Origin of the sequence: Prauserella isguenensis, from assembly GCF_014191605.1 — a bacterium.
Classification (GTDB): domain Bacteria; phylum Actinomycetota; class Actinomycetes; order Mycobacteriales; family Pseudonocardiaceae; genus Prauserella; species Prauserella isguenensis.
Window position 1 is genome coordinate 1429791 of sequence record NZ_JACHWU010000001.1, and the last position, 229464, is coordinate 1659254.

The following is a 229464-nucleotide window of genomic DNA, read 5'->3' on the forward strand; positions in this document are numbered from 1 at the left end:
CGATAGGGTTGCCCTGCTGGTCGACGCCGTAGGCGGCGCCGATCTGCTGCACCTCGATCACGGCGACGCGGTCCTGCGGCGTCGGCGGCGTGGCGGTGTAGGCGTGCTGCGAGCCGTCGGTGAACGCCTGCTGCTCGACCGATTCCTTGCCGGTCTCGGTGTTGAGGTACTGGACGATGATCACCCACGGGGTGTCTGCGACGCTGCCCGGCACCGACACCTGCACGGGCATGCCGGGCCGGACGTCGAGGTTCACGGGACGATGCTCGTCGCCGCACTTCTTCAGGACCTCATCGCAGTAGATCAGGGGAGCGGCGACGGTCGCGTCGCCGTCGCCGTAGAACGTGACCTCCGGGTCGGGTGCCGCCGAGCAGCCCGTCACGAACAATGCCGCGCAGGCCAGCAAGGCTCCTACCGCTCGTCGCATGCGGTTCAGGTTACGGCTCGCGTGCGGGTTCGGCGGCTGTGGGTCCTCCGGCAGACCCTCCTGCGCCTGCGGACGGGCCGTCCGCGCCGCCGGTGCCCGAGCCGCCGCCCGGACCGCTCGCGCCGCCGTGGGACCTGCCGGTCCGGGAGCCTCGTGTGCCGCCCTTCGCCGGCCCGGTCGAGGCCGTTCGCGTGGCCGGTGAGCCGGCCTTGCGGCTCGTCGCGGACCGCAGCTTCCGGCCGACGTTCGCCGCTCCGACCTTCGGCACCAGGGACTTGCCGCCGCGGGCGAACCAGGTCTGCGTCAGGCCCAGTGCCAGCAGCACGGACACCACGAGGAAGCCGATCCAGTACGTGGGCGGCAGCAGCAGGCCGACGGCACCGCCGAACACCCACGCCAGCTGCAGCACGGTCTCCGACCGGCCGAACGCCGACGCTCGAGACTCCTCCGGCATGTCCTGCTGGATCACGGCGTCGAGGGAGTTCTTCGCAAGCGCGCTCGCGGTGGCGCCGGCGAGCCCGACGATCGCCGCGGTGATCAGGCCCGCGGCGACGGCGGCGAGGACCGTCGAGGCCAGCGCCGAGGCCACGCACACCAGGATGACCTGGTCGGGCTTGCCGAAGTGCATGCGCGAGCCGATCGCGTTACCGATGAACCCGCCCGCACCCGCGGCGGCACCGATCACACCGAGCATGATCAGCTGCATGAACGGGCTGTAGTCGCCCGCTTCCGTCTGCTCCTTCACGGCGAACGCCGCGAACATCATCAGGAACCCGGTGAGAAGGCGGATCGACCCGTTGCCCCACAGCGCCACCGTCGTGTGGTGGCTCATGGGCGTGCGTTTCGGTCTCGCCTGCTTGTCGGCTCCGGTGGGGTGGTGGTCGGTCAGCGACGCCGGGACCTCGCCCTCGGTGACCTCGACCCACGACGGGATGCGCATCGCCTGGAACGCCCCGACGCCGCAGATGACGGCCGTGTACCAGAGCGCGGCCGACGAGCCCAGCAACGAGTTCAGCCCTGCCGCCACCGCGCCGAACGCACCGCCCGCGGCCAGGCCGAACACGGTCAGCCGCGCGTTGGTCTTGGACAGAGTTATCTCCGGTGGCAGGACTCTCGGGGTGACCGCCGCCTTGAGCACCATGAACGACTTCGACAGCACCATCTTCCCCAGTGCCGCCGGGTAGAGGATCCAGCTGTCGAAGTTGAGCGCCATCAGCACGCACATCAGCAACTGGCCCGCGCTGGCGATACACATGGCGAGCCTGCGACCGCGCTGGATGCGGTCCAGTGCGGGCCCGATCACGGGCGCGACCAGCGCGAAGGGCGCGATGGTGATGAGCAGGTAGAGCGCGACCTTGCCGCGGCTCTCGCCGCTGCTGGCCGCGAAGAACAGCGTGTTGGCCAGCGCGACGGCCATCGCCGCGTCGCTGGCGTAGTTCAGCATGACCGCGTACGTGAGCGAGGTCAGCCCGGACTTCTCCGCGCCGTCGGCCTTCGCGGCCCGCTGGAACGCGCCGACGGCCTTGCCCGACAGCTCCCTGCTGCGCAGCGCGGCCACGCGGGTGACGGTCAGCTTGCGCGGCGTCTTCTGGCCCGCGTCGAGGCCGTGCTCGGCATCGTCCGGATGCTGCGGACCCTGCGGCCCGCCCGGAGGCTCCGCGGGACCACCGGGACGTTCCGGTGCGGGGCCGTCGGCAGGTGGGTAGCCGCCCGTGTCGTAGTAGTCGCCGAAGTCACCCCGGGCCCCGGGCGGTTGCGGCGCCTGTTCCCACGGTCGCGGCGGGTAGGGCCGCGACCCGCGGGGCGGCGTGGGGATCGCGCCGGTCGGGGCGTTGTCGGCCGTCACGCTCGGCGGCTGGGGTGGTTGTGGAGGCCGGGGCGGCTGCTGCGGGGGCGGCGGTGACTGCGGGTGTTGGTGTTGCTGCGGGTGTTGGCGCGCCTGCGGCTGTTGCGGAGGTGGTTGCGGCCGCCCGCGGCGATCCTGAGGGGCCGGGCCTCGGTCCTGCGGCCTGCGGGCGTCCCGGGTAGGGGTGTTCTCCGCGGGCGGTTGCGGTGCACCCGGTTCGGGTGTCCACCTCCGCTTGCCCCGCTTGTTCGACCCCATGCGCTCAATCCTGCCGTACTCGTCCTCGGCCCGTCCGGGTGATGCGTCACTCGGCCCGCGCGGGCTGTGCTCGGACCCGCTGCGACTGCCCTGCTGTGCCCCGCGCGCGGCGACTGCCCCCGCTGCGACCGGCCCGGGGACCGCTCAGTCCGCCGGAACGAACGCCACCCTGAACATTTTCGGCCACAGCTTGCCCGTGATCAAAAAGCGGTCCGACCCGGGATAGGCGGCGATGCCGTTGAGCACGGCCTCCGGTGACGTGACCTCACCCTCGTCGAGCAGTCCGGAGGCGTCGATGCGTGCGGTGACGCGCCCACTGCCGGGGTCGATCCGCACGATGTCCTCGGTCTGCCACACGTTGGCGTAGACGTCGCCGCCGACGCATTCGAGCTCATTGAGGTTCTCGACCGGCTGCCCGGCCTCGGTGACGTCGATCGACCCCTGCGGCTCGAACGTCCCGGGGTCGCGGAACGTCAGCGTCGCCGAACCGTCGCTCATCACCAGCCGGTCGTCCTGGTCGCAGAGGCCCCAGCCCTCGCCGTCGTAGGACACGCGGCGGCGCTCGGCGAGCGTGTCCGGATCGCGCTCGATGGCGACGCCGCTCGTCCACGTGAGCTGCCACACGCCGGAGTCGGTGACGGTGATGCCCTCGCCGAAGAACTCCTCCGGCAGGGAGACACTGCGCTCCGGCGGTCCGCCTGCGGGGCCGGCCGTCAGTTTCGACTGGCCGTTGCGTCCCGTGCCCTCGTAGAGCGTGTCGCCCGAGAACTCGAGGCCCTGCGTGAACGCGGTCTCGTCGTGCGGCAGCTCCTGCTCGACCTGCACGCGCAGCCGTTCGACTCCCTGTCCCGAGCCCGTCCGCGCGCCCTGGCCGTGCTCGGCGTCGCCGGGAGCGCACGCGGTGACGACCGCGGCGGCCACGAGGAGGGTCGATGCGTGTTTCACGCCGTCGAGCCTCGCACAGGCGGGCTCCCGCCGTCCGTTCGCCGTGGTCGTGGTCGCCGTTTCGGCGGCCGCCCCAGCGAGGGACGGCCCGTGCGGCACAATGGCGACCATGACGTTGCCTCTCACCCTCGACGACGGTGCGAACCGGCAGAAGCTGGTCGACGCGGTGGAGACGGCGCGCGAAGCGGCCGTCCTCGACGCGGGCGAGGAGCGTGTGGGTGCGCACGTGGGCGTCGAGCACGAGGACGCCGTGTCCGTCAGCCACCTGTTCGACGCCCTGCTGCCCGGATACCGGGGCTGGCGCTGGTCGGTGACCGTGGCCGTCGCCGACGCGGATGCCGATGCGCCGGTGACGGTGAGCGAGGTCGTGCTGCGGCCCGGCCCGGACGCGCTCGTCGCGCCGAGCTGGGTGCCGTGGGAGCGGCGGGTGCGGCCTGGCGACCTCGGCGTGGGCGATCTCTTCCCGCCCGAGGCCGGTGACGACCGCCTGGTGCCCGCGTACCTGGACGTCGACGAACCCGAGGTGGCCGACACCGCCCACGAGCTCGGTCTCGGCAGGCAGCGGGTGATGTCGCGCGCGGGTCGCGAGGACTCGGCCAGGCGCTGGAAGGGCGGCGAGTTCGGCCCGCGCGCCGACATGGCCCGCAGCGCCCCCGCGACGTGCGGCACCTGCGGTTTCTACCTGCAGCTCGGCGGTGCGCTGAAGGCGGCGTTCGGTGTGTGTGGCAACGAGTACGCGCCCGCCGACGGGCACGTCGTGCACGCCGAGTACGGCTGCGGTGCGCACTCGGAGATCACGGTCGAGACGGCGCCGTCGGTGCCGGTCGCCGAGCTGGTCTACGACGACTCGCTGCTCGACACGGAGTCCGCGACGGGTGAGCGGCCTGCCTGACGCCTTCGGTCTCGACCGGCTGCGCGCCGCCGTACTGCGCGCGTGGCGGGACTCGCCGACCAGGCTGACCGAGGACACCAACGCCGAACGTGATCTGCGCGCGGGCGGCTACCGCGACCGGCTGCTGGTCGAACTGGCCCAGAACGCCGCCGACGCCGCCGCGCTGGCCGGCCAGCCGGGCCACCTGCGCGTCACGGTGACCGGCGGTGAACTGCGCGTGGCCAACACCGGCGCGCCGCTCGACGAGGCGGGCGTCGCCGCACTGGCGTCGCTGCGGGCGTCGGCCAAACCGGCAGGCACGGTCGGCCGGTTCGGGGTCGGCTTCGCCGCGGTGCTGGCCGTGACGTCGGAGCCGCGCATCGTGTCGCGCACGGGCGGCGTGGTGTTCTCGGAACAGCGCACGAAGGACGAGGCCGGCGCCGCCGACGTGCCGGTGTTGCGGCTGCCGTGGGAGCCCGGTGACGACGAGCCGCCGGTGCCCGACGGTTTCGATACCGAGGTGCGACTTCCGTTGGCCGTGCCCGCGGGCGACGTGCTGGACACGATCGCGGCCGAGGTGCCGGACCTGCTGCTGGCGCTGCCGTGGCTGGCGCGGGTGGACGTCGAGGGCCGCACCTGGTCGCGTGCGGCGGACTCCGGCACCGGCGTCGTCACACTGACCATGCCGGAGGGGACGGCCAGGTGGTCGACCCACGTCGACGACGGCGTGGTGTGGGCGCTGCCGGTCGACGACGGTGGGACGCCGCTGCCGTTGACCGAGGATGTGCTGCACACGCCGACGCCGACGGACGAGCGGTTGTCGCTGCCCGCACGGCTGTTCGCACCCGTTCCCGTCGAACCCTCGCGCAGGCGCGTGCTGACCGGCGAGGCGGCTCGTCCCGTGCTCGCCGCGGCGGCCAGGGCGTATCCGGGCCTGGCGCGGAGCCTCGCGTCCGACGACCGTCGGGTACTCGTACCGTCGGCGCGGTTCCCGTTGTCCGAAGTGGACTCGGAGCTGCGCGATCTCGTGGCCGCCGAACTGTCCGAACAGGACTGGATTCCCGCGGTGGCGGGCGGCGACCTCGCGGGGAACGCGGCCCGGGTGCTGCCGGTGGACGCGCCGGAGCTGGTTCGCCTGCTCGCCGACGTGGTTCCCGGCCTGGCTACCGCGTGCGGACACGGCCCTGCTCGGCTGCTCGAGACCGTGGGTGCGCGCGCGATCGGCGTGGCCGACGTCGTCGAGGCGCTCACCGGGATCGACCGGGAACCGGTGTGGTGGCACGGGCTCTACGACACGCTGCTGGCGGCACTCGATGCGCGGCAGCTCGACGCCGCCGAGCTCGGTGCGCTCCCGGTGCCGCTCGCCGACGGCCGCACCGTGCCCGGTCCGCGGGGAGCGCTGTTACCGGAGTCCGCACCGGAGGAGTCCGGTCTGCTGGAGCTCGCCGGACTCGACGTGGTGGGTCTGCACCTGGTGCACCCCGACGCGGCGCATCCGCTGCTCGAACGGCTCGGCGCGCACCGTGCGGGCCCCGCGGAGTTGCTGAAGGCGCCTGCGCTGCGTGAGGCCGTGGAGCGCAGCGTCGAGGACGCCGTGTCCGGAGTGGACGTCCGACCGCTCGTCGACGCGGTGCTGCGGCTGGCCCGCGACAGCGACGCGAGCGGCCTGAGCGCCCTCGCGCTGCCCGCGCGGTCCGGGTGGCGCAGGGCCGACGAGCTGGTGCTGCCCGGCGCGCCGGTGCTCGACGTGTTCGACCCGGAGGCCGTCGGCGAGGACGGCGCGCTCGACGTGCTCGACGACGCGTTCGCCGAATCCCACGACCCGGCCGTGCTGACCGCACTCGGCGTGCTGGACTCGTTCGCGCTCATCGTCGACGACGAACCCGCCGATGCCGATCACGAGTTGCCCGATGAAACAGCGTGGTGGGAAGCGGCCGCGCCGGCGCGGGTGTATGCGGTGCGTGACCTCGACCTGATCGCCGACGACGCGTGGCCCGCGGCGATCCGGCTGTTGGCGCAGCGGCCGGAGACGTGGCGCGCGCTGATCGAACCCGGCGGCCACACGTCGTGGTGGCTCGCCCGGTTCGCACTCCTCGACGGCCGCGCCCCTGCGGACTGGCGGATGCCCGCCGCCCGTGACCTCGCCGGGCTGTTCGACCCGGTGCCGGACGTCGGACTGTCGCCGGAGCAGCTCACGGCGGTGGGCGTCCGCACCGCGCTGCCGGATGCGGCCACTGTGGACACCGACGACGCCGCGGAACTGTGCGACCGGCTGGCTGATCCCGAGCGGGAGGTGCCGCTCGGTCTGACGCTGCGGGTGCATCGACTGCTGGCCGAGCATCAGCGAGCGGCCACGGGCCACGTCGATCCGCCGGACAGCGTGCGCGCGCTCGACGGGACCGTCGCCGACGCGGGCGACGTCGTCGTGCTCGACGGGCCGTGGCTGCTCGGCGCGCTTCCGTCCGCGCGGTTCGTGGCCTGCGAGGGCACTGCGCCCGATCGCGGGCCGGGAGGGTCCGCGATGCCCGGGTCCGCTGCCGGGGGCGCTGCGACCGGGGGAACAGCCACGGCGGCTGCACTGGCCGAGGCGTTCGACCTGCCGCTCGCCGGTGCCGTGGTCGATGCCGAGGTGAGCAGCGACGGGGAGTTCGCTCCCTGGACGGAGCTGCCCGCGGTCGCCGAGGTGGCCGAACTGCTGGGCGTGGCGCTGCCCGACGGCGGCGTCGTCGTGCACGAGCGGCTGACGGTCGCGGGTGCCGACGTCGGCGGGGCCGACGTCGACGTGCCGTGGTGGTGCAGCGTCGATCCGTACGGCGACGACCGTCACGAGGCAGGTCAGGGAGGTGTCGGGCCGGCCGGGGTCGACGCGGGAGGCGTCGACGTGGGCGGGGTGCTGCACGCATCCGACACGTCCGACGGGCTGGCCAGGGCTTTCGCGTGGGCTGGAGGGCTGTGGGCACGCCGGTGGGAGATCGCCGCGCTGCTCGACGAACCGGACCCGCGCACGCTCCTCGGCTGAGTCCGCTTGCCGCCCGGGATCGGCGCCGGTGCGCCCGCTGCCGGAATCCGGTGACCCGGTGGAGGGGCGGGCCCCGAACGAGGGGGAGGTGTGCGGGGCCCGCCACTCCCAGACTACGGAGTGATCGGCGGTCTGTCCCGTGGTCTAGAGCAGGAGTTGTGGACTCGCGTGTTCCGCCCGGTCGACGGGGCGGATCCGTCGGTCGACCGGCTCACCTCGGACGAGCCGTTGGGGTCTCGGGGTTCGGCGGACGGTGCGTATCCGGCGCGGCGCACGCGCGTCACGCGGGCTGTGGTGGGACGGTCGTCAGAGGTCGCGCTGGGCGCCGCGGGAGCCGTGGCGCGACGCCGTGGTCTGCCATGCAATGATTCCGAAGCCGACGCACCCGAGTCCCCCACCGGCCAGCGCCGTCCAGGTCCACGTGCTGTCGGCGCCGGTGACGAGCAGGACGACCAGGGCGACCAGCCATGCAGTCGTTCCCACGATGGCCGGCGCCCACAGTCCGACGACGGGTTTGGGCAGGGCGGGAACCGGTCGAAACGGTCCTGTAACTCGTCGGGTATTGCCGGGTGTGTCCACGTGGGACAGGCTACCGCTGCCGTGTGTGAAGCGAGGTGGGTGACAGTGGCTCAGGAGAGCACCGAAGAGGGCAGGGGGAGCCCGAAGGGCGGGTTCGACCGCTTCTTCAAGGTCAGCGAGCGAGGCTCGTCGGTCGGCCGCGAGGTGCGTGGCGGGCTCGTCACCTTCGTCGCGATGGCCTACATCATCGTGCTGAACCCGCTGATCCTCGGCAGTTTCTCGCCGGACGATCCGGCGGCGAAGACCGACGCGACGGGCGCGATCCTGGGCGTGCCGCAGGTCGCGGCCGTCACGGCGCTGGTCGCGGGCGTGATGACGATCCTGATGGGGTTGGTGGCGAACTTCCCGTTCGCGCTGGCCGCGGGCCTGGGCATCAACGCCCTCGTCGCCTACACGATCGCCCCGCAGATGAGCTGGGGCGCCGCGATGGGCCTGGTGGTCGTCAACGGCATCATCGTGCTGATCCTGGTGCTCACGGGTGTACGCACGATCATCTTCAAGGCGGTGCCGCCCGCATTGAAGGCGGCGATCGCCGTCGGCATCGGGCTGTTCATCTCGCTGATCGGCCTGGTCGACGCCGGGTTCGTCACCCCGGGCGACGGCACGCCGGTGCAGCTGGGCGTCGGCGGTTCGATCGCGACGTGGCCGACCGCGGTGTTCGTCGCGACGCTGATCGTCATGGCGATCCTCGTCGCGCGGGGGATCAAGGGCGGCATTCTGATCGGTGTCGTGATCGGCACCGTGCTGGCGCTCGTGGTCGAGGCGATCGCCGGTGCGGGCCCGTCCGGGCCGGACAATCCGAACGGCTGGGCGTACGGCTATCCGGCTTTGCCCGACAGCGTGCTCGGCGTGCCCGATCTATCCCTGTTGGGCAGTTTCAACTTCGACGCGTGGGTCCAGATCCCGGCGATCTCGGCGGCGCTGCTGGTGTTCAGCCTCGTGCTGACGGACTTCTTCGACACCATCGGCACGATGACCGGCCTCGGTAGGCAGGCGGGTCTCGAGAAGGACGGCAAGCTGCCGAACACGAGCAGGGCGCTGTTCGTCGACTCGGTCGGCGCCGTCGCCGGTGGTGCGGGTTCGGCCAGCTCGAACACGGTGTACGTCGAGTCGGCGGCCGGTATCGCGGAGGGTGCACGCACGGGCCTGGCGAACATCGTCACGGGCGGGCTGTTCCTCATCGCGATGTTCTTCACCCCGCTCTACGAGATCGTCCCGATCGAGGCGGCGGCGCCCGCGCTGGTCATCGTGGGTGCGCTGATGATCAGGCAGGTCGCCGACATCGACTTCTCGGACCTCACGGTCGCGCTGCCCGCCTTCCTGACGATCGTGGTCATGCCGTTCACGTACTCGATCACCAACGGCATCGGTGCGGGCTTCGTCAGCTACGTCGTGCTGCAGGCCGCCACGGGCAAGGCCCGTAACGTGCACCCGCTCATGTGGGTCGTCGCCGTCGCGTTCGTCATCTACTTCGGGATCGGCCCGATCCAGTCACTGTTCGCCTGATTCGCCGATTCGTCCCCCTCGTGCGCTGTGGGCGTCACCGGTTCGGGTGTCGCCCACAGCACCATCTGTGCAGGTCGCAGAGATCGTGAGCTAAACTAATCAAGTGTCCGAGCCTGTAGACGGCCTGACCGCCTCGGTTCCATCCGAACCCGGCGGCCGGTCCGAGAACCCTTCGCTGGCGAGCCGGTTGCGGCTCTCGGTGGTGCGGCTCAACCGCAGGCTCCGGGCACAACGGACCGACACCGACCTGTCGTTGACTCAGGTGGCCGCGCTGTCGACGCTCCACAAGCACGGCGCGATGACACCGGGGCGGCTCGCCGCGCACGAGGGTGTTCAACCGCCGTCGATGACGCGGGTGATCGCTGCACTCGAACTGGTCGGCTATGTCGAGCGGGCTCCGCATCCGACCGATGGCAGGCAGGCCATCGTGGAGATCACGGAGTCGGGCACGGCTTACGTCCACGAGAGCATCTCGGTTCGTGAGGCGTGGCTGGACGAACGGTTGCAGGAACTGAGCGGCGATGAGCGCGAAGTGCTCTCCAGGGCCGCCACGATCATCGAACGCATGGCGGGACATAGCTGAGTTAGCTGAGGCCCGCCTGCCAGGAGGCGACAACCCGGCGTGGCACTGACGGATAGCGACACCCAGGCTCGACCGACCGCTGACGCTATTCCGGGAACCCGCCGAAAGGGCCCACCTGGCATGTTCGCATCACTGCGCGTGCGCAATTACCGCCTGTTCTTCGCGGGACAGGTCGTGTCCAACATCGGCACGTGGATGCAGCGCACCGCCCAGGACTGGCTGGTGTTCACCCTCAGTGGCAACGATCCTGTGGCGCTCGGTGTCGCCGTGGCACTGCAGTTCCTGCCCACGTTGCTGCTGTCGTTGTGGGCGGGCGTGCTGGCCGACCGGGTCGACAAGCGCAAGCTGCTGTTCGCGATCCAGGTGTGCATACTCGCGCAGGCCGCCGTGCTCGGAGGGCTCGCCGTGAGCGGCGCGGTCGAGTTGTGGCACGTCTACCTGCTGTGTTTCATCCTCGGCACGTTGTCGGCGCTGGAGGTCCCGACGCGGCAGTCGTTCGTCGCCGAGCTGGTCGGCAAGGATCAGGTGGCGAACGCCGTCGCGCTCAACTCGTCGGTCTTCAACATGGCGCGCATCGTCGGGCCCGCGATCGCCGGGTTGGCCATCGTCGCGGTCGGTGAGGGGTGGCTGTTCCTCGGCAACGCCGTGTCGACGCTCGCGGTGCTGGCCGGTCTCGCGGCGATGCGTCCGGGTGAGCTGTACCGGGGGAAGGCCGTCGCACGCGGTAAGGGGCAGTTGCGCGAGGGGCTGCGGTATGTGCGCGGCAGGCCGGATCTGATGGCGATCATGCTGCTGATGTTGTTCGTCAGCACGTTCGCGATCACGTTCTTCACCTCGCTCGCGGTGGTCGCGGGCAACGTGTTCGGCACGGAGGCCGACGGTTACGGCATGCTCTCGACGTTGCTGGCGGTGGGCACGTTCGGGGGCGCGCTGTTGTCGGCGCGGCGGGGGAGTAAGGGCAAGCCGTCGATGCGGTTGCTGCTGGGGGCGGCGATGGCGCTCGGCGTGCTGGAGTTGGCGACGTCGTTCATGCCGACTTACCTGGCGTTCGGCCTGGCGCTCGTGCCGCTGGGGCTGGCGACGATCACGTTCCTCAACACGGCGAACGCGCTGGTGCAGACGTCGGTCAGCCCGCAGATGCGCGGGCGTGTGATGGGGCTGTACGTGCTCATGGTGATGGGTGGCAATCCGATCGGCGGGCTGCTCACCGGATGGATGGCCGAGACGTTCGGCGGGCGGTCGCCGTTCTATATCGGCGGTACCGTGGCGATGCTCGCGGCGGTGATCTGTGCAGCCGCCATGGCGAAGGCGCGCGGCGACCACTTGCGCGACTTGCTGAGGTTAGGCTAACCTCAGAGACGTCGCTTCGTGGTGGGAGCGGCAGTCAGTTCGGGAACGGACGAGGCCCTGGCCGCTGGAACCGGCCAGGGCCTCGTTCCCGTAAGGCCCACACTACCGCCGACGGGTGCGAGCGCCGGGAGTACCTCGAGGAGCCGCCTCGACCCCGTCAGCCTCGCGGGACGTTGGGCTCAGCAGCCTCTACGAGTGAGTTTGCGATTTGGCATGCTTGGTCGGCCGTCTCGGTTCCGCTCACCACTACGTCGACGCGAGAAGCGGTCGTGACGCCGATAGCGATTACGCAGCCACCGGGCCCGGGTGATCGTGCATATTTGCGCCCGTCCTCCTCGGTGTGTTGCACCCCCGAGCCCTTATCGTTCACGTCCTGGACGCCTGCATTCTGCCGGATGGCGACAGATGTGGTCGGTACCAGCGCGGCACTGTCGCCAGCATCCCCCGGCCACGTACACACGGTCGCAGTTCCAACAGTCTTATTTTCTGGAGCGCCTTCCTGGACAGCACCGTGCTTTTCGACTTCGGCCGTGGTCAGGAGGGAGCAGGGATCGATTCCCGCCAGCGGGGACGTGTCATTGGGGGCGCTTACGTCGGTCGACGGGGGCCCCGCCGCGGGTGGAGTCGAACTAGGCGACATGCCGTTGGCTTCGGGTGTTCCACTCTCACGCTCGGAACAGGCCGAGGCTGTGACGACAGCAAGGGTGACGAGCGGTAGCAGGACCGCACGTGCGGAACGCACTAGTAGCTCCTACTGTTTGAAGGTGTTTTTCTGTTGGTCTTCAGCTTCACGATAATTGTCCATGGCGACCTTTAGCGCTTCCTCTGACTGGCTGATGACCTTTCGAAGCTGTTCGAGCATGGGAATTACGCCCTGATCCCCATCGCCGCTCTGGCGTACGTGTTGAGCCACTTGTTGCGCGTAGGGGCCGCTTCCGAGCTTCGGCTCCTCTGACAGCACCCACGCTTCGTCCATGATCGAAGCGAGGTCCTGCTGGGCTTCAGTCAGCGCGTCTCGGATGGGTTGGGCCGCGTTCTCGCTGACGCGGAAGCCGCCGCCTTTCGCCGAGTCGAGCAGTGCGCCGGACTGTGCCTGAGCGTCACCGACCTGTTTGGCGAGCGCGCCGGCCGCGCCGGCGCCGATGCGCATGCCGGCGGCCGAGCCGACACCACCGCCGGTGGGCTCAGGGACTTCACCGAAATCAGGCATGTTGTCTGTACCCCTCGTGCGTTCGTTCGCGTGTGCAGGTAGCCGTTATTCCCCGATGACGGGTGGTGCGGTGCGTTCGTCGGTGCCGAAGAGGCTGTCGGGGTCGGCTTCGACGAGCCAGGAGGGACGCTGGTGTTCTTCCTCGTCGCCACCCTGTTGACCTTTGCCGGCCCCGGCGCCGCCCATCATTCCCGAGCCGCCCCGGGCACCCGACCCGCCGGCTGCGGCGGCCGCGCCGGGCGCCGCACCCGTACCACCGGTCATGCCCTTCGCCGCACCCGAAGCGGCCCCGGCGCCCGCGGCCCCACCCGCGCCCGCCGCGCCCTTCGCAGCACCGGCGGCCGAGCCACCACCGGTCGGACCGAACCCGGCCGACGCGGCCCGGCCACCGAGCTTGCTGTTGTACGGCGTCGCACGGCCCGCCTGGCCACCGCCGCTCATCGGCCCGACCGGCGCCGGACCCATACCGCCGAAGCCCGGACCCGCGCCCGTGGTCGGCACCCGCGGCCCGACCGGACCATTACCCTGCGGACCCGTGCCCGGCACCTGCCCCGCACCCGTCGACGGGCCGCGACCGGCCACCGGCGTCGGCACAGCACCCGGGCTGTTGTTGCCTGACGGGCCGTTGTACCCGCCACCACCGGTCGGGCCACCACCCGTCACCGGAGCACCACCCGTCTGGCCACCGGTGTAACCGGACGCGCTCGTCGCATCCCCACCCGAGATGTCGATGACATCGCTGCTGCGGCCGAGGCCGGCCTTGTCGCCGGAGCCCGCGGTGAACGTGGGCGGCTCGGAGAACGCGGGCTGCTTCGAAGCGGCCTGGTACAGGTTCTGGTCGTAATCGGTCATGACCTGCACGGCCTCTTGGTGCGCGGCGTCGGCCTTCTCCCGCGTCTCCATGGCCTTGTTGAACGCGCCGATCGGGTCCAACGGGTTGTCCTTGACGGCGGACCCGAAGTCCTTCATCAGCCCGCCCGTCTCGACCGGCTCCGGCATCGTGTTCTTCGCCGTCTCGGCCGCGCCCGACTGCGCATACGTCGCTTCCGACGCCAGCTGCGCGTTGGTGGCGTTCGAATCCGCCCACGTCGACATCTGGTTGAAGTAGCCGAAGGCGCTCTCGGCGGCGTCGCCCTCCCACTCGTGACGCGCCTTGCCCACGCTCTCGTTCGTCCGCTGCGACAGCCGGTCCAGAACGCCCTTGATCTTGCTGAACGTCTCGGACATCTGGTTGACCTGGGCGGGGTCCAGGTTCGTGGTCACGAAGCCCTTCATCTCGGCATGCTGCCGGCCCTGGTAATTCTGGTCGGACCCGTTGAGCCCCTCGAGTACCTCCGCATCCTGCGCGAGCTTCTCGATCTGCTTGTCGTTCATGCCCGCGGCGCGTGCCTCCGCGACGAACTGGCCCAACGGCATGCCGAACGGACCGTCCATTCCCGCAGCCTGGGCCTGATACATGGCCTCGCGCTGCTGCGGCGACAGGTCCGCACCATCGCTGCCGGTCATGGTGCCTACCGGGCCGACGGCGTTGCCGTCGCCGTTGCCGGGCTGCGACATAGCTACTTCCCCCACCTGGTCATCGGGTCGTCAACGGGCGCACACTTACGGTGACAGTAGTTGGACGTGTCGAACAGTGTCAGTGGTTCCCACGAAATCACACAACCGACGTCGGCCGTCCACACCTCGGCGCACGTCCTGCTCAGCCGTGGTTCCGCGCCGCTTCCACCGCCACGAAGCTCCGCCCGCGAGGTCCCGTCCACGACAGGGCTCCTCGCACGACAGGGCCCTGCGACACGACGAAGGCCCCGCGCCGGAACGTGTCCGATGCGGGGCCTTCGCGTGGTGCGCCCGAGTCGACCTCGGCGGGCGTGAAACCTCAGGCCTGCAGCAGGCCGTTGCGGCCGGCCTTGGCGTCCTCGAAGCGCTTGCCGATCTCGGCCCAGTCGAAGACGTTCCACAGGGCGTTGATGTAGTCCGGCTTCACGTTCTTGTACTGCAGGTAGAACGCGTGCTCCCACACGTCGACCAGCAGGATCGGAACCGTCGGCAGGACCAGGTTGTTGTGGTGGTCGCGCAGCTGCTGGGTGATCAGCGTCTTGCCGATCGGGTCCCAGGACAGCGCGCCCCAGCCGTTGCCCTGGATCGTGGTGCAGACCGCCGTGAACTGCGCCTTGAACTTGTCGAAGGAGCCGAACGCGTCGTCGATCGCGGCCGCGAGCTCGCCGGTCGGCTTGTCGCCACCGTTCGGGGACAGGATCTTCCACCACACGACGTGGTTCGCGTGGCCGGCGAGGTTGAACGCCAGCGTGGTCTCGAGTCCGACGATCGAGCCGAAGTCGTTCGCGTCCCGCGCGGCGGCGAGCTTCTCCAACGTCTGGTTCGCACCGTTGACGTAGGTCTGGTGGTGCTTGCTGTGGTGGAGCTCGTTGATCTCACCCGAGATGTGCGGCTCGAGCGCGCCGTAGTCGTAGTCGAGGTCGGGAAGCTCGTACGTGGGCATGAGCCCTCCTTCGTCGTTGAGGTCGCTTGCGCAGTTCGTCTCGTGTGCCAACCTAGTCGCCGTCACGGCTGCTTGCTAACCGGGTAGGCGTGAGTTGACCTTGCTCCCTCGACCTCACTGGAGGTCAACGACCTGTCAGATGGGTCACGCCACGGAGTCGTCCCTCGAACCGGTGATCTCGCGGTGGTGCCGGCCGGGACTCACCGGTCCGCACCGCCCGTGCGGACCGGTTGCTCACGCCGCGCGGTGCGTCTCGGCGGCGTCGGCGAGATCGTCGAGCACGGCGATGTTGAGCTCGAACGCGTGCTGAGTCTCGGCCATGATCCGCTCGTGTTCGGCCTCGTCCCACGGCGCCGCGTCGAGCAGCGCCCGATATCGCGTACGGAACGCGGACGGGCTGCCGAGCGCCGCGAAGTCGTAGAACCGCGCGCCAGGACCGGTGACGCCGTACGTCCGCTCCAGCAACTTGCCGACCACCTGGCCGCCCGCGAGATCGCCGAGATAACGCGTGTAGTGGTGTGCGACGAACCCGCCCGCCCAGTCGTAGGCGACCTCGCGCAGCCGCTCGACGTAGGACCGCGTGGCAGGCGTCGGCGTGATGCGGTCGCGCCAGCCCGGCCCCGCGAGCCGCTCGAGATCCACGACGAGGGCCTGCGTGCGGTGCAGCTCCGGAACGACGAACGGTGCGCCGACCTCGTCGGAGGTCATCGCGTCGGCGGCGTCCTCGAGAGTCGAGTAGATGAAGTAGTACTGCTCCGCCAGTTTCGTGTAGCCCTCGAGCGTCAGCCGGCCGTCCAGCAGCGCGTTCATGTAGCGGGAGTGGTGCGCGCGGTCGTGCACCTCGCGTGTCGAGTGCCGGAGTACCTGCGAGAACGGGGTTTGCGGGAGCGGCTGTCCCGGCGCCTGCGACTCGGTCTCGGGCCGTCCGGGGTGCACTGCCTGGTCGGTCACGACGCCTCCCGCGCTTTCTGACAACGTGTCAGAAACGAGCCTAGCCGTGAGCGGGCGCCCCCGGCGATGCTTCGCGCGGAATTACTCCGACCGCGCGCGACACGAACGCCACCGCGAGCTCGATCGCCTGCGGCAGTTCCTCCGGCGGGACATCGACGACCTGGCGGGCACCGAGCGCGGCGCTGACCATCGGCGCGAGCACCGCGACGTCCTGCCGCGGCCAGCGGCCGCGGCTCATGCCCTTCTCGAGGATGTCGGTGAGCATGCGGCCGATCGGGTCGGCGTGCGCGGCGATGCGGCGGTACGACGACGGCGCGAGCGCCGAGGCGAGCGTCGCGCCGGGCGGCAGGTGGTAGTCGGCGAGCGTCTCCAGCTGCAGGCGCGCGAACACGGCGAGCTTGTCGGCCGGGTCGTCGACCGCTTCGACGGCGTCGGTCAGCCGTGTGACGTAACGGGCGACCTCGTCCTCCACGAACTCGACCAGCAGGTGCTCGCGGTCGGGGAAGTGGTTGTAGATCGCGGTGCGGCCCACGCCCGCCTCCGCGGCGACCCCGGACAGCGTGATCGCGTCGAACCCGCGCTCGTACAGCTGGTTCCGGAGGGCGTCGAACACCTTCTCGCGCACCTGCCTGCGGTGCTCGTCCAGCGAGCTTCCGATGATCTTCGGCATCGCCGCGCCTTTCGTCGCCGGGCCGGAGTGGTCGCCGGGCCGGAGTATCAGCCTACCGGCCAGTCGTGCACCGGCCTGCCCTCACGCGCCAGTTCGAGGTAGTCGCCGAGCATCACGGCCAGCGCGGACTCCCGGTTCAGTCCACGGTCCTGCGCGGCGGCGACGGCCTCCCGCTGCCACACGCTGCCGTTGCGCTTGGTGACGCAGCGGCGCTCGATGATCCCGAGGTAGCGGTCGATCACGGTCGCCGACACCCCGGAACTGCGCAGTCCCTCGTGCGCCAGCGGCAACAGCACCCGCAGTGCGAGCTCGTCGGGCGGGATCGAGCCGATGTCGGGCCAGTAGAACTGTGCGTCGAAGCCGTGCCGGGCGCCGGCGTGCAGGTTCTGCTCGGCGGCCTGGAACGACATGCGCGTCCACACGGGCCGTTCCTCCTCGGTCAATGCACGCTGGGCGCCGTAGAACAGGGCCGCGTTGGCCATCATGTCCACGACCGTCGGGCCTGCGGGCAGCACCCGGTTCTCCACCCGCAGGTGCGGCGAGCCGTCCACGACGTCGTACACCGGCCGGTTCCACCGCCACACCGTCCCGTTGTGCAGCCGCAGTTCGGTCAATCGCGGCACTCTGCCGTCGGCGAGGGCGTCCATCGGGTCCTCGTCGTCCGTCTCCGGCAGCAGGCCGGGGAAGTAGCGCAGGTTCTCCTCGAACAGGTCGAAGATCGAGGTGATCCACCGTTCGCCGAACCACACGCGCGGGCGCACGCCCTGGTTCTTGAGCTCGTCCGGGCGGGTGTCGGTGGCCTGCAGGAACAGCGGGATCCGGGTCTCGGCCCACAGCGACTTGCCGAGCAGGAACGGCGAGTTCGCCCCGAGCGCCACCTGCGGACCCGCCAGGCACTGCGCGGCGTTCCAGTGAGGGGCGAAGTCGTCGGGCGCCACCTGCAGGTGCAGCTGCACCGAGGTGCACGCCGCTTCGGGCAGGATCGACTCGGCGTAGGTGTGCAGGTCCTCGGCCTGCCCGCCCGGCAGGCCCGCGCCCTCCAGAGACAGCAGCGGGCATTCGCCGCGGGTGGCGAGGATGCGGTCGTTGAGCAGGGCGTAGCGCGGGTTGTCGGTCAGCCACTTCTGGTCGAAGTGCTCGTTGCCGAGCGTCGGCAGGATGCCGATCATGGCCACCTGTGCGCCGTTGCCGTCCGCCTTGGCCTCCGCGCGGCCGAGGTGCGCGTTCAGGTCGCCTTCGAGCTGCAACGCCGACTCGCCGTCCAGCGGGCGCGGAGGGACGTTCAGTTCGATGTTGTGCTGGGAGAGTTCGGTGGTGAACAGTTCGTCGTCGATCGAGGCCAGCACGGCCGCGTTCGACATCGACGGGCGCATCGCCTGGTCGACGAGATTCAGCTCCACTTCGAGGCCGATGTGTTTGCGGGGGAACGTGAAGTGTTCCCCGGCGAGCATGCGGGCGAACGTGTCGAGGCAGCGTTGCATCTTGTCGCGGTACCGGCCTCGTTCGTGTGGGGGACGGCTTCTCGGAGCGACGTCCTGACCCATCGGCACTTTCCTCCCGAGTAACCGCGACGCCTCCCGCCGCGGTGTTTCCGCGGCAGCAAGCGACGTTGGCACATGCCTCACGTGTCCGACCAGCGGCCAAACCGGTGCACTGCGGGGTGTTCACCTCACACTCTGCGAGGGGCCTTCGTTCGCACGAACGGCGTACCCGGCGTTCGGAGCACCGATGCCCGCGCAACAGGTGCAATGGGACACTCTGCGGGTGGCCTGCCGATTGCAGTTGATCTACACCGAGGACGTCGGGGACCCCCGGCTCGACGAGTTCCGCGACCTCACGACCGCCGACCGCAGGCCGGACCGGCCGGGTGGGCGCGGGCTCGTGATCGCGGAGGGAACCGTCGTGGTGCGCAGGCTCGTCGAGTCGCCGTATCCGGTGCGGGCGCTGCTCGGCGTGGAGCGGCGGATCGAGGAGCTGGAACCCGACCTCGCCGGCCTCGACGTGCCCGCGTACGTCACGTCGGCCGACGTGATGGCGGGGGTCGTGGGCTTCCACCTCAACCGGGGCGTGCTCGCCACCGCGGACAAGGCGCCGCAGCCGTCGGTCGCCGACCTCGTCCGCGACGCGCGGGTGATCGCCGTGCTCGAAGGCGTCGGCGACCACGAGAACCTCGGCGCGCTGTTCCGCAACGCCGCCGCGCTCGGCGTCGACAGTGTGCTGCTCGGCCCGGGCTGTTCCGACCCGCTGTACCGCCGCAGCGTGCGCGTCTCGATGGGGCACGTGCTGCGGGTGCCGTTCGCCGTCGCGAGCGGGCCTGCCGAGTGGAAGGCCGCCCTGGACGTCGTGCGGGAGGCCGGGTTCCGGCTGGCCGCGCTGACGCCGCGGCCCGGTTCCGTGCCGCTGTGGGAGGCCGCGGGGGACGAGAAGGTGGCGCTCATGCTGGGATCGGAGGGACACGGCCTCTCCGACGAGGCGCTCGCCGCGGCCGACGTCGCCGTGTCGGTACCGATGGCCGACGGGGTCGACTCACTCAACGTCGCGACGACCGGCGCGGTGGCGTTCTACGAACTCACCCGGCGCAGAGAAGGGGCCGCGGGCTGGGAAGGAGCGGTCGCGGATGCACGGCGCTGAGCTGCAACTCGACGTACGCGGCGATCGCGCCGTGCTGACGGGCACGGGCGGCCGCGAGGCCGATCCCGCCGCGTTCTCCCTCGGTGACGAGCTGACCGACGCGCTGCACGAGTGGGCGCGCGTGTCCGCAGTGGTGGGCGTGGGCGGTTCCCGCGCCGTCGACCCGGGCGGCGTTGACGCGGGTGCCGTTGAACCGGGCGGCGTTAGACCGGGCGGTGTTGACCCGGACGGTGTCGACCCGGGCGCCGTAGAACCGGGCGGCGTTGACCCGGGCCGCAGGGGTGAGGGTGACGCCGGCGGCGCGGCGGTCGTCGCGCACCGTGGCAGGCAGCTCGCGGGACGTGTCGCGGCGGCTCTCGGGGTGACGGTGAGCTACCGCGACCCGGTCGCGGCCCGGACGTTCGTCGCTGTGCCGCCCGCCGACGAGGGCGAACCCGACTCCGGCGCGGCCGAGGCCGTGGCGGGCTCGGGCCGTGAGCACGGCCGGTTCGACGCGCTCGCCGAGTGGTGGCGGGTGCAGGCGGAGCGGAACCCGGGCCCGGTCCCCTGGGGAACCGGCGTACTGGTCGCGGTGTTCTTCGCCGTCGTGATGATCGCGGCGATGCTCGCGTTGGCCGGTGCGCTGGCCTCGGCGACGCACGGGCTCGTGGCGGTCGTGGCGGCGCTCGTGGTGAGCGCGGGCCTCGCGCCGTCGTTGTGGCTGGGCAGGCACGTCCCCGTGGTGCGCTGGATCGTCGGCGGGGTGGCGACCGGCATCGCGCTCTCGTGGATCGGCGTCCTCGTCAACGTCCTCTGAGAGCGCATCCCCGCTGCCTACTTGAGTGTGAAACCTGTCACGAACATGGCCGGTGAGAACGGACATTCGCGCCAGTGTGGACAGTGCGCAGGCGCAGGTCAGTGGGCCGAGCTCCGGGTCCGCGGCAGCTCACGAGTCGATAACGACCAGGTCGGAGTCTTGCCGAGGGGGTCCGGCGCGGGTATTGGGGCGGTCGGCGCGGGGGACCGTTCGGGGGACCGGTACTTTACGCCCCATGGCTTCGTCGAATCCTCAAGACGTGTGCAACGTCGTCGTCACCGGTGGCAGCGGTTTCATCGGACGCGCGGTCGTCGCGAAGTTCCGCGAACGCGGCGCGCGGGTCACGGTCATCGACAGGGAACCGTCCCCGTACCCCGACGACGAGGGTGTCGTCCACGTCCAGGGTGACCTGAAGGACGCCGCCGTGCGCGAGCGGGCGATCAAGCCCGGTGTCGACGGCATCATCCACCTCGCCGCGATCACGTCGGTGCTCAAGTCGGTCGAGATGCCGGCGGAGACGTACGCCGAGAACGTCGCGATCACCCACGAGCTGCTCGAACTCGCCCGGATCAACGAGGTGCCGAGGTTCATCCTCGCCTCGACGAACGCCGTCGTCGGCGACGTCGGCACGGCCACGATCAACCCGGACCTGCCGCTCGCCCCGCTCACGCCGTACGGCGCGACGAAGGCCGCCTGCGAGATGCTCATGTCGGGCTACGCGGGTGCCTACGGAGTCACGACGACGGCGCTGCGGTTCACCAACGTCTACGGCCCGGGCATGTCGCACAAGGACAGCTTCATCCCGCGCCTGATGCGTGCCGCCCTGGCGGGTGAGGGTGTGAAGGTCTACGGCGACGGTCAGCAGAAGCGTGACCTCGTCTTCCTCGACGACATCGTCTCCGGCATCACGGGTGCGTGGGACACGCAGTACGTCGGACGTGCGATCCTCGGCGGCGGCAGGTCGGTGTCGGTGCTGGACATGATCGACGGCGTGCGGGCGGTGACGGGTGCCGAGCTCCCGGTCGAACACGTGCCGGCACCGGGCGGTGAGATGCCGGCCGTGATCGTCGACATCTCGGGTAGCGCTGACACGATCGGGTACACCCCGTCGTACGACCTCAAGTCCGGGCTCGCCGCGACCTGGGAGTACTTCCAGAAGGCCGCAGCCACGGGCTGAGCCGCCACCCGCCGAGTCGACCGACGAGAGAGACCGCCGAGAGTGTCCACCTTTCTCCGCCGTCACTGGTTGCTGCTGTTGCTACTGGCCGGCGGCGTGGCCCTGCGTGTCGTGACCTGGCTGGCGTACCAGCCGGCACTGCTCTACATCGACACGTTCCGCTACCTGGGCAACCTGGAGGAACTGCGGCCGACGGATCTCAACCCGCTCGGGTACACACTCCTGCTCAAGTTCTTGCTCGAGTTCGGCGGGTTCGCGTGGGTGCAGGCCGCCCAGCACGCCATGGGCATCCTGCTGGCACTGGTGCTGTACCGGTTGGCGATGCGCTACACCGAGCGCGGCTGGCTCGCGGCGATCGTGGCCGCACCGGTGCTGCTGGACGCCTACCAGCTGCAGATCGAAGCGAATCTCATGTCCGAGATCCTCTTCCAGGCGCTGCTGGTGGGCATGCTCTGGGCCCTGCTCTCGCGCGGTGAGCTGACGTGGAAGCGGGCCGCGCTCGCAGGCGCGCTGCTCGCGGGCGCGGTGCTCACCCGCACGATCGGTCTCGTCGTCGCGGTGCCGTTCGGGCTGTTCCTGCTGTTCGCGTTCGGCGGGCTGAAGACGTGGAAGACGCGTGCCGGTCGTAGGCATGTGGCGGGCAGGACGCTAGCGGGCCTGGCCGGGCTGGTGCTCGTGATGTTCGGGTACATGTCCTACTACGCGGTCCACGCCGGCCAGTTCGGGCTCACGGGCGCCACGAACAACGTGTTGTACGGCCGCACGGCCACGTTCGCCGACTGCAGCAAGCTGTCCGACGAGGGCCTGCGGCTGATGTGCCCGGAGGAGCCCCTCGGCGAGCGCAAGTCGGTCGACTACTACACGCACTTCCAGTACGGCTCGTCGGCCTGGCCGGAGGAGCCGCTCCCGGACGAACGCGACAAGGCGACCCTGGCGCGGCAGTTCTCCTACACGGTCATCATGAACCAGCCGCTGGATCTGCTCGGCGAGGTGCTCTACGACTTCGGCAAGAACTTCGTCCCGGTCAAGGAGACGTTCCACAACGACGTCCCCGCGGAACGATGGCATTTCCAGTCGCACTACCCGTACCACGATGTGGGGACGGAGACGCCTCAGGTGTACCAGGCGTGGACGCTCGCTTATGATGACGAGTTGCCGCACGCCGATCGGGCGCTCGCGTCCTTTATGCGTGATTATCAACAGAACGGCGGCTACACCTGGGGCCCGCTTCTCGCGGTGTTCCTGTTGTTGGGCATCCTGGGTGCGGTCGGAGTAGGAAAGGCACGCAGATCGCCGCTGAGATCCGGTGCGTTTCTCGGCACCGGCAGCGCGCTCATCATCCTGGCGGGTTCATCCGCGTTCGAGTTCTCCTGGAGGTATCAGTTGCCTGCGCTCGTCCTGCTGCCGATCGGCGGCGTGTTGGGTCTGGCCGCGATGTTCGGAATGGGGAAGAAGCCCGCCGGAGGCGGCCGTCGTCCCAAGATGGACGACTATCCCGACGACGTCGACACCGCGGCCGTGTCCGAGTTCCGTAGCCGGTACGGCGAAGCACCGCTCAGCCCGCTCGTGGTGGTCATCGCGGCCTACAACGAGGCCAAGGGCATCAAGCCGGTGCTGCAGAACATGCCCACCCACTGCGGTGACATCCCGGTCTCGACGCTGGTGGTCGTCGACGGTGCGACCGACGGCACGGCCGAGATCGCGCGAGAGGCGGGCGCGTACGTCTGCGAGGCCCCGAAGAACCGCGGTCAGGGCGGCGCGCTGCGGCTGGGCTACCACCTCGCCGCCGAGTGCGGGGCCGACTGGGTCGTCACGACCGACGCCGACGGCCAGTACGACAACAACGAGCTGCCGATGCTCATGAAGCCGCTGCTCGACGGCACCGCGGACTTCGTGACGGGCTCGCGCCGCCTCGGCTCCGGCAAGTACGACAGCAGTGTCCGCTGGCTGGGCGTGCGGGTGTTCGCGTGGCTGGCGTCGATCCTGACGATGCAGAAGATCACCGACACGTCGTTCGGCTTCCGCGCGATGCCTGCCGACCTGGGGGCGTCCGTGACGCTGCGCGAGCCGCAGTACCAGGCCTCGGAGCTGCTGCTCGGGGTCATGGCGAAGGGTGCGCGGGTGCTCGAGGTGCCGATGACCATGGAGCTGCGGAACAACGGCGCCAGCAAGAAGGGCGGGAGCATCAAGTACGGCGCGAACTACTCGCGCGTGATGCTTGGGACCTGGCTGCGGGAGTACGTCCTCCGCGGCGGTAAGCGCAGGCCCTACGTGCGCAGGACCGCACCGCAGACCGACGAGCGCAAACCGGCCTGAACGGCCTCTAGAGGCGACGAGAACGACGAGCGGCCCCTGGGACCCGGCGACGGGCCCAGGGGCCGCTCGCTGTCTTCTGGGGCCGCGTTTCCGGTTCGGCGCCGTTCGGGGACACGCAAGATGCCTACTCGGGCGTCGGGTGTCGTCGAGACAGCGGTCGCTGCGGGACCGGCCGTCGCGGACCGGTCGCTGCCGAACGGTCATCGCGGCACCGGTCGTGGCTGCATCGGGCGTCGCCGCAGCGGGCGTTGCGGCGACGCCTGGACCAGCTCGCCGGATTGCGGCCCGTCAGTGAAAATCGGATGAAATGCCGCGGTTCGCATGGCAAAAAAGCGATGTCGATCATCGGTTTCTCTTCCCGGGCGCACGCAAATCGGCCGGTGAATTGTCCACATTTTCCGGTGGGACGGACAGCGCGGGTGAATTACGAAGCGAGTCGTTTTACCGGCGTGCGAAGACAACCCGTCCGGGGGAGGCCTGCCCCAGTAGCCCCACGGAGCGGAGCCGGCGCCGAGGAGGATTCACACAGAGTGAGGGCCCGGCCACCGGGTGCGGTGGCCGGGCCCTCACATGCTGGTCCCTCGAGGTTCTCGTCAGGCGAGTTCCGTCGGTCGGGCCTGCTCCTTGGCCGGTTCCACCGGTTCGGCCGCTTCAGCCTGTTCGACCTGTTCCGCCTGTTCGACCTGTTCGGCCTTCGCGGCCTCCGGGGCGATGAGCTTGCTGAAGACGAAGCGGTCGAGCAGCGCGAACTTGATGAGAAAGACCAGCGCATAGCTGCTCAGGAAGGCCACGTCGAGCACGATGACGCGCACGAAGCCTTCGATCCGGAGCGGCTCGGTGATCCAGCCGGCAATCGTCGTGAGGGTCATCGAGGCGATGCCACCCAGGGCGATCACGAACAGGTAGGGCAGCAGCTCACGCTTGACGTCCGGCTTGCCTCGGCGGTTCCACGCCCAGCGACGGGCGACGAAGTAGTTGGGGACCGCCCCCGCCACGAACGCGATGGCGCTCGCGGACGTGGGGTTCATGTCCATCGTGAGCAGCACGATCAGTGTCACCTGGCTCGTGCAGGTGGCCAGGCCCGAGCTCATCAGCGCGCGGACCAGACGTGCGACGAACTTCGGCTGGCCCGGGCGTTGATCCGGGTCGTCAGTCGAGTCCTGCTGGTCGGCGGTGTTCTGCCCTGCGGAAACAGTCGTCACGCCCCCTATTGTGCCAACCGCCTTTCTCATCCGTGCGGCGACATCCCTATTCTTGCTTCGTGGGTTGAGATCAGCCCGTTACTAAGACAATGTGAACCGGCTGGTTCGGGTGCAGTGCCGGGCCGTGTGGCTCAGGCGACAGGAGGAACGAAAACACATGCGAGTACTGGTTCTTGGCGGCGACGGCTTCTGCGGATGGCCGACCTCCCTGCACCTGTCTGCGCAGGGGCACGAGGTCGCCATTGTCGACAACCTCTCGCGGAGGAAGATCGACATCGAGCTCGAGGCCGAGTCGCTGACGCCGATCCGCCCGATGGGCGAGCGTCTGAAGGCCTGGAAGGAGGCCACGGGCAAGGACATCGCGTTCCACAACCTCGATGTCTCGCAGAACTACCAGCGCTTGCTCGACCTGATCCTCGAGTTCCGCCCGGACGCCATCGTGCACTTCGCCGAGCAGCGTGCCGCGCCGTACTCGATGAAGAGCAGCTGGCACAAGCGCTACACCGTGGACAACAACATGGGTGCCACGAACAACGTGTTGGCCGCGGTGGTCGAGAGCGGGCTCGACATCCACATCGCGCACCTCGGCACGATGGGTGTCTACGGCTACGGCACGGCCGGGATGAAGATCCCGGAGGGCTACCTCAAGGTCAAGATCGACACCGGTAACGGTGAGCTGGTCGACCAGGAGATCCTGTACCCGGCCAACCCGGGCAGCATCTACCACATGACGAAGACGCAGGACCAGCTGCTCTTCTACTTCTACAACAAGAACGACAAGATCCGGGTCACGGACCTGCACCAGGGCATCGTGTGGGGCACGCAGACCAACGACACGCAGCTGGACGAGCGCCTGATCAACCGCTTCGACTACGACGGCGACTACGGCACGGTGCTCAACCGGTTCCTGATGCAGGCGGGCGTCGACTACCCGCTGACCGTGCACGGCACGGGCGGCCAGACGCGCGCGTTCATCCACATCCAGGACACGGTCAAGTGCATCGAGCTGGCGATCTCCAACCCGCCCGAGAAGGGTGAGCGGGTGCAGATCCTGAACCAGATGACCGAGACCCACCGGGTCCGGGACCTGGCTCAGATGATCGCCGACAAGACCGGCGCGAGGGTCGAGAACGTCGAGAACCCGCGTAACGAGGCCGACGAGAACGACCTCCACGTGGTCAACGACCGCTTCCTGCACCTGGGCCTCAACCCGATCACCCTCAACGAGGGCCTGATGACCGAGGTCACCGACATCACGAAGAAGTACGCCGAGCGCTGCGACACCTCGCGCATCCCGTGTGTGTCGACGTGGACCGGCGACAAGTCGGACCGGGTCGGTACGCCGAAGAGCGTCTGACCCGCATCGGCGGAACGCGACACAGTGAGGGCGGCCCACCCGACCAGGTGGGCCGCCCTTCGTGTGTCGACCGGCGGTGCGGTGCCGAGCGTCCGGCGCCCTCGGGGTGGACGCTCAGCCGCGTTGGCTGCGGACGCCCAGCAGGACGTCCTCCCAGGCGGGCACGGGTGTGTGGCCGCCCCGGCGTTTCGGCCTCGGCTTGCCGGGGCCCGAACCCGCGTCGGAACCGGGGGCGGCCTGGCCCGCCGCGGGAGCAGGGCGGGCGTCCTCGTCGTCGGTTCCGCGGCCGTCGATCCCGTTCCTGCCGGTGTCGGACGCCGTGTCGTCCGCCTGCGGTTCGTCGACGGGCAGCGGTGCCTCGATGACATTGCTCGCCGTTTCGCCCTGCCCGTCGGGCTCGTCGAACTCCGGGCAGTCGAACAGCACGGGTTCGAGCTCCTCCGCGGGGACCCCGGGGCGCTCGTGCTCCGTGTGCTCCTCGGCGGCTGCTCGCTCGGTGAGGTCGGTGACGGCACGGGGCGTGCGGAACGACGTCGGGTCGAGGAGCGAGGCGGCAAGGTCGTCGATCGCGGTCACGGTGCCGCCGTGCATGCCGGGGGTGAACGTCCAGTGGGCACGGTTGGACGAACGGCCCGCCGACCAGCGCAGGCAGACGACCCAGTTGCCGTCGTCACCGCGCCAGGCGTCCCATTCGGCCTGGGAGAAGTCGTGGCCGCGCACGCCGAAGGCGTGGGCGACGACCTCGGAGAGGGTCTGCACGTCCGGACCGTCGTCGCGCACGGGGTGCGCCTGTTGGGCCAGGTCGGCGTGCCGGGAGCGTTCGAGCAGCACGGGGTAGGCGAACCGCTCGACGCGGTCGGTCGGGACTCCCGAGGCGGTCGCGACCTGCTCGACCGTCTCGCCCGCGCGGATCCGGGCTTGGATTTCGCGTGGTCGCATCTGGGCCTCCAGCTCGATCTCGATCTGGCCGAGGCGGGTGAGATCCCCGCGGGCGGCCGCGCGCAGCCGCTCGTCCGCGGGCAGGACGAACCGCTCACGGCGCTCGGGGTCCTCGCACACGATGGACTCGCCGTCCTCGTGTAACCCGACCACCCGTAGCGTTCGCATTCCGCCTCCCATGCGCGTTCACGTTCCTTGCCGGCCAACGTTAGAGCGGCGCGTCGACTTGACGACGCAGGCGCGCCGAGTCACGGCGAGATCACGCCCACGTCCGACCCTTGCGCACCGGAAGGCCGGCATGTTCGATGATCACTCGGTCGGACTAGTACAACTCGGAGACGAGGGCCGGCGCCCCATTGGTGCCGGTCGCTGGGGGAAGAAACGGATACGCGAGATGAGCGAGACACGAGTCAGCAGGCGCCGGTTCTTCAGAGGTGCGGGCGTCGCAGGCACCGTCGCTGCGGTTCCCCTGATCAGCGGGTACGTCGGTTACCGGATTCCGGCAGTCGAAGCCCGAGCCGGAGGTGCTGCCTCCGCCCAAGGCGGAGGAGGTGCACACCTTCTACTCGCGGCCCGATCTGCGTCCGCCGAAGATCAAGATGTCGGACGCCGACCCGGACACGGCGCCGCAGGCCAGTCCGCGGCATCTGTTCCTCGGGGTGAAGGACTACCAGGGTGAGGGTGCCGGTCAGGCGGGCATGCTCATCGTCAACCGCCGCGGTGAGCCCGTGTGGTTCGCAGTACGCGACAGGGACGACCAGAAGCCGATGGACTTCCGGATGCAGACCTACCGCGGCCGGCCCGTCCTGACGACCTGGCAGGGCGTGGCACCCATCGGGTTCGGCAAGGGCAAGTGCCTGGTCTTCGACCAGAGCTACCGGCAGATCGCCGAGGTCGACACCGGAGACGGGGTCGCGGACGCGGACCTGCACGAGTTCCTCATCACCGACCGCGACACCGCGTTGATCATGGCCTACAACCCGGTGCAGCGGGACCTGAGCGCCGTCGGCGGACCGTCGGACGGCTGGGTGTCGGACGGCGTGATCCAGGAGATCGACATCGAGACCGGCGAGGTGCTGTTCGACTGGCACAGCCTCGACCACGTCGACCTGGCCGAGTCGCAGCTTCCCGTGGAGGGACAGGGCATGAAGGAGCACCCGTACGACTACATCCACCTGAACTCGATCGGACTGGACGACGACGGCGACCTGCTCGTCTCCGCGCGCAACACGTGGGCGATCTACAAGATCGCGAAATCCGACGGCTCCGTGCGATGGACGCTGGGCGGCAAGAACACCGACTTCCGCCTCGGCAAGGGCGTCGAGTTCGCCTGGCAGCACGACGCGCGCAGGCAGCCCGACGGCACCCTGTCGCTGTTCGACAACGCCTCGTCGCCCCCGCAGGCCAACCGTTCGCGCGGCTTGGTCCTCCAGCTCGACGAGGACGCGATGACCGCGACCGTCGACCGGGAGTACGTGCACCCGGCCGGCCTGCTCTGCGACAACCAGGGCAACCTGCAGCTTCTCGACGACGGGCGCGCGATCGTCGGCTGGGGATGTCAGCCCTACACCTCGGAGTTCGACGCCGACGGCGAGTGGCTCACCGACTGGCGCTCCCCGGAGTTCGTCCAGTCCTACCGGGCCTACCTGGGCGACTGGGTCGGCAGGCCGGACGACAAGCCGGCGCTGGCGGTGCGGAAGAACGCCGCCCGCGGCGTGCTGGTCTACGCGAGCTGGAACGGTGCGACCGAGGTCAAGCGCTGGCGCGTGCTCGCGGGCAAGCGTGCCGACGACCTCTCGGAGGCGGTCACCGTGCCGCGGGGCGGATTCGAGACGGCGATCTCGTGCGACGCGGCGGGCCCGTTCTTCGCCGTCGAGGCCCTGGACAAGCAGGGCAACGAGCTCGGCAGGTCCGAACCGGTCCGCGGCCGCTGAGCTCCTCGGGGCACAGGACGGATCCGGCACACGAACGCTCCGGCACACACGAATGCTCCGGACAGACGGCGGCCCGGCACACCTCGCGTGTGCCGGGCCGCCCGTCGTGTCCGGTGCTCGCCGCGGCCCGGGGGAGTCACCCGCCGGGCAGGCGGTTCACTTGCCGAGCCGCTCCACGACGTACTCGATGCACTTCGTCAGCGCGGTGACGTCGTCCGGCTCGATCGCCGGGAACATGCCGACCCGCAGCTGGTTGCGGCCCAGCTTCCGGTACGGCTCCGTGTCGAGGACGCCGTTGGCGCGCAGCACCTTCGCGATGGCGGCGGCGTCGATGTCGTCGTCGAAGTCGACCGTGCCGACAACCTGCGAACGCAGCGACGGGTCCGTCACGTACGGCCTGGTGTACGAGGTCTGCTCGGCCCACTCGTAGAGGCGGCTCGAGGAGTCCTTCGTCCGAGCGGTCGTCCAGTCGAGGCCACCGCCGGCGTTCATCCAGTCGATCTGGTCGGCCAGCGTCAGCAGCGTCGCGACGGCGGGCGTGTTGTACGTCTGGTCCTTGCGGGAGTTGTCCAGCGCCGTCGGCAGGGACAGGAATTCCGGCACCCACCGGTCGCCCGCGCCGAGCTCCTCGACGCGCTGCACCGCCTTGGGCGACATGAGCGCGATCCACAGGCCGCCGTCGGAGGCGAAACACTTCTGCGGTGCGAAGTAGTAGACGTCGAAGTCCTCGGCCTTCACCGGCAGGCCGCCCGCACCGGAGGTGGCGTCGATCGCCACGAGCGCGTCGTCACTGCCCGCCGGGCGCTGCACGGGCACCGCGACACCGGTCGAGGTCTCGTTGTGTGCCCAGCCCACGAGGTCGCAGCCCGCCTGGTACGAGATCTCGGGGGCGCTGCCCGGCTCGCCCTCGACGATGACGGACTTGTCCAGGAACGGAGCCTTGTCCGTGACCTTCGCGAACTTCGACGAGAACTCGCCGTAGGTGAAGTGCTGCGCCCGCTCGCGTACCAGGCCGAACGCGGCCGCGTCCCAGAACGCCGTCGTACCGCCGTTGCCGAGTACCACCTCGTAGCCGTCGGGCAGGCCGAACAGGTCGGTCAGGCCGGAGCGGACGCGGCCCACGAGGGACTTCACCGGCTTCTGGCGGTGCGACGTGCCGAGCACGTTCGCGCCCTCCCTGGCGAGGTTGGCCAACTGTTCCGGCCGAACCTTGGAGGGGCCGCACCCGAACCGGCCGTCGGAGGGCTTGAGTTCTGCAGGGATCGTCAAGTCAGCGGCTTCGGTCATGTCGGCAGTGTTTCACGCTCGCCAACCCTCGGGGTCCACTCCGCCGGGTACCGGGGCCTTCGGATCGTAGGGAGTGCGGGTGAAAACAAAGGTCGCAAGGTCGAGGTACGCCGGTGTGCCATCGCTCACTCTTCCCACGGTGAGGGTTTCTCCGGCGTAGTAGCCGTCAAGTCCGAGCCACCGGTCGTCGCCGATCGGACGGAAGCGGGAGGCCCGCCCCGCGCCGTCGGCGGGCGTGAGGTTCAACCAGCCGTCCGGCAGCGCGTACAGGTGATACGGCTTCGGGCCCCAGTGCCACAGGCCGGTGAGTTCCAGCAGCCGCGGCTCGACCGGCGACGGCGTCCACTCGGCGGGCAGCGGGGGTTCGTGGTCGTCGGCGATGGAGATCAGATCGGCGGTCAGGCCCGCGATGCCGACGCCCGACGTCGTATTGGCGAACGTGACCGCGCCCGTCTGCGTCGCCGGGTCGATCAGTGTGCAGGCGAGGAACCCCGGCATCGACCCGGTGTGCCCGCACAGGCGCTTGCCGCCGGCCTGGATGAGCTGGAAACCCAGGCCGTAGCCCGCCGTCCACGGGCCGCCGGAGTCGTCGACCGTGGCCGCCTCGCGCATCTCGGCGACGGTTCCCGGGTCGAGTACGTCGCCGGTGCGGCCGCCGGTGAACGCCGTCCACCGCACCAGGTCGTCGAGCGTCGACCACAGCTGACCGGCGGGAGCCATCGCGCCCGCGTTGTGAGCCGGTTCGGGCAGCAGGACGTCGGCGAACGGGTGGACGGCGTAGCCCGTGGCGGCGACGAGGCCGTGCTCGCCGGGCAGGGGCGTGGTGTGACGCATGCCGAGCGGTTCGAGGATCTCGGCGCGCACCACGTCGAGCCAGTCCGTCCCGCGGACGGCGGTGACGAGCCGGCCCAGGACGCCGTAACCGACGTTGGAGTAGTGGAACCGGCGGCCGGGGCGGTGCTTCGTCGCGTCGGCCGTCAGCCTCGCCGACAGGTCGGTCCAGCCGCCGCCGGGACTGCGTTCCCACCACGCGCCCGGCGACTCCGACGTCAGCCCGCTCGTGTGCGACAGCAGCTGAGCGATCGTCGAGCTGCCGAAGGTCGTGCCCGGCACGTGCTTGTCCAGCGGGTCGCCCAGATCGAGCAGACCTTCGTCGCGCAGGCGCAGCACCGCCGCGGCGACGATCGACTTCGTGATGGAGCCGATGCGGTACTGGGTCGTCCGCTCCGGACGGGCACCGTCGACCGTGCCGCGCGATCCCCACCACGTGATCTCGCCGTCGCGCACGACCGCGGCCGCCAGGGACGGCGCACGGCCCTCGGCCTGTTCGGTCGCGACACGGCGGTTCAGCACGAGCTCGGTCGTAGGCAGCATGGCCGAGATCGTAGACAGCTGCGGCCCCGGTGGTGTGCCTACGTCACGAACCGCATCGGCCGGGGTGCCGGCACGGGCTAGGGTGCCGGGCATGGCGACGCAGCGGGTGCGGGTTGACGACGGGGTCGAGCTGGCGGTGCGGATGTTCGAGCCGTCGGGGGACGCGAAGGCCGCCGACGGCCGGATCGACGTACCGGTGCCGACGGTGGTGTGTGTGCACGGCTATCCGGACAACGCCTCGCTGTGGGACGGCGTCGCCGCCGAGCTGGCGGGCCGGTTCCGCGTCGTCACCTACGACGTCCGCGGCGCGGGTGCGTCGACTCGTCCGCGCAGCCGGGACGCCTATCTTCTCGACCGGCTCGCCGCCGACCTGGCCGCCGTCGTCGACGCCGTGAGCCCGGACGGTCCCGTCCACCTGCTCGCCCACGACTGGGGCGCGATCCAGACGTGGCACGCCGTCACCGGTGAGTGGTTGCGCGGCCGGGTCGCCTCGTTCACGTCGATCTCCGGACCCTGTCTGGACCACGCGGGGCACTGGTTCCGCGACAATCTCCGCAGGCCGTCGGCCTGGCGCGATCTCGTCCGGCAGGCCGTGCACTCGGCCTACATCGGCTTCTTCCAGCTCCCGGTCGTGCCCGAACTGGCGATCCGCAGCGGTGTGCTGGCACGCGTGTTGCGCCGCACCGATCCCGACGAACCCGCACCCGTGAAGGCCGACGCCGTCCACGGGCTGAACCTGTACCGCGCGAACATGCTGCGCAGACTCGGCGGACCGGGCGAGCGCCGGGCCGACGTGCCCGTGCAGGTCGTGGCGCCGACCGGGGACGCCTACGTGACGGCTCCGCTGCAGTCGGGCATCGAACGCTGGGTCGACGACCTGCGCGTGCGCCGGATCTCGGGCGGCCACTGGGTCGCGCGCGCCGAACCGCGGCGGATCGCACGCGCTGCGGCCGAACTGATCGACCACGTCGAGGGCGGCGCCGAGGCCCGGTCGCTGCGCCGCAGCCGGGTCCGCCCCCGGCCCGCCGGCAGGTTCGCGGGTCACCTCGTCCTGGTGACGGGCGCGGCGAGCGGCATCGGCAGGGCGACGGCGCTGGCGTTCGCCGACGAGGGCGCCGACGTCGTACTCGCCGACATCGCGCCGCCCGCGGAGGTGGCCGACGAGGTGCGGTCCCGCGGTGGCGAGGCGTTCCCCCGCTCCGTCGACGTCTCGGACGCGGAGGCGATGGCCGAGTTCGCCACGTCGGTGGTGGCCGAGGTCGGCGTGCCGGACGTCGTGGTGAACAACGCGGGCGTGGGCGTCGCGGGGTCGGTGCTGGACACGTCGGTGGCCGACTGGACGCACGTCGTCGACGTCAACCTGTGGGGCGTGATCCACGGCAGCAGGCTGTTCGGCAGGCGGCTCGCGGAGCGGGGCGAGGGCGGCCACGTCGTGAACGTCGCGTCGATGGCGGCGTGGTTGCCGAACGCCGTGCTGCCCGCGTACTCGACGACGAAGGCCGCGGTGCTGCAGCTGACCGAGTGTCTGCGCGCGGAGCTGGCCGCTCACGGTGTCGGGGCGAGTGCGGTGTGTCCCGGGATCGTGCGGACGTCGATCGCCGCCACGACCCGGTTCGCCGGGGTCGACGAGGCCGAACAGGAGGGCCGCAGGACGCGTTCGGACCGGCTGTTCGCGCGCCGGAACTTCGCGCCGGAGAAGGTGGCGGCCGAGATTCTCCGCGCGGTGGAACGGGACCGGCCGGTGGTGGCGCCGACCGCGGAGGCGAAGGTCACGAACGTGCTGTCGAGGTTCACCCCGGGACTGCTGCGGACGGCGGCCAGGCGGCCACCCGTGTGACGCACGGTGACGCGATGCGGACGGCGTAGCGACGTTCCTCTTCGAACCAGAAATATCGGACAAGCTGTCGACGTCCGACGGCAATCTGCCGAAGTTGGCCCCGAGTCCGCGGGCTCATGATTACGATACGTGCATCCGTGTCCGAGACATTGCCCTGTAGGAGTGATCCATGAGCGGGTACGACGTCGACCCGGAGGAGCTGCGGAGCGCGGCACGCTCGATCGACACCGCGGTGGGTAAGGCGGACGACCTGAAACTCGAGGGCCTCGTCGGCAACAAGGAGGCCTTCGGTCACGGCGGCGTCGCGACGGCCCTCACCGAGTTCTGCACGACCTGGCAGCTCGCGGTCGGCCTGCTGCAGGAGAGCGGACGCGGAGCCGGACAGTCACTCGACGGCGCCGCGAGCGGCTACGAACAGGCCGACGAGCAGAACACGATGCGATCGGTACCCGGCCCCGGGCCGCAGGTACCGCCGATGTGACCGGAGCGGGCTGACATGGCTGAACTGGGGTCGACCGAGGACCCGAAGGAACTCATCCCCGGCAACGCGGAGACCGTCAACGGTGCCGCGACCACGCTGCGGGAGCAGGCGAAGAAGTTCTCCGACGTGGCCTCCGACCTGGGCAACGTGCGGATCGACAACTGGTACGGCGCGGCGAGCAGCCGGTTCTGGGACACCTTCTCCGGCGAGAAGCCGAAGTGGCAGAAGGGCGAGGACGCGCTGAACGCGGCCGCGCAGGCGCTGGAGAACCACGCGCGGAGCATCTCGCGGGCCCAGTCCGAGGCGGAACAGGCGATCGCCAAGTACAAGGAGGGCGTGCAGGCCACCTCGACCGCGCAGCAGGGCTACATGGACGAGCACGGTGTCTCGCCCAACGCGCCCGGTGCCACCGCCACGTTCGACGACCCCGGCGAGGCCAAACGGCAGGCGGCCAGGGAGATGCTGGAGCGTGCCAGGGAACAGCTCAGGACCGCGGGCGACGAGAACGCGAAGGCCGTCAAGGAGAAGGGCGGGCACTCGCCGGACGCTCCGGGCTGGCTGACCGGCCCCGCGGACTTCGCCTCGAAGTCGCCGCAGATCAAGGGCAACGTCAACACCGACTCCATGGCGTCGAAGACGCTCATGGACCAGGCGCGTGAGGACGGCGGGCGCTGGAACGACCGCTTCGACCGGTACAACCAGTACGGCCACCAGTTCGACACGCCGGAACGGCGCGGTCCGAACGTCGACGTGACCGTCGCGCAGTCGACGGCGTCCTACGACCTGTGGAAGGCGCAGGCGGCCGGGGCGACCGAGCTCGCGGGTGGCGGCACCGCGTCGGGGTCGGCGAGCGCGAAACTCGGTGCGGACGCGAGCGCGGGCGTCGGCTTCACGCGCGACGGGCTGAAGGGCACGGCCAAGGCCTCGGTCGGTGCGACCGCGGAGGCCAAGGGGCAGGTCAACTACGGCGTCGCCGAGGTCGGCGGTTCCGGTAAGGCGTTCGCCGGCGCGGAGGCGCAGGGCACCGTCGAGGTGGGCGCCGACGGGCTGAAGGCGGGCGCCAACGCGTTCGCCGGCGCCCGGGCCGAAGGCGAGGTCCACGCCGACGTCGGCGGTGTCGGCGCCGGTGTGAAGGGCGAGGCGTGGGCCGGGATCGGCGCCGAGGCCGACGTGCAGGTCGGCATGGACGACGGCAAGTTCGTCGTCGGCGGCGAGGTTGGTGCCGCGCTCGGCGTGGGTGGCAAGCTGGGCGGCGAAATCACCATCGACCCGGGCAAGGTCACCGACACCGTCGGGCAGGCCGGCGACGCCATCGGAGACTTCGCAGGCGGCGTTGGCGGCAAGGCCCGCGACATTGGTGGCGCGCTCAACCCGTTCGACTAGCCCGTACGCCGAAACCCGCGGCCGCGCGCTGCGTGGGAAGGAGAACGAATGGCCACGCAACTTCCGGTGCCGCTGGAGCTCGAGCTCCCGGAAGGGTGGACGTCGGCGCCGCCGGACGAGGTGGACGCACCGGGTGCGGCGTTCGTCGCGCTGCACCTGCCGTCGGCCGACGGTTTCACGGCCAACATCACCGTCTCCGGGAGCATGCGCACCGGTGACAACGTGTTGGAGGAGACGGCCGAGGAATCGCTCGAGCGGCTGGCGAGCGCGACCGCGGGTGCGGCGGAACTGCGGCAGCGGCAGGGGCTCGGTTCGGACGAGGCGCCCGGACTGATGCAGCTGGTCGACCTCACCACGACGGTCGAGAACCAGCCGTTGAAGCTGATCCAGTTCCAGGTCTATCTGCTGCTGCGGGACGTCTCGGACCCGGAGAAGCAGGTCGTCGTCGAGGTCATGCTCACCTGTAAGGAATCGCAGTTCGACACCGTGCTGCCCGACTTCCAGACCTTCGTGTCCAACATCCGCCCGGCCTGACCCCGCGCACACCCGGTGCCGGTGCGGGTCAGGGGACCGTGGGCCTGCCGAGGTCGGCGGGAAGCAGACCGGCCACCTCGGTCAGGTACGCCAGTCCGGCATCCACATCGGACTGTCCGAACGGGCCCTTCTGCTCGTACCACGTCAGCAGCACGTCGCCCTCGAACCGCACGGGCAGCCCCTGGGCGTGGACGGCCGCGCGCAGCGTCGGGTTCAGCACGGTCGCGGCGAAGTCCTCGTCACCGCGCGGCCGGACGTCCTTCTTCGTGGGTGTCACCTGCAGGGTCGGAACCTCGCGTGCGAGCCGCACCACGAACACGCGGTAGTAGCGCGAATACGTCTTTCGCTCGCCGACCGTCAGCGGCGTGGGCGTGTACGCCAGGCACGTGAACTCGCGGCCCGAGGCCACACCGTGGAGCAGGTCTCGGGAGATCCTGTTGCGGGCCGTCTGCGAGAACGGAAAGCCGGTGAACCTGTCGGCGTAGCCGGTTTCCTCCGCCTGGTAGGTCCAGCCGCGCTGCCGGGCCAGTTCGGCCAGTTCGGGGCCGGAGTCGTGGCGGTACGAGTCGTCACGCTTCCGGTTGCGCAGCATCAGGGCGACGACCACCGCGACGATGGCGGCGAGCACGACGACGAACAGGATCGGCGCGAGGACATCCATGCCGGCTCCAACATCTCGGTAGGGGGACACCGCGCACCTTGCCATCCGCCGAGGCCGGTGGATACGGCCCGCGCCGCAGGCGGCACCCTGCGGCGCCCGATCAGGGTGGAATGCCCGGAGGCTCGACTCGGTCCAGGTCCACGTCCAGGTCCAGGTCGACTCCCGGATGCAGCCGAGTGCGTCACGGTGCCCGATCCGATCGTCCAGCAGGCGCCACACACGCCGGGTGACCGGCGGCACGCGGGAGCCCGCAGCTGCTCGCGTGATCGTGTGGCCGTGGCGGTGGTCACCGGTCGGACGGTTTCGCGCGGGTGGCTCCAGGCTCTAACGTCACTTCTCACGGTGCGGTTCGCCCACGTTCGGGGCACCTTCGAAGGACACGGTCTGCGATCGCGGGAGGTTGGCATGGCGGAGCTGGACGACATCGGTGGTGCGGCGGTGCGGTTGCCGGACATGCGGGTCTCGTACGAGGCGGAGACGCTCGACGAGGACTCGCTCGCGCCGACCTGGCACGAACAGCTGCAGCGGTGGCTGGACGTCGCCGTCGACGCGGGACTGCCGGAACCGAACGCGATGGTCCTCGCGACCGCCGACGCCGACGGGATGCCGTCGTCGCGGACGGTGCTGTGCAAGGGTCTGGACGAGCGCGGCATCGTGTTCTACACGAACTACACCTCGGCCAAGAGCCACGACCTGACGTCGACGCGCTTCGCGTCGGTCACCTTCCCCTGGTACCCGCTGCAGCGGCAGGTGACCGTGCGCGGCGAGGTGGAGAAGGTCAGCGCCGAGGAGACGGCGGAGTACTGGCGCGGCAGGCCGCGTGGGTCGCAGCTCGGGGCGTGGGCCTCTCCCCAGTCGACGCGGGTCGAGAGCAGGGAGTCGCTGGACAACCACCTCACGGCGGTGGAGCGGCGGTTCGCCGACGTCGAGGAGATCCCCGTGCCGCCGCACTGGGGTGGCTGGCGGGTACGCCCGGTGAGCGCCGAGTTCTGGCAGGGCCGCAAGGACCGCCTCCACGACCGTCTGCGCTTCGTGCGCACCGACGACGACTGGCGCGTCCAGCGCGTCGCCCCCTGACGCTCCGGCGCCCCTGAGGCGATTCGGCCGCCCGGAGTCGGCGGTTACGGTGCCGAGGGCGTTCGACCGGGAGGGTGATCACTGATGGAGGCGCTGCCCGCGGTCGTCGTGCTGATCCTGAGCGTGCTGGGTTGCGGCGTGGCGATCTACAAATCGACCGACGCGGCTGCGAGTGGTGAACTGCCCAACAACGGAAGCGTGGGCATCCGCACCCGTGCGACGCGGGAATCGCTCGAGGCCTGGCGCGCGGGACACGAGGCGGCACTGCCCGCAGCGAGGAAGGCGTTGCAGGTCGGCTACCTCGGGGCGGGATTCGGCGTGCTCGGGCTGGTGGTGTTGCTCGCCACCGACCTGCCGATCCTGCTCGGGATCATCGCGCCCGGAGTCTGCCAGCTCGTCCAGCTCGGTTACTGCGGCTACGCCGTCTCCTTCGCCAACCGTGCCGCCCGTGCAGTCACGGCCTCGGCGGCTGATGCGGGTACCGATTCCGCGACCGGCGACGCCTGAGCAGTCCGCCGCACCCGCTCGGAGGCTCGTGCCGTGGCGGAGGGAGCATCCGTCTCGACGTGAGCGGCACCATCGGCCACAACCAGTTAGTTGTCGTACGCTAACGAGTTGTGAGTGATCGGACCGACGACAAACCTCCGGCGGCAAGGAAGCGCCTCGGTTCGATCGTCATCGACAGGCGTCCGCTGAAGATCCCGGCGTTCCGCAGGCTGTGGATCTCGTCGCTGGTGACGGCCATCGGCAGTCAGCTGACGGCGGTCGCCGTGCCGAAGCAGGTCTTCGACATCACCGGGTCGTCGGCCTACGTCGGCCTGACCGGCGTGTTCGGCCTCGTCCCGCTGCTGATCTTCGGTATCTGGGGCGGCGCGATTGCCGACACCGTCGACCGCCGCAAACTCCTGGTCGTCACCAACACGGGCATCGCCGTGACGGCGTGCCTGCTGTGGGCGCAGGCCTACTTCGACGTCGGCTCCGTGTGGGTCGTGCTCAGCCTGCTCGCCGTCAACCAGGCGTTCTTCGCCGTCAACATGCCCACCCGCAACGCCGTCGTGGCACGTCTCGTGCCGACGGAGCTGCTGCCGTCCGCGTCGGCGCTCACCGGCACGATGACCACGTTCGGTGCCGTGTTCGGTCCGCTCGCCGCGGGGGCGCTGCTGCCGATCGTCGGGTTGTCCGTCCTGTACCTCGTCGACTCGGTGGCGTTGCTCGTCGTCGTGTGGGCGGTGTGGCGACTGCCGGCGCTGCCGCCGCAGGACGGACGGGTGCGCCGCGCCGGGCTGCGGGACATCAGCGACGGTTTCCGCTACCTGGGGGCGCAGAAGATCCTGCTCGCCTCGTTCGTCGTCGACATCGTCGCGATGGTCGCCGGCATGCCGCGGGCCCTGTTCCCGGAGATGGCGGAGCGCACGTTCGGCGACCCCGCGGGCGGCGGTCTCGCGCTGGGCTGGCTGTATGCGGCGATCCCGCTCGGCGCGATGCTGTTGTCGCTCATGTCCGGCTGGGCGAGCCGGGTGAGCAGGCACGGTGTGGTGGTCGTGGTGGCGATCGCCGTGTGGGGCCTCGCCATCGCCGGATTCGGCCTGTCGCAGGCGTTGTGGCTGTCGATCCTGTTCCTCGTGGTCGCGGGTGCGGCCGACATGGCGAGTGCGATCTTCCGCATGGCGATCCTGCAGACCGCGGCGACCGACGAGATGCGCGGCCGGACACAGGGTGTGTTCACGGTCGTCGTCGCCGGCGGGCCGCGCGTGGCCGACCTGACGCACGGCTGGGCCGCCGCCGGGGTGGGCACCGGGGCGGCGGCGACGGGCGGCGGCCTGCTCGTCCTCGTCGGCCTGCTCGTCGCGGTACTGTTGATCCCGGCGTTCTGGCGTTATCGCGCGCCTGTGACCAGCGGGAACGTATCGGACGATTCGTAACCGAACCGAGACCTGCCGCGTGGGGGTCGGTGGGCGTGCGGCACACTTTCCCGCATGTCGAACGCGGGCGTGACGGACGAGTCCTCGCCGACCGGGCAGCCCCCGCTGAAACGGGTCCTCGGGTCGAAACTGCTGCTTTTCTTCGTGGTCGGCGACATCGTCGGCACCGGCATCTACGCCCTCACGGGGCAGGTCGCCGGACGGGTCGGCGGCGCGCTGTGGCTGCCGTTCCTGTTGGCGTTCACCGTCGCCTTCATGACGGCGTTCTCGTACCTGGAGCTCGTGGGCAAGTATCCGCGGGCGGCGGGCGCGGCGCTGTACACGCACAAGGCGTTCAACGTCCGGATGCTGACGTTCCTCGTGGCGTTCGCGGTGATGTGCTCGGGCATCACGTCGGCGTCCTCGGCGGCCGTGGCCTTCGGCGACACGTACCTGGCCGAGTTCGTCGACCTGCCGATGCCGCTGATGGCCATCGCGTTCGTCGTGGTCCTCGCTCTGATCAACTTCCGCGGCGTGCGCGAATCGGTCACCACGAACGTCGTGCTCACGTGCATCGAGATCGCCGGGCTGCTGATCATCATCGGCGTGGGCGTCTGGGCCGTGCTGGGCGGCAACGGCGACGCGAGCAGGCTCACCGAGTTCAACACGCAGGACCAGACCATGCTCGTGGCGATCACGTCCGCGACCTCGCTCGCGTTCTTCTCCATGGTCGGCTTCGAGGACTCGGTGAACATGGCCGAGGAGACGAAGGATCCGGCGCGGGTGTTCCCGAAGGCGATGCTGTGGGGCATGGTCATCGCCGCGACGATCTACATCCTCGTGTCCGTGACGTCGTCGCTGCTGGTGCCCGCCGAAGGGCTCGAGGCGGCCGAGAGCGGCGCGCTGCTGAAGGTGATCGACATCGGCGCGCCGGGAATGCCGCGCGAGATCTTCTCGGCGATCGGCCTGTTCGCCGTCGTCAATTCGGCGCTGATCAACATGCTCATGGCCAGCAGGCTCGTGTACGGCATGGCGAACGAACGGATCATCCCGAAGGTGTTCGGCGCGGTGCACCCCGCACGCCGCAGCCCGTGGGTGGCGATCGTGTTCACGAGCGCCCTCGCGATCGCGCTGGTGTCCGCTGTGGACATCGACGTGCTCGGTGGCACGACGGCCTTGCTGTTGCTAGTGGTGTTCGCCGTCGTCAACGTGGCCGTGCTGGTGCTGCGGCGGGATCCGGTGCCGCACAAGCATTTCCGCGCGCCGACGGTCGTCCCGGTACTGGCGGCCGTGTTCTGCCTGTACCTGGCGAGTCCGCTGTCCGGCCGTCCGCCGCGGGACTACGTGGTCGCCGCGGTCCTGCTGGCGGTCGGCCTCGTGCTGTGGGCCGTCAACCACTTCGCGATGCGCACGCTCCAGCAGAGGCGGCACACCGGCTCGTCGCGGTAGGCAACCTCGGCGGAGGCTCGCCAGCTCCACCCGATCGTGCACGAGAACACCGTCACCTGACCGGAACGGGCACCCTCGCCGAGTCGGCGCTGGTTGGTGACCCGCGCCGCGCGGTCGGCTTGCAGGGCGCGTTCGAACCACGACAGGCCGGGCGGGCAGTGCGGCTCGGCCGCGAGCTGGCCGTCATGGCTCGGTTCGCGTGGTCATGGCGTTCCTGATCTCGTGCTTGAGTACCTTGCCGATCTTCGAGCGTGGCAGGTCCGACCAGATCTCCACGTGTTTCGGAGCCTTCACGCCACCCAGTCGGTCCTTCACGAACGCGGTCAGTTCGTCGCTCGTCGCCCGCCGCGAAGGGCGCAGCTGAACGACCGCCGTGACTCGTTCGCCCCATTTCTCATCGGGGAGTCCCAGCACGGCACAGTCCTGCACGGCGGCGTGCTCCGTCAGTGCCTGCTCGACCTCGATCGCGTAGACGTTGAAGCCGCCGGTGATGATCATGTCTTTGGCGCGGTCGACGATGAAGAGAAAGTTGTCCTGGTCTAGGTAGCCGATGTCGCCCGTGTGATGCCAACAGTGCTCGCTCACCTTCTCCGTGGCCGCCGGATCTTCGTGGTAGCCGGCCATCACCAGCGGGCCACGTACGACGATCTCTCCGTGTCGGCCTCGGGGAAGGAGCGTGCCCGTCTTGTCCATCACGGCGACCTGGACCAGCGGGGACGGCCGGCCGGCCGAGCCGAGCCGTTCGGTCGCCACCGAGCCGTCGGCGCGGAAATGGTCGGCGGGTGCCATGGTGGAGATCATGTTCGGTGCCTCGGTCTGGCCGAACAGCTGACCCATCACCGGGCCGATCCGGACCAGCGCCTCCTGCAAACGCGTCACCGACATCGGCGCGGCGCCGTACCAGAGGCAGCGCAGTGAGCTCAGTTCCGTCGAGTCGAGGTCCGGATGATCGAGCAAGCCGTAGACGACGGTCGGAGGCAGGAACGCATGCGTGATTTCGTGCCGTTCGATCAAGCGTAGGAACTCGCCGAGATCAGGCTCGGGCATGATCACGATCTCACCTCCGCGACAGAGGATCGGGAACGTGAGCACTCCCGCGGAATGTGTGAGTGGCGCGAGGGCGAGATAGCGCGGCCGGTCGCCGAACGGGTAGCACATGAGCGTCGACGCGGTCGCTGTCGCCATGTTCTCCTCGGTCAGCCTCACGCCCTTCGGTCGCCCCGTGGTTCCGCCCGTCCCGGCGAGCATGCACAACTGATCCCCTGAGGGATGTACCTCCTCAGGTTCACGGTCGCCGAGCGCCAGCCACTGGGCGAAGGTGACCGCGCCCTCAACCTCTCCGTCGAGACACACCAGAGTCGTCAGCTCGGGCAGGTCCTCGCGGATTCTGGCTACCAACGGCGCGAATCGTTCCTGAAAGAACAAGCAGCGGCAGCCGAACAGGTCGAGCAGTTGCCGATTCTCCCCGGCCTCGTTGCGGGGGTTGACCGGACACCACACCGCGCCGGCGCGCGAGATAGCGAAGACACACGTCAGCGCCGTCGGGTCGTTCGCCGAAAGCACAGCTACCCGGTCGCCACGACGGATCCCTGAGTGCTGTAACGCACCGGCGATCCGTCGCGACCGGTCCACCACTTCGGAATATGTGAGTGTTTCGCCCTTCATCGTCAGGCAGGGCGATTCCCCTCCGAGAGAGGCACCTTTGTCCAAATAGTCGACCAGTCGCACTGCTCACCTCCTACGAGAGCTGAAGCCCGCGCCGACCGCCGAAACCGGCGGCCGGCGCGGGAGATCACCGATGGACTTCGAGAATGGGCTCGAGCACGAGTCCGAACGCACGGAGAGTGCCGAGCAGCTCGCGGTGCCCGAACGCCTGGCAGCTCGAGGCGAATCCCGTCCGCCTCGGCCGATCCTGAAGCAGGTGGGAGGTTGCGTGTGCGTTCAGTAACGCTGTCTGCTTGTAATTGCAGTTGCCGTGAATGACACAGTGTGCCCGCCCCAACGGCCCCGAGGCATGCACTGAATCCAGTGAAGTGTTGATCCGCGGGTTCTCGCGCGGTGGCATCTCGCTACGCACGGCTGCCGACTGATCGTCGATGATCTGGTACTTCTCCTCGGTCGACTTGCCTTCCATGAGTTCCAGCGCGCCCGTGACGATCTGGGGCACACCCTGCATCAGGGCCCTGTCGAAGACGCCACCGAGCGCACGCGCATTGGCCACCCGGGGATCGTTCTTGAACCACAGCGGGTGTGAGGTCCCGCCCCACGGCAGCGCAAGGCAGAGCTCGTGGCGCCCGGGCACGACCACTTCGTAGACGCCGGCGTCGGCGGGCCATTCCACGTACTCGTTCTGTTCGAGGTAGTAGGCCTTGGCGAACGCGGCGTTGGTGAGGATGGTGTTCGTCGAGGCAACCGTCGGATAGCCCTTCCAGAACACCTCGATATCCAGGGTGTCCAGACCAGGGTTCTCCAGACAGAGGTTCGCCGCGATCTCGCCGATGGTGTACATCTGCGCGAGTCCCGGTGTGAGCACCAGCTGCTGGGCCGCGAACTCCGTCCCGTAGCGCTCCTCGGCGTCGATCATCCAGTTCTGCTCGCCGTTGGTGTCGGTGTAGTGCGCACCAATTCGCAGGCAGGCCTGCACGACCTCGTGTCCCCACCGAGCGAACGGCCCGACAGTGTTCAGTACGACCTTTGCGCCGCGGAATGCCTCGGTCAGTGCTTCTGTGCTGTGCTCGACTTCGATCACTTCGTGCTCGACCGTGTCGATCCCGGGAACCGCCGAGACCGCCTCGTTCACGCGTTTGAAGTCTCGACCGGCCGCGAGGAACGGGATGCCGTACTCACGCAGGTACTCGCAGATGAGCCGTCCGGTGTAGCCGGAGGCGCCGTAGACTACTACGGGCTTGTCGGTAGCCACGAATTGTTTCCTTTCGTACGAAGAAGAACGGTCACATGCCCATGCCGCCGTCGACCGGCAGTCCCGCGCCGGTGATGAACTTGGCGTCGTCGGAGGCGAGGAACACGACGGCGTCGGCCATGTCGTCGACCTGCCCGAGGCGGCCGCTCGGGGTCTGTTCGATGACGGCCCGAACGGCTTCGTCGGCCGAGCCGAACAACCCGATCTCCGCGCAGTCCATGGCGAGTTGATTGCCCATGGCAGTAGGCGTCAGCCCCGGGTAGACGCAGTTGACCCTGACGCCGTAGCCGAGCTTGCCCGATTCCGCGGCCGCGACTCTGGTGAGGCGGTCGATGGCGGATTTCGTCGCCGAGTATCCCGCGATGCCTGGGAATGCGATCGTCGCCGCGACCGAGGAGATGTTGACCACCGCGCCACCGGAGCCCGCCGTGCCGCCCGGGCGCATCGCGCGAAAGGCGTGTTTCACCCCCAGGGCCGTTCCGAGCACGTTCACATCGAGCATCCGCCGTAGCTCGGCGGCCTCGATGTCGACGAGCAGGCTCGTGACCTCGAGGCCCGCGTTGTTCACGACCAGATCCAGCCCGCCGAGTGTGTTGACGATGTTCGGTATCGCCTCGGTCCACGCGGCGTCGTCGGTCACGTCGAGCTCGACGAACTCGGCCGTAGCACCCTCATCGCGCAGCGACTGGACTGTCTCCTTGGCCGAGTCCGCCAGCACGTCGGCGACGGCGACGGCCGCGCCCGCCCGTGTCAACGCCGCAGCCATTCCGGCTCCCAGTCCCCTCGCGCCGCCCGTGACCAGCGCTTTCCGCCCAGCCAGGCTGTGACTCGTCATGCAAACCTCCTCATTGAGATGCGTCGCAAGTCACAGTAGCAACTATTGGACGGTCGTCAAGATTTTATTGGACAGATGTCAAAGTAGTTCCAGTGGGAGAGCACTAGACTGCGCTGTCGGTACCGTGGGTGTCGGAACCCGAACAGCTGGCGGAGGAGTCGTGACCGAGGTCGCCGAGACGAAGCAGGATCGGATCGCCCGCCGTCAGGTCGACAAGTTCGACGCGCGGCGGACCGAACTCGCCATCGCAACGCTTCACACGCTCGCCGAGTTGGGATATGCCCGCACGACTCTGCGGGAGATCGCGCAGAAGTCGGAGTTCTCGCACGGCGTTCTGCACTACTACTTCGCGGACAAGCGTGACCTGCTCACCGAGGCTGTCCGGCAGTACGAGGCGCTGTGTGTGACGCGCTACGACGACGTTGTGGCACAAGCCGTCACCGCGGAGCAGTTGTGCCGGGAATTCACCGACATGTTTGTAGCGACGCTGCGGGACGACGCTCCGCTGCATCGCCTCTGGTACGACCTGCGGAACCAAAGCCTGTTCGACGAGTCTTTCCGCAAGGACGTGCTCGAGATCGACGAGCGCCGGGAGGAGATGATCTGGCGCGTAATCGCGCGGTACGCAGAGCTGCGGAACCGTGAGCCGGCAATCTCTCGAGCAACGGCCTACTCGGTACTCGACGGCCTTTTTCAGCGAGCTCTACTGGGCGAGTTCGCCGGAGCGGGCGAGCCGGCGAGGGCATTGAAGAGGGAACTACCGCGGGTGCTCGAATTGCTGGTGACCGGTCGGCCGGAGCTCGGCTGAGGTCATCGAGCCGCCGCTCTCCGGGCAGACCCCGGTATCGAGGGCAGCGTCATGACGGTAGCCGGCCGTACCCGACTACGGTGGCGCTCATGGCCAATCCGACCGGGGAACAGTTCGAACTCCTGCGCGGCAACGCGCGCGCCGTCATCACCGAGATCGGTGCGGGACTGCGATCGCTGACGATCGGCGGGGTGCCGTACGTCGAGACGTTCGCCGAGGATGAGCAGCCGCCGAAGGGCGCGGGCCAGGTGCTCGTGCCGTGGCCGAACCGCACCGCCGGTGCGCGGTGGACGTTCGACGGCGTGGAGCAGGAACTCGAGGTCACCGAGCCCGCTCGCGGCAACGCCATCCACGGCCTGGTGCGGCATCAGGAGTGGGAACTGGTCGAGCACGCCGAGTCGTCGATCACGTTCGGCTGCGACATCGGCGCTGCGAAGGGCTGGCCGGTTCCGCTGCGCACCGGCGTCGTCTACGACCTCGCACCGCGCGGGCTGACCGTCACCCACACCGTGAGCAACGAGGGTGACAAACCGGTCGGTTTCGGCGTGGGGACACACCCGTACTTCCGTATCGGCGAGGTGCCCACCGACGAGCTCACCCTGACGCTCTCCGCCACGCGCGTGCGGCCGTTCGACGACTCCGTGAACCCGCCGTTCGCCGAGGAACAGGACGTCGAGGGCACCGCCTACGACCTGCGAGGCGGCCGCATCGTCGGTGGACTGGACCTCGACACGGCGTTCACCGGGCTGGAACGCGGCGAGGACGGGCTGCACCACGTGTGGTTGAGTCACCACGACGGTGTGCTGGACATCTGGTCCGAACCGGACTTCCGCTGGGCGCAGGTCTTCACGCCGCCGGACTTCCCCGGGCGCGGGCGGGCGATCGCGATCGAGCCGATGACGTGTCCCGCGGACGCGCTCAACTCGGGCACGGATCTCATCACGGTCGCACCGGGAGAGACGTGGCGCGGTTCGTGGGGCATCCAGACCACAGATTCGTTAGCCTAACGAACTATGACTACCGCAATCACGAACGGATACGTGGTCCCCGTCGACGGTGACCCGATCGACGGCGGCACGGTGTTGATGGACGGCGGCACGATCGTCGCCGTGGGAACCGACGTCGACGTGCCCGTCGACGCCCAGGTCGTCGACGCCGCGGGCCAGTGGGTGCTGCCCGGGTTCATCGACGCGCACGCCCACCTCGGTGTGCACGAGGACGGCGAAGGCTGGTCCGGCGACGACACCAACGAGATGACCGACCCGAACGGTGCCCGCTTCCGCGCCCTCGACGGGATCGACCCGTACGAACCCGGGTTCGACGACGCGCTGTCGGGCGGTGTCACGAGCGTGGTCATCAAGCCCGGCTCCGGCAACCCGATCGGTGGGCGCACCGTCGGAGTGAAGACGTGGGGCCGCACCGTCCTCGACATGACGTTCGCCGAGGACGTCAGCGTCAAGAGCGCGCTCGGCGAGAACCCGAAGCGCGTGTACGGCGAGAAGGACAGGACGCCGTCGACCAGGCTCGGGGTCGCTGCCACCCTGCGCGAGGCGTTCACCAAGGCGCGCAACTACGTCGCCCAGCGCGACCATGCGGCCGCCGAGGGCAAGCCGTTCGACGTCGACCTGACCATGGAGACGCTGGCCGCGGTGCTCGACGGCGACCTGTACTGGGACCAGCACACCCACCGCGCCGACGACATCGTCACGGCCGTGCGGCTGGCCGAGGAGTTCGGCTACAAGCTCGTGGTCAACCACGGCACCGAAGGCCACCTGATCGCCGACTTCCTCGCCGAACACGAGGTCCCGGTGATTCTCGGGCCGCTGTTCACGTCGAGGGCCAAGGTCGAACTGCGGAACCGGTCGATGCGCGCCGCCGGGATCATGGCCCGCGCGGGTGTGAAGCTGGCGATCACGACCGACCACCCCGTGGTGCCGATCCACTTTCTCGTCTACCAGGCGGCATTGGCGGTGAAGGACGGCCTGGACCGCGAGACGGCGTTGCGCGCGCTCACGGTGCACCCGGCGGAGATGCTCGGCCTCGGCGATCGCATCGGTGCGCTCAAGCCCGGCATGGACGCCGACGTGGCCGTGTGGTCCGGCGATCCGCTCGACGTCATGAACCGCGCGCGGCGCGTGTTCGTCCGCGGTCGCGACGTGTACGAGTTCGACGGGTCCACGGGCGAAGGCGTGGTCGCCGACCGCCGCTATCGCGAATAACGCCGACGCACGCGCCGGCTGCAGCTCCCGCGTGTCCTGCCTTCGTGCCGTCGTGTTGCGTCCTCCGGGGCCCGTGTTGCGGTTTCCGGGGGCCGTGTTGTCGATTCGGGTCGAGAACACGGGCGCGTGGCCACATCGCGTTCCGCTGGCTCGAGGGGCGTCCTTCGGGGACGGCGGGTCCCGCAGGGGCACGGCGGTGCGGCATGGGCATGGCCGCTTTTCCGGTCTTGCTCGAAGGCCTGAGTCCAGGACACGCTCCCGTGAACCTGCAACACGGGCCCCGGAACCTGCAACACGGGCCCCGGAACCTGCAACACGGGCCCCGGAACCTGCAACGCGGGCCCCGGAATCCGCAACACGGGTCCCGGAACCTGCAACACGGCGTTGCCGGGCACGCGGGGGTTACGCCTCCTTCAGGTGGCGGGCGATGACCATGCGCTGGATCTGGTTCGTGCCCTCGAAAATCTGCGGCACCTTGGCCTCGCGCATGTACCGCTCGACGGGGAAGTCCCGGGTGTAGCCCGCCCCGCCCAGGACCTGCACGGCGTCGGTCGTCACCTTCATCGCCGAATCCGTCGCGACGAGCTTGGCCACCGACGCCTGCCGCTGGAACGGCATCCCGCGGTCACGGCGCCGGGCCGCGTCGAGGTACATGGCGCGGGACGTCTCGACGGCGGCCGCCATGTCGGCGAGCAGGAACTCCAGCCCCTGGTTCTCGATGATGGGCTTGCCGAACTGCTGCCGCGCCTTGGAGTATTCGACGGCCTCGTCGAGCGCCGCCTGTGCCAGGCCGACCGAGCACGCTGCGATGCCGAGCCGGCCGGACGCGAGGGAGTCGAGCGCGATCTTCAGCCCCGCGCCTTCGCCGCCGATCAGCCGTGTCGTGGGCACGCGCGCGTCGGAGAAGATCATCTGCGCCGTCGTCGACCCGGTCAGGCCCATCTTGCGTTCGGGTGCGGCCGCTTCGAGCCCGGGCGTCGACGCGTCGACGAGCAGACAGCTGATGCCTTTGGCGCCGTCGTCGGAGGTCCGGACCATCGTCGTGTAGAAATCGGCCTGGCCGCCGGCGGTGATCCACGCCTTGGTGCCGTTGACGACGTAGTCCTCCCCGTCGCGGCGGGCGCGGGTGGACAGTGCCGCGGCGTCGGACCCGGCGTGGGTCTCGGACAGCGCGTAGGCGCCGAGCAGCTCGCCGCCCAGCATCGCGGGCAGCCACTCGTCACGTTGCTCGTCGGTGCCGTAGTGCGCCAGCGAGAAGCAGGACATCGTGTGCACCGACAGTCCGACGCCGACGGACATCCACGCGCTCGCGATCTCCTCGAGCGCCTGCAAGTAGGTCTCGTACGGCACGTCGCCGCCGCCCCAGTGTTCGGAGTACGGCAGTCCGAGCAGGCCGGATTTGCCGAGCAGGCGGAACTGCTCCCTGGGGAAGCGCTCGGCCTCCTCGTACTCGGCGGCGACGGGCGCCAGTTCGTCCCGGGCGATCTCGCGGGCGAGCGCGACCAGGTCGGCGGACTCGGCGTCGGGAAGGAGGCGTTCGGCGGGCATGGGTGGCTCCTCGGCTGGCTGTGTTCGCCCCGAAGGCGCCCTTGGGGCAAAAATTTAGTACTGAGAACAGTACTGGGGTGGCGTTCTCAGTACCATTCTAAGCTCGACGTATGCCTCAGAACCAGACCCGGCGGCGAACTCGCCCGGCCACTGCCCGACAGCAGGCGTTGCTCGCGGAGGTGGAGGAGCTGTTCCTCGCCGACGGGTTCCTCGGTTACACACTCGACGACCTGGCGGGACGCCTCCGCTGTTCGAAGTCGACGCTGTATGCCCTCGCCTCCAGCAAGGAGCAGCTCGCCGTCACGGTCGTCACCCACTTCTTCCGCGGGGCCGCCGAGCGCATCGAGGCGCGCGTGGCCGGGGCCCCGGACGCGCGGGCGAGGATCCAGGAGTACCTGGCGGGTGTCGCCGACGAGCTGGGGCGCGCGTCGGAGGCGTTCATCGCCGACGTCGACACGTTCGAACCCACGCGCGCCACCTACGAGTTCAACTCGCACGCGGCCGCGGAACGCATCCGCGCGTTCATCGCCGAGGGCACGGCCGACGGCCTGTTCCGCGACGTCCACGGCCCGCTGGTCGCCGAGTTCGCGGAGCTGCTGATCGAGCAGATCCAGAGCGGCACCGTCCGTGCACGCACCGGATACTCGGACGCCGACGCCTTCGCCGCACTGTCCGATCTGCTGCTGGGAGGATTGCAGCGTGACGGTCGGCACCCCGGAGACGGCGACTCCGCCGGATCCACGGGTGCCGCCGTGCGGGCTCGGGCGGCCGAGCGGGACGGCGACACCGCAACGGCGGCAGGCGGCCACGGGTGATCAGGCAACGGCCACGGGAAGTCGTGGCGACGAAAGGAGTGCGCCGATGATCGTGTCCGGCGGCGAGGCGCTGGTGGATCTGGTGCCCGCGGAGTCCGATCCGGACCTGCTGGCTCCGAGGCTCGGTGGCGGGCCGTACAACGTCGCGCTGGCTGCGGGCAGGCTGGGTGTGCCGACGGCGTTGTTGTCGCGCCTGTCGACGGATCGCTTCGGCGACGCGCTCGTCGCGAGGCTTGCCGCGTCCGGTGTGGACACGTCGTTGCTCCAACGCGGCCCGGAGCCGACGACGCTCGCCGTCGTCGCACTGGACGAGTCGGGCGCGGCGCGCTACAGCTTCTACACCGAGGGCACGGCCGACCGGCTCGTCGCCGACCCCGGCCTGCTGCCTGCGGGCACCAGGATTCTGTCGCTGGGCACGCTCGGCATGGTGCTGGAGCCGGGCGCGAGCGCGTACGAAGCGGTCCTGCACCGCGAGGCCGCCCGCGGCGTACTCACCGCGCTGGACCCGAACATCCGCGCCGACATGATCCGTGACGGCGACGCGTACCGGCAGCGGTTCGCGTCGTGGTTGCCGAGCGTGCGGCTGCTGAAGGTGTCCGACGACGACGCCGAGTGGCTCGCCGGTGGCGAATCCGCCGTGGCGGCGGAGACTTGGCTCGATGCCGGGGTCGACGCCGTCGTGTTGACGCGCGGCGGCGACGGCCTGTCGGTGTTCACGGTCGACGGTGAGGTCGCGCGTGTTCCGGCGGCCGACGTTCCGGTCGCGGACACGATCGGCGCGGGCGACACAGTGCACGGGGCGCTGCTGGCCTGGCTGGCGGATCGAGGGGTGACGAATCTCGCCGCGATGACGCCGGACGCATGGACGCAAGCGCTTGCGTACGCCTCGCGGGCGGCCGGCGTGACGGTGTCCCGCCACGGCGCCGAACCGCCTACCTCGGACGAGTTAACCGAGGGCCAAAACACCAGCGTGTGAACCTTGTCGCAACGGGTCGCTGTGGGTAACGCCACGGCTGCGAAAAGGCCCTTATCTGGACTAGCGTAAGGGAGCATTCGTACCCCAGCGGGGCGGTGCGACGAGGCTGAAGGGCCTGTCGCGTACACGCGGTGACCAGCAGAACATGCGGTCGCCACCGGCCGGCCCGTGTGACCGTGAGAGGCATGTGCATGTCCGACGCGACTGCGGCGCAGTCCGAGGGCGAGAAGGCCGTGCTCCGCTTGCCCGATGGCGAGCACGACTTCAACGTTGTCCGCCCTGTTGACGGCGCCCCCGGCATCCAGCTCGGGAAGCTGCTGGCCCAGACCGGCTACATCACCTACGACCCGGGTTTCGTCAACACCGGGGCCGCGTCTTCCGCCATCACCTATATCGACGGTGACGCGGGGATCCTGCGCTATCGGGGTTATCCCATTGAACAGCTGGCCGAACGCTCGACGTTCGTCGAGGTGTCCTACCTGCTGATTCACGGCGAACTGCCGAACAAGCAGCAGCTGGAGGACTTCACCTCGAAGATCAACCGGCACACGCTGCTGCACGAGGACCTGAAGCGCTTCTTCGACGGTTTCCCGCGGGACGCGCACCCGATGCCGGTGCTCTCGAGCGCCGTCTCGGCTCTGTCGACCTTCTACCAGGACGCGCTCGACCCGTTCGACAAGTCCAACGTCGACCTGTCGACCGTCCGGCTGCTGGCGAAGGTCCCCACGATCGCGGCCTACGCCTACAAGAAGTCGATCGGCCAGCCGTTCCTGTACCCGGACAACTCGCTGGGTCTCGTGGAGAACTTCCTCCGCATGACGTTCGGCCTGCCCGCCGAGCCGTACGAGATCGACCCGGTGATGGCGAAGGCCCTCGACCAGCTGTTCATCCTGCACGCCGACCACGAGCAGAACTGCTCCACGTCGACCGTGCGTCTCGTGGGCTCGTCCGAGGCCAACCTGTTCGCCAGCATCTCGGCCGGTGTCATGGCCCTGTTCGGCCCGCTCCACGGCGGCGCGAACAGTGCCGTGCTCGACATGCTCGAGGGCATCAAGGCCGACGGCGGCAACGTCGACAGGTTCGTCGAGCGGGTCAAGAACAAGGAGCCCGGCGTCCGCCTGATGGGCTTCGGGCACCGGGTCTACAAGAATTACGACCCGCGCGCGAAGATCATCAAGAAGACGGCCGACGAGATCCTGTCGAAGATCGGCGGCAACGACGAGCTGCTCGACATCGCCAAGCGGCTCGAGGAGCGTGCGCTCTCGGACGACTACTTCGTCGAGCGCAAGCTCTACCCGAACGTCGACTTCTACACGGGCCTGATCTACCGGGCCATGGGCTTCCCGACGCAGTTCTTCACGGTGCTGTTCGCCCTGGGCCGGCTGCCGGGATGGATCGCGCACTGGCGCGAGATGATCGAGGACCCGGAGACGAAGATCGGCCGTCCGCGGCAGATCTACACGGGTGCGAAGGAGCGCGACTACAAGCCGCTCTCCGAGCGCTGAGTACGACAGCGCTGACTCGCGGATCGCACACGAGGGCCGCCGCCGGTGAACCTGGACGGCGGCCTTCGTCGTGTCCGAGGTGGGGGCGCACCGCCCCCACGGGCCCCGCGGGGGCACTCGGGGCACGGTCAGGCGAGGGTGCGGAGGCCCTCGGTGGTGCGGGCGACCAGGTCGGCGACGCGGGGGCGGGCTGCCTCGGCCTCGGCGGGCACGAGGCCGAGGCGGGTTCGCCGGTGCAGCACGTCGTCGGCGTCGAGCGCGCCCTCGTGCCGCGCGGCCCACACGACCTCGGCGCCGGTCACGTCGGTGCCCGCGAGAATCGGTTCGCCGAGCTCCGGGTCGACCTCGCCGAGGGCGGCCACGCGCGGCGCTTCGGTGCCGTACTTGGCGACCAGTCGTGGCGGTGCGTCCACAGCGGACAGCTGTTGCCGGCTCGCCGCACCGAACAGCGGCAGCCTGCTCGTCCTCGACCGGCCGACGGACAGGCCCGCCGCGCGCACGGCCGCGTCGACGGCGTCCTCGGCCATCCTGCGGTACGTCGTCAACTTGCCGCCGACCACGGTCAGCACGCCCGTGTCGGGGTCGGTGAGCACGGCGTGGTTCCGGGACAGATCCGCTGTCGCGCCGCCCGCCTCCAGCAGCGGCCGCAGGCCCGCGAACGCCCCCAGTACGTCGTCGCGCGTGAGGTTCCGTGCCAGCACCGACGACGCGACCCCGAGCAGGAAGTCCACATCGGACTGCGGAACCGTCGGGACGTCCTCGGGTCCACTGTCGAGCGGCTCGTCGGTCAGGCCCAGGTACACGCGCCCGTCGGGCTGGGGGAGCAGGAGTACGAAGCGATTCAGTTCTCCGGGCACCGGCACCATCACAGACGCCTCGCCCAGGCCGGTCCGCTCGGCATCGAGCACCAGGTGAGTGCCGCGCGACGGCCGCAGTCGCACCGAGGGTGCCAGTGAACCGGCCCAGACACCGGTGGCGTTGACGACCTGTTTCGCCCGCAGTTCCACAGTGGATCCGGTGAGCCGGTCGCGTGCGACCGCGCGGTCGGCGTGTAGTTCCGTGGCGGAGATCCGGGTGAGTACGCGCGCGCCGTGCGCGGCCGCCGTGCGGGCGATCGCCACGACGAGGCGCGCGTCGTCGGTGAGTGCTCCGTCGAACGACAGCAGGCCGCCCCGCAGGCCGGCGCTCCGGAGGCCCGGCGCGAGAGCGAGCGTCTCGGCCGACGGCACGGCCCGTGGCCGGGGCAGGAGGGACGACGGCGTGCGGGCGGCCCTGCGCAGCGCGTCGCCCGCGTGCAGCCCGGCTCGGGTGAGCAGATGTCCGGTCGTCGCGCCGTAGTCGGGGAACACCTGTGCCATCGGCCGGGTCAGGTGCGGCGCGGTGCGGGTCATCAGCACGCCGCGTTCGACCGCGCTCTCGTGGGCGAGACCGAACTCGCCGTGGGCCAGGTAGCGCAACCCGCCGTGCACGAGCTTGCTCGACCAGCGTGAGGTGCCGAACGCCAGGTCGTCGGCCTCCACGAGCGCGACCGACAGGCCGCGGGACGCCGCGTCGAGGGCGCAGCCCGCCCCGGTCACGCCGCCGCCGACGACGAGGACGTCCACCTGCCGGCCGGAGGCGAGTTCGTCGAGTTCCCGCGCGCGGCGGCGGGCTGTCAGTGAGGCGGTGATCATGGTTTGAGGGCTCCTTCGAGGAGGTGGGCGAGTTCGGTGAGCAGGGCAGCCGGCGCCACGCCGCCGTCACCCGCGGTCGCAGGGCGGCGGGAGAGCACGAACGACTGCAGTAGCAGCAACAGGGCGCGGGACTGTGCGGCCGCGTCGCCGGGCCGCACGGAGCCGTCGGCGTGGCCCTCGGTGACGAACGTGCGCAGGCCCTCCTCGGCGAGGCGCTGTGTCGCGCCGAGGCGTTCGGTGACGTACGGCAGCAGCAGCTCGGCGTCCAGGTCCAGCACGGTGCGCAGCAGCGGATCGGTGCCGAGTCTGCCGACGCCGGCGACGGCGTGCTCGACGAGGCGTGCCCGCGCGGTGCCGTCCTCCGGAATCTCCCCGGCCACACCCTGCAGCAGTGCGGTGAACTCCCGGGTCATGAGCGCGGCGAGGATGCTGCCGACGTCGGGGTAGCGTCGGTAGACGGTCATGCGCGACACGCCGGCGGCCTGGGCGATACCGGTGAGCGTGGTGCGCCGGACACCGTCGGCGAGCACGCATTCCTTCGCCGCGTCGAGCAGAGTGTCGTCGGAGACACGGCCACCGATACGGGTGTGACATTCCGGCTTCATGTGTCACACTCTAGTCGTGACCGACAGCATTGACCACCGCCTGCGCGGTGCCTGGACGCCCGACGGTGCCGACGCCGCCCATCTCACGGCCAAGGAGCTCCGCTGGCTGCGGAGCCGGATCGGCGACACCACGCCCAGCGACCCGGTGGCCCCCGATTCCGCCATCGCGACGCCCGCGTCGCAGCTGCCGGGGAAGGCCCGGTCGGCGCTCGCCGGCATCGTCGGCGCCGGCAACGTCCTCGAGGAGTCCCGCGAACGGCTGGAACGCAGTGGCGGACTGTCGTATCTGGACCTGCTCCGGCGCAGGCAGCCCACCTCGGGCATCCCGACGCCCGACGCGGTCGTGTTGCCCGGGAGTCCGCAACAGGTGCAGCAGGTGCTGGACGTGTGCGTCGAGAACGACGTCGGTGTCGTTCCGTTCGGTGGCGGCACGTCCGTCGTCGGTGGTGTCACGGCGTTCAAGGGCGACAAGCAGGCCGTGGTCGTGCTGGACCTCGAGCGCCTGAACCGGCTCGTGTCGGTCGACCCGATCTCGCGTACCGCCGTGCTGCAGGCCGGTGTGCGGGCGCCGGACGCCGAACGCATGCTGTCCGCGCACGGGTTCACCCTCGGTCACGTCCCGCAGTCGTTCGAACGCGCCACGATCGGCGGGTTCGCGGCCACGCGTTCGGCCGGGCAGGCCTCGTCCGGATACGGGCGCTTCGAGGACATGGTCACCGGTGTGCGGCTGGCGACGCCGCGCGGCGAGTGGGAACTCGGCGTGGCGCCCGCGTCGGCAGCGGGCCCTGATCTGCGACAGCTCGCGATCGGCAGTGAGGGCGCGCTCGGTGTCATCACCGAGGTCGCGCTTCGTGTGCGGCCGCTGCCCGAGAACGAGCACTTCGAGGCGTTCGCCGTCGACGGCTGGGAACGGGGCAGCGGACTCGTGCGGCAGTTGGCGCAACGGGGGCTGCTGGCCGACATCACGCGGTTGTCCGATGTGGACGAGACACAGGTGCAGCTGCAGATGGCGGGCACGTGGAAGACGAGCGTGCTGCGTCGCTACCTGGGCGCCCGCAGCGTCGACGAACCGTGCCTGTTGGTGCTGAGCTGGCACGGCGACTCGGCGGAGCGTCGCAAGAGCGCGATGCGCCTGTTGCGCTCCGGTGGCGCGGTGTGGCTCACGTCGGCGCCCGCGCGGGCGTGGCTGCGGGGGCGGTTCGGCGGGCCACGGCAGCGGGATGCGTTGTTGGACGCGGGCGTCTGCGTGGAAACGCTCGAAACCGCCACGCACTGGTCCAAGCTCGGCACGCTCTACGACCGGGTCCGCACTGCGCTGCGCAGGGAACTCGGCCACCCGCTGATCATGTGCCACGTGTCGCACGCGTACGAGACGGGTGCCTCGCTGTACTTCAGCGTGCTGACGCCCCGCGATCCGGATGACCCGATCGGTCAGTGGGAGCGGGCGAAAGCCGCGGCCTGCGAGGCGATCTCCGCCGACCGGGTGGGTACGATCTCGCACCACCACGCCGTCGGCATGGACCACGCGCCGTACCTGGCGGGGGAGATCGGCGAACTCGGCCGCGACGTCCTCGCGGCAGCGAAGCGGGCCGTCGACCCGAGCGGGATCCTCAACCCCGGCAAGCTCATCGGCTGAGGGGCATACCCTCCGGGATGACGGTCACGTCGAGTCCGTGCGTCCCGGCCGCCTCGCCGCTCAGCCGGGCGGCCCCGTACTGGTCGAGGTGCGCCGTGCGCACGGGCTCACCGTCGATCAACAACGGCATGTTGCCACCGTCGAGGCCGACGTAGGCGTACACATCGTCCAGCACGGACCCGTCCTCGAGCGTGATCCGTCCACTGTGGATACGCGCGAGCTCGTAGGCCTTGCCCCGCGCCTCGCAGACGTCGAGTGCTTCGACCTGACCCTGCGTCGCGAACCACACGGCGTGCCACTCCGTGACACCCGGTGCGAACGCCAGCGTCGCCGGCCGCTGGTCGTCCCGCGGGCGCAGAGCCGCCGCCCACACGGCGGCCAGGTCGCGACACTCCGCGTGGGCGGCGATCACCGGACCGGACAGCCCCAGCGTCTCCCGCAGCCATGTGATCTTCGAAGGGCACACGTTCGAGCCGTACGCCAGGACCGGGATGCGTTCGGGGTCCGCACGCGCTGCCGCGAGCGCCTCGGACGACAGCGTGTATCCCGCGCCGTCGTGGTGGACGTACGACCGTGACGGCCGGGCACCCGGATACGGGTCCTCCGGGTACGCGTCGTCGTGGAAGATCGGTTCTCCGGAAACCAGCATCGCCTCAGCCCTCGATGATGTACGCGACGCCGCCGCTGCCGCTCGCGACCTCGCCATCGGCGTCGTAACGCTTGGTGCGCTGCCAGATCGTTTCGAACTGCTCCCGATCGTAGACGCGGCGCACCTCGTCGTTGGACTCCGACGCCGGGTCGTTCGCGATCACGTCGCCGTCGCCGGTGAACCCGACGACCACCATGAGGTGCCCCGCCGTGCCGTAGCCCGCACCGTCGAGTTCGGATTCCAGGAACGACTGCGATGTGATCACCGGGACGCCACGCGCGATGTAGCCCTCCAGCTCGGCCAGCGAATGCAGCCGCGTGATGTGCCCCTCGAGCCCGTACTGCGAGGCGTAGGCGGTGTTGAACGGCCAGTTGCCGGTGCCCTCGTACGCGTAGTCGTACGTGTGGCGCGCCGCGTGCGCGACGCTCTTGTCCGGGTAGTCGGCGGGCAGCCACGACAACTGTTCGTCGGTCGGCTTCGCGCCCCAGTACTCGGCGACCATCGTCGTCGACGTCGGGCTGCACCACGCCTGGCCGCCACCGCCGTACTCGGGGTAGTTGCCGCGGTGGACGTTCTGCGCGTACGTGGGTACGTCCAGCTCGATGCCTGCGGCCTCGCCCGGCTCCGTCAGCTGCGGCTCGAATCGGTCCGGCACGTCGGAGGTCATGGCGCCGGCCTGCGCGACGACCGGCGAGGCGCCGGAGCCCTCGGCGCGGTACAGGGTGACGCGCAGTCGGTAGGCGCGGAAGGCCACGCCGTCGGCGGCCGACAACGTGTCCGTGTAGACGGCGGCGTGCTCGTCCGACTGCCCGGTGACGCTGGTGCGTTCGATGTCGCCGTCGCCGTAGGCCCACGTGCCGAGCGTGTACCAGGACGTCTCGGCACCGCCCGCGGTACGCGCCTGCGCCTGCACCTTCAGCCACGTGCCCTGCGGAGTCCGCGCGTTCCAGGACGCGATCAGCTCCGTGGCGTCGAATCCCGGTTCGTACAGCGGCGATGTCCAAGTGCCGTACTCGTAACCGTTCTCGGTGCCCACGGGCTCGCTGATGCGCAGGCCCTCGGCGTCGGGGCGGACACCGCCGCGCTCACCCGCGGCGAAGTCGCGGGCGCCGTTCCAGCGGTGGAAGTCGATGGCTTCGTCCTTGGAGGAAGGGTGCGTGGCCTGCGCCCCGCCGAGCGACAGGGCGGGTGCCGAGGCGGTGGCCGTGGGCTGCAGGATCACCGACGCGGTGAGAGCCGCCATCAGCACCGTGGAGAGTCGTCCGCGCATGGCGCGTCATTGTTATGGGCGGACAGCGGCCTGTAAACCGCGCGTGGGCCGTTCGGCCCACGTCGTGAGTCCTCCCCTCGCCCTCCGTGCGCGGCTCGGTTCCGTGGGGTGCCCCGCCGGGCACCTCAGTGGCGCTCAGTGCCCCCGAGGTGCCCTGCGGGGCATCAAGCCCTGGGTCGGGTGGTGCACGCTCAGAAGTGGGTGATGTCGAGCTTGCCCTCGGCGTGGGCGGCGCGAATGCGCTTCTTGTCGAACTTGCCGACGCTCGTCTTCGGCACCTCGGGCACGAACGTCCAGTGCTCGGGCAGCTGCCACTTCGCCACCTTGCCGCGCAGGAACTCCCGCAGCTCGTCGGCGGTGACGGTGTGGCCCTCCCTGACGACGACAGCCACGAGCGGACGCTCGTCCCACTTCTCGTCCGGCACGCCCACGACCGCGGCCTCGGCGACGGCCTCGTGCGCCATGACGTCGTTCTCCAGGTCGACCGACGAGATCCACTCACCGCCCGACTTGATGACGTCCTTCGACCGGTCGGTCAGTGTCAGGTAGCCGTTCGGGGTGATCTTGCCGACGTCGCCGGTGCGCAGCCAGCCGTCGCGGAACTTCTCGGGGTCGGAGCCCTTGTGGTACGCGCCGGCGATCCACGGGCCCGCCACTTCGAGTTCGCCGACGCTCTCACCGTCCCACGGCACCTCGTTGCCGTCGTCGTCGATGAGCCGAGCCTGCACGGAGGCGGGGAACCGGCCCTGCGTGTAGCGGTAGCGCCATGCCTCCTCACCGGACGTCCCTCGCGGCGGCCGGGCCACGCTGCCCAGCGGCGACGTCTCGGTCATGCCCCAGGCGTGCAGCACCGGCACGTCGTAGCGCTCCTCGAACGCGTGCATCATCGACGGCGGCGCGGCCGACCCGCCCACCACGACCTCGCGCAGGTGGGAGATGTCCTGCGGGTTGGCGTCGAGGTGCTGGAGCAGGCCCTGCCAGATCGTCGGCACGGCCGCGGCCTGCGTCGGCTGCTCGGCCGCCATGATCTCGGCGATCGGCCCGGGCTGGAGGAACCGGTCGGGCATGACCATCGAGGCGCCGACCATGAACGCCGCGTACGGCACGCCCCACGACATCGCGTGGAACTGCGGCACGATGACCAGGGTCTTGTCCGTGTCGGACAGCCGCATGCTGTCCGACATGCACACCTGCATCGAGTGCAGCCAGATCGAGCGGTGCGAATAGACCACGCCCTTGGGCTCACCGGTCGTGCCGGACGTATAGCACATCGCGGCCGCCGAACGCTCGTCGATCTCGGGCCAGTCGAACTCGGTGGGCTGGGCGGCGAGCAGCTGCTCGTAGTCGTGAACCTGAACGCCCTCGGGCGCCTCGACGGCCGCCGTGTCACCGCCCGAGACGACGACGTGACGCACCGTCTTCATCTGGGCGAGGGGCTTGTTCAGCAGCGGAACCAGCGTGCCGTCGACGATGATGACGTGGTCCTCGGCGTGGTCGGCGACGTACACCAACTGCTCGGGGAACAGGCGGATGTTCAGGGTGTGCAGCACCGCGCCCATCGCGGGGATCGCCAGGTAGGCCTCGAGGTGCTCGGCGTTGTTCCACATGAAGGTGCCGACGCGCTGGTCGCCCGTCACGCCGAGGCCGCGGAGGGCGCCCGCCAGCTGCGCGGCACGGTCGCCCACCTCGGCGTAGCTCCGTCGGCGCGTATCCGATCCGGTCCACGTGACCACTTCGCTCGTGCCGTGCAAGGTGCTGCCGTGCTTCAACAGGGTCGCGATCGAAAGGGGGGCGTCCTGCATCGTGCTCAACATTGAGACTCCCGTGGTTCTTGCGGTGAACTCGGATTCAGCGCGAGCCTATCCGTAAGCTGCGAGGTGCAGCAGGTGCTGCGGCATAACAGTTGCGCGTAGCGGTAGACCACGGCCCGGACGTTTCGGCCCGCATGCCTCGGACGGGGGTTCATCGCGTGTCGATTTCGCGGAAGAAGGGGTCTTGGCGTTTACTGGGCCCGTGGTAAGAGACGGCCTGGCCAGCGCTTGCTCGGGCAAGCACCTGGGGATCCGGGTTGTCGCCGCTGCACAAGCGGCACCCGAGAAGAAAGGAAAGGTACGTTGGCTCTGCCTACGTTGACTCCGGAACAGCGGCAGGAAGCCCTGGCCAAGGCGGCCGAGGCTCGCAAGGCGCGCTCGGAGCTGCTTGCGTCGATCAAGGACGGTTCGGAAAGCATCGAGAAGGTGCTGAACCGCGCCAAGGACGACAAGACGGTTGGGAAGACCAAGGTCACCCAGCTGCTGAAGGCTGTTCCCGGGCTCGGCGCCGTGAAGGTCGCCGCGCTCCTGGAGCAGGCGGGCATCGACCCTGACCGCCGGGCCGCAGGCCTCGGCGACCGTCAGCGCGAAGCTCTCATCAGCGCTCTCAAGTGACGCCTCGCGTCCGTGGGTGGCCCGCCGTGACGGTGTGCCGCCCACGGACCGTCGCGGATTTTCGGGTCTGAATTTTCCGAACCGGTTCGTTTCCGGTTCGCACATTCATCGACGGTGTTTTCCGCCTCGATGTTCGCCGCCGTTTCGCGGCGGCCCGATGTCCCTTTCGTGTGTTCGGGACTGCTACCGGAGTCGTCGTGTGCCCGGAGTGGCCGCCTGCCCCTGCCGTGTGCGCGCCGGGGTTCCCCGCTGTTCGCTCACGCCCTGAGGCGTCAGCGCGTGAGCGTGCCGGTGTCGAGTCCCATCGCGCGGGCCAACGTGGCGAACTTCGCCGACGTCTCGTCCAGTTCGGCCTGCGGGTCCGAGTCGGCGACGATCCCGCCTCCCGCGTACATCCGCAGCGACGTCGCGCCCGCGTCCGCGCAGCGGATCGACACGGTCCATTCGCCGTCGCCGTCGGCGTCGACCCAGCCGGTGGCTCCGGCGTAGTAGCGGCGGTCGAACGGCTCCAGTTCGCCGATCAGCCGCCGCGCGGAGTCGACGGGCGTGCCGCAGATCGCCGGCGTCGGATGGAGCGCCGACGCCAGGTGCAGTGCGGTGGTCGCAGGATCGGCCAGCTCTCCGGTGATGCGCGTGCCGAGGTGCCACATCGCTGGGGTGCGTTCCAGTGCGGGTTCGGCGGGCACGTCGAGGTCGCGGCAGAACGGGCGGAGCGCTTCCGCGACGGCCTCGGTGAGGATCGCGTGTTCGAGCCGGTCCTTCTTCGAGGTGAGCAGGGCTTCGGCGTTCGCAGCGTCGGCGACGGCGTCCGCCGAGCGGGGCATGGATCCCGCGTACGGATGCGCCACGACGCGGTTGCCGCGACGGGACACGAGCAGTTCCGGGCTCGCGCCGAGCAGCGTCCGCCCACCGGGCAGACCCGCGCCGAACACGTAGCCGTGCCGGTGGTCGAGTACCAGGTTGCGCACGATCGACGCGACCGGTACCTCGTCGGCGAACTCGACGTCGAGCGCCCGCGCCAGCACTACTTTCCGCAGGTCACGGACGGCCAGTTCGGTGACGGCCGTGCGCACAGCGTCGGCGTGGATCGGCGGTTCCGGCACGGCTCGCACCGCGGTCGGAGCGCCGATGCGCTGCCGGGCGAGTCTGCGGACGTCGGGGTGGGCCGGGCCCGCGGTGTGAGTCGTCCGTGGGACGACGAGCCGCGCAGGTGTGCCGGTTGCGGCGTCGTACGGCAGGACACCGGCCGCGATGCCGCCGCCGCGGTCGGCGAGCGCCGTGGCCACGCGGTCCGCGAGCGCGTCCTCATCGGTTCCGGTGATCTCGTCGTCGGTGCCGCGGGCGAGGATCGTGCGCCGAGCGGTGGCGAACAGGAAGTCGCCGCGCCGGTACTGCTCGACCAGGCGCGCGGCGTCCATACCGTCAGTGTCCCAGCATGGCCGGCCGCGGGCTCCACCAGTGCTCTGTGACCTCAAGCTCGTCGGGGGTGAGGACGGCCACCGCGGCGTCGTATCCGTCGCCGGGCTGTAACGAGGCGAGCCTGGCGGTGGCGGGGTCCAGGGCGGGTGCTTCGGACGACACGAGACGTACCTGCTCACCGGGGGCCGACAGGGTGAGGCTCGTCAGCGGAATACGCAGACCTTTGCCGGTCGCCTTCATCAGGGCTTCCTTGCCGGTCCAATAGCGGAAGAACGCACGCGTGCGGTCGTCGTCGGTCAGCTCGGCCACGGCGGCGCGTTCGGCCTCGGACAGCGCGTAGTCGAGGAGCCCGTCGGCGGCCCGGCGCGTGGTGGACTCGACGTCGAGGCCCAGCTCGGCACCGTCGGCGAGGGCGAGGCCCACGCGGTCGCCGGCATGTGAGATCGACAGCCGGAGTGTGCTGCCGGGGATGCGCGGCGGGCCGTGCTGCTTGTCGCAGTCGTCGCAGGTCGCGTCGAACACGACGTCGGCCGTGGGGATGCCGAGGCGCTGCGCGACCTGGGTCTTCGCGAGAACCCGTCCGGTGAGGAACCGCCGACGGTCTTCGGGTGTGCGGTAGGCCGAATACCGGTCCAGTTCGACGTCGGTCAGCAGCTCCCGGTGGTCGGCGGTGTCGTGCACCGGAACCGCCCACCAGACGGAACACGTGATCATGCCGTAAGACTAGCGGCGCGAAGCGCCTCCGTGGGGGGTTGGTGGTTGGGCGACGGGCGGGCTAGCGGCGCGGAGCGTCTCCGTGGGGGGTTGGTGGTTGGGCGACGGGCGGGCTAGCGGCGCGGAGCGACGCTGCTGTCCGGCGATCCCTGCACACAGTTTGCGGTTCTCGCAAGAATATTTGCCGATTTCGTGAGGTGGGCGCAGTGTGGGAGCCGGAGGTGGTCGGACATGACACAGGAACGGACACAGGCCACGGCGGATACGGGGCGGTACGACGTCGTGGTGGTCGGAGGCGGTGCTGCGGGGCTCAACGCGGCGCTGATGCTGGCCCGTGCGCGGCGCAGCGTGCTCGTGCTGGATGCCGGGGAGCCGCGCAATGCCCCCGCCGACGCGGTGCACGGGCTGCTGGGCAGGGAGGGCACACCACCCGCCGAGCTGCTGGCGCGCGGCCGGGAGGAGGTGCGCGAGTACGGCGGCGAGGTCGTGACGGCGAGGGTCGACGACGTGTCGCGCGCCGGGGCGGGCGGGTTCACCGTCACCACGGCGGAGGGTCGGGTCGTCGAAGCGCGCCGTGTGCTCGTCACGACGGGACTCGTCGACGAACTGCCGGACGTCCCGGGCGTGCGGGAGCAGTGGGGCCACGGTGTCGTCCACTGCCCGTACTGCCACGGGTGGGAGGTGCGCGACCGTGCGATCGGGGTGCTCGCGGGCGGGCCCATGTCGGTACACCAGGCGTTGCTGTTCCGGCAGTGGAGCGACGACGTGGTGTTCTTCGCGCGGGGCACGACGCTGTCCGACGACGACCGGGAACGGCTTCTCGCCCGGGGTATCCGCATCGTCGAGGGCGAGGTCGCCGCGGTGGACGTCGACGGCGCCCGGATCACGGGCGTGCGATCGGCGGACGGGTCGACGACGACGCGGGACGTGGTCGTGGCCGGGCCGCGGATGACCGTGCGTGCGGGATTCCTGGCGGGCGTCGGGCTGTACCCGGGTGAGCACCCGTCGGGCGCCGGAGATCACCTGGCCGTCGACGGGCGCGGGGAGACCGACGTCGCCGGCGTGTGGGCGGCGGGCAATGTCACGGATCCGTCGGCGCAGGTCGGTGGTGCCGCTGCGGCCGGAGCGTTCACGGCCGCGCAGCTCAACGGTGACCTTGTGCAGGAGGAGACCCGGCTCGCGGTCGCGGCCTACCGCGAGTCGGCCGACCGTGACTCCGCTCCCTCCGACTCCGCTCCCTCCGACTCCGCCGTCGCGACGGCCGGCTGACGAGCGGGGCCGGACTCAGTGCGGCAACGCCCCGGGCGCAACGGCCTCCGGGGCGTTGCCGCACTGCGACTCCCTGCAGTGTTGAGGTCCACAGCGTTGATGGTGCGTTCCACGGCGGTTCGGACCTCGCTGACGGGACTGCCGTGGTGATGCGTACGTGCCTGTCGCAGGTTGCTGCCGGCTCCCCTGCGACGTGGAGAGGCCCGGCCTTGGGCCGGGCGCGGCGTCAGCTGCCGGCGGTCAGGATCGGCTGCCCTGCTTGATCGCGAGGGGAACGCCCGCAAGATCCTCCTCGTTGCAGAGGATCTTCAGGTTGTAGTACGGGTATCCGTCGCGATCGTCGTAATCGAGGTGGATGGCGATGACGTCGGCGGGTTCGCCTAGCCACTGCTGCGCCTTGCGGAGCCAGGCCGCGCCGCGCTCCAGAGCGGCGGGAAGATCGTCGTCACGGAACTCGACGGGACGGTAGGGCACATCGTGGATGTGGTCCTGCGGATCGGTGGGCGTGGGAAGCCCGGGGGCGACGCCCTCGTCGTTGAGTTCCAGGTGGATAGTCTGTTCACTCACCCCACGAGCGTCCCCCAGTGGCGGCGTCGGGGCAAGCGCCACCCCCTTCGCGCTGGGCCGATGCCCCCTCATCGGGGTGGTCGAGGCGGTGCTCCGACGAGGCGCCGTGCGAGGTCGGCGTAGTGCTCGGCGAGGTCGTTTCTGCCCAGCTCGCCGCCGGGGGAGAACCACCGGGCGACGCCGTTGCACATGTCGAGCAGGGCCAGTCGAGTCGTCGCGGGGCGGGTGGTGGTGAACACACCGCTGCGCAGCCCGTCGTCGAGGGCGTCCGACCACAGCTTTTCGTAGGCGTCGCGGATGCCGACGACGTCCCGGCGGGACGCGGGCGTGAGCGCGTCGACCTCGTTGTCCACCACGCGCGTGCGCATCGGTTCGCGGGCGTGCCGGGTCACGTGCAGCACCACGAGCCGGTCGAGCCGTTCGACGGGGTCGTCGAGGCCGTCGAGCTCGGCGAGTGCCGCGTCGAGCAGACTCTGCAACGACGAGCGCATGATGTCCGCGAGCAGCCGTTCCTTCGTCGGCATGTAGTGGTACAGGCTCGCCGACGAGAGGTTGGCGGCCTTGGCGAGGTCGCGGATGCCCGTGCCGTGGAATCCTTTCGTGGCGAACAGCCGCACCGCCGCACGGTGCACGCGTTCGCGGGCCGGTGTGCCGCCGGGGCCCGTCACAGCCACGTGCCCGCCTTCCGGTCGTACGCGCCGGTGCGCTGGTCGCCTTCCCGCAGCTTTCCCTTCGCGACGCGCTCCGACGGAGTCATCGGCAGTTCGTCCACAACGGACCAGAACCGCGGCACCTTGAACCGTGCGAGTTTCGTCTCGCAGAACTCCGCCAGTGCCTCGGGATCGGGTTCGTCGGCCCCGGCGTTCCCGGCGAGCACGACGTACGCCTTGACCTCCTCTCCGCGCAGCTCGTCAGGGACGGCGACGACCGCTGCGCCTGCGACGCCGGAATGCAGCAGCAGGGCGCGTTCCACCTCGTCCGCGGCGATGTTCTCGCCGCTGCGGCGGATCATGTCCTTGGTGCGGCCGACGAAGAACACGCGCCCCTCGTCGTCCATGCGAGCGATGTCGCCGGTGTGGAACCAGCCGCCGCGGAACGCCGTCGCGGTCGCCTCGGGGTCGTCGTGGTAGCGGTGCATCAGTCCGGTCCCGCGGATCAGCAGCTCACCCTCGGTCCCACGCGGCACCGGAGCGGCGTCGGAGTCGGCGACGATCACCTCGCGATGCGCCGCGGGACGGCCGATGCATCCGGTGCCGACCAGTTCGTCGTGGTCCCGCGGATACATGCGGATGTCGCCACCGGTCTCGGTCATGCCGAACGCCTCGTACCACGGCACGCCCCAGCGGGCCTCCAACTCGGCGTGCAGTTCCGGTGGGACGGCCGAGGCCGTGATCGCGCGCACGCGGTGGTCGCGGTCCTCCGCCTGCTCGGGCATGCGCAGCAGCAGCGTCGGCATCAGGCCGAGGCAGTAGAACCACGTGACGCCGTGTTCGCGCACCTTCTGCCAGAACGTCGAGGGGTGGAACCGGTCCAGCACCACGAGCGTCGCGCCGGACCGCAGTCCCAACGCGACGTTCCACTGTGGATCGATGTAGTGGAACGGCTGTGCGGTCAGCATGATGTCGTCGGAGGAGATCGCGGGAAACGCCGTCGCCAGGTCGTCGGCGAGCGTCGTCCAGTAGCGGTGCGGCAGGACGCAGCCCTTCGGCGCACCGGTCGTGCCGGACGTGTACTGGATGTTGGTGGGCGTCTCCGGGGTCGGCGTGAAGTCGGGAGCCGGGCCGGTCGTGGTGAGCCGGTCGGTCGTCAAGACCTCGCGGATCCCGGTGCCCGGCGCGACGGTCCGGAGCAGGTCGGCGAACTCGCCGGACGTCACGGCCAGCGTCGCGCCCGAGTGGGCGATCACGTGACCGCCGTCGAGTTCCCGGTACCCGGTGTTGACGGGCACCATCGCCGCGCCGAGGCGGGCCAGCGCCAGCCACAGCAGGGGGAACTCGGGCCGGTTGGGCAGCATCACGGCCACGCGGTCACCCGCCGTCACCCCGCGCTCGGCCAGCGCGGCGGCGAGTCCTCGGGTGCGCTGGTCGACGTCGGCGAACGTGAGCGTCTCGCGGGTGTCGGCCGCGGCGTCGTCGAAGACCCACGCGGGCTTGTCGGGCCAGGTCCTGGCGGCCGTGGTGACGAGTTCGACGAGGTGTGCGCTCATCGCGACCGGAACTCCTCGGCGCTCTTCTCCATCTCGGGGGTGTGTTCGGTGAGCAGGGCGTGGGTGACCTCGAGTTCCAGCACGGTCTCGACCGCGGTGTCGATGCCGTGGTCCAGTGCACGCTTGGCGAGCGTCACCGAGCGGGCCGGTTTGCCCGCCAGCTCCGCGGTCAGTTCGGTGACGTGTGCGTCGAGCTCGTCGCGCGGCACGACGCGGTTGACCAGGCCCAGCTCGGCGGCGGCCGCGGCATCGACACGCTCGCCCAGCAGCATCAGCTCCTTGGCCTTCAGCGGTCCGACCAGCAGCGGCAGCAGCCGGGACGCGGCGCCGGTGACGCTGAGGCCCAGGCCCGCTTCCGGGAACGCGAACACCGCGTCGTCGGCGGCCACCACGAGATCGCAGCCCAGTGCGAACTCGGCGCCCGCCCCGATCGCGTAGCCGTGCACGGCCGCGACGACCGGCTGCGGCAGGCCGCGGAGCCTGCGCGTGACGTCCTGCAGCCGCTCCAGCCGCGGGCGGGAATCACCTTCGGGGAGGGGTTCCTTGAGGTCGTGCCCTGCGCAGAACGCCCGTCCGCCGCCGGTCAGTACGACGACGCGGATGTCGGTACGGGCGGCGACGGCGTCGAGCGCGGCGAGCAGGTCGTCGACGAGCTCAGCGGTCACGGCGTTGAGCCGCTCGGGCCGGTCGAGGCGCACGACGGCCACGCCGTCGGCACCGGATGTGTCGAGCTGGACGGTCGGCATGCCGCAACCCTAGCGGCCCGATCAATCGATCGATAGACCAGAAGGGTGGCATCACGGCCGTGACCTGTGCTGAACTGCACCTCATGCCGGTACGTGACGCGACACCCGAGGACGTCGAGGACATCTGCCTGCTCATCGAGGAGCACGCCCGGTACGAGGGCAAGGACGACCTCGTGCTCGACCGTGGCGACATGGCGAAACACCTCTTCGGCCCCGAACCGAAGGCCTGGGTGGTGATCGCCGAGGCAGAGCCCGACGGTGCGGCCGGCGAACGGGTGACGGCGGGTATGGCACTGTGCGCTTGGACGTTCCCCAGCTGGGACGCCAAGCCCGGCGTGTTCCTCGACGACCTGTTCGTCAAGCCCGAGTTCCGCAGGTACGGGCTCGGCAGGGAGCTCATGGCCGAGCTGGGCAGGCGCACCGGCGGCCGGGTCGAATGGGACATGCAGGTCGGCAACGCCAAGGCCGAGGCCTTCTACGCCTCGCTCGGCGGCAAGCCCGTGGAAGGCTGGGTCAAGTACCGTTGGGTTCCCGACCAGGGGTGAGGCGCGGTAGCCGGTTCCGTCGGGAGGAGGCCGTATCTTGGAAGGCATGGGAGACGGCTCGAATCGGCGTTCGTCCTCGATCGAGGACTACATGCGCGCGATCTACGGCCTCGCCGAGCGTGGTGAGGCCGTGACGAACACGTCCCTGGCGGGCAGGCTCGAGGTGAGCCCGTCGTCGGCGTCGGGCATGGTCACCAAGCTGGCCCAGCAGGGGCTCGTCGAGCACGTGCCGTACCGCGGCATCGAGCTCACCGCCGAGGGGTTGCAGCTCGCCAGGTCGGTGCTGCGCAGGCATCGGCTCATCGAGACCTATCTCGTCTCCGAACTGGGCTACACGTGGGACGAGGTGCACACCGAGGCCGACCTCCTCGAACACGTCATGTCCGAACGTCTCGTCGAGCGCATCGCGGCCAAGCTGGGCGACCCGGTGCGCGACCCGCACGGCGACCCGATCCCCGCGCCGGACGGCAGCGTCGAGGAGATGTCCACGGCGCTGCTCGACGAACTGCCCGCCGGGGCGGTCGGGGAGATCGCCCGCGTGTGGGACACCGACCCCGAGCTGCTGCGCTTCCTCGCGGAGCGGTCGATCACGATCGGCGACCGCGTGGAGGTGGTCGAACGGCAGCCGTTCGGCGGCCCGGTCGTCGTCAAGATCGGCCCGGCCCCCGAGGCCGCCACCCACGCCCTCGGCACCACGATCGCCCAGGCACTCTCGGTCACCGTCCGCTGAGACTCCCCGGCGCGTGTTCTGCTTGCGTGTCCTGCGCTCAGACGCGCGTGTTCTGCGCCCGGGTCGCCCGTAGCGCCCGCGCGTCACGTGAAGTGCCCCACGGCTCCCACGGCGAGCACCAGAAACACGGCCGGGAACGCGATGTTGTGGAGCACCCGTGCGCGGACGTGCACGGCGACGGCGATCACGAAGAACGCGACGAGGCCGATGGCAGCCGCCGTACCGATCAGTGGAACTCCCGCGAACCCGAGCAGCAGCCCCACGACACCGGCACCCTCGACGATCGCGAGATGTGGGACCCACCGGGTGTCGAGGCCCACCTCGGCGCAGTTGTCGAGCACGAACCGCGCACGCATCGCCTTGGCGACCACTTCGACGGTGTTGAGTACCGCGCAGCCGATCGCGGCGGCCAACAGCGTGACGTCGAGCGCTCCGCTCATGGTCGTCTCCCTCGGGGTGTCCGTTGGTTCTCACCCCTTCCGACGCCACCGGTGCACGACGTGTGACAGCCGCGGGCGACACCAGGGTGTGGGGCACCTGCGCGCGAGGTCGGTTACGTGCGCACGCCCGCCGGCGACACGCCCTCCGCGGAGCGGCAGCCTGCGTGACGGCTACGTGCGCCCGCCGACCGTCGCCAGGTCGGCGAACCGGCGGCGGACGTCGCCCTCGGTCAGGCCGAAGTCGGCGAGCGAGTAGCGGTGCGCAGGTCGTGCGGTACCCGTCGTGCTCGCAGTGTGCAGCCGCCGCATCGCCTCGCGCGCCTCGTCGCTGAGCGGCAGGTCGAAGTGTCGGTACACGGTCTGCACCGTGCCGATCGGGTCGGCCACGAAGTCGTCGTAGTCGACGTCGAAGAACCGCCCCTGGTCGTGCCGGTCGCGGGCCTGTGTGAACGTCTCCAGTCCGCGGGCCCACAGTTCGAGTTGGTCGTGGCCGACGCGGTCGCCGGTGAACGTCTCCGACCAGCCCGCGCTCGCCTGCGCGTTGAGGCTGCACACCGACGCGATCGCGGTCTCGGGTGCACGGTGCGTCTGAATCACCAGCGCGTCGGGGTACACGTCCAGCAGCTCGTCGAGCGCGAACAGGTGGCTCGGGTTCTTCAACACCCAGCGTCGGCCGGCGTCGGGCAGTCCGATCAGCTGCAGGTTGCCGCGGTGCCGCCGGTAGGCGGCGGTCCAGTCCTGTTCGGACAGCCACTCCGAGTACGACGGCACGTGCGCCAGGCATTCGTACGACACCGAACGCAGCGACTGCCGCAGCAGCTGCCAGCATTCCTCGACCTGGTCGGCCGACATCGCGTGTACGCCCATGAACTCGGGGTTGTCGACGTGGTACTGCTCGTAGCCGGCCTGGATCCGCTGGAAGACCGGGTTGTCGGGCCACGTGTCCGGGTGCGGGCGCGGCTGTGGCACCTCCGTCAGCCACACTTCGAGGCCCTGGCTGGCGGGGTCGGCGGTCAGCAACCGGTGCAGTGCCGTCGTTCCCGTGCGCGGCAGGCCGGTGACGAAGATCGGCCGCTCGATCGCGACGTCGGCGTGCTCGGGATGCCGTTTCCACGCCGCCTCGCTGAGCAGCCTCGCCATCAATGCGCCGCGAAGGAACGCGCGTTTGACCTTGCGCCCCAACGGGGTCAGCGACGCCTCCCGTTCGTAGGCATCGAGCAGCACGGCGAGTCCGTCGGTGTAGTCGTCGGTGCCGAAGTCGTCGAGCCCGGTGATGCGGCTCGCGGACTCGTGCAGCTCGTCGATGGTGGCGACCATGGCACCGCCTTCCTCAGTGGTGGAACTCGCCAGCGTTGACGTCGAGGCACTGACCGGTGATCGCCCGCGCCATGGGGGAGGCGAGGAACACGACGGCGTCGGCGATCTCGTCGGGTTCGGGCAGCCTGCGCAGGTCCGTGGTCGCGGCGGTGTCGTCGTAGATCTGCTGCGGGTCGACGCCGCGTTCGCCGGCGAGGTGGGCGAAGTACGCCTGCAGCATGTCGGCCCAGATGTAGCCCGGCGCCACCGAGTTCACGCGTACGCCCGCCGGCCCGAGTTCCGAGGCGAGGCTCTGCGACACCGACAGCAGCGCGGACTTCGCCATCTTGTACGCGCCGTAGAGCTGCCGGGAATGCCGCAGCACCGCGGAGTTGATCATCACGACGGAGCCGTCCGGTGCGAGCCGCGGGGCGAAGAGCCGGGTGAGCCGCAGTGCAGCGAACACGTTGACGTCGAGGCCCGCGCGGAGCCTGTCGATCCGCACGTCGGTCAGGTCGGCCATCGGCGGCATCGTGAAGGCGTTGTTGACCAGGGCGTCGACGCGGCCGAATTCGGCGACCGTCGAGTCGACGATCCGGGCACACGCATCGTCGTCGGTGATGTCGGCGGGCACGGTGAGCGCGCGCCCGCCGAGTTCGCGCACCTCGGCCGCCACCTTCGCGAGCCTGTCCTCGTCCCGCGCGACGAGCGCCACGTCGGCGCCCGCGTGCGCGCTCCGCACGGCGATCGCCCTGCCCAGTCCGGGGCCCGCACCGGACACGACGACGACCTTGCCGGCGAGGATCGTCATCCGAGCATCCTCGTTGCGAACTCCGCCTGTCTGCGAGCGATCCGGGCCGACCACTGCTCCGGCGTGACGCTCGCGTGGTCGTGGAACGGCAGCCGTGCGGGCAGCTCGTCGACGTCGACGACCTCGACCGTGGGCCCGTCGGCGGCACCGAGGTCGCGGGAGAGCCGTTGCCAGCGCAGTTGCACGTATCCGCGGTCGTGCCCCAGTCGTTCCAACCAGTTCGCGACGCCGGGATCGCGTTCACTGATGACGAAGCGGAACATCCCATCAGGGTCCACAGTTGCCTGATCGGCGGTGAGGCTCGTCTGGTGATTGACGTAGTCGAGGGAGATGTACCACATGCTCCCGAGTTGAATGCCCTGATACGGCGCGTCCGACCGCGGCACCGTCACGATCATCGCCTTGTCGTCGGGCAGGTCGTAGTGCCCGACGGACGAGAACTGCGTCGCGAGGCCGCCCGGCGTACGACGCGGTTCGGTGAGCGTGTTCACCGGCAGCTTCAGGTAGAACCACTCGGGGAAGGCGAGGAACGTGCGCAGCCTGCCGAGCAACATCTTTCCCGCGACGCCGTAGCGCTTGGCCACCGCGTCGCGGTCGAGTGGCGGTGGCGCGGTGCCCGCCGTGTCGTCGCGGTGGATGCGGATCGTGCCACGGCGCTCGGTCCAGTCGCTGTAGACCTCGCGCACGACGAGCATCGCCGCGCCCTCGGGGAGTGCGAAGTAGCCGCGGCCCTCCCTGTCGCGGCCCGGGCCGAAGCGGATCTCGAACGTACCGTCGGATGCGACGTCGAGCTCACGGTCGTCGAACGCCGTGAGGCTGTCCGGTACCTCGACCGGGGTGTAGTCGCCGGCGAGGACCTGGAAGCTGAGGTCGCTGGTCGTGCCGCGCGTGCCGGTGACGACGTACTCGGCGTCGTCGCGGATGTAGGAGTGGAAGTACAGCGCGTCCGGATTGTCGAGGCCCATCTTCGTGTACGGACCGGTCGACTGGACGAAGAACGGGTGGTCGCGTTGGTAGGCCCTGGCCAGGTGGAGGCAGGCCTGGATGCCGCCCGCGAGGTAGTCGTATCCCTCGGCGAGATCCGCTTCGCCGCGGACGTGCGGTGCGTCGGCGATGACCTTCTCTGCTTCGGCGATGGCGTCGGCCAGCGGCTGCGTGATCACGCCCACACGATAGAACGTGTTCTACATACTGGTCAACGGTGCGACCGGACGCTCACGCCGTCTCGGCCCAGAGGTTGGCCGTCAGCCGCAGGCTCGGCACGTCCTTCGTCGACATCATCATCTCGTAGAGGCGCAGGTATCCGGTGTGGGCGATACGCCACGTGCCGTCGTCGCCGCGCCGGTAGCGGTCCCGGTAGAACGCGGCGCCCTTGATCAGGACGTCGTGTTCCGGTGCGATGACCGTGTCCTCGAACGACCAGGTGCCGGTCGCCGTATCGCCGTCGATGTCTATCTCCGGCTGGCCCGCGGAATGCGTGGTGATGATGGTGCCGCCGAGGTTCGTGCGCAGGAAGTCGAGGATCGCGTCGCGGCCGGTGAAGCTCAGCGCCTCGCCGAGTGCGGGACTGCCGTAGTCGGCCGTGGCGTCGGCGGTCAGCACGTCGGCCAGCTCGTCCCAGCGCTTGAGGTCGACGCACCGCAGGTAGCGGTACTTGGTCTGCTTGATCTCTTCCAGGGTGGCGAGGTCCATGTCGTTCAGCTTCGCGGTTCGTCAGCCACATGGCAAGAACATGTTCTTGTTCCGACCCCGTTGGCGATCACGGCGGCGGGCTTGCTTTGCTGGGTGAATGACCACAGACGCAGAACTCGCCGGGCAGCTGGCGGTCGAAGCCGGGAAACTGCTGCTCGACGTGCGTGCCGGCGGTGCGGACCTGGAGCCGAAGGAGCTGGGCGGGCGCGGCGACGCGCGCTCGAACGCGCTCCTGCTCGAGCGCCTCGCCGCCGCCCGTCCGGGAGACGCCGTGCTGTCCGAGGAGTCGGCCGACAGCAGTGCCCGGTTGTCGGCCGACCGGGTGTGGATCATCGACCCGCTCGACGGCACGCGCGAGTTCTCGCGGCCCGGCCGCGACGACTGGGCCGTGCACGTCGCGTTGTGGCAGCAGGGCAAGGGCATCACCGATGCGGCGGTGGCCCAGCCCGATCGCGACACGGTCTACGTGACCGGGGATGTGACACTGGCGCCGCGCGCGGGTGAGGGCAGGATCCTCGTGAGCGCGAGCAGGCCGCCGGAGTTCGCCGCCGGTGTCGCAGCCGACCTCGGGGCCGAACTGGTTCCGATGGGGTCGGCCGGAGCCAAGGCGATGGCCGTGCTGCGCGGTGAGGCCGACGCCTACCTGCATGCGGGCGGCCAGTGGGAGTGGGACTCGGCCGCGCCCGCAGGCGTCGTCCAGGCGGCCGGGTTGTTCGCGTCCCGTGTGGACGGTTCGCCGCTCGAGTACAACGCACCGCACCCGTACCTGCCGGATCTGGTCGTCTGCAGGCCCGAGCTGGCAGGTGACATCCTCGCCTCGATCGCGAAGCACTCCGCCTGACGAGACCGGCTTTCGGGAACCGGATCAGTCGGCGAGGGCCGCCAGGATCTGTTCCCCGTACTTGTTCAGCTTGTTCTCGCCGACGCCGCCGACCCGGCCCAGTTCATCCAGAGTGGATGGATGGTCGACGGCGATCTGCCGCAACGTCGCGTCGTGGAAGATGATGTAGGCGGGAACACCCTGTTCCTTCGCGGTCGCCCCGCGCCAGTCCCGGAGGCGGTCGAACGCAGGCTTCGCCTCGTCCGGCAGCTCCGCGGGCTGGGCGGCGCGCTTGGTCTTCTCGCGCGTGGCGGTGCGTTTCGGCTCGCGGCGCAGGTGCACCTTCCTGCCCTGGTACAGCACCTCGTCGCTGGCAGGCGTCGCGACGAGTGTGCCGTACTCTCCTTCGACGGCCAGTAGGCCGGTCGCGAGCAGCTGCCGGATCACGCCGCGCCACTCGTTGTCAGCCAGGTCGGAGCCGACGCCGAACACGCTCAGCTCGTCGTGCCGGTGCTGCGTGATCTTCGTGGTGGACTTGCCGCGCAGGATGTCGATGATCTGCCCCGCGCCGAACTTCTGGTTCCGTTCGCGCTTGAGTCGCACGACGGTGGACAGCAGCTTCTGTGCGGCGACCGTGCCGTCCCACGACTCCGGCGGTGTGAGGCAGGTGTCGCAGTTGCCGCACGGCTCGCCCTCCTGACCGAAGTAGGCCAGCAGCTGTACCCGGCGGCACTCGACCGTCTCGCACAGTGCGAGCATCGCGTCGAGGTGCGTGGCCAGTTTCCGCCGGTGCGCCTGGTCGCCCTCGGACGACTCGATCAGCTTGCGCTGCTGCATCACGTCCTGCAGCCCGTAGGCGAGCCACGCGGTCGACGGCAGGCCGTCCCGGCCCGCGCGGCCCGTCTCCTGGTAGTAGCCCTCGACGGACTTCGGCAGGTCGAGGTGCGCGACGAACCGCACGTCGGGCTTGTCGATGCCCATGCCGAACGCGATCGTCGCGACGACGATCAGGCCGTCCTCGCGCAGGAACCGGGCCTGATGGCGTTCGCGGGTCGCCGCGTCGAGTCCCGCGTGGTACGGCACCGCGTCGATGCCGTTGCGGACGAGGAACTCAGCGACCTCCTCGACGGACTTGCGCGAGAGGCAGTACACGATGCCCGCGTCGCCGTCGTGCTCGGTGCGCAGCAGGTCGAGCAGCTGTTTGCGTGGTTCGTTCTTCGGCGCGATGCGGTACTGGATGTTGGGCCGGTCGAAGCTCGCGACATGGTGCAGCGCGTCGTCCAGGCCCAGCCGGGTCGCGATCTCCGCGTGCGTGGCCTGGGTCGCCGTGGCCGTCAGCGCGATGCGGGGCACGTCGGGCCACTGTTCGTGCAGCCCGGACAACGCGAGGTAGTCCGGGCGGAAGTCGTGTCCCCACTGCGACACGCAGTGCGCCTCGTCGATCGCGAACAGCGCCAGCGGCGCCCGGTCGAGCAGCCGGCGCGTCGAGTCGAGGTTCAGCCGTTCCGGAGCGAGGTACAGCAGGTCGAGTTCGCCTGCGAGCAGTTCGGACTCGGTGAGCCGCCGCTCGTCGGGATCCTGCGTCGAGTTGAGGAACCCCGCGCGCACGCCGAGTGCCCGGAGCGCGTCCACCTGGTCCTGCATCAGCGCGATGAGCGGCGAGATCACCACGCCGGTGCCCTCCCTGGCCAGCGCCGGAATCTGGTAGCACAGCGATTTGCCGCCACCGGTCGGCATGAGCACGAGCGCGTCGCCGCCCGCCGTGACGTGGTCGACGATCTTCTGCTGTCCGGGGCGGAACTCGTCATAGCCGAACACCCGGTTCAGCACGTCGAGCGGGTCGCGGGAAGTCACCCGCGCGATCCTACGATGCTGCCCCGGCACGACGTTGCCGGCGGGAGTGCCGTCCCGGGTTCGCCTCAGTCGAACCGGGCGAGCGCGCCGGACTCCTGCGCCACCCAGATCGCGTCGTCCGGGCCGGACGCCAGGCCATGGGGTTCCGTGCCCGGCAGGTCGTGATGGGTGAACCGGCCGTGAGGGTCGACATGCCCGAGCCGGTTCGACGCCCACTCGGTGAACCAGCAGCCACCGTCGTCGGCGGTGATCACGGCGTGGGGGCGTGCCGTGGGGTCGGGGAGGGGGAACTCGGCGATCGCGCCGTCGGTGGTGATCCGGCCGACCGCACCCGCTCCGATCTCGACGAACCACAGCGCATCCGGTGCACCGGCGATACCGACGGGTGCCGCGCCGCGGGTCGGCAGCGCGTGCACGGTGACCTGGCCCGTCGGCGTGACCCGGGCGATCGCGTCGGCCTGGTTGAGCGTGCACCACAGTGCGCCGTCGGGCCCGGTGGTCACGTAACCCGGCATGGCGTTCGGCACGCCCAGCGGGAACTCCGTCACGACGCCGTCGGTGTCGATCCGTGCGAGCGCTCCGACGGTCATCTCCGAGAACCACAGCGCCTCGTCGGGTCCGCGGGTGATGCCGTACGGCATCACCTCACCGAGCGGGAACCGCGTGAGCACACCGCCGGTGGTGATGCGCCCGATCGCGTGCGCCCGCCCGAGGGTGAACCACAGCGCGCCGTCGGGTCCGGTCGTGATGCTGGTCGGCTGGGCGGAATCGTCACCGAGTGGGAACGTGCGCTGTTCGCCCGTGGTCGACATCCGGCCGACCGCGCCCGAGCCGGCCATCGTGAACCACACGGCGCCGTCCGGCCCGGTCGTCACGCCGTACGGCCCCGAACCCGGATCGTCGACGGGGAACTCGGTGATCGACATGCCTCAACGTTAGGGCACTGCCGCAACCGGTTTTTCCCTCACTCCAGCCGTGCGATCGGGGTGCCCTGTTTGACGACGTCGCCCTCGCCGACCAACAGCCGCACGACGCCCGAGGCCGGAGCCGGTACCTCGACGTCCACCTTGTCGACGGCCACCTCGGCCAGCAGGTCACCTTCGGAGACCCGCTGGCCGTCGGACGCGAACCAGGTGGCGAGCACGCCCTCGGCGTCCGGGTCGGACTGCGACACCGTGGGAAACGGCACCTCCTGCCGCGACGTGGTCACCGCTCACCTCCCCATGACGCCGAACACGGCGTTGCGGATCCGTTCGCTCGTCGGCAGCACGGCGTCCTCGAGTCCACGGGCGTACGGGATCGGCACGTCGGGCACGGCCACGCGCACCGGCGGGGCCGCCAGCATGCCGGGGTCGCGTTCGGCCACCCTGGCGATGATCTCGCCGGACACACCGAAAGACCGGTAGTCCTCGTCGACGACGAGCAGCCTGCCCGTGCGGCCGACGGACTCGAGGATCGTGTCGGTGTCGAGCGGCACGAGACTGCGCAGGTCGACGACCTCGCAGTCGATGTCGTCGCCCGCCAGTTCGTCGGCGACGTCGAGCGCGTGGTGTACCGACAGCGACAGCGTGGCGATCGTGACGTCCGTTCCGGGACGGGCGATCGCGGCCTTGCCGATCGGCACCTCGTAGTCCTCCTCGGGAACCGGGCCGACCGAACGTGGGTTCTTCGCCATCCACGGCAGGCCCATGATGCCCTTGTGGAACATGTAGACGACCGGGTTGTCATCGCGGATCGCCGAGGTCATCAGCCCCTTGGCGTCGGCGGGGTTGCTCGGCGCCACGACCTTCATGCCCGGAAGGTGTGCGAACGTCCCCCACAGGCACTGCGAGTGCTGCGCGCCGTCGGAGTAGCCGCCGCCGACCGCGGTCGTCAGCACCATCGGCACGCGCACGTTGCCGCCCGACTCGTAGTGGATCTTCGCCATGTGGTTGTAGATCTGGTCCATGCAGACGCCGAAGAAGTCGACGAACATCAACTCGGCGATCGGACGCATGCCCTCGACGGCGGCCCCGATCGCGGCGCCGATGAATGCGCTCTCGGAGATCGGGGTGTCGACGACCCGCTGCGGGCCGAACCTGTCGACCAGGCCGGTCGTCGAGCTGAAAATCCCGCCGTAGGCGCCGACGTCCTCGCCCATGACGAACACGTCCTGATCGCGGTCCATCTCCGCGGCGACGGCCTCCACCATCGCCTTCGACGTGCTGAGTTTGCGGGTTGTGGCCGGTGCCGAGGTGTGGGAGGCATCGGCGGCATCGGTGAGCGACATTGCTCCTCCTCGAGATCCGATTCGTGGCGAGTGGGTGCGCGCGGTCACGGCCCCGGGCGATGTCGGTGCGAGCTGTGTTCGCCCGGGCGTGCGCCTCAGGCGAACACGAGGCCGAGCGCTTCTTTCGGGTCCGGCAGCGGGCTGCGTCGGGCGAACGCGATCGCGTCCTCGACCCGCTCGCTCGCGTCGGCGGCGACGGACTTCACTGCTGCCTCGTCGAGGACGCCCTCGTCGCGCAGCGTCTGCTCGTAGGTGGGCAGCGGATCGCGACCGGGCACGCCGTCGAGGTCGTGTCGGTAGGCCTGCGGATCACCTTCGAAATGGCCCCAGAGTCGCAGGGTGTGCACCTCGAGCAGGCTCGGTCCGTCGCCCGCGCGTGCCCGCGCCACCGCCTCCGACGCCGCACGATGCACACCCTCGACCGAGTTGTCCTCGACGCGGGTGCCCGGGATGCCGTACCCGGCGGCACGGTCGGCGTTGGAGGTGACGCACGTCGAGGCGCTGCGGGGAACCGAGATGCCCCACTCGTTGTCCTCGATCACGAACACCACCGGCAGTTTCCACAAGGCGGCCAGGTTCAGCGACTCGTGGAACGCGCCCTGGTTGGCGGCACCCTCGCCGGTGACTGCCACGGCCACGGCGTCGGTGCCGCGCCGCTGGAACGCCATCGCCTGGCCCAGTGCGGGCGGGTAGCCCTCGGCGATGATGCCCGAGCACGAGAAGTGCACGTCGGGGTCGAACAGGTGCATGTGGCCGCCGCGACCCTTGCCGAGCCCGTCGACCCGACCGAAGATCTCCGCGGTCATGCGGTGCATGTCCACCCCGTGGGCGATCGCGAAGTGGTGCGGACGGTGCGTGGCCGTGACCGCGTCCGATGACGTCAGGTGGGCGCAGACACCCGCGGCGACGGGTTCCTGTCCGGCCGACAGGTGCATCTCACCGGGGATCGCGCCGGCGCCGATGTCGAACACCGGCTTCTTGTCGGCGTGGTACTCGCGCAGGATCGCTTCTTCGTAGGTGCGGATCAGCACCATCGTGCGGTACAGGTCCAGCCTCGTTGCCGTGTCCATGCCCGTCCTCCGCGGTTTTCTCGTTGGCGCAGTGTCGTCGTCGACGGCGAGTGGGTTCGTCAGCAACTCTTCTCGCCTGCGCGGACCTCGGGCAACGGCGTCGATTTCAGATGCTGATACGGCGGCCGCCTACCGGGTGACGGCGTCGGCGGCCGCGGCACGGCTGACCCGGTGGGCGGCGCGCTGTATCACCCGTGCCGCCGCCCGCGTGGCGCGATATCTACGGGCGGGCAGCGACACGGCCACGGCGCCGAGCATGCCGGGTCCGTGGACGACGCCGCCGAGACATGCCGTGCCGAGGAGATACTCCTGCCGATCGTCGAACACCTCGCCACCGGACGACAGCGTGTGTTCGAGCGTGCGTGCGTCGGTGATCGTGTTCGGCGTGAGGTCGGCCAGCCGGTGTCTGGCGAGGTAGTCGGCACGCTCGTCGGGCGTGAGCGTGGCGAGGATGCACTTGCCGAACGCCGTGGCGTGTCCCGCTTCGTGGGCGCCCACCCACAGGTCGGCGGGCGGCGTGCGCGGGCTGTCGACGATGTCGACCAGTTCGATCTCGCCGTCGTTGTAGAGCGCGAGATAGGCAGCGCCGTGGAGCTCGTCCCGCAATGCTCGCAGGATCGGACGGACGTGGGTGAGCAGCCGCTGCGAGGCGTGTTCCGGTGCCGCGGGGCGGAGCCGCGCGCCGAGAACGTAACCGTCCTCCAGTTTGCGCAGGTAGCCCTCGTGGACGAGGGTCCGCAGCAGGTGGTAAGTGGTAGGCAGCGGAACCCCGACGGCGCGCGCCAGGTGTTTCGCCGTGACGGGTCTGCTGCTCGAGCCGACGGCGTCGAGCAGGTGCAGAGCGCGCTGCACCGAACCGATGAGCGTGGGCCCGTTCGACACGAGTGCCACCTCCGCCACGTCGTCGTAGCCGCCGGCCGTATCGAGCGCCGAGGTGTCCAGGATGTCCCGAGTTCGGTGTGGGCGGCAAGTTCGGCTGTGGGGCAAACCCGCGGCGGATGTCGGTAGCGGTGGCGACGGTGCTCGGTCCAACGATCGCCGACGAGCGACGCCGACGAGCGACGCCGACGAGCGACGATGGGGAGTCGGACATGGGTTCGAACAGCGCGCCCTGCTGGCCGCAGCGGCGGTGACCGGGCCCTCGGGCAGCGGCGAACGCCACCCGAGGGCCCTTGCATCGAATCTATGGACAGGTGTGTCCACGAACTGCTAGCGTGGACCGCACGGCGTTACGGTGCCGGTGAGCGGTTCCATGAGGGGAGGTTCGCCATCCCGGCCGGGTCCGATCCCGGGGCCACACCCAGTTCGTGTGGCCTGGCGCAGCGCGGCAGGACATCGCAGCAGTAGAGCGAAGCAGTAGAAGCGAGACGCAGCAGTAGGAGCATCCGGGAAAGCAGCATGGCTCGACCACGTAAGCCGTTGGATCCGGCGCGCCGCGAGGCGTTGCTGCGGCACGCCCGCCGTCACTTCGCCTCAAATGGTTACGAAGCGGCCTCCGTGAGTAAGATCAACCAGGCGGCCGATTTCCCCCGGAGTTCGTTCTATTACTTCTTCGGCGAGAAGGACGCGTTGTTCGAGGCGGCGTTCTCGGACGGATTGGAGAAGCTGTCGGGCAGGGTCGCGGTTCCTCATCCGTCCACACTGGATGCGGATTCGTTCTGGCCAACCGTTTTCGGCCTGATCGATTCGATCTCGGAGGCGCAGCACGACGAGGACCTCGCGTGCATCCCTGTGCTGTTCCACCTGCCGGATGCGCCGCCGAGTCCATCGCTCGACAAGTTCCGGGACGCCGCGAGGGAGTGGTGTGGCGCGGTCGTTCGCGTGGGACGAGGCCTCGGCCTGCTCGACCAGGAGATCCCGGACGACCTGCATCAGGACTTGGTGTGGAACATCGCCTCCACGGTAGACGGGTGGGTGGCACGGAACCACGAGAACGCGCACCGGGCCGAGGCGCTCACGCGCAAGCTCGTCGTACGCGTGCTCGGTGGCCAGTAAACGGAGCGGCCGGTCATCGGCACGGTTCCTGCGCGCGGAACCACGCTCACTGAACGAACAACGGTATACACAGGAGTGGACTAGACATGGCCAAGACGCTCGTCACCGGTGCCACCGGGTACCTGGGACGCTATCTGGTCGCGGAGCTGCATCGCCGCGGCCACACCGTGCGCGCTGTCGCCCGGGACCGCTCGCGCGCGGAGCAGCCGGGAAGCTGGGGCGCCCCGTCTCTGTCGGGCCTCGTCGACGAGTGGGCGATCGGCGAGGTCACCGACCCCACGTTCGTCGCCGATGTGGCCAAGGGTGTCGACTCCGTTGTGTCGTCGCTGGGGGTGACGACACAGAAGGCCGACCCGTGGGACATCGACTACGACGCCAATCGCGCGATCCTCAAGTCCGCGGAACAGCACGGCGTCGGATCGTTCTGCTTTGTCAACGTCATCGGCGGCGACCGCTGCACCGCGGAACTCACCAAGGCGAAGACGGCGTTCGTCGAAGAGCTGACGAAGTCGTCGGTGCCGAGCCAGGTGATCGACCCGCCCGGCTACTTCTCCGACATGATGCAGATCTTCGCCATGGCTCAACGTGGCCGGGCGTACCTCTTCGACCCGGAACGGAAGATCAACCCGATCCACGGTGCCGACCTCGCCGCCGCCTGCGTCGACCGACTCGAAGCCGGTGAGCAGGGCAGGTGGGAAGTCGGCGGTCCGGACATCTTCACGTGGGAGCAGCTCGCGGAGTGCGCGTTCGACGCTCTAGGCAAGAACCGCCGGATCACGAGGATCCCCCCGGGGGTCCTGCCCCCGGTCCTCGGTATCACTTCGCTGTTCAGTAAGCGGAAGGCCGACACACTGCGGTTCGTCACCTTCGGGATGTTGAACGACAGTGTCGGCACTCCCACCGGCACCCACCACCTGGCGGAGTTCTTCGCTGCCCATGCCGCCACGTCGAGTGCCGGCAGCTCGTGATCGGTCGGTGAGGTGCGGTTGGTAAGGGACCAGACTCACAACAGCAGGTGAGCTGTCGCGATCCGGAATGGACACGCGGCGGAAGAACGAGCGGGAGCGCAGAGTCGATCGGAGGTACAGACCGGCCGGGGGCAACAGGAGCAGTGGTTCTCACTGCGGGTGGGGACGTAACGTCCGGTTCTCCGTGCTCGAGGTCCTTCTCTTCGGGCCTGCCGGATCGTAACCCGACAGTCTGTTGTCGACCCGGTCCTTTGCGTCGGTCAGGATGTCGAAGTACAAATCCCTGACCCGTTGACTCGGCGCCATTCCCATCTCGCGGTCCATCGTGTCGGAAAATCTGTTCAACTCCGCCAATGCCGAAGCCGACTGGCCCAGGTAGTACAGCGCAATCATGCGGAGCTCGCGATAGTTCTCGTTCAACGGACGCTCGACGGTCAATTGTCCGATCTCGTGCGCCGCGCCAGCATAGTCCCGATTCTTGATTCGTTGTATCGCCAGTCGCTCGGACACCTGTCGCCGCAGTTCTTCGAGAAGTGTCGCTTCGCTGAGGCAACGTCCGCCGTCGTTGATTCCCATCAATGCGGGTCCGCTCCACATGTCGAGGACTTCGATACAGCGTTGGATGTCGACATCCGGATCCCGCAGGATTTCTTCAGCCGCACTACGGAAAGCCAGCGCATCGACCTGACCTCGTTCCACGTCGAGCAGGTATCCACCGGGGACGGTCTTCAGATGTTCCGGTGACCAGTCGCTTTGCTTCATGAACGAGCGGCTGCGCGTGACCGCGGCGTGCAGTGCGTTTTTGGGCTCCCGTGGCTGATTGTCTCCCCACAGTTCGCCCATGAGGGTGGAACTACGTACCGGTTTCCCGGCTTCGAGGGCGAGCAAGGCCAGGCAGCCTTGTACGAGCTTGGAGCGAACATGCCGGTTCTCGACGCCGCTGCGCACCGCAATATTTCCAAGCAACTGCAACTTTATTTCGTTTTTCATCGTCCGCTACCCCCAGGTCAGCCTGCATTTCTGCTCGGGTGGTCGCAGTTGCACCGTCGACGGTCGCTGACGACGCTCTGGTCCCGCTGAGCACTGTTGTCACCCTATCGCGTGGCGCCAGCTGGCAGTCCTGAAACCGACTACTCCGCAGTGCAAGGTGGTTCATACCTCACCGGTGCACTACGGACACGATGTCAATAGTCGAAAGTCCTAATTGTTGCAATAAGGTGTTTCGCGGAGAAGAGGTCTCGGGTTCGAGTGGAGCCGGCGAGGCTCAACTGTGTCCCTGTTCCGGTGGTCGTGCGCGGTGTGTGACTACCCAGTGGGGCCGGCTGGCTGTCCTGATTCCGTTCGCCCAGCTCAGTTCGCAGCGGACGTACCAGCGGTGGGTGTCGAGAGCACGGCGAGCGGATCGCGCCGCGGCGCTGATGTTCCGACACGTCCGGGAAGCCGATGGCCGATCCTGGCGGCGAAGAAGGCCCTGCCTGACAGGCCGAGGCGCTGTTCGAGCACCGTTCGCGAATCATCATGTTGAAGCAGGACGGACACGGGGTGCAGTCCCAGGTTCACCCGGCTCGCCGCGAGCCACATGCGGTGCATGTCCGCTCCCGCCCATATCCAGTCCGACGACGAGCGGACCGTGTTCGGAGCCGTCAGCACGAGGAATCCCGGTCCCGTCTCGACCGCCGACGCGAGGCCGCGGGCGAGCTTGTCGGCGAGTCCGGCCCGACCGATGAAGGGCATAAGGGCCGGTGATGTCAGGGCTACGACCAGGTGGTCGATCGGCCAGGGCCGTCGCCCGAAGATCTGGCCGTAACTGAACCCGTCGGACGCGGATGCCGCCACCGCGTCCCGGTGAAGATAGTGGACGGTCTCCTTCCATGCCTTACGGTGCAGGAAATCGCGCGGCGCGAACTGGCGGGTCAATTCGGCGACCTCGGCAAGCTCGTCGCTGCCCGTCAGTAGTTGCACGTTCGGAAGCGGTGTCGCCGGCGCCCATTCCGGCCGTGTCCGTGCCGCATCGGCGAGCGCGTCCCGGATGTCGGAACGGATCGGGGTCTCGGCATACGCTCCGCGATCGGTACGACGCTCGGTGATCAACGCAGCGTCGTTCTTCGAATCCGGGGACACCTCCGCTGGGACCATCCGACCGCGTATGGTCGCCCGGCCGGATGCCGCCGGTTCGGCGTCGCAGTCGAGGGCCCACCCGCGTGCTCGCAGCGCAACCGCGAGACCGTACCAGTACGCACCGAGACTGAGCAGCATCTCGTACCGGTGGCCCGGAAGCGCGGTCAGTTCCCGGTTCCGGTCGATGCCGAGTTCCAGCACCGTGCCGTCGTCGTTGTCGGTGACCTTCAGCTCCCACGCCTGGGAATTATGCGATGAAGGACTGTGAACGGCGACGCTGAGCGCCTCTCGAAGAGCATTGTGTTGCTGCATTCGGACCTCTCCTCGGTTGAGTTCGTGATCACGTCCGATGGCCGCGCATCGGGTTGGCGGCGTTCGGCCCGGCCCCTTCGACCCTGCCGATTCGCTCCGGCCGATCACGACGCCGGGCGGGCCGCAGGCGCCGACAACGGTCGGAGCGAAGACAGCGATGGGGCGAAGACAGCGATCGGGGCGAGGATGTCGGTCAACAGAGCCGAAAGTTCCGCCGGCGGCAGCGCACGGCCGTATCGTACGGACACGCGTTTTGTAGTCTAACGCAGACTTCCGGAAGCTGTTCGTTGTTCGGCAGTTCCCGAACTGTTCGCTTCACCGCCATGCCGAGTGCGGAAACCGTGGCTGTGAGGCGAAATAACTGGTCAGCATGCGTGCACGGGTCGTCGTGGTCGTACCTGTCAGCGTGTTGTCAGGCCGTTTCGCGCGGGTTGTCATGATCATCTGGGTACCGTCCGTCGTGTGCTGACCGACGTCTCAGAGAGTCATTCGCGCCGAAGTGCCGTTACCCCGGAACGGAAGGAGGCGGCAGCGTGAGTTCGATTGAGTCGAGCCTCGTCGAGTATGTCTCGGGCAACCTGTTGGAAGGAAGCGTCGAGGGGCTCGACGCGGACACACCGCTACTCGAGCTGAACATCCTGGACTCCGTCGAAGTCCTGACCATCGTGCAGTTCATGCAGTCCGAGTTCGGGGTCGCGGTTCCGGTGGGGCGAGTCGTTCCCGAGAACTTCGGGTCGGTGCGTGCGATGTGCGGACTCGTGGCCGAACTGAAACAGGAGGCGAACGGCGTATGACCACCCCCGCCGACGAAACTCGGACCAAAACCGTCCTCGGTGTGATTGCGGAACACACCGGCTACTCCCTGGAGGAGCTCGGCGAGGACGCCGTTCTTGAGGACGAACTCGGCATCGACTCGCTGATGCGCGAATGGGTCCTCGCCGACCTGGAGACGAGGTTCCAGCTACCGAAGTCGCTGGACCGCGAGGCCGCCACGGTCGGGGACATCGTGGCCGGTGTCAGTGCATTGGTAGCCACAATGGACGGTATACCACCTGCAACGATGCCGGACCTCCCGGCCGCCGAGGGCCACGCCGTCGGCGCAGCGTCGGGCGTCTGCGCAGCGTCGGGCGACGGTGAGACGACGAGCGACGGTGACACGACGAAGCCGGGCGAAACGATGAAGGACTTCGGCCCGGACGGCGACGCCGACCTCTTCGCGAAGGCGGCACGGTTCGCCGACCACCGTCGGCGCCGGGAGACAGATCAACTCTACTGGTACGGAATGCCGTCCTCGGGACGGTTGACCGGACGCGGCGTCTACCACGACATGCAGGTCGGGCGCAGCGCCGAGTACCTCGTCTTCGCCTCGAACAACTACCTCGGCCTGGCCAACGATCCGCGCGTCGCGGACGCCATTGCGGATGCCGCGCGGTCGTTCGGTGCCACCAACACCGGCAGCCGGATCATCGGCGGCACGACCGAGCTTCATCTCGAGCTCGAACGGCGACTCGCGGAGTTCAAGGGCCGCGACGCCTGCATCGTCTTCCCCGGTGGCTACTCGGCGAACCTGGGCACGATCTCCGCGCTGGCCGGTCCCGCCGATCACGTGCTCAGCGACAGCCTCAATCATATGTCCCTTGTGGATGGAGCACAGCTGGCGGGTGCGCGCCGGTTGTCCTTCGCTCACAACAACATGCAGGCCCTGGAACAGCGGCTCCAGCAGGTCGCCGAGCGGCCTGGCGGAACGCTCGTGGCCGTCGACGGTGTCTTCAGCATGCACGGCGACGTCTGCCCGCTGCCCGAACTCGTGGAACTGACCCGCCGCTACGGCGCGCGGCTGCTCGTCGACGATGCCCATTCGACGGGTGTGCTGGGTAGCACCGGTTCGGGTACGGCCGAGCACTTCGGAATGAAGGGCGAGGTCGACCTCGAGGTCGGCACGATGAGCAAGGCACTCGCGGGCGTGGGCGGCTTCGTGGTCGGCGAGGCCGAAGTCATCAACTACCTGCGCTACTACGCGCACTCCTACGTCTTCGCCGCGACGACACCGGCGCCGATGGTCGCGGGTCTGATCGCCTCGCTGGAGATCCTCCAGAAGGAGCCCGCGCTGCTCGAAGGGCTGTGGCGCAACATCCGCCGGCTCCGCGATCGGCTGCGGGCGGACGGATTCGATCTGGAGAACTCGGAGAGCGCGATCCTGCCGGTCGTGGTCGGTGACGAGGACGTTGCGCTGCGGTTCGGCCGCGAGGTGCGCGCACGTGGGATGTTCTGCCAGACGGTCGTCTATCCCGGTGTCCCGATCGGACAGGCTCGGCTGCGTATCAGCGTCGGGGTGGAACACACCGACGCCGACCTCGACGCGGCCGCGGACATCGTGCGCGACTCGGCGGACGCGATCGGCTTCGACCGCAGCGGCGTGGCGGCATGACCGGGATCGTGAGTGGCCTGCACCGCGAGGTCGTCGAGCTGTCGGCGCCCGAAGCCGGGGTCAGCGGGTCGATCGCGCTGGCGGGCGAGACGCCGTGCTCCTACGGCGAGCTCTGGTCGCGGGTCGAGGCCGTGGCGGGTGCGCTCGCCGACGCCGGCGCCGGCCCTGGCGAACGGGTCGCGATCTGGCTACCGAAGGGTGCCGACTATGTCGCCGCGATCCTCGCGACGCTGCGGCTCGGCGGGTGTTACGTCCCCCTCGACGCGGCCCAGCCCGCGGCCCGTGCCCACGTGGTGCTGAACGACGCGGACCCGGCGGTACTCGTCACGTCGTCCGACCTCGTCGCCGGGTTCGCCGCCGACGAGCTTCCCCGGATCGTCGACCCGGCCGGCCTCCAGGCTCGGAACGTCCCGGCGTCGCCGGGCAACCCCACGCCCGAGGACGATGCGGCGCTGCTCTACACGTCGGGTTCGACGGGCAAGCCCAAGGGCGTGCGGTTGACGCACCGTAACGTCGCCGCGTTCGTTCGCTGGTGCCTCGAGGACTTCCCGACGAGCGACGAAGACCTCGTCGTCAACCACGCTCCGTTCACTTTCGACATCAGCCTGCACGGACTGTTCGTGCCGCTCGCGGTCGGTGCCTCACTGCTGGTGCTGTCCGATGAGGACCGGACCAATCCGAAGGCGATGGCCGCGGCGATCGAACGGGAACGCCCGACCATGTGGTACTCGGTGCCGTTCGCGCTCGACCTCATCGTCAGGGAGGTGCCCGACGCGCTCGGTCCTGACACCTCGCTGCGCACCGTGCTCTACGCCGGGGAGGAATACCCATCCGCACGGCTGGCCGAGCTCTCGCGCCGGCTCCCCGCGGAAACGGTCATCGGCAATCTCTACGGGCCGACGGAAACCAACGTCTGCATCGCGCACGTCGTCGACAGGGACGAGCTGGACGGCACGACGCCGGTGCCGCTCGGCAGTCCGGTCGCGGGCGCCGAGATCTCCCTCATCGATGACGACGGGGCGCGGATCACCGAAGCCGGCGACCTCGGCGAGATCGTCGTCACGGGGTCGTGTGTCTCCCCCGGTTATCGAGGCAGGGACCCGCGTCCCGCGATCGACGACCGGGGAACACGGCAGTACCACACCGGTGACCTCGGCTTCTACGACGAACGGGGCCGGCTGTGTTTCCAGGGGCGCGCCGACCGGCAGGTGAAACTCGGCGGCTATCGCGTGGAACTCGGTGAGGTCGAGGCCGCACTCGCGCAGCTGCCCGGTGTCCACGAGGTCGCGGTCGAACGGGTGGTGACGCAGGAGCGTGCCCAGCTCGTCGCCTTCCTCACCGCCGACGAGCCGGCTCCCGGTCTCATCGACGTCAAACAGCACTGCGCGAGGCTCGTGCCTCGCTACATGATTCCCCACCGTGTAAGGAAATTGGACTCCATGCCACGCAATGCCAACGGCAAGGTCGACCACGGCCGCCTCGCCGAACTGTATGCCGAGACCGAGGGTGAGTGAGGTGGACGTGACCACGGCCAGAAGCGGTTCGCTCGACATCGACACCCGCCTGTCGGGCACGGTCAACCAGCTCCTCGACCTTTTCGCCTCGACGGCTCCCGACGAGCTGGCGGTGCGCTTCTTCGAGTCGGATGCGAGCTACGAGGACGTCACGGCGCAGCAGCTGCGCCATCGCGCCTGGGGAATCGCGGAGCTGCTGCGCCGGCACGCGCCTGAGGGCAGCAGGGTGCTCTTCCTTCTCCCGCCCGGGATCGACTACATCGCCTCCTTCTTCGGGTGCCTCGACGCGGGCATGATCGCCGTGCCCGCGTATCCGCTCGACGCGAAGAACGTCAGGGCGTCGCTCTCCCGGTTGTCGGGAATGGCGCGTGATTGCGAACCGGCCATCGCGCTTACGGCGACGTCGGACGGGGTCGACACCTCGAATCTGCCGCTGGCGGAGACGGGGTTGGCCGACGTGTGCTGGATCGACGTGGAACATGCTATTCCGACGTCGACGCTGACGCTGGAGGCCACGCAGGATCCGGACCGGACGGCGCTGCTGCAGTACACGTCGGGTTCCACGGGTAATCCACGCGGCGTCATGGTGACGCACCGGAACCTGCTGGAGAACCTCACGGCGATGTACGTCGCCTACGGTCACAATCCGGGCGACGCGCTCGCCTCCTGGCTGCCGCCGTACCACGACATGGGTCTGATCGCCGGCATCCTGCTCCCGATCTACGGCACGGCGACCGGTTACCACATGGCGCCGCGTACCTTCGTCCGGAATCCGGAGCTCTGGCTCAAGTCCATTTCGGATGGTGCGGTGACGACGACGTTCGCCCCCAACTTCGCCTTCGACCACATCGTTTCCCGCGTTCCGAGGGAGAACCTCGAAGGCCTGGACCTGTCGAGCTGGCGGCGTGCCATCAACGGTGCCGAACCGGTGCGGCCGGACACCTTGCGCCGCTTCGCGCAGCACCTGGAGCCGACGGGGTTTCGGCCCGAGTGCATGGCGCCGAGCTACGGGCTCGCCGAGTCGACGCTCGTGGCCACGGCCACCCCGCTCGGCCAGGAGCCCCTCATCGCCTCGCTGGATCGGGATCTGCTCGCGATGGGCGAAGCGGTGCACGCTGACGACGACGACCCCGCCGCGGTGCGGATGGTCGGGTGTGGCGTGCCGCTGCAGAAGACCGAGATCCGGATCGTCGACCCCGACACTCGGCGCGAGCTGCCGGACGGCCAGGTCGGTGAGGTGTGGATCGGCAGCCCGGGCGTGGCCGAGGGGTACTGGGGTCAGCGGGACGAGTCGGCGGAGAAGTTCAGGGCCGAGACCGTCGACGGTGGCTCGCCGTCCCTACGGACCGGTGACCTGGGCTTCCTGTTCGACGGCGAGCTCTTCATTTCCGGCCGGCGCAAGGACATCCTCATCGTGGACGGGCGCAACGTGTACCCGCCCGACGTGGAGGCGACGCTCGAGAGCGAGCATCCGGAGCTGCGCCGGGGTGCCGGTGCCGTGATGCCCATCGAGTTCGGGGGCAATGAGCACATCGTGGTCTGCTACGAGCCTGCCGCCGATGACGTGGCTGGTCTGGCCGAGCTGCCGGCGCGGATGCGCGCCACGCTGGGAAGTGCGTTCGACGTGACGCCGCTGGTCGTGGCCGTGGTCGGCCGTGGCAGCACGCCCAGGACGACGAGCGGGAAGATCCAGCGCGCGCAGTACGCGAACCTGTTCGGGCAGCTGCACCTCGACGTGCTGGCGGCCTCCTATTCCCCGGGCGCGATGGCGGCGCGGCCGTCGTCCGACGAGGGGCGGCGCGTCCTCGATGCGATTCCCGCGGACGTCACCGACGAGACCTTGCTGCGCGATGTCGGCGTCACCGTCGCCGACGTGATTCTGGCCGCCGAGGGGCGATCGGACGTCAACGTCGCGGACGTGCTCACCTGTCCGATGGTCGGCATGCTCGGGCTGGAGCGCCCGGCGGCCGGGGCCGCCACTGCCGCCACCGCCACCGAGTCGTCGGCCGGCCGTGAGGAGAACCCCGCCGCGCCGGTGGTTGCGGCGACCGTCGCCGGCGTGCTCGGCGTGAAGGAGGACACGCTGCGGTTCGACGTGCCGTTCCGCGACCTCGGCGTCGACTCGCGCAGCACCACGATGATCTGCGAGCGGCTCTCCGAGCAGTGGGGGACGCCGATCGCGCCCGAGCTCATCTTCGACAACCCGACGATCACCGCGTTGGCCGGTGCCCTCGGCGCCGCTCCGGCGGAGGACAAGCCGTCGGCAGCCGATGAACGGGTGGCGACCTCCGGGGCTCGTTCCGAGGGGTCGGCGACCGCCACGGTCGCGATCACCGGGATGGCCTGCCGGTTGCCGGGTGCCGCCGATCTCGACGGCTACCGGCAGCTGCTCACCGCCGACAGCCCGGTGATCACGCCGTCGACGGATGCCGAGATGCAGGGCCGCTACGCCGGCTGGCTGGACTCGCCCGCGGTGGGCGACGGGAAGGCGTTCGGCATCTCCGCGGTCGAGACGGCGGCGATGGACCCGCAGCAGTGGCTCGTGCTCACCGCCTGCCAGCACGCCATCGAGGACGCCGGGCACAGGCCGGAGGAGCTGGCAGGCCGCGAGGTGGGGGTGTTCATCGGCATCGGCTCGTCCGATCACGCACTGCAGCGGGTCGACGGTCACGCCGAACCGTCCATCTACGAGGCCACCGGTACGAGCCACGCGCTGTGCGCCAACCGCGTGTCCTACGAGCTCGACCTGCGCGGGCCGAGCGTGGGCATCGACACCGCCTGCTCGTCGTCGCTGGTCGCGCTGCACGAGGCGTGGCGGGCGCTGCGGGCGGGCGAGTGTGAAGCGGCGTTGGTCGCGGGGGTCAACCTGCTGGCGGCGCCGCGGCAGTTCGAGGCGCTCGAAGACGGCGGGGTGCTGGCCACCGACGGGCTGGCGCGTGCCTTTGACGACGAGGCGCACGGCTACGTCCGCGGCGAGGGCGTCGGTGCGGTGCTGCTCCGGACCGTGGAGGCGGCCGAGCGGGACAACGACCGGATCTATGCGGTGCTCGCCGGCAGCGCGGTCGGCCATTCCGGTCGCAGCAACGGCATCACGGCGCCGTCGTCTCGCGCACAGGAGGACGTCATTCGGGCGGCGCTGGCCGAGGCGCAACTCGATCCGCGCTCGGTGGCCTTCATCGAGTCGCACGGCACCGGCACGCAGCTCGGGGACCCGGTGGAACTGTCCGCGCTCGCTCGCGTGTACGGCGGTGCGGACCGGGCCGGTGCTCCGTGCCACGTCGGCACCGTGAAGAACACGGTGGGGCACCTCGAAGCGGCCGCCGGCATCGCCGGCGTGCTGAAGGCAGCCTTGGCACTGAGCACGGGCCGCCTGCCCGCGACGCTCGGCATCACCCGGCCGACCAGCAGGTTCGACTGGGCGGCGAGTGGACTTGCCCCGGCCACCGCGCCCGTCGACCTGCCGCCGGACGGCACCGTGCACGCCGGGGTGAGCTCCTTCGGATTCGGGGGTGCGAACGCACACGTCGTCCTGAGCGCGGCCCCGGAACACCGCGCGGGCCACCGACAGCGGCGGAACCATGCGATCACGCTCGCCGGCGAGACCGCGGCGGAGCTGGAACGCGAGGCGGGCAGGCTCCGCGCCGTCGCCGAGAGCACGAGCGACCTCCGTGCGCTCGTCCGTGCGCAGGACGGTGACCCCGCTGCGCCGCAGCGGGCCGTCGTGGTCGGAGCGGACACCGGCCGGATGGCGGAAGCGCTCACGGCCGTTCAGGACGGCGCTCCGCACCCGGCCGGCATCCGCTGGCAGGCCGGAGACGCGCAGTCGCGCGAGGTGGTGTTCGTACTGCCCGGTCAGGGCAGTGTCGGGCCGGGGGCGGTGCACGACCTGTTCGCGGAGAGCGCGCCGTTCGCCCGTGCCCTCGAAGAGAAGGCCGCACGACTCGGTGAGCTCGGCATCCCCGATGCGCTCGAACTGCTGACCGACCGGGCTGCCTTGCCCGAACGGCTGCAGCGGACCGACGTGCAGCAGCCGCTGTTGGTCGCCCTCCAGCTCGCACTGGCGTCGGTGTTGCGGCGGTTCGGCGTCGACGCGGACTCGGTCGTCGGCCACAGCGTCGGCGAGCTCTCCGCTGCGGCGCTGGCCGGGGTCCTCTCCGAGGACGACGCGCTCGAACTGGCCGTGCGGCGGGGCGAGGCGATGGGCCGGGCTCCGGAAGGCGCGATGGTCGCGTGTCTCGGTGATCCCGAGCCGATCAGGGAACTGGTCGGCCGGTACCCGGGCTGGGCGGTCGCCGCTGAGAACGGTCTCCGCCACCTGACGGTCGCCGGCCCCCGCGACCACGTCGAGGACCTGCTGCGCGGGCTCACCGAGATCGGGGCCGTGGGGCGCAGGCTGTCGGTGGACCATGCGTTCCACACCGAGGCGATGGCTTCGGCAGCGGCGGCCGTCGACGAGTGGGCCGCCGGGCTGCGGACCTCGCCGACGTCGCGGCGGTGGATCTCCACGCTCGATGCCGCGCCGATGACCGAGCTGCGTCCCGGCTACTGGGGCGAGCAGATGCTCGCTCCGGTCAGGTTCGCCGATGCGCTGCGTAGTGCCGCGGCCGCCGGGCCGACGGCCGTCATCGAGTTGGGCGCGGTGCCGTCGCTCGTCGGCCGGGATCGTGACCTGCTCCCACCGGAGCACTGTGCGGTGACGGCGACGGCCAAGCGCGACGGCGCGGCTGCCTTCCTGCGGAGCCTGGCCGAACTGGCGGGCAGTGGTGTTCCGGTGGACTTCTCCGCGCAGGAGGCGTTCTTGACGCGCCAGCCCCTTCCTCTGACCGATTTCGACCCGCAGCCGGAGTCCGCGACGACCTCGCGGCACGCAGGCCGGCAACCGGAGAGCGCCATGGCCACGACAAGCAACGGCTCGATGGAAGCCTCAACCGTACTGGAGGAGATCGCCGCGGTCAGCGGATTCCCCGTGGCACGCATTCGGCAGGACGACCGGTTGCACTCCGCGCTGGGGCTCGACTCGCTCATGCTGACGGCGCTGGCACGCAAGCTCGGCGCGGCCGGCGGGCCCGACCCGGATGAGCTGGCTCCTCGCCTCGTGCAGGACCCTGCGGTGTCGGAGGTCGTCGCCCTGATCACGGGCGAGGAACCGACCTCGCCTGCACTGCCGGCGGACCCGGCACCGACCGGTCCCGCACGGACCGACTCGTCCTCGGTCACCGGTCTTCCCGCAGCTCCGAAGCCGGCGGCCCGCGACGACGGGCAGCCAGCCGCGGGCGGCGAGCCGCACGAGGATCCGCGTGATCCGTCGACCTGGAGCGAGGTTCGCGACGCGGTCGGCCGGTTCACCAACGCGATCGGCGGTTCGGACAACCCGTACGCCCGGATCCACCAGGGGTTCAACGGCGCCCGGATCGACGTGCAGGGCCAGGAGCTGGTGAACTTCTCGGCCTTCGACTACCTGGGCCTCTCGCATCACCCGAGGGTGCGCAGGGCCGCCGTCGACGCCGTCGAACGGTTCGGCACGTCGGCGGCCGCGACTCCGTTGCTGTACGGCGAGACCCCGGTGCACAAGGAGCTGGAGGCGGCCATCGCCGACATGCTCGGCACCGAGAGCGCGATCGTCTTCTCCGGTGGTCACGCGACGAACGTGGGCGTGATCTCGGCGCTGCTCGGCGAGAGCGACCTGATCGTCCACGACGAGTGGTCGCACGACAGCAGTGTCAGGGGAGCGCTCCTGTCTCGCGCGACGCGACGGTCGTTCCCGCACAACGACCTGGCCAGTCTGGACCGCATCCTGTCCGGCCTGCGTGACTCGTACCGCCGTTCGCTCGTGTGCGTCGAAGGTGCCTACAGCCAGGACGGTGACCTGCCCGACCTTCCGGGACTGGTCGAGGTCGCGCGGCGGACCGGTTCGCTGCTCATGGTGGATGAGGCGCATTCCATCGGTGTGCTCGGCCGCACCGGTCGTGGCATCGGCGAAGCGCAGGGAGTGCCCGCCAAGGACGTCGATGTGTGGATGGGCACGCTGAGCAAGGCGCTGGCGAGCCTGGGCGGCTACATCGCGGGCTCGAAGGGGCTCATCGAGTTCCTGCGGTACGCGGCTCCGCTGTATCTGTTCAGCACGGGCCCGTCGCCGGCGAATGCGGCGGCGGCGCTGGAGGCCATCCGGGTCATCCGGGACGAGCCGGACCGGGTCCGCGCCCTTCATGAGCGCGCCGACCACTTCCGGCAACGTGCCCGTGCGGCCGGGCTGGACATCGGAGTCTCTCGCGACTCGGCGGTGGTCCCGGTCATCACCGGTGACTGGTCGCGGACCATCGAGATGTCGAACATGCTGCTCGAATCCGGGTTCAACGCCATGCCGATCGGCTACCCGGCCGTGCCGGCCGACGCGTGCCGGATCCGGTTCTTCATCAACGCCGAACACGACGTCGCCGACCTCGATGCGGCGGTCGACCGGCTCGCCACGATCCTCGGCAAGGACCCGCTGCCCCCTCACTCCGCAGGCGCGACGGTGCGCACGCACGCGCCGCGTACCCCGGACGCCGTGGTGACGCCGCCGGTCAACGGCAGCCCCGTTGCGGGCGGTGTCGCGGGCGGCACGTTCGCCGGTGGCACGGCGCCAGCCGAGAGGGTGGCCCAGGGTCCGCGCGCGATCGTGCAAGGCGCCGCTTCCGGCGTGGGACGGGCGTTGGTGGAACGGCTCTCGGCCGAGGGGACTCCGGTCGTGCCGGACGGCGACGAGGTCGCACCGCGGCCCGGTGACATCGTCTTCGAATGCCGGGTGGCCGGCGACGGCGACGCCGTCCGGGAACGGATCCTCACGGCGGCACCGGGAACCCGGGTCGTTCTGGTGACCTACTCCGACCGGCTGCCGGACGACATCCTGCCCGCGGGCGTCCCCTCGGCGGATCCGGGCGACGACGAGGCGCTGCTCGCACTGGCGCAGGGGGCTCGGGTCTCACTCACTATTCTCCACGCCCCGGCCGTGTTCGGGCCGCACTGCCACGGAACCGTTGCGGCGGCGGCCGCGGGGCTGCGGTCGGGACTGATCACCGCGAATCCCGCCTGGGGCAGGGACGCTGAACTCGTCGGCACGGCCAACCTGGCCGCCGCGGCGATCCAGGCCGCACGGAGCGAGCTGACGTCGGGACGCCGGTTCACGGTGGCCGATCCACGGCCGGTGACCTGGGGCCAGTACCTGACCTCCCTCGGCGCCGCGACCGGCACCGCCGCGAACGGCCTCCCGACCCTCTACTCGGTGGTCGGGACCGACGATGTGGCGGCATCACCAGCGGCCGGGCAACGGGCCGGTTCCGAGGCGCTCGCCGTGTTCTGGAGGGATCAACCGCATTCGTTCCCCAGGTCCCTGGTCGACGCCGCTTCCTGGTGGTGGACGTCGTGACGTTCGCCGAGCCCGCGGTGATCCGCCCGCCACGTCGGGTGGCGCCAGCGACCGACGTCAGCTACGTGCTGTTCCACCATGCCGGTGGGGCCAGCAGCGTGTTCCACGAGTGGCACACCCTGCTGGCCGATGCGGGCCGCGTCGTCGCTCCGGACCTGCCGGGGCGGCGTCGCCGGATCCGCGAGACGCCGATCCGCGACGCCGAACGGGCGGTGCGGGACCTGGTGTCGCTGCTCGACCAGCAGCACGTCACACCGCCGTACGTGCTGCTCGGCCACAGCATGGGGGCGGTACTGGCCTACGAGCTCGCGAAGGCGTGGCAGGCATCGGGGCGCCCGGAACCGGAGGCGCTGTACGTGTCGGGCAGCCGCCCGCCGCACCTGTACCGCGGTGAACACTGGTGTGCGGGGCTCGACGACGACGCGCTGCGGGCCGAGACTGCCCGCTGGAGCGGCGGATCCCGGATGTCGGTGCAGTCGTCGAGCCCGCATCAGCTGGCGCTGCTGCGGGCGGATCTCGCCGTGTGTCGCGACTATCGCTGGACGCCGCGCGTGCCGCTGTCGTGCCCCGTTGTGGCCTTCACCGGCACCGACGACCCCATCGCCACGACACAGCAGATGCGTGGGTGGGCCGATTACACGACGGGACCGTTCACTCACCGTGTCGTGACCGGGCACCACTTCTTCCTGTACGAGCCAGAAACGTCGGACCACGTCCGGTCGGCGTTGCGAAGTCATTCCGCCGGCCCGCGTACCGATGATGGAGATTCACAGTGACCAAACTGCGCACACTCGCCGATATGCTCGGGGCCAGTTGGATCCCGAGCCTGAGCATGGTCCAGGCCAGGCTCATGCGGCCGTTCTACCGGATGACGTTCCTCGCCGCCGCGGCTCGTTCGGGGCTGCTGGCCGAACTCCGCGGCGGCAGGCGGCTCGACCGCGCAGGCGTCATCCGGGCGCTCCGGGCCCACGCCCGCCCCGAGCTCATCGGGCCCTGGCTCGACATCGGTGTCGAGGTCGGCGTACTCGCCCGTGACAACAGCGGCGCCTACCGTCTCCGCGGGCTGGACGGCCGGCTGCTCGCCAAGGACCCGTCCGGCGTGGCGGTGGCCGGTCTGCTGGAAGTCGCGCTGTACCACCGGCAGGCGATCATGTCCGCTCCCCGGTTCGCCGTCGAAGGCGGCGGGCTCAACCACGCCGATCAGGACCCGGCCGTCATCGCGCGGTCCACCCGGCTCGTGCAGCCGCTGATCGAGTCCGCAGTGCGGGACACGGTGCGAGACCACGAGCCGCGGACGTGGCTGGAGGTCGGCGCCGGTGACGGGCACTACGCCCAGTACGCGGCCGCCGCGGACCCGGTGCTGGAAGTGACGTGCCTGGAAATGCAGGAAGAGCTCGTCGACACGATGGCACAGCGATTCGCGTCGACCGGGCAGAGAAGCCGGCTGCGGGCCAGGTTCGGCGACATTCGCGACGTCGAGCTCGACGAGCAGTACGACGTCGTGACACTGCACAACCTCCTGTACTACTTCCCGGAGGATCAACAGTGCGACGTCCTGGAACGGTGCCGGAAGCTGCTGCGTCCGAACGGGACACTGCTGCTCACGACGAGCGTGCCCGGCAAGGTGACCTCGGTGTCCGCGCTCGACCTCTGGTTCCGCTGCTCCGACTTCGGCTCTCCGCTGCCCGACGAGCACGGCCTCGAAGAAGCCTTGAACACCAGTGGGTTCCGTGACGTTCGGATGTACCGGCCGCTGTCGGCGTTCTCGCTTGTGGCCGTGACAGCAACCAACCCAGCCTGACAGGGAGTGCGACGATGACTACGGAGATCAACACCCAGGCCCCTGCCGACATCGAAGGCATCGTGCGGCTGGGTGAGGGATCGCGCCTGCCGGATCCGGCGGCGCAGCTCGGCGGCAAAGGGCTGCGGCTGGACGCGCTGGCCGCCCGAGGCTTTCCCGTTCCACCCGGATTCTGCTTGACGAGCGGCCTGCTCGAGGGCGGCAAGCTGACCGACACCGCAGCCGAGGCGCTGGTCCAGGCCTACCGCGAGCTCGGGTCGCCGACGGTCGCGGTCCGTTCGTCGGCCGCCAACGAGGATCAGGGCGCCGCCTCGGCCGCGGGTGTGTACGAAACCGTGCTGGGGGTGAGGGACGAGACCGAGCTCGTCGAAGCGGCCAGGACGTGTCTCGAATCGGCCACATCGGAACGCAGTCGCAGCTACCACGGCGATTCCGGCGAGGTCGGAATGGCGGTCGTGGTGCAGCACCTCGTCGACGCCAACGCGTCCGGCGTACTGTTCACTGTGGACCCCGTCACCGGCGACCGCCGGCACCTGGTCGCCGAGGCGTGCTGGGGAGCGGGTGAAGGCCTCGTCCAGGGACGGGTGCACACCGACGAGTTCCGACTGGACGCGGAAACCGGTGCGGTCGCCGACCGCACCGTGCGGAACAAGTCGCACAAGGTGGTCGTCAGCCCCGGTTCGGGCCCCGAGGTGGTCGACGTCCCCAAGTCCAAACAGGACAAGCCTTGCCTGACCAAGTCGCAGCTCGCCGAACTCGGCCGCATCGCACGGACGATCCGCGACGACGAGCAGGGCGACGTCGACATCGAGTTCTGCTGCACCGCCGACACGGTGTGGGTGCTCCAGTCGCGTCCGGTCACGGCGGTCGGTGGCAGGCAGGAGGAGGCGCTGTCGCCGTATCAGTCCCGGGTCCCGGATACGGTTCGGGACGGCACCATGTGGTCGCGCATGGACATCGGCGAGATCTTCAACGGGATCATGACGCCGATGGGGCTGAGTTTCTCCCGGTACTACCAGGAGAACGTCCACATCGACTGTGTCCGGAGCACGGGTATCGCCGAGCTCGGCCATTCGGACGTGCACATGGGCTATCTCGGTGGGTACGTCTACCTGAACATCTCCTACACCGCGCACATGCTGCAGCAGGCGCCGCCGCAGCGGGACCAGTCGTTGTTCACCGAGCGGTTCCGCAGTGAGCAGACCGCCGAGCAGCCGTACGAGAACCCGTTCGGCCAGTTCCCGGGCGGTATGCCGCTGTGGCGCGGCAGCGCCTACTGGGTGGCATCGACGCTGCGCGAGATGGCGACGATGCACGCGCGGGCCCGATCGCTGACCGCTTCGCGGCACCGCGAGTACGAACGCGCGCGGGGCGAAGACCTCACGGCCCTGTCGCGCGCCGAACTCGGCGACCGGTTGCGCCACGCCCTCGACTACTTCCACCGCACGCACGTCGGCTACATGCCGTACTACTTCAACGCGATCGGCTTCTACCGGATCCTGGACAACCTGTGCGGGTCGTGGTTGAACGGGGCGTCGGCGGCCGAGGTCGTCGACGGGGTCAAGTCGAACATGTCCGCGCTGCGCACCGTCCGCACCGCCGGTGATCTCGCGGAGCTCGCCCGGGTCGCCGCAGGCCTGCCCGAGGTCAAGAACGTGGTGACCACCCTTCCCGGGTCGGAGGCACGGTCGGCGTTGGAAACGACCGCCGAGGGCAAGGCGTTCCTCGAACAGCACGTCGAACCGTTCATGCGCGAGCACGGAACCCGTGGGTCGCAGGAGATGGAGCTCTCGCACCCGCGGTGGGTGGACGACTGGACCTACGTGATGTCCATGCTGTCCAACTACCTCTCCCAGCCCGGGCTCCTCGACACCGTCGAACACCACGTGCAGAACCGCATGGAGCCCGACGACGTCCTGTCCTCGCTGAGTCGGCCTCGTGCGGCCGCGCTCCGGCAGGTGATCAAGGGCTATGCGACGTTCAGCAGGCTGCGGGAAGTCACGCGGATGCCGATGGTGACCGCCATCTGGATGGTGCGTCGGGTCGTGGTCGAGGCCGCGCGGCGTGCCGTCGAATCCGGACTGCTCGCGTCGCAGGACGAGGTCTGGTACCTCGACTTCGACCGGCTGCGGCAGTACCTCGCGGGCGAACTGAGCCAGGAGGAGTTCTTCTCCGCCAAGGACGTGGCCGCGGGCCGCGAACTCCACGAGGCGCGACTGCAGGCGCCCGAACCGCCGCTGACGATCATCGGGACCTGGGACGGACGTGACCAGAGCAAGCGCCGCGACCGGACCGCGGACGTGCTGGAAGGGTTCGGCACGAGCGCGGGTCGGGCCACCGGTACGGCACGCGTGGTGACCGACATGCACGCCCAGTCCGGGGAGTTCCAGGCAGGCGAGATTCTGGTGACGACGTTCACCGACGCGTCGTGGACCCCGTTGTTCGCCATGGCGGCAGGCGTCGTCACCGACACCGGGTCGATGTTGTCGCACTCCTCGATCGTCGCCAGGGAACTGAAGATCCCGTCGGTGGTCAACACCCACTACGGCACCACGGCGATCGCGACCGGCGACGTCGTCCGGATCGACGGCACGACGGGTGTCGTGGAGATCCTCGAGCGCCGTTCAGAGGCCGCGGAATGAGCCCGAGGGCACAGGTCGTCGGCACCGCGGTCGTCCCGGCCGCGGAGGCAGGAGACAAGGCCGAGTTGCTACGGCGCAACCGGATTCCGCCCAACCAGGCGATTTCCGTGGGGCCGCTGCAGCAGCTCGCGCTGCGCGCAGCCGAGGAGTGTCTGGCAGCGGTCGCGCTCACCGACGAGGACCGTGCCCGGACGGCGGTTTTCGTCGGGGTCACGGGAAACCACGTGCTGCAGCGGCGCAACGCACTGCGCATCGCCGCCGGGCAGGCGCCCGCATGGGGCGAACACGGTGCGGAACCCGACGCCGCCGTGGACGCTGCCTGCGAGGTGTTCGGTGCCGGCCCCCACGACAAGATCGGCGAGATGGCGAGCAGTGTGCCGTCGCGGATCGCGATCGCCCACCGGTTGGGCGGGCGGGTGCTGTCACTCGATGCGCACGAGGCGACCGGCGCGGTGGGGCTGTGGCATGCGCGGCATTGTGTGACGGCGGGTGCCGCATCGGCGGTGCTGCTGGTCCTCGTCGACGAGGACGAGACGAACGCCGCGCGTACGGCGTTCTACGCGGATACGGGTCGGCCGGGCGAGTTTCGGCAGGGCAGGGCCGTGGCGATGCTGCTGCGGCCCGAGGGCGCCGACGCCGCGGGCGGGGCGGTGGTCGACGAGATCCGGTTCGACCGCCGCTCCGGCGGCGGCGTCCACGGCTACGCCGCCGCCGAACCGGAGGACCTGGACACCTGGCTGGAGGGAATCGTTCCGGACACGGGCGACTTCGCCCTGCGTGGTGACGACTTCCTGCCGGCAGCCGCTCGCTCGCACACGCTCGCGACGGCCCGGCACCGTCCCTCCGGCAGGACGGCGGCGGGTTCGGTCCGGGTGACGGACACGATGTTGGACCTCGTCGATGCCGCCGAGGACTGCCGTACCGAGCAGGCGGTACTGACGCTGCTCGGTACGGCCTCGACCGCGCTGGCGGCGGTGATGTACCGGCGGGCGGGTTCGGACGACTCGGAGGCGGCCGCGCCGCGGGACCGCCCCGCGGTGGTCGTCGACGGTGCGGGCGCCTGGTTCGGCGACCGGCAGGGCCTCGACGGTTTCCGCGAACTGTCGGTGCGGGGGCAGCCGTGCTTCGACGATCTCGGCCACCGCGTTCCGGCGCACATGCGGAGCGAAGGGCGGATCCGGCTCGGCCGCGCCTACTCGCACAGAGGGGCGAGCACGGAGCTGCCGGACGGGGTGGACCCGGTCCGCCACGCCGCCCTCGAAACCTGCAGGGAAGCGGTCTCGCGGTCGGCGAGTGACCTGTCCGGCCGTGGTCTCGTCCTGGTCGCGACGCCGTTGGGCCCGGCGGCAGGGCGGCTCTGCGACGCCGATTCGGACGAGACGGCGTCGGCGCTGGACGCCGTCGCCGGGCGGATCGGTGCCGGGCCGGAGGCCGCCGCGGAAGCGCGGAAATGGTTGGCCGCGTTCGCCGAGCGGAGCGGCGCCGCGGCGCAGTCGCTGGGCGAACTGCACTCGGCTTCGATCGCCGGTTTCGTCGCGGAGGAACTCGGCCTCGACGCGCTGCCGGTGGCGGTGGAGGCCGCGTGCGCCTCCGCATTGGCGGCCGTGGATGTCGCCGTCGGAGCGTTGCGCGCGGGCGACGTCGACTACGCCGTGGTCTGCGGCGTCGAATTCCCCACGTCGTGCCGGGACCTGGCGTTGTGTTCGGCACTGGGCATGCTCAGCACAACCGCGCTCACCGCGTTCGGCGCCGCGGCCGACGGGTTCCTGCCCGGCGACGGAGCCGGTGCGCTCGTGCTCGTGCGGTCCGACCGGCTCGGCGCAGCCGGTGCGGGTGGGGCGACCACCGGCATCCGGGGAATCGGAGGGTCGTGCGACGCCCACTCGATGCTCGCGCCCTCGGCCGCCGGGCAGACGGCCGCGATGAGCGCGGCGTTGGCTGACGCGGACGTGTCCCCGGCGAGCATGGCCTTCATCGAGACACACGGCACCGGCACGTTGCGTGGCGACGCCATCGAACTCGAATCCATCCGCACGGCATACGGAGCGGGGTCGATCGCTCTCAGCGCCGTCAAGTCGCTGGTCGGGCACACCTTCGCCGCCGCGGGGATCGCCGGACTATTGCGGGCGGTCACCGCGCTGGAGGACGGCGTCGTACCACCGAGCGCGGGGCTGAGCGACGAAGACGCTGCGCGGTTGGCCGACGACGGGTTTCTCGTGTCGCCGGTACCGCAGCCGTTCCGGGCCGAACCGGGTGGGCGCACCACAACCGCTGCCGTCAGCTCGTTCGGCACCGGCGGCATCAACTATCACATCGTGGTCGACAGGAGCGAGACATGATCCACCTGCCGATGGCACCCGTGTCGCCCGAGGTGGCCGGGCTCTGCGACTGGGCTCGGTCCGCCGGGGACATGCTGGCTGCCGGCCCCGGCGACCCGGCACAGGACCTGCGCCGCCGCTTCGCCGAGGCGGGAAAGATCGGGCTGACGGGGCTGACCGTGCCGGAGGAGTACGACGGTGCGGGTCTGTCGGCGACCTCGGCTACAGCGATCACCGAGGCGCTGGGTGAGAGCGTGGCCGACGCGGGATTCGTGTTCTCGCTCGCCGCGCACCTGTACGCCTGTGTCGCTCCGATCGCGGAGTTCGGCACCGCCGAGCAGAAGAGCCGGTGGCTCCCCGGACTCGCCGACGGGTCGCTGATCGGCGCGTTCGCCGTGACCGAGGCCGACGCCGGTTCGGACATCATGTCGATGCGGACCTCGGCCACCCAGCACGACGACGGGTGGCACATCGCGGGAACGAAGTCGATGATCACCAACGCGCCCGTCGCGGACGTGGTCCTCGCGGTCGTCCGCACCGGGGAAGGCCGTTCCTTCTTCAACACGAGTGCCTTCGTGGTGGAGCGTGGAACCGAGGGATTCGATGCCGGAGCGCCGTACGACAAACGAGTACTCGCCACGTCCCTGTTGGGAGACCTCTGGTTCGACGACTGCCGGGTCGCCGAGCGCGACATGCTCGGCTCCCGCGGTTCCGGCGGTGCGGTTTTCTCGACGGGGATGTCGTGGGAACGGGTCTGCCTGTTCGGGCTCTACCTCGGGCAGCTGCGCCGGGTGCTGCGGGAAACCGCCGACTACCTCGAAGGGCGGACGCAGTTCGGCCAGCCCATCGCGCGATTCCAGGCCGTTTCGCACGAAATCGCCGAGTGTGCCGTCGCGTTGGAGTCGGCGCGCAGCCTGCTCTTCCGTGCCGCCGCCGCGATGGACGCCGGTGCCACCGACGCCGGCGTGCTCGGCGACATGGCCAAGGTGACCGTCAGCCGCACGGCGGTCGACATCGGACTGCGGTGCGTCCAGCTGCAAGGCGGCCACGGGGTGACGTCGTCCACCGCCGTCGACGTTCTCCTCGACGCTTTGCCCTCCCGGGTCTTCTCCGGGTCCAACGAAGTCCAGATCGGCAACATCGCGCGTTCCATCGGAGCCGCGAAGCCGACCAGGGCGGCCGGTTGAGCCGCATCGGCGACCGGCTGCACCAATACGGGGTGACAAGAAAGGAAAAACAATTGCAGGCACTGATAATCCACGACATCGAGCTGTTGCCGGAAACGACTTCCGAGCAGTTCGAGAAGTTCGTGACCACGCGCGACTACGTCGAGTGCGCGAACTTCGACTGCATCCGGAGCTTCGTCGTCGTGCGGGCGGACGAGAGCGGCCGTGCCTACCGTGAGCTGATCCAGGTCACGGACATGGACGCGTTCATCACGGCCACGAAGACCGAGCGGTTCGCCGAGCTCGAGAAGGACTTCTCCGCGCTCGCCCGGATCACCGGCGAGGAAACGACGTACAGCACCGTCGGTACGGGCTACGTCGCTGGGGGCGTGGAGTGAGGTTCGAGGAGCTGGACCGGCAGCGGCAGCAAGCCGCGCGACAGAACGGTCTGACCGGCGAGGTGGCCGAGACGGTCCGCAACGCCAGGGAGACCTACGAGCAGGACCCGACACAGGGGACGCTCGCGGTGATCTCTCGCATCCGCGGGTTCATCCGACACATTGTCACCGGTGTCATCGCCAAGCACTTCCCGGACGCCCGGCTCGAACACCGCGCCGACTGGGACGAGGACATCTACCGCGACCTGATGGTCATGGCGGCCCGCCTCGGCGTCGTGCACGTCGACGCCCGCACCGGTGACCTGTGGCTCGAACCGCAGTACCGCGAGCTCGTGCTGACCGGCAAGGACGTGTCCGGCCAGGCGGCCGAGGACGAGGCCGACTACCGGTTCATGCTCGAGGTCGCCGAACTCGGTTCCAGCGAGGAGCCCCCGAAGTGGCTGCTCGGTGCCGACGCCGGCTACTTCCCGATCATGGTGCGGTACTTCCGTGAGATCGAGAAGATGGAGATGACCCACCGCGTTCCGATGTCGCGCGGCACGTCCTTCTGCTCGGACCTGGGTGAAACGGCGTTCCTGAGCTTCACCCACCCGACCTTCGAGCAGCTGATCTCGGACCTGGCGCCCACGAGCTTCCTCGACGTGGGTTGCGGTGAGGGATACCAGGTCGCCGCCGCAGCCAAGGCCGCGTCGGTCGAGCGGGCACTGGGCGTCGAGATGGACCCGGAGGTCGCGGCCTCGGCCAACACGCGGCTCGCCGAGTTGCCCGGGGCCGAGGTGCGCGCGGGGAACGTCAACTCGGTTGCGATCGACGACGAGTTCGACCTGGTCTTCGGCTGCTACATGTTGTTCTACATGGAGCGCGACGACCAGCTCGCGATGCTGCGCAAGGTCAAGGAGCTGCTCGCTCCGGACGGCGTGTTCGTGCTGTGCCAGTATTTCCCGGACTTCACCGACTTCCAGCAAGTCATGATCGAGAACGCTGGCGGCGCGGGGATCCAGCACTACATCGGCGACGTCGTCAACTCCTGCATCGATGCCGAAGTGTTGCTCAACCAGATCCTCGAGCACTTCCGCTCGGGTATCTTCTGGCACGAGTACAAGGCCATGTTGGAGGAGGTCGGTTTCGAAGTGAGTGAGATCCGGCCCGCGGACCCGCTGTTCTACTCGCACTACGTCGTGGCCCGCCGGAGCGAAACGTGACGGGGCGGCACGGAGTGGGCGCGGCAGGGCGCAAGGTCAGGACGGCGTTGGGCGTCTGCTACTTGGTGGCAGGCATCGGCAAGTGTGTGCCGAGCTGGGAAAGCACGGAACAGCGGCTCGGCCAGGCGCTGAAGGCCAACCGGAACACGCCGCTCGAAGGTCCGACCCGATGGCTGCACGAACGGCACGAGGGCACGAACGCGTTCGTCGCGGCCAGCATGGTCGGTGCGGGCGCGGCACTGCTGTCCGACGACGGCCGCGTTGTCGACGCGGCCCTGGTGGGCACGCTGCCGATGCTCGGTTCGTTCGCGACACTGCTGCACCGGGCACTGCCTCCGGTGGTGCCGGTCGATGCGGCGTTCGGAGCGGCTGCGGTGTGGGTGCTGCGGCAGCGCCGGCTGGCGGCCAAGGCGTCCCGTTCGGCGTAGACCGTCCGCGAATTCTGCCCCTGACCGGCGAGCGCTGGTCAGGGGCAGAATTCGCGGACGGGTAGCGGCGCCGTGGCGGGAAACCGGGTCCGGCCGTGGTCGGTGAAGCCGTGGCGCGTCACGCCGTGGCAGTGAAGCCGCGGCAGGTGAAGCCGCGGCAAGTGAAGTTGCGGCAAGTGAAGTTGCAGCGGGTGACGTTGCGGCGGGTCAGGCGGTGGCCTTGGCTGCCAGCGTGGTGATGACCTTGGTGAGCTGCTCGGCGACCTCGGCGTCGGAGTACGGGTGCGTCTCGGCGAAGCGCGTGGCCGAACCGGGGATGTCGAGCTTGACGTCGTCGATCACGGTGCCGCCCGCGACGCCCGCGGCCTTCCTGGCCTCGTCGTGCGCCCACACTCCGCCGAACTGGCCGAGTGCGGTGCCGATGACGGCCACCGGCTTGCCGGTCATCGCGCCGGCCTGCCACGGACGCGACAGCCAGTCGATGGCGTTCTTGAGCACCGCGGGCATGGTGCCGTTGTACTCGGGCGAGATGTAGAGGAACGCGTGCGCGCGCTCGGCCGCGGTGCGCAGGCGGGCGGCGGCGGGAGGCAGCGCCGCGTCGGTGTCGATGTCCTCGTTGTAGAACGGCACGTCGCCGAGGCCGTCGACGACCGTGACCGTGACGTCGGCCGGTGCGAGCTTCGCCGCGGCCTCCGCGAGCTGCCGGTTGTGCGAGCCGGCGCGCAGGCTGCCGACCAGGGTCAGGATCTCGACGGACATGGGTGGGGACCTCCCGACGGCGTGGGGACGTGATGACGGGTACGGATCATGACATCGAACGCTTCGCGTAACCGGACCAGGGTCCACCTGTAGTGGTGTAGGCAACCGGTCATCCGGTCCCGTCCACGCCGCGAAGCGCCGGAGGAGCCGCTATCGTCGGTGGGCGTGCCACAGCGACGCGTGCTTCCGTTGACACCGATCGGCGAGGAACCGCGACTGCGCGCCGACGCCGTGCGGAACCGTGCCCGGCTGCTGGCCGCCGCCGCGCGACTCGCCGACGAACACGGCGTCGAACACCTGACCATGGACGCCGTCGCCAGTGCCGCCGAGGTCGGCAAGGGCACGGTGTTCCGCAGGTTCGGCGACCGCATCGGCCTGTTGCAGGCCCTGCTCGACCACGTCGAGGAGCGATTCCAGTCCGGCTTCCTCGAAGGCGAACCGCCCCTCGGGCCGGGCGCGACCGCGCGTGAACGTCTCGGCGCCTTCGGGCCCGCGGCACTGCGGCACGACGCCGCGCATCGCGAGCTGTACCTCGCCGCGGAGGGAAAACCCGAACGGCGGTACCTCACGCCGTCGCTCCGGGTGCGGCACACGCATCTGGCGATGTTGCTGCGCTCTGCCGGGGTTCAGGCCACGGGCGGCGACCCGGAACTGCTCGCCCACACGCTGCTGAGCTTCGTCGACTCGGCCCTCACGGCGCACCTCACCTCCCAGCGCGGGCTGCCCCTCGAACGGCTCGAAGCGGGGTGGACCGACCTCGTCGACCGCCTCATCGGCTGACCGGGACGCGCCGTGTCGTTGACCGGCAACACGGGCCTTGGAATCCGCAACACGGGCCCTGGAATCCGCAACACGGGCCCTGGAATCGGCAACACGGGCGGTTGTGCGGAAACGTGCGTGTGGGCGTCGATCGATCACTACCGCGGCGCCATCACGCGTTCACGGTGCGGGGGTTTCCTGTCCGGGCTGAGCCAACCCCGGTTCCAGGAGGTTCGATGTTCCCGCCACGCAATCGCCGCAACGGCAACCCCGACAACAACCCGTCCGCCGCAGGTCCGGTGTCGCGCCGCGGCTTCCTCGGTGGCATGGCCGGTGTCGGTGCGGGCGCCGTCCTACTCGGCGCGGGTACCGCCGCCGGGCCCGCGGTCGCCGCGCCGTCCCGTCGTGTGACCGACCCGTTCCAGCTGGGCCTCGCCTCGGGTGACCCGTTGCCCGACGGCGTCGTGCTCTGGACACGGCTGGCGCCGAAGCCGCTCGACTTCGACGGCGGGATGCCCGGCCGCATCGTTCCCGTGCAGTGGGAGATCGCGCTGGACGAGAAGTTCGGCAAGGTCGTCAAGAGCGGCACCGAGCGGGCCCTCCCCGAGGAGGCGCACACGGTGCACGCCGACGTCCGCGGTCTCGAACCGCACCGCGAGTACTTCTACCGTTTCCGTGTCGGCGGGGAGATCTCGGAGGCCGGGCGTACCCGCACCGCGCCCGCACCCGGCACGGCGCCGGAGCTGCACTTCGCGTTCGCGTCGTGCTCCAACTGGGAGCAGGGCTACTTCACGGCGTACCGGCACATGGCCGCCGAGCGCCCGGACATGGTGTTCCACCTCGGCGACTACCTCTACGAGTACGCCGCGGGTGAGAACGGTGACGTGCGCACCCACGCCGGCGACGAGATGAACGAGCTGGGTGAGTACCGCCAGCGGCACGCGCAGTACAAGACCGACGGCGACCTGCAGCTGGCACACGCCATCTCGCCGTTCATCGTCACGTGGGACGACCACGAGACCGACAACAACTACGCCGACCTCGTCCCGGAGAACGACGATCCGGACCAGGGCAACGGCAGCCGCGAGGAGTTCGCCAAGCGGCGTGCCGCGGCGTACCAGGCCTACTGGGAGCACATGCCGCTGCGCCGGTTCCGCAAGCCGGTCGACACGAACCTGCCGCTGTACCGCCGGTTCCGCTACGGCGACACGGCCACGTTCAGCGTGCTCGACTCCCGGCAGTACCGCGACGACCAGCCGTACAACGACAAGTCACAGGTGTCGGGTCCCGACCAGTGGAAGACCGACATGCTCGGCGACGAGCAGCACTCGTGGCTGGAGAAGGGCTTCGACGAGTCGAAGTCGACCTGGAACGTCGTGCCGCAGCAGATCTACTTCGCCAGCATGGACGAGGTCGAGGGCGAGGACCCGGGCGGCTACAACGACGGCTGGGACGGCTACCGCGCCTCGCGTGACCGCATCCTCGGGTACGTCGAGGAGAAGGGCATCGACAACGTCGTGGTCCTCACCGGCGACGTCCACAAGCACTGGGTCAACGATCTGCGCCGCGACTTCGAGAATCCGGAGACGCCGATCGTCGCCAGTGAGTTCGTGACGACGTCGATCACGTCGAACGGTGACGGCACGGGCACCAACGACCCGGGCGCGGTCATCACCGCCGAGAACCCGCACACGAAGTACCACTGCGACCGCCGCGGGTACGTGTCGTGCCACGTGTCCAAGGACAGGTACGTGGCCGATTACCAGGTGGTCGACTACGTCTCGCGGAAGGACGCGCCGTTGCGCACCGACGCGTCGTTCGAGATCGAGGCGGGCACACCGGGCGTGCGGAAGCGCTGATCCACGGGCCGCGCCCGCGGGTGCGGCCCGACGGTGACGACGGCCCGTCGCCGGTGGGGACCTCGAGTCCTCCGCCGACGGCGGGCCGTTTCGCGTGTGGCCGGCCGAGAATCGCAGCGGCGACTCGGCGCGACAGCGTGCCCGGGGCGGGAACCGGCCTCGTGGCAAGAAGTGTGGCCGCTGTCTGCCTCCCCCTGCTCGGCAGACAGCGGCGCAGTAGGCTCACATTAGCGGCGGGCGCGAAATGGGTCAACGTTGATGGGAAGCATTAAAGGATGAGCGAGCTGGGGCCGTTGGTGGGGGAGCCGCTGGCGCTGGATCTGGTCAACACGCGGGCGCGGTCGCCGGATCAGGACTTCGACTTCCTGTCGGATCTGGTCGGGATGCGGCACTGGCTCTCGTGCGAACGGGATCGACTGTCCACACTGTCCGATTCGCAGCTCCGGTCGCCGACGCGTGCGGACCTCGCAGCGGTGCGCGCCCTGCGGGACCACGCCGCGGCCGCGATCGCACGGGCGCGCACGGGCCGGTCACCCGCACCGCGTGACCTGCGTGCGCTCAACGAGGCGATGTGTGCCGCCCCGGTGCGCCACGAACTCGTCCGGGGCGACCGTCGCGCGGGGCTGCGGGCGAGGAGGGACGGCGAGAGCGGTACGCGCATCGCGGCGGCACTCGCCGAGTCAGTGGCGGAGTTGCTGGCCGACGATCGGATCGAGACCGTGCGCGACTGCGAGGCGGACTTCTGCATCCTCCTGTTCCTGCCCACGCATCCGCGGCGCCGGTGGTGCAACCCGGCGATCTGCGGCAACCGCATGCGCGTGGCCCGTTTCCACGAGCGCCGCAAGGCCGGGGCGGGCTGAGCCACCTCGGTCGACTCGCCGAGTGGAGGCGGCCGTCACGTCGTACCGCCCACCCCGGTAGCGAACTCGCGTAGGCGGCCGCCCGGAAGCCGGGACCGCAGCCGTGGCGTGTTCCGGCGGTGGTCGTCGGAACCGTCGCGCAGCCCCTCGAAGAATTCCGACAGGGCTTCGCGTGCGCTCCAGCGCGGCTGCCAACCGAGCTCCTGCTGCGCCCTCGTCACGTCCATGAGCGGCAGCCGGATCACCGTGTCGAACAGCTCCGGCGAGGCCGGGATCGCATGCAGCCGCCACGCCGTCGCCACCGCGGCCCGCACGACGGACGCGGGAACCCGCAGAGTGGTGGCGTCGAGCAGGTCGGCGAGGACGGCGGCGTCGACCGGGGGTTCGGCCGCCACGTTGAACGCTCCCGACACCGGCGTCCGGAGCGCGAGCCGGAACGCCTCCGCGACGTCGTCGGCGTGCACCGCCTGCACCCGCAGTCCGGGCACGTCGGGCACCACGGGGACGAGCCCGGGCCGGACCAGCCGTCCCGGCAGCAGGGGGCCCGCGAAGATCCTCCGTTGCTCGGCGGAGGCGGCGCGTTGGAAGACGAACGCGGGCCTGATGCGCACCACCCGCATCTCGGGATGCCGCCGTTCGAGGTCGTCGAGCACGCGTTCCAGATACGCCTTCTCCCGCGGATAGGAGGCCGACGGCCATCCGTGGGTCGGCCACGACTCGTCGACCGGCTCGTGGGACGGCCCCGGTGAATAGGTGCCGACCGACGAGGCGTGGAGGAGCACGGGAACGCGGCAGCGGGTGACCGACTCGAACACGCGCATCGCCCCCAGCACGTTGGTGCGCCACGTCGTGGCCGGGTCGCGGGTCGGCTGGAACGACCACGCCAGGTGGACGACGGCGTCGGCCCCGGCGAGCACGGTGTCGAGCCGGGCGTCGTCGGCCGTCGCCAGGTCGAGCGGCACGAGGTCGAACTTCGGCACCGTCAGGTCGGCGTCCCGGCGGCCGATCCCGGTGACCGAGCCGATGTCGGGATCGGCCGCGAGCGCGTCGACGACGCTCGTGCCGAGGTTGCCCGTCGCGCCGGTCACGACGACGCGTTTCGCATGGTTCATCGCACTGGGCCCTCCGTGTCGGCGTTCTGCGGCGTCAGCGACGTCCGGCCACTGCGCCACGCGTCCAGCAGCCGCTCGGCGAGCCGGCCTTCGAGGAGGCCCGTCGCCTCGATGCCGAAGGCGACATCGGCCGCGAGTTCCGGCTCGTCACGCAGCAACCCGCCGACGACGTCACGGCGCATGATCTGCTCGTGCACCGCGTCGGCCTCCACGTGCTCGGCGAAGAAGTGCACGCACGCCTCGGGCGCCTCGTGCCGCCGCAGCGCCGTGACCAGGCGTGCCGCGCTCGGAGCCGTGGTGATCTCGGCCGCGGCGAAATGGCCGACGAGCGCACCGCGGAGCCTGCGGTGGAGGCCGAACATCGACATCAGGTTGACGATGGCGAGCTGCGTACCGGCCGCGACGTCGAGGTAGTGCAGGTAGTCCGGCGACAGGTCCGCCGCGTCGAGCAGCTCGGCGAACAGACGCGAGTGCACGCGGTCGCCGCGCCCACCGCCGTACTCGTCGAACTCCACCGCCACGAACGCCGCCTTCGCGTCCCCGTGCAGCCTCGGGACGGCCCAGACGTGCGGATCGGCCTCTTTGAGGTGATAGATCGACCGGTGCACGAAGAACTCACGCAGCTGTTCCCACGTCCCTTCGCGCGCCAGGTGGTGCGAGACGCCGTCCCCGGGGACCTCCTCGACGAGCAGGTCCTCGAGCAGCCCGTCCACGTCGTCGGTGCCGGACGTGCCATCCCTTAGCGCGTCGAGGAACACCGCTTCCAGCTCCGCGCGGAAGGCCAGCAGAGCGGGGTCCCATTCCCAGTCGGGCGAGACACCGCGGAAACCCCGGTAGTGCAGCTCGTAGCAGGTGTGCAGCGCCATGGCGAGGTCGTCACCGAACGGATCGGCCGACCGGGCCGCCCCCGACGGCAGCGCTCGCGGACCCGCACCCGAGAGCGCGTCGACGACGGCGGTCGACAGCGAGCCACGCGGACGCGGCAGGGGCGCGGACAGGGCGGCGGCTGGTTCGGTGACGGTCGGCTGCATACGGGGTCCTTCCGACGGGGCCGCGGACGGTGACACCGGTGGTGGCGGTGGCGGACATCGCAGGGCGGGCGTCCGGCTGCGCTGCGGTGCACCTCGAGGCGATTGCCGTTTCCTCGCCCGCCGAAACGCGATGCGGGCGAAACTCACGCGTCCGCCGCACGGGTCGTTTCGCGGCGCGGCTTCCGGCAACCCCGGTGCCATGCGGGTCTTGAGAGTTCCGGGCGTGTACCGCCCGCAAGGTGATACGTGGCTCCTACGGCGCGCGCTGCGCGATGCCCGGCTCTCGGAGCCCCCGGCGCGCGTGCTCGACATCGGCACCGGAACGGGCGCCCTGGCGGTGGCCGCGGCCGCGGAGGGGGCACGGCAGGTGACGGCCGTGGATGTCTCCCTCCCCGCGCGGCTGAACGCCCGCCTCAACGCGCGCCTGCGAGGACTGCCCGTCCGGGTGGTCGGTGGTGATGCGCTGTCCTGTGCCTACGAGCAGCCGTTCGACCTGGTGCTGGCGAACCCGCCGTACGTGCCCTCGGAATCACGTGAGGTTCCGACCCGGGGTGCCGCGCGTGCGTGGGACGGGGGAGGTGACGGCCGCGCGGTCATCGACCGGCTGTGTGACCGCGCGCCGACCCTGTTGGCGCCACGCGGGACGCTGCTCATGGTGCAGTCCGAGTTGTCCGATGTGGATTCCACAGTGCAGCGGCTGCGCGGGCTCGGGCTGAAGGCCGCCGTCGTCGACAGGGACACGTTGCCGTTCGGCCCGGTGCTCCGTGCCCGTGCCGACATGCTGCACCGGAAGGGTTTCCTCATGCCGGGACAGCGCTACGAGGAGTTGGTGGTCGTCCGTGCCGACAGGACCGAGTGAACATCGAGCGCAGGACCGGCGGGAGGTCACGGCCGTCCGTGACGGGCCGCTGCTCGTGGAGGGCCCGGTGCGGATGACGCTCGAGGACGGCACCGTCGTCGACTCCGACCGGTTCGTGGTGGCGATCTGTGCGTGCCGCCGCAGCCGGACCTACCCGTTCTGCGACACCAGCCACCGCCGCCGCGTGCGGCGCTGAACGCGCTTACACGTTGCGCAGCACCGAGACGACGACCCCGAGGATCACCGCGTCGTCGCCGTCGATGACGTCGTAGTCGTCGTTGCGCGGTTCGAGCAGCACATGCCCGCCCCGGTTGCGGTACACCTTCACGGTCGCCTCGTCGTCGAGCATCGCGGCGACGATCTGACCGGAGTGGGCCTCCTGCTGGCGGCGTACCACAACGATGTCGCCGTCGCAGATCGCCGCGTCGATCATCGACTCGCCGCGTACCCGCAGGCCGAAGACCGTGCCACGGCCGGTCAGTTCCCGAGGGAGGGAGAGCATGTCGTCGGTGTGCTCCTCGGCGAGGATCGGCGTTCCCGCAGCGATGTCGCCGACGACCGGTACCGGCACCGAGTCCTCCGTGGACTCGGAATCGGCGGTTCCGCGCAGGAACGTGCGTACATCGATCGGGCGCGATACGGACGGGCTGCGGCGCAGGAATCCCTTGTCCTCGAGCGCTGCGAGGTGTTTCGAGACCGAGGAGGACGAGCGCAGGCCGACGGCGTCGGCGATCTCCCGGGTGGTGGGCGCGTAGCCGTCGGCGACGACCCGGTCCCGGATGGTCGCCAGGATGTGCTGCTGCCGTTCGGGCAGCGCGGACGGGTCGAGGTCACCGAAGAGGTCGTGGTCGCCGTGCATCGTCACGCGCTGCATCGTAACCGCCGGTGATCGCGTCCGGACGTGGTGCCGCCGGGTCGCGGCTGCTGTGGTGCCGAAGCGTCCGCCATGGGACGTGCCCGACTGGGCACGCAGAGTGGCCGAGGCTGCATTCTATGCATGGCGGCGGAATGTTAAGCCCGGTGCTTGATCGAATCGTGTTCGACTCCGCAGAGGAGTTTCATAATCGAACCCGAGTGGTTTCTTCTCACCGGCTTCCGGTGATCTTTCAACAGTTTGACTCAGTCCACTCTGTAGTTTCTCACCTGGGAAAACTACTCGCTAGGTACGTCCGATCGGGTGATGCACGGTCGGGCGAATCTGACTACTGTGAATGGCGCTGGTCGCGAAGTCGGGTAGGCGGCCGGCGAACGTGAGTGGGCGAACATCGATCCATTGTCGGTCGAATGTTTCGCTTTCCGAAGGTGTTCGTGGATACTCGTTCGCTCGTCACGAGTCGTTCGGTTCCGCGACACTTCATGGCCAGAGGGGGAGAACTACATCTATGAGTCATGAGATCGTGATCGGCTCGGGGCGCGGGAACGCGGAGAACGGGAATTCGGGGAACATCGGGTCGGCGCGGTCCGGCCCGGGGCACGCAGAGCCGAGGCACGTGACGTCGGTACGGGCAGAGCCGGGCCGCACAGGGTCGGGGCACACAGAGCCGGGGCACGGCGGGGCACTGCACGAGAAGCTGCGGGGGCACGACCGAACGGGGAGCGGGAAAACCGGGAACGAGAACGCGCCGACGTACGAAACCGCGGTGAACCACGGCACGGTGCAGCGCGGAACCGCGGGGTCGACGGACGCGAGGGTCGAGTACCGGACGTCCGGGTATGGCGGCGAGGAGCCGGTGGGCCAGCACGTACGGGTGCGCCGGGTCCGGCACGGTCGAGGCGTTCAGATCTGCGAGATCGAAGGGGAACTCGACCTGCTCACGGCCCCGATCGTGCGCCGCGAACTGGACAGTGCGGCCGAACAGGGGCGGCACCGGTTGGTGGTCGACATGTCGGGCGTCGAGTTCTGCAGCGTGGCCGGCGTGGAGTTGCTGTTGCGTGCGGCGCGGCGCGCCGGCAACCGGGGCGGCGGACTCGCCGTGGTCGCGGGCAGGCAGGTGCGGCGCGTGGTGCAGCTGGTCGCGCCGGAAGGCCCGGTCGCGTGGTGCGATTCGGTGTGCGACGCCGTGCACCACGTCGCCGGTGACCGGAACGTGGCCGCCGGCGGGTTGGCGGACGTCGACCTCGACAGCACGCAGCGGGGACTGCGCAGGTACGTGGAGCTCGTCGCGGCGGGACTCGGACTCGAAGCGGCCGCGGCGTGGTCGGACGTCGACGACATCACGGCCACCGCGTACGTCGCACTCGATCGCGAACTGCCCGGCATGGAGGGCCGGGAGGCGGCGCTCGTCTGGGACGGGCGCACCGGCTGGGCACTCGGTGCGGAGACGCATTCGGGCGAGGACCTCGTGATGCGCGCGTGGTACGGCACGGAGCTGCTGCCGGAGCCGGCCGCGGTGGTGCGTTTCGTGAAAGCACTGACGGCCGGTGACCGGGTCGGCCTCCCCGGTCCGCCCGAGCCGAGCGGACATCCGCACGCGGCTCAGATCGTGCGCGCCCGGTTGCAGGCCGCCGCGTGGTCGACCAGGGAAGCGCACGTGCCCGAGGTCGACGTGCCGGTACAGAGCACGACGACGCCACCCGGCACGACGCCACACGGCACGACGCCGCAGGACGCGGTCACGCCGCGGAACGCGGCCGTGCCGCGGCAGGGTAGGGCGACACCGCTGCGCGGCGAAGGGGTCGGCTGAATCCCGCCGACCTCGACGTCTCGGTCGGTTCGCCGCCGTCGGTCACGATGTCTCCCGCCCCGGTGGATTTCCACCGGGGCGGGAGACGTTCGAACGTGAGGCAGGCGGTTCAGGCCCGGGAGCGCAGCCGCGGCAGGACGTCTTCACCGAGCTGTCCGAGGAAGCGTTCCTGGTCGTGTCCGGGGCCGTGGAACACGAGGTGGTTGAAGCCGGCGTCGAGGTACGGCTGGATCTGCTCCATGGCCTGATCGGGATCGGATGCCACGATCCAGCGCTTGGCGACCTGTTCGATCGGCAACTCGTCGGCCAGGCGCTCCATCTCCTCCGACGAGGTGACGCTGTGCTTCTGCTCCGGGGTGAGCGACAGCGGTGCCCAGAACCGGCAGTTCTCCAGCGCCCGGTCCGGGTCGCGGTCGTAGGACATCTTGATCTCGATCATCCGGTCGATGCCCGTCGCGTCGCGTTCGGCGGCCGCCGCGCCGTCGGCGACCGCGGGCTGGAGCTTGTCGGTGTAGAGCTCCATACCCTTGCCGGAGGTGCAGATGAATCCGTCGCCGGCGCGGCCCGCGTACTTGGCCACGACCGGTCCGCCCGCGGCGATGTAGACCGGGGCGGGCGTGTCCGGGCGGTCGTAGATCTTGGCGTCGACGAGCGTGTAGTAGTCGCCCTCGAACGAGACGTTGTCCTTCGTCCACAGCTCTCGGATCAGCCGCACGGACTCGCGCAGCCGGGCGAAGCGCTCCTTGAACTCGGGCCACTCGCGGCCGGACACGGCGATCTCGTTCAGTGCCTCGCCGGTGCCCACGCCGAGGACGACGCGGCCGTTCGACAGCAGCGACATGGTGGCGAACGCCTGCGCGATCACGGCCGGGTTGTAGCGGAACGTCGGGGTCAGCACGCTGGTGCCCAGGTGCACACGGTTCGTGCGCTCGGCGACGGCCGACATCCACGACAGCGCGAACGGGGCGTGACCGCCTTCGTGGCGCCACGGCAGGAAGTGGTCCGACACCCAGGCCGAATCGAGGCCGACTTCTTCGGCGCGTACCGCGAACTCGACCAGGTCCCGCGGTCCGAACTGCTCCGCGGACGCTTTGTAACCGACTTTCAGATCCATCGAGAGCCTTTCCGACCTAGAGAACCGGGTGTGTGCTGGCACGTCCAACGTAATGATCTTCGCGGCGTTCCGCCCGAAACGCATGTCACATCCGGCGCCTCGCGCGGCGCAGCCCGTGGATGCCCGGTCGTCACGGCAGCAACCCTGCTTCCCGGGCGAGTGACACGGCGTGCGTGCGGTTGGCCGCACCGAGTTTGCGGGCGATGCTGCGCAGGTAGGCCTTGACGGTGTTGGGACGCAGGCCCAGCTCCGCGGCGATGTCGCCGTTGGCGGCGCCGGTGGCGACGAGCTGCAGCACGTCGAGTTCGCGCGCCGACAACGTGCCGTCGGCGACCGGCTCAGCCGCGTCGTCGCCCGCGGTCGTGATCCGGTGCAGCCGTTGCGAGACCTGCCGGAGCCGGTCGCGGGTGTGCGGGTCGTCGATCAGCGCGATCGCCTCGTCCAGTTCCCGGCGCGCATCGGCTACCGCACGGTGATCGCGGGCGGCGGCCTCGTCGTGGGCGGCCGTGCGCCTGCGGACCTCGACGGCGACGGCGAGGTCGCGTTCGATACGGCGGGTGTGTTCGACGGCCCGTGCCACGATGCGGTCGCCGATCGCCACGTCGTCACGCTGCGCCAGGTACAGCAGACCGACGACCGTCTCGCCCGCGCGGATCGGTACGGCGAACACGGTCTCGATGCGTTCGGGGGCGACGGCGCGGTCGTAGGCGTGGACGATGTGGCCGGTGTTGAAGTAGTCGCGCACCACCAGTGGTCTGCCCGTCGCGAACACCTTCCCGCCGAGGCCGTAGCCGGCGCGGACCTGCAGATCGCGCAGGGTGTGGCCGAGGTGCCCGTCGAGGTGCCGGATGGTGATCGCGTCCCGGGCCCCCGGCGCGAGGCCGCCACCGAACGTCAGATCCACCGGGCACGCACGGCGCAGGGAACGCACGCTCGGGGCCAGCAGCCGGTCGAGTTCCGTGAGCAGATCGCCGGGGACGGCGGCGGAAGTCCCGCCGCGGGCGCCACCGGGAAGGGCGGGGTGCGTGCCGGGCATGGCCACCACCTTCCTCGCACGGGTCGTCGTCCGGGCACGGGCGCCGGGCCCGTTACCCACGAAAGAACGTAGCCCGAACGGCCCTTCGTGGCGATCGTCTGGTGCGACCGGGATGTCCCGGGAACGCGCGTCCCGTACCGGACGTGCACGGCGCGCGGTGAAACGCAGCGCGACACTGGAAGCGCACGACAAAGGAGTCGAGGAGAACCATGGGCACCACTTCTGCGGCGACCGAGGCCGAGTACAGCCGGCCCGAGTACCGCGCCGACGACGCGTGCGCGGCCGAGCTGCTCTGCGATCGGCATCCGTCCGACGCGGTCGCGTTCCGGGGCGTCGAACAGGACCTGACCACCCGCGACCTCACGTTCGGCGAGTTGACGGAACAGTCGCAGCGGGTCGCGGCGGTGCTGGCGGGCATGGGCATCGGGCGGGGCGACGCCGTCGGCGTGTTGATGAGCAAGTCGGCGGAGTTGCCCGCCGTGCTGCTCGGAATCTGGCGCCTCGGCGCGGTGCACGTGCCGCTGTTCACGGCGTTCGCCAAGCCGGCGATCGACATGCGGCTCGACGGCAGCGGCGCACGTGTGGTCGTCGCCGACGCGGACCAGGCGCCCAAGCTCGCCCCGGAGCCGGGGCAGGATGCCGGGCGGCGGGTCGTCCAGGTCGGCGGCGACGCGCCGACGACACCCGGCTGGGACCGGTTCGCCGACCTCATGGCCGCGGCGCCCACGGAGCCGCGGATCGAGCCGGCCCGCGTGGGCGGCGACGGCACGCTGATCCTGCTGTTCACGAGCGGCACGACCGGTACCCCCAAGGGCGTGCCGGTGCCGGTGCGGGCGCTCGCGTCGATGGAGCGGTACCTGCTCGACGCCCTCGACGTGCGCCCCGACGACGTGTTCTGGAACGCCGCCGATCCGGGCTGGGCGTACGGGTTGTACTACGCGATCCTCGCACCGTTGGCGCTGGGCAGGTCGAGCATCCTGCTGCACGCCGGGTTCTCGCCCGCGCTCACCTGGCGGATCCTCGACCGGTTCGGGGTCACGAACTTCGCCGCGGCGCCGACGATCTACCGCGCGCTGCGGGGCGAACCGTCGACCGACGCCGTGTCGGTACGGCTGCGCTGCGCGTCGTCGGCGGGTGAGCCGTTGACGCCGGAGGTGGTCGGCTGGGCGGCCGACGCGCTCGGCGTCGAGGTGCGCGACCACTACGGCCAGACCGAACTGGGCATGGTCGTCGGCAACGCGTGGCGGCCCGAACTCAAGGCCGACATCACGTCGGGGTCGATGGGGTATCCGCTGCCCGGCTGGGCCTGCGGGGTGCTCGCCGACGAGGTCGACGAGGTCGTGCCGGACGGTACCGTCGGCAGGCTCGCCGTCGACACCCACGCCAGCCCGTTCATGTGGTTCACCGGCTACGCGAACGCGCCGGAACGCACCGCGCAGCGGTTCAGCGCCGACGGCCGCTGGTACATCACCGGCGACACCGCGTACCGGGACGCCGACGGCAGGCTGTACTTCTCGTCCCGCGACGACGACGTGATCATCATGGCCGGTTACCGCATCGGCCCGTTCGACGTCGAGTCCGTGCTGGTCGGACACGAGGCGGTGCTCGAGGCGGCCGTGATCGGCGCACCCGACGAGCTGCGCGGCGAGGTGCTGGAGGCCTACGTCGTGCTCAAGCCGGGCACCGAGGAGTCGCCGGAGCTGGAACAGGAGCTGCAACAGCTGGTCAAGCGCGAGTTCGCCGCGCACGCCTACCCGCGCAAGGTGCACGTCGTCGGAGAACTGCCGAAGACGCCGAGTGGCAAGATCCAGCGGTTCAAGCTGCGGGAGGAGCGCGCCGGGAAGTGACGGAGGAGCCGAGCCCGCCGCGGCGGCGGGCCCGGCCGGTCACGACAGCCGTGGCAGGTGCCCGTCCCACGGCGCGGCGACCTCGAGGGCGCGCGCGAGCCGGAGCAGCAACGCCTCGCTGGACAGCCTGCCGACGAACTGGACGCCGAGTGGCAACCCGTCCGGCGTGAGATGCAGCGGCAGGCTGATCGCCGGGCGGCCGGTCATGTTGGCCAACTGGGTGTACGGAACCCAGCCGAGGTTGCGCCGGACCACCTGGTCGACGATCCCCGTGCGGCGCAGCACGCCGAAGCTCCTCGTGCGCATCATCGCCTCGGCCAGCCACTGCATGGGTGCGGGCATGGCCAGCGAGCCGGTGCGGATGGGCGGTTCGCCCAGTGTCGGCGTGAGCAGCAGGTCGTGGCCGGTGTGGAAGCGGGCGAGCGCGGCGACGTGGTCGCGGCGGCGTTCCTGCGCGGCCTGCAGTTCGACGGCGGAGAACCCGCGGCCCAGTTCGGCCATCATGCGGGTGTCCGGTTCGAAGTCGTCGTCGCCCGCTCCGGTCTCCCGTTTGATGCGTGCGAGCTCGTCGGCCTGGTGGACGAACCAGACGGTGAGAAAGTCCTCCCCGAGCTGCCGGTCGTCGTAAGGCGGCTCGACCTCTTCGACGTGGTGGCCGAGCTCGGTCAGCAGTTGTGCGGCGTGTTCGACGGCTCGCACGGCCTCGGGGTGGACGTCGTCGCGCAGCGAGGAGGCTGCCGTGTAGCCGATCCGCAGCGGCCCGGTCGGTTCGTCCAGCTGCGACAGCAGCGGCCGGTCGGGGACGGCCGGGGTGTACGGGCTCATGTCATCGGGACCCGCCAGCAGGTCGAGCATCGCGGCGCTGTCGCGCACGGTGCGCGAGATGACGCCCTGGGTGGCGAGTCCGCCCAGCGGTTCGCTGTCGTCGGGACCCGAGGGGACCAGACCGCGTCCGGGCTTCAACCCGACCAGACCGGTGCACGCCGCGGGGATGCGGATCGAACCGCCGCCGTCGCTGGCCCCGGCCACGGGCACGATCCCGGCCGCGACGGCGGCCGCCGAACCGCCCGACGAACCACCGGGTGTCCGGTCGAGCGCCCACGGGTTCCGGGTGGGCCCGAACAGTGCGGGTTCGGTGACGCCCTTGGACCCGAACTCCGGGGTGTTGGTCTTGCCGAACACGACGAGGCCCCCGTCGAGCCACCGCTGCACCACTGTGCCGGTCCGCTGCGCCCTCGTGCCCGCGAGCGCGCGGCAGCCGTCCGACGTCGGTTCGCCTGCAAGCTGCTGGTGCAGGTCCTTGAGCAGGAACGGCACCCCGGCGAACGGCCCGTCGAGCCGTTCGGTGACGCGGGCGTCGGCATGCTCGTCGAGGCGGGTGCAGATCGCGTTGATGCGGGGGTTCACCGCGTCGGCACGGCTCCGCGCCGCGGCCAGCAGGTCGCCGGGTTTCGTCTCACCCGAGGCGACCAGTTCCGCGAGCCCCAGCCCGTCGCGCGCGAGGTAGTCCTGCTCGTCCACGGCTTGCTCCTCCTCCGTCGTACCGGTCGAGACGATCATGCACCGGCCCGCGGAACACGCGACGCGGGACTCGTGGTGGCCCTACCGTACGGCCGGAGCCGGGTGGTGCGGTTCCCCGCCGTCGAGAGGGGCAGGCGGAACTCAGTCGTCCAGGTGGCCCTCGCGGCGGGCTTGCTCCACGATGCGGCGGACGTACTCGACGTCCCCGCAGTCCTGGTCCAGGAGTTCGGTACGGCGCGCCGCCCACTTCTCACCGAGGTCGTGACGGGTGCGCTCGGCGACCTCGGTGCGGGCGGCCGCCAGGATGCTGAGCTCCTCCTCCGCGAGGTGGTGCGCGACCAGGTTGCTCAGCTTCTCGACGGCTTCGACGAACGTGGGCGTGTCGGTGCCCTTGAGGTCCAGCACCCGGAGCAGTGCCTCGTTGCCCTCGGCGTGTTCCTCCTCGCCGTGCTCGACCTCGTGTTGCCCGATGTCGTCGGCCTTGCGCCGCAGCACCGGGTAGACGATCTCCTCCTCGGCGATGCTGTGGGCCACGTGCACCGCGGCGAACGCGCGCCGCAACTCGTCCCGGTTCCCGTCGCCCATGCGCAGCTGCCGGAGGAGCTGCTCGAACCGCCGATGGTCGTCGATGATGAGGTCCACGACGTCGCCGTGGCTCGGCCTGCCCAGATCGATCATGCTCACGGCGTCCTTCCTACCGTGTGTGCAGCCGTGGTGCACGTGGTGACCGCGAATGTTCGCGACGGGCACGCCGCCGGCCCACACCGAGATCGCCTCACTCGGTCGCGATGAAACGTCCCGGTTCACGTTGAGGGTGCCTTCGCCACGGATGTCGCTTCGGCGGCCGCTGGTGGCGCACGGCCGCAGGCCCCGACCGCCGGCCGAGGTCGTTCGTACGGTGCGTTTCGCGTCTCGGTAGTACGGGCAGTCCGCGACCCCCACGTGATGAGGGAGTTCGTGGGAAGTGGTCGAGCCAGTCGGTTGGGAGAGCGACCAGCCGGTTCATGGCAACCGACCCCCGACGTCATGCACCACTTTGTGAAGGGAAGGTCTTCCTGTGACCGCACCGAGGCAACGCACCGCTGTCATAACCGGCGCGGCGCGAGGTATCGGACAAGGAATCGCCGAACGTCTCGCGCAGGACGGGTTCGCCGTGGCCCTCGCCGATCTGGAGTCCATGGTCGAGAACCTCGAGGAGGTACGTGGCCGCATCGAGCAAGCGGGCGGACGCGCTGTGGTTGTTCCGACAGATGTCACGGATTCGCAGCAGGTCGATGCGTTGGTCGGGCGAACGGTCGAGGAATTCGGTCAGCTTGACGTATTCGTCGCGAACGCGGGCATCGCACGAGTCGCCCCGCTGCTCGAGATGTCGGTGGACGATCTCGATGCGCTCGTGCGGGTCAACCTGTACGGGGTGTTCAACTCGTACCGTTCTGCGGCGAGGCAGATGATCGACCAGGGCACCGGGGGAAAGATCATAGGCGCCGCCTCGATCGCCGCGCACAAGGGATTCGAGATGCTCGGCGGCTACTCGGTGACCAAGTGGGGTGTACGCGGCCTCACGCAGGTTGCTGCGCAGGAGTGGGCAAAACACGGGATCACGGTGAACGCCTACTGCCCCGGCATCGTGGGGACCGCGATGTGGGACCTGATCGACGAGAAGATGACCGAGCAGTCTGGTGAGGAGCGCGGTGCCGCATTGGAGCGCTTCTCCAACTCGATCTCACTCGGGCGGGTGGAGGAGCCGCGCGATGTCGCCTCCTTTGTTTCGTACCTGGCTTCGCCCGATGCCGACTACATGACCGGCCAGTCGGTGATGATCGACGGTGGGATCGTTTTCAACTGAGGTGCCGCCTCCATCGGCGACAGGCCGCACCGGCTGCGACGGTGTGGCCTGGACAACCTGTTCGGTTCCGAGCGTGATGCTGACGGCAGCGGGGACGGTGTCCTGTTCGGACTAGTTCGAGGTGGTGCCCGACGGTAGAGCGCGGCGCCGTGGTCGTGGGAGTGCTCGACGTACTCGAGATCATGCTCGCCGGCTCGACCGGGTTTGACACGCGGTGCCGTCGAGGAGACTGCCGGCCCGGCGCTGGGGGAGCCGTCCACCATCCGGAAGCCACAAACAAGGGTTGAACGTGGCAGGTCGGGCGTCGTGAGTCGATCACGGCGTCCGACCTGCATGTTTGGCGCCCCCGGCAGGATTCGAACCTGCGACACCCGCTTTAGGAGAGCGGTGCTCTATCCCCTGAGCTACGAGGGCATGGCCGTGCGGCCCGGACACAGCCTAACCGTACCCGGGTGAATGTTGGTAAGTGGACCATACGGAAGCAAACGATCACTTACTCTGGGCCCACTACCGGCAGGTAGCTACCCCTGTCTCCGACGGCGAAGACCTTGTCCATCCCGTTCCCCCCTCCGGGAGGCAACCGTTGATCACAGTCATGTTGGCCGACGACGAGGAGCTCGTGCGCCAGGGCCTGCGCGCGATGTTGTCCGCTGCACCCGACATCGAGGTCGTCGGCGAAGCGGCCGACGGCAGATCGGCCGTCGAAACGGCCCGGCGGCTGCGCCCTCAGGTCGCTCTGCTGGACATCAAGATGCGCCAGCCCGACGACGGCATCCGCGCACTGCGCGCGATGCAGGGCCTGCCCGAAGCTCCCCGGATGGCGATGCTGACGACGTTCGACGTCGACGAGTACGTGAGCCTCGCGCTGCGGTTCGGCGCCAACGGCTTCCTGCTCAAAGACATCGAGCCCGGCGTGCTCGTGCGTGCGGTGCGGGACCTCGCCCGCGGCGGCGCGGTACTGGACCCCAGCGTGGCGGCGCGGATGGTCGACGCCCAACGGGACGAGGCCCGCGCGGCGGCACCGGCTCGGCGGCTGCTGGCGTCGCTGTCGGAACGCGAACGCGAGGTCGTGTGCCTCATCGGGCAGGGCATGTCCAACGCCGAGATCGGCGGCAAACTGCACCTGTCCGAAGCGACCGTCAAGGGGTACGTCTCCGCGGTGCTGTCGAAGATCGGCGCGGCCAACCGGGTGCAGGCGGCCCTGCTCGCCTACCGCGGCGGACTCGTGGACTAGCTCTGCCGACGTCGGCCCGTACGTGACCGGGCCGACACCCGGGCCGGCGCGGCCTTTCAGCCGCGTCTCAGACACGCGCGACACACTGGACCCCATGCGCATACTCGTTGTCGACGACGACCGGGCCGTGCGGGAGTCGCTCCGGCGTTCCCTGGAGTTCAACGGCTACCAGGTCGACGTGGCGAGCGACGGCGCCCAGGCATTGGAGAAGGTGGACAGCGACCGGCCGGACGCGATGGTGCTCGACGTCATGATGCCCCGGTTGGACGGCCTCGAGGTCGCCCGCCGGCTGCGCGGCACCGGCGACGATCTGCCCATCCTCGTGCTCACCGCACGGGACGCCGTGTCCGACCGCGTGTCCGGCCTCGACGCGGGTGCCGACGACTATCTGCCGAAGCCGTTCGCCCTCGAGGAACTGCTCGCCCGGTTGCGGGCCCTGCTGCGGCGCGCGGCGGCCGAGGCCGACCCGCAGGGCGCCGGTGCACTGGTGTTCGGGGACCTGACCCTCGACCCGGACACCCGCGAGGTGCGCCGCGGCGACCGGGAGATCAGCCTCACCCGCACCGAGTTCACGCTGCTCGAGCTGTTCATGACGTACCCGAAGCACGTACTGACCCGTACGCGCATTCTCGAGGAGGTCTGGGGCTTCGACTTCCCCACGTCGGGCAACGCGCTCGAGGTGTACGTGGGATACCTGCGCCGCAAGACCGAGGCCGACGGCGAACCCCGGCTGATCCACACCGTCCGTGGCGTCGGCTACGTGCTGCGGGAGACACCGCCGTGACCGAGCCCCACCGCTCCGGCGTCGCGACGGCCGGTGCCGAACCGGGGCACGATCCGGCACCGCATCGGACGCCGAAACGCATCTCGCTGCGCACCCGCGTCATGCTGCTGGCCACGCTGTGCGTCGGCGGAACCGTCGCCCTGGTGTCACTGGTGACGTACCTGACGGTGCGCGACAACGTCTACGAACAGTTCGACACCTCGTTGAGCCAGCGAGCGCAGGCCGCGGCCCAGAGCGTGCCCGTGGCCTCGCAGTTCCAGAACCTGCCCGCGGCACTGTTCGCCAGCGGCGACATCCAGATCGGTCTGCTCGAGGCCGACGACACGCTCGTCGTACCGCGCGGCGCGGCCGAACCGCCGACCGGCGGGCCGGAACTGGCCGTCGCCCGTGGGGACGCGGAATGGTCGCTGCGCACCGACAAGGCCAGCGGGATCCGGGTCGTCGCGGTCCCCTCGGGCCACGGCCAGGCGCTCGTGCTCGGACAGTCGCTGGCCCAGACCGAACGCACCCTCGGCGACCTCGCCCTCGTACTGATGCTGTTCGGTGGGATCGGCGTCGTCGTCGCGGCCGGGGCGGCAACGGGCGTCGCGCGGACGGCGCTGCGGCCCGTCGAACGGCTGACGTCGGCGACCGAGCGGGTCGCCGACACGATGGACCTGCGTCCGATCCCGGTGACCGGCGACGACGAGCTCTCGCGCATGACCCAGAGCTTCAACACGATGCTGGGCGCGGTCGCCGAGTCGCAGGCACAGCAGAGCAGGCTCGTGGCCGACGCGGGTCACGAGCTGCGCACACCCCTGACGTCGCTGCGTACGAACCTCGAACTGCTGCTGTCGGCGGGCCGCAGCGGTGCGCCACCCCTCGACGAGACGATGCGCAGCGAGATCGAAACCGACATCCGCGGCCAGCTCGACGAATTGACGCAGCTCATCGGCGACCTCGTGGAACTGGCGCGCGACAGCGGGCCGCAGGAGATGGTCGAGCGGGTCGACCTGGTGGAGGTCGTCGAACGGTCTCTCGACCGGGCTCGCAGGCGGGCGGGCGAGACGGAGTTCGACGTCCGCCTGCAGCCGTGGGAGCTCACCGGTGACCCCGGCGTGCTCGAACGTGCCGTGCTGAACCTGCTGGACAACGCCGTGAAGTTCTCGCCCGCGGGCGGGACCGTGTACGTGGGACTGCGGTCGCTCGGCGACGGCACCGCCGTGGTGGAGGTCGCCGACCGCGGCCCCGGGATCTCGCCCGACGACCTGCCTCGCGTGTTCGACCGTTTCTACCGATCGGCCGAGGCCCGGACGCTGCCCGGTTCCGGTTTGGGGCTTGCGATCGTCCGCCAGGCCGCGCAGCGTCACGGTGGTGGCGCGTTCGCCTCCGCGCGGGACGGCGGCGGCACGGTCATGACGATCCGGCTGCCGGGCGTCACCGCCGACCGGTCGGAGTAGCCGCGCGAGCTCCACCGACGCCGCCTCGCGCGCCGGACGCCGTCGGCTCTGACCGATCCCGAACCACCCGGCTGTTGAATGCTGTAGGATTTTGTTCAGTTGGGTTCGGTTTGTGGGCGTCGGCGGTGGCCGGCGCCGGACAGTGGGAGACGGTGTGCTGGCGCGGCAGCGACAAGCGATCATCCTCGAGGAGGCGCGGCGAACCGGTGCGGTCCGCGTGAGCGACCTGGTCGAGCGGCTCGGCGTGTCCGACATGACCGTGCGCCGTGACCTCGACGTGCTCGCGGGTCGCGGCCTCGTGGAGAAGGTGTACGGCGGAGCCACCACCATCGGCGACCGCAGCACCGACGAGCCCGGCTTCGAAGCCAAGTCCGTGCAGCAGCAGGACCACAAGGAGGCCATCGCCGCCCGCGCGGCCGAACTCGTCCAGCCCGGCAGCGCCATCGGCCTGTCCGCGGGCACGACCACGTGGACGTTCGCCCGCGCGCTCGCCGGCATCGCCGACCTGACCGTCGTCACCAACTCGGTACGGATCGCCGACGTGCTGCACGAATCCTCGCAGCCGGGCCGCACGGTCATCCTCACCGGAGGTGTGCGGACACCGTCCGACGCGCTCGTCGGGCCGGTCGCGGTGCAGAGCATCCGCAACCTCCACCTCGACATGGTGTTCCTCGGCGTGCACGGCATGGCCGACGGGCCCGGATTCACCACGCCGAACCTCACCGAAGGAGAGACCGACCGCGCGCTGATGGAATCCGCGCGCAAGCTCGTCGTGCTGGCCGACCACACGAAGTGGGGCACGGTCGGCATCTCCACGATCGCCGACCTGGCCGATGCGAGCGTCGTCGTCAGCGACGGCGACCTGCCAGACGACGCGCGGGCGACCCTGTCCGAACACGTCGGCGAACTCGTCATCGCCGACGTCCCGACGAACCCGGAGGCAGGCGAATGAGCGTGCTGCGGAAGACGTCGCGCCGGCTCGCCGACGGCCGGGAGATCGTCTACTTCGACGACACCCCGGACGCTCCGGAGCGCACCGCGGACGACACGCGGGACCTCCCGGAGGTGACGGCGGCGTCCGAGATCCGCCGCGACCCGTTGACGGACGAGTGGGTGGCGATGGCCGCGCACCGGCAGACCCGCACCTACAAACCGCCGGCCGACCTGTGCCCGCTGTGCCCCAGCTCGCCCGGGACACCGAGCGAAGTTCCGGAGGGTGACTACGACGTGGTCGTGTTCGAGAACCGCTTCCCGTCGTTCGCCGAGCGGGTCGACGGCATGGGTGAGACGACCGTCGACGGGGCAGGGCTCGTCCCCTCCGCTCCGGGCATGGGCCGGTGTGAGGTCGTGTGTTTCACCAGCGATCACGCCGGGTCGTTCGGCGAGCTGAGTCGCGAGCGCGTGCGGACGGTCGTGGACGTCTGGGCCGACCGCACCGCGGAATTGTCCCGGCTCGACGGCGTCCGTCAGGTCTTCCCGTTCGAGAACCGCGGCGAGGAGATCGGGGTGACGCTGTCGCACCCGCACGGCCAGATCTACGGCTACCCGTTCGTCACGCCCCGCACCGAGCGCATGCTGGCGACGGCGGAGGAGTACCGCGAGCGCCACGGCCGCCACGTGCTCGGTGACGTCCTCGCGGCCGAACGCGCCTCGGGTGAACGGATCGTGGCCGAAGGCGAGTACTGGACCGCCTTCGTGCCGCCCGCGGCCCGGTGGCCCGTGCAGGTGCAGGTCGTGCCGCACCGCCAGGTGGCCGACCTGACCGAGTTGACCGATGCGGAGCGGGACGACTTCGCCAGCGTCTACCTGCAGGTCCTCGGCCGGTGCGACGGGCTGTACGGCAAACCGCTGCCGTACGTCGCGGGTTGGTACCAGGCCCCGCGAGGCACCGACCCGGGGCTGTCGTGGCTGCACCTGGAGCTGCTGTCGGTGTTGCGTTCCGCCGACAAGCTCAAGTACCTCGCCGGGTCGGAGTCCGGCATGGCCGTGTGGATCAACGACGCGACCCCGGAGCAGATCGCCCGGCGCCTCCGCGAGGCCGGTGAGGTCGGCGGTGCCGCAGGTGCCGGTGCGGCGACGGGCTGAGCCGGAGCTCCACGAAGCCACGGCGGGTCCACAGCCGGATTTCAGCGAGCTCTCAGGAGCATGACCCATGATGGGGGCATGAGCGAGAACGACCCCACCTTCTCGGAAGACAGCGACTCGGACGACACCGTCACTCCGTCGTCGGGCTTCCCGGCGCAGGGCGGTCCCGCACAGGCCCCGGGGCCACAGTCCCAGGGCGCGGCCGGCGCGACCCCCAGTCCGTGGTCGGCGGAGGGGGCCGGGCACGCCGACGCCGCTTCGCAGGACCGGCAGGCCTCGCAGCAGCAGTCCGGGCAGGCGGGACAGTCGGGGCAGACGGGGCAGTCCTACGGGCAGGACGTTCGGCATCCGCAGGGCGAGCACGCATCGCCTGCCGGGTACGCCGGTGGCTCGCAGTACGCGCAGGCCCCTCCCGAGCAGCAGCCCGGGCAGGCCGGCGGGTACGGCAACCCGTACGCGCCGCCCGGTGCGCAGCCGTATCCCGGCGGTCCGGACACGGCTGACGCAGGGGGTATGCAGGGCTCAGGTGTGCCGGGCATGGCGCCGGTGCAGGCCGGCGGGGGCAAGCCCCGCACACGCGGCGGCAGGACGAAGCTCGTCGTGGGGGTGGCCGTGCTGGCGCTCCTGGTCGGTGGCGGTGCCGGCACGCTCGGCGGCTATCTCGCGGCTGACGGCGCCTCGGGCTCGTCGGTCAGCTCGCTCGACCAGACGAGGCCCGCGAAGCAGACCGGAAACGCTCCGAACGGGTCGGCCTCCGCGGTGGCGCAGAAGGTCAGCCCCAGCGTCGTGCAGCTCAAAACGGTGAGCTCCCAGGGCGCGGGCGAGGGCTCCGGCTTCATCATCAGCGACGACGGCTACGTGCTGACCAACAACCACGTGATCGCGGGTGCCGCCGAGGGCGGTCAGATCCAGGTGGTCTTCAACGACGGGCAGACCACGTCGGCGAAGGTCGTCGGCCGCGACCCGACGACGGACATCGCGGTCGTCAAGGCCGAGGACGTGAGCAACCTGCCGGCCGTCGAACTGGGCCGTTCGGACGACCTGCGGGTGGGACAGCAGGTGGTCGCCATCGGCTCGCCGTACGAGCTCGCGGGCACGGTCACGTCGGGCATCGTCAGTTCGCTGCACCGGCCGGTGTCGGCGGGTAGTCAGGGCGATCAGACGACGGTCATGGACGCGATCCAGACCGACGCCGCGATCAACCCCGGCAACTCGGGCGGCCCGCTGGTGGACATGAACGGCCGCATCATCGGGATCAACTCGGCGATCTACAGCCCGTCCTCGGGTGCGTCGCAGGAGAGCGGCAACGTCGGCATCGGCTTCGCCATCCCGATCGACCAGGCACGGCGTACCGCGGACGACATCATGCAGGACGGCCACGCCACGCAGACGTTCATCGGTGCGATGGTGCGGGACGCCAGGCAGGGCGGCGCCCAGATCGCCGAGGTGCAACCCGACAGCCCCGCGGAGAAGGCGGGCCTGAAGGGTGGCGACGTCGTCGTGAAGATCGGCGAGCGGCGCGTCGACGACTCCGACACGCTCGTGGCCGCGATCCGCACCCGCGCACCCGGCCAGAAGGTCACGCTCACGCTCCAAGGCGGGCGGACGGTCGACGTGACTCTGGGCGGACAACCGGTCGGTACGAACTGACCTCTCGATCGCTCGGCCGCGGCGCGCGGCCGAGACCAACAACCGCAGGCCGCGGCGCACTGCGTCGCGGCCTGCGACCGTCGCACGCGCGGCACACGCGCAGGCCGGCGGACGGACCACTACGGTAGGGATCATGGAACGGAGTGCACAGCGGCTCGGCCGCGCGCTGGTGGTCGTGGTCGACGACCGCACCGCCCAAGGGGAGACCGACGACTCGATCGGCCCGCTCGTCACGGAACTGCTCGAGGAGGCGGGCTTCATCGTCGACGGCTCGGTGGTCGTCCGCGCCGACATCGTCGAGATCCGCAACGCGCTCAACACCGCCGTGATCGGTGGTGTGGACCTGGTGCTCACCGTCGGCGGCACCGGTGTGGCACCCCGCGACGTGACGCCCGACGCGACGTCGGGTGTCCTCGACCGCCCGGTGCCGGGTATCGCCGAGGCGTTGCGTTCCTCCGGGCTTGCGGCGGGTGCGGTCGACGCGGGCGTCTCGCGCGGCCTCGTCGGGCTGTCCGGCAGCACGCTGGTGGTCAACCTCGCCGGTTCGCGCCCCGCGGTGCGCGACGGCATGGCGACGTTGTCGACGCTGCTGCCGTACGTCATCGGCGAACTGTCCGGCCTCAGCGGCGACTGAACGGGGAGAATCCGGCCCCATGACAGATCCGTCCTCGCCGGACCCAGCCGACTCGGCGGAAGCCACCCGGGCCACCCCGGAACAATCCGAGACACCGGAGGCGCCGCAGCGTTCGGAGGCGCCGCAGCGTTCGGAGGCATCGCGACGGTCGGCGCGCAGGCGGATCGCAGAGGTGTTCGGCGAGGTGCTGCCGGAGACGACCTCGGACGAGCGGGACCCGCAGCGGGGTCCCGCCATGTCCGAGGACTGGTACCGGGAGAACCGGCCGCCGCATCACGACCGGTGACTCCGCGGCTCAGCTGCGCGGGTCTCCCTGCCGGTCCCGGAGCAGGTCGCGGATCTCGGTGAGCAGCTCCGTGTCGGTCGGCGGCACGTCCTCGGCCTCCTGACCGCGCTTGCGGCGTTCCTGCAGCTTCTGGAACGGCACGACGACCAGGAAGTAGACGACGGCGGCCACGATGACGAAGTTGATCGCCGCGTTGATCACGGTGCCGAAGTCGAGAAACGTGCTGGGGTTCTCCTCCAGGATCCGCACGCCCAGCCCTTGGGCCCCTTCGCTGCCGCCCATCGCGTTGATCAGCGGTTGGATCAGACTCTCCGTGAACGCCGTGACGATCGCGGTGAACGCCGTACCGATCACGACTGCGACCGCGAGTTCGACGATGTTGCCGCGCATCAGGAATTCCTTGAAGCCCTTCAGCACCACACGCTCCCTTCCACATTGGACATCCTTTGGCTAGCGGAGCGTAACCGTGACGGGTCGATCAGCGGCGGCAGCGGCCAGCCGGGCCGCGGGCTCCGGCCTGGCGGCCACGAGCAGGAGCGGTCCTTCCTCGGACGAGCTCGGTACGGCACCGCCGGCCGTGTCCGGCGCGAGGACCGACAACACCGGGACCTCGCTGGCCAGGACACGTTTCGCGGGCTTGCCGGCGGTGTCCGGGCCCGCGGCGACGATGTCCACACGGGACCCGGAACGCAGCAGCGGAGCGACGTCCGGATCGTCCAGTCTGACCGGAACGGTCACGGTGCCCGCGGGTGTGGGAGCGCGATCCAGCAGGCGCGCATCCGTGACAGGTTCACCCTCACGAGCGACGCCCACCAGGTGCTGTCCGGCGATTTCGTCCGGTTTTCGCAGCGCACCGGACGGCAGGAGCCGTGCCGGGACGTCGGCCACCCGGACATCGCCCGGTCGAAGCGTGCTGCCGAGGGCGAGATCGCGGGCGAACACGAGGGTCGGCCGAGTGTCGTCGTCGCCCGCCGTGGCGGGACGGGCGGCGATCAGTGCCGCGAGCAGAAGGAGCGCAACGGCCAGAACCCGCCGCAGTACCGGCACGGGCCGCGCGCGCACCGCGGTCGTCAGCTGCGCGACCTGGCGCGTGAAGGGAATGGCCACGGATGCCTCCTCGTCGGATCGGTCCGGACGACGCCGGTCTCGGTTCGATCGACGTTAGGAAGGCACGGAGGCGGTGCGGAAGGCCTCGGTCGCCGGCCTGTGGACAACCGGGTCGTTGTGGACAACTTCGCCTGAGCGCCTGCGGAGACGTCCGCAGGCTCCGGAGGCGCCTGCGACTGTGGGGCACTCCTCCGGGCATGAACAAGCCCCCGGGTGCGGCGGACGCATGCCCGGGGGCTCGGAGGTGCCACGGCCTGTCAGGAGCAGGCCCTGCGGCGGAGCCGGTGCGCGGGGCGGGCCCGCGCGTGCTCAGGACGCGGCGGACGCCGACGTGGAGGTCGTCGACGAGCTCGTCGACGAGCCGTTCGACGATGTCGACGAGGAGGAGTCACTGGACGAGGTGGACGAGGACGACGAGCTCGAGTCGGCGCCGGTGCCGGAGCTCGAGTCCGAGCTCGTCGACCCGGAGTCGCTCGACGCGTTCGCGGGCGCCTGCGAGCCGCCCGAGCTGCCGTTGCCGGAGCGCGAATCGTTCCGGTAGAAGCCGCTGCCCTTGAAGATCACGCCGACGGCCCCGTACAGCTTGCGCAGCACGCCCTCGCACTGGGGGCATTCGGTGAGGCTGTCCTCGGAGAACGACTGGACCACCTCGAACTGGTGGTCACACTGCTTGCAGGCGTATTGATAGGTCGGCACAGGTGCTCCTTCAGGCGTTGGCACTCGACTCCTAAGAGTGCTAACGAGATTGTGCTCTACCGCATTCCGGCATGGCAATCAGGCCCAGGTCACACCGCGATCACCGGGTGCCGTGGCTCGCGCGGGCAGCGAGCCGTCCTCACTGCTCTGCAGGCAGGGTGACCAGGCCGTTTCCGGGTGTGAGCACTTCGTTCATGCGCACGTCGTGGGGCTCGGCCGGCAGCCGGTCGACCAGCTCGTCGTCGCGCACCACGGCCACCAGCCGGGCCTCGGTCTCCGCGAACACCAACGACCGGTCGTAGAACCCCGCGCCCTTGCCGAGTCGCGCGCCCTGCCGGTCGACGGCCAGCGCGGGAACGAGCACCACCGCCGCGTCGCCGATCGCCGCCGGGCCGAGCCGAGGCCCGCCCGGTTCGAGGATGCCGCGGTACTGCCCCGGCACCAGACTCGCCGTGCCCGTGTACTCGGCCCACTCCAGCGGGCCGCGCTCGTCGGGCACGATCGGCAACAGCACCCGCGCGCCGGTGTTGCGGACCACATCGAGCACGCCGATCGATCCCGGTTCGGACCCGAACGGCACGTAGCCGCAGACGGTCGGCGACCGCAGTCCGTCGAGTAGCCCGGGGATCGCCGCCGCGAGTGCGTTGGCCTCGGCGACCTGCTGTTGGGCCGACACGGCGGAACGGGCACTGCTGATCGCGCGGCGCCACTCCCGCTTGCCTGCGTGTCCGGTCACGTGTTCCGGCTGGGGCGTGTTCACGGCTTTCCTTTCCGGTGCTGACCCGGGGTCGGTGGGAACGTCGGGCCGGCGAGGTGTGGGCGAAATGCGACGCGTACGGGGTCTTGCGCACATTTCGCCGGTCGCCGACTGTCGCTGTCAGCCTGTCATTGTCGGCTTGAATCGCACGTTCAGGCTAGGCTTCACGCCCATGACCGGTCCCATTACTACGAACACCTTCCGTACGGCCATCGTCCCGGCTGCGGGCCTCGGGACCAGATTCCTGCCGGCCACCAAGGCGGTGCCGAAGGAACTGCTGCCCGTGGTGGACACGCCGGGCATCGAGCTGGTCGCGGGAGAGGCGGCCGAAGCCGGGGCGCGGCGCATGGTCGTGGTGACGTCTCCGGACAAGCAGGCCGTCGTCGACTACTTCGACTCCCGGCCCGACCTCGAGGAAGCTCTCGAGAAGAAGGGCAAGGACGCGCTGCTCGAGAAGGTGCGCAGGGCACCAGGGCTCATCGACGTCGACGTGGCGATCCAGGAGGAGGCACTCGGCCTCGGGCACGCGGTGGCGCAGGCGGGGCCGGTGTTGACCGACGAGGACGACGCGGTGGCCGTACTCCTGCCCGACGACCTGGTGCTGCCGACGGGGGTGCTGTCGAAGATGGCCGAGGCGCGCGCCCGGTACGGCGGCAGCGTGCTGTGCGCGTTCGACATCCCGAAGGAACGGATCTCCCCCTACGGCGTGTTCGATGTCAGCGACACCGATGACGGCGACGTCAAGCAGGTGCACGGCATGGTCGAGAAGCCTGCTCCGGAGGACGCGCCGTCGACGTACGCCGCGGCGGGCCGGTACCTGCTCGACCGTGCGATCTTCGACGCCCTCGACCGGATCGGCCCCGGCAGCGGCGGCGAGCTGCAGCTCACCGACGCCGTGGCGCTGCTGATCGAAGAGGGACACCCGGTGCACGTCGTCGTGCACCGCGGCGGCAGGCACGACCTCGGAAACCCGGGCGGGTTCCTGCGTGCGGCCGTCGACTTCGCACTGGCCGACGACGAGTACGGCCCCGCCCTTCGTGACTGGCTGAAGCAGCGAATCGAGAACGTCGACTGATGAGCGAACCCGAGCCGACCACCACGGTGACCGCCGTTCCGGATCTGCCCGCCGAGGACTTCCGGCCGGTCGCCGAGCAGCTGAACCGTGCCCTCTCGGCGGCGGTGCGCCCGAACCCGGTGCGGGTGGCGATCTCCGAATCGCAGGGGCTGCCGTGTGCCGAGGAGGTCGTCGCCGAGCAGGCGCTGCCCGGGTTCGACCAGGCGGCCGTGGACGGCTACGCGGTGCGCAGTGTCGACGTGCGCACCGCGGGCGAGGAGCCGGTGCAGTTGCCGGTGGTCGGCGAGATCCAGGCCGGGTCGCGGCAGCCGCGGCGGCTGCAGCCCGGCCAGGCGGTGCGGGTGGCCACGGGTGCGCCGTTGCCGACGCTGGCTGACGCGGTCGTGCCCACGGCGTTCACCGACGGCCACCAGGCGAACGTCACCGTGCAGCGGGCCGTGCCGTCGGCGGGCTACGTGCGCAGGACGGGCGAGGACGTGCAGATCGGTGACGTCGCGGTGCGCGCGGGCGACACCATCGGCTCGGCGCAGGTGGGCCTGCTCGCGGCCGTCGGCCGGTCGAAGGTGCTGGTCTACCCGCGGCCCAGGGTGTCGATCATCTCGGTGGGTGACGAGCTCGTCGACGTCGACCGCACGCCGTCGGTGGGGCAGGTCTACGACGTCAACTCCTACGCGCTGGCCGCCGCCGCACGCGATGCGGGCGCCGAGGTCAGCCGCGTCGGGATCGTCCCGCTCGACCCGAAGCGGCTGCGGGAGACGGTCGAGGGCAGGCTGCTCATGTCCGAGGTGGTCGTCGTCGCGGGTGGCGCGGGCGGAACGACGGGCGGCGAGGTGTACGCGGCTCTGTCGGACCTCGGTGACCTGGATGTGCGGCGCATCGCCATGCACCCCGGCTCGGTGCAGGGTTTCGGCAGGCTCGGCCCCGACTCGGTGCCGACGTTCCTGCTGCCCGCGAATCCGATGAGCGCTCTCGTGGTCTTCGAGGTCATGATCCGTCCGCTGATCCGCGCGGCCCGCGGCACCAAGAACCCGCATCGCCGCGCCGTCGACGCGCGGTTGCTGTCGCCGGTGGCCTCGACGGCGGGCCGGAAGGGGTTCCTGCGCGGGCAGCTGCTGCGCGACGAGACCAACGGCGAGTACCTGGTGCAGCCGCTGGGCACCTCCGGGGCGCATCTGCTCGCCTCGCTCGCCGAGGCGAACTGCCTGATCAACGTCGACGAGGAGCTCACCGAACTGCCTGCGGGCGAGCAGGTCAAGGTGACCTTCCTGGCCCAACGGGCCTGAACGGGGAGCGGAACGGGCGATGTCGGAGCGCGAGCCGCTCGGCGAATCGCAGCATCCCGGCTGGCCGGCCCGCCCGCTGCCGCTGATCGTCGACGGCGCCGAGGTGCGGTTGCGGCCCGTGCGCTGGCGCGACGCGAGCGCGTGGAGCAGACTGCGGCTGCGCGACCGCGACTACCTGGAACGCTGGGAGCCCACGGGAACCGGCGCGTGGGAGGAACGCAACTCCGGCTGGGCGTGGCCGCCGCAGTGCACGCAGCTGCGCGCGCTGGCCCGTCGCGGGCAGTGCCTGCCGCTGGCGATCGAGGTCGACGGCGGCTTCGCGGGCCAGATCACCGTGGGCAACATCGTCCGTGCCGCGCTGCGATCGGCCTGGATCGGCTACTGGGTCACGTCGGACCTCGCCGGCAGGGGCATCGCCACGGCGGCGGTGGCGATGATGACGGACCACGCGTTCGGGCCCGGACGCCTGCACCGGCTGGAGGCCACCGTGCGCCCGGAGAATGCGGCGAGCGTTCGGGTCCTCACGAAGGTGGGGTTCCGGAAAGAGGGCCTGTTCGAACGCTATCTCAACGTGACGGGTGAATGGCGCGACCACATCGTCTACGCCATCACGGCGGAGGAAACCGGCCACGGCCTGGTGGAACGCCTCGTAGCCGCTGGCCGCGCGGCACACGTCCATTCGAGTTAATTCCTCGTGGGTCCGCTATCTGATCCGGTGACAGGAATCAAAGATCGCCCCGGCGCGTCTCCGGGTCATCTGTTACTCGTGTGACTAACGTGGTGATTTGTCAGCGTGGAGACAAAGCGCTCTGCGGACAGGGGAGTGGGGCGGCCCGAGGGCTGCGCGGCAACGCGGACGACCGACAGGTCGGGGAGGTGACGGGAGATGCCAAGCTCGTTGATCATTATCGGGCTCGCCGCTGCGTGGCTTGTCGTTCTCGTTCCCATGGTGGCGCGGAAGCGCCAGGAGGTCACACAGACCAGCGATGCGGCGCTGGCCGGCCGGATCGTGCGGAGCGGTACGCGCAACAACGGGCGAAGGGAGTTCGCCATGACCCGGAACGCCGGCGGTCGTGACGACCGTGGCGACGAGTTCGACGACGCCGTCGACTACGACATGGACCACGACACCGAGGACGACGCTGTAGACGACTACGACGTCGACTACGACGACCCCGACGACGAACCCGCCGAGCCGCGCAGGCGCTGGTTCGGACGCCGAGCCGTCGCCGACTCCGGGGACTCCGACGTCGACGTCGACGAAGCCGACCCCGGCGATCTTGCCGCCGAGGAACCCGCCTCGAGGCGTTACCGCCCCGGCCGCGGCGGATTCGACCCCGAGGCCGCCGAGATGAACGCGCGAGCCAAGTACGCGTACCGCCAGCGGGTCGTTCTGTTCCTGCTCATCGCGGCCGTCGCCAGCGCGGTCGTCGCCGCTGCCGTGCTGCCGATGTTGTGGTGGCTGCACGGCGCCGTCGATGTCGCCCTCGTCGGATACCTCGCCTACCTGCGGCGCCAGGTGCGCATCGAGGAGGAGATCCGCGAACGTCGCATGGCCCGTCACGCCGGCGCCTCCCGGCGGCGTGTCCCCGAACCCGAATGGGACGCCGAGGACGACAGGGACCCTCGTGACGCCCGCGGCGCCCGTGACGTGCGCGACGCCCACGCCGTGCGCGACACCGCCGAACTGCGCCGCGGGCGCCCCGACGACCGCCCCGAAGAACCCCGCCGCGACCGGCGCGGCCCCGAACTCGTCGACGTCGAACGCCGCCGCGCCCCGCGCCCTCCGCGGAACGCCGTCGTGGTCGACCTCGACGACGAGGACCCCGCCTTCCACGAACTCGGCGACCCCGGCGAACTGCCCTACCGGCGGGCCGCAGGCGAATAGGGGCCGAGCGGACGGACAACCTCGGTTCGAGGGGTGGCGGTCGTGCCGTCACCCCTCGAACCGTGTCGGTAGGTGTCTCAGTCGCCGCTCGCGTCGTCCCTGCGGGAGAACCCGCGGGCGCCGGCCGCCAGGGCTGCGCAGGCCGGGGCTGCGAAGCAGATGACGGCGGTGGTGGTGAGGACAGCGCCGGTGCCGAACGCGCTCATGGCAGGGGCGATGAGCGCCAGCCCGACAGGGGCCAGGCCGTAGGAGAGCAGGAAGTCCAGTGACGACACTCGGGCGAGCTTGTCGGGTGCGACCTCGCGCTGCGTCGCGGTGAACCACGGGACGTTGAACAGTTCGATCCCGATACCCGCGACCACGTACGCACCGATCACCACCGCTGGGTGCAACGGCATGAGCAGGCTGAGGGGTGCGAAGCCGTAGCAGGCCAGGCCGCCCAGTGCCGCCCAGCCCTGCGCCCTCGGCCGCCACCGCGAGACGATCACGGCACCGACGAGTGCGCCCGCGGTGTAGGCCGTCAACGCTCCTGCCAGCACCGCTTCGGTTCCGTACGTATCCCTGCTGACCAGGGGCAACGCCACGTTCGTCGCAGAGTAGCCCGTGGCGATCACAGCTGTGAGCGCGCCGAGCCCGGCGAGGAACCACGGGTGGCGCCGCGCCTCACGCACACCGTCGGCGAACTCGACGTGCAGAGGTGCGCGGGTGCGCGATGGCTGTGGCTCGGAGGATCCTCGTGGCGGTGCGAGGGCTGCGGCGAGCCACAGTGCCGAGGTGCCGATCAGTAGGGCCGGTGTGCTGACGACGGTGGCCAGCAAGGCTGTCAGGCCCGGCGCGACGAGCGTGGTCACGCGGACCGAGAACGTCGTCGCGGCGTTGGCCTGTTGACGTCGTGGCTCGTCGACGACCTCTGCTGTCAACGCCTGGAAGGCGGGCCGGCACGAGCCCTGTCCTGCGCCGACGATCGCCGCCGCAGTGGCCATGAGCGTGACCGAGCTGCCGAGGCCGGCGGCGATGAGGGGTGTGGCGACGGCGGCGGCCATCGCGGCCCACAGCACGACGGCGCGACGGGAGTAGCGGTCCGCGAGCAGTCCTCCGACGGGTACCGCCACCACGAAGCCGATGGTGCGTGCGGCCAACACGATGCCGAGCCCCGCCGCGCTCAGACCGCGGTCGAGCACGGCGAGGCCGAGGATGAACGGCAGCGCCCACGTGGCGATGCCGGAGGCGGTCGTCCCGCACCACAGTCGGAGGAACCCCGGGTCGAGGAGGACGGAACGCCGGCGCGCGGCGGCGCCGGATGTACTGGGCGATGGAGTGGACACGAGGTGGTGAACTCCCGGGGTCGGCGGGTGCGGCGCTCACGCCGCGGCGGACTGTGGTGCGTGCATGCGATTCCATGCCATGCGGCACCACGGCAGGTCGAGCTCGTCCGTACCGGACACGTCGGTGGGAGCCAACTCGGCCACGTCGACGGCCTCGGCATGGCGCGTGAAGACCGAGTCGACATAGCGGTGTCCGGTATCGGGCGCGACGAACAGCACCGTGCGCCGGGTGTCGCGGAGGCGTTCCCACCGGGCCGCGAGGTACGCGGCGCCACTCGAGAGGCCGGCGAACGTGGCGTGCCGCCGCAGCAGGTCCACCGAGCCCGCCAGCGCGGCGGTGAACCCGACCCAGTGGACGACGTCGTAGAGCTCGTGGTCGACGTTGTCGAACGGGATCGAACTGCCGATTCCGGCGATGATGATGTCCGGATCGGTGACGTGCTCGCTGCCGAACGTGACGCTGCCGAACGGCTGCACGCCGACGAGTGCCGCGCCGTCGTCGCCGCGGCGCAGATAGCGCGCGAGCGCACCGGTCGAAGCCCCGGAGCCGACCCCGCCGACGATCGTCAGCGCCGCGGGATCGAACTCGCGGGCGATCCGCTCGGCGACGGCTCGATAGCCCAGGTAGTGGATGTCGTCGTGGTACTGCCGCATCCAGTGGTAGCGCGGATTCTCCCCGAGGATGCGGTGGATACGTCGCACACGCCGATCCTGGTCGAGCTTCAGGTCCGTGGACGGCTCCATCTGTTCCAGTCGTGCTCCGAGTACGGCCAGCTGTGTGCGCACACTTTCGTCGACAGTGGTGGAGCCGACGATGTGGCATCGCATTCCGTGCCGGTGACACGCCAGCGCGAGGGCGTAGGCGTAGATGCCGCTCGAACTGTCGACGAGGGTGTCGCCGGGTCGTACCGCTCCGGTGTCGAGCAGATGGCGGACGGCGGCGTCGGCCGAGACCACCTTCATACTCTCAAAGCGCAGGCAGACGAGGTTCTCGTGCAGGCGGATGAGGTCCGGGCGTCCAATGGCGTCGGCGACGTGGTCGTCCATGGTCACGCTCCCAACTGGTCGTACCGATGCGGAAGGGACTGGTCACGGGGATACCGCTGCGTTCGAGGCGCCGGGCGGCGCGGTCGAGCCGGTCGTGGACCTCGGGTGCTGCGGCGTCGAAGACGAGGCCGGCGACGTTGCCGCTGTGGGCGACCTGCACCCCGACGGCGCCCTCGCGTTCGGCGACACGCTCGAGTTCGGGGAGCTCCTCCTTCGGCAAGATGCGCTGGTTGTAGCGGGCACTGATCGTGCAGACACGCCCGAGCTGTGTGGCATCGGACTCGGCAACGGCGTTCCGCAGCAGGCGGCGCAGGTGTTCGAATGCGTGGATCTCGTCCTCGGGTTGTGCTGCCTCGTCGAAGGACAGCGTGTCGACGGGTTCGCCGCCGCCGGTGATGCACCCGAGGATGATCACGGCAGGTAGTGCGGCTCCGAGTTCTTCGAGTACCTGGCCCTCGCGTTGGGCGAAGAGTCGCGGACGTTCGTCCAGCATGACCGGATCACACGCACGTTCGGCCTGCACCGCGAGCGCGGCGATCCGCTCCGGGGGAAGTGTGACGTCGAAACTCGTCGCCACTGCATGGATGGTGGCGATGGTGTCGCTTGTGGACGATCCCATGCCGATACCCACCGGAATGTCGCCGTGCAGCCGAAGGTGGCCGCCCGGCGTGGTCCGCGCGTCACCGGAGGTGCAGAACGCGGCGGTCAGCCGCGCGGCGTCGAGTGCTTTCGCACGGTCGCCGGGGGTGACGGTGAACAAGCCGCGTGGGTCGGGCCGGAACTCCGCATGCGTTCGCCGGTGCGTCACGGGCACCGTCACGAGTGCCCGGCGCCTGCGTCCGTGGGTGTCGAGGAAGATCCCCTGGACGAGCTCGCCGTGGTGGCTGCATGCCTGTCCGTGACCGACTTTCATGCGTACGCCCCCGTGCGGTAGCGGTGCAGGACGGTCGGATCGGCGCTGAACTGGGAGAAGGGGAACGGCTCGGCCGACAGGGCGGTGACGCCGCGGCCCAGGAACGCCCTGGCCACCGCCGACCCACTCTGCGCGTACACGGTCAGCGGGATCTCGCGATCGCGACACCGGGCCAGGATCGTGTCGAAACTCCCGTTGCCGAGGGTCATGCCCGTGGCGACCACGGTGTCCGCGACGTCGAGGACATCGGACACCGAGTCGGTGACGGGGTGTCCCCATTGCGTTTCGCGCAGGTTCAGATCGCACGGCAGGCACGTGCCGCCACGGTCCTCGATCGCGGCCACGAGCGGGTTCACGACGCCGATCAGTGCGACCTTCGTACCGCGTTCGACGTCGAGAAGTCCGGCGATGGCCGTGTCGCGCGCCTGTGCACGGACCTCCGGGGTGCCGGACGGCAACGTGACGGTGTCGTCGGCGGCATGGGGCTGTTGGTGACCGAGGTAGGCGTCGAGTGCCGCGATGCGCACAGGGAGCCGCGGGTCGGTCAACAGCTCGCTGAGCGGCCGGCCCGACATCTCGCCTGCGACGTCCGGGTCGAGTTCACCGCTTTCGAACGCGCACGCACCGAAGGCGCCGCCGACCCGCACGAGGACGTACTGGTTGCGGTAGGTGACGCCGCCGCCGGCGAGTCGCGTTCCGTGGTGCAGCCAGAACACGCTGGTGGCCGTGAGCAAAGCCGGGTCGAGACCGTGACGACCGGCTGCGACGTCGGTGAACAGGTCGTCGACGGTCATGCCACTTCACCTCGCGTCAGCCGGAACACGTAGGTCAGCACGCCGTCGTTCCAGTCGTGCCGGTGAAACACCTCCGCCTTGAAACCGGTCGTCACGGCATGGCGGATGATGGCGGGCATGTCGGCCGTGTTCGACACGACGACGAACACCTCACCGCCGGGCGCCAGCAGGTCGCGCTGCGCGAGCTGTTCGAAGAACGTGGCCAGCAGCGGCGCGCCGACACAGACGTTGCGGACGACATCGGGGTCGGTGCTGACGGTCCGACTGACTGCCGGCGGGTTGAACGTCACGACGTCGAGGCGGGTCTCCGACGGCACGCCGTCGAAGACGTTCCCGGCGGCCGCGACGAACCGTGTGCCCTCACGCTCACCGACGAGGCGTTCGTAGTTTCGACGGGCCGTGTCGACACTGCTCGCGTGCACGTCGAGGGCGTAGACCTCGCGTGCGCCGCGCAAGCCGGCGACCGCGGTTTCCACGCCGAGCCCCACGCCCATCGCGGCGTAGGACCGGCCGCGGACGTCGATGATGTCGTCGAGCAGGCGTTCGTGAATCATGCGGCTGGTCGCGCCGGGCATGAACACTCCGGGCGGCACGTCGAACTCCCATCCGTTCCACGCGTAGGTGCGATGGGTGTGCAGGTCGGCCTTCGGCTGGTTGAGGGCGATGATCCGCTCAGCAGGGAGCGGAGGGGGAAGCTGTTCGATCAAGGTCGAGGTCACGGGCGGGCTCCTCCGTATGGACGATCATCGATGTGCGGACGGTGTTGCGGGTGGCTCAGCGTCCGATCCCGCGGAGGTACTCGGCGAGCTTCTCGGCGGCGTCGATGTTTCTCGGCCCGCTGACGGCTTCGCCGTAGTCGAGGACGTGGAAGCGGTTGTTGCGCACCGCGGGTGTGGAGGCGAGTGGCGGATGCGACTTGAGGAACGCGATCTTCTCCTCGACAGGCTGGTCGCCGTAGTCGACGACGGTGATGACCTCCGGGTTGGCCTTGACCACCGGTTCCCAGCCGACCGTCGTCCACCGCTGTTTCAGGTCGTTGAAGATGTTGCTGCCGCCGGCGAGGGAGACGATCGCGTTCGGCGAGGCCTGATTCCCCGAGGTGAACGGTTGGTCGGTCCCCGAGTCGTAGACGAACACCCGGGCCGGGTCGCCCTCCGGCTGGTTGCTGCGCAGCTGCTCCGCGCGTCGCTGGATGTCGGACACGAGCTGCTGTGCGCGGTCCTCGACGTGGAAGATCCGCCCGATCTGACGCAGATCCGTGTAGAGCGCCTCCATCGGCGGCACGGTGACAGGATTCTCGCCGTAGTTGAAGCAGCTCTCGGTGAACTGGTACGAGCGGATGCCGACCTCGTCGAGCCGTTGCGGGGTGATGCCGCGCTCCTCGCTGAACCCGGATCCCCACCCGGCGAGCACCCAGTCGGCCTCGGCGTCGACGACCGTCTCGAAGCCCAGCACGTCGGTCGAGAGCGTCTCCACCGAACGGTAGTCCTCGCGGTACGGCGAGCGTTCCACGGCAGGGTTCGCGGTGCTGGGCATGACGATTCCGCGCATACGGTCGGCGAGGCCGAGGGCGAACATCTTCTCCGTGGCGCTCATGTCGTAGGCGACGGCGTTTTGTGGCGGCGGGTAGGTGATCCGTTTGCCGCAGTTCTCGACCGTCACGGGCCGGGGGCCGTCCTGGGCGTTCCGTTGGACGTCGGCTCCGCAGGCTGTGGCGAGCAGACAGGCGGCCAGCAGGACAGGAACGGACTTGGTCGTCGCTGTCATGGGTGGGTTCCTCCTGGGATGGGGTCGTCGGGACCGAGGTGATAGACGAGCTGGGGAACGCCGGTCACCGGGTGACGGACGATGTCGGGCCGCACTCCGAACGTCCGGCCGACCAGGTCGGGGGTGAGCACATCGGACGGTGGGCCGTCGTCGACGACGGCCCCTTCCCGGAGCACGGCGAGCCGGTCACAGGCGGCGGCCGCAAGATTCAGGTCGTGCAGTGCGACGACGACCGTGAGACCGCACGTGCGGAGGAACGAGAGCAGCTCGACCTGGTGACGAACGTCGAGGTGGTTGGTGGGCTCGTCGAGGACGAGTACGGCCGGCTCCTGCGCGAGGGCCCGTGCGATCAGCACGCGCTGGCGTTCACCGCCGGAGAGTGAGAGCACACCACGGTGGGCGAGATGTGTGACGTCGACGCGGCGCATCGCCTCGACGCAGACGTCACGTTCACGTTCGCCGAGTGCGGCGCCGCCGCGGTGATGCGGATACCGGCCGAGTTCCACGATCTCGGCCACGGTGAAGTCGAGCTCGGGACTGCCGTCCTGGGTGACGGCGGCAACGGAACGTGCGCTGTCCCGGAGGGAAAGGCCGCTGATGTCGGATCCGTCGAGCAGGACCGTCCCCGTGGTGGGTCGCAGGGCGCGGTAGATGCACCGCAGCGCCGTCGACTTGCCGCTGCCGTTCGGCCCGACGAGTCCGACCACTTCACCCGCTCCGACCGCGAGGTTCAGCCGGCGCACGAGGGCGGTGCCTGCGACCTCCACCGTGACGTCGTCCAGTGTCACGTCCATGTCAGCGTCCCCCGAACAGGTAGCTGCGGCGGCGGAGCAGGACGACGAAGACCGGAACGCCGATCAACGCGGTGATGACCCCGAGCGGCAGCTCCCGAGGGGCGAACATCGTCCGAGACGCGAGGTCGACCCATACCAGGAAGACAGCGCCTGCGAGCGGTGCGATCGTCAGCACACGCCGATGACTCGCACCGGTGACGATGCGGACGAGGTGCGGCATGACGAGGCCGACGAAGCCCACCGCGCCGCTCACCGCGACGAGCGCTCCGGTGACGACGGCCGTGAGCAGGAAGAGCATGCGGCGCAGCCGCGTGGTGTCCAGGCCGAGGCCTGCGGCGGACTCGTCACCCATGGCGAGGACGTCGAGCGAGGGCCCGCTCCTGAGCAGCGTCACGACGGCGACCACGACGGCTGCCGCGGCGACGGGCAACGATTGCCATGTCGCGCTGCCGAGACTGCCCAGCATCCAGAACATCACCGACCGGGCCGTTTCCCCGAAGGGGGCGAAGAACACGATGACGCTCATCAGCGCCTGGAAGCCGTAGGCGAGGGCCACGCCGGTGAGCACGAGGCGCAGCGGGGTCAGGCCGGCCCTGGTGTGCGCGGCTGCGTAGACCAGGGCCGAGGCGAGCAGTGCACCGAGGAACGCCGCGGTCGAGAGTGCGTAGACACCCAGGCCGGCGAACAGGCCGAACGACACCACGGCGCTCGCGCCCACGGACGCGCCCGAGGACACGCCGAGGATGAACGGGTCGGCGAGCGGGTTGCGCACCATCGCCTGTACCGCGACGCCGATGACGCTGAGGCCTGCCCCGACGACCGCGGCCAGCACCACCCGGGGAGCGCGGACCTCCCAGACGATCGAGTACTGGGTGACGTCTTCGGCGCCGATCGTGCCTCCGGTCAGTGCTGCACCGAGATAGCGCAGCGTGTCCGAAAGCGGTATGACCGCGGAGCCCAGTGAGATGCCGGCGATCACCGAGCCGAGCAGGGCCACCGTGAGGACCGCCACGGCGGTGGCCGTACCCGACCGGGGTGTGCCCGGTCGGGACGCGGGCGGACGTGTCGTTGCGGCAGGCCCGGTCGGCGTTCTCGTCGTGGTCGTCACGTCCGATCCTTCCGGGTCACGGTCGTTGGCCTCCCGTCGCCGACTGAACGTCCGACGCCGACAGCCGCTGAGGACTCTGGGGCGTCGATGGGCCGCCGACAGTACAAATGAAAATCATTTTCGTCTAGACGTCGGGGGTGGTCGCGGGTGTGATCGCCGTCGGCTTCGGCGGTGCGAGCCCATGGATGGCCCACCGTGGCCTGGGACGACGTTCCGGAAGATGTGTCGCGGTGACCCGGGTCTCACGCGTTCGGCCGCCGACACGTCGCAGGTCGCGCGCGACGGGCGTCGGGGTGCCCCCCCCGGCGTCGAGGGTCGCGCCGGCCTTGCTATGCTGGTCTCGCTTCACCAAGGGGCTGTAGCGCAGTTGGTAGCGCGTCTCGTTCGCATCGAGAAGGTCAGGGGTTCGATTCCCCTCAGCTCCACATCAGAGGTACTACTAGAGCACGTGCCTGAAGGCCCTGGAGTAGTACCGCGACGCCGGAAGGCCAGGACGAGCCACCCGCTTGGCCGCTACCGCAACTGGCTGACCAACAGGACCTCGGGATCGTCGGGCGATTCGGCGCCGACTCCGAACGCGGACGCGCTGCACAAGTGAGGGCCGGATTCGGCATCTCGTCGACCGGATCAGAGATCCCGGTTCGGCCGGTGCACCTGCTGGTGGGATAAGGCGGCATCATCCAGCTCACCCACCACCGCGTGCCGGTGTTTGCCGACGCCACTGAGGTGGTCGAGGAATGTTGTCGGTTTGCCGGAGACGTTGGAGCCGCGGTACCACGGGTCGGTGGTGGCGTAGAAGTTTTGGTTGACGGTCTCCTCGGCGATGGCCACCCAATCGTCCTGGGTCTCGGTGGCGGGTTCGACGACATCGCCGCCTTCGGTCTTGGCGTGGGAGGTCAACCCGGTGATCCGGCGAAGAGTCGGGAGTTACCCGGCTGCAACGGAGGTTCTGCGCCGTAGTCGCCATCACGTTCGGGAACGGCCCGCTCACCGCCGACCGGCGAGTACCGCGTGCCAGCGACCTGCCGGATTCGGCCGTGACCTTTGTCGCAGTAACGTGCTCGGGGCCAGTATGTCCAATGAGGACTCCCATCCGTCCGCGGGCCCGTGTTCGAACCTGGTCTCACGCGGGCGACAGGTCCTGATCGGACTCGGCCTCATCGGCGGCCGTCCAGCCTGTATTGACTGCGAGAGCCTCCGTCGTGCCAACGAAGACTAGGTTCTGCAGCCGAGGCCGAGTCGTACGGGCAGCTGTCCGGCCGCCACTCCTCCATGCGCCGCAAGCGTGCTGCGCCAACCGGTCGACATCCGTCAGCAGGATCAACGGACACGAACCTCGCCTCGCGGCCACACCGGGCCCGAGGCGGGCCGCCGGACCGGCCCGGCTGTGACGGCGGGCCATTGACGCCACCTGGATCCGATCATACAGTTTCAGAAAATCTGTATGATCAACGCGGAGGTCGGTCGATGGTGCTCGGCAATGTGGCGGTGGTCCTCGGAGGCAGTGTCGGCGGCCTGTGCAGCGCGGGGGCGCTCGCGCCGCACTTCGATCACGTGGTGGTGCTGGAACGCGACGAACTGCCCGCAGAGGCCGAGCACCGGCGTGGGGTGCCGCAGAGCAAACATCCGCACTTCCTGCTGAACTCGGGCAGACGGGCGATCGGAGAACTGTTCCCCGGCTTCGAGGAAGAACTCATCGCAGCGGGCGGGCTTCACCTGATGCCCTCGATGGACGCGGCCTACCTCGACGGCGAGGGCTGGTCGGCGCGTAAGCGCAGCGCGATGACGATGATCTACAGCTCGCGCATCCTCATCGAACGCGTGCTGCGCGAAAAGATTCGTGGTTTGTCCAATGTGGAACTGCGCGAGGGCGTCGGCGTCAGTGGTCTCACGGTCCACGACGGAGCGATCACCGGGGTGCAGCTCTCCGCTCCCGACGGTGACGAGCACATCGACGCGGACCTCGTCGTGGACGCGATGGGGCGTGGTTCCTCGGTCGGTGACTGGCTGGTGGCCGCCGGCTGGCCGGAGCCGCCGGTGCAGACGCTCGACGCCAAGGTCACCTACACCTCACGCTGGTACGACCTGCCCCCGGCCGAGCAGCGGCCCTCCTCCTGGTGGTGGCAACACCTCGTGATCATGCCGACCCCCGACAAGGGTCGGCACCCCGCTGAACACGACTTCCTGGTGAACTTCTTCCCGGTCGAGGGCGATCGTGTCATCGCCTGCATGGGTTCATGGGGTCACAAGATGCCCCGCACCACCGAGCAGTTCGTCGAATCGGCCGGGCGGGTGCGGACGCCGTTGTTCGCCTCGGCCATGGAGCGCTCCACCCCTACCTCGCCGGTGCATCTGACCCGCTCGACCGGTAACAAGTGGCGCCGGTTCGACCGCCTGTCGACGCCTCCGAAGGGGCTCGTGTTCGTCGGTGATTCGATCTGCGCGTTCAATCCGTTCTACGCACAGGGCATCAGCTCCGCGGCGAGTTCGGCGCTCCTGCTGCGAGAAGCCCTCTCCCGCGCGGGGAATCTCGACCGGAGCTTCTGTGCGGGATTCCTCGCCGAACAGCGCAAACTGCTCGGTGTGCCGTGGCGTCTCGCGATGGCGCGGGACCAGGGCTACGAATGCGCTGTGGGCACCGAGCGGCTTCCCGAGTGGAAACGTCGGATTCTCGCGGCCGCCTCCGGTCCCGCGTTCAGCCTCATCGTCGGCGCAGCCCGCGAAGACGCCGTCGTCGACGAGCACTTCTCCAAAGTGTTCAACATGGACGAGTCGCTGGGCCGGATGATGACGAACCCGCGGGTGCTCGCCGGTCTCGTGCGTTATCGCATCCGTGCGGCGTTGGGCCGCGAGCGGGTTCCCTACGGATTCGATCCCCAGGCCGAACCACCCGCCACCGACTACTCACCGGCTGCCACCACGAGTACCGCGGAGAGAGCCGGGGCGCACCCATGACCGACGCCGTGTGCGGAGCGCATGCCGAGGAGTCCACACGCGTCCTCGGCTTCGACTGTGCCGACGTGTCCGCGGTGGCCTCGCTGCGGTTTCCCTGGGATCTCACGAACTGGACGATGCCGCTGCTCGAAGTGCTCGTCATCGGTGGTGCCGTGTTCGCGCTGGTGCACGCCGTTCGCCGCTACCGCAACGGCGATCCGGTCAATCTCGCGTTGTGGTGCGCTTCGCTGGTCTATCTGTTCGTGATCGAACCACCGCTGTATTTCCCGGAATGGTTCGGTCTCGACGAGGTGTACGGGTTCATCTTCGCTCACAACCGGTTCACCGTGCAGTTCATGGCGGATCGATTGCCGCTCTACATCGTGGCGTTCTATCCGATGATCAGCCAACTGGCCTACGAGCTCGTGCGGTCACTCGGGATTTTCCGGCGGCGCGGTGCGTTGGCAGGATCGGTGGCCGTGGCCCTGGCCTGTCAGGTCTTCTACGAGATCTTCGACCACGTCGGCCCGCAGCTGAAATGGTGGACGTGGAACGACGACAACCACATCGTCAACCATCCGGCGATGGCGTCGGTGCCGTTGACCAGCATGCTGTTGTTCGCCTCGGTATCGATGGGGGCCATGACCTACCTGGTCGTGCGCTTGACGGGCCGGGCTGCCGCGGACGGCGGGCCGCGGCACGGATGGAGCCTCGTGCGGCGCGTCCTGCTGGCCGGAGTCCTGACCCCGGTGGCGATGGTGATCGCCAACATCCCGTCGAGCCTGTTCGGCGGCGAGACACCCGATGTCACCGCCCAGGCTTGGATCCTCGGTATCGAGCTCGCCCTCATCTGGCTCGCCGGTGGCTGGATCGTCGTCTCGCATGTGAGAGCGCCCGACTGCGGGCCCGGCGAACCACCGTCGGCCTTCGCCCGCTACTACCCGGTGATCTACGTCGGGGCGATGGCGGTGTTCTGGGCCGCGGCCCTGCCGCAGTATCTCGGCGCGCAGGACGGCATCACTCGCGACGGCACCCCGACGGGCAGCGGCCTCTACACGCTTGTCTGCTTCCTCGGCGCCGGCCTGTTCCTCGCCGCCCTCCATCGCACCACGCAGCGAACCCGCCGGACGGATCCTGCCGGTGTCTGACCTTCCCCTTCGGGGAGGATGACACCCATGGGACACCACGGATGGCAGGGAAACCCGCCTGGCGCCGAGGATCAGGCACGCCGCCGCCTCGTCGAGGCGGCCATCGCGTGCATCGGCCGCAGCGACGTTTCCAAGATCAGCTTGTCCGATGTCGCTACCGAGGCCGGCGTGACACGCCAGACCGTCTACCGCTACTTTCCGAGCCTCTCGGAGATACTCAGGGCCGTCGGACAGGCAGGAGCCGACGAGTTCGCCGAGCGGATGCAGCGGCACCTGGCCACCTGCGACAGCCCTGCCGAGGCGGCGGTGGAATCCGTGGTGTTCGCCGTCCGAACCGTGCCCGACGAACCCTATATGGGCCTGCTGCTGCAAGCGGGCGAACCCGACTACTTCACCGCCGGGTCGACCTCTCCTGCGGCCTTCGCCCTCGGCGCCCGCATCCTGCGGAACGTGCCGGTGGACTGGCGCGGCGCCGGAGTCACCACCGACGAGGACCTCGAGGGACTCGCCGAGGTTCTGATGCGGCTGTTCATCTCGTTTCTCCAGTACCCGTCGACCCCGCCGCTCACCGACGATCGCATCCGGTCCCTCGTCCGCCGCTGGATCGGACCGGCCCTCGGCGGACCCGCTTCCTGAAGGATGTGGTGGGCGAACTAGAACGGTGGGTTGTCCTCGTTCCGATGTTTCGGGTCGTCACGTGTCGGGGCTGTGCGGCTCTGGGCCTGACGTGTCGGGCTGTCGCATCGCCGGACGCGGCGTGCCTGGGCATCGCGTGCCTGGGCATCGCGTGTCGGGGCAGTGCGTGTCGGGGTGAGGACGGGTTCGCGGCGTGCGGTGTAAGTGGCCCCGTGTGGCGTCGTCACTTGGGTGATGCCGTGGACCGGGTCGTAGCGGGCGCTCCAGCCGGGCTGGTCTTTCAACCGGTGATGTCGTCGACAGCGCGGCCCACCGTTGGCCACCGACGTCGACCCGCCACCGCCAGGTGCGGCCCACGCATGTTCGTGGTCGTGGTCGCAGTGCCGAGCGGGCCTGTGGCACCAGGGCATGACGCATTCCCGGTCGCGTATCCGCACCAGGTCGCGGATCGTCGCACTCGGTCGTCGTCGGGTGCGTCCCAGGTCGACGGGTTCGCCCGTGCCCGGATCACACAACACCGCCCGCCAAATGCTGCGGCTGTTGGTCATGATCTCCCGCGCAATCGGGGCGGGGATCGGTCCGTAGCCGTCTAGTTCGCACCCGTCGTCGGAGATTCCCAGGGCCGCGTCGGCGGGAACGTGCACCGACACCGTGGCCGCGGCCTCGGGCAGCGCGACCCCCGGGTCGCGGCCCAACAGCAGATCCGCGGTCACGTCCGCCCGCAACTGATCCAGCGTGCGCCGGTCACCACCGCGGCGCAGCGACCGTGCCATCCCATCGACCCGCGTGTAGCAGGCCGCCGCGACTTCCGCGGGCAGCTGCGCCTCGAACGAGGACATCGCGTGCTCGCCCGGGGTGAGTTCGACCCGGCGTTCCGCTCGCGCTCGCCGCGCGCGTGCGGTCTGCCCGTCGGGGTCGATCTTCTCCACGAGCCGACGCGCCCGCTGGGCCAGATTCCCCGGCTGCCACGCCGTCTCCGACGCCTCCACCAACCGTTCCGCCAGCAGCTCGTCGACCTGCTGGGCAGCCCAGTCGTCGAGCGGATCGACCACTGCCAACACCCGCCGCGCGCCGTACGTCTCAACGTCGCCGGCGCGCATCGCCGCGAGTAACTGCGGCATCCGCCCCGTCAATGACTTCGCGTCGTCGATGCGTCGTTCCACCTCACGGGTCGAGACCCGCAGCACCGGCGTCAACTCCTCCGCCAGCCCGCGATCATCACCCACGACAGCAGAGATGCGGGCCAGCAGCGCCACTTCCTGAGCATCGATCTGCGCCCGCCGAACCCGCAGGTCCCGCAGCGACTCGAGCATGTCCCCCATGTCATCCACAACGGCCACACTATCGAACCTATGGTCGAACATGCCATTGCACAATAGAGTGATCGACTTCGGTGGCACGTATGTCGCGAAAGCCGCGGCACGGAAACAACGTGCGACCGGCCTGGCGCGCGGCAACCGCCGGAGAGTTTCCGGTCCTGTCGGCGCCCGGGAGCCGGTCGCCTCATGGCATGACCGACTCCCACACCGACCGACTGCCGGAATGGCCGGTGACGATCAGCACGGTCATGGTCCCGACGGCCACGACGATCACCGCGATGCCGAGGAGCACCGATCCGGCCGTGGCGGCGCGCTCCCGCTGCGCCCGCCGAAGGGCTGTCGCCGCCCACCGGAACCAAGCCCACTGTGCCGTCGCGACCAGGAAGAGGCCGATCGACCAGGGGAGCAGCATTCGCCCGTAGCGTTCGTGCTCCAGCACCGAGGGCACCGGGCCGACGACGCTCGCGAGTGACTGCCCGGCGGCGGTCGTGAAAGGCACGAGGGAGGCGACGATCAACGCTGCAAACGGGGTCGTCAGGCCGAGTCGACCGCGAGCTGCCGGCCAGAACTGCGCGAGCAACAGCGCGAACACGGCCAGCGGAACCAGCACGACCACAGCGTGGACGAGCAACGGATGCAGCGGAAGGCCGAGGAATGTCCCGGTATCGTCCATAGTGGGAGACACGAGGCGCGCAACCGCAACGTTCACTCCGGCGGTGAACCATCGGGTGCTCCGCACCGTGTAGTGGACATGGGCGAGGGCAGCACCGGCGAGGAACAACGGCCGGGTCGGTCGAGAACCGATGCGAGCCGCGTCGAGGTGCTGCGCGACCTGCACGACCGCTACGCGACCGCGCTGTGGCGGTACGTGGTTTCGCTGACGAAAAGACCCGCCGATGCCGACGACGTCGTGCAGGAGACGCTGCTGCGAGCCTGGCGAACGCCGAGAGTGATCCGGGACGACCCGGTTCGGGTCCGTGGGTGGCTGTTCACCGTGGCCCGCAACCTGGTCATCGACCAAGCGCGCAGTGCGAGCCGGCGCCACGAGCACACGACTCCGGAGGCGGCGGAGGAAATCGCCGAGGACCGCGTGGATCGGCTGTTCGACGCGATGCTGGTCACCGATGCTCTCGCTTCCTTGGGCCCGCACCACCGAGAGGTGATCGTGCGGGCGTATTACGGGGGACTGAGCACGGCCGAGCTGGCCGAGGAGCTCGGTATCCCCGAGGGGACGGTGAAGTCGCGGCTGCACTACGGGCTGTGCGCCTTGCGCCTGGCGTTCCAGGAGAGAGGGGTGACCCGATGAATCGGCTGGACCACGAAGGCTTCGCCGAATGGGATGCCGCCTATGTACTCGGCGCACTCACCCCGACGGATCGGCGGGCCTACGAGGAGCACATGGAACAGTGCCCGCTGTGCCGCGATGCGGTGAACGATCTCGCTTCGATGGCCGGCCTGCTCGCGCAGATCCGGCCCGGACCCGACACCGACCTGCCGGATCAGCACCGGGAACCGGTCGATCTGATGGACGCCATGCTGCGCAGGGAGCACCGGCGCGGTGTCCGGCGCCGGCGGCGACTACTCGTATGGGCGACCGCCGCAGCCGCAGTCCTCGTGCTCGTGCTCGCGATACCCGCCGCCCTGGTGCATCGGCCCGCTGCCGATGCCGTGTCGGTGGCCCTGGAGCCGGTCGATTCGGTCTCGTCGTCGATGGACGTCGACGTCACGCTCGCCCCCGAGGCCTGGGGAACCCGGCTGTCCATCGAATGCGAGTACGCCGCGCGGTTGGACTACCAACGGCAGCAGCCGTGGTACGCGCTCGTCGTGACCGACGCCGACGGCACCAGCACCCGAGCGTCGACCTGGCAGGCCGTTCCCGGTGAAACCGTCGTTCTCGGCGGCGCCACGGCCGTGAGTCTCGACGACGTCGCCTCCCTCACCGTGGTCACCGCCGGCGGCGAGGAAGTGCTCACCGCGTCGGTTCCCGCGCAATAGCGACCGAATCCGCATCCGGTGGATGAACCGCACCGGCTCGCGCTTCGTGTTTCACGAGTGCCCCGAACAGTGGGCCCGCACCCGCGAGGACAGGAAGGCGCGAACAATGAAGACCAGAAGCACCCTCAAGGCCGTGGCGGTGCCACTCCTCCTGCTCACGCTGACCGCATGCGGTGCAGGCGACGGCGGATCCTCACGGGACGGCGGCGACAGTGGCAACGGCGGCTACGGAGCACCCCCGGCCACCGGCGAAAATGACTCGGGCGACGGAGACTCGGGCGACGCCCCGGGACTGCGAACCGCCGATACTCGATTCGGCACGATCGTGGTCGACGACGACGGGATGGTTCTCTATCAGTTCGACAGCGACGACCGCGGTTCCGGAACCTCGACGTGCGAGGGGCAGTGCGCGCAGAACTGGCCCGCGGTCCCGGGCGATGAAACGCCCGACGTCAACGGCATCAGCGGCGAGGTCGGCACCATCACCGGCGTCGACGGCCGGTCCCAGCTCACTCTCAACGGATGGCCCCTTTACTACTACGCCGGCGACCAGGCGCCCGGCGACCTGAGCGGCCAAGGCGTCGGAGACGTCTGGTGGGTCCTCACACCGGAGGGTGAACCGGTCCGGAAGTGACCCCGTCGCCAAGTTCCTGATCTCGGTTGACGAGTGGTACCTCGAAGCGGGCCGTTCGCCGTGCACTCCGATCGAGCACGACTGGTCATCGCCGGCACCGGCGGCAGAATCAGGACATTCCGCCTGCCGAGGGGAAGTCCTGCTCTCCCGCTCCGTGACGTCAAGACCACTCGCCCGGTGAGGCTACTCATCCCGTTTGGCTATTTAAGTAAGGCTAGCCTTTGCTAACGTGCCAGGGCATCGACACCGCCCGTTCCGGCCGCTCTAGCAAGGGAGAAACGTGGCTACTGCCGCCGACACTGTTGCCGAGCCCGACGAGTCGATTGCCGAGTCCGTCTTCGACTGCGTCGGCAACACCCCGGTCGTCGCTCTGAACCGGCTGTTCTCGCAGCCGGACGTCGACGTCCTCGCGAAGCTGGAGTTGATGAATCCGGGTGGGAGCATGAAGGACCGCTCGGCGCGCTACATCGTCGACTCCGGTCTGCACGACGGATCGATCACCCCGGGCTGCCGACTGGTCGAGAGCAGTTCCGGCAACTTCGGCATCGCGCTCGCCATGGCCGCCCGGGTACGGGGCCTGCGGTTCACGTGCGTACTCGATCCCAAGACGACAACCGCCAACCTCGCGTTGCTACGCCGGCTCGGCACCGATGTGGAGATGGTCGACGACGTCGACGAAGCGGGAGGCTACCTGCACTCGCGCATCCGGAGGGTGAACGAACTGCTCGCCGCGGACCCCGACGCCGTGTGGATCAACCAGTACGCCAACGACCGGAACTGGCAGGCGCACTATCACGGCACGGGCGCGGAACTGGCCGAGCAGCTCGTCCGTCCGCCGGACTACCTTTTCGCCGCGGTCAGCACGACCGGCAGCATCCTCGGGTGCTCGCGCAGGCTCCGCGAGGATTTCCCTGACATGCGGGTGATCGCGGTCGACTCGGTCGGCTCCGTGATCTTCGGGGGTGCTCCCGGCCCACGGGACATCCCGGGGATCGGGTCCAGCCGTGTGCCCGAGCTGTGCAGGCCGGACGAGATCGACGAGGTGGTCTACGTCGACGACGTCACCGCGGCGACCGGATGCAGGCAACTCCTTGCCACGGAAGGGGTTTTCGCGGGCGGATCCACGGGCGCGGTGGTCGCCGCGATCCAGCGGATGCTGCCACGGCTCGACCATCCCAGCCGGATCGTCGCGGTGTTCCCCGACCGCGGTGACCGGTACCTCGACCTCGTCTACGACGACAACTGGCTCACCGGCGCCCGCCGGCGCAGTACGGAGCCCCCAGCGTGAAGGAGGAACCGGTGGCAGACGACGCCGTCCGGATGCTGTACCTGTCCCGATCCGATGTCGCCGCCGTCGGCGGCGACCACTCCGACCTGTACGTCGACGCCCTGCACGAAGGGCTCGTCGCCCATGCGAAGGGCGACACCGTGCAGCCGCTCAAGCCGTACCTGCGCACCGACGGCCCCGACGGGCACATCGCCGATCGCATCATCGCGATGCCCGCACACGTCGGCGATCCCGGCCTCTCCGGGATCAAGTGGATCGGCAGCAAGCACGACAACCCCACCCGCGCCGGGCGAGAGCGTGCCAGCGCACTGATCGTGCTCAACGACCCGGCGACGAAGTACCCGGTCGCCGTCATGGAGGGCAGCCTCATCAGTGCCTGGCGGACCGCGGGCGTCACCTGCCTGGCCGCACGGCATCTCGCGGTGAGCGGGTTCACCGACGTCGCACTGGTCGGCTGCGGGCTCATCGGCAGCACGCAGGTCACGGCACTACTGCAGCAGTTCGACCACATCTCGACCGTGCACCTCTACGACGTCGACGCGGAGGCGGCCAGCGGGCTGGCCGACCGGATCACACGGGAGAACCCGAGCGTCAAGGCGGTCGTGGCCGACACCGCCGAGGACGCGGTCGGCCAGGGCGATCTCGTGGTGCCGTGCACGGTCACCGACCAGCCCTACATCACGTTCTCCTGGCTCAAACGGGGAGCACTGCTGTGCAATGTGTCCATCATGGACGTCCACAAGGACGTGTTCCTGGGAGCGGACAAGGTTGTCGTGGACGACTGGGAGCAGAGCAACCGCGAGAAGAAGATCATCAACCGGCTGGTGCTCGAGGGCTCGTTCTCGCGCGAGCAGTTGCACGCGGAACTCGGCGAGATACTCGCGGGCGACCGCCAGGGCAGGGACAACGACGACGAGATCATCGTGCTGAACCCGATGGGCATGGCCGTCGAGGACATCGCTTGTGCCGGCGAGGTCTACCGGAGAGCCACCGAGTCGGGCACCGGCACGTGGCTCGACCTGCACTGATCGGTGATGCCGGTGATCTCGGAGGTCGACGGCGGGGCGGCCGAGCTGGTGTTGCGTGATCTCGTGGACGCTCTCATCCAGGAGAACGTGGCGGGTTTCGGCGAGGCCGATGCGCGTGCCGACGGAACCCTGGCCGTCCCGGTCGCGGACGGCGAGGTGACCGTCGCCGTCCGCGACGGCGGCGGTCTGCAGCGGTATCGCCTCGACCGGGGGCCCGCCCGCCTCAACGGCACGCCCGTGAGCCCGCACGAGCTGGTGCGGCTGGTCGCCCCGGACGCGGCCCAGGTCGGCGGCGTGTCCGGGGACGTCGCGACCGCGGTCGAGCACGCGGCGACGGTACTCGCGGCGCGGCGTGACGGTGCGAACGTCGATCTGCTGGCGGGTGAACGCATGGCCGCGACGCGGAACCGCCCGTTCCATCCCACGGCGCGCGCCGCGGCGGGGTGGACGGCTGCCGAGCTCGCGCAGTACGGCACTGTGCGGGAGGCCGCGCTCGGCCTCGACTGGGTCGCGGTGAGCACCCGGTTCGTCCGCGCGGGCGATGACCCACGCTCGGCGGACCTCGCTGCGCTGGTTCTGCAGGGCGACGAGTTGACCCGCCTGCAGGAGACGGTCGCGCTCGCCGGGGTCGACACCGCGCAGTACGCGATCCTGCCGGTGCACCCCTGGCAGTACGAGAACGTGCTCGGCCGCGAGTTCGCCGGCGAACTCGCGGCCGGTGCGATCGTGCCCGTGGCGCGCGACCTGGGGCGCTTCCACCCGACGGCCTCCCTGCGCACCTTGACGACGTCGCCCCCGGGTCTTCGTCACCTCAAGCTCCCGCTGGGTGTGGCCACCCTGGGCGCAGCACGGCTGCTTCCGCCCCGGTATCTCGCCAACGGCGACGCGGCCCAGCGCACCATGCGCGCCGCCGTCGACAGGGACCCGGTACTCACGGCCCGCGTACGGTTGTGCGACGAGGGCGCCTGGTGCGGCTGGTCCGATGGCGACGAGTTCGCCGACCGGCCGGGGCAGCTCGCCGCGCAGGTACGCACGTACCCGGAGCTGGACGGCTCCCTCGCCGTGCCGATGGCGGCACTCGCCGCGCACGAGTGGCTCACGCTGGCACCGGTCCTCGTGCCGGACGGCGACCCGGTGCGGTTCTTCGCTCGGCTCGCGCGCGGGTTCTGCGAGCTCGGAGTGGGTTTCCTGCGCCACGGCGTGCTTCCCGAGCTGCACGGGCAGAACGTGGTGGTCGCCTTCGACGGCGCGGAGGTGCCCGGGTTCGTCCTGCGGGACCACGACACGCTGAGGTACGTGCCGGAACGGATGGCCGCGGCGGGGCTGGCCGAACCGGCCTACGCCATCAAACCCGGTGCGCGGCAGTCGCTGCGGCTCGACACCGCGGAGCAGCTGATCGGCTACTTCCAGACGCTCGGACTCCAGGTGAACCTCTACGGCATCGTCGACGCATTGTGCCGCCACTTCTCGCTCGACGAGCGTGCACTGTGGACACAGCTGCGGGAGGAGATCGTCGCGTGCCTCGACCGGATGGACTTGCCGGACCGGTTCGGTGACACGCTCGCCCACTGCCTGCTCCGTGCCCCCACATGGCCGAGCCGCACGGTACTCGGCCCACTGCTGGAGCGAGGGTCGTCGAGCGGGGTGTCCATGCCGGCCGGCACCGGCGCGGTGCCGAACCCGCTGGCCGGGGTGCGGGAATGACGGTGCAGTGATGACGCAGGCGAAACGAATGTTCGCGGTGCTCTGGCTCGGGCAGTTCGCGGCGACGGCAGGACTGACCGTCGTCGTTCCGCTGTTGCCGTTCTACCTGGCCGACCTCGGTACGCCATCCGGGGACATCGCACTGTGGACCGGGATCTCGCTGGCTGCCCCCGCGGTGACGCAGATGCTCACCGGTCCGCTGTGGGGAGCGGTGGGCGATCGCTACGGGCGCAAGGCCATGGTGGTGCGGGCGCACGCGGGCCTCGCGATCTCACTGGTGCTGATGGCCATGGCCACCACGCCCGCTGCCTTCGTCGCGTTCCGCCTGTTGCAGGGCGCGTGCGGCGGCGTGGTGAGCGCGACCGCCGCCTTCGCCGGAACGCTGGCCACCGGGCACCGGCGGGGCCGCGCTCTCGGCGGCCTGTTCGGCGCGACCGCGGCGGGTGCTCTACTGGGCCCGTTGGCGGGCGGCGTGCTGGCCGGTACGTGGGGATTCGGGCCGATCTTCGTGACCGTCGCGGCGCTACTCGTGTGCTCGAGTGTGGCCGCCGCGTGGCTGCTCATCGAACCCGAGCCGACACCCGAGCCGACACCCGAGAGCGACCCCGAGCGGGAGTCCGGCGCCGGATACACGGCCACGGGCTCGCAGGGCGGCGCCTCGTTGCGCCCGGCCCCGTTGCGCGCGGCCCCGTTGCGCGAGGCCGCCGGGATCCTCGTTGGCCGCGCCGACACGCGCAACGTGCTGCTGGCGGGGCTGGCAGGGCAGGCCGCGATCTATGCCCTCGTGGTCGTGTTCGCCCCGCAGGTGCAGCGCATCACCGGCTCCATGGCCGACGCCGCGGTGTGGGTCGGCATGCTGCAAGCGACGACCTGGGCGGCCTCCTGGGCGGGAGGTCCGTGGTGGGGCCGCTACAACGACCGCGCCTCCGCCCAGCGGGGGTTCGCGATCGCCGCCGCGTGCTGTGCGATCGCGACCGCCCTCCAGGTCGTGGTGACCTCGGTGGAGCTGTTGATCCCATTGCGTTTGGTGCAGGGGTTCTGCTTCGCCGCCTTCCTGCAGTCGGTGCTGCACGTGGCGAGTGGGCGAGTGCGGCAGCGGCTTTCCGGCACGGCGTTCGGCTTCTCCACCGGCGTACTCGATCTCGGTCAGGTCGTCGGACCGCTGTTCGGGGCGGCCATCGCGGTCACGCTCCCGCCGGTGGGCGCGTTCGGCGTCATCGGTGTCGTACTGGGCATCGCCGCCCTGCTGGCGGTGCGCAGTGCCGTGCAGCAGGGCGGCCACGATCCGACCCCCGTCGCCCCCGAACCGAGGAGTGCACATGTCTGATGCCTGCGCGCAGGCGGCGACCCGGCAGCGACTGGTCAACGCCTTCCTCCGTGAGCTCGGCCACGAGGTGGACGGGCCGGTGGTGCGCGTACCACTGCGGTCGATCGACGACACGCTCACGATCGAGCTCGCGCACGTCTCGCCGTTCGGCCACCACGTGCCCACCCCGGCGATAGGCCTCGACGGTCATCCCGGCGTGCTCGGCCACGATCAGCTCGTCGACATCCTGCTCGACGAGCTGGTGGCCCGGTACGGTGGCGCGGAGAACCGGGACGAGCTGGCACGGCAGATCGCCAACAGCACCGGGCACATCGCACGGTTCCTCGCCCGCGAGGAACCGGCCGGTGCGCGCGACGCGCGAGAACGCACGGCCGGGGACGGCCACGCCGAAGATCCCGGCGCGGGAGATCCAGGCGCCGGACGCGCCGGTTCCGGAGACTCCCGCTCACCAGGACTCCGCGCCCGGGAATTCACTCGGCGCGCGGAGCAGGCGCTGCTACGCGGGCATCCGTTCCATCCGACCCCGAAAAGCACGGAAGGCTTCGACGACCAGGACCTGCTCCGCTACGCGCCCGAGCTGGGCGGCGAGTTCCGGCTGCACTACTTCGCGGTCGATCCCGCGGTCGCGTGCTCGGACCACGTCGTCCCGGCCCGGGTGTTGCCGTCCGGAGTGGACGGACCTGACGGCCGACTGCTACTGCCGGCCCACCCGTGGCAGGCCGACTACCTCGTCAAACAGGCCGGTATGCAACGCCTGCTCGACCGCGGTGCCGTAGCGGCGTTGGGACCGCTCGGGCCGACGGTGTATCCGACGTCGTCGGTGCGGACGGTGTGCGATCCCGACTCGACCGTCGTGTGGAAACTGCCGCTGCACGTGCGGATCACGAACTTCGTGCGGAACAACCCTGCCGAGCACGTTCGCAGGGCGGCCGACGCCGGACGGCTGATCGCCGGACTGCGACACCGGTGGCCGGCGGAACTCGGCGTGCTCATCGAGACCGGGTATCGCATGTTGGAACCGGACGTCGCGGGTGAACTCGCGGCCGAGACCGCTGTGCTGTTCAGGGAGAATCCGTTCCCCGGAACGGAGTGGGCACCCAGGGTGGTTGCCGGGCTGCTGGAGCCGGGACGCGACGGGCAGGAGCCTGTGTTGCCGGCCCTGGTGCGGGAGTCGGGAGGCGACCCCGCCGCGTGGCTCCGCCAGTACGCGTCGATCTCGTTGCGACCGCTGCTGCACGCGTTCACCGTCGACGGGGTGAGCTTCGAGGCGCACGTCCAGAACTCGCTGGTGCACACCGACCACGGCTGGCCGACTCGCTTCTGGGTGCGAGACATGGAAGGCACCAGCGCGAGCGCGGACCGGGCCGACGTGGCGCCCGGCTCGCCGCTGCGCTACAGCGACGACGAAGCATGGCTCCGGCTGCGCTACCACCTTGTGACCAACCACTTCGGACATCTCGTCCACGTGCTGGGCATGCACACGGGTGTGGGGGAGGAGGAGCTCTGGGCGCAGCTGGCCGACTTCCTGCGCGATGACTGTCCCGGCCGTTACGCGGCCGATCTGCTGACCTCGCCGACTTTGCCGGCGAAGGCGAATCTGGTGAGTCGATTCCTCGAACGTGGGGAACGGCCGCTCTACGTCGAGGTGGGAAACCCGTTGCACGAGGTGAGGACGTGACCGTGGAGTTCGTCGAGCGCGCATTGACGGGGCCGGGCTTCGGCACCGTCCGGCGCAGGGTGCTGCGCCAGCTGCTGGAATCACTGATCTACGAGCAGGCGATCGAGGTCGAGGAGATCGGGCCCCGCCGCTACCGGGTGGCCGGCGATGAGGTGGCGTACGAGTTCACCGCGTTCCGCAGACACGGCTTCGCCAGGGTGGGCCTGGGGCGCGAGCCCGTGCTGCGCATCGCCGCTGCCACCGAGGAGGCCGAGTCGGCACTGCGATTCCTGCACGAGACACGTGACGCCGTCAAGGCGGATCCCGATTGCCTGGAGCGGTTCGCCCGCGAGCTGGCGCGCACCGAGTTCAACGACGCGCTGGCGCAGTTGGCCCGTGTCGAGCGTGGTGACGTGCTCGCCGAGTCCGGTTACGACCGGCTCGAGTGCGCCGTCACCGACGGCCACCGGTATCACCCGACCTACAAGTCCCGCATGGGTTTCGACAGCGAGGACAACCTGGCGTTCGGGCCGGAGTTCGCGCCTGGGGTGCGCCCGCTGTGGCTGGCGGCCCGACGGGGAATCGCCGAGGTGTCGAGCGTGGCCGACGTGGCCGAGTCGGCGTACCTGCGGGCTCAGCTCGGCGAGACCTACGACGAGTTCGTGCGGCGCGCCGACCCGGCGGAGTACACCTACCTTCCGGTGCACCCGTGGCAGTGGCGCGAAGTGGTCTCGGGTGCTTTCGCCGAGCAGCTCGCGTGCGGCGACATCGTGGTGCTCGGCGACGATCCCGACGAGTTCCTGCCGCAGCAGTCGATCCGCACGCTGTCGTGCGACGGCCGCCCTTACCTCAAGCTGGCACTGTCCATCGTCAACACCTCGACGCGCCGGGAACTCGCGCCGCACACCGTGGCCAACGCACCGCGGATCTCCGGGTGGCTGCGCGAGGTGGTCGACGGCGACCCGTTCCTGCGTGAGGAGTGCCGGCTCATCCTGCTCGGCGAGGTGATGGGGACGGCCGTCAGCACCGAGACCGCATCCGGCGACACCGAGGGCACGCTGTCGTGCATCTGGCGGGAGAACCTGCACGATCAGCTCGAGGCGGGCGAGCAGGCCGTGCCGTTCAACGGGCTGACCGCCTGCGAATCGGACGGCACTCCGTTGATCGATCGGTGGGTCCGGCGGCTCGGCGTGGCCGAGTGGCTCCGGCAGGTCGTGGACGTCAGCGTCCTGCCGGTGATCCATCTGCTGTGCAGGCACGGGATCGCGGTGGAATCACATGCGCAGAACATGGTGCTGGTGCATGCCGGCGGGGTGCCCACTCGGGTGGCACTCAAGGACTTCCACGACGGCGTGCGGTTCTCCCGCGCAGAACTGGCCGACCCGCGGCGGTGCCCGGAGCTGCGCGCGACCCCCGAGCACCACGGCAATCGCAACTCGTTCGTCGAGACCGACGACCTAGGCCTGGTCGCCGACTTCGTGCTCGACGCGTTCTTCTTCATCAACATCGGCGAGCTCGGTATCTTCCTCGCCGACGCCTACGCGTTCGACGAGCGGGAGTTCTGGGCGATCGTGCGCGAGCGTATCGGCGCCTACCGGCGACGTTTCCCCGAACTGGCGGAGCGCTTCGCGACCTTCGACGTGACCAAACCCCGCATCGACGTCGAGAAACTGACGAGCCGCAGGCTGCTTCCCGACACCGAGTTGCGGTTGCAGACCGTGCCGAACCCCCTGGCCGAGGAAGGCTGATGCTGACGACGAACACGCTCAAACGGAAGATCCGCGCCGGCGACGAGGTCTACGGGCTGTTCTGCGCCACACCGGAACCCGCCATGGTGGAGATGATCGGCTGCGCCGGCTACGACTTCGTCATCATCGACACCGAGCACACGCTGGTGGGTCCGCAGCAGGTCGAGAACATGATCCGGGCCGCCGAAGCGGTGGGTCTCACGCCGCTCGTGCGGGTCGCCGAGGGAGACACGGCGGGCATCCTCCGCGTGCTCGACGGCGGTGCGATGGGCGTCGTGGTGGCCCACGTCCGGAGCAGGTCCGATGTGGACGCCGCTGTCCGGGCCGCCAAGTACGCACCCGAGGGAATGCGCAGCCTGAACGGTGGCCGCGTGCCCGGATTCGGCAGCCTGGACCTCGCCGACTACGTCCGCAGGGCCAACGACGAGATCATGGTCGTCGCGATGATCGAGGACGCCGAAGGTGTCGACGACATAGCGCCGGTTCTCGACGGCGGTGGCATCGATCTCGTACTGGAGGGTGCCGCCGATCTGTCCCAGTCGTACGGTGTGCCGTGGCAGACCCGGCACGAGCGGGTGCGCGACGCGGTCCGCGAGGTCCACGGGGCGTGCGCCGAGCGCGGGGTGCCGTTCTGTGCCATTCCGCGCGAGCGCGATGATCACGAGGAGTGGTTGACCGCGGGTGTGCGCACGTTCGTGCTCGGCGAGGAACGCGGCATCGCGGCGCGGGCGCTGCGCGAGCACCTCGACGAGGCCAGGAGGCGGGGATGACCGGCACCGAAAGGAACGGAGCCGGAACGAACGGGGCCGGAATGGGCGAGCCGGGGTTCAGCGAGGCCGGGTTCAGCGAGGTGCTCGCCGGTCTCCTCACCGACCGGGTCGCCGGCGAGGACCCGGTGTGCCTGTACGGCTACGACCTGGACGTGCTCACTCGGCACGTGCGGGCCACCGTCGACGCGTTACCGGAACCGTTCCGCATGTTCTATGCGATGAAGGCCAACAGCGGACCGCAGATCCTGGAGGCGTTGGCACCGCACGTGGCGGGCTTCGAGGTCGCCTCGGGCGGTGAGGTGGCCAAGGCGCGTGCCGCCGACCCGGGTTCGACCGTGATCTTCGGCGGGCCCGCGAAGACGGAACGGGAGATCGCCGACGCGATCGGACACGGGGTCACGCGGTTGCATGCGGAGAGCGTGCTCGAGCTGTACCGGATATCCGAGGTCGCCACCCGGCTGGCCGCGCGTGTCGACGTGCTGCTGCGGGTGAACCTCACCGGGCCGTTCCCCTCGGCGACCCTGGCGATGGCGGGGCGCCCGACCCAGTTCGGCATCGACGAATCGGTGCTCGGCGAGGCCGTGGCCGCCGCGAAGCAGCTCCCGGGAATCCGGCCGGTCGGGTTCCATCTGCACTCGCTGTCGAACAACCTGTCCGCGGCCGCACATCTGGAGATGCTGGAGCTGTATCGCGGCAAGGTGCTCGAGTGGGAGTCGGAGTTCGGCATGCGGTGCGACGTGCTCAACGTCGGTGGCGGCATCGGCGTCAACTACGCCGATCTCGGGGCACAGTTCGAATGGGAGGGCTTCACCCGCGAGCTGAAGGGTTTCGCGGAGCGGTTGCCGCGGCATTGGGCCGAGGTCGACTTCGAATGCGGGCGTTACCTGACGGCGGCGTGCGGCTACTACGCCGTCGAGGTGCTGGACGTGAAGACGAATCACGGCACGCACTACGCGATCGTGCGGGGCGGCACGCACCACTTCCGGCTACCCGTGTCGTGGCAGCACGACCACCCGTTCACCGTGTTCGGCGTCGACGAGTGGAGCTCCCGCGCGCCGAGGCCCGAGGTGCGTGACGCTCCGGTCACCGTCGTCGGTGAACTGTGCACGCCGAAGGACGTCCTCGCACGAGACGTCCGGCTGTCCCGGGTGCGTGCGGGCGACGTGCTGGTGTTCCAGCACGCCGGGGCCTACGGCTGGGACATCTCCCACCACGACTTCCTGTCGCATCCCCATCCGGAGCACGTCTACTTCCGTGGAAGTCGGTAGCCGCGCCGCGATCAGTGTCCACCGCGCCGGGGCAGCGGTCGGCCTCGGCGGCAGCTCGAGGCCGGGCCGCGCCGGACTGTGTCCACACCGGGCCGGGAACACCCGGGGGTCCGCCGCCTGCGGGTGCGGGCCTCCCGGGTGTGTCACGCGAGCGAGTGCAGGGCCGGTCCTCCGGCCGGCCGCGGGCTACAACCCGATGCCCAGGATCCAGCCGCCCAGCGTGTAGACGGCCAACGTGACGAGTACGACGCCGATCACGTTCAACCAGACGCCGCCCTTGATCATCTGGCCGATGGTGACGTGCCCGGAACCGAACACGATCGCGTTCGGCGGGGTGGCGACCGGCAGCATGAATGCGCACGACGCGGCCAGAGCCGCAGGCACGACCAGCAGCATGACGTCCATGCCCAGGCCTGCTGCCACCGCGCCGAGGATCGGCACGAAGATGCTGGCCATCGCGGTGTTGCTCGTCAGCTCCGTCATGAACAGCACGATCACCACAGCGGCGGCGATGAACAGGATCGTCGGCAGCACGTCGAGGTTCGCGACCTGATCACCGAGCCAGCTCGCGAACCCGGTGTCCTCGAACTGTTTCGACAGCGCCAACCCGCCGCCGAACAGCAGGAGAATGCCCCACGGCAGTTGCTTGGCCGTGTCCCAGTCCATCGTTCGCACACCGCGGCGGACGGGCAGGATGAACAGCAACACCGACGCGATCATCGCGATCACGCTGTCGTCGGCGTACTCCAGCCAGGTGAGTGCGGCACCGCCCATGATCTCCTCGTCCGCGAGCAGCGGCAGGATGATCCAGGCGGCGGCCGCGCCGACGAACACGGCGAGGGCGTTCTTCTCGCCGCGCGACATCGGGCCGAGCTCCTCGAGCTGCTCGCGAATCAGGTCCCGGCCACCGGGCAGCTCGCTGAGCTTCGGCCGGAAGACGACCTTGGCGAGGATCAGCCACGCGAGGAACAGGAACACGACGGCGATCGGCAGGCCGAAGAGCATCCACTGGCCGAACCCGATCGAGATGCCCTGCTCGCTGAGATAGCCGACCAGCACGGCGTTCGGCGGTGTGCCGATGATCGTGCTCAGCGAGCCGATCGACGCGGCATAGGCGATGCCGAGCATCAACGCCGTGGCGAAGTTCGTGTCGCCCTTGCCGTTGCCCAACTGCAGCACCAGACCGAGTACGGACACACCCACAGGCAGCATCATCACGGCGGTCGCGGTGTTGCTGACCCACATGCTCAGGAACGCGGTCGCGATCATGAAACCCGCGATGAGCCGTACCGGGCTGGTGCCCACCAGCAGAACGGTGCGCAACGCGAACCGCTTGTGCAGGTCCCAGCGCTGCATGGCGAGCCCGATGATGAACCCGCCCATGAACAGGAAGATGATGTCGCTCGCGTACGGCGCGGTCACGTCGCCGACCTCGGCCACGCCGAACAGCGGGAACAGCACCAGCGGCAACAGGGCCGTCGCCGCGAGTGGGATCGCCTCCGTCACCCACCAGGTGGCCATCACGACAGCGATCGCGGCGGCCGCCTTGCCGTCCGCCGACAACGAGTTCGGCAGCAGGACGTACACCAGCGCCGCGAGCACCGGGCCGAGCGCCAACCCGATCCACCGTCGCGTGTTGCCGGAGCCGGCGTCCGCTTCGCCGACCGCGGTTCCCGATTCACTACCAGTCTGTGACATCGAACACCTTCCGCATCGGTCGGCAATCTACCGTGATCGGCAACCGTTGTGTCCAGTTCGGTGCCGGCGCGTTGTAGTCACCGCGACGAACTCGAGCGCCGCTCGACTCAGACCTCGCCGGCGACCTGGCGGCCAGCGTCGAGGCCGGTGGATAATGCAACCCTACGTAGGGCGTTGACGTGCACCCGGCGTGCGTGTCATGGGTACCGGGAGCCCCTCGCTTCTCGGAGGTCAGCGTCGATGATCGGCGGGTGGAAGTCCCCGCAATGAGACGGCACAGCGTGACGGTCCGCTGTGGACTCAATTGGCACCGGCGGGTGTCGGCACGGTCATTGTTCGTGTGCGCTGTGTAGTCCAAAGTCCTCCTGAATCCTGTCTCTTTGGTTTCTCGAGAGCGGGCGGCTACCTCGTTCCGAACGACGCGGTGGCGCCCGCCAAAGGTCGGGTGGCAACGCCGCCAGATATCCGCCCCTGATCTCGGCCGCCATTGCAGTGCCTTGACTGCCTCCATTTGGAATACCCCCGGGGGTATAGTACGCTGTGGCGAGAGAAGGGAGTTGATCCTCGTGGAGATGAAGCCGGAGATGGTGGGCGACGCTCTGACGCGGTTGCGCCGGGCCAGGGGGCAGTTGAGTGGCGTGATCGAAGCTATTGAGGAGGGGCACGACTGCGCCGAGGTGTTGACGCAGCTGGCAGCTGTTTCCCGTGCTCTGGATCGAGCGGGATTCAAGATCGTCGCCAGTGGTATGCGGCACTGCCAGCAGGCCCGCGATGATGGCGACGAACCGCCGATGACCGAACAGGAACTGGAGCGTTTGTTCCTCGCGCTCGCCTGAGCTGGACATGTCCGGGTGAGCCGGCAGGTCTGCGGCGCTTTGCGCCGGGCGTGATACCCCCCGGGGTTTATTGGGCTGGCCGGCGGGAACTTGGAGGTTGAAGAAGAGGCCTTCACCGCCGGGTGTCGTGGTATCCGAACGACCGGTGCGCGCTGGCTGTGCCAGCTGAGCGTCGGGGTGGATCGAAGCAGGACAAGAGATCGAAGGGGAGAGTGACAGTGACGACGATGAATACGGCGAAGGAGTACGAACCGCAGGCCGGTGGCTTGGCCGTCGAGGTGATCGAGACGTCCTCGCTGGGGGATCGCAGCTACCTCGCCACTGATGGTGAGATAGCCGTGGTCGTCGACCCGCAGCGGGATATCGATCGCGTGATCGCGGTCGCCGGGCGGCTCGGCGTCCAGATCGTGCTGGTGTTGGAAACGCATGTGCACAACGACTACGTGTCCGGTGGCCTCGAACTGGCCCGGCTGACCGGGGCGGACTACGGGCTGGCCGCCGCCGACGAAGTGCCGTTCGACCGGCGACCGCTGTCGGACGGCGAGGTCGTGGAAGTCTCGGCGCGGATGCGGGTGCGGGCGGTCGCTACTCCGGGGCACACGTTCCACCACCTCTCCTATGTACTGGAAGGCGAGTACGGGCCGGTGGGCGTGTTCACCGGTGGATCGCTGTTGTTCGGTACGACCGGGCGCACCGATCTGCTGGGGCAGCAGCACAGTGAGGATCTGGCGCGCCACCAGCACGCTTCGGCGCAGCGGCTTGCGGAGAACCTGCCTGACGGTGCGCAGATCTGGCCGACCCACGGATTCGGCAGCTTCTGCTCGGCCACCCAGGCCTCGGGCGACTCGGCAACCCTGGGTGAGCAGAAGCGCATCAACCCGGCGCTGACACTGTCGGAGGGCGAATTCGTCGAACAGACTCTCTCCGGGCTGGACGCCTATCCGGCGTACTACGCGCACATGGGTGTGCAGAACACCAGCGGACCGGAGCCGCTGGATCTGCGCGAGCCGGTCCGTGCCGAACCGGAGGAGCTGCGGCGTCGCCTGGAGCACGGCGAGTGGGTCGTCGATCTGCGGTCTCGCAAGGCCTACGTCATCTCGCATCTCGCCGGGACCGTCAGTCTCGGACTCGACGGACCGATGGCGACCTGGCTCGGCTGGATGATCGACTGGGGCGCCCCGATCACGCTGCTGGGCGAGTCACGCGAGCAGGTCGGCCAGGCTCAGCGTGAGCTGGCCCGCATCGGCATCGACAAGTTCGCCGCGGCAGCTGTCGGCACTCCGAAGGAGTTGGCAGCCGATGCTGGTCAGTTGCGCAGCACTCCGGCCGCGACCTTCGGTGATCTGGCCGCGGCGCTGGGTGGTAATTCCCAGGGACTTCCGGCGCCGGATGTGGTGTTGGACGTCCGGACCAATAACGAGTTCGGCGCTCGGCACGTCACCGGTGCCGTGCACGTCCCGCTCTACGAGCTCAAGGACCGCCTCGGCGAGGTTCCCGCCGGTGCGGTCTGGGTGCACTGCGGAAGCGGTTACCGCGCCACCGCCGCGGCGTCGCTGCTCGAAACCGCGGGCCGCACGGTCGTACTCATCGACGACATGTTCGACGCCGCCGCCCAGGCCGACGTGCCGTTAACAGACGGAACCTGACAGCACCCATCACCGAAACGATTGCGAAGGTATCTCACGAGTGTCCCAAGCATTGCCGAAGACCGTGGACACCACGCAGGTCCGCGAGTTGCGGAAGGTCGATCCCCAGGTCCGGCTGATCGACGTGCGCGCGCCCGGGGAGTTCGCTTCGTCGCACATCCCGGGCTCCTACAACGTCCCCCTCGACCTGTTGCGGGAACACCGCGAGGAACTCACCGCCCGACACGGTGACCCGGTGGTGCTCGTGTGCGCCTCGGGAGGGCGCGCCGAGCAGGCACGCGGCCTGCTGGAGAACGCCGGGCTGGAGCGGCTCAGCGTACTGCGTGGCGGCATCACCGGCTGGCAGCAGCAGGGAGGTGAGCTCAACCGGGGACGCGGTACCTGGGCCATGGAGCGACAGGTCCGGCTGGTTGCCGGGTTGCTCGTGCTCACGGGCGTGGTGGCGAGCATCGCCTACGAACCTCTCAAGTGGATCGCCGGGTTCGTCGGTGCCGGTTTGACGTTCGCGGCGGTGAGCAACACGTGCGCGATGTCCCGCGTGCTCGGACTGCTGCCGCACAATCGCACGGACCGCACCGAGGACCGGGCGCTGATCGAAGCCCTCACCGGTCGCAACGCCGCTGAAGGTCGAGGCTGAGTACTGGTGTGCCCACGACTTCGCACACCGCGCGGGCGGTTGCCGACCGGCTCGGTGGGCGGCTAGGTGTTCCCGTTGCTGTTGGCCGCGGTGTTCGGTGCCGGCATCGGATTGGCGCTGGGACTGCTCGGTGCCGGTGGTTCGATCCTCGCGGTGCCGGCGTTGGTCTACGGCGTCGGACTGCCCTGGGAGACCGCGGTCCCGACGTCGCTGGTGGTGGTCGCACTGTCCTCACTGGGAGCGGTGCTGCCACGCGAGCGTCGGACTGCGGTGCGGTGGCCGGTCGCGTTGGTCTTCGGTGCGGCCGGTGTCCCAGCCGCGTTCGGGGGCACCGCCCTCGGGAAGCTGCTGCCACAACGCTGGCTGCTGGTGGCCTTCGCCGCGCTCATGATCGTCGTCGCTGTGCGCATGCTGCGTGGCGGTGAGAGCCAGGGTGGTGCCTGCCGCACGGTGCAGGGCGCGATCAACTGGCGCACCTGCCTTCCCAAATCGGTGTTCACGGGTGCGTCCGTCGGGGTGTTGACGGGATTGTTCGGTGTCGGCGGAGGCTTCGTCGTCGTACCGGCGCTCACGCTGTTGCTGGGCCTGGGTGCCCAGCAGGCGATCGCCACGTCGCTCGTGGTGGTTCTGATCAACTCGGTGGCCGGGTTCACCGCGCACGCGGGTACGGCCGGTGACATCGACTACCGGATTCTGCTGCTGTTCGCCGGTGCGGCGCTGGTCGTGTCCGTCGTGGCCGCACGGTGGTCGGCGAAGCTGGACGCCTCCACGGTTCGCCGCTGGTTCGCCGTCGTCGTGCTGGCCGTGGCGGTGTTCGTTGCCACGGCCGCCGTCGTCAACCCGTCGGCCGTGGGATGACGGCAGGCGGCGCCGATGTCACGAGCCCACCACGCCGCGGATCGCCGCACGACGGGCTCGTCGATGTGGTCTGTGTCAGGTGACGGCGGGCGTGACGTGGAACAGGAGGCCTGCCACGGCTCCGCCGAGCAGCGGTCCGGCGATCGGGATCCAGCTGTACGACCGGTCGGCTCCCTCGCGACGTCCCATGGGCAACAGCGCGTACACGATGCGCGATCGGACTCGTCGGACTAGGGCAGATCGGGTTCGCGGTCGCGAAGCGGCTGGCGCCGTTCGGTTTCACCGTGCTGGCCCACGACCCCTACGCTGACGCCGACACGGCCGACGCACACGGTGTCTGACTGTCCGAGTTGGACGAACTGCCCGGTGCGGCCGATGCGGTGTCGTTGCATGCGCCGTTGACCGCCGAGACCAGCAAGCTCCTCGGCGCGGCGGCCTTCGAACGGATGCGCAGGGGAGCGTTCCTGGTGAACACCTCCCGCGGCGGCCTCGTCGACCAGGACGCACTCGCCGACGCGGTTGGCTTCACCGGGTCGACCGGTGGCGGTCGGGCGCTGTACGACCTGGCCGTCGGACGGGAGAACCCGATCCCGTTCTACGGGGAGCTCGGCAGCATCAACCCGGTCGTCGTCACCGAGGCCGTGGTCGCCGCGCGTGGCCGCGAGGTCGCCGAGGGACTGGCCGGTTCGTTCCGGCTCGGCACCGGACAGTTCTGCACGAAGCCCGGCGTGGTTCTCGTGCCCGCCGATTCCGGCTTCGACACGCAGGTCGCCGATGCCGTGCGGCCGTCGGAACCCGCGCCGATGCTCACCGCGCGGATGCGGGACGCCTTCCAGGCCGGTATCGCCGCGCTGTCGGAGGTGCCCGGCGTGCGTGAACTGGTGAAGGCCGAGCCGCGTGGCCGACCGGTGTGGCCGTGACCTGGTCGCAGCATCACGGCGGTCCGTGGCCGGCGACCACCGACGCGCTCCACACGTCCGTGGGAGCCTCGGCGATCCGGAGGTTCCTGCGCCCGGTGACCTACCAGGACGTTCCGGACGAGCTGCTTCCCGAGGAGTTGCGGGACGGCAATCCGCTCGGCATTCCCCGGCGCGTCGACGGCGCCGTGACCTGAGCGTCCTGCCGGGTCCCGCCGCCTCGCGTCGGGACCCGGCAGCTCGAGCCGGCGATACGGCGTCGGACGTCACGCCGGTGCGCGGTCGATCCAGAGCTGCGTCGGGGCCCGGGTGAACACGCCCGCCTCGGCAGGCGCACCGTCGGCGAACCGCACCGTGGGCATGGCGTCGAGCAGCATGTCCACGCCGACCTCGATCTCGGTCTTCGCCAGCATGGCCCCGACACAGAAGTGCCTGCCGAGGCAGAACGCGAGGTGGTCGGCGGCCGCGGAGAAGGCCTTGGTGGTCGACAGGTCGTCGCGGAAGAGGTCGAACGTCTCCGGGTCGGCGTAGTGCTGCTCGTCCCGGCCCGCCGCACCGATCAGACACGTCACCGTGCTGCCCGCGGGCACGACTCCGCCCGACAGTTCGACGTCCTCGCTGGGCTGGCGCATGATCATGTGGACCGGCGGGGAAAACCGCAGCGTCTCCGCGAAGGCGGCGCCGATCAGTGAGCGGTCCGCCCGCACTGCCTCGAGTTGTTCGGGATGCTCGAGCAGGTTCTTCATCAGGCTGGCGATCGCCTTGTCCGTCGTCTCGCCCCCTGCCGTCAGCAGCAGACTGCAGAACGCCTTGATCTCCTCGTCGGACATCCGCTGGCCGTCGATCTCGGCGGCACACAACGTCGACAGCAGGTCGTCGCCCGGATTCTTCCTGCGCTCCCGGATGATCGGGATCATGTACGCGGCGAATTCCTCCTTGGTGCGCATTCCCTCGGCCATCACGTCCGGGTCCTGCGTCAAATTGGACAGAAACGCCATGATCGACGTGTACCACCCGTGGAACTTGCCGTGATCGCTCTTCGGAAGCCCGAGCATGTCGACGATCACGTTGATCGGAAACCGGGTGGCGAACGCCTCGACGAGGTCGACCGGGTTCCTGTCGCGCAGCCCGTCGATCAGTTCCCGGCTGTTGCGTTCGATGACCGGCAGGAACTTCGTTTCCAGTTCGTTGCCGCGGAACGCCGAGGAAACCAGCGCCCGGTGCGTCGCGTGCTCGCGGCCGTTCATCTGCAGAATGGTGCGGCCGTGGACCGGTTCGAGCTGCCAATCGTAGTTGTCACTGGTGAAAACCGGGTCCCGGAAGGCCTTCTCGACGTCGTCGTAGCGCGAGATGATGTAACTCTGCATTCCCTCGTGCCAGATCAGCGGGTGCTCTTTCCGCATGGTTCTGTAGAACGGGTACGGATTCTCGGCGAACGCCGCCGACAGGATGTCCGGCGCCTCGTGCAGAGCAGTCATCGTGAGCGATCTCCTTCGATCCGAACCGGCCGACCAGCAGCGACTGGTCGGACAGGCGATGAACGGCTCGCCCCCGGCGCTGCCGGCACCGGTCAGGGCCCCGCCGTTCGCGTCGTCCTCCGTCCGCGACCACGGAAAACCGCGGCCACGTTGCGTGAACTGCGTCACACGACGAGCAGTATTGGTTCCAGTCGAATTCATGTCAAGGATTCGCATGGAATGGAACCGGCCATGCACACGAATGCGCTTCGGGTTCACCGGCTGGGTCGGGACGGACCGCGTCCACGGCCTGCGGTGGTGTCACCGTGTGGCGACCGGTCACGCGTCCTCTGTCAGCAGGTCGGCCAGCACCTGCGCGTGACTGTGGGCGACATCCTTGGTGGCCGTCAGGAGGGTGAGCCGCCCGGCGTCGGCGCGTTCGCGTAGCCGCCGCGCGGCCTCGGCGGCGTCGCCGGACGTCAGTTCCCGCCGGTAGCGGCGACGGAACTCGGCGAACCTCTCGGGATCGTGCCCGTACCACTTCCTGAGGTCGGTGGACGGCGCGACCGCCTTGGCCCACTCGTCCAGTCCGGTGGACTCCTTCTTCACTCCGCGTGGCCACACGCGGTCGACCAGCACTCGGTCGCCGTCGTCGTCCCGTGGGTCCTCGTAGATCCGTCGTACCTGAACGGCCCTGTCCGCCATGCCTTCGACCTCCTCGAATCGGGGCTTCCCGCGTTCACGGTGCCGCACCTGCCGACTACCCGGCGCGCCGTGCGGTCATGACGTCGGCAGTGACGACACCACCTGCCGCAGAGCCCCGACCAGCGGCGACGTGTCGGCCATCCGGGTGCACAGCGAGATCGGGCAGGGCTCGGCGTCGGAGACCGGCACGAAGACGACGTCGGGATGGCCGTGACTCGCGGGTACGAAGCCGCCGGTGATGCAGACGGCCTGCTCCGCGGCGACCGTTTCGAGCAGCTCGTCCATGGTGCGCACCGACGGGCCGTACCGCACGGGTGCGCCGCTGGGTCGTGGGTCGCAGGCCCACCAGTGCACCCACTCGGGGTCGGCGTCGTCGGTCACGTGGGTCTCGTCGTCGAGGTCGGCGAGGGTGACGGCGTCGCGCGTGGCCAGCCGGTGCGTGGCGGGAAGCGCCACGACGCGGGGTTCGCGGTCCACGACGTCGAGGCGCAGGCCCGTGGTGTCCGAGATCGGTGGCCGCACGAGCGAGGCGTCGACGTGGCCGTCGCGCACCGCCGAGGCCTGTCGGGGCCACGGTAGCTCCACGCGCTCGACCGACATGTCGGGAGCCCGGTGACGCAGCTCCGCGATGATGTCGCGTGCGCGGGGACCCGCCGAGGCGGTCACGAAGCCGAGGCGGAGCGTGGTGGCGAGTTGTCGCCGGTACGCCTCGACCGCGGCCACGGCGCGATCGGCCGCGTCCAGTGACCGCCGTGCCTCGGGCAGAAACCGCTGCCCGGCCGGCGTGGGGCGGATCGGGTGGGCGGTGCGGTCGACGAGCTCGGTTCCGAGGGTGCGTTCGAGCTTGCGTACCTGCTGACTCAACGCCGGCGTGCTGACGTACAGCTTCTCCGCCGCCCGGCCGAAATGTCCCTCGTCGAGGACGGCGACGAGGTAGCGCACCAGATGCAGGTTGATGTCCACGGCTGGCCCTTCCGCAACAACCGACCGGCTTTCCCGAATGCCGCAGGTCGGTTTTCTGACCTGCTGCGTTAATCGGACAGTTTATACACCGGACGGGATTTGTCATGGACGCTCACCGACGGCGATCCAAGGATGGCAACCACCTGGACCGACTCGACGAGGAGTGATGGTGAGCCGCTACGAGCACGATTTCACGCACATGTTCGCGGGCTTGGAGAAGCAGATCGCCGAGACCGACAACCCCCGCCATCGGGCGATCCTGAAGAACTACCGCCTCCACGGCCTGTTGGAGGTCTCCGGGCGGTACGAGGAGTTGCTCTCGCCCACGATGACCGTCGAACACCCGCACTACCGCATTCACGAGGGCGGACAGTCGATCATTCTCGACGGCATGGCCGAGGTCAGGGCGTTCTACCGATCGCTGGTGGAGGCGAACGCCCTGGTGATGTGGGTGGCCGAACAGGACATCGCCGTCAACGACCACGGGTTCTCCGGGGAGGTCGTGTTCAACGAGTTCGTACCTGCGCCGATGCTCGAAGGCAGCGCGTTCGGCAACATCCAGGCCGGCGAGGATCCGAGCGAGATCTACCTGCTCAAGCGCACCCTCGCGTTCGTGTGGCCCTACGACGAACAATGCCGGATGATCGGCGAACACGTCTACGAGGACGCCGCCTCCCGCGAGATCAGCAAGCCGGACCCCGCCGACGTCATCACGGCGGAACGCGCCGCGGAACTGCTCGCCCCCGAGATCGACAAGGAACTTCCCTGACAGGACGGTTCCGTACCGCGGACAGGCCCCACGGGTCGGATCGGTCGCCTTCCACGCGGTGACCACCACGGTGCCACGCGCACCACCGATGCTGCCCGGACCGTCTCCGCATGCGTGTCTTGACGGGTCGGCAAAGATGTGTTGACCCCTGGCATGCGGAGGTGGGTGGGGTGTGGCGACGACGACGTGCGATCAGGTCCGCCGCCGCGGCCGCAGGCCTGGGCAGGGTCCTGCGGATCCACAGGGAGCGTAGGGCGGGCGGCGTCGAGACCGCCCTGTGGACGATCGGCGTCGTGTCCGTCGCTCCCGCGGGAATCGCCGCGACCGTGATGGCCTCGGAGCAGTCGGCGACGCGGCAGTTTCCGCTGTTCGGGTCGTTCCTCGTGCTGCTCGCGGTGTTCGGGTGGACGCACTTCGGGCCCGTGCACGGCGGTCGACATTGGATCGCGGTCGCGGAGCGCGGTCTGGTGGTCTGGTCCGGCTCGGGCGTCGAAACGACCGCCTGGCACGGCGTCGAACCGCGCGATGTGACGGCGATGTCCAGCCCGATCGATCTGGCGGCGACCATCGACCTGCGGGCGCCGGTCGCAGTCTGGACACGTGGCCGGTTCGTCGACCTCTGCCTCGCCTGCCTCGTCGTGTTGGGCGGGATCGGGTTCACGGGTGTGCCGGTACTCCGCTACGCCCTCGGCGCGCAAGTGCCCACCGAGCTGGACCACCTCGCACGGATCTGCGACGGCGGCCCGGCCTTCGACGTGCCCGAGTACACCGGACGCGGTCCTCACCCGGTAGCCGTGTTCGAGGGCGAGTCGCGCGAATACGCGCTGAACGATCGGCGTCCCGAGGCCGTACAGCTCGTCGGGTGTGCGCGCCGCATCGTCGAACCTCGCGTCGACACGGTGCGCAAGTGCGAGTACTCCGGAGGTCACGTCCGGGAACTGCGCGAGGCGCGGTATCGGGTCGACGTCTACACGGCGAGGGGCGGCGACCGGGTGACGTCCGTGGTGGTTCGCGGTGATTCACCGCGAGACTGCGCCGAAATGATCTTCCCGGAGTCGGACGACGAGCCCGGCAGTCGGCCCGAGTATCGGACTCCGAGTTCGGAGCGGTATCGCGCCCGTCTGGCGGCGTTGATCGACAACCCTGCAAGGACGACCATCGGGTGAATTTCCCGCGCAGCCCGCGACGGTGCCACATGGTGGTTCGAGACCTCTCGGTCGATGGTCGTCCCTTTCATTCGTGTTCGCCGGTTGTGCGGAATCCGTTCAGGCTCGTCCGGAATGGTTGCTCTTCGCCGGTCCTCGGGCCGGTCAACGCCCCCGACCATCGGAGTGCAACGCATGTTCAGATCCGCTGCAGGAGAACGTAGAAGGGTTCGCGCGCTGGTCGCGACGTGTTCGGCCGTCGCGGTCGCCGCGACGTCGGCCGCCGTCCTCGCCCCGGCCGCGGGTGCGCAACAGAAGCAGGTCGACGACGGTGTCTATCGCGGCCAGGTCGAGGTGGTGCCCGCGTCGGAAGGATCCGCCGAGCAGCACGTCCTGACGGGCAGGGTCTTCGTCGACGACAACGAGGACTCGAGCGCCGACGACGGTGAGCGTGGCCTGGCGGGTGTCGCCGTGTCGAACGGACGCGACGTCGTCACGACCGACGACCAGGGCCGCTACCGGCTGCCCGCGTTCGACAACATGACGGTCTTCATCACCCAGCCGAACGGCTATCAGGTGCCGGTCGACGAGTACAACGTTCCGCAGTTCCACTACAACCACCTGCCGGAAGGCTCGCCCGACCTGAAGTACGGCGGCATCGAGCCCACCGGCCCGTTGCCGTCGGCGGTCAACTTCCCGGTGGCGGAGAATGCCGCCACCGCGGCCGACGAGCAGAGCTGCATCATGGCCGGCGACCTGCAGACCTACAACAGCACCCAAGTCGACTACGCCCGCAAGGGTGCGATCAACGACATGGCGCAGCGGGACGACTACGCGAGCTGCGGTTCGCTGTTCGTCGGGGACGTCGTCGGTGACGACCTGTCGCTCTACCCCGACGTCAAGGAACTCACCAAGCAGACCAACGGCCCGGCGCGGTTCCTGCCCGGCAACCACGACCTCGACTTCGACGCCGCGACGTCTGCGCACTCGTTCGACACCTTCCGCGCGCAGCTGGCCCCGACCTACTACTCCTACGACGTCGGCAATGTCCATTTCGTCGCGCTCAACACGGTCGAATACCCGTGCAGGCCGAACGAGGACAACCTCGACGGCATCGGCTCCCAGTGCGACGACCCCGAGGGCGACCCGAGCTACAACGGTTCGATGAGCGACCGGCAGCTCGCATGGCTCGAACGCGACCTCGAGCGGGTTCCCAAGGACAAGCTCGTCGTCGTCGCCAGTCACATCGGCCTGGTCAACTACAACGACCAGTCCAGCGCGGTGCATCAGACCGACCAGGCCGGTGAGGTGTACGAACTGCTGAAGGGCCGCAAGGCCGTCGCCGTGTCCGGCCACAGTCACACGATCGAGAACATGAAGAAGGGCGATTCGGCCCAGGGGTGGAAGGACACCCTCGGCCTCGACAAGCTGCCGTTCCCGCACATCACGGCGGGCGCCATCTCCGGCGACTGGTACTCCGGCGAGGTCACCGAGGACGGCTACCCGACGGCGATCGGCAAGGACGGCGGCCGGCCCGGCCTGCTCACACTGGACGTCGACGGCTCGAAGTTCCAGGAGCGCTACACGGTCACGGGCGAGGAAGACACGGTGCAGACACAGCTCGGCATCAACAGCCCGACCTACCGCGAATGGTCCGAGGAACGGGCCGAGTGGAACGAGAACCCGCAGGGCGAGGCGCCGGAGCTCGAGGAGCCGCTCGTCGTCGACTCCGGCGACCTGGCCGGTCGCACCTGGCTGACCACCGATTTCTGGATGGGTGCCAGTGGCTCGTCGGTGACGGTGGCTCTCGACGGTGGCCCGGCGAAGAAGGCCACGCGGACCCAGGAGATGAAGGGCGAGGCGAAGCGCAACGGCCCCGAGTGGTCCGACCCCTACGCCGTCTCCCAGCAGCTCGTGCACGGCGGCAGCATCGCCGACTCGTCGATGCACCTGTGGCGTTATGAGCTGCCCACCGGCCTGGAACCCGGTGAGCACACCGCCGAGGTGACCGCCACCGATTCGTACGGCCGCGAGTTCACCGACTCGCTGACCTTCGAGGTAGCCAAGTAACGCGGCGTCGTCACTCGAGCCCCCGGTCGGCGCTGCACGCGCCGACCGGGGGCTCTGTCGCTTACGCACCGTATTACTTCTGGAAGCCTTCGAAGTATGTCCTTCCGTATGCGGTGAGCCTGCGGTACACCCGCTCGTCGAGCGGGTCAGGTTGTCGTTCGACGGCGTGTGGTGACGCGCGCACATGGGTAGTCGAGAGCCAAGTGGCTGGATTCACGACACGAGCTCGGAAGCCTATTAGAAGCTGAGCGTCACATTTGGCCGACGAGCTGGGCAGGCAGAACAGGTTTCGTCGAAAGGTCGATCATGGACAGGACAGGCGCCCGCTCTGGAATATCAAGCCATCCGGTCCGGCTGGCCGCGACGGCGGTTTCCGGTGTATTCCTACTGGTCGGTATCCTTGGATTCATTCCCGGGGTTACCACGGAGTACGACGGGATGACCTTTGCTGGACACGAATCCACGGCGATGCTGTTGGGTGTATTCCACGTCTCGATACTGCACAACATCGTACACTTGCTCTTCGGGATAGTCGGTTTCGCGCTTGCGCGGTCAGCCGGTGGCGCCAGGGCGTTCCTTGTCGGTGGAGGTGTTATTTATCTGGTCCTGTGGATCTACGGCCTCGTCATCGACATGGACAGTGTCGCCAACTTTGTTCCCTTGAACACGGCTGACAATTGGCTGCACTTCTTCTTGGGTATTGGAATGATTGCGCTCGGTGTTCTGTTGTGGCGCTCGGGCTCCTCTGTCCGTGCGGGTTCACGCAGTGGTCGTGCACACGGTGGGCAGCACGGAGCATAGAGAGCCCGCAGCTCGCCGTGATTTCGACCGAGAACGTTCGGAATACCGTCTGTAAGTGTTGGCTTGAACGAATACAACTATATGTAGGAGAATGAAATGCTGACTATGTTGCGCCAGAAGGGGATCACTTCGGGTCACATGTTCACTGCCGGGATGATCTCAATCGGACTAAGCGTGGCCAGCTGGGCCGCATCTCTGAATGCGGCAGAGTCCACCGCACGCGCGGACCGGTGGGGGATATTTGTCGGCGAGTGGGCGCCCAGCTTTTTCGCCCTGGGGGTGGCGCTGCGCATCGAGGAGACCCAAGAGTCGAAAAGGTCTCGGTAATCCCTCCGTTGGCGCCGTGACTGCTTCTCTCCGGGTGAACGGAGAAGTCGTTCCCGTGGCGGTCGCGTCTTAGTGCAGCTGACTTGAAGGATCAGATGAATCCGTGCTTCATCTCGCCGGCAGGTCAGCGGTGGCCTGCCGGGCGAACATGGCGGCGACCACGTCGAGCTGCCGACCTGGTCGTCATCGCGAGATGTTCGGCAGTCAGCTGCACAGGGACAGCGACATCGCTTGGTCAGCGACCGCGGGGGCGCCGCCTCGTAGCCGGGTCGCCAGGCCGGTCGCTCCTACAGTAAAGGCAGTGAACCCCCATCCTCGTGCTGCCGGTGGCTCCCGGCTGTCGGGTCATGCCTATTCAGTCGCGACGGCGACGTGTAGCCTGGGGAAGTGGCGGGCCCTCCGTGCACAGCCGGCGGCTGTGATCAACGTCGACCGTGTGGACGACACCGGTCAACCGACGCTGTTTCGAACAAACGCTGTGATTGACGCAGAGATACGCGACCTGCCCTGAACCTACTTATTCGAACGGACCTCGCTTTCGCACGGATACCGCTTCCGAACGGACACCGCTTCGAAGCGACGAGTCGAGTTCGCTCATCGGCGTACGCACTCGCGTACACGCCTCAGAACCGGCGACGCCAGCCCGTCGCCCTCAAGGAGTTCCCATGTCCACCGCTCACGTTCACCCACGTGTATCCGGTACCGACGTCGCACCCGTGGTGTTCAGCCACGTGCCGACCCAGCCCCCGACGGCCGCGCCGGTCACGCCCGCGGCGGCCGACCGCGCGCGCTGCATCGCGTTTTCCTCCGCTCCCTCGGCGTTCGGGGGCGAGCTCCTCCGATGACCGATTCCGTCGAAGCTCCCGCGAAGACCGGCGGTGAGTACGCGGCTCTGCTCCACGAGGTGCGGGAGGCGGGCCTCCTGCGCCGCCGGTATGGCTACTACGCACTTCGAATCTCCGCCAACCTGCTGGTGCTCGCCGGCGCCTGGGTGGCGTTCGCCTTCCTCGGCGACAGCTGGTGGCAGCTGGGTATCGCCGCCGTGCTGGCCGTCGTGTTCGCCCAGCTGGCCTTCATCGGTCACGATGCCGGGCACAAACAGATCTTCCGCACCCGCAAGCCGAACGACGTCATCGGCACTGCGCACGGGGGACTCGTCGGGATGAGTTACCGCTGGTGGGTCAGCGGGCACAACCGTCACCACGCGAACCCCAACCACGAGGACCACGATCCGGACCTCGACATCTCCGCGCTGGCGTTCACCAGCAAACAGGCCCGGCTCAAACACGGTTTCCTGCGCTGGATGGCCAAGCACCAGGCATGGCTGTTCTTCCCGCTGCTTTGCCTGGAAGGACTGAACCTGCACTACAACGGGATGAAGGCCGTGTGGCAGGGCAAGACGAAGGGCCGCAAGGTCGAAGGCGTCCTGCTCACCGCGCACCTGGCGGGCTATCTGACCGCCGTGTTCATCGTGTTGTCGCCGGGAATCGCGGTGCTGTTCATCGCGGTGCACCAGATGCTGTGGGGCATCTACATGGGATGCTCGTTCGCCCCCAATCACAAGGGAATGCCGACGATGACCGGCCAGTCGGTCGACTTCCTGCGCAAACAGGTGCTCACGTCCCGGAACGTGCGGGGCGGCTGGTTCACGGACTTCCTGCTCGGCGGGTTGAACTACCAGATCGAGCACCACCTGTTCCCGAACATGCCGCGCCCGCACCTGCGGAGGGCGCAGCCCATCGTGCGCCGCTTCTGCGACGACCACGGCATCCCGTACAGCCAGACCGGGTTGATCCGGTCGTACCGGCACGTGCTGGAACATCTGCACGAGATGGGTGCCCCGCTGCGCGCGGCCGACCGGGCCCGCGCAGCCGCCTAGCGGCGACGGGTTCTCAGTCCGGCGCGTAGTCGGCGAGACGAAGGGCGAGGGCGTGTCGGTCGACCGCCTTCGCCCCCGTCTGCTGTCGGGGCTCCATGGGCAGCGAAGGTCCGGCCAGGATTCCCCTGACCCAGCGGGCGACCGTGCGTGGCGATGGAACCGGTTCGTCGCTCAGCCGCGCGATCACGACCGGGCGTTCGGCGGGGTTCGTCTCGACCGCGACCGACCACCCGGCGCGCTCGTCCCAGATCAGCATCAGATCACGGCCCGGCCACGACGGCCTGCGCGTGGACAAGCCGAGATACGCGGTGGCGGTGTCGCTGATCTCAAAGCTCATGCCCTCGGCCGGGACATCCAGTTCGTCGGCGACCGCACGGATGTAGCCGTCCAGGGCGCGTCGTAATGCCGGGGTGCTGTCGACGTCCAGGTCGGTGTCCATGTGAGCCTCGATCCTCCGGGGCTTCCACTGCGTATCGCTGCTGCGTATCAGTTCCTGGCCGCCAGGGCGTACATCCGAGGGACGCCCGCCCCGGCAGAGACGCCGCCCGGCCTCCGCGATCGCACGGCCGGGAGCACGCGGCACAGGCAGAGGGAAGTCAGAGCCGCGCTGCGCAGTCTCGTGCGGTAACCGTTCTTGACGACATTACGCCATCCGACAAGGAAAAGCAGGCCCACCGTGGAGGCTGCGCGAGCGCGTAAACTGGGAAGTGCCGACGGCATTTCGCACGCGAGTAACCAAGCCCGCGTCGCCGAGGGCGAAACATCACGTCGGCCGCATCGCGGCCGGGACGGAGTATCGACATGACGTCGATCCCGCGCACACTCACCATCGACACACCAACCTCCGTTGCCCCTTCCGCACCACCCGGGAATGCGCGGCTGCGGGTCAAGTCCGAACAGGGCACCACGGGACACGTCGACGGCGCGTGGTGGCCCTGCTCCCGCGACCTCACCGCGGAACTTCCGGAACTGCTCGAGGCGATGGGAACACCGTGGGGCCCGTGGGAGCGGGTGACGTACAACCTGACGACGTGGGAACCCGTCGCGCGCAAGCTCGTCGTCGACGGCGAACGGATCCGGGTCGAGGGATTCCACTCCCAGCCGCCGGAGACCGTGACCGTCATCGGCGGGCAGGGGCGTGGCCGGGTGACGTTGCTCGTGGTGCCGCCCGAGGCCGCTCCCGTATCGGCGCGCGCATCGCTGACCGCGGCGTCGCAGGCCGGCAACACGGACGGTGTCGACAGGCTGCTCGGGTTCGTCGGCACGGCCGACATGGCGGCATCGACGCAGCGCTGGGAGCTGGACGGCGGGACGGTCCGATGAACATCACGCGCGCAACCCGGCGGCCGGACACGGGCCCGGCCGCCGTGGTCGACGAGGAGCTCCGTATGACGGCGCGCGATCGGAACACCGGGCGGCCACGGCCCGTCCTGATCACATCCAGACTGGTGTTGCGCGGCTGGCACGTCGCGGATGCGCCCGACGCGTTGGCGATCTACCAGCACGCGTCGGTCACCCGCTGGCTCAGTCCGGCCATGGCGAGAGTGCCGGATCGAGCGGCCATGCGGCGACTGTTGCAGCAGTGGATCGCTGAGACCGCCTGCCTCGACGTGGCTGCCGGGCACTGGGCCATCGAACGGCGCAGCGACGGCCGCGTCATCGGCGGAGCGTCGATCCTGCCGCTCCCGCCGGGCAACGACGACCTGGAGATCGGCTGGCAGCTGCATCCCGAAGTCTGGGGCCGCGGTTACGCGGGCGAGGCGGGCTACGCGCTCGCGAGCCGGGCGTTCTCCCACGATGTGGATGAGCTGTACGCGGTCGTGCGACCCGACAACACCCGAGCCGCCGCGAGCGTGCGCCGCAACGGCATGCAGTGGGTCGGCGAGACCGACAAGTACTTCGGGATGACCCTGCAGGTGTTCCGCCTGCGCCCGGCCGACCTGGAGCGTACGGCGCCGCTAGGAGACCTGCCCCCCGCCTATCGGGACGACTGACGGCGACACCGCCACCGCGCCCGCGGATCTTCGTCCGGCGCGACGGCCGTCGTTGCCGGACGATGGACGAGGGCAAGCGACGACACACGCAGGAGGACGGCATGAACGACGCCGCGGACTTCAACCGCAGGACCATCGAGGAGTTCCGTGCCAATCACGGCAAGGTCGGCGGCCCGTTCGAAGGAGCACCGCTGCTGTTGCTGCACACCCTCGGTGCCCGCAGCGGCAAACAGCGGGTCAACCCGATGATGTACCTGACCGACGGCGACCGCTATCTCGTGTTCGCGTCCAAGGCGGGCGCCGACTCCCACCCGGACTGGTACTGGAATCTGCGCGCCAACCCCAGTGCGCGGATCGAGGTCGGCGACATCGACCTGGACGTCGAAGCCACCGACCTCGACGAGCCCGAACGGACCGAGAAGTACCGCATCCAGGCCGAGCGTTACCCCGGCTTCGCAGAGTACGAGCAGCGGACCGATCGGGTGATCCCCGTCGTCGCGCTCAGCCCCATCGGCCAGATCCCCTGACCGGCGCGGGCGCAGCCGGCCTGCGCGTCAGCCGTCGCGGCGGACGCGCAGGCCGTCGAACGCCACGGTGGCGACGGCGTCGGCCAGCGTGGCGGCGTCGACGCCACCGCGCGGCCGGTACCACTCGACGAGCGAGTTCACCATGCCGAACAGCAGCCGGGCCGACGTCGCAGGGTCCACGTCGGGCCGCAGGTCGCCGTCGGCCGCCGCCTTGCTGACCAGGTCCGCCACGATCTGATCGAACTCACGCCTGCGCGCCAGTGCCGCCTTCTCCACCTTCGTGTTCCCGCGGATGCGCAGCAGCAGCGTGACGAACGGCAGCTGTTCCACCAGGACACCGACACTGGCCCGCACGAGCCGTTCGAGCTTGTCGATCGCGGGGCCGTCGACCGCTTCCAGCCGGTCCACCTCCGCGAACAGCCCGTCGAGCGCACGGCCCACGGCCAGCTGCAGCAGTTCGTCCTTGCTGCGCACGTGGTGATAGATCGCCGACTTCGTGATCCCGAGCTTGCGCGACAGGTCCTCCATGCTGGTGCCGTCGTAGCCACGCTCGTTGAACAGCTTGACCGCGACCATCAGCAGGGACTCGAGGTCGTAACCGGGCCTGCCGCGCCGGGTACGGGTCGCCGTGGGTGGTTCGGTCATGGCCACATCATCGCAGCTCGGATCACTGCGGCGGCCGCTGGTCGACCACCCGGCGGAGCTTGCCGACCGAGCGTTCGAGCGACTCCGGATCGACGACCTCCACGCCGACGGTCACCCCGACGCCGTCTTTGACCCGCTCGGCCACCTCGCTCGACGCGGCCCGCCTGCGTTCCTGCGGCGCGTCGGGATCCGCTTCGACGAGCACCGTCAGGTGGTCCATGCGGTCCTGCCGGGTGAGTCGGAGCTGGAAGTGCGGCGCGAGGCCGTCGGTGCCGAGGACGATCTCCTCGATCTGCGTGGGGAACACGTTCACGCCGCGCAGGATGATCATGTCGTCGCTGCGGCCCGTCACCTTGTCCATCCGCCGGTACGCGGGTCGCGCGGTGCCGGGGCGCAGCGCCGTGAGGTCACGCGTGCGGTAGCGGATGATCGGCAGCGCCTGCTTGGTGAGCGAGGTGAACACCAGCTCCCCCGTGACGCCGTCGGCGAGCACCGTGTCCTCGAGCGGGTCGACGACCTCGGGATAGAAGTGGTCCTCCCAGATGTGGAGTCCGTCCTTGGTCTCGACGCACTCCTGCGCCACACCGGGTCCCATCACTTCGGACAGTCCGTAGATGTCGACCGCGTGCAGGTTCATGCGCTCCTCGAGCTCGCGGCGCATGTGCTCGGTCCACGGTTCGGCACCGAAGATGCCGACCTGCAGGGACGTCGAGCGCGGATCGATGCCCTGGCGCTCGAACTCGTCGAGCAGCGTGAGCATGTACGACGGCGTCACCATGATGACCTCGGGGCGGAAATCGGTGATGAGCTGCACCTGCCGTGCCGTCATGCCGCCGGAGGCCGGGACGACGGTGCAGCCGAGCTTCTCGGCGCCGTAGTGCGCGCCGAGCCCACCGGTGAACAGGCCGTAGCCGTAGGAGACGTGGACCTTGTGGCCGGGGCGGCCCCCCGCAGCGAAGATGGACCGGGCCATGACGCCCGCCCAGTTGTCGATGTCGGTCGCGGTGTAGCCGACGACCGTCGGCTTGCCCGTGGTGCCGCTCGAGGCGTGGATCCGGCTGACCTCGCTCTCGGGGACGGCGAACATGCCGAACGGGTAGGCGTCACGCAGGTCCTGTTTGGTCGTGTACGGGAACTTCGCAAGGTCGGCCAGCTCCCGGCAGTCGTCCGGGTGCACGCCTGCTTCGTCGAACTTGCGGCGGTAGAGCGGAACGTTCTCGTAAGCGTGCCGCAGTGTCCATTGCAGACGTTCGAGCTGCAGCGCGCGGAGCTCGTCGATGCTCAGCCGCTCCGCCGCCGACAGGTCGTCGAGCGCGGGCGCCGAGCCCCGCCGCCGCGTGTTCGGCACCTCGTTGTGCGTGGTGGTCATGGTCGCGGGCTCCTCAGGACGTGATCTGACCGACTGTTCTGCTGCGGCCGCGGAACTCGGCGACGACCTCGCGCCCCGCGGTCGTCTCGCGGTGCACGGTGACGTCGTAGATCCCGTTGCGGCCGTACCGGGTGCGCTCGACGGCCTCGGCCACGAGCTCGTCGCCGAGTCTCGCGCTGGTGACGAACGAGATCTCGGCGCCCGAGGCGACGGTGACGGGGCCGTGACTGTTGCACGCGGCGGCGAACGTCGTGTCCGCCAACAGGAACAGGTATCCGCCGTGTGCGATGCCGTGGCCGTTCACCATCTGCTCGGTGATCCGCATGGTGGCGACGGCGTTCCCGTCGACGGCGTGGGAGACGTCGATGCCGAGCGCGGCCGAGGCGGTGTCGGATTCCAGCATGGTGCGCGAAGCGTTGCTGACCTGCGCTGCCGAGGCAGCCGTTACCGAGTCGTCCGCCGCTCGACCGGCTGGTGCCGCGCCGCCTGGCAGCGCGTCGTCCGGCACCTGGCCGTCCGTCGTGGGCACGTGTGCCGCCGGATGGGACACGAGGTTTCACCGCCTTGCCTGTTCGCCGGGGCTCGCCGCCCACAGCATGCCGGCCGACGTGCTCGCCGACCGGTTTGCTCTCCGAGCCGGTCGATCGCTGACCGGTGTTGCTAACTGACCGAATGGACGGTAATGAATTCGCTTGACGAGTAAAGGCCAGCGCGAGAACCGATGTCAAGAGGAGAATCCCATGAACGAGGCGTCCGTGCCCACCGGTCCGAAGGTCGTCGGCGTGATCGGCGGTGGCCGGATGGGAGCGGGGATCGCGCAGGTCTTCGCGGCTCTCGGGGCCCGGGTCGTGGTCGTCGAGAGCGGCGAAGAGGCGGCCCTGGACGCGCGGCGGCGAGTCGCGGACGGGCTGGCGAAAGCCGCCGACCGGGGCAAGCTCGCCGATCCGCCCGAGACGGTGTTGGAGCGGGTTGCCGTAGCCGGTGCCGTCGACGACCTGCCCGCTCATGCCGAGCTCGTGGTCGAAGCAGTACCGGAACGGCCCGAGTCGAAGGTCGAGGTGCTCACGCGGGCCGAAGCTGTGGTCGGTGACGAAACGGTGCTCGCCAGCAACACGAGTTCGCTGTCCATAACCGAACTCGGCGCTCCGTTGAACCGGCCGGAGCGCTTTCTCGGCATGCACTTCTTCAACCCCGTGCCCGCGTCCGAGTTGGTCGAGGTGGTCACGCCGTCGGCGGTCGCCGGGGACGCCGTGGAACGGGTGCGCGGCTGGGTTCGGGCCCTCGGAAAGACCGACGTCGTGGTGCGCGACTCGCCGGGATTCGCGACGAGCAGGCTCGGCGTGATGCTCGGGCTCGAGGCCATTCGGATGCTCGAGGAAGGTGTCGCCGACGCCGAGGCCATCGACAACGCGATGGAGCTGGGATACCGCCACCCGATGGGCCCGCTGCGCTCGACCGACCTCGTGGGCCTCGACGTACGGCTCGCGATCGCCGAGCACCTGCATTCGACGCTCGGGGAGCGGTTCGCGCCGCCGCAGCTGTTGCGGGACAAGGTCGCGGCGGGGGAGCTCGGGCGCAAGGTGGGCACGGGGTTCCACGACTGGAGCTGAGGCCCGGCCGATTCGTGGTCTTGTCGCCCGGCGCGGCGCACGCTAGCATTATTTCCCGACCGTTCGGTTAGTAATTACACGAGTGCCGGACCCGCCGGACCGCCGGGCTCGTGGTCGAGAGAGCGAGGATCGATGGGCAACGGAGCCGATTCGCACGAGGACGGGCGTCCCGGCGTTCTGCGCAGCTATGTCGGCGGACGCTGGCAGCGTGGCGGGGGTGACGGCGCGCCGGTGTGCGACGCCGTGACGGGTGCCGAGGTGGCCCGGGTGTCGTCGGACGGCATCGACATGGCCGCCGCGCTCGACCACGGCCGCCGGACGGGCGGTCCCGCGTTGCGTCAGCTGACGTTCCACCAGCGCGCCGCACTGCTCAAAGCACTGGGGTCGCACCTGCGTGAGCACCGCGACGAGCTCTACGCGCTGTCCACCCGCACCGGCGCCACACGTGGTGACTCGAAGTTCGATGTGGACGGTGGGATCGGCGTGCTGCTCGCATACGCGAGCAAGGGCAAACGCGAACTGCCGAACGACACCGTGTACGTCGACGGCGACGTCGAACCGCTCAGCAAGGGCGGCACCTTCGTCGCGCGGCACGTCGCCACGCCGTTGCGGGGCGTGGCCGTGCAGATCAACGCGTTCAACTTCCCGGTCTGGGGGCCGCTGGAGAAGCTTGCGCCCGCCTTCCTCGCCGGAATGCCGAGTCTGATCAAGCCCGCGAGCCAGACCGCTTATCTCACCGAGAAGCTCGTCGAGCTGATCGTCGAATCGGGAATCCTGCCCGAAGGATCCGTCCAGCTCGTCTGCGGCGGTGCGGGTGACCTGCTCGACCACGTCACCGAACAGGACGTCGTGTCGTTCACCGGCTCGGCCGACACGGCGCGAAAGCTCCGCGCCCACCCGGCGATCGTCCGCAACTCGGTGCGATTCAACGCCGAGGCCGACTCGCTGAACTGTTCGATCCTCGGTCCGGACGCCACACCGGGCACCGCCGAGTTCGACCTCTATGTCGACCAGCTCGTCACCGAGATGACTGTCAAGGCTGGGCAGAAGTGCACCGCGATCCGCCGTGCCTTCGTGCCCGCGGCGCTGCTCGACGACGTCGCCGAGGCCGCGCGGCAGCGGCTCGCGAACGTGACCGTCGGCGATCCGGCGAGCGCCGACATGGGTGCGCTGGCCAGCCTGGAACAGCGTGAGGAGGTGCGCCGCAGCCTCAAGGCGCTGCAGGGCGCGGCGACCGTCGTGTTCGGTGACCCCGAGAACGTCGAGGTCACCGGTGCCGACGCCGAGCGCGGCGCGTTCCTCTCGCCCGTACTGCTCTCCGGTGACCCGGAACGGGCCGAACCCCACGAGGTCGAGGCGTTCGGCCCCGTGTCGACGCTGCTGCCCTACACCTCCGCCGAACAGGTCGTCGACTTCGCAGCCCGCGGCAAGGGCAGCCTCGCCGGATCGGTCGTGACCGGTGACAAGGACTTCGCACGCGACGTCGTGCTGGGTGCGGCCCCCTGGCATGGCAGGCTGCTGGTGCTCGACGCCGACGACGCGCGCGAATCGACCGGGCACGGCTCACCGATGCCGCAGCTCGTCCACGGCGGTCCGGGACGCGCCGGCGGCGGCGAGGAGCTGGGCGGCATCCGGGGCGTGTTGCACCACATGCAGCGCACGGCCGTCCAGGGCAGCCCGGCCGTGCTCGCGGCGGTCACCGGCCGCTGGACCCCTGGCGCCCCGCGGACGACGACGGACGTGCACCCGTTCCGCAAGTCCCTCGCCGAACTGCGCGTGGGCGATGCGGTGGTCGCCGGTCCGCGCACCGTCACCGCCGAGGACGTCGCACACTTCGCCGAGTTCACGGGCGACACGTTCTACGCCCACACCGACGAGGCCGCGGCCGCGGAGAACCCGCTGTTCGGCGGCATCGTCGCGCACGGCTACCTCGTCGTGTCGCTGGCCGCGGGACTGTTCGTGTCGCCGGAGCCGGGGCCCGTGCTCGCCAACTACGGCCTGGAGAACCTGCGCTTCCTCACGCCGGTCAAGCCCGGCGACTCGTTGACGGTGACGTTGACCTGCAAGCAGATCACCCCGCGCGAGAACGCCGACTACGGCGAGGTGTGCTGGGACGCCGACGTGACCAACGCCGACGGCGACTCGGTCGCCAAGTACGACGTGCTCACCCTCGTAGCGAAGGAGGCTGCGGCATGACCGCCACGGAACCGGCGCCGTCCGAAGCGGACTCGGAGCGGCACTTCGAGCGGTACTTCGAGGACGTGATCGCCAGGGACCAGCGGATCGAACCACGCGACTGGCTGCCCGAGGCGTACCGCAAGACGATGATCCGGCAGATCGCGCAGCACGCGCACTCGGAGATCATCGGCATGCAGCCGGAGGGAAACTGGATCACGCGGGCCCCGTCGTTGCGGCGCAAGGCGATCCTGCTTGCGAAGGTGCAGGACGAGGCGGGCCACGGGCTGTACCTGTACTCGGCGGCGGAGACGCTCGGCGGTGACCGTGACGACCTCACCGAGAAGCTGATCAGCGGGCGGCAGAAGTACTCGTCGATCTTCAACTACCCGACGCTGTCGTTCGCCGACGTCGGCGTGATCGGCTGGCTGGTGGACGGTGCGGCGATCTGCAACCAGGTGCCGCTGTGCCGCAGCAGTTACGGGCCGTACGCCCGCGCGATGATCCGCATCTGCAAGGAGGAATCGTTCCACCAGCGGCAGGGCTACGAGCTGCTGATGACGATGATGACCGGCACCGAAGCGCAGCGGGAGATGGTGCAGGACGCGGTGAATCGGTACTGGTGGCCGTCGCTGATGATGTTCGGCCCGCCCGACGACGATTCGCCCAACACGGCGCAGTCGATGGCGTGGAAGATCAAGCGCCACACCAACGACGAGCTGCGGCAGCGGTTCGTCGACATGACCGTGCCGCAGGCCGAGGCGCTCGGCGTGACACTGCCCGACCCGGACCTGTCGTGGAACGCCGACCGTGGGCATTACGACTTCGGCGCCATCGACTGGGACGAGCTCAAGCAGGTCATCTCCGGCGGCGGGCCGTGCAACACCGAGCGGGTGGAGCGCCGTCGTGCGGCGCACGAGGACGGCGCGTGGGTGCGCGAGGCCGCGGCCGCGCACGCGCGGAAACAGCAGCAGCGGAAGGAGGTCGCGGCATGACGGGCGAATGGCCGCTGTACGAGGTGTTCGTACGAGGAAAGCGGGGACTCAACCACGTGCACGTCGGGTCGCTACGGGCCGCCGACGACGACATGGCCCTGCACAACGCCCGTGACCTGTATACGAGGCGCAACGAGGGCGTGAGCATCTGGGTCGTCAAGGCCGCGGACATCGCCGCGTCCAGTCCGGACGAGAAGGACCCGTTCTTCGCCCCGTCCGGTGACAAGGTCTACCGGCACCCGACCTTCTACGACATCCCGGAGAACGTCCCGCACATGTAGGTCGCCGGGGCGGAGGTCCGCCTCACGAACGAGGGAACGCACATGGCTTTCGACAACGCCTACGAGGCGCTCGCCGACGCCCACGACGACGCTCGCTGGGCCTTCGGCACCGGTTTCGAGGACCCGTTGTCCGGAGTGGACACGACGGTGCCATCCGGTGTGGACGGAGACGACCTCGCGCGCTACTGCCTCATGCTCGGCGACGACGCGCTCGTGCTGTCGCACCGGCTGCAGCAGTGGTGCACCCGAGCGCCGGAGCTGGAGGACGAGGTCGCGATCGCCAACATCGGCCTCGACCTGCTCGGCCAGGCGCGGCTGTTGCTCGCACGGGCGGGGAAGGCCGACGGCACCGGCCGGGGCGAGGACCACTACGCCTACTTCCGCGGTGAACACGAGTTCCGCAACGTCCGGCTCGCCGAACGCGAACAGACCGACTTCGCCCAGCTCGTCGCGACGATGCTGGTGCTCACGACGTGGCGGCTCGCGGTGTTCCAGCGCCTGCGCGAGTCGGCCGACCCGGTGCTGGCCGCGATCGCGCAGAAGGGCGTCCACGAGCTGACCTACCACCGCGACTACGCGGCGCAGTGGGTCGTGCGGCTCGGTGACGGCACCGAGACCTCCCGCGCCCGGACCGTCGCCGCGTTCGACGACGTGTGGCCGCTGGTGGCGGAGCTGTTCGAGACGCACGACGTCGAGCGGCGCCTTCGCGGCGTCGCGGTCGACCCGGTCGAGGTGCGCGACGAGTTCGACGACGTGCTGACGCAGGTGCTGTCGGCGGCGACCCTGGAGACACCGCAGGTCCGCGCGAAGGCGGGCGTCGCAGGCGGCAAGGGCCGCGACGGCAGGCACACCGAGGCGATGGGCTACCTGTTGGCGGAACTGCAGAGCGTCGCGCGAGCGCACCCGGAGGCGACATGGTGACGGCCAGGACCGACGAGACCACGGGGGCCGGGGTGTCCACGGGCACCACCGTGACCGCGCAGGAGGTCGCCGAGACGGTGACCGACCCGGAACTGCCGATGCTCACGCTGGCCGACCTGGGCGTGCTACGCGAGGTCACCGAGACCGCCGACGGCGTCACGGTGTCGATCACGCCGACCTACACCGGCTGCCCCGCGATGGACACCATGCGCGACGACCTCGTCCACGCGTTGCATCGGGCGGGTTTCGGCCGCGTCGAGGTCCGCACGGTGCTGCATCCGCCGTGGAGCACGGATTGGATCACCGCGCGGGGGCGCAGGCGACTCGCCGAGGCGGGGATCGCGCCGCCGGGAGCCGCGCCGCAGCGGGGGAGCGGCCCGGTGCCGGTGCAGCTGTTCCCGCCGCAGCGCAGGGTCAGCTGCCCCCACTGCGGCGGCGCCGACACCGAGCCGGTGTCCGAGTTCGGTCCGACCGCGTGCAAGGCGCTGCGCCGCTGCCCGGCCTGCTCCGAGCCGTTCGAGCATGTCAAGGAGATCTGACGTGACCGCATCCACCACACCCGTCCGGTCCCGGCTGCGCGGTGAGTTCCACACACTGACCGTCGCGGGCGTCGACCGGTTGTGCGACGACGCCGTCGCGGTCACGTTCGACGTGCCGCCCGAGTTGGCCGACGTCTACGACTTTCGCGCGGGACAGTCGCTCACCCTGCGCCGCAGGACCGAGGGCCGTGAGGAGCGTCGCTCGTACTCGATCTGCGCGGCGGAGGGGAGTGCGCTGCGGATCGGCGTGCGGGAAGTCCCGGGCGGCCTGTTCTCCGGCTGGCTGGTGCGCGAGGTGCGGCCCGGCGACGAGGTCGAGGTCGGCGCGCCGACGGGCACGTTCACCCCTGCCGACACGGCGGGCAGGCACGTGCTGATCGGAGCGGGATCGGGGATCACTCCGCTGCTGTCGATCGCCGCGACCGTACTGCGCGACCCGGCTGCGACCGTGACACTGCTGTACGGCAATCGCCGCAGCGACACCGTCATGTTCGCCGACGACCTGGCCGACCTGAAGGATCGCTACCCGCAGCGGCTCGAACTGGTGCACGTGCTGTCGAGGGAACCCCGGGAAGCGGACCTGTTCACCGGCAGGCTCGACGCGGACAAGCTTCGCGGGCTGTTGGCGCTCGTCGGCGAGCCCGGGGAGATCGCCGAATGGTGGTTGTGCGGCCCGTTCGACATGGTGGCAGGCGCGCGGGAACTGCTCGGTGACGTGGGCGTGCCGGCCGAACGCGTCCACGCGGAACTGTTCTACGCGGGCGATGTGCCCCCGGAACCCGTGCGGCACGTCGAACAGCAGCCGGAGGCCGATGCGTGCGACGTCACGGTCGTGCTGGACGGCAGGCGCACCACGACGGCGCTGCCCGGCGATGTGTCCATTCTCGACGGTGCGCAGCGCGTGCGGCCCGACCTGCCGTTCGCATGCAAGGGCGGGGTGTGCGGCACCTGCCGGGCGAAGGTCACCGGCGGGGAGGTCGCCATGCGCCGCAACTTCGCGCTCGAGCAGGCCGAGGTCGACGCCGGATTCGTGCTGACCTGCCAGACCGTTCCCGTGTCCGGCGAGGTCACGGTGGACTACGACGTGTGATCGCGTGGTTCCCGACTCTTCCACGCGTGTTGCGTTCTGCGGGGGCCGTGTTGCGTTTGGCGGGGGCCCTGTTGTCGATTCCGGGGCCCATGTCGTCGGTGATCTCCTCACGGTCGTCCAGACAACCGGCAGTGACCGATAGTGGTGCAATTCTGTGCCCGAGCCTTGTCGGCCAACCCACGTTCAGCCCTCGGGAGGTCGTCGTCGCGGGCCCACAGGTCACGTGCGGTACACGTCCTGGAACGGTGGGCTGTCATCGTCGTGGTGTTCCGGGTCTGTGGCTCTCCGGCTCGGCTACCGTGGCTTGAGGGCGTGTCGGTGTCCTGCGTGCCGGGGTAGCGCCTCGTGGGCCGTGTCGTGGTGCCGGGAGCGGGCAGGTCGCGGATCACCGTGCTCGGTCGTCGTCGGGTGCGGCCCAGGTCGACCGGTTCGCCGGTCCCGGGCTCACACAGCACGTCGCCGCCGCGGCCGGCGGCGAGACACCCGGGTCGTGGCCCAGCAGCAGCGGACTTGGAATGGCTCCGCCGCGTGGCCGGTCCGCCTCGCCTCCTCGGGTCGCGGTACCCCGAGAGGCCGTAACCCTCGGCGGAACGGCACGACCGCACGCCCGCGCGCAGAACACGCGTGCCCGAAAACGCAACACGGGCCCCCGAAAACGCAACACGGACCCCCGAAAACGCAACACGGGCCCCGGAAAGCGCAACACGGGCCCACTGGGGCGGCAAGCGGCGTCAGCCTGCCGGGGGCAGGTTTTTCAGCACGGAGTTGGCGAGGGCCTTGGCGTTCTCGCACGGTTTGGCCTTGTCGTCGTTCGCCGAATAGGTGACGCTGGCCGTCTCGATCGTCGGCAGCACCTGGTCCGACCCCTCTTCGAAGTCGCGGTGCTTCCAGTCGATGGAGCAGGCCGAACTGCGGCTGTTCTGATACCCGGTGACCCCGTTGAGCTGGACCGGTTCGACGTCGCGGTAGCTGTTCTCCGGGCCGAACGTCGACGCGGGCGTGAGCTCGGCGCGCAGGGTGCCGTTGCCGTTGATGGCGTCGATGCGGCAGGTGCTCAGATCGTCGGCCGTTGTGGACTGGACGACACCGAGCTGTTGTTGCACGGCCTGGTCGTCGATCAGCGAGCACAGATCCGCCCGGGCGAGGCTGTTGTCCGGCAGGTCCTGCTTCGGCGGCTTCGTGCGCAGCTTGTCGACCGCGAGGTCCAGGGCCGCGGTCAGGTGATCGCACATCCCGGAGTCCTCGGAAGCCTCCATCGTGATCGCCTGTTGCGGCGACGACGGTGACGCGACCGCCCGGCTGCAGCCGGAGCTCGTGCTCTCCTGCAGTACGGCCTGGCCTGCGACCCGGTCTCCGGTGGCGCTCATGCGGGAGCGGTCGATCGTCGCCCCGAGTTCGAGATTGATCGAGCCGGAGGAGAACCCGCCCTGGCCGAAGCGGCAGCGGTGCAGGTACGTCGAATAGGCCGACGGCTCCAACGTCGTGTCGCCGAAGGTCTCACCCTTCAGCAGCGCGCACGCGTCGATGTCGCGCAGGCGGTCGACGCCGAGTGCCTGCGCGACCGGCTCGCGCTGGTCGGGTTCGATCACGGTGCCCGCCACCGGTGCGAACCCCTGCACGACGGCGAGAGCCACCACGGCGGCGGCCGCGCCGACCAGCGCGGTCACCTTCGGCCAGCGCGGCTTGCGGGGAGGCGGGGGCGGTTCCGGCGGCGGCAGTGCCAGCACGTGCCGGACCTCCGCCTCCTGGGCGTCGATCAGCTGCTGGACCTCGACCGGCCAGACCGGGCCCTCGTGGTCGATCGGGCCGACCAGGTCGAGCAGCTGGGTCGGAGTCGGCCGGGCTTCGGGATCGTGGGCGAGGCAGGCCTCGATCACCGGCAGGATCTCGGGCGGCACCCCGTCGAGTTGGGGCGGTTCGTGCACCACGTTGTAGAGCGTCTGAGCGGCGGTCGTCCCGGTGAACGGGCCTTGCCCGGTCGCGGCCATCACGAGCAGCGCTCCCAGCGAGAAGATATCGCTCGCCGGCGTGAGGTCTCTGCCCTCGGCCTGTTCGGGCGACATGTACGCGGGCGAACCGACCACCGTGCCGGTGCTGGTGAACTCGGCACCCTCGGCGGCCCTGGCGATACCGAAGTCGATCACCCGAGGGCCGTCCGAGGTGAGCAGTACGTTGCCCGGCTTCAGGTCACGGTGAATCAGCCCGGCGCGGTGCACGTCCGACAACGCGGTCGCCAGGCCGGCGATCAGCCTGCGCATCGACGGCACCGGCAGCGGCCCGGACGCGTCGATCGCGTCCCGCAGCGACGGCCCCGCCACGTACACCGACGCGAGCCACGGCGCCTCGGCCCCGGGGTCGGCTTCCATGACGGCGGCCGTGTAGGCACCGGACACCCGCCGGGAGGCTTCGACCTCCTGCCGGAACCGCACCCGGAAGCCGTCGTCCTTCGAGAAGCTGGGATGGATGCGCTTGACCGCGGCGACCCGGCCGTCCTGGCTCAGGCACAGGAACACCTGGCCCATGGCGCCCTCACCGAGCAGCACCAGCGGGCGGTAGTGGCCGATCGGGTGGGACTGTTCCGGCTGGAGTGGCTTCATGACTCCGGCAGCCCTTCCAGCACGGCTTCGCTGAGCTTGCGGGCACGCTCACACGCGAGCTCGGCGGTCGTGTTCTCGTCGTCGTACCGGCCCCGGTAGGACACTTCGACGACCTGCGCGTAGTAGTCGGAGTCCTCCCCGGACACGGGCGCCTGCGCCCACTCGACGTCGCACGAGGCGGAGCCGGTCGAACTGGGCCGCTGGTAGGCGTCCGTCCCGCCGATCCGGATCTTCTCGGTGCCGTCCGAGGAGGACTCCGCCGGGTCGCCCCCGATACCGATGCGGACGACCGCCTCGCCGCCACCGCTGTAGGTGCATTCGCGGAGGTAATCCGACTCGACCGACGGCGTCTGCCCGAACACGTCCTGTGCCCGCTGCCTGCTGACGAGTAGACACGGATCCGTCTCGGCGAGCGCGCGGTACTGCTCGTCCCACGTGCCGTCGCCCTTCCTGGCCGCCTTCACCGCCGCGCCGAGGTGCTTCCGCCCCGTCTTGCACGGCGTGTAGTTCTTGCCGGGCTCACCGTCGCCGTACCAGCCGACGCGGACCTCGATGCTGTTCGTCGGTGTCTGCGGGAGCACCCCCGCCACGGTGCAGCGGCCCTCCCCGGGGCCCCTGACGAGTGTGGCCAGCCCCGCCGTCTCTCCCTCGGACCTGCTGGAACTCGACAGGACGCGCGCGCCGAGTTCGAGTGTCACCGACACGTTCTCGTTCACGTCGAATCGGCACGAGTCGTACTCGGTACTGCCGTCGGACGTCAGGTTGGGGACGAGCTTGCACGGGTCGAGTTTGCGCAGCGACGCCGGAGCCAGCGGGCCGGTGGGCGCCTCGGTGGTCGGGATCGGATCGGGAGCCTCCGCGGCCACGGTCGTCGCCGTGCCGGTCTCGAGTGTGGTCACGCCGACGAGTCCGGTCACGCCGAGCGCCGCGACCATGATCAGAGCGGCGAGCGCGACCACCAGGCCGCCGCGCGACTTCCGCAGGTCCGACCCGGCGAGCACGGCGTCGACGTCGTCCTCGCAGCGCCGGATCTCCTGCTGGACCCGTTCCGGCCACGGGTTGTTCGTGGGCGGCAGGCTGCCGATCATGCCGCGCAGCTGGTCCGGCGTCGGCCGCTGCGCGGGATCGCGCGCCAGGCACGGGCCGATGATCGACATCAGCTCCGGCGGAACCCTGCTCAGGTCCGGCTCGCCATGGACGACGTTGTACAGCGTTTGCGGGGTCGTGTTGCCCGCGTACGGACTCTTGCCCGTTGCGGCCATGACCAGCAGCGTTCCCAGCGAGAAGATGTCGCTGGCCGTCGTCAGGCTGCGGCCCTCGGCCTGCTCCGGCGACGTGAACCCGGCCGAACCGACGACCGAACCGGTGCTCGTCAGCTCGGAACTGCCTTCGACGGCCCGGGCGATACCGAAGTCGATCACCCGTGGGCCGTCGGCGGCCAACAGGACGTTGCTCGGCTTGAGGTCACGATGCACCAGGCCGGCCCGGTGGATGTCGGCCAGCGCCGACACCAGCCCCGCGGCGAGGTGCCGCACGGCCGTCGACGGCAACGGCCCCGCGGTGTCGATCGCGTCCTGCAGCGACGGCCCCGCCACGTACACCGACGCGAGCCACTGCTGCTCCGCGTCCGTGTCGGCGTCCATGACGGCCGCGGTGAAGGCACCGGAGACCTGCCTGGACGTCTCGACCTCGCGGCGGAACCGCTCCCGGAACCCGTGGTCGTGGGAGAAGGCCGGGTGGATGCGCTTGAGAGCCGCGGGCCTGCCGTCCGGCGCCATCGCCAGGTACACCCGGCCCATGCCGCCTTCGCCGAGCATCGCCAACAGGCGATACCGCCCCGCGTACTCCTTGTCGCCGTCCCCCAGGACCTTCATCAGCGCGCCACGCCTGTCAGCCCGATCGCCTCGCGTACCTGCGACAGCACGCGGCCCGCGCGGTCCCGTGCCTTCTGCGCACCCTCGGCGAGCACCGTGTCGAGCTCACTGCCGGGTTCCATCAGGGCGTCGTACCGCTCCCGCAGCGGGGCGATCTCGGTGTTCAGCACCTCGAACAGGACGTTCTTGAGCTCGCCCCAGCCCATGCCGCCCGCTTCGAGCCGCTTCCGGGTGTCCTCCACGACGTGCGCGTGGTCGGCCGACGCGAACTGCTCGAGGATCCGGAACGGCGCCGAGGTGCTCGGGTCCTTCGGTTCCTCCACCGGCGTGCTGTCGGTGGGGATGCGCCGCACGAGCTTGAGGAGCTTCTTCTCGGGCAGGAACAGCGGGATCGTGTTGTCGTACGACTTGCTCATCTTGCGGCCGTCGAGGCCCGGCAGCGTCTGCCCTCGGCTCTCGTCCGGGACGATCGCCTCGGGCACCTTGAACGTGTAGTTCTTGCCGTACACGTGGTTGAAGCTGCCTGCGATGTCGGCCGCGTACTCGACGTGCTGCAGCTGGTCCCTGCCGACCGGCACGACGTCCGACTCCATGATCAGGATGTCGACGGCCATGAGGATCGGGTAGTTGTACAGGCCCATGTTGACGCCCGCGTCCGGGTCCTCGCCCGCCTCGACGTTCTTGTCGCGCGCCGCCTTGTAGGCGTGGGCCCGGTTCATCAGACCCTTGGCCGTCATGCACGAGAGAGCCCAGTTGAGCTCGAAGATCTCGGGCACGTCCGACTGCACGTAGAACGTGGTGCGCTTCGGGTCCAGGCCCGCGGCCAGCCACGTCGCGGCGACCGAGCGCGTGTACTGCCGCAGCTCCTTCGGGTCCCGCAGGCTGGTGAGTGCGTGGTAGTCCGCGATGAAGTAGACCGAGTCGTATGCCTCGGTGAGCGTCAACGCCGGCCGGATCGCCCCGACGAGGTTGCCGAGGTGCGGCTCACCGGTCGGTTTGATGCCGGTCAACGAGACTTTCGCTCCGCTGGTTACGGCCTGTGACATGGGGGTCATCGTACTGGCCGCCGCTCGCGCGATTGCCGGAAGGCGGCAACTCGCACCGCGGCGACCAGCGGTCAGGCGGGCCGGGGCGTGTCGCGATCGACGGACAGTAGGTCGTCGAGCACGGGCCGCAGTTGCGGGCGCTTCGGCGTGAACCCGTCGCCTGAGCACCGGCCGGTGAGATGGTTCATCACCCGGGTGCGGGCCGTCGGCAGCACCGAGCCCCAGAACCAGCGCGCGTGGGAGAGCGGGCCCGGCGAGTCGGGGGCACCCGGAAGCGGAGCGAGCCAGCTCGGGTCGTAGCGCACGTCGAGGGTGTCGAGCACGTGCCCGGCCACCCGGCGATGGCCGTGCTCGCTCAGATGCAGCCGGTCCCGGCCGAAGTAGCGCAGGTCGTGGACGGACTCGTCCGGCCACAGGTCGACCACGCGCGCGCCGTGGGCGTCGGCGGCGCTGCGCACCGCGTCGTTGAACGCCTCGATGCGCGAGCGCATCCAGCGGACCAGCGGGAGCCGCCCGGACACGTCGGAGAGCGTGAACACCACGACCTCGGGTGCGACGTCGGTGAGCAGTCGCAGCGCGGCGCGCACCCGGTTCGCCACGACCTCGTGGTCGTAGCCGCGGGTCGCCATGAGGTCGTTGGCGCCGCCGCACAGCGCGACCAGGTCGGGTTCGAGGTCGGCCGCCGCGGGAACCTGCTCCACGACGATCTGGTCGAGTCGTTTGCCCCGCACGCCGAGATTGGCGTAGTGCAGTGCCGGTTCGTCGCAGGCCAGGCGCTCGGCGACGAGGTCGGCCCAGCCGCGGTACATCGGCCTGCCGGGGTACGGGTCGTCGAGACCTTCGGTCAGGCTGTCGCCGAGCGCGACGAAACGCTGGTAGGACATCTTCCGCTCACACCCTGTTCGGTTCGGCTTCGCTCCCGGTTCCTGCGGGATGACCGCTGCCCGGGACTGTCGCCACGAATGGGCTAAACGTTACCGGGCTGTGACCGGTGTGGCCGTTTCGGTACGGAATCGGCGGTTTCGCCCGGCCGACGGGGTGACGGATTCCGCGACCGGGACGAGCCGTGACCCCGGACGGACGGCTCGTCCCGCCCCGTATCATGTGTCGGTGCGCAGCACCGGCTGCAGAGCGGTGAGCACCTCCGGATCCTCGATGGTCGAGGGCACCGGCTCGTCGCGGCCGTCGGCGATGCCACGCATGGTCTTGCGCAGGATCTTGCCCGAGCGGGTCTTCGGCAGCGCCTGCACGATCGACACCTCCCGGAACGCGGCGACCGGGCCGATCTCCGCCCGCACCGCCTCGACCAGCTCCTCCCGCAGCCGTTCCTCGGAGATGTCCACACCCGCCTTGAGCACGACGAACCCGCGCGGCAGCTGGCCCTTGAGCTGGTCGGCCACGCCGATCACGGCGCATTCGGCGACCGCGGGGTGGGCGGCCAGCACGGCCTCCATCGAACCGGTCGACAACCGGTGGCCCGCGACGTTGATGACGTCGTCGGTGCGGCCCATGACGAACAGGTATCCGTCGTCGTCGAGGTAGCCGGAGTCGCCGGTGAGGTAGTAGCCGTCGTAGCGGGAGAGGTAGGCCTCCCTGAACCGCTCGTCGTCGCCCCACAGGGTCGGCAGCGCGCCCGGCGGCAGCGGTAGTTCGATCGCGATCGCCCCCTCCTTCCCCGCGGGGAGGGACACGCCGCCCTGGTCGAGGATCCGCACGTGCCAGCCCGGCACCGGCATCGTCGCCGACCCCGGTTTGACCGGCATCGGCTCGAGGCCGCGCAGGTTGGCCGCGATCGGCCAGCCGGTCTCGGTCTGCCACCAGTGGTCGACGACCGGTACGCCGAGCTTGTCGTGCGCCCAGTGGTACGTCTCCGGGTCGAGACGCTCGCCGGCCATGAACAGTGTCGTGAAGCCGCCGAGGTCGTAGCCGCTCAGTTCCCCCGCGTCCGGATCGACCCGCTTGACCGCCCGCAGCGCCGTCGGTGCCGTGAACAGGGCCTTCACCCCGTGCTCGGAGATGACGCGCCAGAACGCGCCGGCGTCCGGCGTGCCGACCGGCTTGCCCTCGTACAGCACCGTCGTGGCGCCGATGAGCAGCGGCGCGTAGACGATGTAGGAGTGGCCGACGACCCAACCGACGTCGGAGGCCGTCCACCAGACGTCTCCCGGGTGGATGTCGTACACCGCGCCCATCGACCACGTCAGCGCCACGGCGTGCCCGCCGTTGTCGCGGACGACGCCCTTCGGCTTGCCCGTGGTGCCGGAGGTGTAGAGCACGTACAGCGGGTCGGTCGCCGCGACCGGCACCGGGTCGGCCGGTGTCGCGCCGGACATCAGCTCCGCCCAGTCGACGTCCCGGCCCGTGAGCTCGGCCCGGCTCGCCTCGCGTTGCAGGACGACCACATGGTCCGGCTGGTGCTCCGTGGCCGCGAGCGCGTCCTCGACGATCGGTTTGTACTCGACGACCCGGCCCGGTTCGATGCCGCAGGAGGCCGCGACGATCGCCTTCGGCTTCGCGTCCTCGACCCGCGCGGCCAGCTCCTTCGGGGCGAACCCGCCGAAGACGACGGAGTGCACCGCGCCGAGCCGAGCACAGGCCAGCATCGCGACGACCGCCTCGGGCACCATCGGCATGTAGATGATCACCCGGTCGCCCTTCCCGACGCCGAGGGAGCGGAGGCCGCCCGCGAACCGGGCCACCTCGTCGCGCAGCTGCGCGTAGGTGTACGTGCGCTGCGACGACGTGACGGGCGAGTCCCAGATCAGCGCGGCCTGCTCGCCGCGACCGGCCTCGACGTGCCGGTCGAGCGCGTTGTGGGCGGTGTTCAGTTCGCCGTCGGGGAACCACCGGTACAGCGGCGCGTGGGAGTCGTCCAGAGCCTTCGTGGGCGCTTTCGTCCAGGTCACTCCGCGGGCGGCGTCGAGCCAGAAACCCTCCGGGTCGTTGATGCTGCGCTCGTAGATGTCGGCGTACGCGCCCATCGCGGCTCTCCTTCGTGCCATCGCGTGCTCTGCGCTGAGTCTTCGACTCTCGACCGTAGGACGTTGCATGTGCGCTGCACCAGAGCGACGCCCGGCGAGGCGGATGCGGCCGCGGCCACGGCGGCCGACATACTGTGTGCACCGGCAGGCACATGGGCCGAGGACGTCATCAGCGACAGGCACGGAGGCGCGAGAGGTGGAATCGATCGCTGGCTCGTTGTTGTCGCTGGCGTACCGGATCTTCCAGCCCGGGTTCTGCCCGGGCGACTGGGTGTGGGCGACCAGCATGGCCGGCCTGCTCATGGGCCTGTGGCCCGTGTTCGGCGCGCTGGTCATCGCGATCGTCCGCAAGTTCACCGGCAATCGCTACACCGGCGCCCCACTGATCGCCATCGGCGCGATCGCCGTCGTCACGGTGCTGGTGATGCCGTGGCTGCTGGCGACGGGCATATCCGGCATCTACCGCGACGTCTTCGCGGGCGGCACCGGCGGCCTGACGCAGACCGACGTCGCGAACATGTCGCGGGAGTACTGCTTCGTCGGCCCGCAGACCGAGTACCTCGGCGGCGGGCAGAACATCTACGAGACACTGTTCTACCCGTCGGGCGACTCGCTGGCCTACGGCTACTACCTCGGAGGTCTCGTCGGCCTGCCGATCCTGACGTTGCTGGCGGTCATGCTGCTCGGCCGGGTCGCGCTGCGCCGCGGGCCGAAGTGGCCGGGCCGGTTCGTGTGGGGCTCGTACGTCGCCTTCGTCCTGCTGTCGGCGGGAGTCGAGGCCAACACCGCCATCCACCTGTGGCTGGGCTTCCTGCCCGCCGTGATCCTCGGGATCATCCCGGTGGCGATCGTGGGTGCCCCCAGCTGGTCGACCATCCAGCGGTCGGACTCCCCACCGGAACCCCGCCCGGCACGGCCCGAACCACAGCGGCGGCCGGAACCGGAACCGCCGCAGCGCCAGTACGCGCCCACCGCCGTCGCGCCGCCCCCACCGGTCGCCGCGGCCGCGGCCGTACCTGCGGCGGCGAACGGTTCGGACGGCCGGTTCGAGCGCATCCGCAAGCTCGGCCAGGGCGGGTTCGGCACCGTGTGGCAGGCGCGGGACACGCAGCTGGGCCGCACGGTCGCGCTCAAGATCGCGCACGTCACGGACCAGGAGACCCAGGAACGCATGCGGCGCGAGGCCCGTGCGCTGGCGATGCTGTCGCACCCGAACTGTGTGCGCGTCTACGACCTCGTCGAGGAACACGACGGCATGGCGCTGGTCATGGAATATCTCGAAGGCCGGTCGCTGGCCGACACGGTCGACACGGGTGGTGCGCTCGACGACATGTCCGCGGGCAAGCTGTGGGCGACGCTCGCGGGCGCCCTGTCGGCGGCGCACGAGAAGGACGTGCTGCACCGCGACATGAAGCCGTCGAACGTCATCCTCGACCCGCAGGGCCTGCCGCACCTGATCGACTTCGGTATCGCGCGCAGCGCCGGCGACGCGAAGCTGACCGCCACCGGCATGATGATCGGCACCCCGGACTACACGGCACCGGAAATCGCGGAGGGCTCGACCGCCACTCCGGCCTCGGACGCCTGGCAGCTGGCCGCGACCGTCAGCTTCGCACTGTCCGGGCACCCGCCGCGCGGCACCCGTGAGACGCCGATGGCCGCGCTGATGGCCGCTGCCCGTGCCGAACCGGCGAGCCAGCTGCCCCGGCAGAGCGTGCACGCCCGGCTGCTGCGAGCATCGCTCGATCCGCAGCCGCGGAACCGGCCGACCCTCGCCGCCGTGGAGCGGGAGATCGGCGGCTGGCTCTCCCGGATCGGTGCGTCCGCCGACGGTCCGGTGACGCAGATCGTGCCGCGCTCGCAGTGAGCAGGGACCCGGCGGGCCCGTCCCGTCGCGTTGCCCCCGGCCGTGGTGCCGGCCGTCGCGTACGCCGTGGTCGGCGTCGTGCACCTGGTCGCTAGGTCACCTCGCGGCCGAGGTCACCGCCAGGACGGAAGCCACAGCTCCGCGTTCCACCGTTCCGGAGTGATCGGCTCACCGACGAGGATCGGCCACAGCCACACGAAGTTCGCCACGACCAGTCCCGTGTACAGCGACACCACGAGCAGTCCCGTGCCGCGGCGTTCGAACCCGGCATTCGCGCGGCCGAGCAGGTGGCCGAGGACGAGTGTGATGCCGAGGATCAGGAACGGCGCCAGCGGCGTGGCGTAGAAGAAGTACATCTGCCTGTCGAGGTTCACGAACCACGGCAGCAGGCCCGCGCCGTAGCCGACGAGCACGGCGGCGTAGCGCCAGTCGGCGCGGAAGACCATCCGCCACAGGCCCCAGCCCAGTACCGGCAGCGCAAGCCACCACATCGCGGGCGTGCCGATGAGCATCGTCGCCTGGACACAGTCGCTCTGCCCGCAGCCGTCGATCTGCCCACCGGACTCGTGGTGATACAGCATCGGCCGCAGGCCCATCGGCCACGTCCACGGCTTCGACTCCCACGGATGCGGATCGCCGTCGGGCGTGGCCAGACTGCTGTGGAAGTCGAGGACGTTGAGGGTGTAGAGCACCAGGTTGCGCAGGGCATCGGGCAGGAACGGCAACGAACCGTCGCCGCTGATCTCGGCGTAGTGCCGGTCCGTCGCGGTCTCGGAGGCGAACCACGCCCACCACGTGGACAGATACACCAACACCGAGATCACGCCGATGCTCCACAGCGCCGGTGCCAGGTCGCGGCGCAGCATGCCCGTCCACGGCCGGGCGACGCCCGCGGTGCGCCGGGCCGCGATGTCGAACGCGATCGTCAGCAGACCGAACGCGACCACCCAGTACATGCCCGACCACTTGATGCCCGTGGCCAGTCCGAGCATCACGCCCGCGCCGAACCGCCACCATCGGAACCCGAGCCGCGGACCGAACGGTGTGTCCCACGCCCAGCCCTCCCGGACGGCCGTCGCGAGGCGTTCCCGCACCTGGTCGCGGTCGACCAGGACGCAGCCGAACGCCGCGACGACGAACAGGGCCTGGAAGATGTCGAGCATCCCCATCCGCGACTGGAGATGCAGCACGCCGTCGCAGATGACCAGGACGCCGGCGATCGCGCCGAGCAGTGTCGACCGCGTCAGCCGCCGGGCGATGCGGACGACCAGCAGGATGATCAGTGTGCCCGCGAGGGCCGCCGTGAGCCGCCAGCCCCAGCCGTTGTAGCCCAGCAGCCACTCGCCGACGGCCATGAGCTGCTTCGCCAGCGGCGGATGGACGACCAGCTCGTAGCCGTAGTTGTCCTCGTAACCGCCGTTGCGCAGCATCTGCCACGCCTGTGGGACGTAGTGCTTCTCGTCGAAGACCGGGGACCCGCCGTCGGTCGGGTGGCCGAGATTCCACAGTCGCAGAACGCCGCCGACGGTGGTGATGACGAGCGTGACCCACAGTGCGCGCATACGGTCGGTCGGCATCGGGGTGCCGAGCAGTGCGGCCTCGCGGTCCGACGGCGGCTGCCCGGCCGGACCGGTTCCGGCGCGGTGCGGTCGCGGCAGTACGGCGGTCACGGAGGCCGATCCTACGGGCGGCGTGTTACACCGTCCCAAGCCCGCGGTCCGTCGCTGGGGGCACGCGGCCCCGGGGCCCGGGGAATGCGCCCGATAGCCTCGCGGTATGCCGTTGATCCTCGCCGGGACGCCGCTCGGTGACCGCAGTGATGCCAGTCCCCGTCTCGCGGAGGCGCTGCGGACCGCGGACGTCATCGCCGCCGAGGACACCCGCCGGCTCCGGTCACTGGCCACGGCACTGGACGTCACGCCGGCGGCGAAGGTCGTCAGCTTCTACGAGGACGTCGAGAGCGCACGGTTGCCGAAACTGCTCGACGCCGTTCGCGAGGGCGAGGTCGTGGTGCTGGTGACGGATGCGGGGATGCCGAGCGTGTCCGATCCCGGCTTCCGTCTCGTTGCGGCGTGCGCCCAGGAGGATCTGCCGGTCAGTTGCGTGCCGGGGCCGTCGGCGGTGACCACGGCGCTGGCGCTGTCCGGCCTCGCGCCGGACCGGTTCTGTTTCGACGGGTTCGCGCCCCGCAAGCCCGGTGAACGTGCACGGTGGTTCGCCGAGTTGGCCGAGGAGAAGCGCACGACCGTGTTCTTCGAATCGCCGCACCGGTTGGCCGCGCTGTTGGCCGACGCGGCGCAGCGGCTGGGGCCGGACCGCCGCGCGGCCGTGTGCCGCGAGCTGACGAAGACGTACGAGCAGGTGCGCCGCGGCACGCTCGGTGAGCTGGCCGAGTGGGCCGCCGACGGCGTGCGCGGGGAGATCACCGTCGTACTGGCGGGTGCCGCGCCGCGGGACGTGAGCGTCGCCGACCTGATCGGCGAGGTGACGCGCCGGGTCGACGCGGGGGAGCGGCTGAAAACCGTCGCCGCTGAGGTCGCGAAGGAGACCGGTGTGTCGAAGAAGGAGCTCTACGACGCCGTCGTGGCGGCGCGGGCGGACTGACGCGGGGCCTGGTCGTCGGCGAGGACGTCGGGTGGCGAGGCGAGCAGCGTTTCCAGCGGAGCGGCCTTGTCGAGACATTCGTTCCATTCGGCGCGAGGGTCGGAGTCGGCCGTGATGCCGCCTCCCACGCCGACGTGCACCTCGCCCCCCGCGATCTCGAAGGTGCGGATCGCCACGTTGAGTTCAGTGCCCGCGACCGGCGACGCGAGGCCGACGGCTCCGGTGTAGAGGCCCCGCGGCACCGGTTCGAGCTCGGCGATCAGGTCCAGCGCGCGGATCTTCGGCGCACCGGTGACCGAGCCGGGCGGGAACGCCGCCCGCAGCAACTCCGTGTCGCCGGTGCCCGTGGGGAGCGTGCCGACCACCGTCGAGTCGAGGTGCCACACGCCCGGCGCGGGCCGGACGGCGAGCAGTTCCGGTACGCGCACACTGCCGGTCTCGCACACGCGGCCCAGGTCGTTGCGCACCAGGTCGGTGATCATCACGTTCTCGGCGACGTCCTTGACCGACTCGCGGAGCAGCCGTGCGCCCGCGTCGTCCTGCGGGCCGCGTCGAGGCCGGGTGCCCTTGATCGGGGTGGACCGGACCGTCGCGGCGTGCCGGGCGACGAACAGCTCCGGTGACATCGACACGGCCGCGCCCCAGTCGCCGGAGAGGTAGGCGGCGCGGGCCGGGTGCAGGCGGCGGGTGCCCTCGGTGAACAGTGCGAGCGGCGAGCCGTCGAACGTGCCGGTGAAACGGGTGCAGATGTTGGCCTGGAACACCTCGCCCGCTCCGATGGCGCGCACACACTCGGTGACCGCGTGTTCGTGGTCGGCGCGGGGCGGCCGGTCGAGCGACGTCGCGCGCCACGTGTGGGCGGGCTCGGTGCCGACCGTCCCGGGCGTGAGCAGATCGCGGAACTCGGCGGCGTCGACGTCACCGCCGGGGGTGCCGTCGAGGGCCTCGAACCACCAGCACCCGTCGGTGTCGAGGCGCAGCACGTGGCCGGCCCAGCCCCAGACTGCAGGCGGAAGTGGTCCGCGGCGCCGCGAGGGATCGGACAGGTCGTAGGAGAGGTAGCCGAACCAGCCGCCGCCGACCGCGTGGGGCGGGACGTCGGCGTCCACGATGATGTCGGAACCGTCGGTACCGGCGGGGAGGTCGGACGGTGCGGCGAGGGCGTCGGCCAGACCGTTGACCGGCTCGATCCGGACGGACGGTGCGACAACGGCGCGGGAGCCGAACCAGTCGCCGGTCAGCGCGGCGGGCCCGGCGAGGCCGCGTTCGCGCGCCCGGTGGGACAGCACCGTGAGGACCTGCTCGGGGGACAGGTCGCAGTCGAGCGCCGTTCGCCGAAGTCGCATGCGGGCATTGTCACCCGATCGATGGCGGATTCGAGATGAAGGTGTCCGACGTGACCGTCGTGTTCGGTTCGCCCTCGGATCTCCACGGCGAAGCGGGCGGAACGGGCCGATCGTGGCTACGTTCGCGGCATGGACATCCGACCCGCGACGACGGAACGGGTCGCCCCGATCACGGGCGCGGACTCACCCAACCGGACCGCCCAACGGTTCGCGATCGCCGCGACGGACCTGGGCATTCTGTGGGACGCCGGCGGCGGCAGGGTGTTCGCGCTGTTCGGCGACACCTTCGGCGACGGGTGGGGCGGCCACGGTGCCGGACCGGGGTCGGCGGACTGGCGCAGCAACGTGCTCGCCTGGTCCACCGCCCGTGACGTCTCCGGCGGGTTGTCGCTGGACGGGGTCGTCGCACGCGGCGACGGTGGGGCCGCGCAGGTCATCCCGTCGGGCAGACGTGAGGTGACGGTCGTGCCGAACGGCGCGATCACCGTCGACGGGATGCACTACGCCCACTACATGTCGGTGCGCGAATGGGGCGAGCCCGGGCACTGGCGCACGAACCATGCCGGCATCGCGGTGTCCCGCGACGACGGGCGCACCTGGAGCAGGCCCCGAGGTGCGCGGTGGAAGAACCCCGGCGGCCGGAGCAGGTTCCAGGTCGGCGCGTTCGCCCGCGACGGCGAGTACGTGCTGCTGTTCGGCACCACCAACGGCAGGCACGGCCTGCCCTACCTCGCCCGGGTGCGGCCCGCGGATCTGTTGCGCGTGCGGGCGTACGAGTACTGGGACGGTTCGGGCTGGCGTGGTCACGAAGACGCGGCGGCACCGGTCTTCGACGGTTCGGTCGGGGAGATGTCCGTCGGCTACCACCGTGGCTGCGGCCGCTGGCTGATGCTGCACCTCGACGAACCGCGCCGCGGCATCGTGCTCCGCACCGCGCCCGCGCCGACCGGCCCGTGGAGCGCGGGCGACGTCGTCGTCTCCGGCGACGAACATCCGGCGATCTACGGCGGATTCCTCCACCCCTGGTCGCTCGACGGGACGCTGGGCGGCACGGCCGGTTCACCCGGCGACCGGCCCGACGGGTTCGACCTCTACTACCTCGTATCCCAGTGGGGCCCGTACAACGTCTTCCTCACCCGAACCCGCCTCGAGGCCGGGTAGCGCTCACAGCAGCACGTCGGCGAGGGTGAACGGGTAGACGAGCGCCGACGTCGCGGCGGGACCGTCGCCGGTGTGCTGGTGCACTCCGAGTCTGCTGTGGAACCAGCCGGGTCTGCCGGGGATGCCGTTGCGGCGCACGAGCCACAGCACCACGCCGGAGTCGGCCCACTTGTCCGGGTGGAACCGGTGCTGCCAGTCCTCGAACTCGGCGTACACCAGCACCTTCCCGATACCGGCCTCGCCGCGGATCGTCTTGATCCATGTCTTGACGAACCGGTCGTCGATCCCGGCCGCGCGGGCGTCGAGTGCGGGCGCGAGCACCCCGGGCGCGAACGCCCCGAGCGGCGCGCCCGTGCGCACGACGTGCCGTGCCTGGTCGACGGCGCCGCCTTCCCTGGCCAGATGGCGGATCCCCGCGTGCACGCCTGCGTCGAGCGCGCGCGTGAGCTGCCGTGCCGAACCCGAGTCGCTCCAGTTGAGGTTCTCGGTGACGGTGATCGACGCGAACGTGACGGCCCTGGCGCGCAGCTCCGCCCAGTCCGGTACGGACTCGCGCGGCTCCAGGCCGACGCCGCTCGCGCCCGCGGGCTCCGTCACGGGTCCCCCTAGCTGCCGGAAGCGATAGTGACGGCCACCCTACGTGCGTTCGCGCACGTCAGGCGGCCATCACCCGCGGCGTGTCAGGCGTTCTCCCTCCGGAACGTCCGCGCGCCCCAGAACACGCACAGCGACATCAGCACGACGAGCACGATCGACCCGGTGAGCAGCGCGTCGACGGAGAAGTCGCCGCGGAATCCGGCACGGCCCGCATCGACGATGTGCGTGAACGGGTTGATCCGCGAGATCGCGTACAGCCAGTCAGGTGCGAGGCCGGTCGTGATCGGCACGAGGATCCCCGACAGCAGCAGCACCGGCATCATCACCGAGTTCACCAGTGCGGGGAACGCCTGCTCGTTGCGCAGCGTCAATGCGACGGCGTACGACGCGGAGGCCAACGTCACCGACAGCATCGCCACGATCAGCAGCGTCAGCAGGATCCCGCCGACCGGGGCCGACAGTCCGAACACGAGGAACGCCAGGATCGTGATGATGATCGCCTGCGCCACGGTGGTCAGGCCGTTCATCAGGACCTTGCCGAGCAGCAGTGCCACCCGGCTGGCGGGCGTGACGCGGAGCCGTTCGACCACGCCGTTGCGCAGGTCGGCCAGCAGCGAGAAGCCCGCCGTCGTCGCGCTGAACAGCGCGAGCTGAATGATCAGCGCAGGAGTGAGGATCGTCCAGCTGCTGCCGGGCGGGAAGCCGGGCGTGCTGGTCACGATCCGCTCCATCAGCGGTCCGAACAGCACCAGGTACAGCACCGGTTGCATCACGCCGATCGCCAGCCACGCGGGATTCCGCAGCAGCAGGGTCGCGTCGCGCCGGAAGATCAGCCAGGTGTCACGCAGCATGGGTCGGCACCTCGTTCCGCTCGCCGTCGTCGGCCGCCGCCTCGTCCGCCGAGTCCGCGTCGCCGCCGCTCCCGGAGTCGCGGAGGCTGCGGCCGGTGAGGGTCAGGAACACGTCGTCCAACGTCGGCCGCTGCACCTGCATCGACTGCATCGTCAGGTTCTCGGCGTCGAAGGCCCGCAGCAGCGCGGGCAGCGCCGTGTCGCCGCGCGGTACGCGGAACCGCACCTCGCCGGGCGCCGTCGTCAGCTCGTGGGCGCCCTCGACCCCGCCGACGATCTCCGCTGCCCTCGTCGTGACGTCGTCGTCGACACCGAGCACGACGCTGTCGCCGGACACCCGCGCCTTGAGCGCGTCCGGCGTGCCTTCGGCGACGATCTCGCCACCGTCGATGACGAGGATGCGGTCGCAGAGCGCGTCGGCCTCCTCCAGGTAGTGCGTCGTGAGGAAGAGGGTCACGCCCTGTTCGGAGCGCAGCGTGCGGATGTGTTCCCACAGGTTCGCCCGGCTCTGCGGGTCGAGTCCGGTCGTCGGTTCGTCGAAGAACACCAGCTTCGGCGAGTGGATCAGCCCGAGCGCGATGTCGAGCCTGCGCCGCTGGCCGCCGGAGAGCGTCTTCGTGAGCCGCTGGTCCAATCCGGACAGGTCGAGCTGTTCGGTCAGCTCCCTGCCCCGCGCGATCGCATCGGCCTTGCCGAGTCCGTAGAGCCTGCCCTGCAGCTCGATCTCCTCGGCGACCTTGCATTCGGGCCCGGTGCCGCCGCCCTGCGCGACGTAGCCGATGCGCCCCCGCACCCCGACCGGATCGGCGCGCAGGTCGCGTCCGGCCACCTGCGCTTCGCCCGCGGTGGGCGTGAGCAGGGTCGTGAGCATGCGCAACGTCGTCGTCTTGCCCGCACCGTTGGGCCCGAGGAAGCCGACGAGTTCGCCTTCGGCGACGTCGATGTCGACGCCTTTCACCGCGTCCACGGTGCGCCCGCGCGACGTGAACCGTCGCTGCAGGCCACGTGCCTTGATCAAGAAAACCCCCATCGAAAGAAAGCGGGTCCGCCGCCGTGTGTGGAGGCGGCGGACTACGTGGGCCGGCCGAGCGGCCGGCGATGCTTCAACTGTCCTCCCGCCTAGTCAAATTTGATTAGCAGGCAGAATCGGAGCTATCATGAGCGTGGCGCCCGGCGATGGGAGATGCGAAGAGTTTTCGCCCGGAGCGATACCGCTGAGAGCGAACGGCCCCCGTGGCCCGGCGTGCGGCGCCGCGGGTTCAGGACGTGGCGCTGGGCGCCGCGGAACCGAAATCGTGGCCGGCGTCGTCGGCCATCACGTACTCGCCCGCACGCAGCCGCGCGACGAGGTCCGAGGTCCAGGAGATGTCGGCGTCGCAGTGGGCGAGCCACAGCCGGTACAGCTCGTTGACGTGCGCAGGCTGTCCCCACTCGATGCCCTTGTCGAGGACGGCCGCGACGTTCCTGCGCTGACCGTCGAGCTGGACGAGGCGGTACTCGAGCAGATCGACCGCCAGCGCGCGCGGCAGTGCCGTGAGGAACACCAGCGCGGCCGAGAACTCGTAGGCGCCCCCGGCGGCTCCGTCGACATCGACGATGCGCTGTTGCAGCTCCTGCTGGAACGCGTCCTCGCCCGCACCGGTCAGCGTGTACGCGAGCCGATCGGGACCCTTCCCCTGCGGAGTCTCCACCTGCTCGAGCAGTCCTTCGAGAGCGAGGCGCTTGAGTGCGTGGTAGATCGACCCCGGCTGGACGTTGGCCCACTTGTCGGCCGACCACGACAGCAGCTCTCGTCGCACCTGGTAGCCGTGCGCGCCGCCCGTGGCGCCGTGCATTCGCACCACACCGAGCACGAGCAACCGCGTCGCCGACACCGCCTCCGGCCTCCGTCCCTGGTCGCGTAGCGAGAGGTGCCATCCTCCCACCCGCAGGAACGCTCACGTCGCCGAAGGTCGCTCCCAGAGGCGCGCTCGCCCCACGGTGTTGGCCCGCCCGCCGGCCCGGCCCCCGCCCCCCGACGTGGCGCTACGCGCCGCAGTGTTCAATTTCAAGTATGAGCACCTCTGTGTTGACCGCGGTGGCCTGGCCTTACGCCAACGGTCCCCGCCACATCGGTCATGTGTCCGGTTTCGGCGTCCCCTCCGACGTCTTCTCGCGTTATCAGCGAATGGCCGGCAACCGGGTGCTCATGGTCTCCGGCACCGACGAACACGGCACGCCCATCCTGGTGCAGTCCGACAAGGAAGGTCTCTCGCCGCAGGAGACCGCCGACAAGTACACCCGCCAGATCAGTCAGGACCTGCGCGGTCTCGGCCTTTCCTACGACCTGTTCACGCGCACCACCACCGGCAACCACGCCGAGGTGGTGCAGCAGATCTTCCTGGCGCTGCACCGCAACGGCTACGTCGTGCCGAGGACGACCACCGGCGCGGTCAGCCCGTCGACGGGCCGCACGCTGCCGGACCGCTACATCGAGGGCACCTGCCCACTCTGCGGCTACGACGGGGCGCGCGGCGACCAGTGCGACAACTGCGGCAACCAGCTCGACGCCGCCGAGCTGAAGAACCCGCGTTCCCGCATCAACGGTGAGAAGCCCGAGTTCGTCGAGACCGAGCACCTGTTCCTCGACCTGCCCGCCTTCACCGAATCGCTCGGCAACTGGCTCTCGACCAAGACCGACTGGCGCCCGAACGTTCTGAACTTCACCAAGAACCTCGTCGACGACATGCGCCCGCGGCCGATCACGCGGGACCTGGACTGGGGAGTGAAGGTACCGCTCGACGGGTGGCGCGACCAGCCGCTCAAGCGGTTCTACGTGTGGTTCGACGCGGTCATCGGCTACTTCTCCGCCAGCGTCGAATGGGCCCGCCGCAGCGGCGACCCGGACGCGTGGCAGCCGTTCTGGACGGACCCCGACGCGCAGTCCTTCTACTTCATGGGCAAGGACAACATCACGTTCCACGCCCAGCTGTGGCCCGCGTTCCTGCTCGGCCACAACGGCCAGGGCGACAAGGGCGGCGAGCCCGGTCCGTACGGCACGCTGAACCTGCCGGGCGAGATCGTCTCGAGCGAGTTCCTCACCATGAGCGGGTCGAAGTTCTCGACCTCGCGCGGCACTGTCATCTACGTCGAGGACTTTCTCCGCGAGTTCGGCCCCGACACGCTGCGCTACTTCATCAGCGTCGCCGGACCGGAAACGCAGGACACCGACTTCACGTGGGACGAGTTCGTCCGGCGCACCAACTTCGAGCTCGCCAACGAGTGGGGCAACCTCGTCAACCGGTCGATCTCGTTGGCACACAAGAACAACGGTGGCGTACCGGCGCCGACCGCGCCCGCGCCCGCCGACGAGGAACTCAAGGCGCTGTCCCGCGGGGCGTTCGAGACCGTGGGCACGCACCTGCGGCGCTCGCGGTTCAAGCAGGCGGCGGGCGAGGCGATGCGCGTCGTGTCCGCGGCCAACAAGTACCTGTCCGACCAGGAGCCGTGGAAACTGAAGGAGGACCCGGACCGGCGGGATGCGGTGTTGCACACGGCGCTGCAGGTCGTGTCCGACGCGAACGCGCTCCTGACGCCGTTCCTGCCGCACGCCGCGCAGAAGGTCCACGAGGCCCTCGGCGGCACGGGTGTGTGGGCGGCGCAGCCCGAGTGTCACGACGTCGAGGATCTCGACATCCCCGGTCGCACGAACCCGATCCTCACCGGGGACTACTCGAACGAGCAGGCGAAGTGGGAGTCGACGCCGGTCGAGGTCGGCCGTCCGCTCGAGAAGCCGTCGCCGCTGTTCGCCAAGCTCGACGCGTCGCTGGGCGAGACCGGTCCCGAGTGGGCGCCCATCCAGAGCTGAACCGACCGTGACGCCCCCAGGGCACCTTTGGGGCAGTCAACGCCCCGGATCTTCCCTTCGTTCGGCAGCGCACGCGAGGGGAGGAATGGGGGCGCTCAACGCCCCCCCATGGTGCCCTTGGGGGGAACCCAGCCGGGAGAAGACGTGAGCCGGAAGAGAGATCGTGACGCGCCGCCGCCGGTGCCGGAACGCCTGCCCTCGCCCGTGGTGGACGCGCACACCCATCTCGACGCCTGCGGCGACGGCACACCCGAGGCCGTGGCGGGGCTGCTCGACCGCGCGGGCCGGGCAGGCGTCGAACGGGTGGTCACCGTGGCCGACGACCTCGCCGCCGCCCGATGGGCCGCCGACGCGGCGACGTGGGACGAGCGTGTGTTCGCCGCCGTGGCGATCCACCCGACCCGCACCGCAGACTTCGGCGACGTCGAACGGGCCGAGATCGAACGTCTCGTGGCGGGAGACCGCGTCGTCGCGGTCGGTGAGACCGGTCTGGACTACTACTGGGACTACTCACCGCCGGACGCCCAGCAGGAGGCGTTCCGGTGGCACATCGACCTCGCCAAGCGGATCGGCAAGCCGCTGATGATCCACGACCGCGAGGCGCACGAGGACATCCTGCGCATCCTCGACGAGGAGGGCGCCCCGGACACCGTGGTGTTCCACTGCTTCTCGGGCGACGGCGACATGGCGCGCCGCTGTGTCGAAGCGGGCTACGTGTTGTCGTTCGCGGGCACCGTCACCTTCCGGAACGCCAAGGGTCTGCACGAGGCGGCGAAGCTCGTGCCCGCAGAGCAGTACCTGGTCGAGACCGATGCGCCGTTCCTCACCCCGCACCCCTACCGGGGACACCCGAACGAGCCGTACTGCGCGGCTTATACCCTTCACGGGCTCGCGGAGCTTCGCGGGGAGTCGGTCGACGTGGTCGCCGACGCCGTTCGGAGCAACGCCGAGCGGGTGTTCGGCCTCCCCTCGTCGCGGAGGGTCACCTCGGCGTGATCGCACTGCGACAACCATGGGGGTGCAACCGTCGATCGGCCCAGGTGACGAAGGTCACGGGATCGCGCGCCGTGTTTGCGCAACCCCTCGGCACCCGTTACGGTCCCGTGACCGTGCCGGTTGAGATCGACTGTCTCGATGCGGCACGCCCACAGTCACGTCGGTGTTCGTCGGGGACGGCATCGCCCGCCGGGGCCATGGCCTCGCGGGAATGTCAGGGGACGACGCTGGCTGCGGGAGTCCTGGCCATGCGTGAAAGGGATTGACCCTGTGACTGGTAGCTACGGGCGCGCAGACGCGAGCTCGTCGTCGGCTCCGGCCGGCTCGACGGCTCTGCTCGACCGACCGAGCGACCCAGAGTTCTCCTCCGACCCGCGGATCACGCGGGACGACATCCTCGCCGTGCTCGGCCCCGACGCCGACACACTCATGACCGAGGCCAATGTCGGAGTGGACGAGCTCATCCGGCTGATCAATGCCGAGACGACGATGCTCCCGCCGATCGTCGACACCCCGCCCGCGCCCGCCGCGGCCGCGGGTACGAGCGTCGAGGAGCCCGAGGACGGCCTCGCGAGCGCGGTCAAGACGTGGAAGAAGCGGTTCCTCAAGGGGTCGGTTCTCGCCATGCTCATCACGCTCACCGGTGGCGGTGCGGCGGCGCTCGCGATGAACAAGAGCGTCACACTCAACGTCGACGGCGAGGAGCAGACGGTCCGCAGCTTCGGCGACACCGTCGGCGAAGTGCTGGACGACGCGGACATCGACGTCGGCAAGCACGACGCGCTGTCCCCCTCGCCGCAGGCCGAGGTGGGTGACGGCGGTGTCATCACACTCGAGCGCGGTCGCCACATGACCGTGTCGGTCGACGGTGAGCAGCGTCAGGTGTGGGTCCGCGCGACCACCGTCGACGAGGCGCTCACCCAGCTCGGGATGCAGGACCTCAAGAACGAGGGCGCGAAGCTGTCCGCGCCGCTCGACAGCGAGGTGCCCCTGAAGGGCATGACGCTCGAGGTGCGGACGCAGAAGAGCGTCATGATCTTCGACGGCGGCAAGGAGCCCCGGGAGGTCACGACCCACGCCATCACCGCGGGCGACCTGATCGACGAGCTCGGCATGAAGCTCGGCCCGCAGGACCGCATCCAGAGCGGTAAGCAGATGAGCCTCGAGGACGGCGCAGAGGTCTACATCAGCCGCACCGGCGTCTCGGTGGTCAAGCAGAAGGAGACCATCGAGCCCGAGGTCCGCACCATCGAGGACCCCGAGCTGGAGCAGGGCAAGAAGGTCGTCGAGAAGCCCGGCAAGGCGGGCGAGGAGCTCGTCACCTACCGGGTCACCAAGGAGAACGGCGAGGAGATCGCCCGCGAGGAGGTCGACTCCAAGGTTCTCAAGGAGGCCAAGGACAAGGTCGTGCGCGTGGGCACCAAGGAGCCCCCGCAGCCGCAGATCACCGGCGGCGCCGTGTGGGACCGACTGGCTCAGTGCGAGTCCGGCGGCGACTGGTCCATCGACACCGGCAACGGCTACTACGGCGGCCTCCAGTTCGACAAGCAGACCTGGGACGCCTACGGCGGCGACCAGTACGCGGCCTACCCAGACGAGGCGAGCCGCGAGCAGCAGATCGCCATCGCCACCAAGGTGCGCGACGCCCGGGGTGGCAGCTACAGCGCCTGGCCTGCCTGCTCGTCGGAGCTCGGCCTCCCGTAACCGGTCGTCGAACGTCCGCACGTTTTCCCGCGGCCCGGTACCCCTTCGCAGGGTGCCGGGCCGCGTTGTGCTGAACTCATCGGTGTGACCGCTGAACCACCGGGGCTGCTCGGGCCCGCCGAGATCCGGCAGCTCGCCGAGGAGCTCGACGTCCGCCCGACCAAGAAGCTCGGCCAGAACTTCGTGCACGACGCCAACACGGTGCGCAGGATCGTCGAGCTGGCCGAGGTCGGTCTCGGCACCGACACCGACCCGCTCGTGCTCGAGGTGGGCCCCGGGCTGGGTTCGCTGACGCTCGGCCTCCTCGGTACCGGCGCGCGCGTGGTGGCGGTGGAGATCGACCCGGCGCTCGCGGGGCGGCTGGAACGCACGGTGGTGGCACACGCTCCCGACGCGGCGTCACGGCTGACGGTCGTCGCCGACGACGCTCTGCGCGTCGACAGCGGTCATGTCGGCGAGCCGGACGCGCTCGTCGCCAACCTGCCCTACAACGTCGCGGTTCCCGTGGTGCTCCACCTGCTCGCCGAACTGCCGTCCCTGCGGCGCGTCCTGGTGATGGTCCAGACCGAGGTGGCCGACCGCATGGCCGCGGGCCCGGGGGGCCGGGTCTACGGCGTGCCGAGCGTGAAGCTCGCCTGGTACGGCACGGTCCGCAAAGTGGCCGCCGTGCCGAGGTCGGTGTTCTGGCCGGTGCCGAACGTCGACTCGTCGCTCATCGCCTTCGACCGCGGTCCCGAGCGCACCGATGTGGACCGTGCCACGGTGTTCGCCGTCGTCGACGCCGCGTTCGCGCAGCGGCGGAAGACGTTGCGCGCGGCTCTCGCGTCGTGGGCGGGCTCGGCCGAGCGGGCGGGGGAGATCCTGACCGCCGCCGGGATCGATCCGCGGTCCAGGGGAGAACAGCTCGACATCGACCAGTACGTGGCTATCGCGAGGGCGGCCGCCACGATGTGATGCCGGCGTCGCCGTTCCTCGTGTCACCGTCGGTGTGATCTACGCCCGTCGGCTTGCCATCACGGCGATGTTTCCGGTCTACTATGTGGGAATTCCATCCCGAGCGACCGAGAGACCTGGCTCGTCGACGTCGCAGCAACCTCCCTCGAGGACGGTGCTACCGCCAGGAGCGATGGAGGAACGCGATGTATTTTTCCGAGCCGCTCACCCGGCGTCTGGTCGTTGATCACAGTCGGCGCACCGTGTCTGCGTGTCGTCGCTCCGCCGCCCTGGTCTGAGCGCTGAGCATCGCCCGCCTCGCGGGTGATCCCGCCCGCGGAACCGCCGAATCCGATTAGCGGGGCCGCGACCGGATCCGACTCGCCCGAGTGGTGAACCGGCCGACGAGCCGGACACCGCAGCGCGAGCTCAGCGCCGCCGTCCGACCCGATCTTCCGCCGTTTCCCTCCCGGCCCCGGTCCGTGACCGCGCGGCCGGTGAGCCACCGAGCTGTCTTGGAGCTGCTGTGATCACCGTCGAGAACGTCAGCAAGTCGTTCCGCACCACCGAATCGGATGCCCCCGTGCAGGCACTGCACGACGTCAACCTGGACGTCGAAGCGGGCGCGCTGTTCGGCGTCGTCGGCGAGGAGGGCGCGGGCAAGTCGACGCTGGCGCGCTGCGTCGCGCTGCGGGAGCGGCCCGACCGCGGCTCCGTCCGCTACGACGGGCTGAACACGACCACCCTCGACGGACGCAAGCTGCGCGAGGCGCAGAGCCAGGTCGCCGTGGTCGACTCGCGGCTGCGGCCGGAACGGACCGTCGCCGGGAACATCGCCGCCCCGCTCGAACGGGTGGGCGTCGACGGCACGCGCAGGAGGCAGCGCGTCGCCACGCTGCTGGATGTCATCGGCCTGAGCCGTGCCGCAGCGCAGGTTCCCGCCGACCTGACGCCGGGGCAGCAGCGCCGGGTGTCGGTGGCGCGAGCACTCGCGGGCGGGCCCGCATTGCTGCTCGCCGACGACCCGACGTCCGGCGTCGACGCCGACGAGAGCGGCGCGGTGCTGTCGGTGCTCGACCGTGCGCGCGCGGAACTGGGCGCCACCGTGCTGTTGACGACGTCGGACGCCGGGGTGGCTGGTCGCGTGTGCGACGACGTGGCGCTGCTCGACCACGGCTCGGTCGTCGAGAGCGGCAACCTGCTGACGCTGGCGGGCACGCGCGGCAGCCGGATCGCCGACGAACTGCTCCCGTCGGTGGAGACGTCCCCGTCCGAGGCGGCGCGGTTCGACGTGGTGGTCGACGTCGTGCTCGTCGGCTTCGCCTCGGTCGGTGCGCTCCTGCCGGAGGCGGGCAGCCGCTTCGGCGTCGAGATCGCGACGATCGGCGGCGGCCTGACGCGGTTCGGGGACACGCCGGTGGCGCGATTCCGCATCGGCCTGCGGGGGCAGCGGGCCGATGCGGCGTTGGCGTGGATGGCCGAGCGCGGCGCCCACGTCACGCACACCCTCTGCGGTCTGCGCACCGTCGCCGCCTGACCCCGGGTCCCGGGGCGCGTGTTCTGCATTCGGTACGCCGTGGTCTGCACTCGGACGAAACGGCGTTCTCATGGCGATACCGCGCCGTCTCGTTCCTGACCGCTGGCGGTGTCGTTCGTGCGTGGGAGCGCCGGGCAGGCCGGCTCGACGCGCTGACACGCGGCTGCGGCTGTGGTCGTGGGGGAGCCAAGTACCCTGGGTATGTGCTTGCCGTCGTACCGACCCCCGTGACCGTCACGGTGCCGTCCAAGATCAACGTGCACCTGGCGGTGGGGCCCGCGCGCGACGACGGGTATCACGAGCTGACGACCGTGTTCCAGGCGTTGTCGTTGACCGACACCGTGACCGTGTCGGCGGCGGAGGAGTCGTCGCTGCACGTGGTCGGCGAGGGCGAGAAGATCGTGCCCCGCGACGAGAGCAACCTGGCGTGGCGCGCGATCGACGTCCTCGCGGAGCACCTGGACACGACCCCGGCGGAGCTGGGCCCGGTGCGGATCGCGCTGGAGAAGGGCATCCCGGTCGCCGGCGGTATGGCGGGCGGGAGCGCCGACGCCGCGGGGACGCTCCTCGCTCTGTCGACACTGTGGAAGCTCGATCTCTCGCGCGACGAGCTCACGCGGCTGGCGGCCAAACTCGGCAGCGACGTACCGTTCTCCCTGCTCGGTGGCACCGCGCTCGGCACGGGCCGCGGCGAGGAGCTGCTGCCGGTTCTGACGCGGCACACGTTCCACTGGGTGCTCGCGTTCGCGCAGCGCGGCCTGTCGACGCCGCGGGTGTACAAGGAGCTGGACCGGCTGCGCGACGTCGGTGAGCCGCCGCCCGCCGTCGACGACCACGACGTCGTCATCGAGGCGCTGGCCTCGGGTGATCCGCATCGCCTGGCCGAACTGATCGGCAACGACCTGCAGATCGCGGCGGTGTCGCTGCGGCCGAACCTGCGGCGGACGCTGCGGGCCGGTGTCGAGGCGGGGGCCCTCGCGGGCTTGGTGTCCGGCTCCGGTCCGACGTGCGCGTTCCTGTGCGAGGACGCCGAGTCCGCGGTGCAGGTGTCGGCGCGGTTGTCCGGTGCGGGGGTGTGCCGCACGGTGCGCGTCGCGAGCGGTCCGGTGCCAGGGGCGCGGGTGGTCGAACCGGACGGCGGCCCGTCGGGCGGCGAGCCGCCGTGGGGCCCGAACCCGCCGCAGGCGCACGCATGACCTACGCCGAGCCTCGGGTCCCGCCGGACCCGCTGGGCTCGGTCCCGCCGAGGTCCTCGGTGAGTTCCCACCCGGGAAACCGCGCGTGGACCTGCGGGAGCACCTGCCGGTGACGGCAGGCCGCACTGTCACCATCGACCACGTGACCCGCGTGGTCGTACAGCGTTTCCGCATCGCGTGAGAGGTTTGTCTGACGCATGGCCAACCTGGTCAATCTCGAATCGGTGAGCAAGTCCTACGGCGTCCGGCCGCTGCTGGACGAGGTGTCCCTCGGCATCGGCGAAGGGCAGCGCATCGGCGTCGTCGGGCTCAACGGCGGCGGCAAGACGACGCTGCTCGAGGTGCTCTCCGGCATCACCGACCCCGACTCCGGGCGGGTGAGCCGCCTGCGTGACCTGCGCTTGGGCGTCGTCACGCAGCGCACCGACCTGCCCGAGGGCAGTACCGTCGGTGACGTCGTGCTGGCGGGCTTCGACGCCGAGCACGAGTGGGCCGCCGACGCGCGGGTGCGGTCCATCGTCGACGGGCTCGGCATCGGGGCCATCGGCCTCGACACGGCGACGGCCAACCTCTCCGGTGGTGAACGCCGCCGGGTCGCACTGGCTGCCACGCTCGTCGGCGAGCTCGACCTGATCGTCCTCGACGAGCCGACCAACCACCTCGACGTCGAAGGTGTCCGCTGGCTCGCCGACCACCTGCTCGCGAGGAAGTCCTCGCTCGTGGTCGTCACGCACGACCGCTGGTTCCTCGACACCGTGTGCGGCCGGACGTGGGAGGTCACGTCGGGCCGGGTCGAGCAGTACGAGGGCGGCTACGCGGACTGGGTGTACGCCCGCGCCGAACGCGCCCGGCTGGCCCAGGCCGCCGAGGAGAAACGGCAGAACCTGGCCCGCAAGGAACTCGCGTGGTTGCAGCGCGGTGCGAAGGCGCGCACCTCGAAGCCGAAGTTCCGAATCGAGGCGGCCGAGGCGCTGATCGCCGATGTCCCGCCGCCGCGCGACACCGTCGAGTTGATGAGCTTCGCCAAGCGGCGACTCGGCAAGACCGTGCTGGAGCTGGAGGACGTGTCGCTGAGTGTCGGCGACCGGACGCTGCTCGACCACGTCACGTGGCGGATCGGCCCCGGCGACCGGATCGGTCTCGTCGGCGTCAACGGTTCCGGCAAGACGAGTCTGCTCAAGCTGCTCGCCGGGGAACGCGAACCCGAGACCGGCAGGCGCATCGAGGGCAAGACCGTCCACCTGGCGCACCTGAAGCAGGAGCTCGACGACCTGCCTGCCGACCTGCGGGTGCTGCAGGCCGTCGAGCGTGTCGCCGCGCGGGTGCAGTTCGGCAAGCACGAGCTGTCCGCGTCGCAGTTGGCCGAGAAGCTGGGTTTCCCGCCGAAACGACAGTGGACACCCGTCGGCGACCTGTCCGGCGGTGAGCGCCGCAGGCTGCAACTGGTGCGGCTACTCATGGCGGAGCCGAACGTGCTGCTGCTCGACGAGCCCACGAACGACCTGGACATCGATACGCTGCAGCAGCTCGAGGACCTGCTCGACGGCTGGCCGGGCACGCTGATCGTCGTCTCGCACGACCGGTATCTGACCGAGCGGGTGTGCGACGACGTCGTCGCGCTCTTCGGCGACGGCGCGATCACCGACCTGCCCGGTGGCATCGACGAGTACCTGCAGCGCAGGCAGACCATCGCGGACCGGCCCGCGGCCGCCGCACCCGCCGCGGACGGTGCGGCGACGCAGGCGAGCACCGGGCAGAGCGCGCCGAAGCTGTCCAACGCGGAGTGGCGGGCCATCACCAAGGAACTCGGCAAACTGGAGCGCAAGCTCGACGCGCTCGGCGAGAAGGAGTCGAAGCTGCACGCGGCGCTCGCGGACGCGGCGACCGAACCGGACCGGCTGATGGAACTGAACAACGAGCTGAAGGCGTTGCAGGCCGAGAAGGACGAGCTCGAACAGCGCTGGCTGGAGGCGTCCGAGGCGGTGGAGTGACGCCGTCGTCCGCCCGATTCGCCGCGTGGCCGATCGCCGCAGCGGTGTGACCCGCGGTTACAGTCATGTGTCATGAGCCGGTTCGTGGACACGATGGTCGCCACCGCACAGGCGGGCGGCACGCAGCGGGGGATGGTCACGGGTGAGCCTTCGGAGCCCGTGCGCAGGACGTGGAGGGACGTGCACGAACGTGCTCGGCACCTCGCGGGTGGTCTGGCAGGGGACGGGTTCGAGCCCGGCGGCGCCGTGGCCGTCCTCGCCGCAGCACCGGAGCTGATCGCACCGACCGTGCAGGGCGTGTGGCTTGCCGGTGGCAGCGTGACGATGCTGCACCAGCCGACGCCCCGGACCGATCTCGCGCACTGGGCGGCCGACACGCTGCAGGTGCTGCGGATGATCGGGTCGGACCTGGTGCTGCTCGGCGAGCCGTTCGGCCAGCTGGCGCCGGTGCTGGAGGAGAACGGTATCCAGTACCGCACCATCGAGACGTTGCTCGACGCCGAGCCGATCGCTGAGCCGGTGCCGACCGCGGAGGACGCCCTGGCGCTGTTGCAGCTCACCAGTGGTTCGACCGCCGAGCCCAAGGCCGTGCGGATCACCCACGGCAATCTCTACAGCAACATCAGCGCCATGGCACGGCGTTCCGAACTGGACCCGGCGAGCGACGTGATGGTGTCGTGGCTGCCGACGTTCCACGACATGGGCATGGTCGGCTTCCTGACCGTTCCCATGACCTTCGGTGTCGAGCTGGTCAAGGTCACGCCGGTCGAGTTCCTGAGCTCGCCGCTGCTGTGGCCGGACCTGATCTCCCGGTACGGCGGGACGATCACCGCCGCGCCGAACTTCGCCTACGCCGTCGTGGGCCGCAGGCTCGCCCGGGTCGACGACGGCGATGCCTACGACCTGTCGAAGCTGCGCATCGCGCTCAACGGCGCCGAGCCGATCGACGAGGCCGCGGTGGCGGCGTTCACCGATGCGGGCGGCCGGTTCGGCATGCCCGCCGAATGCGTGTTCCCCGCGTACGGGCTGGCCGAGGCCACGCTCGCCGTGTCGTTCGCGCCGCTGTCGACGGGGTTGACGGTCGACGTCGTCGAGGCCGGGCCGTTGGAGGCGGAGAACCGTGCCGTAGCGGTGCCGGAGGGCGACGTGCGACGTGGCACCGAGCAGGTCCGCGGGTTCGCCGTGCTGGGCAGGCCGCTCGACGGCATCGAGGCGCAGATCGCCGGTGACGACGAGGTGCTCGGCGAACGCGAGGTCGGCGAGATCCGCCTGCGCGGCGAGGCGATCACGCCGGGATACCTGACGGTCGACGGGCCGGTCGAAACGCAGGACGCCGAGGGCTGGTTCGCCACCGGCGACATCGGATACCTGGTCGACGGGCAGATCGTCATCTGCGGCCGCAGCAAGGACGTCATCATCCTGGGTGGTCGCAACGTCTACCCGACCGACGTCGAGCGGGCGGCGAGCGAGGTGGACGGCGTCCGGGCGGGCAACGCCGTGGCCGTGCGGATCGACGCGGGCACCCGCCGCGAACGGTTCGCCGTCGTGCTGGAGTCCAAGGCCGCCGGTGATGAGGCCGAGGAGTCGCGCATCGTCAAGGAGGTCACGGCGCGCGTGCGCGACGCCGTGGACGCGCGGCCCTACGCGGTGGTCGTGCTGCCGACGGGCAGCCTGCCGAAGACGCCGTCCGGCAAGGTGCAGCGTGGCGCGACCGCGGAGCAGTACCGCGACAGGATGGACGCCGGCGCCTGATCGGCAGCCCGATCAGGCGCCGGGCGGGCCGTGGGGATCAGCCGTCCCGGGAGCGTTCCGGCGTCTGATCGGCTGGGGGAAGGTGCACGACAGGGATGTCGGCCGTGGGAACGTCGGTGACCGTGGGCGACTCGGTGCGGGCGGAGGGCACGTGGTGTGCCCCGGCGGCGCCGGTGCGTGCCAGTAGCGTGTCCTCCACGGCGTCGAGGAACTCGTCGACGCTCTTCTCGTCGTACCCGCGCCTGCCGATCGGCGGCCGTCCGAACTGGATGTGGTGCACCTCGGCCGCCGTCAGGTCGTCCTGGTCGGACAGGGTTGCCGTGATCCGGTCGAGCAGCGCGTCGACCTCGCGCTTGGCGTACCCGCGCCTGCCGAAACCGGAATCGGGGAAGGCGACGGTGCGCGCCTCGTCTGCCGTGATCGCCATGACCTGCACCTCCACGTCGGGTCACTCGCGGCTCTCTGTGATAGCCGCGGTGGTGAGACGTCCGGAAGAGCGCAGCTATGATGCGACTCGTTCAGGGGTACGGGAAGACCCTGTCGGGCTAGCTTGCGTGTCCGATGTGACTCTCCGTGCCTGCGCCGGCCGGGGGTGGCCTGCGGCGCCCGCGCCGGATGCTCGGCTCGGGGGCCGCTCGAGGAGTCCTGTCAGGAACCGTGGAAGGCGTTCTGGGCCGCCGTCAGCCCCCGGGCGAGGAGTTCCTCGACGGCGTCGGCGCAGCGATCCACAGTGAGCGGCAGCTCGCGGCGCTCGGTCGTCGAAAAGTCCTTGAGCACGAAATCCGCGGCGTCCATCCTGCCCGGCGGCCTGCCGACGCCGAACCGCACGCGGAAGTAATCCTTGGTGCCGAAGGACTTCGTGACGGAACGCAGTCCATTGTGTCCGTTGTCGCCGCCGCCGAGCTTCAGGCGCAGCGACCCGTAGTCGACGTCGAGCTCGTCGTGGATCACGACCAGGCCGCTCGCGTCGATCTTGTAGAAACGGGCGGTGCCCACGAGCGGGCCGCCGGAGAGGTTCATGTACGAGCGAGGCTTCGCCAGCACCACTTTGCGCCCGCCGAGACGTCCTTCGAGGACCTCGGCACCACCCTTGTGCGCCTTGAACTTCCCGCCGACGCGGGAGGCCAACTCGTCGAGGACCATGAAGCCCACGTTGTGCCGGTTGCCGGCGTAACGGGGCCCGGGATTACCGAGGCCGGCGAGCAGCACCTGCTCGCCGGCCCCGGGAAGATCGTTCGTCATGTTCGACGACAGGAGTGGGTGTCAGCTCTCCGAGTTGCCGCCCTCGTCGTCGGAGGGCTCCTCGGTCACACCGGCTCCCTCGGCGTCGACGTCGGCTTCCATGGCCTCCTCGGTCGGCGCCTCGTTCACCGCGACGACCAGCGTTTCCGGGTCGGTCACCAGCTCGGCGCCACGGGGCAGCGTGACGTCCGAGGCGTGCACCGTGTGACCCGCCTCGACACCGTCGATGTCGACGTCGAACTGCTCCGGGATGTGCAGCGCCTCGACCTCGATCTGGATGGTGTCGACGTCCTGGTTGACCAGGGTGCCGGGGGCGGCGGTGCCGTTCAGGACGATCGGCACGTCGACCGTGACCTTCTCGCCGCGGCGCACGACGAGGAGGTCGACGTGCTCGATGTAGTTCTTGAGCGGGTGGACCGTGATGGTCTTGGTCAGCGCCAGCTCGGTCTTCTTGTTGTTCGAGCCGTCGACGTCGAGGGTCAGGACGGCGTTCTGGCCGTTCTCACGCACGACGCGGGCGAAGTCGACCGCGGGCAGCGCGAGGTGCCGCGGGTCCTCGCCGTGGCCGTACAGCACCGCGGGGATCTTGCCGGCACGGCGGGTGCGGCGAGCCGCTCCCTTGCCGAACTCGTTACGGGGTTCGACGGTCAGGCGTACCTCGGACACGGTGATGCACTCCTCGCGGTGGGGCCCTGGTGGGTGGGGCTTACTTGCTTGGGCTTACTGGGGCGTTGTCGGCTGCTGGTCGGCACCAGCGGTTGTCGCTTGTGGCTGTCCGGCGGCGAGTACCACGACGTGCGCGCACGGGTGGCCTCTCAAGCCGCCGCGTCGATCACGTCGGGCGCCGGACTCGCATCCGGCCCCGCCTCGCCGAGACAACTCGCCCAGTGTAATCCAGCCGGCACCGGTGCTTGACCCCCGCCCCGCGTTGTGCAAACGGTGACCACCCAGCACGGGTGCGGCTCGGCCCGAAAGAACGGCCGGGCCCGACCCCCGGCGTGCGCCGGCAGGCCGGCACCTGACACGGAACGACCCCGTGGCGGAACCGTTCGGCCGCCACGGGGTCGTCCCGTCACGTCGTTCGCCGCAGCGGATTGCCGGGCGATCGGAACAGGATCAGGCGCTGCCGTCGAACAGGCTCGTCACCGAGCCGTCCTCGAAGACCTCCTGGATGGCCCGCGCCAACAGCGGGGCGATCGACAACACGGTCATCGTCGGGAAGCGCTTCTCCTCCGGGATCGGCAGCGTGTTGGTGACGATCACCTCGCGTGCCTTGGAGTTGGACAGCCGCTCGGTCGCCGGGTCGGACAGGATCCCGTGCGTCGTGGCGATGACGACGTCCGAGGCGCCCTGGTCGAGCAGCGCGTCCACGGCCTTACTGATCGTGCCGCCCGTGTCGATCATGTCATCGATCAGCACACACAGCCGGCCCTTGACGTCACCCACGACGCGGTTGGCCACCGCCTGGTTCGGCTTGTCCGGATCACGCGTCTTGTGGATGAACGCGATCGGCCGGTCGCCCAGCTGCTGCGCCCACTTCTCGGCGAGCCGCACCCGGCCGGAATCGGGCGAGACGACGGTGATGTCGTGATCGCTGTAGTGCTCGTTGATGTAGTCGGCGAGCACGTTCTGCCCGTGCAGGTGGTCGACCGGGCCGTCGAAGAAGCCCTGGATCTGCGCCGTGTGCAGATCGACCGTCAGGATGCGGTCGGCACCGGCCGTCTTGAGCAGGTCCGCCACCAGGCGCGCCGAGATCGGCTCACGACCCTTGTGCTTCTTGTCCTGCCGCGAGTACGGGTAGAACGGCACGATCGCCGTGATGCGCTTCGCGCTACCCCGCTTGAGCGCGTCGATCATGATGAGCTGTTCCATCAGCCACTCGTTGATCGGCGGGGAGAAGCTCTGGATGACGAAGGCGTCGGTGCCGCGCACGGACTCCTGGTACCGCACGTAGATCTCGCCGTTCGCGAACGTGTGCACCGTCTGCGGGGTGACCGTCACGTTGAGGTTCTTCGCGACCTCTTCGGCGAGCTCGACGTGTGAACGCCCCGAGAAGAGCATCAGGTTCTTCTTGGGTGTTCCGGACTTCGGACTCATGCTGGCGACTCCCCGTCGGTGTCGGTTTCCTCCTGGTCGGCGACGGCCTGCTCTGCGGCCTCCGCCGCTGGGGTACCCGGCCTACGCCGCGGCACCCAGCCTTCGATGTTGCGCTGCGGTGCCCCTGATACCGCGAGCGCGCCGGGCGGGACGTCCTCACGGATCACCGTGCCTGCGCCGCTGTAGGCGCCGTCCCCCACGGTGACCGGGGCGACGAACATGGTGTCCGAGCCCGTGCGGACGTGCGAACCGATCGTGGTGTGGTGCTTGGAGATGCCGTCGTAGTTGACGAACACGCTCGACGCCCCGATGTTGCTGTGCTCGCCGATCGTGGCATCACCGACGTACGTCAGGTGCGGCACCTTCGTCCCGGAGCCGATGTCGGCCTTCTTCGTCTCGACGAACGTGCCGATTCTGCCCGCCTCGCCCAGTTTCGTACCGGGGCGCAGATAGGCGAACGGCCCGACCGAGGCGCCGTCGCCGATGACGGACTCGCTGCCGTGGGTGCGCACGACGCTCGCACGCTCGCCGACGCGCACGTCCGTCAACGTCGAGTCCGGGCCGACGGTCGCGGCCGGGCCGACCGTCGTGGCGCCGCGGAGCTGCACGCCGGGCTCGATCACGACGTCGCGGGAGAGCGTGACGTCGAGGTCGATGCGCGTCGAGGCCGGGTCGACGACCGTGACGCCCTCGCGCTGCCAGCGCGTGACGATGCGGCGGTTGAGCTCGGTGCCGAGGGTCGAGAGCTGGACACGGTCGTTGACGCCTTCCGTCAGCCACGGGTCGGCCACCGGGAGGGCGCCGACGCGGCGACCGTCGCCGCGGGCGATGCCGAGGATGTCGGTCAGGTAGAGCTCGCCCTGCGAGTTGTCGGTCGACAGGCGGGACAGGCCGTCGGCGAGG

General features: G+C 69.8%; 202 protein-coding genes, 2 tRNA genes, 3 pseudogenes and 1 riboswitch (2 of these 208 running past the window's edge). Of the genes and pseudogenes, 114 read left to right on the top strand and 93 right to left on the bottom strand.

Annotation, left to right across the window (positions count from 1 at the left end; translation table 11 throughout):
* The 3 genes from FHS23_RS06680 to FHS23_RS06690 form a co-directional block, all read right to left on the bottom strand.
* On the bottom strand, positions 1 to 427 hold the 5' portion of the coding sequence (locus FHS23_RS06680; RefSeq protein ID WP_183649359.1) for a DUF2771 family protein. It extends 68 nt beyond the left edge of the window; 427 of the gene's 495 nt are visible here — the first part of the coding sequence; its start codon is at positions 425 to 427; its stop codon lies beyond the left edge, outside the window.
* 10 nt (positions 428 to 437) lie between these two features.
* Positions 438 to 2531: an MFS transporter gene (locus tag FHS23_RS06685; protein WP_246381356.1), complete on the bottom strand. Its 2094-nt coding sequence runs from the start codon at positions 2529 to 2531 to the stop codon at positions 438 to 440.
* Between the two features lie 144 nt (positions 2532 to 2675).
* On the bottom strand, positions 2676 to 3476 hold the full coding sequence (locus FHS23_RS06690; RefSeq protein WP_343053689.1) for a glutaminyl-peptide cyclotransferase: 801 nt from the start codon (positions 3474 to 3476) through the stop codon (positions 2676 to 2678).
* Between the two features lie 109 nt (positions 3477 to 3585).
* On the opposite strand from FHS23_RS06690, the gene FHS23_RS06695 reads away from it, so the two are divergent.
* A complete protein-coding gene (locus tag FHS23_RS06695; protein WP_183649368.1) occupies positions 3586 to 4368 on the top strand; it encodes a DUF3027 domain-containing protein in 783 nt (260 codons plus the stop codon).
* Complete coding sequence (locus FHS23_RS06700) at positions 4352 to 7366, top strand: sacsin N-terminal ATP-binding-like domain-containing protein (protein WP_183649371.1); 3015 nt, start codon at positions 4352 to 4354, stop codon at positions 7364 to 7366. The genes FHS23_RS06695 and FHS23_RS06700 overlap by 17 nt, the downstream gene beginning before the upstream one ends.
* A gap of 306 nt (positions 7367 to 7672) precedes the next feature.
* Here the strand turns inward: FHS23_RS06700 and FHS23_RS06705 are convergent, their stop codons facing one another.
* Entirely contained in the window at positions 7673 to 7945 is a 273-nt protein-coding gene (locus FHS23_RS06705; RefSeq protein ID WP_343053690.1) for a DUF2530 domain-containing protein, read from the bottom strand.
* A gap of 45 nt (positions 7946 to 7990) precedes the next feature.
* Between FHS23_RS06705 and FHS23_RS06710 the strand changes: the two genes are divergently transcribed.
* The 3 genes from FHS23_RS06710 (at position 7991) to FHS23_RS06720 (ending at position 11384) form a co-directional block, all read left to right on the top strand.
* Positions 7991 to 9451, top strand: coding sequence for a solute carrier family 23 protein (locus FHS23_RS06710; RefSeq protein WP_183649374.1), 1461 nt, complete (start codon positions 7991 to 7993; stop codon positions 9449 to 9451).
* A gap of 124 nt (positions 9452 to 9575) precedes the next feature.
* Positions 9576 to 10034 carry a MarR family winged helix-turn-helix transcriptional regulator gene (locus FHS23_RS06715; protein ID WP_246381777.1) on the top strand — a complete coding sequence of 153 codons (459 nt, stop codon included), beginning with the start codon at positions 9576 to 9578 and terminating at the stop codon, positions 10032 to 10034.
* A gap of 120 nt (positions 10035 to 10154) precedes the next feature.
* Positions 10155 to 11384 carry an MFS transporter gene (locus FHS23_RS06720; RefSeq protein WP_183649377.1) on the top strand — a complete coding sequence of 410 codons (1230 nt, stop codon included), beginning with the start codon at positions 10155 to 10157 and terminating at the stop codon, positions 11382 to 11384.
* 157 nt (positions 11385 to 11541) lie between these two features.
* Here the strand turns inward: FHS23_RS06720 and FHS23_RS23905 are convergent, their stop codons facing one another.
* The 7 genes from FHS23_RS23905 to FHS23_RS06755 all read right to left on the bottom strand — a co-directional run bounded on the left by FHS23_RS23905 (position 11542) and on the right by FHS23_RS06755 (position 18259).
* Positions 11542 to 12126, bottom strand: a complete 585-nt coding sequence (locus FHS23_RS23905) for a DUF3558 domain-containing protein (RefSeq protein ID WP_183649379.1) — start codon at positions 12124 to 12126, stop codon at positions 11542 to 11544.
* Positions 12127 to 12135: 9 nt separating this feature from the next.
* The gene (locus FHS23_RS06730) at positions 12136 to 12594 is read right to left on the bottom strand and encodes a hypothetical protein (protein ID WP_183649382.1); all 459 of its coding nucleotides are present in this window, start codon (positions 12592 to 12594) and stop codon (positions 12136 to 12138) included.
* 45 nt (positions 12595 to 12639) lie between these two features.
* Entirely contained in the window at positions 12640 to 14151 is a 1512-nt protein-coding gene (locus tag FHS23_RS23095; protein ID WP_183649385.1) for a hypothetical protein, read from the bottom strand.
* Between the two features lie 319 nt (positions 14152 to 14470).
* On the bottom strand, positions 14471 to 15094 hold the full coding sequence (locus FHS23_RS06740; protein WP_183649388.1) for a superoxide dismutase: 624 nt from the start codon (positions 15092 to 15094) through the stop codon (positions 14471 to 14473).
* 234 nt (positions 15095 to 15328) lie between these two features.
* On the bottom strand, positions 15329 to 16030 hold the full coding sequence (locus tag FHS23_RS06745) for a biliverdin-producing heme oxygenase (RefSeq protein WP_183651084.1): 702 nt from the start codon (positions 16028 to 16030) through the stop codon (positions 15329 to 15331).
* Between the two features lie 55 nt (positions 16031 to 16085).
* On the bottom strand, positions 16086 to 16715 hold the full coding sequence (locus FHS23_RS06750) for a TetR/AcrR family transcriptional regulator (protein WP_183649391.1): 630 nt from the start codon (positions 16713 to 16715) through the stop codon (positions 16086 to 16088).
* A 47-nt stretch (positions 16716 to 16762) separates the two neighbouring features.
* Positions 16763 to 18259, bottom strand: coding sequence for a glutamate-cysteine ligase family protein (locus tag FHS23_RS06755; protein WP_183649394.1), 1497 nt, complete (start codon positions 18257 to 18259; stop codon positions 16763 to 16765).
* A gap of 184 nt (positions 18260 to 18443) precedes the next feature.
* Here FHS23_RS06755 and FHS23_RS06760 point away from each other — a divergent pair, with 184 nt between their 5' ends.
* From FHS23_RS06760 to FHS23_RS06775, 4 genes are all read left to right on the top strand, one after another.
* On the top strand, positions 18444 to 19346 hold the full coding sequence (locus FHS23_RS06760; RefSeq protein WP_183649397.1) for a TrmH family RNA methyltransferase: 903 nt from the start codon (positions 18444 to 18446) through the stop codon (positions 19344 to 19346).
* Positions 19333 to 20142 carry a DUF2537 domain-containing protein gene (locus FHS23_RS06765; RefSeq protein WP_183649400.1) on the top strand — a complete coding sequence of 270 codons (810 nt, stop codon included), beginning with the start codon at positions 19333 to 19335 and terminating at the stop codon, positions 20140 to 20142. The genes FHS23_RS06760 and FHS23_RS06765 overlap by 14 nt, the downstream gene beginning before the upstream one ends.
* Before the next feature lie 235 nt (positions 20143 to 20377).
* On the top strand, positions 20378 to 21319 hold the full coding sequence (locus FHS23_RS06770; protein ID WP_183649403.1) for an NAD-dependent epimerase/dehydratase family protein: 942 nt from the start codon (positions 20378 to 20380) through the stop codon (positions 21317 to 21319).
* 42 nt (positions 21320 to 21361) lie between these two features.
* Positions 21362 to 23635 (top strand): glycosyltransferase, encoded by a 2274-nt coding sequence (locus FHS23_RS06775; RefSeq protein WP_183649406.1) that lies wholly within the window; start codon positions 21362 to 21364, stop codon positions 23633 to 23635.
* A gap of 593 nt (positions 23636 to 24228) precedes the next feature.
* Here FHS23_RS06775 and FHS23_RS23690 read toward each other — a convergent pair.
* A complete protein-coding gene (locus FHS23_RS23690) occupies positions 24229 to 24837 on the bottom strand; it encodes a GtrA family protein (protein WP_343053692.1) in 609 nt (202 codons plus the stop codon).
* Between the two features lie 157 nt (positions 24838 to 24994).
* Between FHS23_RS23690 and FHS23_RS06785 the strand changes: the two genes are divergently transcribed.
* Complete coding sequence (locus FHS23_RS06785; protein WP_183649409.1) at positions 24995 to 26194, top strand: NAD-dependent epimerase/dehydratase family protein; 1200 nt, start codon at positions 24995 to 24997, stop codon at positions 26192 to 26194.
* A 114-nt stretch (positions 26195 to 26308) separates the two neighbouring features.
* Here FHS23_RS06785 and sepH read toward each other — a convergent pair whose 3' ends face one another.
* Positions 26309 to 27301 carry a septation protein SepH gene (sepH, locus tag FHS23_RS06790; RefSeq protein WP_183649412.1) on the bottom strand — a complete coding sequence of 331 codons (993 nt, stop codon included), beginning with the start codon at positions 27299 to 27301 and terminating at the stop codon, positions 26309 to 26311.
* A 356-nt stretch (positions 27302 to 27657) separates the two neighbouring features.
* On the opposite strand from sepH, the gene FHS23_RS06795 reads away from it, so the two are divergent.
* Positions 27658 to 29067, top strand: a complete 1410-nt coding sequence (locus FHS23_RS06795) for an arylsulfotransferase family protein (protein WP_343053694.1) — start codon at positions 27658 to 27660, stop codon at positions 29065 to 29067.
* A 156-nt stretch (positions 29068 to 29223) separates the two neighbouring features.
* Here the strand turns inward: FHS23_RS06795 and serC are convergent, their stop codons facing one another.
* Together serC and FHS23_RS06805 are read right to left on the bottom strand one after the other, a co-directional pair.
* Entirely contained in the window at positions 29224 to 30354 is a 1131-nt protein-coding gene (serC, locus tag FHS23_RS06800) for a phosphoserine transaminase (protein WP_183649415.1), read from the bottom strand.
* 12 nt (positions 30355 to 30366) lie between these two features.
* Positions 30367 to 31728 (bottom strand): serine hydrolase domain-containing protein, encoded by a 1362-nt coding sequence (locus FHS23_RS06805; RefSeq protein WP_183649418.1) that lies wholly within the window; start codon positions 31726 to 31728, stop codon positions 30367 to 30369.
* A 91-nt stretch (positions 31729 to 31819) separates the two neighbouring features.
* On the opposite strand from FHS23_RS06805, the gene FHS23_RS06810 reads away from it, so the two are divergent.
* The 4 genes from FHS23_RS06810 to FHS23_RS06825 all read left to right on the top strand — a co-directional run bounded on the left by FHS23_RS06810 (position 31820) and on the right by FHS23_RS06825 (position 35963).
* Positions 31820 to 33565: an SDR family oxidoreductase gene (locus FHS23_RS06810; protein WP_183649421.1), complete on the top strand. Its 1746-nt coding sequence runs from the start codon at positions 31820 to 31822 to the stop codon at positions 33563 to 33565.
* Between the two features lie 169 nt (positions 33566 to 33734).
* The gene (locus FHS23_RS06815; protein WP_183649424.1) at positions 33735 to 34046 is read left to right on the top strand and encodes a WXG100 family type VII secretion target; all 312 of its coding nucleotides are present in this window, start codon (positions 33735 to 33737) and stop codon (positions 34044 to 34046) included.
* Positions 34047 to 34061: 15 nt separating this feature from the next.
* Complete coding sequence (locus FHS23_RS06820) at positions 34062 to 35429, top strand: putative T7SS-secreted protein (RefSeq protein ID WP_183649427.1); 1368 nt, start codon at positions 34062 to 34064, stop codon at positions 35427 to 35429.
* 48 nt (positions 35430 to 35477) lie between these two features.
* Positions 35478 to 35963, top strand: coding sequence for a hypothetical protein (locus tag FHS23_RS06825; protein WP_183649430.1), 486 nt, complete (start codon positions 35478 to 35480; stop codon positions 35961 to 35963).
* Between the two features lie 28 nt (positions 35964 to 35991).
* On the opposite strand, the gene FHS23_RS06830 is transcribed toward FHS23_RS06825, so the two are convergent.
* A complete protein-coding gene (locus tag FHS23_RS06830) occupies positions 35992 to 36624 on the bottom strand; it encodes a hypothetical protein (protein ID WP_183649433.1) in 633 nt (210 codons plus the stop codon).
* Positions 36625 to 37029: 405 nt separating this feature from the next.
* On the opposite strand from FHS23_RS06830, the gene pdxH reads away from it, so the two are divergent.
* From pdxH to FHS23_RS06850, 4 genes are all read left to right on the top strand, one after another.
* The gene (gene pdxH, locus FHS23_RS06835) at positions 37030 to 37701 is read left to right on the top strand and encodes a pyridoxamine 5'-phosphate oxidase (protein WP_183649436.1); all 672 of its coding nucleotides are present in this window, start codon (positions 37030 to 37032) and stop codon (positions 37699 to 37701) included.
* Between the two features lie 84 nt (positions 37702 to 37785).
* Positions 37786 to 38208, top strand: a complete 423-nt coding sequence (locus FHS23_RS06840) for an SdpI family protein (RefSeq protein ID WP_183649439.1) — start codon at positions 37786 to 37788, stop codon at positions 38206 to 38208.
* Between the two features lie 110 nt (positions 38209 to 38318).
* Positions 38319 to 39623 (top strand): MFS transporter, encoded by a 1305-nt coding sequence (locus FHS23_RS06845; RefSeq protein WP_183649442.1) that lies wholly within the window; start codon positions 38319 to 38321, stop codon positions 39621 to 39623.
* A 54-nt stretch (positions 39624 to 39677) separates the two neighbouring features.
* Positions 39678 to 41051, top strand: a complete 1374-nt coding sequence (locus tag FHS23_RS06850; RefSeq protein ID WP_183649445.1) for an APC family permease — start codon at positions 39678 to 39680, stop codon at positions 41049 to 41051.
* A gap of 183 nt (positions 41052 to 41234) precedes the next feature.
* Here FHS23_RS06850 and FHS23_RS06855 read toward each other — a convergent pair whose 3' ends face one another.
* The 3 genes from FHS23_RS06855 to FHS23_RS06865 form a co-directional block, all read right to left on the bottom strand.
* Positions 41235 to 42779 (bottom strand): AMP-binding protein, encoded by a 1545-nt coding sequence (locus FHS23_RS06855; RefSeq protein WP_183649448.1) that lies wholly within the window; start codon positions 42777 to 42779, stop codon positions 41235 to 41237.
* A 64-nt stretch (positions 42780 to 42843) separates the two neighbouring features.
* A complete protein-coding gene (locus tag FHS23_RS23695; RefSeq protein WP_183649451.1) occupies positions 42844 to 43971 on the bottom strand; it encodes a DUF5938 domain-containing protein in 1128 nt (375 codons plus the stop codon).
* Between the two features lie 31 nt (positions 43972 to 44002).
* On the bottom strand, positions 44003 to 44806 hold the full coding sequence (locus FHS23_RS06865; protein ID WP_183649454.1) for an SDR family NAD(P)-dependent oxidoreductase: 804 nt from the start codon (positions 44804 to 44806) through the stop codon (positions 44003 to 44005).
* Positions 44807 to 44966: 160 nt separating this feature from the next.
* On the opposite strand from FHS23_RS06865, the gene FHS23_RS06870 reads away from it, so the two are divergent.
* From FHS23_RS06870 to FHS23_RS06880, 3 genes are all read left to right on the top strand, one after another.
* On the top strand, positions 44967 to 45614 hold the full coding sequence (locus tag FHS23_RS06870; RefSeq protein WP_183649459.1) for a TetR family transcriptional regulator: 648 nt from the start codon (positions 44967 to 44969) through the stop codon (positions 45612 to 45614).
* Between the two features lie 89 nt (positions 45615 to 45703).
* Positions 45704 to 46621, top strand: a complete 918-nt coding sequence (locus tag FHS23_RS06875; protein ID WP_183649462.1) for an aldose 1-epimerase family protein — start codon at positions 45704 to 45706, stop codon at positions 46619 to 46621.
* A gap of 6 nt (positions 46622 to 46627) precedes the next feature.
* Entirely contained in the window at positions 46628 to 47833 is a 1206-nt protein-coding gene (locus tag FHS23_RS06880; RefSeq protein ID WP_183649465.1) for an amidohydrolase, read from the top strand.
* 402 nt (positions 47834 to 48235) lie between these two features.
* On the opposite strand, the gene FHS23_RS06885 is transcribed toward FHS23_RS06880, so the two are convergent.
* Positions 48236 to 49381, bottom strand: coding sequence for an acyl-CoA dehydrogenase family protein (locus tag FHS23_RS06885; protein WP_183649468.1), 1146 nt, complete (start codon positions 49379 to 49381; stop codon positions 48236 to 48238).
* A 110-nt stretch (positions 49382 to 49491) separates the two neighbouring features.
* Between FHS23_RS06885 and FHS23_RS06890 the strand changes: the two are divergent.
* From FHS23_RS06890 to FHS23_RS06900, 3 genes and pseudogenes are all read left to right on the top strand, one after another.
* Positions 49492 to 50082: pseudogene (locus tag FHS23_RS06890) on the top strand (TetR/AcrR family transcriptional regulator); the annotation flags it as partial.
* A gap of 160 nt (positions 50083 to 50242) precedes the next feature.
* Positions 50243 to 51172, top strand: a complete 930-nt coding sequence (locus FHS23_RS06895; protein ID WP_183649474.1) for a carbohydrate kinase family protein — start codon at positions 50243 to 50245, stop codon at positions 51170 to 51172.
* Between the two features lie 191 nt (positions 51173 to 51363).
* Positions 51364 to 52677: a citrate synthase gene (locus FHS23_RS06900; RefSeq protein ID WP_183649492.1), complete on the top strand. Its 1314-nt coding sequence runs from the start codon at positions 51364 to 51366 to the stop codon at positions 52675 to 52677.
* A 128-nt stretch (positions 52678 to 52805) separates the two neighbouring features.
* Here the strand turns inward: FHS23_RS06900 and FHS23_RS06905 are convergent, their stop codons facing one another.
* Both FHS23_RS06905 and FHS23_RS06910 read right to left on the bottom strand, forming a co-directional pair.
* Positions 52806 to 54350, bottom strand: a complete 1545-nt coding sequence (locus tag FHS23_RS06905; protein ID WP_183649496.1) for a glycerol-3-phosphate dehydrogenase/oxidase — start codon at positions 54348 to 54350, stop codon at positions 52806 to 52808.
* Entirely contained in the window at positions 54347 to 54955 is a 609-nt protein-coding gene (locus tag FHS23_RS06910; protein ID WP_183649497.1) for a TetR/AcrR family transcriptional regulator, read from the bottom strand. Before FHS23_RS06910 ends, FHS23_RS06905 begins: the two co-directional genes overlap by 4 nt.
* A gap of 16 nt (positions 54956 to 54971) precedes the next feature.
* Here FHS23_RS06910 and FHS23_RS06915 point away from each other — a divergent pair, with 16 nt between their 5' ends.
* Complete coding sequence (locus FHS23_RS06915) at positions 54972 to 56591, top strand: FAD-binding protein (RefSeq protein WP_183649498.1); 1620 nt, start codon at positions 54972 to 54974, stop codon at positions 56589 to 56591.
* On the opposite strand, the gene FHS23_RS06920 is transcribed toward FHS23_RS06915, so the two are convergent.
* From FHS23_RS06920 to FHS23_RS06930, 3 genes are all read right to left on the bottom strand, one after another.
* Positions 56581 to 57240 (bottom strand): gamma-glutamylcyclotransferase, encoded by a 660-nt coding sequence (locus FHS23_RS06920; RefSeq protein WP_183649499.1) that lies wholly within the window; start codon positions 57238 to 57240, stop codon positions 56581 to 56583. The two genes, FHS23_RS06915 and FHS23_RS06920, sit on opposite strands and share 11 nt — an antisense overlap.
* Before the next feature lie 4 nt (positions 57241 to 57244).
* Positions 57245 to 58510: a peptidase C39 family protein gene (locus tag FHS23_RS06925; RefSeq protein ID WP_183649500.1), complete on the bottom strand. Its 1266-nt coding sequence runs from the start codon at positions 58508 to 58510 to the stop codon at positions 57245 to 57247.
* 191 nt (positions 58511 to 58701) lie between these two features.
* Positions 58702 to 60324, bottom strand: a complete 1623-nt coding sequence (locus tag FHS23_RS06930; RefSeq protein ID WP_183649501.1) for a long-chain fatty acid--CoA ligase — start codon at positions 60322 to 60324, stop codon at positions 58702 to 58704.
* Between the two features lie 300 nt (positions 60325 to 60624).
* On the opposite strand from FHS23_RS06930, the gene mihF reads away from it, so the two are divergent.
* Positions 60625 to 60936, top strand: a complete 312-nt coding sequence (gene mihF, locus FHS23_RS06935) for an integration host factor, actinobacterial type (RefSeq protein WP_183649502.1) — start codon at positions 60625 to 60627, stop codon at positions 60934 to 60936.
* A gap of 272 nt (positions 60937 to 61208) precedes the next feature.
* Here mihF and FHS23_RS06940 read toward each other — a convergent pair whose 3' ends face one another.
* A complete protein-coding gene (locus tag FHS23_RS06940) occupies positions 61209 to 62354 on the bottom strand; it encodes an isochorismate synthase (RefSeq protein ID WP_183649503.1) in 1146 nt (381 codons plus the stop codon).
* Positions 62355 to 62358: 4 nt separating this feature from the next.
* Positions 62359 to 63069: a 4'-phosphopantetheinyl transferase family protein gene (locus FHS23_RS06945; protein WP_183649505.1), complete on the bottom strand. Its 711-nt coding sequence runs from the start codon at positions 63067 to 63069 to the stop codon at positions 62359 to 62361.
* Positions 63070 to 63300: 231 nt separating this feature from the next.
* Between FHS23_RS06945 and FHS23_RS06950 the strand changes: the two genes are divergently transcribed.
* A complete protein-coding gene (locus tag FHS23_RS06950; RefSeq protein WP_183649507.1) occupies positions 63301 to 64338 on the top strand; it encodes an NAD(P)/FAD-dependent oxidoreductase in 1038 nt (345 codons plus the stop codon).
* 240 nt (positions 64339 to 64578) lie between these two features.
* Here the strand turns inward: FHS23_RS06950 and FHS23_RS06955 are convergent, their stop codons facing one another.
* From FHS23_RS06955 to FHS23_RS06970, 4 genes are all read right to left on the bottom strand, one after another.
* A complete protein-coding gene (locus FHS23_RS06955) occupies positions 64579 to 64905 on the bottom strand; it encodes a hypothetical protein (RefSeq protein ID WP_183649509.1) in 327 nt (108 codons plus the stop codon).
* 68 nt (positions 64906 to 64973) lie between these two features.
* Positions 64974 to 65579, bottom strand: a complete 606-nt coding sequence (locus FHS23_RS06960; RefSeq protein ID WP_343053695.1) for a TetR/AcrR family transcriptional regulator — start codon at positions 65577 to 65579, stop codon at positions 64974 to 64976.
* Positions 65570 to 67111, bottom strand: a complete 1542-nt coding sequence (locus FHS23_RS06965) for an AMP-binding protein (protein WP_183649511.1) — start codon at positions 67109 to 67111, stop codon at positions 65570 to 65572. The genes FHS23_RS06960 and FHS23_RS06965 overlap by 10 nt, the downstream gene beginning before the upstream one ends.
* Positions 67108 to 67857: an enoyl-CoA hydratase/isomerase family protein gene (locus FHS23_RS06970; protein WP_183649513.1), complete on the bottom strand. Its 750-nt coding sequence runs from the start codon at positions 67855 to 67857 to the stop codon at positions 67108 to 67110. The genes FHS23_RS06965 and FHS23_RS06970 overlap by 4 nt, the downstream gene beginning before the upstream one ends.
* 83 nt (positions 67858 to 67940) lie before the next feature.
* On the opposite strand from FHS23_RS06970, the gene FHS23_RS06975 reads away from it, so the two are divergent.
* Together FHS23_RS06975 and FHS23_RS06980 are read left to right on the top strand one after the other, a co-directional pair.
* Positions 67941 to 68402, top strand: a complete 462-nt coding sequence (locus FHS23_RS06975; protein ID WP_183651091.1) for a GNAT family N-acetyltransferase — start codon at positions 67941 to 67943, stop codon at positions 68400 to 68402.
* A gap of 46 nt (positions 68403 to 68448) precedes the next feature.
* Positions 68449 to 69132 carry a metal-dependent transcriptional regulator gene (locus FHS23_RS06980; RefSeq protein WP_183649515.1) on the top strand — a complete coding sequence of 228 codons (684 nt, stop codon included), beginning with the start codon at positions 68449 to 68451 and terminating at the stop codon, positions 69130 to 69132.
* An 83-nt stretch (positions 69133 to 69215) separates the two neighbouring features.
* Here FHS23_RS06980 and FHS23_RS06985 read toward each other — a convergent pair whose 3' ends face one another.
* The 5 genes from FHS23_RS06985 to FHS23_RS07005 form a co-directional block, all read right to left on the bottom strand.
* Positions 69216 to 69572, bottom strand: a complete 357-nt coding sequence (locus tag FHS23_RS06985; protein ID WP_183649517.1) for a DoxX family protein — start codon at positions 69570 to 69572, stop codon at positions 69216 to 69218.
* Between the two features lie 171 nt (positions 69573 to 69743).
* On the bottom strand, positions 69744 to 70889 hold the full coding sequence (locus FHS23_RS06990) for a sulfotransferase family protein (protein ID WP_183649519.1): 1146 nt from the start codon (positions 70887 to 70889) through the stop codon (positions 69744 to 69746).
* A 13-nt stretch (positions 70890 to 70902) separates the two neighbouring features.
* Positions 70903 to 71679, bottom strand: a complete 777-nt coding sequence (locus FHS23_RS06995) for an SDR family oxidoreductase (RefSeq protein WP_183649522.1) — start codon at positions 71677 to 71679, stop codon at positions 70903 to 70905.
* Positions 71676 to 72842, bottom strand: a complete 1167-nt coding sequence (locus FHS23_RS07000) for a hypothetical protein (protein ID WP_183649524.1) — start codon at positions 72840 to 72842, stop codon at positions 71676 to 71678. Before FHS23_RS07000 ends, FHS23_RS06995 begins: the two co-directional genes overlap by 4 nt.
* Positions 72843 to 72894: 52 nt before the next feature.
* Positions 72895 to 73371, bottom strand: a complete 477-nt coding sequence (locus tag FHS23_RS07005; protein ID WP_183649527.1) for a nuclear transport factor 2 family protein — start codon at positions 73369 to 73371, stop codon at positions 72895 to 72897.
* 97 nt (positions 73372 to 73468) lie between these two features.
* Here FHS23_RS07005 and FHS23_RS07010 point away from each other — a divergent pair, with 97 nt between their 5' ends.
* Positions 73469 to 74212, top strand: coding sequence for a 3'(2'),5'-bisphosphate nucleotidase CysQ (locus FHS23_RS07010; protein ID WP_183649530.1), 744 nt, complete (start codon positions 73469 to 73471; stop codon positions 74210 to 74212).
* A gap of 24 nt (positions 74213 to 74236) precedes the next feature.
* On the opposite strand, the gene recQ is transcribed toward FHS23_RS07010, so the two are convergent.
* From recQ to FHS23_RS07040, 6 genes are all read right to left on the bottom strand, one after another.
* Positions 74237 to 76045 carry a DNA helicase RecQ gene (recQ, locus tag FHS23_RS07015; RefSeq protein WP_183649533.1) on the bottom strand — a complete coding sequence of 603 codons (1809 nt, stop codon included), beginning with the start codon at positions 76043 to 76045 and terminating at the stop codon, positions 74237 to 74239.
* Between the two features lie 65 nt (positions 76046 to 76110).
* The gene (locus tag FHS23_RS07020; protein ID WP_183649535.1) at positions 76111 to 76971 is read right to left on the bottom strand and encodes a Vgb family protein; all 861 of its coding nucleotides are present in this window, start codon (positions 76969 to 76971) and stop codon (positions 76111 to 76113) included.
* Between the two features lie 38 nt (positions 76972 to 77009).
* Positions 77010 to 77255, bottom strand: a complete 246-nt coding sequence (locus FHS23_RS07025) for a biotin/lipoyl-containing protein (RefSeq protein ID WP_183649539.1) — start codon at positions 77253 to 77255, stop codon at positions 77010 to 77012.
* 3 nt (positions 77256 to 77258) lie between these two features.
* Positions 77259 to 78314: an alpha-ketoacid dehydrogenase subunit beta gene (locus tag FHS23_RS07030; protein ID WP_183649542.1), complete on the bottom strand. Its 1056-nt coding sequence runs from the start codon at positions 78312 to 78314 to the stop codon at positions 77259 to 77261.
* Between the two features lie 95 nt (positions 78315 to 78409).
* A complete protein-coding gene (locus FHS23_RS07035) occupies positions 78410 to 79384 on the bottom strand; it encodes a thiamine pyrophosphate-dependent dehydrogenase E1 component subunit alpha (RefSeq protein ID WP_183649545.1) in 975 nt (324 codons plus the stop codon).
* Between the two features lie 129 nt (positions 79385 to 79513).
* Positions 79514 to 80266 (bottom strand): IclR family transcriptional regulator domain-containing protein, encoded by a 753-nt coding sequence (locus FHS23_RS07040; RefSeq protein WP_183649548.1) that lies wholly within the window; start codon positions 80264 to 80266, stop codon positions 79514 to 79516.
* Between the two features lie 516 nt (positions 80267 to 80782).
* On the opposite strand from FHS23_RS07040, the gene FHS23_RS07045 reads away from it, so the two are divergent.
* On the top strand, positions 80783 to 81379 hold the full coding sequence (locus FHS23_RS07045; RefSeq protein WP_183649551.1) for a TetR/AcrR family transcriptional regulator: 597 nt from the start codon (positions 80783 to 80785) through the stop codon (positions 81377 to 81379).
* An 86-nt stretch (positions 81380 to 81465) separates the two neighbouring features.
* Positions 81466 to 82347 (top strand): SDR family oxidoreductase, encoded by an 882-nt coding sequence (locus tag FHS23_RS07050; protein ID WP_183649554.1) that lies wholly within the window; start codon positions 81466 to 81468, stop codon positions 82345 to 82347.
* Positions 82348 to 82497: 150 nt separating this feature from the next.
* Here FHS23_RS07050 and FHS23_RS07055 read toward each other — a convergent pair whose 3' ends face one another.
* Together FHS23_RS07055 and FHS23_RS07060 are read right to left on the bottom strand one after the other, a co-directional pair.
* A complete protein-coding gene (locus FHS23_RS07055; RefSeq protein ID WP_183649557.1) occupies positions 82498 to 83337 on the bottom strand; it encodes an AfsR/SARP family transcriptional regulator in 840 nt (279 codons plus the stop codon).
* Between the two features lie 360 nt (positions 83338 to 83697).
* Complete coding sequence (locus tag FHS23_RS07060) at positions 83698 to 84777, bottom strand: nitroreductase family protein (RefSeq protein ID WP_183649560.1); 1080 nt, start codon at positions 84775 to 84777, stop codon at positions 83698 to 83700.
* Between the two features lie 533 nt (positions 84778 to 85310).
* Between FHS23_RS07060 and FHS23_RS07065 the strand changes: the two genes are divergently transcribed.
* Genes FHS23_RS07065 through FHS23_RS07120 form a run of 12 tightly spaced genes read left to right on the top strand, consistent with a single transcriptional unit; the run spans position 85311 to position 106079 of the window.
* Entirely contained in the window at positions 85311 to 85571 is a 261-nt protein-coding gene (locus FHS23_RS07065; RefSeq protein ID WP_183649563.1) for a phosphopantetheine-binding protein, read from the top strand.
* Positions 85568 to 87205, top strand: coding sequence for an aminotransferase class I/II-fold pyridoxal phosphate-dependent enzyme (locus FHS23_RS07070; protein WP_183649566.1), 1638 nt, complete (start codon positions 85568 to 85570; stop codon positions 87203 to 87205). The genes FHS23_RS07065 and FHS23_RS07070 overlap by 4 nt, the downstream gene beginning before the upstream one ends.
* Complete coding sequence (locus FHS23_RS07075) at positions 87202 to 88719, top strand: amino acid adenylation domain-containing protein (RefSeq protein WP_183649569.1); 1518 nt, start codon at positions 87202 to 87204, stop codon at positions 88717 to 88719. Before FHS23_RS07070 ends, FHS23_RS07075 begins: the two co-directional genes overlap by 4 nt.
* 7 nt (positions 88720 to 88726) lie before the next feature.
* On the top strand, positions 88727 to 96124 hold the full coding sequence (locus FHS23_RS07080; RefSeq protein WP_183649572.1) for a type I polyketide synthase: 7398 nt from the start codon (positions 88727 to 88729) through the stop codon (positions 96122 to 96124).
* A complete protein-coding gene (locus FHS23_RS07085) occupies positions 96121 to 96900 on the top strand; it encodes an alpha/beta fold hydrolase (RefSeq protein ID WP_183649575.1) in 780 nt (259 codons plus the stop codon). Before FHS23_RS07080 ends, FHS23_RS07085 begins: the two co-directional genes overlap by 4 nt.
* Complete coding sequence (locus tag FHS23_RS07090; protein ID WP_183649578.1) at positions 96897 to 97925, top strand: methyltransferase; 1029 nt, start codon at positions 96897 to 96899, stop codon at positions 97923 to 97925. Before FHS23_RS07085 ends, FHS23_RS07090 begins: the two co-directional genes overlap by 4 nt.
* Positions 97926 to 97939: 14 nt before the next feature.
* Positions 97940 to 100567 (top strand): PEP/pyruvate-binding domain-containing protein, encoded by a 2628-nt coding sequence (locus tag FHS23_RS07095; RefSeq protein WP_183649581.1) that lies wholly within the window; start codon positions 97940 to 97942, stop codon positions 100565 to 100567.
* Positions 100564 to 102906 (top strand): polyketide synthase, encoded by a 2343-nt coding sequence (locus FHS23_RS07100; RefSeq protein WP_183649582.1) that lies wholly within the window; start codon positions 100564 to 100566, stop codon positions 102904 to 102906. Before FHS23_RS07095 ends, FHS23_RS07100 begins: the two co-directional genes overlap by 4 nt.
* Complete coding sequence (locus FHS23_RS07105) at positions 102903 to 104072, top strand: acyl-CoA dehydrogenase family protein (protein ID WP_183649585.1); 1170 nt, start codon at positions 102903 to 102905, stop codon at positions 104070 to 104072. The genes FHS23_RS07100 and FHS23_RS07105 overlap by 4 nt, the downstream gene beginning before the upstream one ends.
* Before the next feature lie 53 nt (positions 104073 to 104125).
* Positions 104126 to 104449, top strand: coding sequence for a hypothetical protein (locus FHS23_RS07110; protein ID WP_183649588.1), 324 nt, complete (start codon positions 104126 to 104128; stop codon positions 104447 to 104449).
* Positions 104446 to 105651, top strand: coding sequence for a methyltransferase domain-containing protein (locus tag FHS23_RS23700; protein WP_183649591.1), 1206 nt, complete (start codon positions 104446 to 104448; stop codon positions 105649 to 105651). Before FHS23_RS07110 ends, FHS23_RS23700 begins: the two co-directional genes overlap by 4 nt.
* The gene (locus tag FHS23_RS07120) at positions 105648 to 106079 is read left to right on the top strand and encodes a DUF6041 domain-containing protein (protein WP_183649593.1); all 432 of its coding nucleotides are present in this window, start codon (positions 105648 to 105650) and stop codon (positions 106077 to 106079) included. The genes FHS23_RS23700 and FHS23_RS07120 overlap by 4 nt, the downstream gene beginning before the upstream one ends.
* A 207-nt stretch (positions 106080 to 106286) precedes the next feature.
* Here the strand turns inward: FHS23_RS07120 and FHS23_RS07125 are convergent, their stop codons facing one another.
* On the bottom strand, positions 106287 to 106838 hold the full coding sequence (locus FHS23_RS07125; RefSeq protein ID WP_183649596.1) for an NAD(P)H-dependent oxidoreductase: 552 nt from the start codon (positions 106836 to 106838) through the stop codon (positions 106287 to 106289).
* 165 nt (positions 106839 to 107003) lie between these two features.
* On the opposite strand from FHS23_RS07125, the gene FHS23_RS07130 reads away from it, so the two are divergent.
* The 3 genes from FHS23_RS07130 (at position 107004) to FHS23_RS07140 (ending at position 110316) form a co-directional block, all read left to right on the top strand.
* Positions 107004 to 107618 carry a TetR/AcrR family transcriptional regulator gene (locus tag FHS23_RS07130; protein ID WP_343053698.1) on the top strand — a complete coding sequence of 205 codons (615 nt, stop codon included), beginning with the start codon at positions 107004 to 107006 and terminating at the stop codon, positions 107616 to 107618.
* A 215-nt stretch (positions 107619 to 107833) separates the two neighbouring features.
* Positions 107834 to 109456 (top strand): alkaline phosphatase D family protein, encoded by a 1623-nt coding sequence (locus FHS23_RS07135; protein WP_183649602.1) that lies wholly within the window; start codon positions 107834 to 107836, stop codon positions 109454 to 109456.
* A 275-nt stretch (positions 109457 to 109731) separates the two neighbouring features.
* Positions 109732 to 110316: a CGNR zinc finger domain-containing protein gene (locus tag FHS23_RS07140; protein WP_183649616.1), complete on the top strand. Its 585-nt coding sequence runs from the start codon at positions 109732 to 109734 to the stop codon at positions 110314 to 110316.
* Between the two features lie 35 nt (positions 110317 to 110351).
* Here FHS23_RS07140 and FHS23_RS07145 read toward each other — a convergent pair whose 3' ends face one another.
* The gene (locus FHS23_RS07145; RefSeq protein WP_183649619.1) at positions 110352 to 111428 is read right to left on the bottom strand and encodes an NAD-dependent epimerase/dehydratase family protein; all 1077 of its coding nucleotides are present in this window, start codon (positions 111426 to 111428) and stop codon (positions 110352 to 110354) included.
* A complete protein-coding gene (locus FHS23_RS07150) occupies positions 111425 to 112459 on the bottom strand; it encodes an iron-containing redox enzyme family protein (protein ID WP_183649621.1) in 1035 nt (344 codons plus the stop codon). The genes FHS23_RS07145 and FHS23_RS07150 overlap by 4 nt, the downstream gene beginning before the upstream one ends.
* Before the next feature lie 199 nt (positions 112460 to 112658).
* On the opposite strand from FHS23_RS07150, the gene FHS23_RS07155 reads away from it, so the two are divergent.
* Complete coding sequence (locus FHS23_RS07155) at positions 112659 to 113318, top strand: HemK2/MTQ2 family protein methyltransferase (protein ID WP_183649624.1); 660 nt, start codon at positions 112659 to 112661, stop codon at positions 113316 to 113318.
* Entirely contained in the window at positions 113299 to 113514 is a 216-nt protein-coding gene (locus tag FHS23_RS07160; RefSeq protein ID WP_183649627.1) for a CDGSH iron-sulfur domain-containing protein, read from the top strand. Before FHS23_RS07155 ends, FHS23_RS07160 begins: the two co-directional genes overlap by 20 nt.
* A 6-nt stretch (positions 113515 to 113520) precedes the next feature.
* Here the strand turns inward: FHS23_RS07160 and lexA are convergent, their stop codons facing one another.
* Entirely contained in the window at positions 113521 to 114177 is a 657-nt protein-coding gene (lexA, locus tag FHS23_RS07165) for a transcriptional repressor LexA (RefSeq protein WP_246381806.1), read from the bottom strand.
* Positions 114178 to 114958: 781 nt separating this feature from the next.
* On the opposite strand from lexA, the gene FHS23_RS07170 reads away from it, so the two are divergent.
* Positions 114959 to 116002 (top strand): DUF6292 family protein, encoded by a 1044-nt coding sequence (locus FHS23_RS07170; protein ID WP_183649634.1) that lies wholly within the window; start codon positions 114959 to 114961, stop codon positions 116000 to 116002.
* 109 nt (positions 116003 to 116111) lie between these two features.
* Here FHS23_RS07170 and fgd read toward each other — a convergent pair whose 3' ends face one another.
* Together fgd and FHS23_RS07180 are read right to left on the bottom strand one after the other, a co-directional pair.
* Positions 116112 to 117116: a glucose-6-phosphate dehydrogenase (coenzyme-F420) gene (fgd, locus tag FHS23_RS07175; protein WP_183649637.1), complete on the bottom strand. Its 1005-nt coding sequence runs from the start codon at positions 117114 to 117116 to the stop codon at positions 116112 to 116114.
* Between the two features lie 130 nt (positions 117117 to 117246).
* Positions 117247 to 118152, bottom strand: coding sequence for a LuxR C-terminal-related transcriptional regulator (locus FHS23_RS07180; protein WP_183649652.1), 906 nt, complete (start codon positions 118150 to 118152; stop codon positions 117247 to 117249).
* A 209-nt stretch (positions 118153 to 118361) separates the two neighbouring features.
* Between FHS23_RS07180 and FHS23_RS07185 the strand changes: the two genes are divergently transcribed.
* Positions 118362 to 119999 carry an AMP-binding protein gene (locus FHS23_RS07185; RefSeq protein WP_183649655.1) on the top strand — a complete coding sequence of 546 codons (1638 nt, stop codon included), beginning with the start codon at positions 118362 to 118364 and terminating at the stop codon, positions 119997 to 119999.
* Positions 120000 to 120038: 39 nt separating this feature from the next.
* Here the strand turns inward: FHS23_RS07185 and FHS23_RS07190 are convergent, their stop codons facing one another.
* Together FHS23_RS07190 and FHS23_RS07195 are read right to left on the bottom strand one after the other, a co-directional pair.
* Entirely contained in the window at positions 120039 to 121520 is a 1482-nt protein-coding gene (locus tag FHS23_RS07190; protein WP_343053699.1) for an amidase, read from the bottom strand.
* A gap of 141 nt (positions 121521 to 121661) precedes the next feature.
* Positions 121662 to 122198 carry a hemerythrin domain-containing protein gene (locus FHS23_RS07195; RefSeq protein WP_221219251.1) on the bottom strand — a complete coding sequence of 179 codons (537 nt, stop codon included), beginning with the start codon at positions 122196 to 122198 and terminating at the stop codon, positions 121662 to 121664.
* Positions 122199 to 122577: 379 nt separating this feature from the next.
* On the opposite strand from FHS23_RS07195, the gene FHS23_RS07200 reads away from it, so the two are divergent.
* Positions 122578 to 123366: an acetoin reductase gene (locus FHS23_RS07200; RefSeq protein ID WP_183649688.1), complete on the top strand. Its 789-nt coding sequence runs from the start codon at positions 122578 to 122580 to the stop codon at positions 123364 to 123366.
* Positions 123367 to 123704: 338 nt separating this feature from the next.
* Here the strand turns inward: FHS23_RS07200 and FHS23_RS07205 are convergent.
* Positions 123705 to 123780, bottom strand: a tRNA-Arg gene (locus tag FHS23_RS07205).
* A gap of 169 nt (positions 123781 to 123949) precedes the next feature.
* Between FHS23_RS07205 and FHS23_RS07210 the strand changes: the two genes are divergently transcribed.
* The 8 genes from FHS23_RS07210 to FHS23_RS07245 all read left to right on the top strand — a co-directional run bounded on the left by FHS23_RS07210 (position 123950) and on the right by FHS23_RS07245 (position 131478).
* The gene (locus FHS23_RS07210; RefSeq protein ID WP_183649692.1) at positions 123950 to 124600 is read left to right on the top strand and encodes a response regulator; all 651 of its coding nucleotides are present in this window, start codon (positions 123950 to 123952) and stop codon (positions 124598 to 124600) included.
* 94 nt (positions 124601 to 124694) lie between these two features.
* Positions 124695 to 125384: a response regulator transcription factor gene (locus FHS23_RS07215; RefSeq protein WP_183649695.1), complete on the top strand. Its 690-nt coding sequence runs from the start codon at positions 124695 to 124697 to the stop codon at positions 125382 to 125384.
* 101 nt (positions 125385 to 125485) lie between these two features.
* Positions 125486 to 126823, top strand: coding sequence for a HAMP domain-containing sensor histidine kinase (locus FHS23_RS07220; RefSeq protein WP_183651094.1), 1338 nt, complete (start codon positions 125486 to 125488; stop codon positions 126821 to 126823).
* A 154-nt stretch (positions 126824 to 126977) separates the two neighbouring features.
* Positions 126978 to 127775 (top strand): DeoR family transcriptional regulator, encoded by a 798-nt coding sequence (locus FHS23_RS07225; protein WP_183651097.1) that lies wholly within the window; start codon positions 126978 to 126980, stop codon positions 127773 to 127775.
* A complete protein-coding gene (gene galT, locus FHS23_RS07230) occupies positions 127772 to 128908 on the top strand; it encodes a galactose-1-phosphate uridylyltransferase (RefSeq protein WP_425501088.1) in 1137 nt (378 codons plus the stop codon). The genes FHS23_RS07225 and galT overlap by 4 nt, the downstream gene beginning before the upstream one ends.
* Positions 128909 to 128986: 78 nt before the next feature.
* Positions 128987 to 130558 carry a S1C family serine protease gene (locus tag FHS23_RS07235; protein WP_183649698.1) on the top strand — a complete coding sequence of 524 codons (1572 nt, stop codon included), beginning with the start codon at positions 128987 to 128989 and terminating at the stop codon, positions 130556 to 130558.
* Between the two features lie 133 nt (positions 130559 to 130691).
* On the top strand, positions 130692 to 131192 hold the full coding sequence (locus tag FHS23_RS07240) for a MogA/MoaB family molybdenum cofactor biosynthesis protein (protein WP_183649701.1): 501 nt from the start codon (positions 130692 to 130694) through the stop codon (positions 131190 to 131192).
* Between the two features lie 19 nt (positions 131193 to 131211).
* A complete protein-coding gene (locus FHS23_RS07245; RefSeq protein ID WP_183651269.1) occupies positions 131212 to 131478 on the top strand; it encodes a hypothetical protein in 267 nt (88 codons plus the stop codon).
* Positions 131479 to 131487: 9 nt separating this feature from the next.
* Here FHS23_RS07245 and mscL read toward each other — a convergent pair whose 3' ends face one another.
* On the bottom strand, positions 131488 to 131895 hold the full coding sequence (gene mscL, locus FHS23_RS07250) for a large-conductance mechanosensitive channel protein MscL (protein ID WP_183649704.1): 408 nt from the start codon (positions 131893 to 131895) through the stop codon (positions 131488 to 131490).
* A 33-nt stretch (positions 131896 to 131928) separates the two neighbouring features.
* Positions 131929 to 132585 carry an SAF domain-containing protein gene (locus FHS23_RS07255; protein ID WP_183649707.1) on the bottom strand — a complete coding sequence of 219 codons (657 nt, stop codon included), beginning with the start codon at positions 132583 to 132585 and terminating at the stop codon, positions 131929 to 131931.
* 331 nt (positions 132586 to 132916) lie between these two features.
* Here FHS23_RS07255 and FHS23_RS23705 point away from each other — a divergent pair, with 331 nt between their 5' ends.
* Positions 132917 to 133126, top strand: a complete 210-nt coding sequence (locus FHS23_RS23705) for a hypothetical protein (RefSeq protein ID WP_343053757.1) — start codon at positions 132917 to 132919, stop codon at positions 133124 to 133126.
* 14 nt (positions 133127 to 133140) lie between these two features.
* Here FHS23_RS23705 and FHS23_RS23710 read toward each other — a convergent pair.
* Both FHS23_RS23710 and FHS23_RS07265 read right to left on the bottom strand, forming a co-directional pair.
* Positions 133141 to 133305: pseudogene (locus tag FHS23_RS23710) on the bottom strand (FmdB family zinc ribbon protein); the annotation flags it as partial.
* Between the two features lie 115 nt (positions 133306 to 133420).
* Positions 133421 to 134041 carry a 5-formyltetrahydrofolate cyclo-ligase gene (locus FHS23_RS07265; RefSeq protein WP_343053701.1) on the bottom strand — a complete coding sequence of 207 codons (621 nt, stop codon included), beginning with the start codon at positions 134039 to 134041 and terminating at the stop codon, positions 133421 to 133423.
* A 169-nt stretch (positions 134042 to 134210) separates the two neighbouring features.
* Between FHS23_RS07265 and FHS23_RS07270 the strand changes: the two genes are divergently transcribed.
* The 4 genes from FHS23_RS07270 (at position 134211) to sepX (ending at position 138284) form a co-directional block, all read left to right on the top strand.
* Positions 134211 to 135113 carry a UTP--glucose-1-phosphate uridylyltransferase gene (locus tag FHS23_RS07270; protein WP_183649717.1) on the top strand — a complete coding sequence of 301 codons (903 nt, stop codon included), beginning with the start codon at positions 134211 to 134213 and terminating at the stop codon, positions 135111 to 135113.
* On the top strand, positions 135113 to 136396 hold the full coding sequence (gene glp, locus FHS23_RS07275) for a molybdotransferase-like divisome protein Glp (RefSeq protein WP_183649720.1): 1284 nt from the start codon (positions 135113 to 135115) through the stop codon (positions 136394 to 136396). The genes FHS23_RS07270 and glp overlap by 1 nt, the downstream gene beginning before the upstream one ends.
* Positions 136397 to 136415: 19 nt before the next feature.
* Complete coding sequence (locus FHS23_RS07280) at positions 136416 to 137084, top strand: GNAT family N-acetyltransferase (RefSeq protein WP_183649723.1); 669 nt, start codon at positions 136416 to 136418, stop codon at positions 137082 to 137084.
* 198 nt (positions 137085 to 137282) lie between these two features.
* Positions 137283 to 138284, top strand: a complete 1002-nt coding sequence (sepX, locus tag FHS23_RS07285; RefSeq protein WP_183649726.1) for a divisome protein SepX/GlpR — start codon at positions 137283 to 137285, stop codon at positions 138282 to 138284.
* A 77-nt stretch (positions 138285 to 138361) separates the two neighbouring features.
* Here the strand turns inward: sepX and FHS23_RS07290 are convergent, their stop codons facing one another.
* Genes FHS23_RS07290 through FHS23_RS07325 form a run of 8 tightly spaced genes read right to left on the bottom strand, consistent with a single transcriptional unit; the run spans position 138362 to position 145936 of the window.
* Positions 138362 to 139609, bottom strand: coding sequence for an MFS transporter (locus FHS23_RS07290; RefSeq protein ID WP_183649729.1), 1248 nt, complete (start codon positions 139607 to 139609; stop codon positions 138362 to 138364).
* A gap of 36 nt (positions 139610 to 139645) precedes the next feature.
* Positions 139646 to 140656 (bottom strand): pyridoxal-phosphate dependent enzyme, encoded by a 1011-nt coding sequence (locus FHS23_RS07295; protein WP_183649732.1) that lies wholly within the window; start codon positions 140654 to 140656, stop codon positions 139646 to 139648.
* A complete protein-coding gene (locus tag FHS23_RS07300; RefSeq protein ID WP_183649735.1) occupies positions 140577 to 141569 on the bottom strand; it encodes a GHMP family kinase ATP-binding protein in 993 nt (330 codons plus the stop codon). The genes FHS23_RS07295 and FHS23_RS07300 overlap by 80 nt, the downstream gene beginning before the upstream one ends.
* On the bottom strand, positions 141566 to 142363 hold the full coding sequence (locus tag FHS23_RS07305) for a Rossmann-like domain-containing protein (protein WP_183649738.1): 798 nt from the start codon (positions 142361 to 142363) through the stop codon (positions 141566 to 141568). The genes FHS23_RS07300 and FHS23_RS07305 overlap by 4 nt, the downstream gene beginning before the upstream one ends.
* Positions 142360 to 143082, bottom strand: a complete 723-nt coding sequence (locus FHS23_RS07310; protein WP_183649741.1) for a methyltransferase — start codon at positions 143080 to 143082, stop codon at positions 142360 to 142362. Before FHS23_RS07310 ends, FHS23_RS07305 begins: the two co-directional genes overlap by 4 nt.
* 55 nt (positions 143083 to 143137) lie before the next feature.
* Positions 143138 to 144130 (bottom strand): ABC transporter substrate-binding protein, encoded by a 993-nt coding sequence (locus FHS23_RS07315; protein WP_183649744.1) that lies wholly within the window; start codon positions 144128 to 144130, stop codon positions 143138 to 143140.
* A complete protein-coding gene (locus FHS23_RS07320; RefSeq protein ID WP_183649748.1) occupies positions 144127 to 144924 on the bottom strand; it encodes an ABC transporter ATP-binding protein in 798 nt (265 codons plus the stop codon). The genes FHS23_RS07315 and FHS23_RS07320 overlap by 4 nt, the downstream gene beginning before the upstream one ends.
* A gap of 1 nt (position 144925) precedes the next feature.
* Complete coding sequence (locus tag FHS23_RS07325; protein WP_343053703.1) at positions 144926 to 145936, bottom strand: FecCD family ABC transporter permease; 1011 nt, start codon at positions 145934 to 145936, stop codon at positions 144926 to 144928.
* 448 nt (positions 145937 to 146384) lie between these two features.
* Between FHS23_RS07325 and FHS23_RS07330 the strand changes: the two genes are divergently transcribed.
* Positions 146385 to 146457 (top strand) — tRNA-Ala (locus FHS23_RS07330).
* A gap of 202 nt (positions 146458 to 146659) precedes the next feature.
* Here the strand turns inward: FHS23_RS07330 and FHS23_RS07335 are convergent.
* Positions 146660 to 146932 carry a hypothetical protein gene (locus FHS23_RS07335; protein WP_183649753.1) on the bottom strand — a complete coding sequence of 91 codons (273 nt, stop codon included), beginning with the start codon at positions 146930 to 146932 and terminating at the stop codon, positions 146660 to 146662.
* Positions 146933 to 147499: 567 nt separating this feature from the next.
* Here FHS23_RS07335 and FHS23_RS07340 point away from each other — a divergent pair.
* The 3 genes from FHS23_RS07340 to FHS23_RS07350 are packed head-to-tail and all read left to right on the top strand — an operon-like array spanning position 147500 to position 150750.
* A complete protein-coding gene (locus FHS23_RS07340) occupies positions 147500 to 148987 on the top strand; it encodes an FAD-dependent oxidoreductase (RefSeq protein ID WP_183649755.1) in 1488 nt (495 codons plus the stop codon).
* The gene (locus FHS23_RS07345; RefSeq protein ID WP_183649758.1) at positions 148984 to 150114 is read left to right on the top strand and encodes a DUF7802 domain-containing protein; all 1131 of its coding nucleotides are present in this window, start codon (positions 148984 to 148986) and stop codon (positions 150112 to 150114) included. Before FHS23_RS07340 ends, FHS23_RS07345 begins: the two co-directional genes overlap by 4 nt.
* 27 nt (positions 150115 to 150141) lie before the next feature.
* Complete coding sequence (locus tag FHS23_RS07350) at positions 150142 to 150750, top strand: TetR/AcrR family transcriptional regulator (RefSeq protein WP_183649761.1); 609 nt, start codon at positions 150142 to 150144, stop codon at positions 150748 to 150750.
* 17 nt (positions 150751 to 150767) lie between these two features.
* Here the strand turns inward: FHS23_RS07350 and FHS23_RS07355 are convergent, their stop codons facing one another.
* Positions 150768 to 152072, bottom strand: coding sequence for an HNH endonuclease signature motif containing protein (locus FHS23_RS07355; RefSeq protein WP_246381810.1), 1305 nt, complete (start codon positions 152070 to 152072; stop codon positions 150768 to 150770).
* A gap of 181 nt (positions 152073 to 152253) precedes the next feature.
* Positions 152254 to 152742, bottom strand: coding sequence for a DUF2231 domain-containing protein (locus FHS23_RS07360; RefSeq protein ID WP_183649767.1), 489 nt, complete (start codon positions 152740 to 152742; stop codon positions 152254 to 152256).
* A gap of 78 nt (positions 152743 to 152820) precedes the next feature.
* Here FHS23_RS07360 and FHS23_RS07365 point away from each other — a divergent pair, with 78 nt between their 5' ends.
* The 11 genes from FHS23_RS07365 to FHS23_RS07415 all read left to right on the top strand — a co-directional run bounded on the left by FHS23_RS07365 (position 152821) and on the right by FHS23_RS07415 (position 165488).
* Positions 152821 to 153375 (top strand): sigma-70 family RNA polymerase sigma factor, encoded by a 555-nt coding sequence (locus FHS23_RS07365; RefSeq protein ID WP_183649770.1) that lies wholly within the window; start codon positions 152821 to 152823, stop codon positions 153373 to 153375.
* Positions 153372 to 154064, top strand: coding sequence for an anti-sigma factor family protein (locus tag FHS23_RS07370; RefSeq protein WP_183649773.1), 693 nt, complete (start codon positions 153372 to 153374; stop codon positions 154062 to 154064). Before FHS23_RS07365 ends, FHS23_RS07370 begins: the two co-directional genes overlap by 4 nt.
* Before the next feature lie 106 nt (positions 154065 to 154170).
* Entirely contained in the window at positions 154171 to 154698 is a 528-nt protein-coding gene (locus FHS23_RS07375; protein ID WP_183649777.1) for a COG4315 family predicted lipoprotein, read from the top strand.
* A gap of 280 nt (positions 154699 to 154978) precedes the next feature.
* Complete coding sequence (gene sbnA, locus FHS23_RS07380) at positions 154979 to 155986, top strand: 2,3-diaminopropionate biosynthesis protein SbnA (protein ID WP_183649780.1); 1008 nt, start codon at positions 154979 to 154981, stop codon at positions 155984 to 155986.
* 11 nt (positions 155987 to 155997) lie between these two features.
* The gene (sbnB, locus tag FHS23_RS07385) at positions 155998 to 157014 is read left to right on the top strand and encodes a 2,3-diaminopropionate biosynthesis protein SbnB (RefSeq protein WP_343053704.1); all 1017 of its coding nucleotides are present in this window, start codon (positions 155998 to 156000) and stop codon (positions 157012 to 157014) included.
* Between the two features lie 6 nt (positions 157015 to 157020).
* Entirely contained in the window at positions 157021 to 158718 is a 1698-nt protein-coding gene (locus FHS23_RS07390) for an IucA/IucC family protein (protein ID WP_183649783.1), read from the top strand.
* Positions 158719 to 158728: 10 nt separating this feature from the next.
* Entirely contained in the window at positions 158729 to 160045 is a 1317-nt protein-coding gene (locus FHS23_RS07395; RefSeq protein WP_183649786.1) for an MFS transporter, read from the top strand.
* Entirely contained in the window at positions 160038 to 161723 is a 1686-nt protein-coding gene (locus FHS23_RS07400; RefSeq protein ID WP_183649789.1) for an IucA/IucC family protein, read from the top strand. Before FHS23_RS07395 ends, FHS23_RS07400 begins: the two co-directional genes overlap by 8 nt.
* Positions 161720 to 163450: an IucA/IucC family protein gene (locus tag FHS23_RS07405; RefSeq protein ID WP_183649793.1), complete on the top strand. Its 1731-nt coding sequence runs from the start codon at positions 161720 to 161722 to the stop codon at positions 163448 to 163450. Before FHS23_RS07400 ends, FHS23_RS07405 begins: the two co-directional genes overlap by 4 nt.
* Positions 163450 to 164220 carry an HpcH/HpaI aldolase family protein gene (locus FHS23_RS07410; protein ID WP_183649796.1) on the top strand — a complete coding sequence of 257 codons (771 nt, stop codon included), beginning with the start codon at positions 163450 to 163452 and terminating at the stop codon, positions 164218 to 164220. Before FHS23_RS07405 ends, FHS23_RS07410 begins: the two co-directional genes overlap by 1 nt.
* Positions 164217 to 165488 (top strand): type III PLP-dependent enzyme, encoded by a 1272-nt coding sequence (locus tag FHS23_RS07415; protein ID WP_246381362.1) that lies wholly within the window; start codon positions 164217 to 164219, stop codon positions 165486 to 165488. The genes FHS23_RS07410 and FHS23_RS07415 overlap by 4 nt, the downstream gene beginning before the upstream one ends.
* Before the next feature lie 186 nt (positions 165489 to 165674).
* On the opposite strand, the gene FHS23_RS07420 is transcribed toward FHS23_RS07415, so the two are convergent.
* Positions 165675 to 167186: an SLC13 family permease gene (locus FHS23_RS07420; protein WP_183649811.1), complete on the bottom strand. Its 1512-nt coding sequence runs from the start codon at positions 167184 to 167186 to the stop codon at positions 165675 to 165677.
* Positions 167187 to 167752: 566 nt separating this feature from the next.
* Here FHS23_RS07420 and FHS23_RS07425 point away from each other — a divergent pair.
* From FHS23_RS07425 to FHS23_RS07440, 4 genes are all read left to right on the top strand, one after another.
* Positions 167753 to 168022 (top strand): metal-sensitive transcriptional regulator, encoded by a 270-nt coding sequence (locus tag FHS23_RS07425; RefSeq protein WP_183649814.1) that lies wholly within the window; start codon positions 167753 to 167755, stop codon positions 168020 to 168022.
* Positions 168023 to 168249: 227 nt separating this feature from the next.
* Complete coding sequence (locus tag FHS23_RS07430; protein ID WP_183651109.1) at positions 168250 to 169668, top strand: MBL fold metallo-hydrolase; 1419 nt, start codon at positions 168250 to 168252, stop codon at positions 169666 to 169668.
* Between the two features lie 40 nt (positions 169669 to 169708).
* The gene (locus tag FHS23_RS07435; protein WP_425501089.1) at positions 169709 to 170305 is read left to right on the top strand and encodes a rhodanese-like domain-containing protein; all 597 of its coding nucleotides are present in this window, start codon (positions 169709 to 169711) and stop codon (positions 170303 to 170305) included.
* 75 nt (positions 170306 to 170380) lie between these two features.
* Positions 170381 to 171163 (top strand): sulfite exporter TauE/SafE family protein, encoded by a 783-nt coding sequence (locus FHS23_RS07440; RefSeq protein WP_183651115.1) that lies wholly within the window; start codon positions 170381 to 170383, stop codon positions 171161 to 171163.
* A 75-nt stretch (positions 171164 to 171238) separates the two neighbouring features.
* Here the strand turns inward: FHS23_RS07440 and FHS23_RS23520 are convergent, their stop codons facing one another.
* Entirely contained in the window at positions 171239 to 171370 is a 132-nt protein-coding gene (locus FHS23_RS23520; protein ID WP_281372358.1) for a hypothetical protein, read from the bottom strand.
* A 56-nt stretch (positions 171371 to 171426) separates the two neighbouring features.
* On the opposite strand from FHS23_RS23520, the pseudogene FHS23_RS23110 reads away from it, so the two are divergent.
* From FHS23_RS23110 to FHS23_RS23120, 3 genes and pseudogenes are all read left to right on the top strand, one after another.
* Positions 171427 to 171624: pseudogene (locus FHS23_RS23110) on the top strand (NAD(P)-dependent oxidoreductase); the annotation flags it as partial.
* Positions 171610 to 172083 carry an aldehyde dehydrogenase family protein gene (locus FHS23_RS23115; protein ID WP_246381819.1) on the top strand — a complete coding sequence of 158 codons (474 nt, stop codon included), beginning with the start codon at positions 171610 to 171612 and terminating at the stop codon, positions 172081 to 172083. The pseudogene FHS23_RS23110 and the gene FHS23_RS23115, both read left to right, overlap by 15 nt.
* Positions 172080 to 172277 carry a hypothetical protein gene (locus tag FHS23_RS23120; protein WP_246381365.1) on the top strand — a complete coding sequence of 66 codons (198 nt, stop codon included), beginning with the start codon at positions 172080 to 172082 and terminating at the stop codon, positions 172275 to 172277. Before FHS23_RS23115 ends, FHS23_RS23120 begins: the two co-directional genes overlap by 4 nt.
* A 69-nt stretch (positions 172278 to 172346) precedes the next feature.
* Here FHS23_RS23120 and FHS23_RS07455 read toward each other — a convergent pair whose 3' ends face one another.
* The 3 genes from FHS23_RS07455 to FHS23_RS07465 all read right to left on the bottom strand — a co-directional run bounded on the left by FHS23_RS07455 (position 172347) and on the right by FHS23_RS07465 (position 175205).
* Positions 172347 to 173558, bottom strand: coding sequence for a cytochrome P450 (locus tag FHS23_RS07455; protein ID WP_183649830.1), 1212 nt, complete (start codon positions 173556 to 173558; stop codon positions 172347 to 172349).
* A 318-nt stretch (positions 173559 to 173876) separates the two neighbouring features.
* Entirely contained in the window at positions 173877 to 174242 is a 366-nt protein-coding gene (locus FHS23_RS07460; RefSeq protein ID WP_183649833.1) for a DUF488 domain-containing protein, read from the bottom strand.
* Positions 174243 to 174317: 75 nt separating this feature from the next.
* On the bottom strand, positions 174318 to 175205 hold the full coding sequence (locus FHS23_RS07465; protein ID WP_183649836.1) for a LysR substrate-binding domain-containing protein: 888 nt from the start codon (positions 175203 to 175205) through the stop codon (positions 174318 to 174320).
* 166 nt (positions 175206 to 175371) lie between these two features.
* On the opposite strand from FHS23_RS07465, the gene FHS23_RS07470 reads away from it, so the two are divergent.
* From FHS23_RS07470 to FHS23_RS07490, 5 genes are all read left to right on the top strand, one after another.
* Positions 175372 to 175974, top strand: a complete 603-nt coding sequence (locus FHS23_RS07470) for a hypothetical protein (protein WP_183649838.1) — start codon at positions 175372 to 175374, stop codon at positions 175972 to 175974.
* Positions 175975 to 176144: 170 nt separating this feature from the next.
* Complete coding sequence (locus tag FHS23_RS07475) at positions 176145 to 177140, top strand: hypothetical protein (RefSeq protein WP_183649841.1); 996 nt, start codon at positions 176145 to 176147, stop codon at positions 177138 to 177140.
* Positions 177141 to 177314: 174 nt separating this feature from the next.
* Positions 177315 to 179189 (top strand): calcineurin-like phosphoesterase C-terminal domain-containing protein, encoded by a 1875-nt coding sequence (locus FHS23_RS07480; RefSeq protein ID WP_183649845.1) that lies wholly within the window; start codon positions 177315 to 177317, stop codon positions 179187 to 179189.
* A 306-nt stretch (positions 179190 to 179495) separates the two neighbouring features.
* Positions 179496 to 179990 (top strand): DUF4383 domain-containing protein, encoded by a 495-nt coding sequence (locus FHS23_RS07485; RefSeq protein WP_183649848.1) that lies wholly within the window; start codon positions 179496 to 179498, stop codon positions 179988 to 179990.
* A gap of 1168 nt (positions 179991 to 181158) precedes the next feature.
* Positions 181159 to 182196 carry a fatty acid desaturase family protein gene (locus FHS23_RS07490; protein ID WP_183649851.1) on the top strand — a complete coding sequence of 346 codons (1038 nt, stop codon included), beginning with the start codon at positions 181159 to 181161 and terminating at the stop codon, positions 182194 to 182196.
* Positions 182197 to 182209: 13 nt separating this feature from the next.
* Here FHS23_RS07490 and FHS23_RS07495 read toward each other — a convergent pair whose 3' ends face one another.
* Positions 182210 to 182635, bottom strand: coding sequence for a DUF6292 family protein (locus FHS23_RS07495; protein WP_183649856.1), 426 nt, complete (start codon positions 182633 to 182635; stop codon positions 182210 to 182212).
* Between the two features lie 362 nt (positions 182636 to 182997).
* Between FHS23_RS07495 and FHS23_RS07500 the strand changes: the two genes are divergently transcribed.
* The 3 genes from FHS23_RS07500 to FHS23_RS07510 all read left to right on the top strand — a co-directional run bounded on the left by FHS23_RS07500 (position 182998) and on the right by FHS23_RS07510 (position 184717).
* Positions 182998 to 183519, top strand: a complete 522-nt coding sequence (locus FHS23_RS07500) for a DUF5994 family protein (protein ID WP_183649859.1) — start codon at positions 182998 to 183000, stop codon at positions 183517 to 183519.
* A gap of 65 nt (positions 183520 to 183584) precedes the next feature.
* On the top strand, positions 183585 to 184190 hold the full coding sequence (locus FHS23_RS07505; protein WP_183649862.1) for a GNAT family N-acetyltransferase: 606 nt from the start codon (positions 183585 to 183587) through the stop codon (positions 184188 to 184190).
* A 101-nt stretch (positions 184191 to 184291) separates the two neighbouring features.
* On the top strand, positions 184292 to 184717 hold the full coding sequence (locus FHS23_RS07510) for a nitroreductase family deazaflavin-dependent oxidoreductase (RefSeq protein ID WP_183649865.1): 426 nt from the start codon (positions 184292 to 184294) through the stop codon (positions 184715 to 184717).
* 27 nt (positions 184718 to 184744) lie between these two features.
* Here FHS23_RS07510 and FHS23_RS07515 read toward each other — a convergent pair whose 3' ends face one another.
* Genes FHS23_RS07515 through paaI form a run of 3 tightly spaced genes read right to left on the bottom strand, consistent with a single transcriptional unit; the run spans position 184745 to position 187134 of the window.
* Positions 184745 to 185362, bottom strand: coding sequence for a TetR/AcrR family transcriptional regulator (locus FHS23_RS07515; protein ID WP_183649867.1), 618 nt, complete (start codon positions 185360 to 185362; stop codon positions 184745 to 184747).
* A 22-nt stretch (positions 185363 to 185384) separates the two neighbouring features.
* Positions 185385 to 186731 carry a phenylacetate--CoA ligase PaaK gene (gene paaK, locus FHS23_RS07520; protein ID WP_183649872.1) on the bottom strand — a complete coding sequence of 449 codons (1347 nt, stop codon included), beginning with the start codon at positions 186729 to 186731 and terminating at the stop codon, positions 185385 to 185387.
* Positions 186732 to 186744: 13 nt separating this feature from the next.
* Entirely contained in the window at positions 186745 to 187134 is a 390-nt protein-coding gene (paaI, locus tag FHS23_RS07525) for a hydroxyphenylacetyl-CoA thioesterase PaaI (protein WP_183649875.1), read from the bottom strand.
* A gap of 337 nt (positions 187135 to 187471) precedes the next feature.
* Between paaI and FHS23_RS07530 the strand changes: the two genes are divergently transcribed.
* From FHS23_RS07530 to paaE, 7 genes are all read left to right on the top strand, one after another.
* Complete coding sequence (locus FHS23_RS07530; protein ID WP_183649878.1) at positions 187472 to 188341, top strand: 3-hydroxyacyl-CoA dehydrogenase family protein; 870 nt, start codon at positions 187472 to 187474, stop codon at positions 188339 to 188341.
* Positions 188342 to 188473: 132 nt separating this feature from the next.
* Positions 188474 to 190537, top strand: a complete 2064-nt coding sequence (gene paaZ / locus FHS23_RS07535; RefSeq protein ID WP_183649881.1) for a phenylacetic acid degradation bifunctional protein PaaZ — start codon at positions 188474 to 188476, stop codon at positions 190535 to 190537.
* Positions 190534 to 191511 carry a 1,2-phenylacetyl-CoA epoxidase subunit PaaA gene (gene paaA / locus FHS23_RS07540; protein WP_183649884.1) on the top strand — a complete coding sequence of 326 codons (978 nt, stop codon included), beginning with the start codon at positions 190534 to 190536 and terminating at the stop codon, positions 191509 to 191511. The genes paaZ and paaA overlap by 4 nt, the downstream gene beginning before the upstream one ends.
* On the top strand, positions 191508 to 191792 hold the full coding sequence (gene paaB / locus FHS23_RS07545) for a 1,2-phenylacetyl-CoA epoxidase subunit PaaB (RefSeq protein ID WP_183649888.1): 285 nt from the start codon (positions 191508 to 191510) through the stop codon (positions 191790 to 191792). Before paaA ends, paaB begins: the two co-directional genes overlap by 4 nt.
* Positions 191793 to 191834: 42 nt before the next feature.
* Positions 191835 to 192713, top strand: coding sequence for a 1,2-phenylacetyl-CoA epoxidase subunit PaaC (gene paaC / locus FHS23_RS07550; RefSeq protein WP_183649891.1), 879 nt, complete (start codon positions 191835 to 191837; stop codon positions 192711 to 192713).
* On the top strand, positions 192707 to 193252 hold the full coding sequence (paaD, locus tag FHS23_RS07555; RefSeq protein ID WP_183649894.1) for a 1,2-phenylacetyl-CoA epoxidase subunit PaaD: 546 nt from the start codon (positions 192707 to 192709) through the stop codon (positions 193250 to 193252). The genes paaC and paaD overlap by 7 nt, the downstream gene beginning before the upstream one ends.
* On the top strand, positions 193236 to 194342 hold the full coding sequence (paaE, locus tag FHS23_RS07560) for a 1,2-phenylacetyl-CoA epoxidase subunit PaaE (protein ID WP_183649898.1): 1107 nt from the start codon (positions 193236 to 193238) through the stop codon (positions 194340 to 194342). Before paaD ends, paaE begins: the two co-directional genes overlap by 17 nt.
* 731 nt (positions 194343 to 195073) lie before the next feature.
* On the opposite strand, the gene FHS23_RS07565 is transcribed toward paaE, so the two are convergent.
* The 5 genes from FHS23_RS07565 to FHS23_RS07585 form a co-directional block, all read right to left on the bottom strand.
* Entirely contained in the window at positions 195074 to 196939 is a 1866-nt protein-coding gene (locus FHS23_RS07565; protein ID WP_183649902.1) for a serine/threonine-protein kinase, read from the bottom strand.
* Positions 196936 to 198813 (bottom strand): serine/threonine-protein kinase, encoded by a 1878-nt coding sequence (locus FHS23_RS07570; RefSeq protein WP_183649906.1) that lies wholly within the window; start codon positions 198811 to 198813, stop codon positions 196936 to 196938. Before FHS23_RS07570 ends, FHS23_RS07565 begins: the two co-directional genes overlap by 4 nt.
* A complete protein-coding gene (locus FHS23_RS07575) occupies positions 198813 to 199859 on the bottom strand; it encodes a tryptophan--tRNA ligase (protein ID WP_183649909.1) in 1047 nt (348 codons plus the stop codon). Before FHS23_RS07575 ends, FHS23_RS07570 begins: the two co-directional genes overlap by 1 nt.
* A gap of 71 nt (positions 199860 to 199930) precedes the next feature.
* Positions 199931 to 200743, bottom strand: a complete 813-nt coding sequence (locus tag FHS23_RS07580; RefSeq protein ID WP_183649912.1) for an SGNH/GDSL hydrolase family protein — start codon at positions 200741 to 200743, stop codon at positions 199931 to 199933.
* 216 nt (positions 200744 to 200959) lie between these two features.
* Positions 200960 to 202909, bottom strand: a complete 1950-nt coding sequence (locus tag FHS23_RS07585; protein ID WP_281372359.1) for a propionyl-CoA synthetase — start codon at positions 202907 to 202909, stop codon at positions 200960 to 200962.
* A gap of 127 nt (positions 202910 to 203036) precedes the next feature.
* On the opposite strand from FHS23_RS07585, the gene FHS23_RS07590 reads away from it, so the two are divergent.
* A complete protein-coding gene (locus tag FHS23_RS07590) occupies positions 203037 to 204707 on the top strand; it encodes a protein kinase domain-containing protein (RefSeq protein ID WP_183649918.1) in 1671 nt (556 codons plus the stop codon).
* Between the two features lie 113 nt (positions 204708 to 204820).
* Here the strand turns inward: FHS23_RS07590 and FHS23_RS07595 are convergent, their stop codons facing one another.
* A complete protein-coding gene (locus FHS23_RS07595; RefSeq protein WP_343053708.1) occupies positions 204821 to 206377 on the bottom strand; it encodes a dolichyl-phosphate-mannose--protein mannosyltransferase in 1557 nt (518 codons plus the stop codon).
* Between the two features lie 106 nt (positions 206378 to 206483).
* Between FHS23_RS07595 and rsmI the strand changes: the two genes are divergently transcribed.
* On the top strand, positions 206484 to 207311 hold the full coding sequence (rsmI, locus tag FHS23_RS07600) for a 16S rRNA (cytidine(1402)-2'-O)-methyltransferase (RefSeq protein ID WP_183649922.1): 828 nt from the start codon (positions 206484 to 206486) through the stop codon (positions 207309 to 207311).
* On the opposite strand, the gene FHS23_RS07605 is transcribed toward rsmI, so the two are convergent.
* Positions 207278 to 208657, bottom strand: a complete 1380-nt coding sequence (locus FHS23_RS07605; protein ID WP_183649926.1) for an aminodeoxychorismate synthase component I — start codon at positions 208655 to 208657, stop codon at positions 207278 to 207280. The genes rsmI and FHS23_RS07605 overlap by 34 nt on opposite strands.
* Positions 208658 to 208786: 129 nt before the next feature.
* Here FHS23_RS07605 and FHS23_RS07610 point away from each other — a divergent pair, with 129 nt between their 5' ends.
* Positions 208787 to 209818 carry a glycoside hydrolase family 183 protein gene (locus tag FHS23_RS07610; RefSeq protein ID WP_183649929.1) on the top strand — a complete coding sequence of 344 codons (1032 nt, stop codon included), beginning with the start codon at positions 208787 to 208789 and terminating at the stop codon, positions 209816 to 209818.
* Between the two features lie 3 nt (positions 209819 to 209821).
* On the opposite strand, the gene FHS23_RS07615 is transcribed toward FHS23_RS07610, so the two are convergent.
* From FHS23_RS07615 to FHS23_RS07630, 4 genes are all read right to left on the bottom strand, one after another.
* Complete coding sequence (locus tag FHS23_RS07615) at positions 209822 to 210415, bottom strand: GH25 family lysozyme (RefSeq protein WP_183649932.1); 594 nt, start codon at positions 210413 to 210415, stop codon at positions 209822 to 209824.
* Positions 210416 to 210498: 83 nt separating this feature from the next.
* Positions 210499 to 211266 carry an ABC transporter permease gene (locus tag FHS23_RS07620; protein ID WP_183649935.1) on the bottom strand — a complete coding sequence of 256 codons (768 nt, stop codon included), beginning with the start codon at positions 211264 to 211266 and terminating at the stop codon, positions 210499 to 210501.
* Entirely contained in the window at positions 211256 to 212284 is a 1029-nt protein-coding gene (locus FHS23_RS07625) for an ATP-binding cassette domain-containing protein (RefSeq protein ID WP_183651149.1), read from the bottom strand. Before FHS23_RS07625 ends, FHS23_RS07620 begins: the two co-directional genes overlap by 11 nt.
* 241 nt (positions 212285 to 212525) lie before the next feature.
* On the bottom strand, positions 212526 to 213140 hold the full coding sequence (locus FHS23_RS07630) for a helix-turn-helix transcriptional regulator (protein ID WP_183651152.1): 615 nt from the start codon (positions 213138 to 213140) through the stop codon (positions 212526 to 212528).
* Positions 213141 to 213319: 179 nt separating this feature from the next.
* Here FHS23_RS07630 and metG point away from each other — a divergent pair, with 179 nt between their 5' ends.
* The 8 genes from metG to FHS23_RS07670 all read left to right on the top strand — a co-directional run bounded on the left by metG (position 213320) and on the right by FHS23_RS07670 (position 225222).
* Positions 213320 to 215113: a methionine--tRNA ligase gene (gene metG, locus FHS23_RS07635; RefSeq protein WP_183649939.1), complete on the top strand. Its 1794-nt coding sequence runs from the start codon at positions 213320 to 213322 to the stop codon at positions 215111 to 215113.
* A gap of 144 nt (positions 215114 to 215257) precedes the next feature.
* Positions 215258 to 216109, top strand: coding sequence for a TatD family hydrolase (locus FHS23_RS07640; RefSeq protein WP_343053709.1), 852 nt, complete (start codon positions 215258 to 215260; stop codon positions 216107 to 216109).
* A gap of 333 nt (positions 216110 to 216442) precedes the next feature.
* Positions 216443 to 217813: a resuscitation-promoting factor gene (locus FHS23_RS07645; protein WP_246381825.1), complete on the top strand. Its 1371-nt coding sequence runs from the start codon at positions 216443 to 216445 to the stop codon at positions 217811 to 217813.
* Between the two features lie 84 nt (positions 217814 to 217897).
* Positions 217898 to 218767 (top strand): 16S rRNA (adenine(1518)-N(6)/adenine(1519)-N(6))-dimethyltransferase RsmA, encoded by an 870-nt coding sequence (gene rsmA, locus FHS23_RS07650; protein ID WP_183649958.1) that lies wholly within the window; start codon positions 217898 to 217900, stop codon positions 218765 to 218767.
* Positions 218768 to 218858: 91 nt separating this feature from the next.
* Positions 218859 to 218946, top strand: a riboswitch (SAM riboswitch).
* 326 nt (positions 218947 to 219272) lie between these two features.
* Positions 219273 to 220283, top strand: a complete 1011-nt coding sequence (locus FHS23_RS07655) for an ATP-binding cassette domain-containing protein (RefSeq protein ID WP_183649974.1) — start codon at positions 219273 to 219275, stop codon at positions 220281 to 220283.
* Positions 220284 to 220486: 203 nt separating this feature from the next.
* Positions 220487 to 221479: a 4-(cytidine 5'-diphospho)-2-C-methyl-D-erythritol kinase gene (locus FHS23_RS07660; RefSeq protein ID WP_183649977.1), complete on the top strand. Its 993-nt coding sequence runs from the start codon at positions 220487 to 220489 to the stop codon at positions 221477 to 221479.
* Between the two features lie 197 nt (positions 221480 to 221676).
* Positions 221677 to 223470, top strand: coding sequence for an ABC-F family ATP-binding cassette domain-containing protein (locus FHS23_RS07665; protein WP_183649980.1), 1794 nt, complete (start codon positions 221677 to 221679; stop codon positions 223468 to 223470).
* Positions 223471 to 223542: 72 nt separating this feature from the next.
* Positions 223543 to 225222 (top strand): fatty acyl-AMP ligase, encoded by a 1680-nt coding sequence (locus tag FHS23_RS07670; protein ID WP_183649983.1) that lies wholly within the window; start codon positions 223543 to 223545, stop codon positions 225220 to 225222.
* A 37-nt stretch (positions 225223 to 225259) separates the two neighbouring features.
* On the opposite strand, the gene FHS23_RS07675 is transcribed toward FHS23_RS07670, so the two are convergent.
* The 5 genes from FHS23_RS07675 to glmU form a co-directional block, all read right to left on the bottom strand.
* On the bottom strand, positions 225260 to 225649 hold the full coding sequence (locus FHS23_RS07675; RefSeq protein WP_183649986.1) for a DivIVA domain-containing protein: 390 nt from the start codon (positions 225647 to 225649) through the stop codon (positions 225260 to 225262).
* Between the two features lie 221 nt (positions 225650 to 225870).
* Positions 225871 to 226464 (bottom strand): aminoacyl-tRNA hydrolase, encoded by a 594-nt coding sequence (pth, locus tag FHS23_RS07680; protein ID WP_183649988.1) that lies wholly within the window; start codon positions 226462 to 226464, stop codon positions 225871 to 225873.
* Between the two features lie 21 nt (positions 226465 to 226485).
* Complete coding sequence (locus tag FHS23_RS07685) at positions 226486 to 227130, bottom strand: 50S ribosomal protein L25/general stress protein Ctc (RefSeq protein WP_183649991.1); 645 nt, start codon at positions 227128 to 227130, stop codon at positions 226486 to 226488.
* A gap of 450 nt (positions 227131 to 227580) precedes the next feature.
* On the bottom strand, positions 227581 to 228561 hold the full coding sequence (locus FHS23_RS07690) for a ribose-phosphate diphosphokinase (RefSeq protein ID WP_183649993.1): 981 nt from the start codon (positions 228559 to 228561) through the stop codon (positions 227581 to 227583).
* Positions 228558 to 229464, bottom strand: partial view of a bifunctional UDP-N-acetylglucosamine diphosphorylase/glucosamine-1-phosphate N-acetyltransferase GlmU gene (gene glmU, locus FHS23_RS07695; protein WP_183649996.1) — the 3' portion only. 566 nt of this gene lie beyond the right edge of the window; only the last 907 of its 1473 coding nucleotides appear in the window; its start codon lies off the right edge, out of view; it ends in the stop codon at positions 228558 to 228560. The genes FHS23_RS07690 and glmU overlap by 4 nt, the downstream gene beginning before the upstream one ends.

Bases quoted from the DNA above. Each gene is read 5' to 3' on its own strand.
- FHS23_RS06885 (WP_183649468.1), bottom strand. From the start codon at position 49,381: ATGCCCGCCGAACGCCTCCTTCCCGACGCCGAGTCCGCCGACCTGGTC.
- paaK (WP_183649872.1), bottom strand. From the start codon at position 186,731: ATGACCACCACGCACAACGAGGTGCCGAACACGCGGCGGCGGGGCTCG.
- FHS23_RS07240 (WP_183649701.1), top strand. From the start codon at position 130,692: ATGGAACGGAGTGCACAGCGGCTCGGCCGCGCGCTGGTGGTCGTGGTC.
- FHS23_RS07010 (WP_183649530.1), top strand. From the start codon at position 73,469: ATGACCACAGACGCAGAACTCGCCGGGCAGCTGGCGGTCGAAGCCGGG.
- paaZ (WP_183649881.1), top strand. From the start codon at position 188,474: ATGGGCAACGGAGCCGATTCGCACGAGGACGGGCGTCCCGGCGTTCTG.
- FHS23_RS06810 (WP_183649421.1), top strand. From the start codon at position 31,820: ATGGCGACGCAGCGGGTGCGGGTTGACGACGGGGTCGAGCTGGCGGTG.
- FHS23_RS07400 (WP_183649789.1), top strand. From the start codon at position 160,038: ATGTCTGATGCCTGCGCGCAGGCGGCGACCCGGCAGCGACTGGTCAAC.
- FHS23_RS07075 (WP_183649569.1), top strand. From the start codon at position 87,202: ATGACCGGGATCGTGAGTGGCCTGCACCGCGAGGTCGTCGAGCTGTCG.
- FHS23_RS07365 (WP_183649770.1), top strand. From the start codon at position 152,821: ATGGGCGAGGGCAGCACCGGCGAGGAACAACGGCCGGGTCGGTCGAGA.
- FHS23_RS06920 (WP_183649499.1), bottom strand. From the start codon at position 57,240: ATGCTGGTTTCCGGAGAACCGATCTTCCACGACGACGCGTACCCGGAG.
- FHS23_RS07150 (WP_183649621.1), bottom strand. From the start codon at position 112,459: ATGCAGCCGACCGTCACCGAACCAGCCGCCGCCCTGTCCGCGCCCCTG.
- FHS23_RS06765 (WP_183649400.1), top strand. From the start codon at position 19,333: ATGCACGGCGCTGAGCTGCAACTCGACGTACGCGGCGATCGCGCCGTG.
- FHS23_RS06995 (WP_183649522.1), bottom strand. From the start codon at position 71,679: ATGACGATCCTCGCCGGCAAGGTCGTCGTCGTGTCCGGTGCGGGCCCC.
- FHS23_RS06930 (WP_183649501.1), bottom strand. From the start codon at position 60,324: ATGTTGAGCACGATGCAGGACGCCCCCCTTTCGATCGCGACCCTGTTG.
- FHS23_RS06850 (WP_183649445.1), top strand. From the start codon at position 39,678: ATGTCGAACGCGGGCGTGACGGACGAGTCCTCGCCGACCGGGCAGCCC.
- FHS23_RS06975 (WP_183651091.1), top strand. From the start codon at position 67,941: ATGCCGGTACGTGACGCGACACCCGAGGACGTCGAGGACATCTGCCTG.
- galT (WP_425501088.1), top strand. From the start codon at position 127,772: ATGAGCGTGCTGCGGAAGACGTCGCGCCGGCTCGCCGACGGCCGGGAG.
- FHS23_RS06875 (WP_183649462.1), top strand. From the start codon at position 45,704: ATGGCCAATCCGACCGGGGAACAGTTCGAACTCCTGCGCGGCAACGCG.
- FHS23_RS07105 (WP_183649585.1), top strand. From the start codon at position 102,903: ATGATCCACCTGCCGATGGCACCCGTGTCGCCCGAGGTGGCCGGGCTC.
- pth (WP_183649988.1), bottom strand. From the start codon at position 226,464: ATGACGAACGATCTTCCCGGGGCCGGCGAGCAGGTGCTGCTCGCCGGC.
- FHS23_RS07055 (WP_183649557.1), bottom strand. From the start codon at position 83,337: ATGAAAAACGAAATAAAGTTGCAGTTGCTTGGAAATATTGCGGTGCGC.
- FHS23_RS06965 (WP_183649511.1), bottom strand. From the start codon at position 67,111: ATGAGCGCACACCTCGTCGAACTCGTCACCACGGCCGCCAGGACCTGG.
- FHS23_RS07395 (WP_183649786.1), top strand. From the start codon at position 158,729: ATGACGCAGGCGAAACGAATGTTCGCGGTGCTCTGGCTCGGGCAGTTC.
- FHS23_RS06910 (WP_183649497.1), bottom strand. From the start codon at position 54,955: ATGAAGCCGGAATGTCACACCCGTATCGGTGGCCGTGTCTCCGACGAC.
- FHS23_RS06740 (WP_183649388.1), bottom strand. From the start codon at position 15,094: ATGCCCACGTACGAGCTTCCCGACCTCGACTACGACTACGGCGCGCTC.
- FHS23_RS07180 (WP_183649652.1), bottom strand. From the start codon at position 118,152: ATGCCCGGCACGCACCCCGCCCTTCCCGGTGGCGCCCGCGGCGGGACT.
- sepH (WP_183649412.1), bottom strand. From the start codon at position 27,301: ATGCGAACGCTACGGGTGGTCGGGTTACACGAGGACGGCGAGTCCATC.
- FHS23_RS07575 (WP_183649909.1), bottom strand. From the start codon at position 199,859: ATGTCACAGGCCGTAACCAGCGGAGCGAAAGTCTCGTTGACCGGCATC.
- FHS23_RS07185 (WP_183649655.1), top strand. From the start codon at position 118,362: ATGGGCACCACTTCTGCGGCGACCGAGGCCGAGTACAGCCGGCCCGAG.
- FHS23_RS06950 (WP_183649507.1), top strand. From the start codon at position 63,301: ATGACACAGGAACGGACACAGGCCACGGCGGATACGGGGCGGTACGAC.
- FHS23_RS23095 (WP_183649385.1), bottom strand. From the start codon at position 14,151: ATGTCGCAGCCCGGCAACGGCGACGGCAACGCCGTCGGCCCGGTAGGC.
- serC (WP_183649415.1), bottom strand. From the start codon at position 30,354: ATGACCGAAGCCGCTGACTTGACGATCCCTGCAGAACTCAAGCCCTCC.
- sepX (WP_183649726.1), top strand. From the start codon at position 137,283: ATGCCAAGCTCGTTGATCATTATCGGGCTCGCCGCTGCGTGGCTTGTC.
- FHS23_RS07415 (WP_246381362.1), top strand. From the start codon at position 164,217: ATGACCGGCACCGAAAGGAACGGAGCCGGAACGAACGGGGCCGGAATG.
- FHS23_RS07220 (WP_183651094.1), top strand. From the start codon at position 125,486: ATGCTGCTGGCCACGCTGTGCGTCGGCGGAACCGTCGCCCTGGTGTCA.
- FHS23_RS07350 (WP_183649761.1), top strand. From the start codon at position 150,142: ATGGGACACCACGGATGGCAGGGAAACCCGCCTGGCGCCGAGGATCAG.
- FHS23_RS07565 (WP_183649902.1), bottom strand. From the start codon at position 196,939: ATGAAGCCACTCCAGCCGGAACAGTCCCACCCGATCGGCCACTACCGC.
- FHS23_RS06880 (WP_183649465.1), top strand. From the start codon at position 46,628: ATGACTACCGCAATCACGAACGGATACGTGGTCCCCGTCGACGGTGAC.
- FHS23_RS07035 (WP_183649545.1), bottom strand. From the start codon at position 79,384: ATGGACACGGCAACGAGGCTGGACCTGTACCGCACGATGGTGCTGATC.
- FHS23_RS07340 (WP_183649755.1), top strand. From the start codon at position 147,500: ATGGTGCTCGGCAATGTGGCGGTGGTCCTCGGAGGCAGTGTCGGCGGC.
- FHS23_RS07355 (WP_246381810.1), bottom strand. From the start codon at position 152,072: ATGGGGGACATGCTCGAGTCGCTGCGGGACCTGCGGGTTCGGCGGGCG.
- FHS23_RS07455 (WP_183649830.1), bottom strand. From the start codon at position 173,558: ATGACTGCTCTGCACGAGGCGCCGGACATCCTGTCGGCGGCGTTCGCC.
- FHS23_RS07005 (WP_183649527.1), bottom strand. From the start codon at position 73,371: ATGGACCTCGCCACCCTGGAAGAGATCAAGCAGACCAAGTACCGCTAC.
- FHS23_RS07030 (WP_183649542.1), bottom strand. From the start codon at position 78,314: ATGTCGCTCACCGATGCCGCCGATGCCTCCCACACCTCGGCACCGGCC.
- paaC (WP_183649891.1), top strand. From the start codon at position 191,835: ATGGCTTTCGACAACGCCTACGAGGCGCTCGCCGACGCCCACGACGAC.
- FHS23_RS07460 (WP_183649833.1), bottom strand. From the start codon at position 174,242: ATGGCGGACAGGGCCGTTCAGGTACGACGGATCTACGAGGACCCACGG.
- FHS23_RS06840 (WP_183649439.1), top strand. From the start codon at position 37,786: ATGGAGGCGCTGCCCGCGGTCGTCGTGCTGATCCTGAGCGTGCTGGGT.
- FHS23_RS07215 (WP_183649695.1), top strand. From the start codon at position 124,695: ATGCGCATACTCGTTGTCGACGACGACCGGGCCGTGCGGGAGTCGCTC.
- FHS23_RS07430 (WP_183651109.1), top strand. From the start codon at position 168,250: ATGAATACGGCGAAGGAGTACGAACCGCAGGCCGGTGGCTTGGCCGTC.
- FHS23_RS06895 (WP_183649474.1), top strand. From the start codon at position 50,243: ATGATCGTGTCCGGCGGCGAGGCGCTGGTGGATCTGGTGCCCGCGGAG.
- FHS23_RS07020 (WP_183649535.1), bottom strand. From the start codon at position 76,971: ATGTCGATCACCGAGTTCCCCGTCGACGATCCGGGTTCGGGGCCGTAC.
- FHS23_RS06785 (WP_183649409.1), top strand. From the start codon at position 24,995: ATGCGAGTACTGGTTCTTGGCGGCGACGGCTTCTGCGGATGGCCGACC.
- FHS23_RS07245 (WP_183651269.1), top strand. From the start codon at position 131,212: ATGACAGATCCGTCCTCGCCGGACCCAGCCGACTCGGCGGAAGCCACC.
- paaB (WP_183649888.1), top strand. From the start codon at position 191,508: ATGACGGGCGAATGGCCGCTGTACGAGGTGTTCGTACGAGGAAAGCGG.
- FHS23_RS07670 (WP_183649983.1), top strand. From the start codon at position 223,543: ATGAGCCGGTTCGTGGACACGATGGTCGCCACCGCACAGGCGGGCGGC.
- FHS23_RS07490 (WP_183649851.1), top strand. From the start codon at position 181,159: ATGACCGATTCCGTCGAAGCTCCCGCGAAGACCGGCGGTGAGTACGCG.
- paaD (WP_183649894.1), top strand. From the start codon at position 192,707: ATGGTGACGGCCAGGACCGACGAGACCACGGGGGCCGGGGTGTCCACG.
- FHS23_RS07485 (WP_183649848.1), top strand. From the start codon at position 179,496: ATGGACAGGACAGGCGCCCGCTCTGGAATATCAAGCCATCCGGTCCGG.
- FHS23_RS06750 (WP_183649391.1), bottom strand. From the start codon at position 16,715: ATGCCGAAGATCATCGGAAGCTCGCTGGACGAGCACCGCAGGCAGGTG.
- FHS23_RS06970 (WP_183649513.1), bottom strand. From the start codon at position 67,857: ATGCCGACCGTCCAGCTCGACACATCCGGTGCCGACGGCGTGGCCGTC.
- FHS23_RS07235 (WP_183649698.1), top strand. From the start codon at position 128,987: ATGAGCGAGAACGACCCCACCTTCTCGGAAGACAGCGACTCGGACGAC.
- FHS23_RS07500 (WP_183649859.1), top strand. From the start codon at position 182,998: ATGACGTCGATCCCGCGCACACTCACCATCGACACACCAACCTCCGTT.
- FHS23_RS07145 (WP_183649619.1), bottom strand. From the start codon at position 111,428: ATGAACCATGCGAAACGCGTCGTCGTGACCGGCGCGACGGGCAACCTC.
- FHS23_RS07410 (WP_183649796.1), top strand. From the start codon at position 163,450: ATGCTGACGACGAACACGCTCAAACGGAAGATCCGCGCCGGCGACGAG.
- FHS23_RS07515 (WP_183649867.1), bottom strand. From the start codon at position 185,362: ATGACCGAACCACCCACGGCGACCCGTACCCGGCGCGGCAGGCCCGGT.
- FHS23_RS06900 (WP_183649492.1), top strand. From the start codon at position 51,364: ATGTCCGACGCGACTGCGGCGCAGTCCGAGGGCGAGAAGGCCGTGCTC.
- fgd (WP_183649637.1), bottom strand. From the start codon at position 117,116: ATGGATCTGAAAGTCGGTTACAAAGCGTCCGCGGAGCAGTTCGGACCG.
- FHS23_RS06820 (WP_183649427.1), top strand. From the start codon at position 34,062: ATGGCTGAACTGGGGTCGACCGAGGACCCGAAGGAACTCATCCCCGGC.
- FHS23_RS07345 (WP_183649758.1), top strand. From the start codon at position 148,984: ATGACCGACGCCGTGTGCGGAGCGCATGCCGAGGAGTCCACACGCGTC.
- FHS23_RS07320 (WP_183649748.1), bottom strand. From the start codon at position 144,924: ATGGACGTGACACTGGACGACGTCACGGTGGAGGTCGCAGGCACCGCC.
- FHS23_RS07045 (WP_183649551.1), top strand. From the start codon at position 80,783: ATGGCTCGACCACGTAAGCCGTTGGATCCGGCGCGCCGCGAGGCGTTG.
- FHS23_RS07095 (WP_183649581.1), top strand. From the start codon at position 97,940: ATGACTACGGAGATCAACACCCAGGCCCCTGCCGACATCGAAGGCATC.
- FHS23_RS07155 (WP_183649624.1), top strand. From the start codon at position 112,659: ATGCGGGTCTTGAGAGTTCCGGGCGTGTACCGCCCGCAAGGTGATACG.
- FHS23_RS07530 (WP_183649878.1), top strand. From the start codon at position 187,472: ATGAACGAGGCGTCCGTGCCCACCGGTCCGAAGGTCGTCGGCGTGATC.
- FHS23_RS07070 (WP_183649566.1), top strand. From the start codon at position 85,568: ATGACCACCCCCGCCGACGAAACTCGGACCAAAACCGTCCTCGGTGTG.
- FHS23_RS07295 (WP_183649732.1), bottom strand. From the start codon at position 140,656: ATGGACGACCACGTCGCCGACGCCATTGGACGCCCGGACCTCATCCGC.
- FHS23_RS23115 (WP_246381819.1), top strand. From the start codon at position 171,610: ATGCGCAGGGGAGCGTTCCTGGTGAACACCTCCCGCGGCGGCCTCGTC.
- FHS23_RS06980 (WP_183649515.1), top strand. From the start codon at position 68,449: ATGGGAGACGGCTCGAATCGGCGTTCGTCCTCGATCGAGGACTACATG.
- FHS23_RS07585 (WP_281372359.1), bottom strand. From the start codon at position 202,909: ATGCAACGTCCTACGGTCGAGAGTCGAAGACTCAGCGCAGAGCACGCG.
- FHS23_RS07580 (WP_183649912.1), bottom strand. From the start codon at position 200,743: ATGTCCTACCAGCGTTTCGTCGCGCTCGGCGACAGCCTGACCGAAGGT.
- FHS23_RS07690 (WP_183649993.1), bottom strand. From the start codon at position 228,561: ATGAGTCCGAAGTCCGGAACACCCAAGAAGAACCTGATGCTCTTCTCG.
- FHS23_RS07620 (WP_183649935.1), bottom strand. From the start codon at position 211,266: ATGCTGCGTGACACCTGGCTGATCTTCCGGCGCGACGCGACCCTGCTG.
- FHS23_RS07125 (WP_183649596.1), bottom strand. From the start codon at position 106,838: ATGTCCGTCGAGATCCTGACCCTGGTCGGCAGCCTGCGCGCCGGCTCG.
- FHS23_RS07270 (WP_183649717.1), top strand. From the start codon at position 134,211: ATGACCGGTCCCATTACTACGAACACCTTCCGTACGGCCATCGTCCCG.
- FHS23_RS07060 (WP_183649560.1), bottom strand. From the start codon at position 84,777: ATGCAGCAACACAATGCTCTTCGAGAGGCGCTCAGCGTCGCCGTTCAC.
- FHS23_RS06805 (WP_183649418.1), bottom strand. From the start codon at position 31,728: ATGCTGCCTACGACCGAGCTCGTGCTGAACCGCCGTGTCGCGACCGAA.
- FHS23_RS06730 (WP_183649382.1), bottom strand. From the start codon at position 12,594: ATGCCTGATTTCGGTGAAGTCCCTGAGCCCACCGGCGGTGGTGTCGGC.
- FHS23_RS06865 (WP_183649454.1), bottom strand. From the start codon at position 44,806: ATGACGAGTCACAGCCTGGCTGGGCGGAAAGCGCTGGTCACGGGCGGC.
- FHS23_RS07305 (WP_183649738.1), bottom strand. From the start codon at position 142,363: ATGACCGTCGACGACCTGTTCACCGACGTCGCAGCCGGTCGTCACGGT.
- FHS23_RS07315 (WP_183649744.1), bottom strand. From the start codon at position 144,130: ATGACAGCGACGACCAAGTCCGTTCCTGTCCTGCTGGCCGCCTGTCTG.
- FHS23_RS07135 (WP_183649602.1), top strand. From the start codon at position 107,834: ATGTTCCCGCCACGCAATCGCCGCAACGGCAACCCCGACAACAACCCG.
- FHS23_RS06685 (WP_246381356.1), bottom strand. From the start codon at position 2,531: ATGGGGTCGAACAAGCGGGGCAAGCGGAGGTGGACACCCGAACCGGGT.
- FHS23_RS07495 (WP_183649856.1), bottom strand. From the start codon at position 182,635: ATGGACACCGACCTGGACGTCGACAGCACCCCGGCATTACGACGCGCC.
- FHS23_RS07100 (WP_183649582.1), top strand. From the start codon at position 100,564: ATGAGCCCGAGGGCACAGGTCGTCGGCACCGCGGTCGTCCCGGCCGCG.
- metG (WP_183649939.1), top strand. From the start codon at position 213,320: ATGAGCACCTCTGTGTTGACCGCGGTGGCCTGGCCTTACGCCAACGGT.
- FHS23_RS07510 (WP_183649865.1), top strand. From the start codon at position 184,292: ATGAACGACGCCGCGGACTTCAACCGCAGGACCATCGAGGAGTTCCGT.
- FHS23_RS06985 (WP_183649517.1), bottom strand. From the start codon at position 69,572: ATGAGCGGAGCGCTCGACGTCACGCTGTTGGCCGCCGCGATCGGCTGC.
- FHS23_RS06925 (WP_183649500.1), bottom strand. From the start codon at position 58,510: ATGCGCGGACGACTCTCCACGGTGCTGATGGCGGCTCTCACCGCGTCG.
- paaE (WP_183649898.1), top strand. From the start codon at position 193,236: ATGTCAAGGAGATCTGACGTGACCGCATCCACCACACCCGTCCGGTCC.
- lexA (WP_246381806.1), bottom strand. From the start codon at position 114,177: ATGCACGGCGACCACGACCTCTTCGGTGACCTCGACCCGTCCGCGCTG.
- glp (WP_183649720.1), top strand. From the start codon at position 135,113: ATGAGCGAACCCGAGCCGACCACCACGGTGACCGCCGTTCCGGATCTG.
- FHS23_RS07675 (WP_183649986.1), bottom strand. From the start codon at position 225,649: ATGGCGATCACGGCAGACGAGGCGCGCACCGTCGCCTTCCCCGATTCC.
- FHS23_RS06905 (WP_183649496.1), bottom strand. From the start codon at position 54,350: ATGATCACCGCCTCACTGACAGCCCGCCGCCGCGCGCGGGAACTCGAC.
- FHS23_RS07420 (WP_183649811.1), bottom strand. From the start codon at position 167,186: ATGTCACAGACTGGTAGTGAATCGGGAACCGCGGTCGGCGAAGCGGAC.
- FHS23_RS07280 (WP_183649723.1), top strand. From the start codon at position 136,416: ATGTCGGAGCGCGAGCCGCTCGGCGAATCGCAGCATCCCGGCTGGCCG.
- FHS23_RS07505 (WP_183649862.1), top strand. From the start codon at position 183,585: ATGACGGCGCGCGATCGGAACACCGGGCGGCCACGGCCCGTCCTGATC.
- FHS23_RS07610 (WP_183649929.1), top strand. From the start codon at position 208,787: ATGGACATCCGACCCGCGACGACGGAACGGGTCGCCCCGATCACGGGC.
- FHS23_RS06695 (WP_183649368.1), top strand. From the start codon at position 3,586: ATGACGTTGCCTCTCACCCTCGACGACGGTGCGAACCGGCAGAAGCTG.
- FHS23_RS07375 (WP_183649777.1), top strand. From the start codon at position 154,171: ATGAAGACCAGAAGCACCCTCAAGGCCGTGGCGGTGCCACTCCTCCTG.
- pdxH (WP_183649436.1), top strand. From the start codon at position 37,030: ATGGCGGAGCTGGACGACATCGGTGGTGCGGCGGTGCGGTTGCCGGAC.
- FHS23_RS06815 (WP_183649424.1), top strand. From the start codon at position 33,735: ATGAGCGGGTACGACGTCGACCCGGAGGAGCTGCGGAGCGCGGCACGC.
- FHS23_RS07195 (WP_221219251.1), bottom strand. From the start codon at position 122,198: ATGATCGATCTGGGCAGGCCGAGCCACGGCGACGTCGTGGACCTCATC.
- FHS23_RS07370 (WP_183649773.1), top strand. From the start codon at position 153,372: ATGAATCGGCTGGACCACGAAGGCTTCGCCGAATGGGATGCCGCCTAT.
- FHS23_RS07570 (WP_183649906.1), bottom strand. From the start codon at position 198,813: ATGAAGGTCCTGGGGGACGGCGACAAGGAGTACGCGGGGCGGTATCGC.
- FHS23_RS06770 (WP_183649403.1), top strand. From the start codon at position 20,378: ATGGCTTCGTCGAATCCTCAAGACGTGTGCAACGTCGTCGTCACCGGT.
- FHS23_RS07665 (WP_183649980.1), top strand. From the start codon at position 221,677: ATGGCCAACCTGGTCAATCTCGAATCGGTGAGCAAGTCCTACGGCGTC.
- rsmI (WP_183649922.1), top strand. From the start codon at position 206,484: ATGCCGTTGATCCTCGCCGGGACGCCGCTCGGTGACCGCAGTGATGCC.
- FHS23_RS07300 (WP_183649735.1), bottom strand. From the start codon at position 141,569: ATGAAAGTCGGTCACGGACAGGCATGCAGCCACCACGGCGAGCTCGTC.
- FHS23_RS06760 (WP_183649397.1), top strand. From the start codon at position 18,444: ATGCCCGCGCAACAGGTGCAATGGGACACTCTGCGGGTGGCCTGCCGA.
- FHS23_RS06825 (WP_183649430.1), top strand. From the start codon at position 35,478: ATGGCCACGCAACTTCCGGTGCCGCTGGAGCTCGAGCTCCCGGAAGGG.
- FHS23_RS06830 (WP_183649433.1), bottom strand. From the start codon at position 36,624: ATGGATGTCCTCGCGCCGATCCTGTTCGTCGTCGTGCTCGCCGCCATC.
- FHS23_RS06990 (WP_183649519.1), bottom strand. From the start codon at position 70,889: ATGGTCGCCACCATCGACGAGCTGCACGAGTCCGCGAGCCGCATCACC.
- FHS23_RS07050 (WP_183649554.1), top strand. From the start codon at position 81,466: ATGGCCAAGACGCTCGTCACCGGTGCCACCGGGTACCTGGGACGCTAT.
- FHS23_RS07140 (WP_183649616.1), top strand. From the start codon at position 109,732: ATGAGCGAGCTGGGGCCGTTGGTGGGGGAGCCGCTGGCGCTGGATCTG.
- FHS23_RS06945 (WP_183649505.1), bottom strand. From the start codon at position 63,069: ATGATCACGTGTTCCGTCTGGTGGGCGGTTCCGGTGCACGACACCGCC.
- FHS23_RS06940 (WP_183649503.1), bottom strand. From the start codon at position 62,354: ATGGACGCCGCGCGCCTGGTCGAGCAGTACCGGCGCGGCGACTTCCTG.
- FHS23_RS07360 (WP_183649767.1), bottom strand. From the start codon at position 152,742: ATGGACGATACCGGGACATTCCTCGGCCTTCCGCTGCATCCGTTGCTC.
- FHS23_RS07470 (WP_183649838.1), top strand. From the start codon at position 175,372: ATGGTGAGCCGCTACGAGCACGATTTCACGCACATGTTCGCGGGCTTG.
- FHS23_RS06755 (WP_183649394.1), bottom strand. From the start codon at position 18,259: ATGGGTCAGGACGTCGCTCCGAGAAGCCGTCCCCCACACGAACGAGGC.
- paaA (WP_183649884.1), top strand. From the start codon at position 190,534: ATGACCGCCACGGAACCGGCGCCGTCCGAAGCGGACTCGGAGCGGCAC.
- FHS23_RS06720 (WP_183649377.1), top strand. From the start codon at position 10,155: ATGTTCGCATCACTGCGCGTGCGCAATTACCGCCTGTTCTTCGCGGGA.
- FHS23_RS07605 (WP_183649926.1), bottom strand. From the start codon at position 208,657: ATGCGACTTCGGCGAACGGCGCTCGACTGCGACCTGTCCCCCGAGCAG.
- FHS23_RS07390 (WP_183649783.1), top strand. From the start codon at position 157,021: ATGCCGGTGATCTCGGAGGTCGACGGCGGGGCGGCCGAGCTGGTGTTG.
- paaI (WP_183649875.1), bottom strand. From the start codon at position 187,134: ATGCTGGAATCCGACACCGCCTCGGCCGCGCTCGGCATCGACGTCTCC.
- FHS23_RS07480 (WP_183649845.1), top strand. From the start codon at position 177,315: ATGTTCAGATCCGCTGCAGGAGAACGTAGAAGGGTTCGCGCGCTGGTC.